General features: G+C 58.8%; 216 protein-coding genes, 2 tRNA genes, 4 other RNA genes, 2 pseudogenes and 1 other annotated feature (2 of these 225 only partly in view). Of the genes and pseudogenes, 112 read left to right on the plus strand and 112 right to left on the minus strand.

The window, feature by feature from the left end:
• Positions 1-64, minus strand: partial view of an arginine--tRNA ligase gene (argS, locus tag ACJ8PL_RS13025; protein WP_016927425.1) — the start only. The gene continues 1,667 nt to the left of window position 1, outside the view; 64 of the gene's 1,731 nt are visible here — the first part of the coding sequence; it begins with the start codon at positions 62-64; the stop codon falls past the left edge of the window.
• 827 nt (positions 65-891) lie between these two features.
• On the opposite strand from argS, the gene ACJ8PL_RS13030 reads away from it, so the two are divergent.
• Positions 892-1,458 (plus strand): VOC family protein, encoded by a 567-nt coding sequence (locus ACJ8PL_RS13030; protein WP_016927427.1) that lies wholly within the window; start codon positions 892-894, stop codon positions 1,456-1,458.
• Here ACJ8PL_RS13030 and ACJ8PL_RS13035 read toward each other — a convergent pair.
• Complete coding sequence (locus ACJ8PL_RS13035; protein WP_016927428.1) at positions 1,455-2,603, minus strand: MalY/PatB family protein; 1,149 nt, start codon at positions 2,601-2,603, stop codon at positions 1,455-1,457. The two genes, ACJ8PL_RS13030 and ACJ8PL_RS13035, sit on opposite strands and share 4 nt — an antisense overlap.
• A 101-nt stretch (positions 2,604-2,704) precedes the next feature.
• Here ACJ8PL_RS13035 and cutC point away from each other — a divergent pair, with 101 nt between their 5' ends.
• The 3 genes from cutC to ACJ8PL_RS13050 all read left to right on the plus strand — a co-directional run bounded on the left by cutC (position 2,705) and on the right by ACJ8PL_RS13050 (position 6,138).
• Complete coding sequence (cutC, locus tag ACJ8PL_RS13040; RefSeq protein ID WP_004932400.1) at positions 2,705-3,463, plus strand: copper homeostasis protein CutC; 759 nt, start codon at positions 2,705-2,707, stop codon at positions 3,461-3,463.
• 429 nt (positions 3,464-3,892) lie between these two features.
• Positions 3,893-4,297 carry a hypothetical protein gene (locus tag ACJ8PL_RS13045; RefSeq protein WP_028127482.1) on the plus strand — a complete coding sequence of 135 codons (405 nt, stop codon included), beginning with the start codon at positions 3,893-3,895 and terminating at the stop codon, positions 4,295-4,297.
• Positions 4,294-6,138, plus strand: coding sequence for an FKBP-type peptidyl-prolyl cis-trans isomerase N-terminal domain-containing protein (locus ACJ8PL_RS13050; protein ID WP_442531205.1), 1,845 nt, complete (start codon positions 4,294-4,296; stop codon positions 6,136-6,138). Before ACJ8PL_RS13045 ends, ACJ8PL_RS13050 begins: the two co-directional genes overlap by 4 nt.
• Positions 6,139-6,175: 37 nt before the next feature.
• On the opposite strand, the gene cmoB is transcribed toward ACJ8PL_RS13050, so the two are convergent.
• From cmoB to ACJ8PL_RS13075, 5 genes are all read right to left on the minus strand, one after another.
• A complete protein-coding gene (cmoB, locus tag ACJ8PL_RS13055; protein ID WP_442531206.1) occupies positions 6,176-7,147 on the minus strand; it encodes a tRNA 5-methoxyuridine(34)/uridine 5-oxyacetic acid(34) synthase CmoB in 972 nt (323 codons plus the stop codon).
• Positions 7,144-7,887: a carboxy-S-adenosyl-L-methionine synthase CmoA gene (gene cmoA / locus ACJ8PL_RS13060; protein WP_016927432.1), complete on the minus strand. Its 744-nt coding sequence runs from the start codon at positions 7,885-7,887 to the stop codon at positions 7,144-7,146. The genes cmoB and cmoA overlap by 4 nt, the downstream gene beginning before the upstream one ends.
• 102 nt (positions 7,888-7,989) lie before the next feature.
• Positions 7,990-8,385, minus strand: coding sequence for an MAPEG family protein (locus tag ACJ8PL_RS13065; protein WP_172755980.1), 396 nt, complete (start codon positions 8,383-8,385; stop codon positions 7,990-7,992).
• A 102-nt stretch (positions 8,386-8,487) separates the two neighbouring features.
• Positions 8,488-9,303, minus strand: coding sequence for a DUF72 domain-containing protein (locus ACJ8PL_RS13070; protein ID WP_442531226.1), 816 nt, complete (start codon positions 9,301-9,303; stop codon positions 8,488-8,490).
• 53 nt (positions 9,304-9,356) lie between these two features.
• The gene (locus ACJ8PL_RS13075; RefSeq protein WP_033634190.1) at positions 9,357-9,935 is read right to left on the minus strand and encodes a hydrolase; all 579 of its coding nucleotides are present in this window, start codon (positions 9,933-9,935) and stop codon (positions 9,357-9,359) included.
• Between the two features lie 254 nt (positions 9,936-10,189).
• Between ACJ8PL_RS13075 and ACJ8PL_RS13080 the strand changes: the two genes are divergently transcribed.
• The 7 genes from ACJ8PL_RS13080 (at position 10,190) to ruvB (ending at position 15,779) form a co-directional block, all read left to right on the plus strand.
• Positions 10,190-10,381: an FmdB family zinc ribbon protein gene (locus tag ACJ8PL_RS13080; protein ID WP_033632845.1), complete on the plus strand. Its 192-nt coding sequence runs from the start codon at positions 10,190-10,192 to the stop codon at positions 10,379-10,381.
• A 74-nt stretch (positions 10,382-10,455) separates the two neighbouring features.
• Complete coding sequence (gene aspS, locus ACJ8PL_RS13085; protein WP_016927435.1) at positions 10,456-12,240, plus strand: aspartate--tRNA ligase; 1,785 nt, start codon at positions 10,456-10,458, stop codon at positions 12,238-12,240.
• Positions 12,240-12,686, plus strand: coding sequence for a dihydroneopterin triphosphate diphosphatase (gene nudB, locus ACJ8PL_RS13090; protein ID WP_004932373.1), 447 nt, complete (start codon positions 12,240-12,242; stop codon positions 12,684-12,686). The genes aspS and nudB overlap by 1 nt, the downstream gene beginning before the upstream one ends.
• Before the next feature lie 19 nt (positions 12,687-12,705).
• The gene (locus ACJ8PL_RS13095) at positions 12,706-13,449 is read left to right on the plus strand and encodes a YebC/PmpR family DNA-binding transcriptional regulator (protein WP_004932370.1); all 744 of its coding nucleotides are present in this window, start codon (positions 12,706-12,708) and stop codon (positions 13,447-13,449) included.
• A gap of 57 nt (positions 13,450-13,506) precedes the next feature.
• A complete protein-coding gene (gene ruvC, locus ACJ8PL_RS13100) occupies positions 13,507-14,028 on the plus strand; it encodes a crossover junction endodeoxyribonuclease RuvC (protein ID WP_004932367.1) in 522 nt (173 codons plus the stop codon).
• A 112-nt stretch (positions 14,029-14,140) separates the two neighbouring features.
• Positions 14,141-14,755, plus strand: a complete 615-nt coding sequence (ruvA, locus tag ACJ8PL_RS13105; RefSeq protein WP_016927436.1) for a Holliday junction branch migration protein RuvA — start codon at positions 14,141-14,143, stop codon at positions 14,753-14,755.
• A 19-nt stretch (positions 14,756-14,774) separates the two neighbouring features.
• Complete coding sequence (gene ruvB / locus ACJ8PL_RS13110) at positions 14,775-15,779, plus strand: Holliday junction branch migration DNA helicase RuvB (protein WP_016927437.1); 1,005 nt, start codon at positions 14,775-14,777, stop codon at positions 15,777-15,779.
• Positions 15,780-15,840: 61 nt separating this feature from the next.
• Here the strand turns inward: ruvB and znuB are convergent, their stop codons facing one another.
• Entirely contained in the window at positions 15,841-16,626 is a 786-nt protein-coding gene (gene znuB / locus ACJ8PL_RS13115; protein ID WP_016927438.1) for a zinc ABC transporter permease subunit ZnuB, read from the minus strand.
• Complete coding sequence (znuC, locus tag ACJ8PL_RS13120; protein WP_004932357.1) at positions 16,623-17,381, minus strand: zinc ABC transporter ATP-binding protein ZnuC; 759 nt, start codon at positions 17,379-17,381, stop codon at positions 16,623-16,625. The genes znuB and znuC overlap by 4 nt, the downstream gene beginning before the upstream one ends.
• A gap of 78 nt (positions 17,382-17,459) precedes the next feature.
• Between znuC and znuA the strand changes: the two genes are divergently transcribed.
• The 3 genes from znuA (at position 17,460) to lpxM (ending at position 20,868) form a co-directional block, all read left to right on the plus strand.
• Complete coding sequence (gene znuA, locus ACJ8PL_RS13125; RefSeq protein ID WP_028127478.1) at positions 17,460-18,404, plus strand: zinc ABC transporter substrate-binding protein ZnuA; 945 nt, start codon at positions 17,460-17,462, stop codon at positions 18,402-18,404.
• Positions 18,405-18,425: 21 nt separating this feature from the next.
• Positions 18,426-19,748, plus strand: a complete 1,323-nt coding sequence (gene mepM / locus ACJ8PL_RS13130; protein ID WP_028127477.1) for a murein DD-endopeptidase MepM — start codon at positions 18,426-18,428, stop codon at positions 19,746-19,748.
• A 151-nt stretch (positions 19,749-19,899) separates the two neighbouring features.
• Entirely contained in the window at positions 19,900-20,868 is a 969-nt protein-coding gene (gene lpxM / locus ACJ8PL_RS13135; RefSeq protein WP_016927441.1) for a lauroyl-Kdo(2)-lipid IV(A) myristoyltransferase, read from the plus strand.
• A 49-nt stretch (positions 20,869-20,917) separates the two neighbouring features.
• On the opposite strand, the gene ACJ8PL_RS13140 is transcribed toward lpxM, so the two are convergent.
• The 3 genes from ACJ8PL_RS13140 to ACJ8PL_RS13150 all read right to left on the minus strand — a co-directional run bounded on the left by ACJ8PL_RS13140 (position 20,918) and on the right by ACJ8PL_RS13150 (position 24,389).
• Positions 20,918-21,799: a leucine-rich repeat domain-containing protein gene (locus tag ACJ8PL_RS13140; protein WP_442531207.1), complete on the minus strand. Its 882-nt coding sequence runs from the start codon at positions 21,797-21,799 to the stop codon at positions 20,918-20,920.
• A gap of 85 nt (positions 21,800-21,884) precedes the next feature.
• Complete coding sequence (pyk, locus tag ACJ8PL_RS13145; RefSeq protein WP_004932339.1) at positions 21,885-23,327, minus strand: pyruvate kinase; 1,443 nt, start codon at positions 23,325-23,327, stop codon at positions 21,885-21,887.
• A gap of 189 nt (positions 23,328-23,516) precedes the next feature.
• The gene (locus ACJ8PL_RS13150) at positions 23,517-24,389 is read right to left on the minus strand and encodes a MurR/RpiR family transcriptional regulator (protein WP_016927443.1); all 873 of its coding nucleotides are present in this window, start codon (positions 24,387-24,389) and stop codon (positions 23,517-23,519) included.
• Positions 24,390-24,836: 447 nt separating this feature from the next.
• Here ACJ8PL_RS13150 and zwf point away from each other — a divergent pair, with 447 nt between their 5' ends.
• The 4 genes from zwf (at position 24,837) to mdtI (ending at position 28,341) form a co-directional block, all read left to right on the plus strand.
• Complete coding sequence (gene zwf, locus ACJ8PL_RS13155) at positions 24,837-26,312, plus strand: glucose-6-phosphate dehydrogenase (RefSeq protein WP_028127476.1); 1,476 nt, start codon at positions 24,837-24,839, stop codon at positions 26,310-26,312.
• A gap of 150 nt (positions 26,313-26,462) precedes the next feature.
• On the plus strand, positions 26,463-27,104 hold the full coding sequence (locus tag ACJ8PL_RS13160) for a bifunctional 4-hydroxy-2-oxoglutarate aldolase/2-dehydro-3-deoxy-phosphogluconate aldolase (RefSeq protein WP_079449807.1): 642 nt from the start codon (positions 26,463-26,465) through the stop codon (positions 27,102-27,104).
• A gap of 552 nt (positions 27,105-27,656) precedes the next feature.
• Complete coding sequence (gene mdtJ, locus ACJ8PL_RS13165; protein WP_025303118.1) at positions 27,657-28,025, plus strand: multidrug/spermidine efflux SMR transporter subunit MdtJ; 369 nt, start codon at positions 27,657-27,659, stop codon at positions 28,023-28,025.
• Positions 28,012-28,341, plus strand: a complete 330-nt coding sequence (mdtI, locus tag ACJ8PL_RS13170) for a multidrug/spermidine efflux SMR transporter subunit MdtI (RefSeq protein WP_016927446.1) — start codon at positions 28,012-28,014, stop codon at positions 28,339-28,341. Before mdtJ ends, mdtI begins: the two co-directional genes overlap by 14 nt.
• A gap of 61 nt (positions 28,342-28,402) precedes the next feature.
• Here the strand turns inward: mdtI and ACJ8PL_RS13175 are convergent, their stop codons facing one another.
• Positions 28,403-28,747, minus strand: coding sequence for a RidA family protein (locus tag ACJ8PL_RS13175; protein WP_015378124.1), 345 nt, complete (start codon positions 28,745-28,747; stop codon positions 28,403-28,405).
• A gap of 133 nt (positions 28,748-28,880) precedes the next feature.
• Here ACJ8PL_RS13175 and ACJ8PL_RS13180 point away from each other — a divergent pair, with 133 nt between their 5' ends.
• The 5 genes from ACJ8PL_RS13180 to rnd all read left to right on the plus strand — a co-directional run bounded on the left by ACJ8PL_RS13180 (position 28,881) and on the right by rnd (position 35,376).
• On the plus strand, positions 28,881-30,797 hold the full coding sequence (locus tag ACJ8PL_RS13180; protein WP_004932318.1) for an ATP-dependent DNA helicase: 1,917 nt from the start codon (positions 28,881-28,883) through the stop codon (positions 30,795-30,797).
• 79 nt (positions 30,798-30,876) lie between these two features.
• Positions 30,877-31,584 carry a tRNA (adenosine(37)-N6)-threonylcarbamoyltransferase complex dimerization subunit type 1 TsaB gene (gene tsaB, locus ACJ8PL_RS13185; protein ID WP_442531208.1) on the plus strand — a complete coding sequence of 236 codons (708 nt, stop codon included), beginning with the start codon at positions 30,877-30,879 and terminating at the stop codon, positions 31,582-31,584.
• Between the two features lie 100 nt (positions 31,585-31,684).
• Entirely contained in the window at positions 31,685-32,275 is a 591-nt protein-coding gene (locus ACJ8PL_RS13190) for a Slp family lipoprotein (protein WP_016927449.1), read from the plus strand.
• Positions 32,276-32,484: 209 nt separating this feature from the next.
• Positions 32,485-34,173: a long-chain-fatty-acid--CoA ligase FadD gene (gene fadD / locus ACJ8PL_RS13195; RefSeq protein WP_063990143.1), complete on the plus strand. Its 1,689-nt coding sequence runs from the start codon at positions 32,485-32,487 to the stop codon at positions 34,171-34,173.
• 81 nt (positions 34,174-34,254) lie between these two features.
• Positions 34,255-35,376 (plus strand): ribonuclease D, encoded by a 1,122-nt coding sequence (rnd, locus tag ACJ8PL_RS13200; protein ID WP_016927451.1) that lies wholly within the window; start codon positions 34,255-34,257, stop codon positions 35,374-35,376.
• Between the two features lie 237 nt (positions 35,377-35,613).
• On the opposite strand, the gene minE is transcribed toward rnd, so the two are convergent.
• Genes minE through minC form a run of 3 tightly spaced genes read right to left on the minus strand, consistent with a single transcriptional unit; the run spans position 35,614 to position 37,420 of the window.
• Positions 35,614-35,883: a cell division topological specificity factor MinE gene (gene minE, locus ACJ8PL_RS13205; protein ID WP_004932303.1), complete on the minus strand. Its 270-nt coding sequence runs from the start codon at positions 35,881-35,883 to the stop codon at positions 35,614-35,616.
• A gap of 3 nt (positions 35,884-35,886) precedes the next feature.
• The gene (gene minD / locus ACJ8PL_RS13210; RefSeq protein ID WP_016927452.1) at positions 35,887-36,699 is read right to left on the minus strand and encodes a septum site-determining protein MinD; all 813 of its coding nucleotides are present in this window, start codon (positions 36,697-36,699) and stop codon (positions 35,887-35,889) included.
• A gap of 25 nt (positions 36,700-36,724) precedes the next feature.
• A complete protein-coding gene (gene minC, locus ACJ8PL_RS13215; RefSeq protein ID WP_004932297.1) occupies positions 36,725-37,420 on the minus strand; it encodes a septum site-determining protein MinC in 696 nt (231 codons plus the stop codon).
• Between the two features lie 136 nt (positions 37,421-37,556).
• Between minC and ACJ8PL_RS13220 the strand changes: the two genes are divergently transcribed.
• The 4 genes from ACJ8PL_RS13220 (at position 37,557) to ACJ8PL_RS13235 (ending at position 40,164) form a co-directional block, all read left to right on the plus strand.
• Entirely contained in the window at positions 37,557-37,829 is a 273-nt protein-coding gene (locus tag ACJ8PL_RS13220) for a YcgL domain-containing protein (RefSeq protein WP_004932294.1), read from the plus strand.
• A 28-nt stretch (positions 37,830-37,857) separates the two neighbouring features.
• Complete coding sequence (locus ACJ8PL_RS13225; RefSeq protein ID WP_049299183.1) at positions 37,858-38,880, plus strand: lytic murein transglycosylase; 1,023 nt, start codon at positions 37,858-37,860, stop codon at positions 38,878-38,880.
• Between the two features lie 58 nt (positions 38,881-38,938).
• Positions 38,939-39,595 (plus strand): fumarylacetoacetate hydrolase family protein, encoded by a 657-nt coding sequence (locus tag ACJ8PL_RS13230; RefSeq protein ID WP_016927455.1) that lies wholly within the window; start codon positions 38,939-38,941, stop codon positions 39,593-39,595.
• Positions 39,596-39,717: 122 nt separating this feature from the next.
• On the plus strand, positions 39,718-40,164 hold the full coding sequence (locus ACJ8PL_RS13235; RefSeq protein ID WP_004932284.1) for a YcgN family cysteine cluster protein: 447 nt from the start codon (positions 39,718-39,720) through the stop codon (positions 40,162-40,164).
• Positions 40,165-40,277: 113 nt separating this feature from the next.
• Here ACJ8PL_RS13235 and ACJ8PL_RS13240 read toward each other — a convergent pair whose 3' ends face one another.
• The 3 genes from ACJ8PL_RS13240 to nhaB all read right to left on the minus strand — a co-directional run bounded on the left by ACJ8PL_RS13240 (position 40,278) and on the right by nhaB (position 43,957).
• The gene (locus ACJ8PL_RS13240; RefSeq protein WP_110147078.1) at positions 40,278-41,039 is read right to left on the minus strand and encodes an aspartyl/asparaginyl beta-hydroxylase domain-containing protein; all 762 of its coding nucleotides are present in this window, start codon (positions 41,037-41,039) and stop codon (positions 40,278-40,280) included.
• A 701-nt stretch (positions 41,040-41,740) separates the two neighbouring features.
• Positions 41,741-42,271 carry a disulfide bond formation protein DsbB gene (gene dsbB / locus ACJ8PL_RS13245; RefSeq protein ID WP_033640107.1) on the minus strand — a complete coding sequence of 177 codons (531 nt, stop codon included), beginning with the start codon at positions 42,269-42,271 and terminating at the stop codon, positions 41,741-41,743.
• 120 nt (positions 42,272-42,391) lie between these two features.
• Complete coding sequence (gene nhaB / locus ACJ8PL_RS13250; protein WP_016927458.1) at positions 42,392-43,957, minus strand: sodium/proton antiporter NhaB; 1,566 nt, start codon at positions 43,955-43,957, stop codon at positions 42,392-42,394.
• A 243-nt stretch (positions 43,958-44,200) separates the two neighbouring features.
• On the opposite strand from nhaB, the gene fadR reads away from it, so the two are divergent.
• Positions 44,201-44,920, plus strand: a complete 720-nt coding sequence (gene fadR, locus ACJ8PL_RS13255) for a fatty acid metabolism transcriptional regulator FadR (protein ID WP_025303107.1) — start codon at positions 44,201-44,203, stop codon at positions 44,918-44,920.
• Between the two features lie 57 nt (positions 44,921-44,977).
• Here fadR and ACJ8PL_RS13260 read toward each other — a convergent pair whose 3' ends face one another.
• Entirely contained in the window at positions 44,978-46,513 is a 1,536-nt protein-coding gene (locus ACJ8PL_RS13260) for a SpoVR family protein (RefSeq protein WP_016927460.1), read from the minus strand.
• A gap of 297 nt (positions 46,514-46,810) precedes the next feature.
• On the opposite strand from ACJ8PL_RS13260, the gene zinT reads away from it, so the two are divergent.
• Complete coding sequence (gene zinT / locus ACJ8PL_RS13265; protein WP_016927461.1) at positions 46,811-47,461, plus strand: metal-binding protein ZinT; 651 nt, start codon at positions 46,811-46,813, stop codon at positions 47,459-47,461.
• Positions 47,462-47,507: 46 nt separating this feature from the next.
• Here the strand turns inward: zinT and ACJ8PL_RS13270 are convergent, their stop codons facing one another.
• On the minus strand, positions 47,508-47,825 hold the full coding sequence (locus tag ACJ8PL_RS13270) for an antibiotic biosynthesis monooxygenase family protein (protein WP_016927462.1): 318 nt from the start codon (positions 47,823-47,825) through the stop codon (positions 47,508-47,510).
• A gap of 539 nt (positions 47,826-48,364) precedes the next feature.
• Here ACJ8PL_RS13270 and ACJ8PL_RS13275 point away from each other — a divergent pair.
• Both ACJ8PL_RS13275 and dadX read left to right on the plus strand, forming a co-directional pair.
• Positions 48,365-49,669: a D-amino acid dehydrogenase gene (locus ACJ8PL_RS13275; RefSeq protein ID WP_028127472.1), complete on the plus strand. Its 1,305-nt coding sequence runs from the start codon at positions 48,365-48,367 to the stop codon at positions 49,667-49,669.
• A gap of 76 nt (positions 49,670-49,745) precedes the next feature.
• Positions 49,746-50,819, plus strand: a complete 1,074-nt coding sequence (dadX, locus tag ACJ8PL_RS13280; protein ID WP_028127471.1) for a catabolic alanine racemase DadX — start codon at positions 49,746-49,748, stop codon at positions 50,817-50,819.
• Between the two features lie 8 nt (positions 50,820-50,827).
• On the opposite strand, the gene ACJ8PL_RS13285 is transcribed toward dadX, so the two are convergent.
• From ACJ8PL_RS13285 to ACJ8PL_RS13295, 3 genes are all read right to left on the minus strand, one after another.
• Entirely contained in the window at positions 50,828-52,021 is a 1,194-nt protein-coding gene (locus tag ACJ8PL_RS13285) for a multidrug effflux MFS transporter (RefSeq protein ID WP_016927465.1), read from the minus strand.
• Between the two features lie 77 nt (positions 52,022-52,098).
• Complete coding sequence (locus ACJ8PL_RS13290) at positions 52,099-52,659, minus strand: 3'-5' exonuclease (RefSeq protein WP_004932251.1); 561 nt, start codon at positions 52,657-52,659, stop codon at positions 52,099-52,101.
• Positions 52,660-52,964: 305 nt separating this feature from the next.
• A complete protein-coding gene (locus tag ACJ8PL_RS13295) occupies positions 52,965-53,447 on the minus strand; it encodes a hypothetical protein (RefSeq protein ID WP_016927467.1) in 483 nt (160 codons plus the stop codon).
• Positions 53,448-53,672: 225 nt separating this feature from the next.
• Between ACJ8PL_RS13295 and ACJ8PL_RS13300 the strand changes: the two genes are divergently transcribed.
• Entirely contained in the window at positions 53,673-53,969 is a 297-nt protein-coding gene (locus ACJ8PL_RS13300) for a hypothetical protein (RefSeq protein WP_079451966.1), read from the plus strand.
• A gap of 262 nt (positions 53,970-54,231) precedes the next feature.
• Here ACJ8PL_RS13300 and ACJ8PL_RS13305 read toward each other — a convergent pair whose 3' ends face one another.
• On the minus strand, positions 54,232-54,408 hold the full coding sequence (locus ACJ8PL_RS13305) for a GhoT/OrtT family toxin (protein ID WP_015378105.1): 177 nt from the start codon (positions 54,406-54,408) through the stop codon (positions 54,232-54,234).
• A gap of 828 nt (positions 54,409-55,236) precedes the next feature.
• On the opposite strand from ACJ8PL_RS13305, the gene ACJ8PL_RS13310 reads away from it, so the two are divergent.
• Positions 55,237-55,926 carry an alpha/beta hydrolase gene (locus ACJ8PL_RS13310; RefSeq protein ID WP_016927470.1) on the plus strand — a complete coding sequence of 230 codons (690 nt, stop codon included), beginning with the start codon at positions 55,237-55,239 and terminating at the stop codon, positions 55,924-55,926.
• 196 nt (positions 55,927-56,122) lie between these two features.
• On the opposite strand, the gene ACJ8PL_RS13315 is transcribed toward ACJ8PL_RS13310, so the two are convergent.
• From ACJ8PL_RS13315 to yeaG, 3 genes are all read right to left on the minus strand, one after another.
• Positions 56,123-56,353 carry a hypothetical protein gene (locus tag ACJ8PL_RS13315; RefSeq protein ID WP_004932237.1) on the minus strand — a complete coding sequence of 77 codons (231 nt, stop codon included), beginning with the start codon at positions 56,351-56,353 and terminating at the stop codon, positions 56,123-56,125.
• Between the two features lie 337 nt (positions 56,354-56,690).
• The gene (locus ACJ8PL_RS13320; protein WP_016927471.1) at positions 56,691-57,959 is read right to left on the minus strand and encodes a YeaH/YhbH family protein; all 1,269 of its coding nucleotides are present in this window, start codon (positions 57,957-57,959) and stop codon (positions 56,691-56,693) included.
• 132 nt (positions 57,960-58,091) lie between these two features.
• Positions 58,092-60,026: a protein kinase YeaG gene (gene yeaG, locus ACJ8PL_RS13325; protein WP_016927472.1), complete on the minus strand. Its 1,935-nt coding sequence runs from the start codon at positions 60,024-60,026 to the stop codon at positions 58,092-58,094.
• A 42-nt stretch (positions 60,027-60,068) separates the two neighbouring features.
• On the opposite strand from yeaG, the gene ACJ8PL_RS13330 reads away from it, so the two are divergent.
• The gene (locus ACJ8PL_RS13330) at positions 60,069-60,344 is read left to right on the plus strand and encodes a hypothetical protein (RefSeq protein ID WP_153297016.1); all 276 of its coding nucleotides are present in this window, start codon (positions 60,069-60,071) and stop codon (positions 60,342-60,344) included.
• A 108-nt stretch (positions 60,345-60,452) separates the two neighbouring features.
• Positions 60,453-61,217: a MipA/OmpV family protein gene (locus ACJ8PL_RS13335; protein ID WP_015378103.1), complete on the plus strand. Its 765-nt coding sequence runs from the start codon at positions 60,453-60,455 to the stop codon at positions 61,215-61,217.
• A gap of 94 nt (positions 61,218-61,311) precedes the next feature.
• On the opposite strand, the gene ACJ8PL_RS13340 is transcribed toward ACJ8PL_RS13335, so the two are convergent.
• Complete coding sequence (locus ACJ8PL_RS13340) at positions 61,312-62,187, minus strand: D-hexose-6-phosphate mutarotase (protein WP_116403569.1); 876 nt, start codon at positions 62,185-62,187, stop codon at positions 61,312-61,314.
• A 206-nt stretch (positions 62,188-62,393) separates the two neighbouring features.
• Positions 62,394-63,389, minus strand: a complete 996-nt coding sequence (gene gapA, locus ACJ8PL_RS13345) for a glyceraldehyde-3-phosphate dehydrogenase (protein WP_016927474.1) — start codon at positions 63,387-63,389, stop codon at positions 62,394-62,396.
• A 348-nt stretch (positions 63,390-63,737) separates the two neighbouring features.
• On the opposite strand from gapA, the gene msrB reads away from it, so the two are divergent.
• Together msrB and ACJ8PL_RS13355 are read left to right on the plus strand one after the other, a co-directional pair.
• Positions 63,738-64,151 carry a peptide-methionine (R)-S-oxide reductase MsrB gene (msrB, locus tag ACJ8PL_RS13350; RefSeq protein ID WP_004932219.1) on the plus strand — a complete coding sequence of 138 codons (414 nt, stop codon included), beginning with the start codon at positions 63,738-63,740 and terminating at the stop codon, positions 64,149-64,151.
• A 63-nt stretch (positions 64,152-64,214) separates the two neighbouring features.
• Positions 64,215-64,487, plus strand: a complete 273-nt coding sequence (locus ACJ8PL_RS13355) for a YeaC family protein (RefSeq protein ID WP_004932218.1) — start codon at positions 64,215-64,217, stop codon at positions 64,485-64,487.
• A gap of 45 nt (positions 64,488-64,532) precedes the next feature.
• On the opposite strand, the gene ACJ8PL_RS13360 is transcribed toward ACJ8PL_RS13355, so the two are convergent.
• From ACJ8PL_RS13360 to sppA, 4 genes are all read right to left on the minus strand, one after another.
• A complete protein-coding gene (locus ACJ8PL_RS13360) occupies positions 64,533-65,810 on the minus strand; it encodes a glycoside hydrolase family 18 protein (RefSeq protein ID WP_016927475.1) in 1,278 nt (425 codons plus the stop codon).
• A gap of 233 nt (positions 65,811-66,043) precedes the next feature.
• A complete protein-coding gene (gene pncA, locus ACJ8PL_RS13365; protein WP_442531209.1) occupies positions 66,044-66,676 on the minus strand; it encodes a bifunctional nicotinamidase/pyrazinamidase in 633 nt (210 codons plus the stop codon).
• Positions 66,677-66,698: 22 nt separating this feature from the next.
• On the minus strand, positions 66,699-67,715 hold the full coding sequence (gene ansA / locus ACJ8PL_RS13370) for an asparaginase (RefSeq protein WP_016927477.1): 1,017 nt from the start codon (positions 67,713-67,715) through the stop codon (positions 66,699-66,701).
• A gap of 93 nt (positions 67,716-67,808) precedes the next feature.
• Positions 67,809-69,665, minus strand: coding sequence for a signal peptide peptidase SppA (gene sppA / locus ACJ8PL_RS13375; RefSeq protein WP_048794924.1), 1,857 nt, complete (start codon positions 69,663-69,665; stop codon positions 67,809-67,811).
• 160 nt (positions 69,666-69,825) lie between these two features.
• Between sppA and ACJ8PL_RS13380 the strand changes: the two genes are divergently transcribed.
• From ACJ8PL_RS13380 to ACJ8PL_RS13400, 5 genes are all read left to right on the plus strand, one after another.
• Positions 69,826-70,377, plus strand: a complete 552-nt coding sequence (locus ACJ8PL_RS13380) for an NAD(P)H nitroreductase (RefSeq protein ID WP_004932204.1) — start codon at positions 69,826-69,828, stop codon at positions 70,375-70,377.
• Positions 70,378-70,534: 157 nt separating this feature from the next.
• Positions 70,535-71,578 (plus strand): selenide, water dikinase SelD, encoded by a 1,044-nt coding sequence (gene selD / locus ACJ8PL_RS13385; protein WP_442531210.1) that lies wholly within the window; start codon positions 70,535-70,537, stop codon positions 71,576-71,578.
• An 8-nt stretch (positions 71,579-71,586) separates the two neighbouring features.
• Complete coding sequence (mnmH, locus tag ACJ8PL_RS13390; protein ID WP_123867786.1) at positions 71,587-72,696, plus strand: tRNA 2-selenouridine(34) synthase MnmH; 1,110 nt, start codon at positions 71,587-71,589, stop codon at positions 72,694-72,696.
• Complete coding sequence (locus ACJ8PL_RS13395; RefSeq protein ID WP_442531211.1) at positions 72,696-74,621, plus strand: DNA topoisomerase III; 1,926 nt, start codon at positions 72,696-72,698, stop codon at positions 74,619-74,621. Before mnmH ends, ACJ8PL_RS13395 begins: the two co-directional genes overlap by 1 nt.
• Positions 74,618-74,914 (plus strand): YnjH family protein, encoded by a 297-nt coding sequence (locus tag ACJ8PL_RS13400; protein WP_028127469.1) that lies wholly within the window; start codon positions 74,618-74,620, stop codon positions 74,912-74,914. Before ACJ8PL_RS13395 ends, ACJ8PL_RS13400 begins: the two co-directional genes overlap by 4 nt.
• 21 nt (positions 74,915-74,935) lie before the next feature.
• Here ACJ8PL_RS13400 and ACJ8PL_RS13405 read toward each other — a convergent pair whose 3' ends face one another.
• The 11 genes from ACJ8PL_RS13405 to ACJ8PL_RS13455 all read right to left on the minus strand — a co-directional run bounded on the left by ACJ8PL_RS13405 (position 74,936) and on the right by ACJ8PL_RS13455 (position 79,577).
• A complete protein-coding gene (locus tag ACJ8PL_RS13405) occupies positions 74,936-75,337 on the minus strand; it encodes a pyrimidine (deoxy)nucleoside triphosphate diphosphatase (RefSeq protein ID WP_442531227.1) in 402 nt (133 codons plus the stop codon).
• A 44-nt stretch (positions 75,338-75,381) separates the two neighbouring features.
• Positions 75,382-76,188 (minus strand): exodeoxyribonuclease III, encoded by an 807-nt coding sequence (gene xthA, locus ACJ8PL_RS13410; protein WP_016927484.1) that lies wholly within the window; start codon positions 76,186-76,188, stop codon positions 75,382-75,384.
• 101 nt (positions 76,189-76,289) lie between these two features.
• The gene (locus ACJ8PL_RS13415; RefSeq protein WP_004932190.1) at positions 76,290-76,862 is read right to left on the minus strand and encodes a TIGR00730 family Rossman fold protein; all 573 of its coding nucleotides are present in this window, start codon (positions 76,860-76,862) and stop codon (positions 76,290-76,292) included.
• Between the two features lie 192 nt (positions 76,863-77,054).
• Positions 77,055-77,182: non-coding RNA, RtT sRNA (locus ACJ8PL_RS13420), on the minus strand.
• 47 nt (positions 77,183-77,229) lie between these two features.
• Positions 77,230-77,357, minus strand: a non-coding RNA gene (locus tag ACJ8PL_RS13425) — RtT sRNA.
• A gap of 47 nt (positions 77,358-77,404) precedes the next feature.
• Positions 77,405-77,532: non-coding RNA, RtT sRNA (locus ACJ8PL_RS13430), on the minus strand.
• Between the two features lie 47 nt (positions 77,533-77,579).
• Positions 77,580-77,707: non-coding RNA, RtT sRNA (locus ACJ8PL_RS13435), on the minus strand.
• 47 nt (positions 77,708-77,754) lie between these two features.
• Positions 77,755-77,839, minus strand: a tRNA-Tyr gene (locus tag ACJ8PL_RS13440).
• 96 nt (positions 77,840-77,935) lie between these two features.
• Positions 77,936-78,020 (minus strand) — tRNA-Tyr (locus ACJ8PL_RS13445).
• A 175-nt stretch (positions 78,021-78,195) separates the two neighbouring features.
• Positions 78,196-79,044: a formyltetrahydrofolate deformylase gene (gene purU, locus ACJ8PL_RS13450; protein ID WP_016927485.1), complete on the minus strand. Its 849-nt coding sequence runs from the start codon at positions 79,042-79,044 to the stop codon at positions 78,196-78,198.
• Between the two features lie 68 nt (positions 79,045-79,112).
• Positions 79,113-79,577: a YchJ family protein gene (locus ACJ8PL_RS13455; protein ID WP_016927486.1), complete on the minus strand. Its 465-nt coding sequence runs from the start codon at positions 79,575-79,577 to the stop codon at positions 79,113-79,115.
• A 118-nt stretch (positions 79,578-79,695) separates the two neighbouring features.
• On the opposite strand from ACJ8PL_RS13455, the gene rssA reads away from it, so the two are divergent.
• From rssA to ACJ8PL_RS13480, 5 genes are all read left to right on the plus strand, one after another.
• Entirely contained in the window at positions 79,696-80,598 is a 903-nt protein-coding gene (gene rssA, locus ACJ8PL_RS13460; RefSeq protein WP_016927487.1) for a patatin-like phospholipase RssA, read from the plus strand.
• 103 nt (positions 80,599-80,701) lie between these two features.
• Positions 80,702-81,715, plus strand: coding sequence for a two-component system response regulator RssB (rssB, locus tag ACJ8PL_RS13465; RefSeq protein WP_004932178.1), 1,014 nt, complete (start codon positions 80,702-80,704; stop codon positions 81,713-81,715).
• Between the two features lie 213 nt (positions 81,716-81,928).
• Positions 81,929-82,846, plus strand: a complete 918-nt coding sequence (galU, locus tag ACJ8PL_RS13470) for a UTP--glucose-1-phosphate uridylyltransferase GalU (RefSeq protein ID WP_015378094.1) — start codon at positions 81,929-81,931, stop codon at positions 82,844-82,846.
• 40 nt (positions 82,847-82,886) lie between these two features.
• Entirely contained in the window at positions 82,887-84,230 is a 1,344-nt protein-coding gene (locus ACJ8PL_RS13475; protein ID WP_028127468.1) for a UDP-glucose dehydrogenase family protein, read from the plus strand.
• A 9-nt stretch (positions 84,231-84,239) separates the two neighbouring features.
• Positions 84,240-85,250, plus strand: a complete 1,011-nt coding sequence (locus ACJ8PL_RS13480) for an NAD-dependent epimerase (protein ID WP_016927491.1) — start codon at positions 84,240-84,242, stop codon at positions 85,248-85,250.
• A 186-nt stretch (positions 85,251-85,436) separates the two neighbouring features.
• On the opposite strand, the gene hns is transcribed toward ACJ8PL_RS13480, so the two are convergent.
• The gene (gene hns, locus ACJ8PL_RS13485) at positions 85,437-85,844 is read right to left on the minus strand and encodes a histone-like nucleoid-structuring protein H-NS (protein ID WP_004932170.1); all 408 of its coding nucleotides are present in this window, start codon (positions 85,842-85,844) and stop codon (positions 85,437-85,439) included.
• 700 nt (positions 85,845-86,544) lie between these two features.
• On the opposite strand from hns, the gene ACJ8PL_RS13490 reads away from it, so the two are divergent.
• Positions 86,545-87,129 (plus strand): thymidine kinase, encoded by a 585-nt coding sequence (locus ACJ8PL_RS13490; protein ID WP_015378091.1) that lies wholly within the window; start codon positions 86,545-86,547, stop codon positions 87,127-87,129.
• Positions 87,130-87,248: 119 nt separating this feature from the next.
• Here ACJ8PL_RS13490 and adhE read toward each other — a convergent pair whose 3' ends face one another.
• Positions 87,249-89,921, minus strand: coding sequence for a bifunctional acetaldehyde-CoA/alcohol dehydrogenase (adhE, locus tag ACJ8PL_RS13495; RefSeq protein ID WP_016927492.1), 2,673 nt, complete (start codon positions 89,919-89,921; stop codon positions 87,249-87,251).
• Positions 89,922-90,451: 530 nt separating this feature from the next.
• Between adhE and ACJ8PL_RS13500 the strand changes: the two genes are divergently transcribed.
• The 7 genes from ACJ8PL_RS13500 to oppF all read left to right on the plus strand — a co-directional run bounded on the left by ACJ8PL_RS13500 (position 90,452) and on the right by oppF (position 99,168).
• Entirely contained in the window at positions 90,452-91,096 is a 645-nt protein-coding gene (locus ACJ8PL_RS13500) for a YchE family NAAT transporter (RefSeq protein ID WP_015378089.1), read from the plus strand.
• A gap of 696 nt (positions 91,097-91,792) precedes the next feature.
• Positions 91,793-93,430, plus strand: a complete 1,638-nt coding sequence (locus tag ACJ8PL_RS13505; protein WP_016927493.1) for an ABC transporter substrate-binding protein — start codon at positions 91,793-91,795, stop codon at positions 93,428-93,430.
• A gap of 147 nt (positions 93,431-93,577) precedes the next feature.
• The gene (gene oppA / locus ACJ8PL_RS13510; RefSeq protein WP_016927494.1) at positions 93,578-95,215 is read left to right on the plus strand and encodes an oligopeptide ABC transporter substrate-binding protein OppA; all 1,638 of its coding nucleotides are present in this window, start codon (positions 93,578-93,580) and stop codon (positions 95,213-95,215) included.
• Between the two features lie 83 nt (positions 95,216-95,298).
• The gene (gene oppB, locus ACJ8PL_RS13515; protein ID WP_004932150.1) at positions 95,299-96,219 is read left to right on the plus strand and encodes an oligopeptide ABC transporter permease OppB; all 921 of its coding nucleotides are present in this window, start codon (positions 95,299-95,301) and stop codon (positions 96,217-96,219) included.
• A gap of 14 nt (positions 96,220-96,233) precedes the next feature.
• Positions 96,234-97,142, plus strand: coding sequence for an oligopeptide ABC transporter permease OppC (gene oppC, locus ACJ8PL_RS13520; RefSeq protein WP_004932149.1), 909 nt, complete (start codon positions 96,234-96,236; stop codon positions 97,140-97,142).
• Between the two features lie 11 nt (positions 97,143-97,153).
• Positions 97,154-98,170, plus strand: a complete 1,017-nt coding sequence (locus ACJ8PL_RS13525; protein WP_016927496.1) for an ABC transporter ATP-binding protein — start codon at positions 97,154-97,156, stop codon at positions 98,168-98,170.
• Entirely contained in the window at positions 98,167-99,168 is a 1,002-nt protein-coding gene (oppF, locus tag ACJ8PL_RS13530; RefSeq protein ID WP_004932143.1) for a murein tripeptide/oligopeptide ABC transporter ATP binding protein OppF, read from the plus strand. Before ACJ8PL_RS13525 ends, oppF begins: the two co-directional genes overlap by 4 nt.
• Positions 99,169-99,241: 73 nt before the next feature.
• On the opposite strand, the gene ACJ8PL_RS13535 is transcribed toward oppF, so the two are convergent.
• Entirely contained in the window at positions 99,242-99,565 is a 324-nt protein-coding gene (locus ACJ8PL_RS13535) for an HI1450 family dsDNA-mimic protein (protein WP_004932139.1), read from the minus strand.
• Positions 99,566-99,621: 56 nt separating this feature from the next.
• Positions 99,622-101,082 (minus strand): cardiolipin synthase, encoded by a 1,461-nt coding sequence (gene cls, locus ACJ8PL_RS13540; RefSeq protein WP_004932137.1) that lies wholly within the window; start codon positions 101,080-101,082, stop codon positions 99,622-99,624.
• A 242-nt stretch (positions 101,083-101,324) separates the two neighbouring features.
• Between cls and ACJ8PL_RS13545 the strand changes: the two genes are divergently transcribed.
• Complete coding sequence (locus ACJ8PL_RS13545) at positions 101,325-101,501, plus strand: YciY family protein (RefSeq protein WP_025159792.1); 177 nt, start codon at positions 101,325-101,327, stop codon at positions 101,499-101,501.
• Positions 101,502-101,546: 45 nt separating this feature from the next.
• Here the strand turns inward: ACJ8PL_RS13545 and ACJ8PL_RS13550 are convergent, their stop codons facing one another.
• Positions 101,547-102,038 (minus strand): Dps family protein, encoded by a 492-nt coding sequence (locus tag ACJ8PL_RS13550; protein ID WP_004932132.1) that lies wholly within the window; start codon positions 102,036-102,038, stop codon positions 101,547-101,549.
• 200 nt (positions 102,039-102,238) lie between these two features.
• Positions 102,239-103,711: a multidrug efflux MFS transporter SmfY gene (smfY, locus tag ACJ8PL_RS13555; protein WP_016927498.1), complete on the minus strand. Its 1,473-nt coding sequence runs from the start codon at positions 103,709-103,711 to the stop codon at positions 102,239-102,241.
• Positions 103,712-103,838: 127 nt separating this feature from the next.
• On the opposite strand from smfY, the gene ACJ8PL_RS13560 reads away from it, so the two are divergent.
• Positions 103,839-104,402: a TetR/AcrR family transcriptional regulator gene (locus ACJ8PL_RS13560; RefSeq protein ID WP_025303067.1), complete on the plus strand. Its 564-nt coding sequence runs from the start codon at positions 103,839-103,841 to the stop codon at positions 104,400-104,402.
• Between the two features lie 141 nt (positions 104,403-104,543).
• Here the strand turns inward: ACJ8PL_RS13560 and ACJ8PL_RS13565 are convergent, their stop codons facing one another.
• The 5 genes from ACJ8PL_RS13565 to ACJ8PL_RS13585 form a co-directional block, all read right to left on the minus strand.
• Positions 104,544-105,551, minus strand: a complete 1,008-nt coding sequence (locus ACJ8PL_RS13565) for a substrate-binding domain-containing protein (RefSeq protein ID WP_016927500.1) — start codon at positions 105,549-105,551, stop codon at positions 104,544-104,546.
• A gap of 33 nt (positions 105,552-105,584) precedes the next feature.
• Positions 105,585-106,562 (minus strand): ABC transporter permease, encoded by a 978-nt coding sequence (locus ACJ8PL_RS13570; protein WP_016927501.1) that lies wholly within the window; start codon positions 106,560-106,562, stop codon positions 105,585-105,587.
• A gap of 76 nt (positions 106,563-106,638) precedes the next feature.
• Positions 106,639-108,144 carry a sugar ABC transporter ATP-binding protein gene (locus ACJ8PL_RS13575; RefSeq protein ID WP_197754910.1) on the minus strand — a complete coding sequence of 502 codons (1,506 nt, stop codon included), beginning with the start codon at positions 108,142-108,144 and terminating at the stop codon, positions 106,639-106,641.
• Positions 108,141-109,658 carry a xylulokinase gene (gene xylB, locus ACJ8PL_RS13580; protein ID WP_261419318.1) on the minus strand — a complete coding sequence of 506 codons (1,518 nt, stop codon included), beginning with the start codon at positions 109,656-109,658 and terminating at the stop codon, positions 108,141-108,143. The genes ACJ8PL_RS13575 and xylB overlap by 4 nt, the downstream gene beginning before the upstream one ends.
• 4 nt (positions 109,659-109,662) lie before the next feature.
• A complete protein-coding gene (locus tag ACJ8PL_RS13585) occupies positions 109,663-110,697 on the minus strand; it encodes an NAD(P)-dependent alcohol dehydrogenase (RefSeq protein ID WP_004932112.1) in 1,035 nt (344 codons plus the stop codon).
• A gap of 79 nt (positions 110,698-110,776) precedes the next feature.
• Between ACJ8PL_RS13585 and ACJ8PL_RS13590 the strand changes: the two are divergent.
• The 3 genes and pseudogenes from ACJ8PL_RS13590 to ACJ8PL_RS13600 form a co-directional block, all read left to right on the plus strand.
• A pseudogene (locus ACJ8PL_RS13590) lies at positions 110,777-110,872 on the plus strand (zinc finger domain-containing protein); the annotation flags it as partial.
• 53 nt (positions 110,873-110,925) lie between these two features.
• Positions 110,926-111,480, plus strand: a complete 555-nt coding sequence (locus ACJ8PL_RS13595) for a D-lyxose/D-mannose family sugar isomerase (RefSeq protein WP_240293583.1) — start codon at positions 110,926-110,928, stop codon at positions 111,478-111,480.
• Positions 111,481-111,551: 71 nt separating this feature from the next.
• Positions 111,552-112,553: a LacI family DNA-binding transcriptional regulator gene (locus ACJ8PL_RS13600; protein WP_049299419.1), complete on the plus strand. Its 1,002-nt coding sequence runs from the start codon at positions 111,552-111,554 to the stop codon at positions 112,551-112,553.
• Between the two features lie 23 nt (positions 112,554-112,576).
• Here the strand turns inward: ACJ8PL_RS13600 and ACJ8PL_RS13605 are convergent, their stop codons facing one another.
• Positions 112,577-113,533 (minus strand): DMT family transporter, encoded by a 957-nt coding sequence (locus tag ACJ8PL_RS13605; protein WP_049299417.1) that lies wholly within the window; start codon positions 113,531-113,533, stop codon positions 112,577-112,579.
• A gap of 91 nt (positions 113,534-113,624) precedes the next feature.
• Here ACJ8PL_RS13605 and ACJ8PL_RS13610 point away from each other — a divergent pair, with 91 nt between their 5' ends.
• Positions 113,625-114,479: a LysR substrate-binding domain-containing protein gene (locus ACJ8PL_RS13610; RefSeq protein WP_049299414.1), complete on the plus strand. Its 855-nt coding sequence runs from the start codon at positions 113,625-113,627 to the stop codon at positions 114,477-114,479.
• Positions 114,480-114,588: 109 nt separating this feature from the next.
• Here ACJ8PL_RS13610 and ACJ8PL_RS13615 read toward each other — a convergent pair whose 3' ends face one another.
• Positions 114,589-114,885: a YciI family protein gene (locus ACJ8PL_RS13615; RefSeq protein ID WP_016927508.1), complete on the minus strand. Its 297-nt coding sequence runs from the start codon at positions 114,883-114,885 to the stop codon at positions 114,589-114,591.
• 175 nt (positions 114,886-115,060) lie between these two features.
• On the opposite strand from ACJ8PL_RS13615, the gene ACJ8PL_RS13620 reads away from it, so the two are divergent.
• Both ACJ8PL_RS13620 and tonB read left to right on the plus strand, forming a co-directional pair.
• The gene (locus ACJ8PL_RS13620; protein ID WP_016927509.1) at positions 115,061-115,714 is read left to right on the plus strand and encodes an epoxyqueuosine reductase QueH; all 654 of its coding nucleotides are present in this window, start codon (positions 115,061-115,063) and stop codon (positions 115,712-115,714) included.
• Between the two features lie 236 nt (positions 115,715-115,950).
• Positions 115,951-116,694 (plus strand): TonB system transport protein TonB, encoded by a 744-nt coding sequence (gene tonB / locus ACJ8PL_RS13625; protein ID WP_016927510.1) that lies wholly within the window; start codon positions 115,951-115,953, stop codon positions 116,692-116,694.
• Positions 116,695-116,762: 68 nt separating this feature from the next.
• Here the strand turns inward: tonB and yciA are convergent, their stop codons facing one another.
• A complete protein-coding gene (yciA, locus tag ACJ8PL_RS13630; RefSeq protein ID WP_004932085.1) occupies positions 116,763-117,191 on the minus strand; it encodes an acyl-CoA thioester hydrolase YciA in 429 nt (142 codons plus the stop codon).
• A gap of 76 nt (positions 117,192-117,267) precedes the next feature.
• The gene (locus ACJ8PL_RS13635) at positions 117,268-117,807 is read right to left on the minus strand and encodes a septation protein A (protein WP_016927511.1); all 540 of its coding nucleotides are present in this window, start codon (positions 117,805-117,807) and stop codon (positions 117,268-117,270) included.
• A 221-nt stretch (positions 117,808-118,028) separates the two neighbouring features.
• Between ACJ8PL_RS13635 and ACJ8PL_RS13640 the strand changes: the two genes are divergently transcribed.
• Positions 118,029-119,732, plus strand: a complete 1,704-nt coding sequence (locus ACJ8PL_RS13640) for a SulP family inorganic anion transporter (RefSeq protein WP_097101907.1) — start codon at positions 118,029-118,031, stop codon at positions 119,730-119,732.
• A 53-nt stretch (positions 119,733-119,785) separates the two neighbouring features.
• On the opposite strand, the gene ACJ8PL_RS13645 is transcribed toward ACJ8PL_RS13640, so the two are convergent.
• Positions 119,786-120,538, minus strand: coding sequence for a YciC family protein (locus ACJ8PL_RS13645; protein WP_016927513.1), 753 nt, complete (start codon positions 120,536-120,538; stop codon positions 119,786-119,788).
• Between the two features lie 34 nt (positions 120,539-120,572).
• Entirely contained in the window at positions 120,573-121,013 is a 441-nt protein-coding gene (locus ACJ8PL_RS13650; protein ID WP_028127465.1) for a YkgJ family cysteine cluster protein, read from the minus strand.
• Between the two features lie 286 nt (positions 121,014-121,299).
• Between ACJ8PL_RS13650 and ompW the strand changes: the two genes are divergently transcribed.
• Positions 121,300-121,932 (plus strand): outer membrane protein OmpW, encoded by a 633-nt coding sequence (ompW, locus tag ACJ8PL_RS13655; RefSeq protein ID WP_016927514.1) that lies wholly within the window; start codon positions 121,300-121,302, stop codon positions 121,930-121,932.
• A 44-nt stretch (positions 121,933-121,976) separates the two neighbouring features.
• On the opposite strand, the gene ACJ8PL_RS13660 is transcribed toward ompW, so the two are convergent.
• The 6 genes and pseudogenes from ACJ8PL_RS13660 to ACJ8PL_RS13685 all read right to left on the minus strand — a co-directional run bounded on the left by ACJ8PL_RS13660 (position 121,977) and on the right by ACJ8PL_RS13685 (position 129,070).
• The gene (locus ACJ8PL_RS13660; RefSeq protein WP_016927515.1) at positions 121,977-122,291 is read right to left on the minus strand and encodes a BON domain-containing protein; all 315 of its coding nucleotides are present in this window, start codon (positions 122,289-122,291) and stop codon (positions 121,977-121,979) included.
• Between the two features lie 217 nt (positions 122,292-122,508).
• Entirely contained in the window at positions 122,509-123,315 is an 807-nt protein-coding gene (gene trpA, locus ACJ8PL_RS13665; RefSeq protein WP_016927516.1) for a tryptophan synthase subunit alpha, read from the minus strand.
• Positions 123,315-124,505, minus strand: coding sequence for a tryptophan synthase subunit beta (trpB, locus tag ACJ8PL_RS13670; RefSeq protein ID WP_097101909.1), 1,191 nt, complete (start codon positions 124,503-124,505; stop codon positions 123,315-123,317). The genes trpA and trpB overlap by 1 nt, the downstream gene beginning before the upstream one ends.
• 41 nt (positions 124,506-124,546) lie before the next feature.
• Entirely contained in the window at positions 124,547-125,908 is a 1,362-nt protein-coding gene (gene trpCF / locus ACJ8PL_RS13675) for a bifunctional indole-3-glycerol-phosphate synthase TrpC/phosphoribosylanthranilate isomerase TrpF (protein WP_172962824.1), read from the minus strand.
• A gap of 3 nt (positions 125,909-125,911) precedes the next feature.
• Positions 125,912-127,508, minus strand: a pseudogene (gene trpD / locus ACJ8PL_RS13680) (bifunctional anthranilate synthase glutamate amidotransferase component TrpG/anthranilate phosphoribosyltransferase TrpD).
• Positions 127,508-129,070: an anthranilate synthase component 1 gene (locus ACJ8PL_RS13685; RefSeq protein ID WP_016927520.1), complete on the minus strand. Its 1,563-nt coding sequence runs from the start codon at positions 129,068-129,070 to the stop codon at positions 127,508-127,510. The pseudogene trpD and the gene ACJ8PL_RS13685 overlap by 1 nt, the downstream one beginning before the upstream one ends.
• Before the next feature lie 24 nt (positions 129,071-129,094).
• Positions 129,095-129,198 (minus strand) — a sequence feature (Trp leader region).
• Between the two features lie 239 nt (positions 129,199-129,437).
• On the opposite strand from ACJ8PL_RS13685, the gene rnm reads away from it, so the two are divergent.
• The 5 genes from rnm to rluB all read left to right on the plus strand — a co-directional run bounded on the left by rnm (position 129,438) and on the right by rluB (position 133,468).
• Positions 129,438-130,319: an RNase RNM gene (rnm, locus tag ACJ8PL_RS13690; RefSeq protein ID WP_016927521.1), complete on the plus strand. Its 882-nt coding sequence runs from the start codon at positions 129,438-129,440 to the stop codon at positions 130,317-130,319.
• Between the two features lie 47 nt (positions 130,320-130,366).
• Positions 130,367-130,987: an L-threonylcarbamoyladenylate synthase gene (locus tag ACJ8PL_RS13695; protein WP_016927522.1), complete on the plus strand. Its 621-nt coding sequence runs from the start codon at positions 130,367-130,369 to the stop codon at positions 130,985-130,987.
• Between the two features lie 115 nt (positions 130,988-131,102).
• The gene (locus ACJ8PL_RS13700; protein WP_016927523.1) at positions 131,103-131,462 is read left to right on the plus strand and encodes a Rap1a/Tai family immunity protein; all 360 of its coding nucleotides are present in this window, start codon (positions 131,103-131,105) and stop codon (positions 131,460-131,462) included.
• A 149-nt stretch (positions 131,463-131,611) separates the two neighbouring features.
• Positions 131,612-132,409, plus strand: coding sequence for an alpha/beta fold hydrolase (locus ACJ8PL_RS13705; protein ID WP_033640137.1), 798 nt, complete (start codon positions 131,612-131,614; stop codon positions 132,407-132,409).
• Between the two features lie 162 nt (positions 132,410-132,571).
• Positions 132,572-133,468 (plus strand): 23S rRNA pseudouridine(2605) synthase RluB, encoded by an 897-nt coding sequence (gene rluB / locus ACJ8PL_RS13710; RefSeq protein ID WP_015378049.1) that lies wholly within the window; start codon positions 132,572-132,574, stop codon positions 133,466-133,468.
• A 39-nt stretch (positions 133,469-133,507) separates the two neighbouring features.
• Here the strand turns inward: rluB and cobO are convergent, their stop codons facing one another.
• Both cobO and ACJ8PL_RS13720 read right to left on the minus strand, forming a co-directional pair.
• Positions 133,508-134,098, minus strand: coding sequence for a cob(I)yrinic acid a,c-diamide adenosyltransferase (gene cobO / locus ACJ8PL_RS13715; RefSeq protein ID WP_016927525.1), 591 nt, complete (start codon positions 134,096-134,098; stop codon positions 133,508-133,510).
• A 13-nt stretch (positions 134,099-134,111) separates the two neighbouring features.
• A complete protein-coding gene (locus tag ACJ8PL_RS13720) occupies positions 134,112-134,873 on the minus strand; it encodes a YciK family oxidoreductase (protein WP_016927526.1) in 762 nt (253 codons plus the stop codon).
• Positions 134,874-135,232: 359 nt separating this feature from the next.
• On the opposite strand from ACJ8PL_RS13720, the gene sohB reads away from it, so the two are divergent.
• On the plus strand, positions 135,233-136,279 hold the full coding sequence (gene sohB, locus ACJ8PL_RS13725; RefSeq protein ID WP_016927527.1) for a protease SohB: 1,047 nt from the start codon (positions 135,233-135,235) through the stop codon (positions 136,277-136,279).
• A 51-nt stretch (positions 136,280-136,330) separates the two neighbouring features.
• On the opposite strand, the gene ACJ8PL_RS13730 is transcribed toward sohB, so the two are convergent.
• On the minus strand, positions 136,331-136,582 hold the full coding sequence (locus ACJ8PL_RS13730; protein ID WP_079449789.1) for a YciN family protein: 252 nt from the start codon (positions 136,580-136,582) through the stop codon (positions 136,331-136,333).
• Positions 136,583-137,009: 427 nt separating this feature from the next.
• Between ACJ8PL_RS13730 and topA the strand changes: the two genes are divergently transcribed.
• The 6 genes from topA (at position 137,010) to acnA (ending at position 144,791) form a co-directional block, all read left to right on the plus strand.
• The gene (topA, locus tag ACJ8PL_RS13735; RefSeq protein WP_004930691.1) at positions 137,010-139,607 is read left to right on the plus strand and encodes a type I DNA topoisomerase; all 2,598 of its coding nucleotides are present in this window, start codon (positions 137,010-137,012) and stop codon (positions 139,605-139,607) included.
• A 5-nt stretch (positions 139,608-139,612) separates the two neighbouring features.
• Positions 139,613-139,747, plus strand: coding sequence for a hypothetical protein (locus ACJ8PL_RS13740; RefSeq protein ID WP_255253503.1), 135 nt, complete (start codon positions 139,613-139,615; stop codon positions 139,745-139,747).
• Positions 139,748-139,968: 221 nt separating this feature from the next.
• A complete protein-coding gene (cysB, locus tag ACJ8PL_RS13745; protein ID WP_004930690.1) occupies positions 139,969-140,943 on the plus strand; it encodes an HTH-type transcriptional regulator CysB in 975 nt (324 codons plus the stop codon).
• A gap of 254 nt (positions 140,944-141,197) precedes the next feature.
• Complete coding sequence (locus tag ACJ8PL_RS13750) at positions 141,198-141,644, plus strand: DUF2778 domain-containing protein (RefSeq protein WP_442531212.1); 447 nt, start codon at positions 141,198-141,200, stop codon at positions 141,642-141,644.
• Between the two features lie 14 nt (positions 141,645-141,658).
• Complete coding sequence (locus ACJ8PL_RS13755; RefSeq protein WP_442531213.1) at positions 141,659-141,895, plus strand: hypothetical protein; 237 nt, start codon at positions 141,659-141,661, stop codon at positions 141,893-141,895.
• Positions 141,896-142,118: 223 nt separating this feature from the next.
• Positions 142,119-144,791 (plus strand): aconitate hydratase AcnA, encoded by a 2,673-nt coding sequence (gene acnA / locus ACJ8PL_RS13760; RefSeq protein WP_016927530.1) that lies wholly within the window; start codon positions 142,119-142,121, stop codon positions 144,789-144,791.
• A 56-nt stretch (positions 144,792-144,847) separates the two neighbouring features.
• On the opposite strand, the gene ribA is transcribed toward acnA, so the two are convergent.
• Positions 144,848-145,441: a GTP cyclohydrolase II gene (gene ribA / locus ACJ8PL_RS13765; RefSeq protein WP_004930678.1), complete on the minus strand. Its 594-nt coding sequence runs from the start codon at positions 145,439-145,441 to the stop codon at positions 144,848-144,850.
• 279 nt (positions 145,442-145,720) lie between these two features.
• On the opposite strand from ribA, the gene pgpB reads away from it, so the two are divergent.
• From pgpB to lapB, 3 genes are all read left to right on the plus strand, one after another.
• On the plus strand, positions 145,721-146,485 hold the full coding sequence (gene pgpB, locus ACJ8PL_RS13770) for a phosphatidylglycerophosphatase B (RefSeq protein WP_116403578.1): 765 nt from the start codon (positions 145,721-145,723) through the stop codon (positions 146,483-146,485).
• Between the two features lie 298 nt (positions 146,486-146,783).
• Positions 146,784-147,086: a LapA family protein gene (locus ACJ8PL_RS13775; RefSeq protein ID WP_004930650.1), complete on the plus strand. Its 303-nt coding sequence runs from the start codon at positions 146,784-146,786 to the stop codon at positions 147,084-147,086.
• 6 nt (positions 147,087-147,092) lie between these two features.
• Positions 147,093-148,265 carry a lipopolysaccharide assembly protein LapB gene (gene lapB, locus ACJ8PL_RS13780; RefSeq protein ID WP_016927532.1) on the plus strand — a complete coding sequence of 391 codons (1,173 nt, stop codon included), beginning with the start codon at positions 147,093-147,095 and terminating at the stop codon, positions 148,263-148,265.
• A gap of 68 nt (positions 148,266-148,333) precedes the next feature.
• Here the strand turns inward: lapB and ACJ8PL_RS13785 are convergent, their stop codons facing one another.
• Both ACJ8PL_RS13785 and bhsA read right to left on the minus strand, forming a co-directional pair.
• On the minus strand, positions 148,334-148,633 hold the full coding sequence (locus ACJ8PL_RS13785; protein WP_004930644.1) for an Arc family DNA-binding protein: 300 nt from the start codon (positions 148,631-148,633) through the stop codon (positions 148,334-148,336).
• A gap of 173 nt (positions 148,634-148,806) precedes the next feature.
• Positions 148,807-149,067 carry a multiple stress resistance protein BhsA gene (gene bhsA, locus ACJ8PL_RS13790; protein ID WP_016927533.1) on the minus strand — a complete coding sequence of 87 codons (261 nt, stop codon included), beginning with the start codon at positions 149,065-149,067 and terminating at the stop codon, positions 148,807-148,809.
• Between the two features lie 329 nt (positions 149,068-149,396).
• On the opposite strand from bhsA, the gene pyrF reads away from it, so the two are divergent.
• Together pyrF and yciH are read left to right on the plus strand one after the other, a co-directional pair.
• The gene (pyrF, locus tag ACJ8PL_RS13795) at positions 149,397-150,125 is read left to right on the plus strand and encodes an orotidine-5'-phosphate decarboxylase (protein ID WP_028127463.1); all 729 of its coding nucleotides are present in this window, start codon (positions 149,397-149,399) and stop codon (positions 150,123-150,125) included.
• 10 nt (positions 150,126-150,135) lie between these two features.
• Positions 150,136-150,462, plus strand: a complete 327-nt coding sequence (yciH, locus tag ACJ8PL_RS13800; RefSeq protein ID WP_016927535.1) for a stress response translation initiation inhibitor YciH — start codon at positions 150,136-150,138, stop codon at positions 150,460-150,462.
• Between the two features lie 188 nt (positions 150,463-150,650).
• On the opposite strand, the gene osmB is transcribed toward yciH, so the two are convergent.
• The 4 genes from osmB to ACJ8PL_RS13820 form a co-directional block, all read right to left on the minus strand.
• Positions 150,651-150,869, minus strand: coding sequence for an osmotically-inducible lipoprotein OsmB (gene osmB / locus ACJ8PL_RS13805; protein ID WP_004945176.1), 219 nt, complete (start codon positions 150,867-150,869; stop codon positions 150,651-150,653).
• 271 nt (positions 150,870-151,140) lie between these two features.
• Positions 151,141-151,887: a DeoR/GlpR family DNA-binding transcription regulator gene (locus ACJ8PL_RS13810; RefSeq protein WP_004930631.1), complete on the minus strand. Its 747-nt coding sequence runs from the start codon at positions 151,885-151,887 to the stop codon at positions 151,141-151,143.
• Between the two features lie 50 nt (positions 151,888-151,937).
• Positions 151,938-154,370, minus strand: a complete 2,433-nt coding sequence (locus ACJ8PL_RS13815; RefSeq protein ID WP_442531214.1) for a formate C-acetyltransferase/glycerol dehydratase family glycyl radical enzyme — start codon at positions 154,368-154,370, stop codon at positions 151,938-151,940.
• Positions 154,371-154,374: 4 nt separating this feature from the next.
• Positions 154,375-155,274, minus strand: a complete 900-nt coding sequence (locus ACJ8PL_RS13820; RefSeq protein ID WP_110147062.1) for a glycyl-radical enzyme activating protein — start codon at positions 155,272-155,274, stop codon at positions 154,375-154,377.
• Positions 155,275-155,423: 149 nt separating this feature from the next.
• Here ACJ8PL_RS13820 and fsa point away from each other — a divergent pair, with 149 nt between their 5' ends.
• On the plus strand, positions 155,424-156,089 hold the full coding sequence (fsa, locus tag ACJ8PL_RS13825; RefSeq protein ID WP_015378028.1) for a fructose-6-phosphate aldolase: 666 nt from the start codon (positions 155,424-155,426) through the stop codon (positions 156,087-156,089).
• 48 nt (positions 156,090-156,137) lie between these two features.
• On the opposite strand, the gene ACJ8PL_RS13830 is transcribed toward fsa, so the two are convergent.
• The gene (locus tag ACJ8PL_RS13830) at positions 156,138-158,204 is read right to left on the minus strand and encodes a carbon starvation CstA family protein (RefSeq protein ID WP_442531215.1); all 2,067 of its coding nucleotides are present in this window, start codon (positions 158,202-158,204) and stop codon (positions 156,138-156,140) included.
• Positions 158,205-158,589: 385 nt separating this feature from the next.
• Between ACJ8PL_RS13830 and ACJ8PL_RS13835 the strand changes: the two genes are divergently transcribed.
• Positions 158,590-159,753, plus strand: coding sequence for a M20 aminoacylase family protein (locus ACJ8PL_RS13835; RefSeq protein ID WP_110147060.1), 1,164 nt, complete (start codon positions 158,590-158,592; stop codon positions 159,751-159,753).
• A gap of 30 nt (positions 159,754-159,783) precedes the next feature.
• Positions 159,784-161,094, plus strand: coding sequence for an MFS transporter (locus ACJ8PL_RS13840; protein WP_110147059.1), 1,311 nt, complete (start codon positions 159,784-159,786; stop codon positions 161,092-161,094).
• Between the two features lie 74 nt (positions 161,095-161,168).
• Here ACJ8PL_RS13840 and ACJ8PL_RS13845 read toward each other — a convergent pair whose 3' ends face one another.
• Positions 161,169-163,103 carry an exoribonuclease II gene (locus ACJ8PL_RS13845; RefSeq protein ID WP_176063069.1) on the minus strand — a complete coding sequence of 645 codons (1,935 nt, stop codon included), beginning with the start codon at positions 163,101-163,103 and terminating at the stop codon, positions 161,169-161,171.
• A 187-nt stretch (positions 163,104-163,290) separates the two neighbouring features.
• Complete coding sequence (gene gloA, locus ACJ8PL_RS13850) at positions 163,291-163,818, minus strand: lactoylglutathione lyase (RefSeq protein ID WP_016927543.1); 528 nt, start codon at positions 163,816-163,818, stop codon at positions 163,291-163,293.
• A gap of 99 nt (positions 163,819-163,917) precedes the next feature.
• On the opposite strand from gloA, the gene ACJ8PL_RS13855 reads away from it, so the two are divergent.
• Complete coding sequence (locus ACJ8PL_RS13855; RefSeq protein WP_033640155.1) at positions 163,918-164,772, plus strand: LysR family transcriptional regulator; 855 nt, start codon at positions 163,918-163,920, stop codon at positions 164,770-164,772.
• 15 nt (positions 164,773-164,787) lie between these two features.
• Here the strand turns inward: ACJ8PL_RS13855 and ACJ8PL_RS13860 are convergent, their stop codons facing one another.
• Positions 164,788-167,094, minus strand: a complete 2,307-nt coding sequence (locus tag ACJ8PL_RS13860) for an FdhF/YdeP family oxidoreductase (RefSeq protein WP_110147057.1) — start codon at positions 167,092-167,094, stop codon at positions 164,788-164,790.
• Positions 167,095-167,376: 282 nt separating this feature from the next.
• Between ACJ8PL_RS13860 and dacD the strand changes: the two genes are divergently transcribed.
• Positions 167,377-168,546: a serine-type D-Ala-D-Ala carboxypeptidase DacD gene (gene dacD, locus ACJ8PL_RS13865; RefSeq protein ID WP_048795474.1), complete on the plus strand. Its 1,170-nt coding sequence runs from the start codon at positions 167,377-167,379 to the stop codon at positions 168,544-168,546.
• 65 nt (positions 168,547-168,611) lie between these two features.
• The gene (locus ACJ8PL_RS13870) at positions 168,612-169,517 is read left to right on the plus strand and encodes a LysR family transcriptional regulator (protein ID WP_016927547.1); all 906 of its coding nucleotides are present in this window, start codon (positions 168,612-168,614) and stop codon (positions 169,515-169,517) included.
• Between the two features lie 88 nt (positions 169,518-169,605).
• Here the strand turns inward: ACJ8PL_RS13870 and ACJ8PL_RS13875 are convergent, their stop codons facing one another.
• From ACJ8PL_RS13875 to sapA, 7 genes are all read right to left on the minus strand, one after another.
• Positions 169,606-170,154 (minus strand): inclusion body family protein, encoded by a 549-nt coding sequence (locus ACJ8PL_RS13875; protein ID WP_015378018.1) that lies wholly within the window; start codon positions 170,152-170,154, stop codon positions 169,606-169,608.
• Positions 170,155-170,614: 460 nt separating this feature from the next.
• A complete protein-coding gene (locus ACJ8PL_RS13880; protein WP_110147056.1) occupies positions 170,615-171,799 on the minus strand; it encodes a CMD domain-containing protein in 1,185 nt (394 codons plus the stop codon).
• A 421-nt stretch (positions 171,800-172,220) separates the two neighbouring features.
• Entirely contained in the window at positions 172,221-173,033 is an 813-nt protein-coding gene (gene sapF, locus ACJ8PL_RS13885) for a putrescine export ABC transporter ATP-binding protein SapF (protein ID WP_016927550.1), read from the minus strand.
• 1 nt (position 173,034) lies between these two features.
• Positions 173,035-174,027, minus strand: coding sequence for a putrescine export ABC transporter ATP-binding protein SapD (gene sapD / locus ACJ8PL_RS13890; protein ID WP_016927551.1), 993 nt, complete (start codon positions 174,025-174,027; stop codon positions 173,035-173,037).
• Complete coding sequence (gene sapC / locus ACJ8PL_RS13895) at positions 174,027-174,917, minus strand: putrescine export ABC transporter permease SapC (protein WP_004930580.1); 891 nt, start codon at positions 174,915-174,917, stop codon at positions 174,027-174,029. Before sapC ends, sapD begins: the two co-directional genes overlap by 1 nt.
• Positions 174,904-175,869, minus strand: a complete 966-nt coding sequence (sapB, locus tag ACJ8PL_RS13900; protein ID WP_016927552.1) for a putrescine export ABC transporter permease SapB — start codon at positions 175,867-175,869, stop codon at positions 174,904-174,906. The genes sapC and sapB overlap by 14 nt, the downstream gene beginning before the upstream one ends.
• Entirely contained in the window at positions 175,866-177,518 is a 1,653-nt protein-coding gene (gene sapA, locus ACJ8PL_RS13905; protein ID WP_016927553.1) for an ABC transporter substrate-binding protein SapA, read from the minus strand. The genes sapB and sapA overlap by 4 nt, the downstream gene beginning before the upstream one ends.
• Before the next feature lie 204 nt (positions 177,519-177,722).
• Between sapA and folE2 the strand changes: the two genes are divergently transcribed.
• From folE2 to zigA, 3 genes are read left to right on the plus strand one after another with little or no spacing between them, the layout of a single operon-like run.
• A complete protein-coding gene (gene folE2, locus ACJ8PL_RS13910; RefSeq protein WP_442531216.1) occupies positions 177,723-178,649 on the plus strand; it encodes a GTP cyclohydrolase FolE2 in 927 nt (308 codons plus the stop codon).
• Positions 178,639-179,199, plus strand: coding sequence for a carbonate dehydratase (locus ACJ8PL_RS13915; RefSeq protein ID WP_016927555.1), 561 nt, complete (start codon positions 178,639-178,641; stop codon positions 179,197-179,199). The genes folE2 and ACJ8PL_RS13915 overlap by 11 nt, the downstream gene beginning before the upstream one ends.
• A 10-nt stretch (positions 179,200-179,209) precedes the next feature.
• A complete protein-coding gene (zigA, locus tag ACJ8PL_RS13920) occupies positions 179,210-180,397 on the plus strand; it encodes a zinc metallochaperone GTPase ZigA (RefSeq protein WP_016927556.1) in 1,188 nt (395 codons plus the stop codon).
• A 193-nt stretch (positions 180,398-180,590) separates the two neighbouring features.
• Here zigA and pspF read toward each other — a convergent pair whose 3' ends face one another.
• Positions 180,591-181,598: a phage shock protein operon transcriptional activator gene (pspF, locus tag ACJ8PL_RS13925; RefSeq protein WP_110147055.1), complete on the minus strand. Its 1,008-nt coding sequence runs from the start codon at positions 181,596-181,598 to the stop codon at positions 180,591-180,593.
• A 184-nt stretch (positions 181,599-181,782) separates the two neighbouring features.
• Between pspF and pspA the strand changes: the two genes are divergently transcribed.
• The 7 genes from pspA (at position 181,783) to tyrR (ending at position 187,783) form a co-directional block, all read left to right on the plus strand.
• Positions 181,783-182,448: a phage shock protein PspA gene (gene pspA / locus ACJ8PL_RS13930; protein WP_004930555.1), complete on the plus strand. Its 666-nt coding sequence runs from the start codon at positions 181,783-181,785 to the stop codon at positions 182,446-182,448.
• Positions 182,449-182,511: 63 nt separating this feature from the next.
• A complete protein-coding gene (gene pspB, locus ACJ8PL_RS13935; RefSeq protein ID WP_004930553.1) occupies positions 182,512-182,739 on the plus strand; it encodes an envelope stress response membrane protein PspB in 228 nt (75 codons plus the stop codon).
• Positions 182,739-183,098: an envelope stress response membrane protein PspC gene (pspC, locus tag ACJ8PL_RS13940; protein ID WP_015378011.1), complete on the plus strand. Its 360-nt coding sequence runs from the start codon at positions 182,739-182,741 to the stop codon at positions 183,096-183,098. The genes pspB and pspC overlap by 1 nt, the downstream gene beginning before the upstream one ends.
• A gap of 97 nt (positions 183,099-183,195) precedes the next feature.
• Positions 183,196-183,462, plus strand: coding sequence for a phage shock protein PspD (gene pspD / locus ACJ8PL_RS13945; RefSeq protein ID WP_031299672.1), 267 nt, complete (start codon positions 183,196-183,198; stop codon positions 183,460-183,462).
• The gene (locus tag ACJ8PL_RS13950) at positions 183,443-184,840 is read left to right on the plus strand and encodes a YcjX family protein (protein WP_442531217.1); all 1,398 of its coding nucleotides are present in this window, start codon (positions 183,443-183,445) and stop codon (positions 184,838-184,840) included. The genes pspD and ACJ8PL_RS13950 overlap by 20 nt, the downstream gene beginning before the upstream one ends.
• Positions 184,837-185,898: a YcjF family protein gene (locus ACJ8PL_RS13955; RefSeq protein ID WP_004930545.1), complete on the plus strand. Its 1,062-nt coding sequence runs from the start codon at positions 184,837-184,839 to the stop codon at positions 185,896-185,898. Before ACJ8PL_RS13950 ends, ACJ8PL_RS13955 begins: the two co-directional genes overlap by 4 nt.
• 313 nt (positions 185,899-186,211) lie before the next feature.
• The gene (gene tyrR / locus ACJ8PL_RS13960) at positions 186,212-187,783 is read left to right on the plus strand and encodes a transcriptional regulator TyrR (protein WP_033634193.1); all 1,572 of its coding nucleotides are present in this window, start codon (positions 186,212-186,214) and stop codon (positions 187,781-187,783) included.
• Positions 187,784-187,840: 57 nt separating this feature from the next.
• On the opposite strand, the gene tpx is transcribed toward tyrR, so the two are convergent.
• A complete protein-coding gene (tpx, locus tag ACJ8PL_RS13965; RefSeq protein ID WP_016927561.1) occupies positions 187,841-188,344 on the minus strand; it encodes a thiol peroxidase in 504 nt (167 codons plus the stop codon).
• Positions 188,345-188,569: 225 nt separating this feature from the next.
• Here tpx and ycjG point away from each other — a divergent pair, with 225 nt between their 5' ends.
• Complete coding sequence (gene ycjG, locus ACJ8PL_RS13970) at positions 188,570-189,544, plus strand: L-Ala-D/L-Glu epimerase (RefSeq protein ID WP_442531218.1); 975 nt, start codon at positions 188,570-188,572, stop codon at positions 189,542-189,544.
• A 3-nt stretch (positions 189,545-189,547) separates the two neighbouring features.
• Here the strand turns inward: ycjG and mpaA are convergent, their stop codons facing one another.
• Positions 189,548-190,255 carry a murein tripeptide amidase MpaA gene (mpaA, locus tag ACJ8PL_RS13975; RefSeq protein ID WP_028128339.1) on the minus strand — a complete coding sequence of 236 codons (708 nt, stop codon included), beginning with the start codon at positions 190,253-190,255 and terminating at the stop codon, positions 189,548-189,550.
• A gap of 206 nt (positions 190,256-190,461) precedes the next feature.
• Here mpaA and ACJ8PL_RS13980 point away from each other — a divergent pair, with 206 nt between their 5' ends.
• Both ACJ8PL_RS13980 and ACJ8PL_RS13985 read left to right on the plus strand, forming a co-directional pair.
• Entirely contained in the window at positions 190,462-190,812 is a 351-nt protein-coding gene (locus ACJ8PL_RS13980) for a hypothetical protein (protein WP_015378006.1), read from the plus strand.
• Between the two features lie 158 nt (positions 190,813-190,970).
• A complete protein-coding gene (locus ACJ8PL_RS13985) occupies positions 190,971-192,605 on the plus strand; it encodes a peptide ABC transporter substrate-binding protein (RefSeq protein ID WP_199561500.1) in 1,635 nt (544 codons plus the stop codon).
• A 159-nt stretch (positions 192,606-192,764) separates the two neighbouring features.
• Here the strand turns inward: ACJ8PL_RS13985 and ACJ8PL_RS13990 are convergent, their stop codons facing one another.
• The 3 genes from ACJ8PL_RS13990 to ACJ8PL_RS14000 all read right to left on the minus strand — a co-directional run bounded on the left by ACJ8PL_RS13990 (position 192,765) and on the right by ACJ8PL_RS14000 (position 194,949).
• On the minus strand, positions 192,765-193,013 hold the full coding sequence (locus tag ACJ8PL_RS13990; RefSeq protein WP_004930507.1) for a hypothetical protein: 249 nt from the start codon (positions 193,011-193,013) through the stop codon (positions 192,765-192,767).
• 194 nt (positions 193,014-193,207) lie between these two features.
• Complete coding sequence (locus ACJ8PL_RS13995; RefSeq protein ID WP_053090356.1) at positions 193,208-194,299, minus strand: hypothetical protein; 1,092 nt, start codon at positions 194,297-194,299, stop codon at positions 193,208-193,210.
• The gene (locus tag ACJ8PL_RS14000; protein WP_284065331.1) at positions 194,251-194,949 is read right to left on the minus strand and encodes a hypothetical protein; all 699 of its coding nucleotides are present in this window, start codon (positions 194,947-194,949) and stop codon (positions 194,251-194,253) included. The genes ACJ8PL_RS13995 and ACJ8PL_RS14000 overlap by 49 nt, the downstream gene beginning before the upstream one ends.
• Positions 194,950-195,104: 155 nt before the next feature.
• Here ACJ8PL_RS14000 and zntB point away from each other — a divergent pair, with 155 nt between their 5' ends.
• Positions 195,105-196,088, plus strand: a complete 984-nt coding sequence (gene zntB / locus ACJ8PL_RS14005; protein WP_016927567.1) for a zinc transporter ZntB — start codon at positions 195,105-195,107, stop codon at positions 196,086-196,088.
• 218 nt (positions 196,089-196,306) lie between these two features.
• On the opposite strand, the gene ACJ8PL_RS14010 is transcribed toward zntB, so the two are convergent.
• From ACJ8PL_RS14010 to nifJ, 3 genes are all read right to left on the minus strand, one after another.
• On the minus strand, positions 196,307-196,705 hold the full coding sequence (locus tag ACJ8PL_RS14010; protein WP_004930496.1) for a VOC family protein: 399 nt from the start codon (positions 196,703-196,705) through the stop codon (positions 196,307-196,309).
• Between the two features lie 146 nt (positions 196,706-196,851).
• Entirely contained in the window at positions 196,852-197,790 is a 939-nt protein-coding gene (gene ttcA / locus ACJ8PL_RS14015) for a tRNA 2-thiocytidine(32) synthetase TtcA (protein ID WP_004930494.1), read from the minus strand.
• Positions 197,791-198,022: 232 nt separating this feature from the next.
• Positions 198,023-201,556, minus strand: a complete 3,534-nt coding sequence (gene nifJ, locus ACJ8PL_RS14020; protein WP_097101942.1) for a pyruvate:ferredoxin (flavodoxin) oxidoreductase — start codon at positions 201,554-201,556, stop codon at positions 198,023-198,025.
• A 236-nt stretch (positions 201,557-201,792) separates the two neighbouring features.
• On the opposite strand from nifJ, the gene ssmE reads away from it, so the two are divergent.
• Together ssmE and ACJ8PL_RS14030 are read left to right on the plus strand one after the other, a co-directional pair.
• Complete coding sequence (gene ssmE, locus ACJ8PL_RS14025) at positions 201,793-202,125, plus strand: multidrug efflux SMR transporter SsmE (protein ID WP_004930487.1); 333 nt, start codon at positions 201,793-201,795, stop codon at positions 202,123-202,125.
• Between the two features lie 476 nt (positions 202,126-202,601).
• Positions 202,602-202,856, plus strand: coding sequence for a DUF333 domain-containing protein (locus ACJ8PL_RS14030; protein WP_016927569.1), 255 nt, complete (start codon positions 202,602-202,604; stop codon positions 202,854-202,856).
• A gap of 23 nt (positions 202,857-202,879) precedes the next feature.
• Here ACJ8PL_RS14030 and hslJ read toward each other — a convergent pair whose 3' ends face one another.
• The 3 genes from hslJ to ACJ8PL_RS14045 all read right to left on the minus strand — a co-directional run bounded on the left by hslJ (position 202,880) and on the right by ACJ8PL_RS14045 (position 204,784).
• A complete protein-coding gene (gene hslJ, locus ACJ8PL_RS14035) occupies positions 202,880-203,308 on the minus strand; it encodes a heat shock protein HslJ (RefSeq protein WP_033640169.1) in 429 nt (142 codons plus the stop codon).
• Between the two features lie 50 nt (positions 203,309-203,358).
• Positions 203,359-204,351 (minus strand): 2-hydroxyacid dehydrogenase, encoded by a 993-nt coding sequence (locus ACJ8PL_RS14040; RefSeq protein WP_442531219.1) that lies wholly within the window; start codon positions 204,349-204,351, stop codon positions 203,359-203,361.
• A gap of 142 nt (positions 204,352-204,493) precedes the next feature.
• Positions 204,494-204,784 carry a putative quinol monooxygenase gene (locus tag ACJ8PL_RS14045; protein ID WP_016927572.1) on the minus strand — a complete coding sequence of 97 codons (291 nt, stop codon included), beginning with the start codon at positions 204,782-204,784 and terminating at the stop codon, positions 204,494-204,496.
• A 139-nt stretch (positions 204,785-204,923) separates the two neighbouring features.
• Between ACJ8PL_RS14045 and ACJ8PL_RS14050 the strand changes: the two genes are divergently transcribed.
• From ACJ8PL_RS14050 to ACJ8PL_RS14065, 4 genes are all read left to right on the plus strand, one after another.
• Positions 204,924-205,748, plus strand: coding sequence for a LysR family transcriptional regulator (locus ACJ8PL_RS14050; RefSeq protein WP_442531220.1), 825 nt, complete (start codon positions 204,924-204,926; stop codon positions 205,746-205,748).
• Between the two features lie 324 nt (positions 205,749-206,072).
• Entirely contained in the window at positions 206,073-208,685 is a 2,613-nt protein-coding gene (locus ACJ8PL_RS14055) for a YdbH family protein (protein ID WP_442531221.1), read from the plus strand.
• Positions 208,682-208,879, plus strand: a complete 198-nt coding sequence (locus ACJ8PL_RS14060) for a YnbE family lipoprotein (protein ID WP_004930472.1) — start codon at positions 208,682-208,684, stop codon at positions 208,877-208,879. The genes ACJ8PL_RS14055 and ACJ8PL_RS14060 overlap by 4 nt, the downstream gene beginning before the upstream one ends.
• Before the next feature lie 8 nt (positions 208,880-208,887).
• A complete protein-coding gene (locus ACJ8PL_RS14065; protein WP_049299369.1) occupies positions 208,888-209,211 on the plus strand; it encodes a YdbL family protein in 324 nt (107 codons plus the stop codon).
• 119 nt (positions 209,212-209,330) lie between these two features.
• Here the strand turns inward: ACJ8PL_RS14065 and azoR are convergent, their stop codons facing one another.
• A complete protein-coding gene (azoR, locus tag ACJ8PL_RS14070) occupies positions 209,331-209,936 on the minus strand; it encodes an FMN-dependent NADH-azoreductase (RefSeq protein ID WP_016927576.1) in 606 nt (201 codons plus the stop codon).
• A gap of 269 nt (positions 209,937-210,205) precedes the next feature.
• Here azoR and hrpA point away from each other — a divergent pair, with 269 nt between their 5' ends.
• On the plus strand, positions 210,206-214,093 hold the full coding sequence (gene hrpA, locus ACJ8PL_RS14075) for an ATP-dependent RNA helicase HrpA (RefSeq protein ID WP_274870000.1): 3,888 nt from the start codon (positions 210,206-210,208) through the stop codon (positions 214,091-214,093).
• Here hrpA and ACJ8PL_RS14080 read toward each other — a convergent pair.
• Positions 214,071-215,228 (minus strand): MFS transporter, encoded by a 1,158-nt coding sequence (locus ACJ8PL_RS14080; RefSeq protein ID WP_028128336.1) that lies wholly within the window; start codon positions 215,226-215,228, stop codon positions 214,071-214,073. The genes hrpA and ACJ8PL_RS14080 overlap by 23 nt on opposite strands.
• 101 nt (positions 215,229-215,329) lie before the next feature.
• Here ACJ8PL_RS14080 and ACJ8PL_RS14085 point away from each other — a divergent pair, with 101 nt between their 5' ends.
• Positions 215,330-216,106: an AraC family transcriptional regulator gene (locus ACJ8PL_RS14085; RefSeq protein ID WP_016927579.1), complete on the plus strand. Its 777-nt coding sequence runs from the start codon at positions 215,330-215,332 to the stop codon at positions 216,104-216,106.
• Positions 216,107-216,144: 38 nt separating this feature from the next.
• Here the strand turns inward: ACJ8PL_RS14085 and ACJ8PL_RS14090 are convergent, their stop codons facing one another.
• The 3 genes from ACJ8PL_RS14090 to asr all read right to left on the minus strand — a co-directional run bounded on the left by ACJ8PL_RS14090 (position 216,145) and on the right by asr (position 217,527).
• Complete coding sequence (locus ACJ8PL_RS14090) at positions 216,145-216,957, minus strand: trypsin-like serine peptidase (RefSeq protein WP_016927580.1); 813 nt, start codon at positions 216,955-216,957, stop codon at positions 216,145-216,147.
• A gap of 127 nt (positions 216,958-217,084) precedes the next feature.
• Positions 217,085-217,216 (minus strand): hypothetical protein, encoded by a 132-nt coding sequence (locus ACJ8PL_RS14095; protein WP_016927581.1) that lies wholly within the window; start codon positions 217,214-217,216, stop codon positions 217,085-217,087.
• Positions 217,217-217,251: 35 nt separating this feature from the next.
• Positions 217,252-217,527, minus strand: a complete 276-nt coding sequence (gene asr / locus ACJ8PL_RS14100) for an acid resistance repetitive basic protein Asr (protein ID WP_028127450.1) — start codon at positions 217,525-217,527, stop codon at positions 217,252-217,254.
• 184 nt (positions 217,528-217,711) lie between these two features.
• Between asr and ACJ8PL_RS14105 the strand changes: the two genes are divergently transcribed.
• Complete coding sequence (locus ACJ8PL_RS14105; protein ID WP_079449769.1) at positions 217,712-218,617, plus strand: alpha/beta fold hydrolase; 906 nt, start codon at positions 217,712-217,714, stop codon at positions 218,615-218,617.
• 168 nt (positions 218,618-218,785) lie between these two features.
• Here the strand turns inward: ACJ8PL_RS14105 and ACJ8PL_RS14110 are convergent, their stop codons facing one another.
• The 4 genes from ACJ8PL_RS14110 to folM all read right to left on the minus strand — a co-directional run bounded on the left by ACJ8PL_RS14110 (position 218,786) and on the right by folM (position 223,145).
• A complete protein-coding gene (locus tag ACJ8PL_RS14110) occupies positions 218,786-220,285 on the minus strand; it encodes a carboxypeptidase M32 (RefSeq protein WP_033640176.1) in 1,500 nt (499 codons plus the stop codon).
• 35 nt (positions 220,286-220,320) lie between these two features.
• Positions 220,321-221,625, minus strand: coding sequence for a two-component system sensor histidine kinase RstB (gene rstB, locus ACJ8PL_RS14115; RefSeq protein ID WP_016927585.1), 1,305 nt, complete (start codon positions 221,623-221,625; stop codon positions 220,321-220,323).
• Positions 221,622-222,347 carry a two-component system response regulator RstA gene (rstA, locus tag ACJ8PL_RS14120; protein WP_004938307.1) on the minus strand — a complete coding sequence of 242 codons (726 nt, stop codon included), beginning with the start codon at positions 222,345-222,347 and terminating at the stop codon, positions 221,622-221,624. The genes rstB and rstA overlap by 4 nt, the downstream gene beginning before the upstream one ends.
• Before the next feature lie 75 nt (positions 222,348-222,422).
• Entirely contained in the window at positions 222,423-223,145 is a 723-nt protein-coding gene (gene folM, locus ACJ8PL_RS14125) for a dihydromonapterin reductase (protein ID WP_016927586.1), read from the minus strand.
• Positions 223,146-223,329: 184 nt separating this feature from the next.
• Here folM and ACJ8PL_RS14130 point away from each other — a divergent pair, with 184 nt between their 5' ends.
• Positions 223,330-223,740 (plus strand): hypothetical protein, encoded by a 411-nt coding sequence (locus tag ACJ8PL_RS14130; RefSeq protein WP_004938301.1) that lies wholly within the window; start codon positions 223,330-223,332, stop codon positions 223,738-223,740.
• Between the two features lie 168 nt (positions 223,741-223,908).
• On the opposite strand, the gene ACJ8PL_RS14135 is transcribed toward ACJ8PL_RS14130, so the two are convergent.
• Together ACJ8PL_RS14135 and ACJ8PL_RS14140 are read right to left on the minus strand one after the other, a co-directional pair.
• Entirely contained in the window at positions 223,909-224,394 is a 486-nt protein-coding gene (locus ACJ8PL_RS14135; RefSeq protein ID WP_060444720.1) for a hypothetical protein, read from the minus strand.
• 215 nt (positions 224,395-224,609) lie between these two features.
• Positions 224,610-225,264, minus strand: the final stretch of a protein-coding gene (locus ACJ8PL_RS14140) for an amino acid permease (RefSeq protein WP_049299367.1). 737 nt of this gene lie beyond the right edge of the window; only the last 655 of its 1,392 coding nucleotides appear in the window; its start codon lies off the right edge, out of view; the stop codon is at positions 224,610-224,612.

The raw sequence follows: 225,264 nt of genomic DNA on the forward strand, positions 1-225,264 counted from the left end.
CTGGCGCGCCAGCGGCGATCAGCGCCTGGCTGACTTTATCTGAAAGAAGAACCTGAATATTCACCGGGTTACCTTAATGACGAACGAGGGGCTGAAGCCAGCCCCTGCGGGATTCAACGGTGGCGGGCGCGATGGGCGACCGCCACAAAACAGCCTGTAATTGTAACCGATCTGACGAAGCCCGTCAGCAGTTGGCGCGGCCGCTGCGATGAAACAGTTGTCGGGTGCGGCGCGTTGATTGCCGAAGGTGAAAGCAGAATGACCTGAACAGAATGTACGAAGGGGAGAGTTGCGAAGCTAGCGTTTTTTATTGCGGCGACCTGCATCCAGCGTGTTGACGCTGCGTGATTTGAAATGACGGTAGATGGCGTATACGGCGATAATTATCAACACCAAGGATATCGTCAGCAATAACATAATGATCATCTCGAATTTAAATTTCCTCCAAAGTAGCGGAGTTGTCTTGGTGAATCAATTGTCTGGGGGTAAATTAAGATAATCCTTAGCTTCCCATCAATTAATGGGGTTTATTTTCTTTTTTTACAATAGGTTGTGCTTATGGTTTTATGTGACTTCGATAAGTGAATCAGGTTTGATTAAACCAGACTATTCAATCGACTTGACCAATGGAGTGCAGAGGGTTTTGTGCAAAATAACTTAAATCATAACGTCATGAAGAGAAGGTATAATGGCTTGCGAAAAATCTTATTTTTTATTTTTCTGTTGCTTTAATAAGCTGTCATCTTAATAAGAAACTGGTTTTTATTCTCCCCGTCCGCAACCAAAAATCATTCTGAACCGCCGCCGAAAAACGTCGCCACGGTGGCGAGCGCTGCCGCCACCGTGTAAATTACGGCGTTTAACTTTACGCTCCGTTGTTTTGAGGTTTCTATGACCACTCCCTTGCAGACCGTTGCCGAGCTTGACGATCTGACGCTCGATTTGCCGCGTTTCGAGCAGGCGCTGTATCAATTTGCCGCCAAATTGCGGCTTGATCTGGCCGCGTTCACCGCCGATCACATCTCCCTGCGCTGTCACCAGAATGCCACCGCTGAACGTTGGCGCCAGGGGCTGATGCAGTGCGGGACACTGCTATCCGAATCAATGATCAACGGGCGGCCTATCTGTCTGTTCGATTTGTCTCAGCCGCTGGCCGTAGGGCCGTGGCGGATAGACTGCATCGAGCTGCCGTATCCTGGGGAGAAGCGCTATCCGCACGAAGGCTGGGAACACGTCGAATTGGTGCTCAGTGGCGATCCTCAGACGCTGTACGCTCGGGCGTTGAGCCACCTTGCCGATGAGGCATTGTTGGCGCCGGGGATCAAGCTGAAGCAAAGCTCGCCAAAAGGCGAGGGCGAGCGGCTACCGAACCCGACGCTGGCCATCACCGACGGAACGGTCACGATCAAGTTTCATCCGTATTCCATTCGAGACATCGTCGCCAGCGAACAAGGTTAGCCAGGCAGCGCCGCACAGGCTCGCGCCATGCGATCGAGCGCTTCATCGAGCAGGGCCCATCGGCAACCAAAGTTAAGCCGCACAAAGCGCCGATCGCCGAAATCCAAACCGGCGCTTAATCCAACGCCCGCGCGCTCGAAGAACTGATGCGGATTGTCCACCGGCAACGCGCCGCAGTCGATCCAGGCCAAATAGGTGGCTTCAATCGGCAACAACTTCAATCCCGGCATGGCGTTGATGCGTTCTGTCACCCGATCGCGATTGGCGCGCAGATAAATCAACTGCTCGTCCAGCCAGGGTTGCCCGTATTGATAGGCCGCCTGGGCGGCGACCAGCGCCAGCAGATTGACCTCCGGCACGATGCCGCTGCGCGCGCGTTTCAGCTTTTGTCGCAGCGCCTCATTAGGGACGATCGCCATCGAGGCGCCGAGCCCGGCGAGATTAAACGTCTTTGACGGCGACATCAGCGTCACGCTGCGTTGGGCCGCGTCTTCATTCAGGGTGGCGAAGGGGATATGGCGCGCGCCGGGCTCAAGCAGCAGTTCGCAGTGAATCTCATCCGAACAGACGATTAAATCGTGTTCGCGAGCGAACCGGTGGTGCTGCAACAGCTCCTCTCGGCGATACACGGTGCCACCGGGGTTCTGCGGGTTGCACAGCAACAGGAGTTTTTCGTTGCCGTTGAGCCGATCATGCATCGAGGAAAAATCCAGCCCCCAACGCTGGTTGACCGCTGTTAGCGATACCGAAAGGTGTTTACGCCCGGCGAATTTGGCCGCTTTGCGAAACGGCGGATAAATGAGCGAGGGGGCCAGCGTGCTCTGATGTTCTTCGGTGCAGGCTCGCACGCACAGGTTCAGGCCGCACACCAGGCCAGGCAGGAAAATGATCCATTCAGGCTTGATGTGCCAATCGTAGCGCTCTACCATGCGGCGGGTAAAAACCTCAATAAGATCAGGGGATGGGTGGGTGTAGCCGAATACGCCGTGTGCTACGCGGCGCTGCAAGGCTTCGATCACCGCCGGCGGTGAGGTGAAATCGCTGTCGGCGACCCAAAGCGGGATGATGTCGCTGCCGCGATATTTATCCCACTTAACGCTGTCACTGTGACTGCGGTCTACCCATTGATCAAAATTGAATGCCATAGTGATAACCCTGAGCCGGTTTATGCCTATGCATGAGCCTACGTGAGAAATGAAGAAATGAACAATTGCCGCCGTATGTTGGCCGTTATCTGGGGGTGACAATGATAAAACTGGAAGTTTGTTGCTTTAGCGTCGACTGTGCGCTGACGGCCGAACGGGCGGGCGCCGATCGCATCGAGTTGTGCGCCAGCCAGAGCGAAGGGGGATTGACGCCGAGCTATGGCACGCTGCGTCTGGCGCGTGAGCGGGTTTCGATCCCGGTGCATCCGATCGTTCGCCCGCGCGGTGGCGATTTCTGTTACGGCGCGGTGGATTTCGAAGTGATCAAACAAGACATCCGCCAAATTCGCGAGATGGGGTTCCCCGGTGTGGTGGTTGGCATGCTGGACGACGAAGGGCACATCGATCTGCCGCGCATGCGCGAAGTGATGAGGCTGTGCGAAGGCATGGCGGTGACGTTCCATCGCGCGTTCGATATGTGTCAGAATCCGATGGTGGCGCTGGAGCAACTGACCGAGCTGGGTGTGGCGCGCATTCTGACCTCCGGCCAGCAGCAGAGCGCCGAACTTGGCCTGCCGTTGCTGCGCGATTTGCGCCAGGCCAGCCAAGGCCCGGTGATCATGGCGGGTGCCGGCGTGCGCCTCAGCAATCTGCATAAGTTTGTCGATATCGGCCTGCATGAACTGCACAGCTCTTCCGGCCATCTGGTGCCGTCGACCATGCGTTATCGCAAGGCGGGCGTCACCATGTGCTCCGATAACGAGTTTGACGAATTTAGCCATTATTGCGTGGATGGCGAAATGGTGGAGGCGATGAAAAACGCGCTGGCCTTGGTTGATCCTCTGGCGCAAAGCGCATAAACACGCAGTTAGCCGCGTTTGAAAACCGGTTTCCGGGCCGTAAGACCCCTTTGCGTGTCACTGAGTCCTCGGCGATCACGCAAGTACCAGGCCCCGGCGTTTTGCCGGGGCTTTTTTTATGTTTTGTAAAGACCATTAGCCGTTTCAATGCGGTATCTCGGTCGACCAACCCCCCATCTCTTCTTGCGATCGTCATGCCCTGCTGATAAGTTTGTGAATTAAAATCCTTTAAATATCATAATATTAAATGATTTTTTGATATGCATTGATGCAGTGAATTATTGGCGCCATGCCTCTCAATACTGCGTCTGCATTTTCATGTCCGAACACGGCTTGGCTGATGGCCGGAACATCACAGCATCAATGAGGAGAGCCGTCAGCTCGACTGCAGAGCGCGTTGGCGGCGGACTTAACAAGGAGATAATGATAATGACCCGAACGGCACACTGTTGGACCGCTGCGCTTTTACTGACGTTGGCCCTGACCGGCTGCCAGACCGCCAAGCGGCCCGTTTCTACATTGAGTAAGCCGCCCAGCGCAGAAGAAGTTGCGGAGCAGGATAAGCGGCAGCGTGAGGCCGAGCGCATGCAGCAGTGCCAACGCGAACTGGATGCCATGCGCGGCATGGATAACGAGAAATATCAGAAATTCAAACGCGAGTTCGATACCTTGATGAGCGGTGCGGCGCAGTATGCCGGCGTGCGCCAACGGATCAATACGGGCACGCAGGAAACCGTCGATGCACTGTATCGTTATCGCACCAGCCGTCTGTGCGCAGACATCAGTTCTGCCATGATGACCGGTCTGGCTGAGCGCGGAGAACGCGCCCAATGATCCCTCGTGCGAGAAAGGCACTGCTGAGCCTGATGATATCGCTGGCGCTTGCGCCAACGCTGGCCGTGGCGGATGACGATGTGCCTGCATTATTGCAGTTTGCCGAGCGCTACCAGCAACAGGATGCACCGGCGGCTGACGCCGCGGTTACCCCGCCCCGGGAAATCCAAAAGCCGGCGTCCCGGCCGGTTCAACTTCGTGAAACGGCTGCGCAGAGAAAGCAACTGACGCAGTTGCAAAAGGCGCTGCGTGAGAAAGAGACTCGACTGGAACAACAGCAAGCCGCTATTCAATCACTGCAGCAGGAGCTGACCGCGCTGCGCGTTGCGTCATCCCTGACGGTTGCCGATAAACCGGCACCGGCTCCCGATCTGAGCGCGTTGAGCGACTTCGCCAGCGGCGTGCGACAGGCGCTGAACCTGACGCCGCAGGAGCGCAAGGCTCAGGCGCAGATCGCCGAGGCGCAAGCCGCGTTGGTGCGGCAAAAGCAACAAACCGCGGAGCGAGATCGGCGCATTGCCTTGCTGGAACAACGGCTGGCGGCCTTGCCCAAACAGGCGGAAAACGTTCGGCAGCAGGTTTGGGAGGAGAAGCTGGCGGCGGCGCAAACCGCCAATGATAAAGCGCGTCAGCGTTATGAGCAGGACAAAAAAGCGGCCGCCGCTGAGCTGGAACGACAAAAGGTCGAGGCCGCCAAGTTGACGGATGAACTGCAGCGGCAGCTGGCGCAGCTGCAGAAAGAACAGGGCGTCCAACGACAGCAGGAGGGGCAACAAGAGAAAAGCCTGAAGAGGGCGCTGGAACAACAAAAAGCCGAAGCCGCCAAGGCGGTGGGCGAGCTTCAACAGCGGCTGGCGCAGCTGCAGAAAGAGCGTGATGACCAACGTCGGCAGGCCGAGCAACAAGAGAAAAGCCTGCAGGCGTCGTTGGCAAAGCAGGCGATAGAAGCCGCCAAAGCGACGGAGGAACTGCAGCGGCAGTTGGCGCAACTGCAGGAAAAAAACAAAGCGCAAACCGAGCAGGCCAAAATGCTGGAACAACGTCTGGCGGCGGTGACGGCGGAAAGCGCGCAGGCAGCGCAGAAGAGGGATGAAGCGACGCAACGGGCGGATAAAACGGCAGCGGAGCTGGCTGCCGCCCATCAGGCTCAGCAAGCTTTGCAAGACGAACTGAGCGGGCTGAGATCGCGGGCCAAATGGTTGCCGGAAGTGAAAACGCTGAAGAAAAAACCGGAGCAACAGAGCTATGCTGCCGGCGTCGCCTTGGGGCGCGATATCCAAACGATGCTGGCTGAGCGTAAAAATTGGGGCATCACACCCGATAAAACCATGTTGCTGGCCGGCGTGATCGATACCTTCAACGGCCATTACCAGTTGAGCGATGCGCAGCTGACCCGCGCGCTGGCGGAGTCGGAAAAAGCGGTGAGTGACGCCAGAAACCAGGCGGCGAAGACGCAGACCAGCAAGGGTGAGGCGTTCGTTGCCGAGTTCAAAAATAAGAAGGGCACGCAGAAATCGCCTTCCGGCTTCTGGTATCGCATCGATTATACGGGTGATGAAACCATTGCGGAAAACGCGCGGGTAGACATCGTGGTGAAAGAGAGCTTAACCGACGGCAGCGTGATTCAGGATATGGATCGCAGTGGAAAGGTGATGTCTCAGCCGCTCTCCGCCTATCCGCCGTTGTTCCGCGAGGCGATCGGTCATCTGAAAAATCACGGTTCGCTGACGATGGTGGTGCCGCCGGCGTTGGCGTACGGTGAAACGGGCTATGCGCCGCAGATCCCGCCGAACGCGACGATGGTCTATGAGCTGCGGATTGTCGATGCCAGCAACGGGTAACTGGGGGCCGGCGCAGGCCGGCCCGATTAAGCGAGCGCTAGGGTTTTTTTGCAGTCAGCACGGCGCGCAGGGGCGCCGGATAGCCTTCGATTGTTTTACTGCGATCGTTCGGATCGAGGAATTCGGCCAGTGATTCGCTGGTCATCCAGTCGGTGCGGCGCTGCTCTTCGAGACTGGTGACGCACATATCGGCAATCTTCACGTCGACGAAACCGCACTTCTCCAGCCAGCATTTCAGCGCCTCGGCGGAAGGAATGAAATACACGTTGCGCATCTGCGCATAACGATCGCCCGGCACCAGCACCTGGTGGCGATCACCTTCCACCACCAGCGTTTCCAGCACCAGTTCGCCTTCAGCTACCAGCTGATTTTTCAGTTGATACAGATGATCGAGCGGCGAGCGGCGGTGATACAGCACCCCCATTGAGAACACGGTGTCGAACGCCGCCAAATCAGGCAATTGCTCGATGCCGAGCGGCAGCAGGTGGGCGCGCTGATCGCCGCCCAACAGCTTGCGCACCGCTTCGAACTGGCACAGGAACAGTTGCATCGGATCGATGCCTACGGCGAGATGTGCGCCGGCGCCGATCATGCGCCACAGGTGATAGCCGCTGCCGCAGCCGACATCGAGAATGGTGCGTCCGGCCAGCGGAGAAATGTGCGGCAGCACGCGATCCCATTTCCAGTCGGAATGCCATTCGGTATCGATATCGATGCCATACAGCGAGAACGGCCCTTTACGCCACGGCATCAGGGTGCGCAGCATTTTCTCGACGCCTTCAAGCTGGCCCGGCGACAGGCCGGGCTCCATCTCAGCGCGCACGCCGTGCAGCAGATCGAGACGGGTGGGGGTCAGCGTCGGCAAATGTTCCACCGAGTTGAACCACTGCTTGAATTTGCCGTGCAGCGATTCGCGTTGCCAGGCGCTCAGCTGTGGGGGCAGCGTATCCAGCCAGTGGCTGAGAGGGCTCTTGGCAATGCGCTGATAGAAATCACCGAATTCGATCATTGCGCATCCCCCGCTTTCAGGGCGATCAGTGAACCGAAGTTGAAGCACTGGAACCACACCTCAGCATGCTCGAATCCGGCCTGTTGCAGACGCGCCTTGTGCGCTTCCACTGAATCGGTCAGCATCACGTTTTCCAGCATGCTGCGTTTTTGGCTGATCTCCAGCTCGCTGTATCCGTTGGCGCGTTTGAAATCGTGGTGCATGTTGAACAGCAGCTCGCCGACTTCGGCGTCTTCAAAGCTGAATTTTTCCGACAACACCAGCGCACCGCCCGGGCGCAGGCCACGATAGATTTTCTCCAGCAGGCGCAGGCGATCGGCCGGTTCGAGGAACTGCAGCGTAAAGTTCAGCACCACCATCGAGGCGTTCTCGATGTCGATGTCGCGAATGTCGGCTTCGATGACGTCAACCGGCGTGTCGGCGCGGAAGGCGTCAATATGGCGGCGGCAACGTTCCACCATCGCCGGCGAATTGTCGACGGCGATGATAGTGCAGCCGGGCACCTTGATATTTCGCCGCATTGACAGCGTCGCTGCGCCCAGCGAGCAGCCCAGGTCATACACCCGGCTGTCGGGTTGCACAAAGCGTTCGGCCAGCATGCCGATCATCGAGATGATGTTGGAATAGCCGGGAACCGAGCGTTGGATCATGTCGGGGAACACTTCGGCGACGCGTTCGTCGAAGGTCCAGTCGCCCAATTTGGCGATGGGAGCGGAGAAAAGGGTATCGCGGTTTGGCATAGCGGCAAATCAGTTCAGAATTCGAAGCTGCGTAGTCTAACAGAAAAGCGCAAAAAAGCGGAGCGGAAGCAGGCGGCACGGCCGCCTGATGATAAAACGGGATCAGTGCAGGCTGAAAATCAGATCCCAAGGCAGATAGAAGATATTTGCCAGAACCATCAACAACAAAGAGATATAGGTCGCGGCCATGCCGGAACGGCGCCAGCGAACCTCACGGTTGCGTAAACCGTAGTAATGCACCAGCCGCCCGGTCATCAGCATCAGGCCGCAGAGGTGAATCATCCAGATTTCCGCGCCGTTCATTTCCATGATCACCAGCAATACGGCAGCGATAGGAATGTATTCAACGGCGTTGCCATGCACGCGTATGGCGGTCTGCAATTCGTAGAAACCGCCGTCGCCGTAGGCTACGCGGTACTGCATCCTTAATCTGACTACGTCATAAGAGAGTTTGATCAACAACAATGCGCCGAGCACCACATAAAGCGCGCTTACCATTTTTAACTCCGTTCCCTAACCAAAACTGGCAGTCAGCATCATAGCCGTCATTGTATTCACTGTCGCGGGGAAATATTTGATGTTATTGGTCAGATTAATAGGTCAAAACAGTGCATCTTGTTCTGGCCAGTCTGGCGGCACAGGCAAATCAGGGATCGCCAGGCGCAACTGCTGCCAAATTTTTTGCGCCTGCTGGGGCGAATCGCCGTTGTCCGGCGTATGAATAAACAGATAGGGCTGATGCTGTTGCTGCCACTGCGGCAGTTTTTGCTGCCAGGCTTCGAACCAGCGCAGGTTATCGGCCAACTGGTCACCGCCGATAAAGCGCACCAACGGTTGGTTGGCGGTGACCAGAGCGTGTACCGGCAGCTTCGGTTTTTTCTGCTGGGCATCGCGTACGGCAGCGGTGTTGGGGGCGGCGTGATGCACCGGGCGGCTGTCGAGGATCACCCGATTGATGCCGCGCTGGTGCAACCCCTGATTCAACGCGCGCTCTTCCTCGCCCTTGGCGAAAAACGCCGGATGACGCACTTCTACGCCGTAGGTGAATTCCTGCGGCAGGCTTTCGAAGAACTGCCACATGCGCGGCAGCTCATCGGGGCCGAAGGCGGCGGGCAGCTGCAGCCACAACTGGCCGATGCGCTGATGCACCGGGCTCAGACAGTGGTAAAACGCCTGCAGCTCGGCGGCGCAGTTGCGCAGGGCGGCCTTGTGGCTGATGTCCGACGGGAATTTGAAGCAGAAGCGAAAATCGTCGCCGGTCATGTCGCGCCAGCGCTGCACGATGTCCAGTTTCGGCAGCGCGTAGAAGGTGGTGTTGCCTTCCACGCAGTTGAAGTAGCGGCTGTAATCCGCCAAATCACGCAGCCCGATACGGTTCCAGGCTGCATGTTGCCACTGCGGCAGTCCGATGTAGATCACGGCGTCGTCTTCCTTTACTTGTGCTTGGCTTGTCAGGCTACAACTTAACGTTACCGGTCGAGCGCGGCAAGAATTTCGCCGGTGTCGCGCACCCGCGCCAAACGCGGGAAGATGTGTTCGAACGCGAAACGGTGCATTTCCGCGTTCTGCGCGCTGCAGACGTCTTCGGCGATCACCAGCTCATAGCCGTGTTCCCAGGCGGCGCGGGCGGTGGACTCCACGCCGATATTGGTGGATATGCCGCCCAAGACTACGGATTTGATGCCGCGACGGCGCAGCTGCAAGTCCAGATCGGTGCCGTAGAAGGCGCCCCATTGGCGCTTGGTGATCAAAATATCGTTGTCGCAGACCGCCAGCGGCGCGGGGAACTCCCACCAAGTGGCCGGCAAACCGCCGGCGGGCGCGGGAGCCGGTTTATCCACCGGTTGTTTCAGCGCCTCGGCGAAGGAGTCTGACCAACCGACGCGCACCAACAGCACCGGCGCGCCCAGCATGCGAAAACGCGCGGCCAGTAGGGCGGCGTTCGCCACCACCTGGTCGGCGCCGTGCGGGCCGCCGGCGTAGGGCAGAATACCGTTTTGCAAATCGATCAGCACCAGAGCGGTGGTTTGGGCGTCAAGTTTCAGCATGGATTTCATCTCGTTGCGAAGTGGATAAAAACTGTTCGGCGCGTCGGACGAGCTGCGTTCGGCGCAAAACCGGGGGAGAATCAGGCTACGTGAAAAAACTGTCGCAGGTTAATGGGAAATTTGTTAACCGATGTGTTGATTCGGACAAAAACGCGCCATTTAGTGCAGTAACAATGCTGTGTTCGCACTTATCGGGCGGATGAATTTCCTTTATAATGATTCCCTTTTTTCAACACTCTTTAATCCAACGACCTATGCCGATTTATGAATATGCATGTGGTGCTTGCAACCATCGGTTAGAGAAATTGCAAAAATTTTCCGATGCGCCGCTGGCAGACTGCCCGGCGTGTGGGCAGCCCGCGTTGACCAAGTTGATCTCATCCTCCGGCTTCCAGCTTAAGGGCACCGGCTGGTATGCGACGGATTTTAAACCGGGTAACAAGTAGAATTTATCAGATAACAGCCGCGCGACAGGGGCGCAGTAGCCCGGCGCGGCATCGGCTGTGTAAAAGGATAGCGTATGCGTACTGAATATTGCGGGCAGTTGAATCTGTCCCACGTGGGCCAGGAAGTCACTCTGTGTGGTTGGGTCAATCGTCGTCGCGATCTGGGCGGCCTGATCTTTATTGATATGCGCGACCGCGAAGGCATCGTGCAGGTGTTCTTCGATCCGGACCAGAAAGTGGCGTTCGACAAGGCCTACGACCTGCGCAATGAGTTCTGCATCCAGATCGTCGGCACCGTGCGTGCGCGTCCGGACAGCCAGATCAATAAAGATATGGCCACCGGCGAAGTGGAAGTGTTTGCCCACGCGCTTGAGATCATCAACCGCTCCGAGCCGCTGCCGCTGGACTCCAACCAGGTCAACAGCGAAGAAGCGCGCCTGAAATACCGTTACCTCGATCTGCGTCGCCCGGAAATGGCCGAGCGTCTGAAGACTCGCGCCAAAATCACCAGCTTCGTGCGTCGCTTCATGGACAGCCACGGCTTCCTCGACATCGAAACGCCGATGCTGACCAAGGCGACGCCGGAAGGCGCCCGCGATTACCTGGTGCCGAGCCGCGTGCACAAGGGCAAATTCTACGCGCTGCCGCAGTCTCCGCAGCTGTTTAAACAGCTGCTGATGATGTCCGGCTTCGATCGTTACTACCAGATCGTCAAATGCTTCCGCGATGAAGATCTGCGTGCGGATCGTCAGCCTGAATTCACCCAGATCGACGTCGAAACCTCCTTCATGACCGCCGAGCAGGTGCGTGAAGTGATGGAGAAACTGGCGCGTGAACTGTGGCTGGACGTGAAGGGCGTGGATCTGGGCGATTTCCCGGTCATGACCTTCGCCGAAGCGATGCGTCGCTTTGGTTCCGACAAGCCGGACCTGCGTAACCCGCTGGAGCTGGTGGACGTGGCCGACCTGGTCAAGGACGTCGAGTTCAAAGTGTTCTCCGGCCCGGCCAACGACGCCAAAGGCCGCGTGGCGGCGATCCGCGTACCGGGCGGCGCACAGCTGACCCGCAAGCAGATCGATGAGTACGGCGCTTTCGTCAACATCTACGGCGCCAAAGGCCTGGCCTGGCTGAAGGTCAACGACCGCGCCGCCGGCATGGAAGGCGTGCAGAGCCCGATCGCCAAATTCCTCAGCGCGGAAGTGCTGGAAGCTGTCCTGGCGCGCACCGACGCGCAGACCGGCGACATCCTGTTCTTCGGCGCAGACAGTTTCAAGATTGTCACCGATGCGATGGGCGCGCTGCGCCTGAAGCTGGGACGCGATCTGGGGCTGACCCAACTCGACAGCTGGGCGCCGCTGTGGGTGGTCGACTTCCCGATGTTCGAAGAAGACGAAGAGGGCGGCCTGGCGGCGATGCACCACCCGTTCACCTCGCCGCGCGACATGAGCCCGGAAGAGCTGGCCGCCGCGCCGGTCAACGCTATCGCCAACGCTTATGACATGGTGATCAACGGTTACGAAGTGGGCGGCGGTTCGGTGCGTATTCACCGCAGCGAAATGCAGCAGACGGTATTCAGCATTCTGGGCATCGACGAACATGAACAGCGCGAGAAGTTCGGCTTCCTGCTGGACGCGCTGAAGTACGGCACGCCGCCGCACGCCGGCCTGGCCTTCGGCCTGGATCGTCTGGTGATGCTGCTGACCGGCACCGACAACATCCGCGACGTCATCGCTTTCCCGAAAACCACCGCGGCGGCCTGTCTGATGACCGACGCACCGAGCTTCGCCAACCCGGCGTCGCTGCAGGAGCTGGCGATCAGTGTGGTAAAGAAAGCCGGTGCGGAACAAGAGAGCGAGTGATGAGTTACAAGCGCCCTGAATCTATCCTGGTAGTGATTTACGCGAAATCCAGTGGTCGGGTGCTGATGTTACAGCGGCGCGACGATACCGAGTTCTGGCAGTCGGTCACCGGCAGCCTGGAACAGGATGAGTCGCCGCCGCATGCCGCACGGCGTGAGGTCATGGAAGAAGTGGGCATCGATATCGAAGCAGAGCACCTGCCGTTGTTCGATTGCCAGCGCTGCGTGGAGTTTGAACTCTTTGTCCATTTGCGACATCGCTATGCGCCGGGAACCACGCGCAATAAAGAGCACTGGTTCTGTCTGGCGTTGCCCGAGGAGCGCGATCCGGTAATTACCGAGCATCACGCTTACCAATGGCTTGAGGCGGCCGAGGCCGTGAAGTTGACCAAGTCGTGGAGCAATCAGCAGGCGATTGAAGAGTTCGTGATCAATTCAGTCCAGTAGTTTTTTTCGGAGATTTTTTATGGCAGGTCATAGTAAGTGGGCCAACACAAAGCACCGTAAAGCGGCGCAGGACGCCAAGCGCGGTAAAATTTTCACCAAGATTATTCGTGAGCTGGTCACCGCCGCGAAGCTGGGCGGCGGCGATCCGGATTCCAACCCGCGTCTGCGCGCGGCGATGGACAAGGCGCTGTCGAACAACATGACGCGCGACACCATGAACCGCGCGATCGCGCGCGGCGTGGGCGGCGATGATGATACCAACATGGAAACCATCATCTACGAAGGCTACGGCCCTGGCGGCACCGCCGTCATGATCGAATGCCTGAGCGACAACCGCAACCGCACCGTGGCGGAAGTGCGTCACGCCTTCACCAAATGCGGCGGCAACCTGGGTACCGACGGTTCCGTTGCCTACCTGTTCACCAAGAAGGGCGTAATCACTTACGCACCGGGCCTGGATGAAGACAGCGTAATGGAAGCGGCGCTGGAAGCCGGTGCGGAAGACATCGTGACCTATGACGATGGCGCCATCGACGTGTTCACCGCCTGGGAAAGCCTGGGCGCGGTGAAAGACGCGCTGACCGCGGCGGGCTTCGAAGCTGAAGCGGCGGAAGTGTCGATGATCCCATCGACCAAGGCCGACATGGACGCGGAAACCGCGCCTAAGCTGCTGCGCCTGATCGATATGCTGGAAGACTGCGACGACGTGCAGGAAGTTTACCATAACGGTGAAATCTCCGACGAAGTGGCGGCGACGCTGTAATCCGGTAAAACGGGCGCCGCCGTTCGGCGGCGCCGTGCATGCAAGGTGGATGTAGATATGGCGATCATACTCGGTATCGATCCCGGCTCGCGCGTCACCGGCTATGGCCTTATTCGCCAGCAGGGGCGTCAGTTGAGCTATATCGCCAGCGGCTGCATCCGTACGGTGGTGGACGACATGCCGACGCGGCTGAAGCTGATTTACGCCGGCGTCAGCGAGATCATCACCCAGTTTCAGCCCGATTTCTTCGCCATCGAACAGGTATTTATGGCCAAGAACCCGGATTCGGCGCTCAAGCTCGGTCAGGCGCGCGGCGTTGCGATTGTCGCGGCGGTGAATCAGAATCTGGAAGTGTTCGAATATGCAGCGCGGCAAGTCAAACAAACCGTGGTCGGCACCGGCGCAGCCGAAAAGGCGCAGGTGCAGCACATGGTGCGTTCGCTGCTCAAACTCTCGGCCAACCCGCAGGCGGACGCCGCCGACGCCCTGGCCATCGCCATCACCCATTGCCATCTCAGCCAGAACGTGCTGCGGATGAGCGAAGGGCGGCTTAACCTGGCGCGCGGGCGTTTGCGCTGACGCGAAGCGATGATTGCTCAGGCTGGATATTCATCCAGCCTTTTTTATGTTATAAGCTTTACCAGCAACGGCATGGCAGGGCGCCATGCCCGGTCATTCTGCAGGAGGGTAAATGATAGGTCGTCTCAGAGGAAATATTCTGGAAAAGCAGCCGCCGCTGGTGTTACTGGAGGCGAACGGTGTGGGCTATGAAGTGCACATGCCGATGACCTGCTTTTACGAGCTGCCGGAACTGGGGCAAGAGGCCATCGTGTTTACCCACTTCGTGGTGCGCGAAGACGCGCAGCTGCTGTACGGTTTCAACGACAAGCAGGAGCGCGCGCTGTTCCGCGAGCTGATCAAGGTCAACGGCGTCGGGCCGAAACTGGCGCTCGCCATCCTATCAGGCATGTCCGCGCAGCAGTTCGTCAGCGCGGTGGAGCGCGAAGAGATCACCGCGCTGGTCAAGCTGCCGGGCGTAGGCAAGAAAACCGCCGAGCGCCTGGTGGTCGAGATGAAAGACCGCTTCAAAGGGCTGAACGGCGATCTGTTCAACAGCAGCAGCGAGATCAGCCTGCCGTCCGCCGCGGAGAAAGCGCCTGAGGCTGACGCGGAGGCCGAAGCGGTCTCGGCGCTGGTAGCGCTGGGCTATAAGCCGCAGGAAGCCAGCCGCATGGTCAGCAAAATTGCCAAGCCGGGTGCCGACTGCGAGACCCTGATCCGTGACGCGTTGCGCGCTGCTTTGTAAGGCCGCTAAGAGGTAGATAATGATTGAAGCCGATCGCCTGATCTCCGCCGAACCGATCAATGAGGAAGAAGTCCTCGATCGCGCCATTCGTCCCAAGCTGCTGACCGAATACGTGGGTCAGCCGCACGTACGCGAGCAGATGGAGATCTTCATCCAGGCGGCCAAGCAGCGCGGCGACGCGCTCGACCACCTGCTGATCTTCGGCCCGCCGGGGCTGGGGAAAACCACCCTGGCCAACATCGTGGCCAACGAAATGGGCGTGAATCTGCGCACCACTTCCGGCCCGGTGCTGGAGAAGGCGGGCGATCTGGCGGCGATGCTGACCAACCTCGAACCGCACGACGTGTTGTTCATCGACGAAATTCACCGTTTGTCACCGGTGGTGGAAGAAGTATTGTATCCGGCGATGGAAGACTATCAGCTAGATATCATGATCGGTGAAGGGCCGGCGGCGCGTTCGATTAAGCTCGATCTGCCGCCGTTCACGTTGGTGGGAGCCACCACCCGTGCCGGTTCGCTGACCTCGCCGTTGCGCGATCGCTTCGGCATTGTCCAGCGGCTGGAGTTTTATCAGGTGGCGGATCTGCAGCACATCGTCTCGCGCAGCGCCGGGTGCCTGGGGTTGGAGCTGTCCGACGAGGGCGCCCATGAAGTGGCCCGCCGCGCGCGCGGCACGCCGCGTATCGCCAACCGCCTGTTGCGCCGGGTGCGTGATTTCGCTGAAGTGCGCGCCAACGGCGTGATCAGCGGTTCGGTGGCGGCGCAGGCGCTTGATATGCTCAACGTCGATGCCGAAGGCTTCGACTATATGGATCGCAAACTGCTGCTGGCGATTATCGACAAGTTTACCGGCGGCCCGGTCGGGTTGGACAACCTGGCGGCGGCGATCGGTGAAGAGCGCGAAACCATCGAAGACGTGATTGAACCGTTCCTGATCCAGCAGGGCTTTATCCAGCGCACGCCGCGCGGCCGCCTGGCGACGCAGCATGCCTACCGGCACTTTGGTCTCGAACGCGAAGAGTAAATTTTTAATCCGCCAATAAGAAAGGGCCGCAGATGCGGCCCTTGTCATATCCCGGTTTTAATCAAGCCTGCTGTTTTTTGAACAGGCTCAGCGTGAACAGCACGGCGGCGCTCAGCACTACCGAAGGGCCGGCCGGCGTATCGTAAAACGCCGAGAAGGTCAGGCCGCCGGTGACGGCCACCATCCCGAGCAGCACCGCGACGCCGGCCATCTGTTCCGGCGTGCGCGCGAAGCGGCGGGCGGTGGCTGCAGGGATGATCAGCAGCGAGGTGATGATCAGCGCGCCGACGAATTTCATCGCCAGGCCGATGGTCAACGCGGTGACCAGCATCAACACGGTGCGCGCCCGCGCCAAATTGACGCCATCGACGTGCGCCAGCTCCGGGCTGATGGTCATCGATAGCAGGTCGCGCCATTGCCACCACAGCACCAACAGCACCACGGCGACGCCGCCGGCGATCATCACGATGTCGCTCAGCGTGACCGACAGCAGATCGCCGAACAGGTAGGCCATCAGATCGACCCGCACGTTGGACATCAACGCCACCACCACCAGCCCCAGCGACAGGGCGCTGTGGGCCAGAATGCCGAGCAGCGTATCCACCGAGAGCTGCGGGCGACGTTCCAGCCACACCAGGGCCAAAGCCAACAGCAGCGTAATGGCGATCACCGCATAGAAGGGATTGATGTCCAGCAGCAGACCAAAGGCGACGCCGAGCAGCGAGGCGTGCGCCAGGGTGTCGCCGAAGTAGGACATGCGGCGCCAGACCACGAAGGAACCCAGCGGCCCGGCGGCGCTAGCCAACAACACGCCGGCCAGCCAGCCGGGAAGTAACAGTTCAATCATGCTTCGCGGCTCCCGGTTTTCTTCAAGACAATTCTTCCCTGCAGATCGTGGCGGTGATTGTGATGGTGGCGATACACCGCCAGTTGCTCTGCGCCGCGGTTGCCGAACATGGCGATGAATTCAGGATGCATCGACACCACCTCCGGCGCGCCGGAGCAGCAGATGTGCTGATTGAGGCACAGTACCTCGTCGGTTTTCGCCATCACCAGATGCAGATCGTGCGACACCATCAGCACGGCGCAGCCCAGCTCTTTACGCAGCTGATCGATCAGATCGTACAGCGCCAGCTGGCCGTTGACGTCCACCCCTTGCGTGGGTTCGTCCAGCACCAGCAGCTGCGGTTTGTTCAGCAGCGCTCGCGCCAGCAGCACGCGTTGGTTTTCACCGCCGGAGAGCTTTTGCATTGGCTGGTCGAGCAGGTGGGCGGCGTGCACGCGCTTGAGCGCCGGCAGAATGTCGGCTTTCTTTACGCCAGGTTTAAGACGCATAAAACGGCTGACGGTCAGCGGCAGGGTGGCGTCGAGGTGCAGCTTTTGCGGCACATAGCCGATGCGCAGATCGGGCTCACGCTCCAGCGTGCCGGCGGTCGGTTTGACCAATCCCAGCACCACGCGCACCAGCGTGGATTTGCCCGCGCCGTTCGGGCCAAGCAGCGTGAGAATACGGCCGGGTTGCAGGCTGAGGGAAATGTTCGACAGCACCTTGCGGCTGCCGAAGGCGACGGAGATATTTTTTAGCGTTATCAGTGTAGACATCTCGAGATTACAGGTTGCAGAACGAAGCGAATGTTATAATATCACGCCTTGTTGATGAAAACGATGGGATTACTGATGATGGCAAAGAAAAATAAATGGCTGCAGCGTACGCTGTTGGCCAGCGCACTGTTGATGGCCGGCCCGCTGAGCAGCGCTTCCGCTGCGGTGGTGACCTCGATTCGCCCATTAGGCTTTATCGCTTCGGCCATCGCCGACGGCGTGACGCCGACCGAAGTGTTGCTGCCGGACGGCGCTTCACCGCACGATTTTGCGTTGCGTCCTTCGGATATCCAACGCTTGCGTTCCGCTGATCTGGTGTTGTGGGTCGGTCCGGACATGGAAGCGTTCCTGAACAAGGCGCTGGTGCCTATCTCGGCGACCCGAAAGCTGGCTGTCAGCGAACTGCCGGCGGTGAAGCCGTTGCTGATGAAAGGCGAAGAGGATGACGATCATGATCATGCAGGCGAAGCGCATAACCATGCCGATGACGATCATGGGCATCATCACGGCGAGTACAATATGCACGTTTGGCTGTCGCCGGAGATAGCAAAAGTGACCGCGATCGCGATTCACGACAGATTGTTGGAACTTATGCCGCAAAATAAGGACAAATTAGACGCAAACCTGCGCCAGTTCGAGAATCTGCTGACGCAAACTGACAAAAATGTTGGTAACATGCTTACGCCTGTGCAAGGTAAGGGTTATTTTGTTTTTCATGATGCTTACGGCTACTTTGAGAAACACTACGGTTTGAGTCCGCTGGGCCATTTCACCGTCAATCCCGAAATTCAGCCTGGAGCACAGCGCCTACACCAAATTCGAACACAGTTGGTTGAGCAGAAAGCGGTATGCGTTTTTGCTGAGCCACAATTCAGGCCGGCCGTAATCAATGCCGTCGCCAAGGGTACCAAAGTGCGTTCCGGAACGCTGGACCCGCTGGGCACCGGCATCGCGCTGGGGAAGGACAGCTACGGGAAATTCCTGGCTCAGCTGTCAAACCAGTACGTGAGCTGCCTGAAGTAAAGCTTATGAGGATAATATCGAGTGCAGCAGATAGTCCGAACTATCGCTCTGGCGTATAACAACCTGCCACGGCCCCACCGCGTCATGCTGGGGTCGCTGACAGTCGTCACATTGGCCGTCGCTGTTTGGCGGCCTTTTGTTTACCACCCAGAACACAACCCCATCGCCAAGAGCGTCGAGTTAGAATCCAGCCAGATGCGGTCATTGCTCCCCGAAGCCAGTGAACCGATAGATGCCGACCAACCCACCCCCGATGACGAAATCCCGCAGGATGAGCTGGATCAGAAAGATGCCGGCGACGACGGCGTGCATGAATATGTGGTTTCCACCGGTGACACCCTTGGCAGCATTCTGACGCAGTACGGCATCGATATGTCGGATGTCACCTTGCTGGCTTCGCAAAACCGCGATCTGCGTAATCTGAAGATCGGCCAACAGCTGTCGTGGACCGTGAACGATGCGGGCGATCTGCAGCAGTTGACCTGGGAAGTTTCGCGCCGCGAAACCCGCACCTATGACCGCGTCGGCAATAGCTTCAAAGAGTCTAAAGAGGCGCAGCAGGGCGAATGGCGCAACAACGTGATCAGCGGCCGGGTCAACGGCAGCTTCGTCAGCAGCGCCGGCGACGCCGGGCTGAGCCGTAACGAAATCAATGCGGTGATCAAGGCGTTGCAGTGGCAGCTCGATTTCCGCAAGCTGCGCAAAGGCGACCAGTTCTCCGTGCTGATGTCGCGTGAGCATTTCGACGGTAAGAAATCGCAAAGCCAGCTGTTGGGCGTGCGTCTGCGCACCGGCGGCAAGGATTACTATGCGATCCGCGCCGAAGACGGCAAATTCTACGATCGCCAGGGCTCTGGCCTGGCGCGCGGCTTCATGCGTTTCCCGACCATGAAGCAGTTCCGCATCTCCTCCAACTTCAACCCGCGCCGCGTGAACCCGGTGACCGGCCGCGTGGCGCCGCACAAGGGCGTCGATTTCGCCATGCCGGTCGGCACGCCGGTGCTGGCGGTCGGCGACGGTGAAGTGGTGATCGCCAAGCGCAGCGGCGCAGCGGGCAACTATGTGGCGATCCGCCACGGCCGCCAGTACACCACGCGTTATATGCACCTGAAAAAACTGCTGGTGAAACCAGGGCAGAAGGTGAAACGCGGCGATCGCATTGCGCTCTCCGGCAACACCGGCCGCTCCACCGGGCCGCACCTGCACTTTGAACTGTGGACCGGCCAACAGGCGGTGAACCCGCTGACGGCCAAACTGCCGCGTTCCGAAGGGCTGGGCGGCAAAGACCGCAGCGATTATCTGGCGCAGGTGAAGGAAGTGGTTCCTCAGCTGCAGTTGGATTAACGTCCCCCTTTTTTCCGGCGCTCCGGCGCCGTTAATTTCATCGGCCTGATTGCGGGCCGATGCTGTTTTATCTGGGCGGTTCGCGGTTGTTAATTGCAAAATCGGTGATGGCAATTATGATTAGCCGAATCGCTAAGCGAAGAGCACGTGCATGCAAAACGAGAAGAAATCGAACGTAGAGTTCATCCCGCAGTTTCAAAAAGCCTTTTTATACCCGCGCTACTGGGGCGTGTGGTTGGGAACCGGCCTGATGGCCGGCGTTTCGCTGGTGCCTGCGCGTCTGCGCGATCCGGTGCTGGGGGCGGTCGGCAAACTGGCCGGCAAGCTGGCGAAAGGCGCGCGCCGTCGTGCCCGCATCAACCTGCTGTATTGCTTGCCGGAATTGCCGGAAAGCGACCGTGAGCACATCATCGACCAGATGTTTGCCTGCGCGCCGCAGTCGATGGTGCTGATGGCGGAATTGGCCTGTACCAAGCCCGAGAAAGTGCTCAAGCGCGTGCGTTGGCACGGTGAAGAGGTGTTGGACAAGATCCGGGCGGAAGGGCGCAACGTGATTTTTCTGGTGCCTCATGGCTGGGCGGTAGATGTGCCGGCGATGTTGATGGCCGCGCGCGGCCAACCGATGGCGGCGATGTTCCACAACCAGCGCAATCAGCTGATCGACTACCTGTGGAATGCCGTGCGTCGTAAATTCGGCGGCCGCATGCACGCGCGCAATGACGGCATCAAACCGTTTATCAGTTCAGTTCGCCAGGGGTATTGGGGTTATTATCTGCCCGATCAGGATCACGGCGCTGAGCACAGCGAGTTTGTCGACTTCTTTGCCACCTATAAGGCGACCTTGCCGGCGGTCGGACGGCTGATGAAGGTATGCCGTGCGGCGATCGTGCCGTTGTTCCCGGTGTACGACGGCAAAACCAGCATGCTGGATATCTATATTCGCGAGCCGATGGACGATCTGGCCGACGCTGATGACCCACGGATTGCCCGCCGTATGAATGAAGAAGTGGAAAACCTGGTGGGCCCGAATCCGGAGCAGTACACCTGGATCCTCAAACTGCTGAAGACGCGCAAGGAAGGGGAGATTGAACCCTACTCGCGCGACGATCTGTATCGTTAATCCTTTCTACCGCTAACGCCGGTCGGGCTACACCCCGGCCGGCGTCACTTCAGATGTGCACCATACAGCCGCGAGCCCGCAGGATGTCGACGATTTTAGGCGTGTGGGTGAAATCATTCCAGCGCAGATCCAGCTTGCGCAGCCGGCTCAGTTCGCCGAGGCTTTCCGGCAGGTCGCTCAGGCGGTTGGCGCGCAGATCCAGGCTTCTCAGCGCCGTCAGCTCACCGATATTTTTCGGCAGGCGCGTCAGCTGATTGAAACGCAGGTTCAGCTCGCTCAACCGCGGCAGCCGGCAGAAGGCTTCCGGCAGTTCGGCGATGGCGTTGTTGGCCGCGTCGAGTATCTCCAGCTCACCGAGCTGTGCCATTTCCGCCGGCAGCGCGGTCAGGGCATTTTTCATGATATGCAGTTCGCGCAGCGCGCGCAGTTGCCCGATTTCGCCGGGCAGATTGCCGATGCGGTTGTTGTATAAACGCAGCTCCTGCAATGCCGCAAGCCTCGGTATTGCCTGCGGCAAGGCGGTCAGCTGGTTATCGGTCGCGTTGAGGTAAACCAACTGCTGTAGCTGCGCCAGCGAGTGCGGCAGATCGCTAAAGCCGTTGTCGCTCAGATAGAGGTATTTCAACCGGTGCAACTGCCCCAGTTCCTCGGGGAGTTCGCTTGCGCGATTGTGGCCAAAGTCGAACATCTCAAGCTGTTGCAACTGGCCAATCTCCGGCGGCAGGCGGTCGAGCTGATTGCAGGAGATGTTCAACACCTGTAGATTGCGGTGCCGGAAGAGGGGGGCGGGGATGGCCGCCAACTGATTATCATACAGGCTTACCTTGCGCAGCGCGTGGCCGGCTAACTGTGACGCGTCGAGCTGCGTCAGGCCGTGGCCATCGAGATCGAGCTCATCACCGCTCGCTGCGGGATTGCGTTGGTGGAGCATGGTGTTCTCCGTCGTTTATGGCGGTACCGGGGCAAAAAAAATGCCGGCCAACGTGAGCCGGCCGGCATGTCGTCTGCGGTGTGGATTACTCGACGCGCAGAATACGGCTGGTATTGGTGGTGCCGACGGTTTCCATCACGTCGCCCTGGGTGACGATCACCAGATCGCCGGAGACCAGGAAGCCTTTGTCGCGCAGGCGATTGACCGCTTCATTGGCGGCGATCACGCCGTCTTTGTGGCTGTCGAAATACACCGGTGTCACGCCGCGATACAGCGCAGTCAGGTTCAGCGTGTGCTCATGGCGCGACATGGCGAAGATCGGCAGGCCGGAGCTGATGCGCGACATCATCAGCGCAGTGCGGCCGGATTCGGTCATGGCGATCAGCGCGGTGACGCCTTTCAGGTGGTTGGCGGCATACATCGAAGACATGGCTATCGCCTCTTCGATGTTGTCGAACTGTACGTCCAGGCGGTGTTTGGAAACGTTGATGCTCGGGATCTTCTCGGCGCCCAGACAAACGCGCGCCATCGCCGCCACGGTTTCCGCCGGGTATTGGCCAGCGGCGGTTTCCGCCGACAGCATGACGGCGTCGGTGCCGTCCAGCACGGCATTCGCCACGTCCATGACTTCGGCGCGGGTCGGCATCGGGTTGGTGATCATCGACTCCATCATCTGGGTCGCGGTGATCACCGCGCGGTTCAGAGTGCGGGCGCGGCGGATCAGTTTCTTCTGAATGCCGACCAGTTCCGGATCGCCGATTTCGACGCCCAGGTCGCCACGGGCAACCATCACCACGTCGGAGGCCAGAATAATGTCGTCCATCGCTTCGTCGGTGCAAACCGCTTCGGCGCGCTCAACCTTGGACACGATCTTGGCGTTGCAGCCCGCATCGCGCGCCAGGCGGCGGGCATAGTTCAGATCTTCACCGGTACGCGGGAAGGAGACCGCCAGGTAGTCGACGCCAATCTTGGCGGCGGTCACGATGTCAGCCTTGTCTTTTTCGGTCAGGGCTTCGGCCGACAGGCCACCGCCGAGTTTGTTGATGCCCTTGTTGTTGGACAGCGGGCCGCCGACGGTCACTTCGGTAAACACTTTCATGCCCTGAACTTCGAGCACTTTCAGCTGAACGCGGCCGTCATCGAGCAGCAGGACGTCGCCCGGCACCACGTCGGCTGGCAGGCCTTTATAGTCGATACCGACTTTTTCTTTATCGCCTTCGCCTTTTGACAGGTTGGCGTCCAGCAGGAATTTATCGCCCACGTTGAGGAAGATTTTGCCTTCCTTGAAGGTGGAAACGCGAATTTTCGGCCCTTGCAGATCGCCGAGGATAGCGACGTGACGCCCCAGTTTGGCAGCGATTTCGCGCACTTTGTCAGCGCGAGCCTGGTGATCTTCCGGGCTGCCGTGGGAGAAGTTAAGCCGAACTACGTTGGCGCCGGCGGCAATGATCTTTTCCAGATTATTGTCGCGGTCTGTAGCCGGACCCAGGGTGGTAACGATTTTGGTTCTTCTGAGCCGTCTGGACATGTATTACTCCGTTGACTGGTGAAGCAAATATTGGTGTTGCGATAACGTCGGATAACGAAACCAGGCGTGAAATGTAATTTTACAACACTGATATTTCACCCGGGTTACCCGCATGAGCATGTTAACAGGGTACCGCCTCTGATGCCGTCATTCAAATGTCTGTTGAACGGCGATTTTTTCTTCGTCGGGTCACGAATCAAAACTGTTGGGAATGACCACGCCTTTATCAAAGCGCGATTCTTTGAGCGCTTCTTTGACCCGCTTCAAGTTATCTCTGAATTTAGCCCCTCGGCGCAAGGTAAATCCGGTGGCGAGCACGTCAATGAGCGTTAATTGCGCGATCCGCGACACCATCGGCATGTAAACGTCGGTGTCTTCGGGCACGTCGAGCAGCAGGGCCAGGGTCGCCGCCTGGGCGAGCGGGGTGTCGCGCGAGGTGATAGCCAGCACCGTGGCGTCGTTCTCCCGCGCCAGGTGGGCCATCTCCACCAGATTCTTGGTGCGGCCGGTGTGTGAGATCAGCACCACCACGTCGCCTTCGCCGGAGTTCATGCAGCTCATGCGCTGCATGACGATGTCATCGAAGTAGACCACCGGAATGTTGAAGCGGAAAAATTTGTTCATCGCATCGTGCGCCACCGCCGCGGAGGCGCCCAGCCCGAAGAAAGAGATCTTTTTTGCCTGGGTGAGCAGGTCAACCGCACGATTGATTGCGGCAATATCCAAATTTGCCTTTACTGTATCCAGGCTGGCCATTACCGATTCGAAGATCTTGCTGGTATAGGAATCGACGCTGTCATCTTCCTCAACGTTACGGTTTACGTAGGGCGTGCCGTTAGCCAGGCTTTGGGCGAGATGCAGTTTGAAATCGGGAAAGCCTTTGGTATCAAGGCGGCGGCAAAAGCGGTTGACGGTAGGTTCGCTGACGTCGGCCATGCGCGCCAGCGTGGCGATGCTGGAGTGAATGGCGGTCTGCGGGGAGGCCAGGATCACCTCGGCGACTTTCCTTTCAGATTTGCTCAGGCGTTCCAGATGGCTCTGGATTTTGTCCAGCGTATTCATATAACGAGAGTCACTCATGGTTTTATCCCTGTGGCTTTCAAGCAACAGCGTCGAATTTCGCCCATGTTCGCCGTGCAAGCAGACGCCAAACGAGCGGCTGTAACCTGGAATCGATAGGGTATGTCGATTTCAAACAAAGGAGAAATCAATGCCGGTTTAGTGAAAATATACTACGTGCTGGTAACCGTTGGCAGTCTCGACACGGCGTATGCAGGGTTTTTTCACCAGAATATGACCTGTGTCTAACTTTCATAATGGTAACAGAGCGTCAAAAAAGACGAAAAATTACAGTTTTGCCCGTGGTGAGGGCGTTGGCGTAGATTGGCGCTTTCCACTGGAATCTTGAGGCCTTTTTTTCTGCTTTGCTCCGGGTTTGCTGGCCGTAGTCAAACAGAGTACATTAGTAATGTAAGAAAATTACAAATATCCTGCAACGAGGAGATGAACATGGCGGTAACCTCTACAGCCCAGGCGTGTGACCTGGTTATTTTCGGCGCGAAAGGTGATTTGGCGCGCCGTAAGCTGCTGCCTTCCCTGTACCAGTTAGAGAAAGCCGGACACATCCACCCGGATACGCGGATCATCGGCGTCGGCCGCGCGGAGTGGGATAAACAAGCCTATACCGAAGTGGTCAAGGAAGCGCTTGGCACCTTCATGAAGGAAAAACTGGATGATGAACTCTGGGCCACGCTAAGCGCGCGCCTGGACTTCTGCAACCTGGACGTCAACGACAGCAAGAACTTTACCAAATTAGGTAAAATGCTGGATCAGAAGCACCGCACCACCATCAACTACTTCGCCATGCCGCCAAGCACCTTTGGCGCCATCTGCAAAGGGCTGGGCGAAGCCAAGCTGAACCATGAGCCGGCGCGCGTGGTGATGGAGAAACCGTTGGGCACCGATCTGGCGTCCTCCCGCGTGATCAACGATCAGGTGGCGGAGTTCTTCAATGAGTCCCAGGTCTATCGCATCGACCACTACCTCGGCAAAGAGACGGTGCTGAACCTGTTGGCGCTGCGTTTTGCCAACTCGCTGTTCGCATCCAACTGGGATAACCGCACCATCGATTCGGTGCAGATCACCGTGGCGGAAGAGGTGGGCATTGAAGGGCGCTGGGGCTATTTCGACCAGGCCGGCCAGATGCGCGACATGATCCAGAACCACCTGCTGCAGATCCTGACCATGATCGCCATGTCGCCGCCGGCGGATCTGACGACCGACCGCATCCGCGACGAGAAGGTCAAGGTGCTGCGCTCACTGCGCCGCATCGATCAGACCAATGTCCGGGAAACCACCGTGCGCGGTCAGTACACCGCCGGCTTCGTCCAGGGCAAGAAAGTGCCGGGTTATCTGGAAGAGGAAGGGGCGAACAAGAGCAGCAGCACCGAAACCTTCGTCTCTATCCGCGTGGATATCGACAACTGGCAGTGGGCCGGAGTGCCGTTCTACCTGCGTACCGGTAAACGTCTGCCGACCAAATGTTCGGAAGTGGTGGTGTACTTCAAAAACCCGCCGCTGAACCTGTTCAGCGATTCTTACCAGCAGTTGCCGCAGAACAAGCTGACCATCCGTCTGCAGCCGGACGAAGGCATCGAAATTCAGGTGCTGAACAAGGTGCCGGGGCTGGATCACAAGCACCGTCTGCAGACCACCAAGCTGGACCTGAGCTTCTCGGAAACCTTCAACCAGGAGCACGTGGCGGACGCCTACGAGCGCCTGCTGCTGGAGACCATGCGCGGCATTCAGGCGCTGTTCGTGCGCCGCGATGAAGTGGAAGAAGCCTGGAAGTGGGTCGACTCCATCATGGACGCATGGAAAGCCGACAACGAGGCGCCTAAGCCTTATCAGGCGGGCACCTGGGGGCCGGTGGCCTCGGTGGCGATGATCACCCGTGACGGCCGCTCCTGGAACGAGTTCGAATAATACGTAATGCCGGCGGCCTGTCTGCCGGCTTTTTTTTGCCTGCGATCTGCGCGTGGGCCACATCACTTACGGTACGGCCGGACGTCCGCGCATGCGGAGCCCTGTGGCAGGGGCGTGCCATTGTTAACCGCGAGTAATGGAGAAATAACGATGAAAAACTGGAAAACCAGCGCCGAGCAGATCCTGACAGCGGGGCCGGTGGTGCCTGTTATCGTGATCAACAAGCTGGAGCAGGCGGTGCCGCTGGCGAAAGCGCTGGTTGCCGGCGGCGTGCGGGTATTGGAGGTGACGTTGCGCACCGCCTGCGGGCTGGAGTCTATCCGCGCTATCGCCAAAGAGGTGCCGGAGGCGATCATCGGCGCCGGTACGGTGATCAACCCGCAGCAACTGCGGCAGGTGACCGAAGCGGGGGCGCAGTTCGCCATCAGCCCGGGGCTGACCGAAGCCTTGCTGCAGGCGGCGACGGCGGGAACCATCCCGCTGATCCCGGGCATCAGCACCGTGTCTGAACTGATGCAGGGCATGGATCACGGCCTGCGCGAATTCAAATTCTTCCCGGCGGAAGCCAACGGCGGCGTGAAGGCGCTGCAGGCGATCGGCGGCCCGTTCCCGCAGGTGCGTTTTTGCCCGACCGGCGGCATTACGCCGAACAACTACCGCGATTATCTGGCGCTGAAAAGCGTGCTTTGCATCGGCGGTTCCTGGCTGGTGCCGGCGGACGCGCTCGAAAAAGGCGACTATGCGCGCATCACAGAACTGGCGCGCAGCGCCGTCAGCGGCGCCGCGTTGTAACCCGCACCGCGCCTGAGGTTGGCGCTTATTTGCGCACCCGCGAATACCGCAAGGCTCAACGCTCCGTTGGGCCTTTTTTAATTTTTATCGTGATTAACTTTCTTATTTTTAACCCGTTTTTTTCTGCTTTTTTATGAAAACGGCAGTTTGCTTTCTTATTTTGGCTGTGGTAAAAATATCTCAGTTGAAAATTTTACTTTTATGAGGATATTGGGCAAATCGCACGGTGTGCGGCTGATAATAGAGAACTATTATGATGACTATTAACGGAACTACCCTCAGAACCTCTACGTGCCAACTCTTCCTGTCTGCGATCCTTGCCAGTGAGCATCACTGGTGCAGCGAACTATAGCGTCTTTCTCCCTTAACCGGTGCTGGTAGCGGGCTTACGCCTTCGCTCTACCGTTCAGCCGGGCAAACATTCTTTTTGCGTTTGGGTCAGTTTATCCCCAGGGATCTCTGCGTCTTGCGCGCCGTACTGCGGCCGTTCGACGAGATAAATCGGGATAAATATGCCTTGGCGCGCGTTATTCGCCGTTTGGGAGAAAAATTATGATTTATTGGATCTTTTTAGGTTTGGCCATCATGACCGAGATCATCGGCACCTTGTCGATGAAATACGCCAGCGTCAATGGCGGCATGATCGGGCATATCGTGATGTACGTGATGATCACCGCGTCTTATGTGTTGCTGTCAGTAGCGATAAAACGCGTGGCGTTGGGCGTGGCTTATGCGCTGTGGGAAGGCATCGGCATCCTGTTCATCACCCTGTTCAGCGTGCTGTGGTTCGACGAGCCCATTTCGGCGCTGAAGGTACTGGGTCTGGCTACGCTGATCGCCGGTATCATGCTGGTGAAATCCGGTACCCGCAAAGAGCGAAAACAGGTCAGCCCGCGAGGTGACAACCATGCAACAGTTTGAGTTGTACCACATTGGGTTCCTGGGATTGGCCATCGTGCTGGAAATCATCGCCAACATCTTCCTGAAGATGTCGGACGGTTTCCGTAAAATTTGGCTGGGATTGTTGTCGCTGCTGTCGGTGCTCGGTGCGTTCAGCGCCCTGGCGCAGGCGGTGAAGGGCATCGATCTGTCAATCGCTTACGCGTTGTGGGGCGGTTTCGGCATCGCCGCCACCATCGCCGCAGGCTGGATCATGTTCGGCCAGCGGTTGAACGCCAAAGGCTGGATTGGCCTGGCGCTGCTGTTGACGGGGATGGTGATCCTCAAACTGTCCTGATAGCGGACAATAAAAAACCGCAGGCGTTGCCGTCTGCGGTTTTTTTTCGTCTGCGCGTGGCTTACAGCGCGGCGATGATTTTGATTTCCACCTTGTACTTCGGATTCATCAGCTGAGCCTGCACGGTGCAGCGCACCGGCGCGCTGCCGGCAACGACCCAGGCGTCCCAGGCGGCGTTCATCGCGGCGAAGTCGGCGGTATTGGCCAGGAAAATGGTGGCATCCAGAATACGGCTTTTGTCCGAGCCTACGCGCGCCAGCAGCACGTCGATGGCGGCGAGGGCGTTGGCGGTCTGCGCGGTCGCGTCATCATCCAGGTTCTCCGGCACGCTGGTGTAGTAAACGGTTTCGTTGTGCACCACGGCTTCGGACCAGCGCTGATCGGGATCAATTCTTTCGATATTCATTTGCTTATCTCCATATCATAGTCCCGCTAAGGGTAGCACAGCCGGTGATGAAAAAGCGCGGCGATAAAGTGGGTGGTAGCCGGGCGGCAGGCTTGGCATAATCACCGCTGAATGACACCGGCAGAGAGACAGCGTGACAGACGATTTTGCAACAGACGGCGCATTGGCGCAGGCTATCAAGGGATTCAAACCGCGTGAGCCGCAGCGGCAGATGGCGCAAGCCGTCACCGAGGCGATCAATTTCAAGCAGGAGCTGGTGGTGGAAGCCGGCACCGGCACCGGCAAAACCTTCGCTTATCTGGCGCCGGCGCTGCGCGCCGATCGCAAAGTGATCATCTCGACCGGTTCGAAAGCGTTGCAGGATCAGCTGTATGCGCGCGATCTGCCCACCGTCGCCAAGGCGTTGAAGTACAAAGGCAAGCTGGCGCTGCTGAAGGGGCGCTCCAACTACCTGTGCCTGGAGCGGCTGGAGCAGCAGTCGATGGCCGGCGGCGAACTGGCGGGGCAGACGTTGATCGATCTGGTGCAACTGCGCAAGTGGTCGTCGCAGACCAAAGAGGGTGATATCAGCACCTGCAGCGAAGTGGCGGAAGACAGCTTCGTCTGGCCATTGGTGACCAGCACCAATGACAACTGTCTCGGCAGCGACTGCCCGCTGTATCAGGATTGCTTCGTGGTCAAAGCGCGCCGCCGCGCGATGGATGCGGATGTGGTGGTGGTGAACCATCACCTGTTCCTGGCGGATATGGTGGTGAAAGAGGGCGGCTTCGCCGAGCTGATCCCGGAAGCCGAGGTGATGATTTTCGATGAGGCGCACCAAATTCCCGACATCGCCAGCCAGTATTTCGGCCAGCAGCTCACCAGCCGCCAACTGCTGGATCTGGCGAAGGACATCACCATCGCCTACCGCACCGAGGTGCGCGATGCCGCCCAACTGCAAAAAAGCGCCGACCGTCTCAGCCTGAGCACGCAAGATTTCCGTCTGAATCTGGGGGAGCCGGGTTTTCGCGGCAACCTGCGGGATGTGCTCGGCGAACCGAACGTGCAGCGCGCGTTGTTGCTGCTCGATGACGCGCTGGAGCTGTGTTATGACGTCATGAAACTGTCGCTGGGGCGTTCGGCGCTGCTGGACGCCGCCTTTGAGCGCGCCACGCTGTACCGCGCGCGTCTCAAACGCCTCAAGGCGGTGACGGAACCGGGCTACAGCTATTGGTATGAGTGCAATTCGCGCCACTTCGTGTTGGCGCTGACGCCGCTGACGGTGGCCGATCGTTTTCGCGAAATGCTGGACGAGAAGCCGGGCAGCTGGATCTTTACCTCGGCGACGCTGTCGGTCAACGATCAGTTGGGTCACTTCACCGAACGGCTGGGGCTGACCAAGGCCAAAACGCTGCTGTTGCCGAGCCCGTTCGACTATGCCAAACAGGCGTTGCTGTGCGTGCCGCGCTTTTTGCCTTCGCCGAATCAGCCCGGCGGGGCGCGCCAGCTGGCGCGCATGCTGCGCCCATTAATCGAAGCCAACAACGGCCGCTGCTTCTTCTTGTGCACATCGCACCAGATGATGCGCGAGCTGGCGGAAGAGTTCCGCGCCACGATGACGCTGCCGGTCTTATTGCAAGGGGAAACCAGCAAAGGGCAGCTGTTGGCACAGTTCGTCGCCGCCGGTAACGCGCTGTTGGTGGCGACCAGCAGCTTCTGGGAAGGGGTGGACGTGCGTGGCGATGCGCTGTCGTGCGTGATCATCGATAAGCTGCCGTTTACCTCACCGGACGATCCGCTGCTGAAGGCGCGCATTGAAGATTGTCGCCTGCGCGGCGGCGATCCGTTCAATGACGTGCAGTTGCCGGATGCGGTCATCACCCTGAAACAGGGGGTGGGCCGTTTGATCCGCGATACCGACGATCGCGGCGTGCTGGTGATCTGCGATAACCGTCTGGTGATGCGCCCTTATGGCGAGGTGTTCCTCAATAGCCTGCCGCCTACGCCGCGTACCCGCGATCTGAAGCAGGCGATCGCCTTCTTGCAGGCCGCTGATACGTCGGCCACGTGAAAGATGAAGGGCTTACGGGGCTGTGCTACAATGTGCGCCCTGTATGAAAAACCCAGTTTTATTCCCGCCAGAGGTTGGCATGTCCACGCGAATTTTAGCGATCGATACCGCGACGGAAGCCTGTTCCGTCGCCGTCTGGAATCAAGGCGAAATCCACGCCCTGTTTGAGCTGTGCCCACGCGAGCATACGCAACGTATTTTACCTATGGTGCAGCAGGTGCTGGCGGAATCCGGCCTGGCGCTCAACCAGCTCGATGCGCTGGCCTTCGGCCGCGGCCCCGGCAGTTTTACCGGGGTGCGCATCGGCATCGGCATCGCTCAGGGCCTGGCGCTGGGCGCCGATCTGCCGATGATCGGCGTTTCTACGCTGCAAACCATGGCGCAGGGCGCCTGGCGCGTCAGCGGCGCGGAGCGTGTGCTGGCGGCGATCGATGCGCGCATGGGCGAGGTCTACTGGGGGCAGTTCGAACGTCAGGCCGACGGCCGTTGGTTGGAAAGCGAAAGCGAAGGCGAGGCGGTGCTGTCGCCGGCGCAGGCGTTCGAGCGCGCACAGCGCCTGCAGGGCGAATGGGCCCACGTCGGCACCGGCTGGCAAACCTACCCCGATCTGGTCAACGGTTCCACGCTGAGCGTGCGCGACGGCCAGATGCTGTTGCCGCAGGCGGAAGACATGCTGCCGCTGGCGCTGCAAGCCTGGCAAGAAGGGCTGGCGGTAGCGGTGGAAAACGCCGAGCCGACCTATCTGCGCAATGAAGTCACCTGGAAAAAACTGCCGGGCCGCGACTGATCGCGGCGTATTGTGCTGATGTTGATGCCGGGCGATGAGGGGCTGCAACTTGAACGATGAAACGCGGTCAAAGTTACAGCCATTTCAGGAGATTGCGACCATGTTAATCCGCACTGCAAGTAAAAAGCTGTCGCTGCTGGCCGTCGCCTGCGGCGCGCTGGTTTTATCCGGGTGCGTCACCGTACCGGATGCGATCAAAGGCTCCAGCCCTTCGCCGGTGACTCAGCTTTCCTCGGTACAAAATGCACCCAACCTGTTTACCGGCGCGGAAGCCCGTTTCGGCGGCACCGTGGTAAACGTCGCCAACGAACAAGGGCGCACGGTGCTGGAGATTGCGGCGGTGCCGCTCGACAGCGGTGCGCGGCCGATACTGGGCGAACCGTCGCGCGGCCGCTTGCTGGCCACGGTAAACGGCTTCCTCGAACCGGTCGATTTCAAAGGCCAGCTGGTGACCGTCGTCGGCGCCATTACCGGCCTGAAAGAGGGGCGAATCGGCATGACGCCGTATCGCTTCGTGACGATGAACGTGACCGGTTTCAAACGCTGGCATCTGGTGCAGCAGGTGGTGATGCCGCCTGCGCCAATGGGCCCCTGGGGCTGGCGCGGAGGTCCGTGGGGACCCGGTTGGGGCGCAGGCTATGGCTGGTATAACCCTGGCCCGGCACAGGTGCAAACCATCGTAACCGAGTAGCATACGCTTGATGTGAACACATTTGACAGGGCGGCTCAGGCCGCCCTTTTGTTTTTTGGGATAAGGAATATCCGACAATTAGTGACGTACATCGCAACCTGAATAATGTTTAAAACCCGAACTGGTCTGCTGAGTTAAAATATTGTTATGGTTAGGCTGCGAGTTTGAGGGCTGCGATGATAATTAGTAATGATTTCAGGAGTAATACCTTGGATAAGGTCTGGTTAAAACGGTATCCGGCAGATGTGCCCGCAGAGATTGATGCCGATCGCTATTCGTCGTTGATCGAAATGTTTGAGCATGCCGTGCAGCGCTATGCCGATCAGCCCGCCTTTATCAATATGGGCGAGGTGATGACCTTCCGCAAACTGGAAGAACGCAGCCGGGCTTTCGCGGCTTACCTGCAAAATGAACTGGGCCTGAAGAAGGGCGACCGCGTCGCGCTGATGATGCCTAACCTGTTGCAATACCCCATCGCCCTGTTCGGAATTCTGCGCGCCGGCATGGTGGTGGTCAACGTCAACCCGTTGTATACCCCGCGAGAGCTGGAACACCAGTTGAACGACAGCGGCGCCAGCGCCATCGTCATCGTCTCCAACTTTGCCCATACGCTGGAAAAAGTGGTGTTCAACACTCAGGTCAAGCACGTGATCCTGACGCGCATGGGCGATCAGCTGTCGGCCGCCAAAGGCACGCTGGTCAACTTCGTGGTTAAATACGTCAAGCGCCTGGTGCCCAAATACAACCTGCCGGATGCCATTTCATTCCGCAGCGCGCTGCAGCGCGGCCGCCGTCTGCAATATGTAAAACCGGACATCATTAATGCCGATCTGGCCTTCCTGCAATACACGGGCGGCACCACCGGGGTGGCGAAGGGCGCGATGCTGACGCACCGCAATATGCAGGCCAACCTCGAGCAGGCCAAAGCCGCCTATTCGCCGCTGTTCCGCGAAGGGCAGGAACTGGTGGTGACGGCGTTGCCGCTGTATCACATTTTCGCGCTGACGGTGAACTGCCTGCTGTTTATCGATCTGGGTGGGCGCAATTTGCTGATCACCAACCCGCGCGATATTCCGGGGCTGGTGAAGGAGTTGGGTAAATACCCGTTCACCGCCATGAGCGGGGTGAATACCTTGTTCAATGCGTTGCTGAACAATGAAGAGTTCCACAAGCTCGATTTCTCTACGCTGCGTTTCTCGGTCGGCGGCGGCATGTCGGTGCAAAAAGCGGTGGCCGAGAAGTGGGAAAAAACCACCGGTAAACACCTGCTGGAAGGCTATGGCCTGACGGAGTGCGCGCCGCTGGTGGCCGGTAACCCTTACGATCTGAAACACTACAGCGGCAGCATCGGTCTGCCGGTGCCGTCGACGGACATTCGGTTGGTGGACGACAATGGCCACGATGTGCCGCCGGGCGAACCGGGCGAACTGTGGGTCAAAGGGCCGCAAGTTATGTTAGGCTATTGGCAGCGCCCGGACGCCACCGACGAAGTGCTGAAAGACGGCTGGTTGGCGACCGGTGATGTGGTGACCGTGGACGAGCAGGGGTTTGTGCGCATCGTCGATCGCAAGAAAGACATGATCCTGGTCTCCGGTTTCAACGTTTACCCGAACGAGATCGAGGATGTGGTCAGCCAGCATCCGAAAGTGCTGGAATGTGCGGCGATCGGCGTGCCCAGCGAGGCCTCTGGCGAAACGGTGAAGATCTGCGTGGTGAAGAAAGACGCCTCGCTGACCAAGGAAGAGCTGTTGACCCATTGCCGTCGGCACCTGACCGGGTATAAAGTGCCTAAAATTGTTGAGTTCCGCGATGAACTGCCGAAGTCTAACGTCGGCAAGATTTTGCGGCGAGAACTGCGCGATGAGTTAAAAACGCCGAAGCCGGCCGATGCCGCCTAGGCGTCGCTCTCGCGCCTGACTATCAACAACGCCGGTGAATGCCGGCGTTGTTGTGTTTGAATCCTACAAGAGAATGATGTTTTGAATTATCAGTTGATCACTACCGATGCCGGATTGCAGCAGGTCTGCGAGCAGGCGAGAAAGCATGCCCAGATTGCGCTGGACACCGAGTTTGTCAGAACGCGCACCTACTATCCGCAGTTGGGCCTGATCCAGCTCTATGACGGTGAACAACTCTCCCTTATCGATCCTCTCCCGATCAAGCAATGGCAGCCGTTTGTCGACCTGCTGGCCGACACCGCCGTGGTGAAGTTCCTGCATGCCGGCAGTGAAGATCTCGAAGTGTTTCTCAACGCCTTTAAAACGCTGCCGACGCCGATGGTCGATACCCAGATCCTGGCGGCCTTTACCGGCCGGCCGCTCTCCTGCGGCTTCGCGACGCTGGTGGCGGAGTACATGAAGGTTGAGCTGGACAAGAGCGAGTCGCGCACCGACTGGCTGGCGCGCCCGCTGACCGAAAGGCAATGCGTGTACGCGGCCGCCGACGTGTTCTATCTGCTGCCGATGGCTAAACAGCTGGTGCAGGAGACCGAAGAGGCCGGTTGGACCGCGGCGGCCAATAACGAGTGCCTGCTGCTGTGTCAACGCCGTAGCGAGGCGCTGGCGCCGGAAGTCGCCTACCGCGAAATCAGCAATGCCTGGCAGCTGCGTCCGCGTCAGCTGGGGTGTTTGCAGAAGTTGGCGGAATGGCGGCTGCGCCAGGCGCGTGAGCGCGATCTGGCGGTGAACTTCGTGGTGCGTGAGGAGAACCTGTGGCAGGTGGCGCGCTATATGCCGTCTTCGCTGGGAGAACTGGATTCTCTGGGGCTGAGCGGGCCGGAGATCCGTTATCACGGCAAAACGCTGCTGGCGCTGGTGGCGGAGGCCGAAGCGCTGGAGGAGTCCGAGTTACCGGCGCCGTTGGCCAACCTTATCGATCAGCCGGGCTACAAGAAGGTGTTCAAAGACATCAAGGCGGCGATCGCTACCGTCAGCGAGCAAAGCGGGTTGAGCAGCGAGCTGCTGGCATCCCGTCGCCAAATTAACCAATTGCTGAACTGGCATTGGAAACTGAAGGACGGCGAAAGTCGCCCTGAATTAATCAGCGGCTGGCGCGGCGATTTATTAATGGCGCCGTTGCAGGACATCCTGAAAGATTATTAATCGCTGATTATCACCTGGGCAGGGTAGGGAAACTCTGCTCGGGTGAATATAGGCAGGAAATAATGCGTTGAAGGTAAATCTGGCCAGAATTTACTTTAAACGAGGCGGCGGCAAAGTTAATTGGGAATAGTCCCAAAGGGAAAAATCGCTTTTTTGCTACCGATAAAGCTTAATAACTGGATGCACATACAGTTACCCCCTGCATAAAATATACAGGGGGTAATTAATGCGTCGCAATCATTTAGCTGCTTCTTCCGATTCCGGCAATGTCACGTTAAGTTCAAGTACCGAAATATCGTCCCCTTTCTGCTCGAACTGCACGTGCAGCATTTCAGGATCGATCTGAATGTATTTGCAAATAACCGCCAGAATATCGCGTTTCAGATCAGGCAGATACGGGGGCTCACTGTCCCCGCGGCGACGCTCTGCGACGATAATCTGCAGCCGTTCCTTGGCTATATTGGCTGTCTGTTTTTTGCGGGACAGAAAGAAGTCTAATAAGGCCATGGTTTATCCCCCAAAAAGGCGTTTCAGGAAACCCTTCTTCTCTTCTTCAATGAAGCGGAATGGGCGTTCTTCCCCCAACAAGCGGCAAACGGTATCGTCATACGCCTTACCGGCGTCTGACTCGGCATCCAGAATGACAGGCTCACCCTGGTTGGAAGCGCGCAGCACGGACTGGTCTTCCGGGATCACGCCCACCAGCGGAATGCGCAGGATTTCCAGCACGTCTTCCATGCTCAGCATGTCGCCACGGCTGACGCGGCCCGGGTTATAACGGGTCAGCAGCAGGTGTTCCTTGATAGGCGATTCGCCTTTCTCGGCGCGGCGTGATTTGGAAGAGAGAATGCCCAGGATACGGTCGGAGTCGCGTACCGAAGACACTTCCGGGTTGGTGGTGATGATAGCTTCGTCGGCGAAATACAGCGCCATCAGCGCACCGGTTTCGATACCGGCCGGTGAGTCGCAGACCACGAAGTCAAAATCCATCTCGCCGAGATCGTTGAGGATTTTTTCAACGCCTTCGCGGGTCAACGCGTCTTTGTCGCGTGTCTGCGAAGCCGGCAGGATATAGAGGTTTTCAGTGCGTTTGTCTTTGATCAACGCCTGATTCAGCGTGGCATCGCCCTGAATCACGTTCACGAAATCATAAACTACCCGACGTTCGCAGCCCATGATCAGGTCAAGATTACGCAGACCGATATCGAAATCGATCACGACGGTTTTCTTGCCTTTCTGGGCCAGGCCGGTAGCGATGGCCGCGCTCGAAGTGGTCTTGCCAACGCCCCCTTTACCCGATGTAACAACAATAATGCGTGCCATGAAATGGATTCCTTGTCAAAAGGGCTTAATTTAAAGGTTGTATGGTTAAAGCGTTATCCAACAGGCTGAGTCGTACGGCCTGCCCGACGTAATCGGACGGGATTTGGTCGCTCAACCAGTACTGCCCTGCGATAGAGACTAGCTCAGCCGCCAGGTGGGTGCAAAAAATCTGACATTGCGTGTCGCCTGACGCGCCTGCCAGTGCGCGACCGCGCATCATGCCGTAGACATGAATATTGCCGTCGGCAATCAGTTCGGCGCCGGCGCTGACGCTGCTGGTCACGATAAGATCGCTGTTGCGGGCGTAAATCTGTTGGCCGGAACGGACAGGCGTACTGATGATGCGCGTTTTGGCGGGGGCGTTATCCGCCACCACAGGCGCTGGCGCAGGCTCCGGCGCCGCCATTTTCTGGCCTTTGCCTTCGCTCAGCAGCGGCAGCCCTGCGCGGGCTATCGCGCGCTTTTGACGCTCATCTCTGCAACCGCTGATACCCACAACGCGCAGACCTGCCGCCGCGACAGCCTGTTGAAGTTCTTTCCAGTTCGCATCGCCTTCCAGCGTTGCGACGTTGATAACAACAGGAGCGTTTTTCAGAAAAGCGGGCGCTTGCTCAACTTTTTCCTGTAACGCCTGGCGTATTACCTCGGGCTGCGAATTATGCAAATGAACAACCGATAGGGTAAAACTGCTGCCTTTTAGCTCAATTGGCGATTGTGACATCTATCCTGACTCAGTCTCAGCAACTTTAAATCCCCGGAATACCACTCGGGGTGCGATATTCCGATGTACTATAAGCATGTTATAGTCAGAGTTATATCCAGGCAAGACGCTCCCTCAATTAAATAGAGTTAAAAAAATGCTTTGTGTGATCTATAGAAGCCCGAAACGCGATCAAACTTATCTTTATGTCGAAAAAAAAGACGATTTCTCTCGTGTGCCGGAAGAGCTGATGAAAAGTTTCGGCGTGCCGCAATTCGCCATGATGCTGTCGCTCGATGAGCGCAAGAAATTGGCCTCGGCGGATATCGAAAAGGTGAAGCAGGCGTTGAAAGACGAAGGCTATTATCTGCAGTTCCCGCCGCCGGTTGAAAACCTGCTTAATCAGCATCTGGCGGGCGATAAGGCCTGAGACAGTCGCCACGGCCAGGGGAGGCGCGATGACACGTTCGGCGAGAAAGACCGTATTGGCCGCCTGGTTGGCGCTGGGCGGAGTGCTGATGCCCGGCGCATCGCAGGCGGCGCAGGAGACGACGCTGGCGGCGAGCGGCCGCGATCCGGCGCAGTTCCCGGCGTATGTCGATCAACTTAAGCGCCGGGCGCGGGAACAGGGCATCAGTCAGGCGACTCTTGATCGCGCGTTTGCGCAAATCCACTTCGTCGATCGAGTGATCAAGGCCGATCGCAATCAGCCGGAGCAGAAGATCACCCTGGACGATTACCTGCGGCGGGTGATGTCGCCCGCCAAGGTGCGCCAGGGGCGAGAACGGTATCGGCAGCGCCATGCGCAATGGTTGCGGGCCAGCGAGCGCTATCGGGTGCCAGGGCGTTATATCATCGCGCTGTGGGGGATGGAGAGCGCCTACGGCAAGATTCAGGGGCGGGAAGACGTGGTGTCTGCGCTGGCGACCTTGGCGTTTGAAGGACGCCGTGAAGCTTTTTTCAGCCAGGAACTGATGGCGGCGCTGCAGATAGTCGAGCAGGGGCACGTCGGCGATACGCCGCTGAAAGGCTCCTGGGCCGGCGCGATGGGGCAATGCCAGTTTATGCCGAGCTCCTTCTTGCGCTACGCGGCGGATGGCGACGGCGACGGGCGCATCGATATCTGGAACAACATTGACGATGTTTTCGCGTCTACAGCCAGCTATCTGTCCAAAGAGGGCTGGCAGCCCGGCATCGGTTGGGGGCGCGAGGTCAAACTGCCCGCCGGCTTCAATCCGACCGAACTGGGCCTGAAAGACGCGCAGGCGCGCAGCGTCAACGACTGGCAGAAACGCGGCGTGCGCCGTGCGGATGGCAGTGCGTTGCCGCATGCCGTGCAGCGCGGTTGGATTATCGCGCCGGATGATCTGCAGGGGCGGACGTTCCTGGTCTATGATAATTTCCGCACCCTCATGCACTGGAATCGCTCTTACTATTTCGCCCTCGCCGTGGGTATGATGGCAGACGCGATCGGGCATTGATCCGGCACACCAATAATCGGCTTGGCGCGCCAAGCCTCTACAGTTTGGGAGAAGCGGTATGTATCAACATAGAGACTGGCAGGGTTCGCTGCTCGATTTCCCGGTGAACAAGGTGGTCTGCGTCGGCAGCAACTACGCCGATCACATCAAGGAAATGGGCAGCGCGGCGTCCGTCGAACCGGTGGTGTTTATCAAACCGGAAACGGCGTTGTGCGATATTCGCCAGCCGGTGGCCATCCCCAAAGAGTTCGGTGCGGTGCATCATGAAGTGGAGCTGGCTGTATTGATCGGCACACCGTTGAAACAGGCCAACGAAGATCGCGTTGCGCGGGCGATCGCCGGTTATGGCGTGGCGCTCGATCTGACGCTGCGCGATCTGCAAGCGGGCTTTAAAAAGGCCGGCCAGCCGTGGGAAAAGGCCAAGGCCTTCGACGGTTCCTGCCCGATGTCGGGATTTATCCCGGTGGCGGAATTCGGCGATCCGCAAAACGCCGAGCTGTCGTTGACCGTCAACGATCAATTGCGCCAGCAGGGCAATACGCGCGACATGATCACGCCAATCCTGCCGCTTATCAGCTACATGAGCCGCTTCTTCACGCTGCGCGCCGGCGACATCATCCTGACCGGCACGCCGCAGGGCGTGGGCCCGATGGCCTCCGGCGACATGTTGAAAATCAGCCTGAACGGCAAAACGCTCAGCACCCGGGTGATCTGACCTCTCTTCGCCGCCGGCATCGTCGGCGGCAAAGCTTGCATCTTGCCGCTAATATGTCTATATAGTCCCCCCTCGAACCTGTGCGCAGGTGACTTATCCATTTACCGAAACCGGACGCTAACATGTCACAACTCGCTTTTTGGCAACAGAAAACGCTGGCGGAAATGTCAGAACAAGAGTGGGAATCGCTGTGCGACGGGTGCGGGCAATGCTGTTTGAATAAGCTGATCGACGAAGATACCGACGAGATTTATTTTACCAACGTAGCCTGCAACCAGCTCAACATCAAATCCTGCCAATGCCGTAACTATGAGCGGCGCTTCGAGCTGGAAGAAGACTGCATCAAACTGACGCGCGAGAACCTCACTACCTTCGATTGGCTGCCGCCGACCTGTGCCTATCGCCTGATCGGCGAAGGCAAGCCGCTGTTTCCCTGGCACCCGCTGATCAGCGGCTCCAAAGCGGCGATGCACGGCGAGCGCATCACGGTGCGGCATATTGCGGTGCGCGAGAGCGAAGTGGTGGACTGGCAGGATCATATCCTCAACAAGCCGGACTGGGCCAGATAACGCGGATGCCTTGACAGATGTTGCTCGGCAACACGAGTTTTAATGCCAGAGGGCGGCGTGTTAAGACATCCCGCCCTCTTGGCTATTGAGCTCACGCGCATGAGACTCTTGCTTCACGCTTTTTTGTCGCGGCGATGCCAGTTAGCCAGATTTTTCAGCGGCTGCTTCACATACGGGCTGGCCTTGATCAGGCTGAACAGCAGTTTATTCACCGCCGTACCCACTTTGTCCATTGGCCGGTCGACATCGAGAAACAGCACAGCGCGCAGCTCGTCGGTATCATTGCGAACTTCGTGTTCGTAGGAATCATCAAACAAAATCACCTTGCCTTCATCCCAGTGCAGAATTTGGTCGTCAACGCGGATCCAGAGCTTGTCCCGATCCTTTGGCACGATCAATCCCAGATGCGCACGCACGACGGCTCGAGTCGGGCCTTTGTGAGGCACGATGTGATAGTGCGGTTTAAGAATCGAAAACATGGCGGTGCGCATGCCGGGGATCTCGCTGACCGCCTCTGCTGTGCGCGGGCAGATGGCGCAGTTTTCATCAACCCGTTGCCCGTAGACAAACAGCCCGAAGGTTTTCCAGTTATCGCCTTTAGAGATACGTTTCTGATCCGGTGATATTTGGTGGAACGCTGGGATATCCTCCGGGTGTTCCAGCAACCGATCCAACTCCTCGCGAATGGCCGGCCAACGGGCTTCCAGCGCCGTCACCCAATTAAATTCATGATTGCCGATCCGCGGCGTGGTGGAGATGAGCGAATGGCGAGTCTGAAATTCGCCGTTCCAGCGCAGGAATTTTTTCCCGGCTTTGAGCAGCATGCGCCGCAGGAAGGGGCGCTGAGACGAAGGCGGCAATGTGGTATCCGGCATAGTATCGTGTCCTTGATGTCATATGATGTGCTGTAGTCAGCCAAAACCTGGCTCACAGGAAGAAAGGGCGAAAGTCAACACGTCATTCAGCATAGGGAAAGCATCGCGAACGATTTTAATCTTTAGTGCGCGAATGGCGTTGATGCTTGGTGCCGGATAGAGAGAAATTCCAACAATTTATTTAAGAATGGTAAGGGCTTGCGTGAGGGGGGAAGGGGGAAAAAAGCCCCTGCAAAGATGAGGGGCAAGACACACAACAACACCAGGGAAATCGGTAGTACTCACTTTGCCGATACTATAAGGATTTTATGGGTAAACTTCACCAAAATATTGTGCTCTGAATGTGACAAAGGCGCAGTCGTTCATAAGTAACGGTAATTTATTGATGCTCGAAGGCTGAAAGGAATGCGCCAGAGCGGCCCGCTTTTAGTCGCCGATATGGCAGAAGTTTAATGTTATGTAAATTACGCCCTTAGCCGTGCCGGGATGCTTCTTTTTAAACGATAAGTTGGGTAATTTGGCCGCTCTCCCGCAAGTTCGAGAGTATAACAATGAAAATGATCCGCCTGTTTGCCGTAGCTGGAGCGCTGATCGTGCTCGTTTACTTCCTTACACATACCTGAGGTGGCTTTATCTCGGAATGTGACAGCAATACCTAAAAAAACGGCGCCTTCCGGCGCCGTTTTTTGTTTGTCTGCCGATCAGCGGCCGAACAGGTCGCGGCGGCGTGGGCGAACAAACTGCGCGACCAGCACAATCAGCGCCACCAACAGATAGGCACCGAAGATGCCGACCAACCATTGCGGCATTTCCAACGTCAGGAATTGCCATTGACGCACGGAGCAGTCACCGGAAGCATGAAACACCGCCGGCAGCCATTTGTCCAGCGGCAGCCAGGACGGGAAGCTGACGAAGAAATCGCAGGTATTGAATGGCGAAGGATGCAACTGGATCATGGTGTGCTTCCACGCCAGCTGTACGCCTTCCCAAGCGCTGTAGATCCACAGCAAGATCGCCGCGTAGCGCAGCGGAGTTTTCGGCGCGATGGCGCCCACCAGCGAGGCACCGAGGATGCCGAACAGCGCGCAACGCTCGTAAATGCACATCACGCACGGCTGCAGCAGCATAACGTGCTGGAAATAGAGCGCGACCAGTTCCAACACCAACGCTGTCAGGGCCATCAGCAGCCAGGCGCCGCGTCCTTGTGAACAGCGGTTAAAGAATTGCAACATATCTAGATTCTTCCATGCAGTAAGCAATTGAACCGGCAGTGTAAACCAATTCCTCTTCGCTGCCAGCCACCTGGGCCGGATTCAGCGTAAAAATAGTCGGTTCACCCTGCCGGCGCCGTCTCAGTGGCCGACGGCGTCGATGGACGGCAGCGTCAGCCAATGCCACTGCGTCAACAGCTCGGTCGCCGGTTCCAAGGTGAACTGGACGCACAGCAGGCCAACCACCGTCAGCACCACCGTATAAGGCAGGGCCATCCATACCATGCGGCCATACGACAAACGCACCAGCGGCGCCAATGCCGACGTCAGCAGGAACAGAAACGCCGCCTGTCCGTTAGGGGTGGCGACCGATGGCAGGTTGGTACCGGTATTGATGGCGACCGCCAGCAGCTCGAACTGCTTCAGCCCGATCGCGCCGGTTTCCAGCGCGGTTCGCGCCTCGTTGATGTAAACCGTGCCGACGAACACGTTGTCGGAAACCGACGACAGCAGGCCGTTGAACAGGTAGAACAGCGAAAGCTGAGAGGCGGGCTCGGCGCGCAGCACAAACTGGATCACCGGGCTGAACAGGTGCTGCTCGATGATGACCGCGACCACGGTGAAGAACACCGTCAGCAGTGCGGTGAACGGCAGCGCTTCCTGGAACGCTTTGCCGATGGCGTGCTCGTCGTTCACGCCGCACAGGGAGGTGGCGAGGACGATCACCGACAGGCCAATCAGCCCCACTTCAGCCAGGTGGAAGGCCAGCGCCAGCACCAGCCAAACGCCGATCAGCGCCTGCATCACCAGTTTGAGCCGTTCTTGTTTGCTACGGCCCGCAGTGGCCTTGCGGTCATACTCTTTCAGCACGTCGCGCACCGCTTCCGGTAGCTGCGCGCCGTAGCCAAACAGGTGAAAACGTTCTACCAGCCAACACACCAGCAGGCCGCACACCAACACCGGCAGCGTTACCGGCGCCATACGCAGGAAGAAATCGATAAAACCCCAGCCCGCGTTTTTGGCGATGATCAGGTTTTGCGGCTCGCCCACCATGGTCATGACCCCGCCGAGCGCGGTGCCGACGCCGGCGTGCATCAGCAGGCTGCGCAGAAAGGCGCGGAATTGCTCCAGCGTCTGTTTGCGCTCTTCGCCGGTAAAATCGCTGTCATCGCCAATGTCGCCGTCAGGGCGGTTTGACGTCACGTTGTGATAGATGGAATAGAAGCCGGTGGCCACGCTGATCACTACCGCCACGACCGTCAGCGCGTCGAGGAAGGCGGAAAGGAAGGCGGCGGCCAGGCAGAACGCCAGCGACAGCAGCGTTTTCGAACGGATGTTGAGCAGCAGCTTGGTGAACACGAACAGCAGCAGCTGCTTCATAAAGTAGATGCCGGCCACCATAAAGATCAGCAGCAGCAACACGTCCAGATTATGTTCGATTTCCTGCGAAACCTGCGCCGGGCTGGTCATGCCGATGGCCACGGCCTCGAGCGCCAGCAGGCCGCCCGGCAGCAGCGGGTAGCATTTCAGCGCCATTGCGAGGGTAAAGATGAACTCGGCCACCAGCAGCCAACCCGCGATAAACGGGCTGGCGAAAAAGAACACCAGAGGGTTGATCGCCAGAAAAATGAGAATGGTTAGTTTGTACCAGTCGGGAGATTGCCCCAGAAAATTTTTGAGCAGGGCGCTACGCAGGGTTGTTTCCATTGTGCTCTATGCATCCTTCAATCAGTCGTAGCACGTACCCTAACAATGCGGTGGGGGCGTGCGCAACCTGAGCTTGTTTTACCATGAGAAAATTCCTCCGACCGGTATTTTTGCTCGTTTTTTGCCACGTTATGCACACTTTCGTTTATTGTTTTTCGCTCACGCTATGTCATGTCAGCACGATCTGGTATGATGAGCTGATTACTTTTACTGATTTTATCGTCGCAACGGAACGTCAAACACATGGTCATAAAGGCGCAGAGTCCTGCCGGTTTCGCGGAAGAGTACATTATTGAGAGTATTTGGAATAATCGCTTCCCCCCTGGCTCTATTTTGCCCGCGGAGCGTGAGCTTTCGGAGTTGATTGGCGTCACGCGCACCACGTTACGTGAAGTGTTGCAACGTCTGGCCCGCGATGGCTGGTTGACCATTCAGCATGGCAAACCGACCAAAGTGAACAATTTTTGGGAAACGTCCGGCCTCAATATCCTTGAGACGGTGGCTCGTCTCGATCACAAAAGCGTCCCTCAGCTGATCGATAACCTGCTGTCCGTGCGCACCAATATCGCGTCGATCTTTATTCGCGCCGCGGTGCGCAATCATCCGGAGCAGGCCCAGGAAGTGTTGGCGAAGGCCGCCGAGGTTGAAGATCAGGCGGACGCTTTCAATCTGCTCGATTACGAGATCTTCCGCGGTCTGGCGTTCGCTTCCGGCAATCCGATCTACGGCCTGATCTTCAACGGTCTGAAAGGGTTGTACACCCGCGTGGGCCGTTACTACTTCTCCAACCCGGAAGCGCGCAAGCTGGCGCTGACCTTCTACAGCAAGCTGTCCACGCTGTGCCATGAGAAGCTGTACGACCAGGTGATGGACACCGTGCGCAACTACGGTAAGGACAGCGGGGCGATTTGGCAGAGCATGCAGGGCACCATGCCGAGCGATCTGACCGAAGCGCGCCGTTAATCGCGAGTCAATGAAAAAGAAAGGGCGCCATTTTGGCGCCCTTTGTCGTTGCGGCGGTTACAGCGGCGTAGGCCGCGGCGGGCAGCGATCGAGCAACTCTACACTGCCGTCTTCATTTTGCTGCTCGAGGATCACGTCGAAGCCCCACAGGCGGTGCAGGTGCTTCAACACGTCGCGGCGGCTCTTATCCAGTGGCGCGCGTTCCTGCGGGATGTAACGCAATGTCAGCGAGCGGTCACCGCGCAGATCCACGTTCCAGATCTGAATGTTCGGCTCATGGTTGCTCAGGTTGTATTGCGCCGACAGCTCCTGGCGGATCGCCCGGTAACCGGCTTCGTTATGGATCGCGGCAATCTCCAGATAGTTGTTGCGATCGTCGTCCAGCACGGTGAACAACCGGAAATCACGCATCACTTTGGGTGACAGGAACTGGCTGATAAAGCTCTCGTCCTTGAAGTCGCGCATGGCGAAGTGCAATGTCTCCAGCCAGTCTTTTCCGGCGATGTCCGGGAACCAGTAGCGGTCTTCTTCGGTCGGCGATTGGCAGATGCGCTTGATGTCCTGGAACATGGCGAAGCCCAGCGCATAAGGGTTGATGCCGTTATAGTACGGGCTGTTGTACGGCGGCTGATACACCACGTTGGTGTGGCTGTGCAAAAACTCCAGCATAAACCGCTCGGTCACTCGGCCCTCGTCGTACAGATGGTTGAGGATGGTGTAATGCCAGAAGGTGGCCCAACCCTCGTTCATCACCTGAGTCTGCTTTTGCGGGTAGAAATACTGGCTGACTTTGCGCACGATGCGCAACACCTCACGCTGCCAGGGTTCCAGCAGCGGTGCATTCTTTTCGATAAAATAGAGGATATTTTCCTGCGGTTCGCTCGGATACCGGCGCGCCTGCTCCGGCGACTCTTCACGTTCGACGCGTGGCAAGGTCTTCCATAACGTATTCACCTGGCTTTGCAGATACTCTTCGCGGCTTTTCTGGCGCGCTTTCTCTTCCACCAGGGAGATTTTCTGCGGGCGCTTGTACCTGTCGACCCCATAGTTCATCAGCGCGTGGCAGGAGTCCAGCAGTCGCTCCACTTCATCGACGCCGTAGCGTTCTTCGCATTGGCTGATGTAGTGGCGGGCGAACAGCAGATAATCGACGATGGAGCTGGCGTCGGTCCAGCTGCGGAACAGATAGTTATTCTTGAAGAACGAGTTGTGGCCATAGCAGGCGTGCGCCATCACCAGCGCCTGCATGGTGATGGTGTTTTCCTCCATCAGGTAGGCGATGCAGGGATTGGAGTTGATGACGATTTCATACGCCAGCCCTTGCTGGCCCTGTTTGTAGCGCTGTTCGGTTTCGATGAACTTCTTGCCGAAGGACCAATGGGTATAGTTGATCGGCATGCCGACGCTCGAATAGGCGTCCATCATCTGCTCGGAGGTGATCACCTCGATCTGATGGGGGTAAGTGTCGAGTCGGTAATGCTTGGCGACGCGGTCGATCTGCTCCAAATACACCTGCAGCAGTTCGAACGTCCAGTCCGGTCCATCGCTCAGACGTTTATCATCCTTAACCTTTTCATGTGTTGAAGTAGTCATCAGCGCACCCTCATTATTCACGGGTCTTGCTCAAACGGCAGACCCTGTAACAAGCATAGTTCAAGTCATAATTAACCATTGCAAATCAGTGAAATAAAAATGCCGGTACGCAAAGGAGCGAACGGCGGTCGATCCGGCGCCCGTCCCGGCAGAAGGCGGCGCGGCACCGTACTCCCTCTTCGAGTATAACCCTGCGGCAGGGGGGCGCAACACAATGCCTGTTGCACAACAAGGATTGAAAATTGTTATGTTATATTGTAACTTTTAATTTTCGTGGTAACGGACAAGGAGCGCATTTTGGCGAGGCATTTTGGCAAACTGGCGGTGGCGCTGGCCGCGTTGTTTATCAGCGGGCAGGCGTGCGCCCACGGGCATCATTCACACGGCAAGCCGCTGACGGAGGTGGAAAAAAAGGCGGAGGCGGGTGTATTCGACGATAAGGACGTCAAAGATCGCAACCTGGCGGATTGGGAGGGGGTGTGGCAATCTGTGTATCCCTATCTGCTCAATGGGGATCTTGACCCGGTGTTCAAGAAGAAAGCGGCACAGGACAAGCGCAAGACCTTCGCCGAAGTGAAGGCGTATTACCGCAAAGGGTACGCCACCGATGTAGATACCATCGGCATTGAAAACGGCGTCATGGAATTTCACCGCGGTGACCAATCCAGCGCCTGTCAGTATAAGTACGCCGGGCATAAGATCCTGACGTATGTTTCCGGTAAAAAGGGCGTGCGTTATCTGTTTGAATGCCAGGATGCCGGCAGCCTGGCGCCGAAATTCGTGCAGTTCAGCGATCACATTATCGGCCCGCGCAAATCGGCGCATTTCCATATCTTTATGGGCAACACGTCGCAGGAAGCGTTGCTGAAAGAGATGGATAACTGGCCGACTTACTACCCATTCCAACTGCAAACCAAAGAAGTCGTGGATGAGATGCTGCATCATTGATGCTGCTCGCTCCCGCAACCACAAGCCCGCCTGTGTGGGCTTGTGCTCAGTCAAACGGTCTGATTTGCAGGTAATCGTCCGTCACTTCCATTTCAAATAGCGTTTTATCTGCCAACAAGGTCGCACGCATTCGTTCCCGGGCTTGCCGGTAGCGTTCATCCAATTGAATATCACCGGCGCTTTCCCATGCGACTCGGCTTGGCCATTGCGCATAGCCGATAAACTGCCCGCCCATATCCCGATGCAGGCGCGAGCCGAGGCTGCCGCGCTGCAGATAGATGCCTTGGGTCAACGCTAGCCAAGCCTGGCGAAAGGCGTGTTCGTGTCCGGGTTTGACTGAAAACTGGTAAATGGCGATGAACATAAGGCGTTCTCCACAATAGCGACAGTGTGAACTTTAGGCGCTGCTTCTGGCTTTAACGTTCATATCGTGCTGCAGCGTTCAACATAAGCGGGCGGGCTAAGGGCTCGGGTGTTTTATTCCAGTAGTGAAAGCAAGGTTAACGGCAGCTTAAATTTTGCGCGATTTTTCTGCTGCGGAGGGAGGCGGCTCTCTTTGTTTGTTATGTTGGTATTTTTTATTTTATTGGGTTTTTGTTCTGTTTAATTGTTGGCTGGTATTTTTATATTCTGTTAAATCAATGTTACTTATCACGCCTTTTTTGAGTGCTATCATTGATAGCGTTGATATCAATTCAGTGGCGGTATGACGCCATAATCCCCTCTAAACCGCATCTTATCGCTATTTGCAGACGGCTATTGCAAATGCATGACTCATCGACGATAAATTAATTGTGAATATTGTCACGTTTGATGACGAAGTTGTTGGACGGATTTTTTCACTGAGTTAATTTCCTGTAAGCAGAAGATTATGCTTTGTGAAGCCTTGAGCTGGAGTCAGCGATGCGAGTGGTAATTTTAGGTAGTGGAGTGGTGGGCGTAGCCAGTGCCTGGTATTTGGCGAAGGCGGGGCATGAGGTGACGGTGATCGATCGTCAGCCAGGCCCCGCACTGGAAACCAGCGCGGCGAACGCCGGGCAGATTTCACCGGGTTATGCCGCACCTTGGGCGGCACCGGGCGTGCCGCTGAAGGCCATCAAGTGGATGTTCCAGCGCCATGCGCCGTTGGCCATCCGCCTCGACGGCAGTAGCTTCCAACTGAGCTGGATGTGGCAGATGTTGAAGAACTGCAACACCGAACACTACATGACCAACAAAGGCCGCATGGTGCGTCTGGCGGAATACAGCCGCGATTGTATCAAGGCGTTGCGTCAGGAAACCGGCATCCAGTACGAAGGTCGCCAGGGCGGCACGCTGCAGCTGTTCCGCACTCAACAACAGTTCGAAAACGCCGCGAAAGACATTGCAGTATTGGAAGATGCCGGCGTGCCTTACAGATTGCTGGAAGCCGGCCAACTCGGCAGCGTCGAGCCGGCGCTGGCGCAGGTGGCGCACAAGCTGACCGGCGGCCTGCAGTTGCCGAACGACGAAACCGGCGATTGCCAGCTGTTTACGCAACAGTTGGCGAAGATGGCAGAGCAGGCGGGCGTCACTTTCCTGTTCAACCGCAGCGTCGATCGTCTGCTGGTGGAGGGCGACAAGATCGCCGGCGTGCAGTGCGGCGAGGAAGTGTTCAAGGCCGACAGCTATGTGGTGGCGTTCGGCTCGTACTCCACGGCGCTGCTGCGCGGCCTGGTGTCCATTCCGGTTTACCCGCTGAAGGGCTATTCGTTGACCATTCCTATCACCGACGAAGCGGCGGCGCCGTTCTCTACGGTATTGGATGAGACGTATAAAATCGCCATCACACGCTTCGACCAGCGCATTCGCGTTGGCGGCATGGCGGAGATCGTCGGTTTCAATACGCAGCTGGAGCAAAAACGGCGCGAAACGCTGGAAATGGTGGTGCGCGATCTCTACCCGAACGGCGGCCGAGTGGAAGAGGCGACGTTCTGGACCGGCCTGCGGCCGATGACGCCGGACGGCACGCCAATTGTCGGCCGCACCTCGCTGAAGAACCTGTATCTCAATACCGGACATGGCACGTTGGGCTGGACGATGGCCTGTGGCTCCGGGCAGTTGTTGTCCGATCTGATGTCCGGCATTACGCCGGCGATCCCTTCCGATGACCTGGCGGTGGCGCGTTACAGCGCCGGGTTTCGCCAGCAACACGCGGTTCCGCTGAACGACGTGCATCCCGCACGTTAATCGTCGACGCTGTCATAGACTTTCCTGGCCACGTGCAGGCGCGCGTGGCCGCCGTACGTTGCCCCAAGGAGAAGCGATGCCCCGTCCCATAACCGCCACGATGCATCTCGGCGCGATTGAAAATAACTTGCAGGTGGTGCGCCGTTTCGCCCCCGGCGCCAAAGTCTGGGCGGTGGTCAAGGCTAACGCCTATGGCCACGGCATCAAACACGTTTGGCGAAGCATGGCGCAAACCGACGGCTTCGCCATGCTGGATCTGGCCGAAGCGGTGCTGCTGCGCGAGTCGGGTTGGCAAGGGCCTATCCTGTTGTTGGAAGGCTTCTTCCAGCCGCAGGATCTGGCGTTGCTCGACCGTTATCGCCTGACGACGGCGGTGCACAGCGACTGGCAGCTGGCGGCGATCGCCGACGCCACGCTGAACGCGCCGCTCAATGTCTATCTGAAAGTGAACAGTGGCATGAATCGGCTGGGGTTCGCACCCGAGCGGCTGCATGAGGTGTGGCGCAGGGCGCAGGCGGTAGCCAACATTGCCGAGCTTACGCTGATGAGCCACTTCGCCACCGCCGACGGCCCTGAAGGTGTGACCCGGCAAATGGCTACCATCGAGGCGGCGGCTACCGATATACCGCTGCCGCGCTGCCTGGCCAACTCGGCCGCCACGCTGTGGCACCCTTCGACCCACGGCAGTTGGGTCCGTCCTGGGATCGTTCTCTATGGCGCTTCGCCGAGCGGTTGCTGGAATGACGTTGCGGCGACGGGGCTGCAGCCGGCGATGACGCTGAGCAGTGAAATCATCGGCATTCAGCAGCTGAAGTCTGGCGATCGTGTGGGTTACGGTGGCCGTTACAGCGCCGCAGGCGCACAGCGTATCGGTGTGGTGGCCTGCGGTTACGCCGACGGCTATCCGCGTCATGCGCCGACCGGTACGCCGGTATGGGTTGACGGCGTGCTGACGCGCACCCTGGGAACGGTATCGATGGATATGCTGGCGGTGGATCTGACACCCTGTCCGCAAGTCGAACTGGGCGCCGAAGTGGAGCTGTGGGGGAAACGTCTGCCGGTGGATGAGGTGGCCACGGCGGCAGGGACGTTAGGCTATGAGCTGCTGTCGGCTTTAGCGGCGCGAGTGCCGGTCGCCACCGAAGCCTGAGCCGGGGCTCAGGCGACTTTTCTGATCTGCCCTTTAATCTGCTTGCTGAGCCGCCGCGCGTGCAGCGCCAGCAGGCAGCCCGCCAGCATCACCAGCGCCAGCGACAGCTTGGGTTGCAGCGGCAACGCCATCGCCACCAGACCCAGCGCGGCGCCGCCCGCCATCTGCACGAAACCGACCAGCGCGGACGCGACGCCGGCCTCATTGGAGTAGGGTTCCAACGCGTAGCTGGTGGCCGGGCCCATTACGAATGCCAATCCGGCGCAGGCGCTGGCGACTGGCAGCATATACGCCAGCCAGTGCGCTTGCGCCGTCGCGGGCAGCAGCATGACGCCCAGCAGCAGACCCAGACAGCCCAGCCCCATCAAAATGCCGCCGGTCGCCAGACAAACCGGGCGGCCGACCTTGTGGATGATGCGGTTGGCGAAGAAGCTGACCAGCATGATCCAGAAACCGTTGGCGCCGAACACCAGCGAGAATTGCAGCGGTGTCAGGCCAGCGGTGCCCATCAGCACGTTCGGTGCCAGAGAAACGTAGGTCAGCGCCATGCCCATCGCCCCGGAGTTCACCACCGCAAAGGAGAGAAAACGCCGTTCGCTGAGGATGCGCGCGTATTGACGCACCGGCAACCCCTTGACCGGCACGGTGTCGGCAGGGCGAGTTTCCGGCAGGCGCAGCGCGATGAGCGCCAACACCAGCAGCGCGTAGCCGACCAGGAACCAGAAGGGAGCGCGCCAGCCGAAGGCTTCGGCGAGCAGGCCGCCGAGCAGCGGCGCCAGCGCCGGGATGATGTTCAGCGTGCCGTTAAGAAAGCCGAAAGCGCGGGCGGCGTCGTCGCCATTCAGGCGATCGCGCACGCCGCTGAAGGCGACGACGGCGGTGCAGCAAACCGCCACCCCTTGCAGCAGACGCGAAGCGATGAAAATCGTCGGGCTGGTGGCCAGCGCCGCCATCGCGGCGCCGATCATGTAGAGGATAATGCCGGCCAGCGCCACCGGTTTGCGGCCATAGTTGTCCACCAGCGGGCCGGCAATGACCTGGCCGAGGCCAAGCACCAGAATAAATAGCGATATGGTGGATTGGATCAGCGCTTCGCTGCTGCCCAGACCGACGGCAATAGCGGGAATAGTCGGCAGATAAAGATCGATGCCTAATGGGCCGAGCAGCACCAGGCTGAGAAGCATAAACAGAAACTTTTGCATAACAGGAAAGGCACGTCCGAGTGACAAAGAGGGCTAGAGTAGAGACTCTGGCGGCAAATGAAAAGGGGCAAAGCGGGTCAGCGCTGCGCCCCCTGGCGGTAATAGAGCGCCGAGACGGTATCGGCCACATAACGGGCCTGGTGGCGAGCATCATCCAGCGCCCGATGCGGCATACCTTCGAACGGGCGGGCCTTTTTCGGGTTAAAGCCGTGCAGTTCCGCCAACGTGATCACCGTGCGCACGTCCTGGGTATCCCAGAATTTCCACGGGCAGGGCATTTCCAGCTGCTGGAAGGCGTGTTCGAGGATCGCGCAGTCGAACTCTTTGCCGTTGCCCCAGACTTTCACCGTGTCGGTGCTGTTCATATGGATGAAGCGGCTAAGGCTGCTCAGCACGCGCTTCAGGCTCTCGGTGCCGCCGAAGGCCTGCTTGCGCGCTTCATCGGACTGTTTCGCCCACCAGGCGACCGTGTCAAGGCTGATGGTTCGGCCCGGTTGGTCTTTCTGGCTGCTGACGGCGGCTTCGAATTCGGCGCCCAGTTCCCCGGTTCGGGGATCGAAAAACACCGCCGCAACCACCAGAATGACGGCGCTGGGTTTTATATCCAGGGTTTCAATGTCTAACATCAGATGGTGCATCGGCGTTTCCGGTGGTGGGCGTGGTGGCTTAATGTTACTACAGAACGTGTGCCGATGCGGCCGGTGCGCACATGAAATCCTTTTAAAGCGCCTCGTTCAGGTTATGATGCTCGTGATACTCTTGTCAGGTTGGTCGCTATCGGTGAGAACGCTTATCTTTATTCTGTGCATGGCCGGCTACTTGCTGTTGCTGGGCTACCTTAGCATGTTCGTCACGGACAAGATCTGTGAGAAGGCGGGTAACTACACCAAAATATGCCGTGTCGTAGACATTTCCGAACCTCATATTCCCAAATAGCCCCAGTTTATCCCAGATAGTCGGTGGTAATCAGCGGCGTCAGGATGGCCGCCAGCGCGGTGAGCGCCCCCCATTGCCGCCAGCCCAACCGCGCCAGCCAGTCATGCCGCTGCGGCGGCGTGGCCAGTTGCCCGACGGCCACGGCGCCGGTCAGCAGCAGCGTCAGAATCAGCAGCACCAGGCCACGGCTCACCAGCGTGAACTCAACATGCAGCACATTGGCGTAATACAGGCGCATCAGAATAAAATAGCTCAGCAAGATCCAGGCGAAAACGACGTTCTTCTTGAGCACCTGCTGCAGCATCAACGCGAGAAACAGGCTGTGAAACAGCGACAACAGCGGAGCCTCGATCGGGTGCCGAACGCAGACGTTGTAGACCGCCATATAAATATTGAAAACCAGCAGGATATAGACCACATAAATGTACCAGCCGTAGATGACCTTGAGCTTTTTCGGGTTCGGCGGCAGGGAGAGTGCGTCCGGTTTCATTAATGCCTCCTGATGATGCCATGCAAACGCTGTGGTTGAAGACGGCGCGGCGACATCGTAATTTAAAATCCACAGGGTATATATCACCCGAGCGCTAAATGACAATTAAACGCGGGATCGGCTTTATTTCCGCGTTGGCCTGGAACTCTTTAGCGCCCGCGGGGTCGATTGGCGTACGAATGCCTGGCGGTTTTTGCACTATGATGATAGATATAATTTATTGATATGAAAGATTATAAAAACACTTCGGGCACAAAAATCCTGCTGCTGTTCAGCCTGGCGTTTTATACGCTGTTGCCACCGTTGCTGACAGCGGCCGTGTTCAACCGTTTCAATCTTAATCCGTTCGCGATCGTCAAATTTTTTCACTTCAACCCGTTTTTGGCCGATCGGGGCATACCCGGTTATCAGACTTTCTTCTACTTGCTGATGCTGTGGTTGGGGTTGAATGCTTTGCTCTGGCTGCTGGTGTGGGGGGCGGGGCGATTGTATCAGCGCTGGCGATCGCCGCGCGGCGGATAGTTTCCCAAAGGGGAAAAGTTGCGTAGGGAAATGACTTTACATTCAATAATGAGACGTATTATCATTTGATTCGCCGGTGAGGGGAAAAGGGTTGTCTCCTTCTGTGCCCCCCGATCCGGCACGACATTGCTCACATTGCTTCCAATTTTCATGCCAGCCTTGCGCTGGCACTTTTTTATCCCACGCCAAAAACCATGACGCCGGTGGTCAGCCTCTTTTCATTAACATGACTGTTTAAAAGCCACCGCGCGACATTGGGGCGTTAGAACAGCGAAAACAGCAACACCACCGGCAGGCTCAACGGCCAGGTTAACCCGATGGTCAGTGCGCTGATGCAGCGAATTTTGACGGTGTCCCGGCTAACCAGGTAGGTGAAAACCATAGAAACTAACAGACCAATAAAATAACAGTATTGCGTTGCAACCCACAGCGGCGACATGAAACCCGATCCCAGTTGTATTTTTACGCGCGAATTCTAGGAGCTTGGCCGGGGATAATCAATGACCAAAGGCCCTTTATTCAAACCTTTATCCATAAGTATGCATAATTTATTTCTATAAAGAACGTAGGGTTATTAACGGCTTTGCGTTTATTGCCAAAAGAAATCAACAGCATAGTTACCGGTAACATTTTGCGTCAGGCAAGTCTTCCTTCTGGGGTGAACTCCGCTGAGCAGTAAAAGAGTCGGTGAAGGGGGGAAACGCGGTGGGGTTATGACTCATAAAAACTAATGATGTATTTGCGGACAGCAAGTCTAAGGTGAGGTGGCGTCGGGTTTTGACGGTACGTGAACCCTTCAGGTGCCGGTTTTAGCGCATCAGTCGCGATGCGCCGCTTGCCCGCCTGGGAGGGGGATGGTTGTCGTTACGGGGTTAATGAATGTTAAGACCGTAGACGAACAGCCACGAAAACAGCAGCGCCAGCAGACATGCCATAAAAACGATGGAGATCATTTCCTTCACAACTTCATTCCTTTTCCCGGTGGACCAAATTTACTTCTCTTTGTTTTTGCGCGAAATTTTAGATCGGTATGGGTAAAAATCCTAGTTTTAATCCTTTTTTTTCCCGGCCTTGCGGCGTAAGCCGCTTCGATAAGCCGTGGCGGCGGTGGAAAATCGGGGGCGTTAACTCGTCGTCGCTATTGCTGAACGCCATGAGTCTGACTATATAAAATAGGGACCGCGTGGCGTCGAAGGCAGCCAGACCCGCCCCTTAAGGGGCCGTTCATCTGCCTGCGGCGTTTTCCTATGAGATGAAGGAGTCGGCAATGAGCACAAAACCAACTATCGTGCTGGTACACGGATTCTGGGGCGGCGCCGCGCACTGGAGTAAGGTCATCATCGAGTTGTCGCGCAGGGGATATACGGCGATTCATGCGGTGGAAATGCCGTTGACGTCGCTGGCTGAGGATGCGGAACGTACGCGCAAGATGGTCGCGCAGCAAGCGGGGCCGGTATTGTTGGTCGGGCACTCTTACGGCGGTGCCGTGATCACGGAAATGGGCAACCAGCCTAACGTGGTTGGCCTGGTCTACATCGCCGCATTTGCGCCGGATGCCGGTGAAAGTGCCGGCGGTATTACGCAAGCGCATCCTCCTGCGGCAGTCGAGAATCTGGCCCCGGACAGCGACGGTTATCTGTGGATTAAAACCGACAAGTTTCACGAAAGCTTTTGCCAGGATCTGACCGGCGACGAGGCGTTGGTGATGGCGGTGGCGCAGAAGGCTCCGCTGGCTGATACCTTTGGCAACACCATCGGCGAACCCGCCTGGAAACATAAGCCGTCATGGTATCAACTTTCCAGCGACGATCGCATGATAGCGCCGGAGAATCAGCGGCGCATGGCGCAGCGGCTGCAGGCTAAGAAAGTGATGGTGCTGAATGCCAGCCATGCCTCGCTGGTTTCCCATGCCGATGAGGTGGCGAGTTTGATTGACGAAGCGGCCGGTTTGAAATAAAGCAGGGGCAGGAAGGTTCTCCGGACTAAAAGGTGACATCCTGCGGCAGATTATCCCTTCGCTGCCTATTACGCCGGACGAAAGCGCCGGCGTAATAGGCGCTAATTAGGGATAGGCGCTGATGTCGCTATAACAGCATCATCAACACGACGGCGGCGGCAATAATGGCGTAGAGGTCTGCCTTACGCATATCGCCTTAGCGCCCGTTAACGCCGATCATTTCTATCGCCGCGCGATGCAGCCGCTGAAAATAATCATCGGGCTGCTTTTCTATCTCCTGGATAAGGCTGGCGAGCAGGTTCTGTTTGGTTATCGGCTTGTTGGCGGTCAACACCAGCAGCACGTTTTTGCCGAGCAGGCAACATATTTGCTTATGGTATTCATCAACATCGTGCTTGTTGAGGCCATAGAGGGTGTAGTCGATCATGATGTCTAACCTGCTGACAGGTAAATGCCCGCCGCAGCGGGCTGAGAAGCCATAGAAAAATAAAATGAGGCAAATTTCGCTTAGGAAGAGACTTAAGCGATGGGGTAACGATAACTGAATGGGAATATTCCTATCAAGCCGTGCGGGGGCAGAGGCGGATGTTTAGGAATAACCTCAGAAGAACAAATAATAGAGAGGACCGTTCTGGGGAATCTGACTTATTATTGTTGTTGTCATTGTTTAAAAAATAAACATGGGTTTTGCAAATATATAATGCGAAAAAGAAACAGCCGGAAAACGGCGCTTTCCGGCTGTGGTGACATTCACGCGGCGTTATTCACACGGTCTGCTTACGGAACAGTTCGCGGAATACCGGATAGATATCGTCCGGTTCGCGGATATGCTGCATGGCGAAGTTGTCGAATTTCGCCTGCAGATCCTCGTATTCGCGCCACAGCGTTTGGTGAGCGCGGCGAGTGATTTCTATGTAGCTGTAATAACGCACCATCGGCAGGATCTTTTTCGCCAACAGCTCATGACACAGCGGTGAATCGTCGGCCCAGTTGTCGCCGTCCGACGCTTGCGCGGCATAGATATTCCATTGCGCCGGGTCATAACGCTCTTCGACTACGTCATTCATTAACTTCAGCGCGCTGGAAACGATGGTGCCACCGGTTTCCTGCGAATAGAAGAACTCCTGTTCGTCCACCTCTTTCGCCTGGGTGTGATGGCGAATGTAGACCACCTCGACGTTTTTGTAGGTTCGGCTCAGGAACAAATAGAGCAGAATGTAAAAACGCTTGGCCATGTCTTTGGTCGCCTGGTCCATCGAGCCGGACACGTCCATCAGGCAGAACATCACCGCCTGGCTGGAGGGCTCCGGCCGGCGCTCATAGTTTTTGTAGCGCAGGTCGAAGGTATCGATAAACGGCACGCTTTCGATTTTCTTGCGCAGTTCGGCAATTTCCTTGCGCAGCCGCTCCTCTTCCAGCAATTGCACCGGCTCGGTATTTTCCAACTGGTTCAGCGCATCTTCCAGCTCGTGCAACGCGCGTCTTTTACCGGCGGTCATGGCGGTACGTCGCGCCAGCGAGTTCTGCAGCGAACGCACGACGCTGATGTTGGCCGGCACGCCATTGGCGGTATAGCCAGCACGATGGGTTTTGAACTCGGTCAACTGCTTGTACTGATTCTTTTTCAGATTGGGCAGGGCGAGATCCTCGAACAAAAGATCGAGGTACTCGTCTTTGGAGATTTGGAAGACGAATTCATCCTGGCCTTCACCATCCTGGCTGGCGTTGCCCTGGCCGCCACCACCGCCTGCGCCGCCCTGAGGCCGCTCAACGCGATCGTTCTGCACGAAGTGGTCATTGCCAGGGTGAACGCGATGGCGTGTGCCGCCGCGCCCCTGATGAAACATCGGTTCGTTGATATCGTCAGTGGGGATGGAAACCGACTCCCCGCTGTCTACGTCGGTGACCGAACGCTTGTTGATGGCTTCGGCAATCGACTGTTTGATTTGCGACTTGTAACGGCGCAAGAAGCGCTGGCGGTTCACCATGCTCTTGTTTTTGCCGTTCAGCCGCCGGTCAATGAAATAGGCCATACTTCCCCCAAACGACGTTGCCAACTCTTCATGTCCCGGTCGCGACAGCGCAATGTGTTAGCCCCTCCTTGGGCTGCGCTGCAACGTCCATGACTGTGGACATGGCCCTGATAATGCCGCTTACCTGAGGCGTTATGAGGATTTTCTGACCCGCAGATACCATTCACACAACAGGCGCACCTGCTTGCGGGTATAGCCTTTCTCCATCATGCGGTCGACGAAGTCGTCGTGTTTTTTCTGCTCGTCCGTCGACGTTTTGGCGTTAAACGAAATCACCGGCAACAGCTCTTCGGTATTGGAGAACATTTTCTTCTCGATCACGGTGCGCAGCTTCTCGTAGCTGGTCCAGTTCGGATTGCGGCCGTTGTTGTTGGCGCGGGCGCGCAGCACGAAGTTCACGATTTCGTTACGGAAATCTTTCGGGTTGCTGATACCGGCCGGTTTTTCAATTTTCTCCAGTTCGGCGTTCAAAGACTCGCGGTCGAACAGCTGACCGGTGTCGGGGTCTCGATACTCCTGATCCTGGATCCAGAAGTCCGCGTAGGTCACGTAACGGTCAAAAATGTTCTGTCCGTATTCCGAGTAGGATTCCAGATAGGCGGTCTGGATCTCTTTGCCGATAAACTCGGCGTATTTCGGAATCAGATAGCCTTTCAGATGTTCGAGGTATTTCTCGGCCAAATCCTGCGGGAACTGTTCGCGCTCGATCTGTTGCTCCAGCACATAGAACAGGTGTACCGGGTTGGCCGCCACCTCGGCGTGATCGAAGTTGAATACCCGCGAGAGGATTTTAAAGGCGAAACGGGTGGAGAGGCCGTTCATGCCTTCGTCAACCCCGGCGTAGTCGCGGTACTCTTGATAGGACTTGGCTTTCGGATCGGTATCCTTGAGGCTTTCGCCGTCATACACGCGCATTTTCGAGTAAATGCTCGAGTTTTCCGGCTCTTTCAGCCGCGACAGCACGCTAAAGCGCGCCAGCGTTTCGAGGGTGCCCGGCGCGCAGGGCGCGTGAGTCAGCTCGCTGTGGTCCAGCAGCTTGTCGTAAATCTTGATCTCTTCCGACACGCGCAGGCAGTAAGGCACCTTGACGATGTACACGCGGTCGAGGAATGCTTCGTTGTTCTTGTTGTTGCGGAAGGTCACCCACTCGGATTCGTTGGAGTGCGCCAGAATAATGCCGCTGAACGGCAGGGCGGAGATGCCTTCGGTGCCGTTGTAGTTGCCTTCCTGGGTTGCGGTCAGCAGCGGATGCAGCACCTTGATCGGCGCTTTGAACATCTCGACGAATTCCATAATCCCCTGGTTGGCGCGGCACAGGGCGCCGGAATAGCCGTAGGCGTCCGGGTCGTTCTGCGCGTGGTTCTCCAATTTACGGATGTCCACTTTACCGACCAGCGCGGAGATGTCCTGGTTGTTCTCATCGCCCGGCTCGGTTTTGGCGATGGCGATCTGTTCCAGAATGGAAGGGCGCACTTTCACGACTTTAAACTTGGTGATGTCGCCGCCGAACTCATGCAGGCGCTTCGCCGCCCACGGCGACATGATGGTGCCGAGATAGCGACTTGGGATGTTGAACTCTTTTTCCAGGATCGTGGCATCTTCCTGCGGATTAAACAGGCACAGCGGATGGTCGTTGACCGGGCTGCGTTCGCCGTTGGCGCTGAGGGTGTAGATGGGCACGCGCTGCATCAACGCTTTAAGACGTTCTGCCAGCGAGGACTTGCCGCCGCCCACCGGGCCCAGCAGGTAAAGGATCTGTTTCTTCTCTTCCAGGCCCTGCGCGGCGTGTTTCAGGTAAGAGACGATCTGTTCGATGGCCTCTTCCATGCCGTAGAATTCTTCGAAGGCCGGATAGCGTGCGATCACGCGGTTGGAGAACAGGCGCGACAGGCGTGATTCTAGCGCAGTGTCGACCATCACAGGTTCACCGATAGCCATCAGCAGACGTTCGGCCGCGTTGGCATAGGCACTGCGATCTTGCCGGCAAATGGTAAGAAATTCCTGCAGTGTGAACTCTTCGTCCTTGGCAGCTTCGTAGCGCTGGCGATAGTGGTCAAATATGTTCATGATGCCCGTCCTTTCGTTATTAGCACAGGTTAAAGAGAGCGTGTGATAGTGTTCTGGCTCCCGAAAGATGAGAATACGCCTGAGTACAGCAACCCGTATGCCAACTTGGTGCGCTTATTATCGCGAGTTGCGCTGTATGCCACTGGGCCCAGGATAAATTCACCTTCTGATTTAAGCTTAGTTTGCTTGCCGGAAAATTTCCTGCCGCAGAAAAAGCTTTTTTTAAGTCATATCAATGACTCAGTTATTACCGTGGAAGCCAAATGCCTTGTCTGGCGCGGCCTGCGGGATAAAACGTCATCGTTCCGCCATGATTAATTCATAATTCCGCTATAAGTTATTCGATCTTGGTCGTTTTCCTTTGTAAAGATTAGGCACGCAACTAAATTTTCACATAAACTATCGCGGCTATTAACCCTGTAATTTATGGAAAAAGAACCAGTGAAGATTTCAAAACTCAAAACGCTAGCAATTATCGCTTCCGCAATGGTTTGTGCGCAAAGTGCTCAGGCGGGGACCTGGTCACTCGGTGCTGCCGCGCTGGTTAGTCCGGACGCGTATCGCGGTTATCAGGACCGCGTTTATCCGGTGCCCGTCATCGACTATGAAGGTGACGACTTCTACTTCCGTACTCTGACCGCCGGTTACTACCTGTGGAAAGATCAAGAAAACCAGCTGAGCATCATGGGTTACTACACGCCATGGGGCTACCGTCCGGGCGACAGCGACGACGATCGCATGAAGCGCCTCGACAAGCGTCGCGGCACGCTGATGGCCGGCCTGGCCTATTCGCACAACGCGGAATGGGGCACCCTTCGTACCACTTTCACCGGCGACACGCTGAACAACAGCAACGGGCTGGTGGGCGATGTCGCTTATCTGTACAAGTTTGATCTGGACGCGCTGACGCTGGTCCCGGGCGTGGGCGTGATGTGGAACAGCAAGAACCAGAACAAATATTACTACGGCGTCAGCGCCAATGAATCACGCCGCAGCGGCCTGGACAGCTACACTCCTGGCGATAGCTGGGCCCCGTATCTCGAATTGAGCGCCAATTATCAGATCAACAAAAGCTGGAACGCCTTCTTCGTCGGCCGCTATGTGAAGTTGTCGGATGAAGTAAAAGACAGCCCGATGGTGGATAAATCTTACACCGGTTTGTTGATGACGGGTGTGAGCTACACCTTCTAATCACGCATTGCACGGTTATCGTGCATGGCGTGCATCAAAAAGGGGCGATGGCGCCCCTTTTGCACATCAGTGGTGCGCTTCCGCGCACGGTTCCTCAGGCCTTCTTACGGCTGCGGAAGGTGACTCCCAAACGGGCGGGTTGCTCACCGGCAGCGACCAGCGGTTTGCTGACGCGCCCTGTCTCGATGCAGACCATGGTCTTGTAACCGTCGTTCGGCATATCCCCCATGCTGCAGGAGAGTTCCACGCCGGGGTTCCAGGCGATGACGTCGCTCATATGATGGTGGTGAACCTCGATGGTGCGAGCGAGCGCCGGATCGCGGATCTGGCTGAAAGCTTCCGGGCGGGTATAGACGCGGTCGGTTTGGCCGACGAAGGTCACTTCGCCCGTCTGGTGCGCCTCTGCGCCGCCTGCCACCTTGTCGATATAAGGCTCGCCCAGACCCGCCACGCTGATCCGATCGATGTCGCCGACCTGGAAGTAACTGTGCAGCGCCGCCGTGGCTTGATAATCGCCGTGCGATTCCAGCTCGATTTCGCACTCTTCACCCAGCTTGAAGCGAGCAATCAGCGTGAAGGCGTGCGGCCACAGTTTGCGGGTCTGCTCATTGTCTTTCAGCGTGAAGGTCAGGATGACGCCGTTGTCATCTTCATCGTGCGCCGTCAGACTCCAGGGCTGGTTGCGGGCAAAGCCGTGGGAGGGTTGCGCCACCGGGCCGAACCACGGCCAGCAGATCGGCACGCCGCCGCGGATGGCCTTGCCTTTGGCGAAAGGCGTATTGTTGCTGAGCCAAATCACCGGCTGCTCCCCGCTAGGTTGCCAGGCCAGCAAATGCGCGCCTTGCAGCGCGACCGCCGCGCGCACTTTCGGGTGCGACACCACAACCACGCCCAACTCATCGAGTTGCCGCTGGCTGATATAAGGAGAAATCTGTTCGGAAACGGGCAGGGTGAAAATTTTCTCGTTCATTTCATGACCTATTGTTTGCCGGAGATACAAAGAAACCTATAGCTTTCGGGTCACGGCCAGGCGGCAAGCACAGGAACCCTCAAGAGCTTACCGAAGTAAGTGGCTGGGGTGAGCGTGTGCAGCCAACAACGCGGTGACTCGAAAGATGACGGGTAAAAAAAGGGCGACAAAAATGTCGCCCTCATTATCAGCTTAACATCATGCCATTACTTGGAGATGTGAGCGATCAGATCCAGAACCTTGTTGGAATAGCCGGTTTCGTTGTCGTACCAGGAAACCAGTTTCACGAAGTTGTCGTTCAGTGCGATACCGGCTTTGGCATCGAACACGGAAGTCAGCACTTCGCCGTTGAAATCGGTGGAAACCACGTCGTCTTCAACATAGCCCAGAACGCCTTTCATAGAGCCTTCAGCGGCGTCTTTGATGGCTTTCTTGATTTCTTCGTAGGTAGCCGGTTTTTCCAGACGCACGGTCAGGTCAACAACGGACACGTTAGGCGTCGGTACGCGGAACGCCATGCCGGTCAGTTTGCCTTTCAGCTCTGGCAGAACCACGCCAACCGCTTTCGCTGCGCCGGTAGAAGAAGGGATGATGTTCTGGGATGCGCCGCGGCCGCCGCGCCAGTCTTTGTGAGACGGGCCATCAACGGTTTTCTGAGTCGCGGTGGTGGCGTGAACGGTGGTCATCAGGCCTTCAACGATACCGAAGTTGTCGTTGATGACTTTAGCCAGTGGCGCCAGGCAGTTGGTGGTGCAAGAGGCGTTGGACACGATGTCCTGGCCGGCATATTTGTCAAAGTTGGCGCCGCGAACGAACATTGGGGTCGCATCTTTGGATGGGCCAGTCAGAACCACTTTTTTAGCGCCGGCGGTGATGTGTTTACGTGCGGTTTCGTCGGTCAGGAAGATACCGGTCGCTTCAGCAACCACATCAACGCCCACTTCGTTCCACTTCAGGTTAGCCGGGTCTTTCTCTGCGGTAACACGGATGGTTTTGCCGTTAACAACCAGGTGGCCGTCTTTAACTTCTACCGTACCGTTGAAACGGCCGTGAGTAGAGTCATACTTCAGCATGTAAGCCATGTACTCTGCGTCCAACAGGTCGTTGATTGCAACGATCTCGATGTCAGAACGCTCTTGAGCAGCACGGAAAACAATGCGACCGATACGGCCAAAACCGTTGATACCTACTTTGATAGTCATATATTCCACCAGCTATTTGTTAGTGAATAAAAGGTTGGTTGTAAAATTACAAAAACCTTACCCAGCGTCAAGCGGAATCGTGTCAATACTTGCGGCAAGTCAAACCGGAGGGGTGGTTTTGCACGCTTATTGCACAGTCCATTTGCGCTCGGCCTCATCCGTTATATGGGGACAAGCCGCCAAGTATAAAGTCAGCATACGCAAGATGTGTGATCGTTATCACATATCATCGTGACGTGGCCTTTATGGGCTACAGTTTAGGCCAAAAATCCCTGCAGCGGTGTTAATTTTTTGTTATTATTAATCATTGTTTTCGTTGACATTATCCACATTCAGAGATAAGCACAAATGGCTAAAGAGACAACCCCCGGTCATCCGGTCACGGAACTGAATGAAATCCAACGTTATGTGACGCAACAGCGTGGCACCGAAGCGCCGTTCAGCGGCAAATTGCTGCACAACAAGCGCGAGGGCGTGTATCATTGCCTGTGCTGTAACCAGCCGCTGTTCTATTCCGAAACCAAATACGATTCAGGCTGCGGCTGGCCGAGCTTTTATGAGCCGGTTTCCGCCGATGCAATCCGTTATCTTGATGATAATTCACATAATATGCATCGTGTTGAAATCCGCTGCGGCCACTGCGACGCGCACCTGGGGCACGTTTTCCCCGATGGCCCGCAGCCGACTGGCGACCGCTACTGCGTCAACTCCGCCTCGCTGAGTTTCACCGATGGCGAAAATGGCGACCAAACGGCCGGTTAAGTGGTAATTCAACCAACAAAATCGATTCAGCTAATTATTCATCCGTAAGCGAGAAAGGCTCTGATGGACGTGAAAGATCTGATTGCGGCGATGACGCCCGAGATATACCAACGCCTGGTACAGGCGGTTGAGCTGGGCAAATGGCCGGACGGTGTGGCGCTGACGCCGGAGCAGAAAGAAAACAGCCTGCAGGCGGTGATGCTGTGGCAGTCGATGAACAACGTCGATCCGCAGCACATGAGCATTGGCACCGACGGGCAGATCGTGATGAAGAGCAAGCAAGAGCTGAAACAGCAGTTCGTTGCCGAGCCGCTGGTCAAACTCAAACCGCAGTAAAGCTCCTCCCCTAAAGCGGGGCGATGTCGCCATCGCCCCGTCGATTTACCGTTTCTCGCCCTTTATGTTCAGCGATTCCGCCAACTGCTGCGCCAGCCGGTTGTTATCGTCCGCGCCGTATTCCCAGAACATCGCACCGCCCAATCCCTGGCTTTTGATGTACTCGGCCTTGATGGCCACCGAACGCGGGTTCTCGTAGGAGATAGCGAACAGCGGTTTGCCTTCGGCGGATTGCAGCGTCAGGTATGGCACTTTGGCATCGTCATCCCAGTGCTCGCGGAAACGCCGCTGCGGATCGTTGAGCAATTTGTTGACGATATCGTGGTATTTAAAATAAGTGTCTTTGCTGAGATCCAGCCCCAGTGCGTTGAACAGAGCGGTTTCTCGCGCACTGAAATAAGGCTGCGTCACCGGATGTTTGGCGGCGTCCGGCTTGTCCCAGTCGATGCCCGGCTCGGTCGCTCGTTTCGGCACCCGGCCGTAGAAACCGATACCCAGGTTCATCTGCGCCGGTTTTAATCCGGCGGCAAGATAATGTTTTACCACGGAATCGGCGCTGTAGCGGTCGGCGGCCGCCACGGTTGGCCAACGCGTTGAATCGTACAGGTTGGCATTGAAGTACTGAGTGCCGTAAGCCATATCGTAGGTCATCAGATTGATGTAGTTGAGGTAAGGGGCAATACTTTTCACATCGACCCATTCCTGCGGGCTTTTGACGTTGGCCCCGACGGCGATGGTTAATAGCTTGCCTTTACCCAGCGCCTGATGAAGCTCTCTCAGCAGCAGGGTGAAGTTGTCGCGGTCTGCCGGTTGGCTTTCCACCAAACCCCAGGCGCCGTTTACCGGGTATTCCCAGTCCAGATCGATCCCATCCAGCCGGTACTGTGCGATCGCCTGCAGCGCGGAGCGAATGAATATCGCGCGGTTTTCCGCGGTGGCGGCGGCGCCGGAGAAACCGCGTGCACCCCAGCCGCCGACCGACAACAGCACTTTCAGCTCGGGGTTCTGTTTGCGCAGCACCGGCAGCCGTTGCAAATCGGCCGTGACTTTCGGCGACAGGTAGATCTGGTGGCGGCGAGCGGGGTCTTTCAGCGCCGCATTGGTTTCGTCTTTCTCGTCGTTGTAAATCAGGCCGAACGAATAGTTGAGGTGGGTGATTTGCGTCACGTCCAGCTTGTCGATGTCGCCACCGGGGCCGGCGGTGATGTCGCCGCCGCCGTTGAAGTAGCCGACGGAGAGATAGGCCGCCTGGGCCGTGCTTGCGCCGGCCATAGCCAATTGCACCGCCGCCAGCAAAGGCAGCAGTTTTCGGGTTATTTTCATGTCAGTCTCCTTGTGGTCGGCAAGGCCGACCGTACCGCCAGGGGCGGGCACAATAAAGCCGGGCTCAGCGGGCCCCGGATGCGTATAACCGATTGACGCCAAAAGCGTCGCAGTCATAACAGCAAAAGCGCCTGCCGGTCACAAGCCGTTGGGGAAGAAGAAAGGCGGTATTGTGAGCAGCGTCGATAATTTCGCCGCCGCGCAGAGAGGGCGCCGGTGGCGCCCGAGCGGATTTAGTTGGCGAGAAACTGTGACAGGGTAACTAGCTGCGCGCCGGCGCGCGCCATGTCCTGCAGCGCTCGCTCACTGTCGTCCGGTTGCAGATTCACGCCGCGGCAGCCGTCGACGATCACCTGCGTCGGGTAGCCGGCAGCCAGTGCATCCAGCACGCTGAACTTCACGCAGTAGTCGGTCGCCAGGCCCATGATCGCCAGCCGCTGGACGCCCTGCGATTGCAGCCAGCCGTGGAGTTCGGTTTGCGCACGGTGGCCGTTATCGAAGAACGCGCTGTAGCTGTCGATGTTCGTATCTTGCCCTTTGCGAAAGACGGCATTGATGTGTTGCCGCTGTAACTGGGGATGAAAATCGGCGCCGTGGCTCCCTTGCACGCAGTGCACCGGCCACCACACCTGCGGCAGGCCTTCCAGCTCACCGAGGGGGCCGACCTGCGCATCGGAGTTCACCGCAAAGCTGCGGTGATTGGCGGGATGCCAGTCCTGGCTGGCCACCACCGGCTCGCCCCGCGCCAGGCAGGCGGCGATCGCCTGATTGGCGACCGGGATGACGGCGTCACCCTCCGTGACCGCCAGCGCGCCGCCGAGGCAGAAGTCGTTCTGCAGATCGATCAACAACAGGGCCGTTTTCATCGCCGCTCCAGCGTTCAGTAGGTTAACCGTTGATGCTCAGCTCGCCGCGCAGATCTTGCTGCATCAGGGCGCGGATTTGTTCCGGCGTCAGCGGCTGGCTCAACAGATAGTGCAGCTTGGTCAGGGCGGCTTCCACCGTCATGTCGAAACCGCTGATCACCCCGGCGTGCGCCAGCGCGTTGCCGGTGGCGTAGCCTTCCATATTGACGCGCCCGGAGATGCACTGCGTCAGGTTGACCACCACGATGCCGCGTTCAGAGGCCGCACGCAACTCGTCGATCAGTTCGGCCTTTTGCGGCGCGTTGCCGACGCCGTAGGAGCGCAGGATCAGCGCCTTGACCGGCTGCAGCAGGAAATTGCGCACCACCGCGCCGGAAATGCCCGGATAGATGGTGACCACGCCGATCGGCTGCGGCGTGATGTCATGCACCTGCAACGCGCCATTGCAGGCCGGGCTGTCGATGCCTTGCTGGCGGCGAATGTGGATGCCGGCTTCCAGCAGCGGCGGCAAATTCGGGGAGGCGAAGGCGTCGAAGCCGTCGGCGTGCGCTTTGGTGGTGCGGTTGCCGCGGAACAGCTTGTTGTTGAAGAACAGGCTGACTTCGTTCACCGGATGGTTGGCCGCCAGATACAGCGCGTTGAGCAGGTTGGTTTGGCCATCGGAGCGCAGCTCCGCCAGCGGAATCTGCGAGCCGGTAACGATCACCGGTTTGGCCAGGTTTTCCAGCATGAAGGAAAGCGCAGAGGCGGTGAACGCCATGGTGTCGGTGCCATGCAGGATCACGAAGCCGTCGTAGCGATCGTAGTTCTGCTTGATGTCGTCGGCAATGTGCTGCCAGTCTTCCGGCGTCATGTCTGAAGAGTCAATCAATGGCGCGTATTCATGAATGGTGAAATCCGGCATCTCCGGCCGATGGAATTCGGGCATCAGCGCCAGCTGGCGCTGCAGGTGGCCGGAAACCGGGATGTAGCCATGATCTGAGCGCTGCATGCCGATGGTGCCGCCGGTGTAGGCGACGTAAATGGATTTCTTTTGCATGGTTATGATTTTAACAAAGATAAGATGGGCTGAATTATAGGGACATGGCGGCAGAAAAAAAGCCCGGCGGTGGCCGGGCTGCAGAATTATTTGTTAGCGGACATCTCCGCAGGTGAGACAGATCGCATAACGGTTTTGCGGATCGTTGAGGTTATTGAACAAGCCCGGTTGTTCTTTCACCGCGTTGGCGACCGAGGCCAGCGGGGCGGGCAGCATGGCCTGAATCGCGGCCGGCAGCATGGCGTGAATGGAAACGCCGAACTGGCTGAGCACCATATCGCTCAGGCTTGGGGTATCGACGAACCAGTCGAGCTGCCACTGCTGCAGCTTTGCCAGCTCGGCGGCTTTCTTCACCGCGTCGTCGAAATCGCCCAGTTGATCGACCAGGCCGTTGGCCTTGGCGTCGCTGCCGAGCCAGACGTGGCCTTGGGCGATTTGATCAACCTGCTGCGGGGTCATCTTGCGTGATTTGGCGACCAGATCGAGGAAGTTCTTATACCCGTTTTCGATGTTCAGCTGCATCATCTGCGAGAACTCCTGCGGCAGCGCCTTGGTGACCGCGATATCGGCCAGCGGCGAGGTCGCCACGCCGTCGGTGTGCACACCCAGCGTATCCAGGGTTTTCTCGTAGGTATTGATGATGCCGAAAATGCCGATCGAACCGGTCAGGGTGCTCGGGCTGGCGATGATATAGTCGGCCGGCGTCGAGACCCAGTAGCCGCCCGACGCGGCCATGCCGCCCATCGACACCACCACCGGTTTGCCGGCGGCGCGCACGGCGGCCAGCTCGGAGCGGATCACTTCGGACGCGCTGACGCTGCCGCCTGGGCTGTTGACGCGGAACACCACGGCCTTGACGGCCGGATCCAGACGCGCCTGGCGCAGCTCGGCGGCGGTGGTGTCACCCCCGACGTTGCCCGGCGTCTGCGGGCCGTCCATGATGGCGCCGTTGGCGAACACCACGGCGATCTTGCCGCCCTGGTTGGCGTCCGGCTTCGGCTGATAGTCATAGATGCTGATGGCGTTGAAATCGTTCACCTGTTTGTCCCAGCCGAAGGTCTTGACCAGCTGATTTTCGATCGCGGTGCGCGACGCCAGTTCATCCACCAGCTTATTGTCCAGCGCATAGCGGGCGGTGTCGCCACCGGCCGCCTGCAGGCCGCTCAGCACGCCGGCGGCGCCCGGGAACAGCTGCTGCGGCGTCAGTTGGCGGTTGGCGGCCACGGTCTCCAGGTAGTTCTGCCACAGGCCGCCGATCCAACGGCTGTCCGCTTCGCGCGCCGCCGGGGACATATCGTCGCGGATCAGCGGTTCGACCGCCGATTTATAGGTGCCGACGCGGAAGATATTGGTGGTGACCTTGAGCATGTCCAGCAACGACTTGTAGTACAGGTTGTTGGTGGCGAAACCGTGCAGATCGACCGCGCCCTGCGGTGACAGGAAGACTTTGTTGGCGTAGCTGGCCAGGTAGTATTGCGTTTGGTTGTAGCTGTCACCGATGGCGAAGATCGGTTTGCCGCTGTCGCGGAACTCGCGCAGCGCTTTGCCGATATAGCGCAGCGACGGCTGATCGGCGCCGACGAAATCATTCAGCTGCAACACCATGCCGGTAATGTTTTTGTCGTCTTTGGCCTTGCGGATGCTGTCGACTACGTCGAACAGCGAGTTCTCCTGCAGGCGGCTGCTGGAGGCGCCCAACAGTTCACGGCCCCATTGCCGCACCCGGTTGTTTACCGAAGGCTGATCGACCACCACGCCGCTTAAATCGACCAGCAGCGCGCCGCGCGCCGGGGCCGTCGAGGTGGAGGAACTTTGGAAGGACAGATAGATGCCAACCCCAACCAGGATCAGCAGGACCAGGAACAGGTTAAGGATCAGTTCCCTGATAAAATTCAGCAGACGCCATGTCCACCGGAAAATGCCGGCAATAATTTGCCACAATGTGCGCATGTGCTCTCCAACAAGAGTCGAGAATGTTCCGCTATCCTAATGAGCGGCCGGGTAAATGTCAGCTTTAAATCGTGGCACACAGACGCTATCGCCAAGGCTGTAACTCGTCGTTTAGCTATGTTAACGTGGCCGGAATGAAAATTGTTATCAGGAGTTTACGATGGATGCTCTGGATCTTTTATTGAATCGCCGCTCGGCTTCGCGCCTGGCGGAACCGGCGCCGGCGGGGGAAGTGCGCCAAAATATCATCAACGCGGGACTGCGTGCACCCGATCACGGCGCGCTGCAGCCATGGCGTTTCGTGATGATCGAAAATCAGGGCCTGGAGCGTTTCAGCCAGCTGCTGCAGGCGGCGGCGAAGCAGGATCAACTGGACGAAGCGGCGATTGAAAAAGCCACCAAGGCGCCGTTCCGCGCGCCGCTGATCATCACCGTCATCGCGCATTGCACTGAAGAAACCAAGGTGCCGCGCTGGGAGCAGGTGGTTTCCGCCGGTTGCGCCGTGCAGGCGATGCAGATGGCGGCGTTGGCGCAGGGTTTTAACGGCATCTGGCGCACCGGCGCCTGGACCGAGCATGCGCTGGTGCGCGAAGCCTTCGGCTGCCGCGAGCAGGATGAGATCGTCGGTTTCCTCTACCTGGGCACGCCGCAGTTGAAGGCCGCCACCAAAGTGACGCCGCCAGACAGCACGCCTTTCGTCAGCTATTTCTAAGTTTTTTCCAACGGGGCGCGGCGAAAATGCGCCAAACCCCGCAAAATTGCATGGTTTCTGAGCAGGCCGCTCGCTTATCCGCGGCGCGCTCTTATCAATCCCCTCGGCAAGCGCTACCCTATGTTATCTTGAGTGCCGTTACCGAAGGGAGTGGACTATGACATCGCCAGCGATCCGTTTAACCCAGTACAGCCATGGCGCTGGCTGCGGCTGCAAAATCTCACCGAAAGTTCTCGAAACCATCTTGCACAGCGAGCGGGAAAAATTTGTCGACCCGCGTCTGTTGGTCGGCAATGAAACCCGCGACGACGCGGCGGTGTATGACATCGGCAACGGCGTCGGCATCATCAGCACTACCGACTTCTTCATGCCGATCGTCGACGATCCGTTCGATTTCGGCCGCATCGCTGCCGCTAACGCCATCAGCGACGTCTACGCCATGGGCGGCAAACCGATCATGGCGATCGCCATTCTCGGCTGGCCAATCGCCAAACTGCCGCCTGAGGTGGCGCAGCAGGTGATCGACGGCGGGCGTTTCGCCTGCCAACAGGCAGGGATCGCGCTGGCCGGCGGCCATTCCATCGACGCGCCGGAACCTATCTTCGGCCTGGCGGTCACCGGCGTGGTCAATACCGAGCGAGTGAAAAAAAACAGCGCCGCACAGGCCGGCGCGCAACTCTATCTGACCAAGCCGCTGGGTATTGGCGTGCTGACGACAGCCGAGAAGCAAAGCAAGCTGCTCCCTGAGCATCAAGGGCTGGCAACGGACGTGATGTGCCGCCTTAACAAGCCGGGCGCCGACTTTGCCGAGGTGGCGGGCGTCACGGCGATGACCGATATCACCGGCTTTGGCTTGCTGGGTCACTTGAGCGAGGTATGCCAGGGTTCCGGTCTGCAGGCGACGGTCTGGTTCGATCGGGTGCCGAAGCTGCCGCACGTCGAGGCGTATATCGCGGAGGGCTGCGTGCCGGGCGGCACCGGGCGTAACTTCGACAGCTATGGCCATCTGGTGGGCGAGATGAGCGATTTGCAGCGCCAACTGCTGTGCGATCCGCAAACCTCCGGCGGTTTGCTGTTGGCGGTATTGCCGGAGGCGCAGGCGCAGGTGCTGGCGATTGCCGAGCAGCACGGCATCACGCTCAATCCTATCGGTGAGCTGCATGCCACACAGGCAGGTAAACCGCTGATCGAGGTTGTGTAGTGTCCAAGATGCAAGGCAGGCCGGACAGCGCCGATTATCAACGCATTTTTCTGCAGGACGTGCCGCTGATTGACGTGCGCGCGCCGGTCGAGTTTCAGCAAGGCGCCTTCGCTCAGGCGGTGAACCTGCCACTGATGGTCGACAGCGAGCGGCAGGCGGTGGGCACCTGCTATAAGCAGCATGGTCAGCAAGCGGCGATCGCGCTCGGCCACAGCCTGGTGAACGGCAAACTGCGCGAACAGCGCACCGCCGCCTGGCTAGCGGCCTGTGCGCAGCGACCCGAAGGCTATATTTACTGCTTCCGCGGCGGGTTGCGCTCGCAGCTGGTGCAGCAATGGCTGCATGAGGCCGGCGTCGAGTACCCGCGTATCACTGGCGGTTATAAGGCGCTGCGCAATTATCTGCTCGGCGTGTTGGCGCAAAGCGCGGCATTGCCGATGGCCCTGGTGGGCGGCAATACCGGCAGCGGCAAGACGTTGCTGGTCAACGAACTGGCCGACGGCGTCGATCTGGAAGGCGCGGCGCGCCATCGCGGTTCATCTTTTGGCCGAACGCTGGCGGGGCAAAGCTCACAGATCGATTTTGAGAATCGTCTGGCTGTGTTATTGCTGAAAAAACAGCATGGTGGCAGCCGCCGTTGGGTGCTGGAAGACGAAGGGCGGATCATCGGCAGCAACAATCTGCCGTTGCCGTTGTTCAACGGCATGCAGCAGGCGCCGGTGGCGGTGATCGACGATCCGTTCGATATTCGTCTGGCGCGCCTGCAGGCCGAATATATCGACGGGATGCGCGAACAGTTCGAACAGGCCTATGGCATGGAAGAGGGCTGGCGACAGTACGACGACTATCTGCACCACGGCCTGTTCGCCATACGCCGCCGCCTGGGGCTGGAACGCTTCCAGCAACTGACGCAGCGGCTGGAAGCGGCGCTGCGGGCTCAGCGGCTCAGCGGCCAGGGCGAGGCGCACCGTGAGTGGTTGGCGCCCCTGTTGCAGCAGTACTACGATCCGATGTATTGCTATCAGTTGGAAAAGAAAGCCCAGCGGATTGTCTTCCGCGGGAACTATGCAGAAGTAAGAGAATTCTTGATGACGTTCAGCCAGAAAAACGGTGATTAATGCGACTGTTCATAGCCGAGAAACCGAGTTTGGCGCGCGCCATTGCCGACGTCTTGCCCAAGCCGCATCGCCGCGGCGACGGGTATATCGCCTGCGGCAACAACGACGTGGTGACCTGGTGCGTCGGCCACCTGTTGGAACAGGCTCAGCCTGACGCTTATGACAGCCGCTATGCGCGCTGGTCGTTGGCGGATCTGCCGATCATCCCCGAAAAATGGCGGTTGCAGCCGCGGCCGTCGGTCAGCAAACAGCTCAACGCCATCAAAAAGTTGCTGCTTGAAGCCGATGAAGTGGTTCACGCCGGCGACCCGGATCGCGAAGGGCAACTGCTGGTGGATGAGGTGCTGGACTACCTGGATTTGACGGCGGAAAAGCGCCAGAAGGTACGCCGCTGTCTGATCAACGATCTCAACCCGCAGGCGGTGGAGCGCGCGGTTGAACGCCTGCGCGACAACCGTGATTTCATTCCGTTGTGCGTGTCTGCGCTGGCGCGTTCGCGCGCCGACTGGCTGTACGGCATCAATATGACCCGTGCCTACACGCTGCTGGGCCGCAACGCCGGTTACGACGGCGTGCTGTCGGTAGGCAGGGTGCAGACGCCGGTGCTCGGATTGGTGGTACGGCGTGATGAAGAGATCGAAAACTTTGTGCCAAAAGACTTCTTTGAGGTCAAGGCGCACATCGTCACGCCGAAAGAAGAACGCTTCGTGGCGCTGTGGCAGCCCAGTGAGTCCTGTGAGCCTTATCAGGACGAAGAGGGGCGTTTGCTGCACCGGCCGTTGGCGGAGCATGTGGTCAAGCGCATCGAAGGCCAGCCGGCGCTGGTCACGTCTTATAACGATAAACGGGAATCCGATACTGCGCCGCTGCCGTTTTCGCTCTCCACGCTGCAAATCGAAGCGGCCCGGCGTTATAACCTCAGCGCGCAACAGGTGCTGGACGTTTGCCAGCGGCTGTACGAAACCCATAAATTGATCACCTATCCGCGTTCCGACTGTCGCTACCTGCCGGAAGAGCATTTCGCCGGCCGCCACGCGGTGCTGAACGCCATCAGCGTGCACCAGCCTGAGCTGTATCCGCAGCCGGTGATCGACAGCGATCGCCGCAACCGTTGCTGGGACGATAAAAAGGTCGATGCGCACCACGCCATCATTCCAACCGCCCGCGCCGGCAAGATTAATCTGACGCAGGATGAACGGAACGTGTATGGGCTGGTGGCGCGCCAGTATCTGATGCAGTTCTGTCCGGATGCGGTATTCCGCAAATGCGTGATCGAGCTGGATATCGCCGGCGGCAAATTTATCGCCAAGGCGCGATTCCTGGCGGAAGCCGGCTGGCGTACGCTGCTGGGCAGTAAGGAGCGCGACGAGGAAAACGAAGGTGCCCCGCTGCCGGTGGTGGCTAAAGATGATGAGTTGTTGTGCGAGCGCGGTGAAGTGGTGGAGCGCCAGACGCAGCCGCCGCGGCCGTTTACTGACGCCAGCCTGTTGTCGGCCATGACCGGCATCGCGCGGTTCGTACAAGATAAAGCGCTAAAGAAAATCCTGCGGGCGACCGATGGTTTAGGAACGGAAGCGACGCGAGCGGGGATCATCGAATTGCTGTTCAAGCGGGCGTTTCTGTACAAGAAGGGACGCTATATTCACTCCAGCGAAATCGGGCGCGCGCTGATTCACTCGCTGCCGGATCTTGCTGCGCGTCCTGATATGACGGCCAACTGGGAAGCTACGCTGACGCAAATCAGCGAGAAATCCTGCCGCTATCAGGACTTTATGCAGCCGTTGGTCGGCACGCTGCAAGAGCTGATTTATCAGGCCAAGCAGAGCCGGGCGAGCATGGCGTTTCGTGGATTGCCGCCGCCGCCCTCCAGCGGGGGCAAAAAACGCAGGAAAAGCGCCGGCAAGGCGCAGGAGAAGAGTGAATGAAGCGTGGACTCACTGGGGTATTGGCTGCCGCTGCCCTGATGTTTTCCGGCCTGGCCGCCGCCAATCGCGGCGATGTGGACGTGGTGTTGCCGGTTTCGCCGGAGATTTGGGGCACGGCAAAAAGCGGCGTCAACCCGCCGCCGGCGCAGCCCTGCAACCGCTGTTGCGTCTACCAGAATCAGAACTATTCCGAAGGTGCGGTGCTTAAAGTGGAAGGGGAAGTGCTACAGTGCGTGCGTGAGCCTAACACCATCGGCACCAACCCCTTGATTTGGGTGCGATTGAAGAAGTGACGATGTAACCTATCGCCGCGTTCAGCGTGAATCGTCTTGCGCGGCGATATACTCCGCCAGCAGTGGAACGTCAGCGGGTGCCAGAGCGTATTCCTGCGCCTGTTGCGGCGTGACCCAGACCAGCGCCGAGTGGCAGCGCTGTTGCAGTTCACCGGAGAACTCCGCGACTTGCCAGGCGTGCAGCCGGATGAGGCGTTCGCCTTGCTGCCACTGATTGCTGCCCACATAGTTGCCGATACGGGCGCAAATCCCCAATTCTTCATCCAGCTCGCGCGCCAGCGCCTCTGGCTGGCTTTCGCCGGCTTCAACCTTGCCGCCGGGAAACTCCCACAGACCGGCCTGATCGCTGCCTGCGCCGCGCTGGGCCAGCAAAATGCGGCCATTTTGTTCCAGAATGGCGGCTACCACGTCGATAATTTTCATTGGCTTCACAGAGTAAAACCCCGGCGAGCGCCGGGGTGATGGGGTTACAGCGTAAATTCCGCCCAGACCGGCGCATGGTCGGAAGGTTTCTCCATGCTGCGGGTTTGGTAATCGATGCCGGTGGCGATGCAGCGCGAAGCCAGCGGGGTGCTGGCCAGCAGCAGATCGATACGCAGGCCGCGGTTGTCATCGAACCCTTTGGAGCGGTAGTCGAACCATGAGAACTCGTCGTTGCGCCCCGGGTTGGCGTGGCGGTAGGTATCGACCAGGCCCCAGTTCAGCAGGCGATCCATCCATTCGCGCTCTTCCGGCAGGAAGGAGCATTTACCGGTGCGCAGCCAGCGTTTGCGGTTGTCTTCGCCGATGCCGATATCGTAATCGCTGGGGCTGATATTCATGTCGCCCATGATCAGCACCGGGGATTCCGCCGATAGCTGCTGCTCCAGGTAGTTTTGCAGATCCTGATAAAAGCGTGTTTTAGCCGGGAATTTGATCGGGTGGTCGCGGCTTTCCCCTTGCGGGAAGTAGCCGTTGATCACCGTCAGCGTGCCCTGCGGCGTAGCCAGATCGGCCATGATGATGCGACGCTGCGCGTCTTCTTCATCGGTTGGGAAACCGCGGCGCACGGCCAGGGGCTCCGCTTTGGTCAGCAGCGCCACGCCGTAATGGCCTTTTTGCCCGTGATAGAACACGTGATAGCCGTGCTGGCTGACTTCTTCCAATGGGAACATGTCATCGTGAACTTTGGTTTCCTGCAGACCGATCACGTCGGGCTGGTGCTGTTCGATAATTGCCGCCAGCTGATGCGGACGCGCGCGCAGTCCATTGATATTAAAAGAGACAAACTTCATGAGCGGTGCCGTTTTCACGAGAAAAATGTGCTGTGATAGTAGCAGAGTTTGGCGGGAAATGTAACGCAGACAGCGGCGGGACCGCTGACTGCGCAGCGGGTTTATTTCGCCCAGCGGTCGTAATTTTTAGGTTGATAGTCGTCAAACTGTTGCAGCAGCGTCTGTGCCGATTCGCTGATGTGCAGGGTGCCGAGATAGTCGTGACGCATAAAGCCCTGATCGGCGACGTGCTCGAGGAACTGGCTCAGCGGGCGGTAGAATCCGTTGACGTTCAGCAGGCCGACCGGCTTGTTGTGATAGCCGATTTGCCCCCAGGTCCAGATTTCAAACAGCTCTTCCAGCGTGCCGATGCCGCCGGGCAGGGCGATAAAACTGTCCGCCAGCGCCGCCATACGGGCTTTGCGCGTATGCATGTCTGGCACCACTTCCAATTCAGTCAGGCCACGATGCGCCGTTTCCGCTTCAACCAGGCGCTCGGGGATAATGCCGACCGCTTCACCGCCTGCGGCCAACACCGCGTCCGCCACGATCCCCATCAATCCTTTTTTGCCGCCGCCGTAGATTAAACGGCGCCCCTGTGCGGCCAGCAGTTGCCCCAGTTGACGAGCCTGCTCGGCATAAGCGGGATTGACGCCTTCGCTGGCGCCACAAAAAACGCAAATATTGTTTCGCATCCACCTGTTCCTTACTGCACTAAAGAAGCCAGTGGTATAGCGAATTGTCGGCCGGAGTTCAAGTTACGGCTGGGAGAGAGGAACAAAACGGCTGGATGAAAGCGGTTAATAAGGGGAGATAACTTGATTTATTGATATGAGAACATTAGATGCAACGTGTTTTAAGTAGGGTTTGGGATTTTCTGCAAGAGATGGTGGTGGGGGAAGGATGATTCGTCGCGGTGCGACTCACCCTGCGGGCCGCGCTGAAGCGCGTTGTCTCACTGCGTGAGACTCGAACCTTGGTCGAAGCTTCTCATCCTCCCCCAATGCGGAGCATTATGAGGCGATGTGCTTGTAATTCGGTTGGGGGATTTTCTGCAAGAGATGGTGGTGGGGGAAGGATGATTCGTCGCGGTGCGACTCACCCTGCGGGCCGCGCTGAAGCGCGTTGTCTCACTGCGTGAGACTCGAACCTTGGTCGAAGCTTCTCATCCTTCCCCAATGTGGAGCATTATGAGGCGATGTGCTTGTAATTCGGTTGGGGGATTTTCTGTAAGAGATGGTGGTGGGGGAAGGATGATTCGTCGCTGTGCGACTCACCCTGCGGGCCGCGCTGAAGCGCGTTGTCTCACTGCGTGAGACTCGAACCTTGGTCGAAGCTTCTCATCCTCCCCCAATGCGGAGCATTATGAGGCGATGTGCTTGTAATTCGGTTGGGGGATTTTCTGCAAGAGATGGTGGTGGGGGAAGGATGATTCGTCGCTGTGCGACTCACCCTGCGGGCCGCGCTGAAGCGCGTTGTCTCACTGCGTGAGACTCGAACCTTGGTCGAAGCTTCTCATCCTCCCCCAATGCGGAGCATTATGAGGCGATGTGCTTGTAATTCGGTTGGGGGATTTTCTGCAAGAGATGGTGGTGGGGGAAGGATTCGAACCTTCGAAGTCTGTGACGGCAGATTTACAGTCTGCTCCCTTTGGCCGCTCGGGAACCCCACCATGGTATTCATGGATTTACAAATTGTTGTTCCGGTTTCATCCGGAAGAAACCTGGCCGGTTTCTTTACTGCGTCTTCGCTCCTGGCGGAGAAAAGATGGTGGTGGGGGAAGGATTCGAACCTTCGAAGTCAGTGACGGCAGATTTACAGTCTGCTCCCTTTGGCCGCTCGGGAACCCCACCATATACATGGCTATTTAACTGGCCTTGCTTGCGAGAGCGCTGTCTCGGTAAGCGGGGCGCATCATATCAAATGAAGCGGATGTGTAAAGTATTGAAATGCAGAAAATGAATCGTTTGCCGTTTTTTTATTCTTGGCGGTGCATCCCTGAACGAAATGCACCGATTTATTGAACGATTACAGAATAACGGTGCGGTTGCCGTAGACGAAGACGCGCTGCGCCAGCACCTGATACAGGGCGCGGCTGAGCACATTTTTCTCCACGTCGCGGCCGGCGCGCATCATATCCTCGGCGGAATAGGTGTGATCGACGTGGATCACGTCCTGCATGATGATCGGGCCTTCGTCGAGATTGTCGTTAACGTAGTGGGCGGTGGCGCCGATGATTTTTACCCCGCGCTCGTAGGCCTGGTGATAAGGCCGCGCGCCGATAAACGCCGGCAGGAACGAATGGTGAATGTTGATTACCTGATTCGGATAATGTTGCACGAAGGCCGGAGTCAGCACGCGCATATATTTGGCCAGCACCACGTAATCCGGCTGATATTGATCGATCTTGGCCGTCATTTCGCGGTCGTGCTGTTCGCGCGTCAAGCCTTCGTGGCTCACCAGATGGAAAGGAATATCGAAACGCTCCACCAGCGATTGCAGCGTGTCGTGGTTGCCGATTACGGCGGCGATCTCAACGTCGAGGCCGCCATAGGCGCTTTTCATCAACAGATCGCCCAGGCAGTGCGCCTCTTTGGTGACCAGCACCACGATGCGCCGGCGCCCGGTGCTGTGCAGTTCACGCAGCGAACCTTCCGGCAGGGCGCTGTCCAGATCGGCCAGCAGCGTGTTGTCGTTGAAAATGCCTTCCAGCTCGGTGCGCATGAAGAAACGCCCGGTGCGGTGATCGACGAACTCATTGTTCTGGACGATATTGAGTTCGTGCTTGTAACAGATGTTGGTGATCTTGGCGATCAGCCCTTTGGCGTCCGGGCAGATGGTGCGTAACACTTTCCGTTGTACATTTTGGTGCGGCATGGGTTTGAGGATCCTGTCTGATACTGAACGGCCTGTCTGCGCAGGCGTAAACGTGAAGCGCCGGCCGGCTAGCGCCCGCAGCACTTCTTGTATTTTTTCCCTGAGCCACAGGGACACATCGCATTTCGGCCGGGCTGGGGTTTGGTGCCGTCGATATAATACCAACGTTGATCGCGACGAAGGAAGCGCGAGCGCTCATGCATCGCCTGCGGTTCGCCGCTTTCGCCATCGGTGAAACGGGCGATGAATTCGACGAAGCCTTCATCCGGCTCATGACCGGCTTTCTCTTCCACGATCGTCAGGCCCAGCCACTCGGTATTCTTAAAGCTGTCGACGATTGCATTGCGCCACGCTTCGGCGCCACAGTCGGGGTGCCAGGTGGCGATCAAATAGTCGACGTTATGATTCACGTAGGCGGTGAAGCGTGAACGCATCAGTTGGCCGGGCGTCGGCGCCGGCTGACTGCCGCTGATAAAAGGGGCGCAGCACGCGTTATACGCCAGTCCGCTGCCGCATGGGCATGATTCGGGCAAAATGACTCCTGATAAAACGAGGCTGAAAATGAATTTAGCGCATATGTTACCTAACAATATTCGTCAGTGACAATCTACCCTGAAAGCAGGGAACACCGTTTACCGAGAGGATGGCGCTATGCGGCAAATCAAGATCGGACTGGCGCTGGGAGCGGGCTCGGCTAAAGGCTGGGCGCACATCGGCGTGATTAATGCGTTAAAGAAGCTGGGGATTGAGGTCGATATCGTTGCCGGCTGCTCTGTCGGCGCGTTGGTGGGCGCCGCGTTCGCCAGCCATCGCCTGCCGGCGATGGAGCAGTGGGTGCGATCGTTCAGCTATTGGGACGTGATTCGCCTGATGGATTTTTCCTGGCAGCGCGGCGGCCTGTTGCGCGGCGAGCGGGTGTTTAACGCTGTCGGACAGCTGCTGAAGATCAATGATATCGCCGATTGTGCGTTGAAGTTCGGTGCCGTGACGACCAATCTCAGCACCGGGCGTGAGCTGTGGCTGACCGAAGGCGATATTCATCAGGCGATACGCGCTTCCTGCAGCATGCCAGGCCTGTTGGCGCCGGTATGGGCCGACGGCTATTGGCTGGTGGATGGCGCGGTGGTCAATCCGGTGCCGGTGTCGCTTTGCCGCGCCATGGGCGCCGATATCGTCATCGCGGTCGATCTGCAGCATGACGCGCACCTGATGCAGCAGGACCTGTTCTCGATACGTATCGAGGAAGAAAGCCCCAACGATGCGCCTGCGGCTACCTGGCGCGGGCGTCTGCGGGAACGCGTCGGCAGAATGCGTAAGCGCAAACCGGCGACGGCGCCGACGGCGATGGAGATTATGAGCACATCGATTCAAATGCTGGAAAATCGCCTCAAGCGCAACCGGATGGCGAGCGATCCGCCGGATGTCTTGATCCAGCCTTTTTGCCCGCAAATCTCAACGCTGGATTTCCACCGCGCCGATGAAGCGATCGAGGCGGGGTTGCTGGCGGTTGAAAAACAACTGGATCGGTTGTTGCCGTTGATAAAAAATAGATAATTCTCGGTTCTTGGTTGGCAATGCGCAGTTGGTCTGTTTCAGACGAGCATAAGTGACCTTTTTGAGCCACTATTACACTATGGAAAGGGACGAGGCTCGGCTGATGGCATTACCACTCACTCACAAGCGCATCTTGATCGTTGAGGACGAACAGGTTTTTCGTTCCGTGCTGGTCGGTTATCTGACCTCGCTGGGCGCTGAAACCGGCGAGGCGACCAACGGTTTACAGGCGCTGAGTGCCGTCGATGACTTCAAGCCGGATCTGATTCTGTGCGATCTCGCGATGCCGGAAATGGGCGGTATCGAATTTGTTGAACATCTGCGTTTGCAGGGGCTGCAGATCCCGGTGCTGGTGATCTCGGCCACCGACAAGATGGCCGACATCGCCAAGGTGCTGCGGTTGGGCGTGCAGGATGTACTGCTCAAGCCGCTGACCGATCTCAATCGCCTGCGTGAAGCGGTGCTGGCGTGTTTATACCCCAATATGTTCACCTCCCAGGCGATTGAAGAGGTTGAACTGTTTCAGGACTGGGATGCGTTGAGCAAAAATCCTTCCGAAGCCGTCAAACTGCTTAAGCAACTGCAGCCGCCGGTACAGCAGACCATTGCGCATTGCCGGATCAACTATCGGCAGTTAACCACCGGCGAAAATCCCGGCCTGGTGCTGGATATCGCCGCCTTGTCAGAAAAGGATCTGGCATTCTATTGTCTGGACGTCACGCGCGCCGGCGATAATGGCGTATTGGCGGCATTGCTGTTGCGCGCATTATTTAATGGGCTGCTGCAGGACCATCTGGCTAATCAACAGCATCGTTTGCCGCAAATGTCGGCATTGTTAAAGCAGGTTAATCAATTATTGCGGCAGGGGAAATTAGACGGTCAATTCCCTCTGTTGTTGGGATATTATCACGCCGAAAATAAAAACCTGATTCTGGTTTCCGCCGGGCTGCATGCCAACGTCAATACCGGTGACAATCAAATCCAGTTGAGCAACGGCGTGCCGCTGGGGACGCTGGGGGCTACCTACATGAATCAGATCAGCCAGCGTTGTACCGCCTGGCAATGTCAGGTATGGGGCAGCGGTGGCCGATTGCGACTGATGCTCAGCGCTGAATAGCAGGCAGCGATCGGCGCGATCTTAAGCTATTTACTTATCTGTAATTAAACCGTTTATTTATTCTCCGGATTATCCGAACGGGTAATAGTCCTAAATGTTTTCTATTTGTGTTCTGGTTAATGCTCGGCGCGCATAAGCTGGTATACTCCGAAGGTTTTTTTATATCGAGCCCAAGCTCATAAAATGAGCGCTTTAGCTTTAAGAGAGGAAATAATGCCTGCTGTAAATCGCAAAGTCAGAAAAGCCGTGATCCCGGTTGCAGGCTTGGGTACGCGGATGTTGCCGGCCACCAAAGCCATTCCGAAAGAAATGCTGCCGCTGGTTGATAAACCTCTGATCCAATACGTCGTCAATGAATGCATTGCGGCGGGGATTAACGAGATTGTGCTGGTCACCCACTCCTCCAAGAACTCGATCGAAAACCATTTTGATACCAGTTTCGAACTCGAAGCGATGCTGGAAAAACGCGTCAAGCGCCAATTGCTGGACGAAGTGCAGTCGATCTGCCCGAAAGGCGTTACCGTGATGCAGGTTCGTCAGGGTAATGCCAAAGGCCTGGGGCACGCGATTATGTGTGCCTACCCGATGGTGGGCGATGAACCGGTCGCGGTGGTGCTTCCGGATGTGATCCTCGACGAATACAGCGCCGATCCGAAAAAAGACAATCTGCACGAAATGCTGCAGCGCTTCGAAGCCACCGGCGTCAGCCAGATCATGGTTGAACCCGTGCCGCATAAGGATGTCGGAAACTACGGCGTAGCCGACTGTAAGGGCGTTGATTTGCAACCGGGCGAAAGCGCGCCGATGGTCAGCGTGGTTGAGAAACCGTCGCCGGATAAAGCCCCTTCCAACCTGGCGATTGTCGGTCGTTACGTGTTGTCTGCCGATATTTGGCCGCTGTTGGCGAAAACGCCTCCAGGCGCCGGCGATGAAATTCAGCTGACTGACAGCATCGAAATGCTGATGCAGCAGGAAACGGTGGAAGCGTATCACCTGAAAGGCGTGAGCCATGACTGCGGTAACAAACTGGGTTACATGCAGGCCTTCGTGGAGTACGGCATGCGTCATGCCAGCCTGGGCAAAGAGTTTTCTCAGTGGCTGCAGCAGGTTGTTGCCGCTGACAAGAAGTGATTTGATCTTTCGTCTTAATTTGAAAAACTAGGATTTTCACATGAAAGTAACAGTTTTTGGTATTGGTTATGTGGGGCTGGTACAGGCCGCCGTGCTGGCTGAAGTTGGCCATGACGTTATGTGCATCGATGTTGACGAGCGAAAAGTCGAGAACCTGAAAAAAGGGAATATCCCGATTTTTGAACCGGGCCTGACGCCGCTGGTGCAGCAAAACTATGAGGCCGGGCGCCTGCATTTCACCACCGATGCCAAAGCGGGCGTGGCGCACGGGAATATCCAGTTTATCGCCGTCGGTACGCCGCCGGATGAGGACGGTTCCGCCGATCTGAAATATGTCACCGCGGTGGCGCGCACCATCGCCGAGCACATGACCGATCGCAAAGTGGTGATCGACAAATCTACCGTGCCGGTCGGCACGGCGGACAAAGTGCGTCAGGTGATGGCGGAAACGCTGGCAAAACGCGGCAGCAACGTGCCGTTCGACGTGGTGTCCAACCCTGAATTCCTGAAGGAAGGCGCTGCGGTGGCTGACTGCATGCGCCCTGAGCGCATCGTGATCGGTACCGATAATAAAGAGGTGATCGAGCCTATTCGCGAGCTGTACGAGCCGTTTAACCGCAATCACGATCGTATGATCATGATGGATATCCGCAGCGCGGAGCTGACCAAATATGCCGCCAACTGCATGCTGGCGACCAAAATCAGCTTTATGAACGAAATGTCCAACCTGGCGGAAATGTTGGGCGCGGACATCGAGAAAGTGCGTCAGGGCATCGGTTCCGACTCACGCATCGGCTATCACTTCATCTACCCGGGTTGCGGCTACGGCGGCTCTTGCTTCCCGAAAGATGTCCAGGCGCTGATCCGCACGGCGGAGCAGATCGGTTACCAACCGAAGCTGTTGCAGGCGGTAGAGCAGGTCAACTACCAACAAAAAGACAAGCTGAACAGCTTTATCAAAGACTATTTCGGCAGCGATTTGAAGGGCAAAACCTTCGCACTGTGGGGCCTGGCGTTCAAGCCGAATACCGATGACATGCGTGAAGCGTCCAGCCGTGTGCTGATGGAGCAGCTGTGGGCTGCCGGCGCCACCGTCCAGGCCTACGATCCGGAAGCGATGAACGAAGTTCAGCGCATCTATGGCCAGCGCGACGACTTGAAGCTGATGGGTACCAAAGAGGCTGCGTTGCATGGCGCCGATGCTCTGGTGATCTGCACCGAATGGCAGAATTTCCGCGCACCGGACTTCGATGTGATCAAGAGTGCGTTGAAACAGCCGGTGATCTTCGATGGACGTAACCTGTACGATCCTGAGCGTTTGGCGAATCGCGGCTTTACCTACTATGCGATTGGCCGCGGTGCCTCGATTAAACCGGTTATTTAAGGAGTGGGCATGAAATTCCTGGTTACAGGCGCCGCAGGGTTTATTGGTTATCACGTTGCAGAGCGTTTGTTGACCGCCGGGCATCAGGTTATCGGCATCGATAACCTGAATGACTATTATGACGTGGGCCTGAAAATGGCCCGTCTGGACAGGCTGGCGGATAAGCCGGGATTCCGCTTCATCAAGCTGGATTTGGCCGATCGTGAGGGCATGGCGGCATTGTTCGCCGAGCATCAGTTCCAACGAGTCATTCATTTGGGTGCCCAAGCCGGCGTGCGTTATTCGCTGGTCAACCCGTTGGCTTATGCGGACGCTAACCTGATCGGTCATTTGAACGTTCTGGAAGGCTGCCGTCATAATAAGGTCGAGCATTTACTTTACGCTTCCTCCAGCTCTGTTTATGGCCTCAATCGCAAGTTGCCGTTTGCTACCGAAGATTCTGTCGACCACCCTGTGTCACTGTATGCGGCAACCAAAAAAGCCAATGAGCTGATGTCACACAGTTACGCTCATTTATACGGTCTCCCGACGACGGGGCTACGCTTCTTTACCGTATATGGTCCCTGGGGGCGTCCGGATATGGCGCTGTTCAAGTTTACCAAGGCCATATTGGCGGGGGAGAGCATCGATGTATATAACCACGGTGAAATGCACCGTGACTTTACTTACATTGATGATATCACCGAGGCGATTGTGCGGCTGCAGGCGGTTATTCCGCAGGCAGATCCGTCATGGACCGTTGAACAGGGATCGCCGGCGACCAGTTCCGCGCCGTATCATGTTTATAATATCGGCAATAACACCCCCGTTAAACTGATGGAATATATCACGGCGTTGGAGCAGGCTTTGGGGGTAACTGCCCGCAAGAATATGCTGCCAATGCAACCTGGCGACGTGATGGATACCAGCGCGGATACCGCAGAGCTTTATCGTGACATTGGTTTTAAGCCGGAAACCAGCGTTGAAGAGGGTGTGAAGCGCTTTGTTGATTGGTATAAGGCATTCTACCAGGTTCAATAATTGAACGAGGGTATATGCGACAAAGGGGCCTTAGGGCCCTTTTTTTTCGCTGGAACCCCATGCAAGGAACAAAATGCGAATTAGGATATTTACTAAAAGGAAAGGGATGAGGCAGGATCACGTCGATAAGCTTTAAAATGAAAAGGCCCCCCGCAGGGAGCCTTTCAGATACGGGCCGAATCGCTATTACAGCAGGAAATCGTCCAGAGATTTACCTTGCTCTTCGATAGCTTTCTTAATCACCGCAGGAGTACGGCCTTGGCCGGTCCAGGTTTTCAATTCGCCGTTTTCGTCTTTATATTGATATTTAGCAGGACGTGCTGCGCGTTTTGCTTTACCGGCAGCCTTGTTGGCAGCCATGGTTTGCAGCAGTTCATTCGGATCGATACCGTCAGCAATCAGCATTTCGCGGTATTGCTGCAGTTTACGGGTGCGTTCTTCGATTTCTGCTTGAGCCTGGCTGTCTTCTTCGCGACGTTCGTTCACAACAACTTCCAGTTTCTCGAGCATTTCTTCCAGCGTTTCCAGTGTGCATTCTCTTGCCTGGGCGCGCAGAGTGCGGATGTTGTTCAAAATCTTTAATGCTTCGCTCATTGTCCTAGTCTCAAATTATATTGGTGGGGGGCGTCTCGATAATAATAGAGCGCTATTTTCTTTTCTGCAATAGCCAAATTGACTTGAATACTCAAATTTACCTTTTAAAAAACCGTTAATCGGATCTGTCCGACTAATATAGGAAGGGCTGTTAACTATTACCCTTGTCGCACTTAAGTCAAAATTTCAACAGGCATGCTTTAAAAGGCGCGTGTCGCAAGGCTTTCATCGATAAGTTATCGCCGTAATTTATATCAATATTACAATGGGTTCTGTGGGCTTAATCACGTCATGGCTAGGCAGACATTGTAAACAATAGGGGTATATAGGTAAAGATTGCGTCAGGAAACGTCGGGGACAGCGAAGGTGATTAAATGCCCTGTATTGGCCCCGAGTATAATAGACTGGCGCGCCGTTGCGGTTGCGGCACCCGCCGCGGTGAAACCGTGATTATGCATTAATGGGCAAATGATCGCGGTTAACCATTAGCAAGAATTAATAGTGATGACAGGCATACATTATCCTGTAAATAGCTGTAAAAAGAACGGGCCGACAGAACGATATGTTTCGCTTGAAAGCGCATTATTACGGCGAACGCAATATTCGTTCGCTTTGGGCTGAGCCTGGGGGGCGGCTTATGGTACACTTACCGTCCTAATCGACATTTGAATATTTCTTATACCATCGGAGTTGCGGGGCCATGGCTCAACTTTATTTTTATTACTCTGCGATGAATGCCGGCAAGTCCACCGCGCTGCTACAGTCTTCATATAACTATCAAGAACGTGGTATGCGCACGCTGGTGTTCACTGCGGAGATCGATCACCGCTTTGGCGTAGGTAAGGTCAGCTCGCGCATCGGTTTATCCTCGCAGGCCCAGCTCTATAACAACGACTCGATGCTGTACGCCATGATTCAGCAAGAGCATCAACAGCAGCCGGTGCATTGTGTGCTGCTGGATGAAAGCCAGTTCCTGACCAAGGCGCAGGTTGAGCAATTGTGCGATGTGGTGGACCAACTGGACATTCCCGTATTGTGCTACGGCCTGCGTACCGATTTTCTCGGTGAGCTGTTTACCGGCAGCCAATATTTGCTGGCCTGGGCCGATAAGCTGGTGGAATTGAAAACCATCTGTCACTGTGGGCGCAAAGCCAATATGGTGTTGCGTTTGGATGAAAACGGCCAGGCGATGCACGCCGGTGAGCAGGTGGTGATTGGCGGTAACGAGAGCTATGTCTCCGTCTGCCGCAAGCATTATAAAGAGGCGATTCACTCCCTGGAATAGGGGAGAAAACGCCGCCAAAGCCCGCTGAGGCGTTTTGGCGGCGTGAGTCGAAATGCAGCGCCTCTGGCGCAATAAAAAACCCGCCGTTTGGCGGGTTTTTTTATCGGTTTACGAAACCGTTATTTCTTGGGCTTCTTTACCGCGGCTTTGGCTGCAGCCGGAGCTGCCGCTTCCTCGTCGACCGCTTCGCTGAATTCGCGGCCGTAGAAGGTATCCAGCATGATTTGCTTCAGTTCGGCAATCAGCGGATAGCGCGGGTTGGCGCCGGTGCATTGGTCGTCGAACGCGTCTTCCGACAGCTTGTCGACTTTCGCCAGGAAGTCCGCCTCCTGCACACCCGCCTCGCGGATGGAAGTCGGGATGCCCAACTCGGTTTTCAACTCGTCCAGCCAGGCCAGCAGTTTCTCAATCTTCTGCGCGGTGCGGTCGCCCGGCGCGCTCAGGCCGAGATGGTCGGCGATTTCAGCGTAGCGGCGGCGCGCCTGAGGGCGATCGTACTGGCTGAAGGCCGTCTGCTTGGTCGGGTTGTCGTTCGCATTGTAGCGAATGACGTTGGAAATCAGCATCGCGTTGGCCAGGCCGTGCGGAATGTGGAACTCCGAACCCAGCTTGTGCGCCATGGAGTGGCAAACCCCGAGGAAGGCGTTGGCGAAAGCGATACCGGCGATGGTGGCGGCGTTGTGCACGCGTTCACGGGCAACCGGGTTTTTCGCGCCTTCTTTATAGCTGGCCGGCAGATACTCTTTCAACAGTTTCAACGCCTGCAGCGCCTGGCCATCGGAGTATTCGTTCGCCAGCACCGAGACGTAGGCTTCCAGCGCGTGGGTGACCGCATCCAGACCGCCGAAGGCGCACAGGGATTTCGGCATGTTCATCACCAGGTTGGCGTCGACAATCGCCATGTCCGGAGTCAGCGCATAGTCGGCCAGCGGGTATTTCTGCCCGGTAGTGTCGTCGGTGACGACGGCGAACGGCGTGACTTCCGAACCGGTGCCTGAGGTGGTGGTGATGGCGATCATTTTCGCTTTCACGCCCATTTTCGGGAACTTGTAGATACGCTTGCGGATGTCCATGAAGCGCAGCGCCAGATCCTCGAAGTGGGTTTCAGGATGTTCGTACAGCACCCACATGATTTTCGCGGCGTCCATCGGCGAACCGCCGCCCAGCGCGATGATGACGTCCGGTTTGAAGGAATTCATCTGCTCGGCGCCTTTGCGCACGATGCTCAGCGTCGGATCGGCTTCCACTTCAAAGAACACTTCGGTTTCGATGCCGTGAGACTTCAGAACCTTGGTGATCTGGTCGGCATAGCCGTTGTTGAACAGGAAACGGTCGGTCACGATGAAGGCGCGTTTCGCCCCGTCGGTCGCCACTTCTTCCAGCGCGATAGGCAGCGAGCCACGGCGGAAGTAGATCGATTTCGGAAGTTTATGCCACAACATGTTTTCTGCTCGCTTCGCTACAGTTTTCTTGTTGATCAGGTGTTTAGGTCCGACGTTTTCAGAGATGGAGTTACCACCCCAGGAACCGCAACCCAGCGTCAGCGAAGGCGCGAGTTTGAAGTTGTACAGGTCGCCGATACCGCCCTGAGAAGCCGGGGTGTTGATCAGAATGCGAGCCGTTTTCATTTTATCGCCGAAGTAGGCGATGCGAGCCGTTTGGTTATCCTGGTCGGTGTACAGGCAGGACGTGTGGCCGATACCGCCCATGGCGACCAGTTTTTCGGCTTTGGCGACGGCGTCTTCGAAGTCTTTGGCGCGGTACATCGCCAGGGTAGGCGACAGTTTTTCATGCGCGAAAGGTTCGGACTCGTCGACCAGCTTCACTTCACCGATCAGCACTTTGGTGTTGGCCGGCACTTTGATGCCTGCCATTTCGGCGATTTTCGGTGCGGATTGCCCGACGATGGCCGCGTTCAGGCCGCCGTTTTTCAGGATGATGTCCTGCACCGCTTTCAGTTCTTTGCCCTGCAGCAGATAGCCGCCGTGGGAAGCGAAACGTTCGCGTACCGCATCATAGATAGCGTCAACGACGATGACCGACTGTTCGGAAGCGCAGATAACGCCGCTGTCGAAGGTTTTGGACATCAGGATAGAGGCGACCACGCGTTTGATATCTGCGGTTTCGTCTACCACGACCGGCGTATTGCCGGCGCCGACGCCGATGGCCGGTTTGCCGGAGCTGTAGGCGGCTTTCACCATGCCCGGGCCACCGGTGGCGAGGATCAGGTTGATGTCAGGGTGGTGCATCAGCTGGTTGGACAGCTCGACGGTAGGCTGGTCGATCCAACCGATGATGTCTTTTGGCGCGCCGGCGGCGATAGCGGCTTGCAGCACGATATCGGCGGCTTTGTTGGTGGCATTCTTCGCACGCGGGTGCGGCGAGAAGATGATGCCGTTACGGGTTTTCAGGCTGATCAGCGCTTTGAAGATCGCGGTAGAAGTTGGGTTGGTGGTAGGAACGATACCGCAAATCAGGCCGATAGGTTCGGCGATAGTGATGGTACCGAAAGTGTCATCTTCAGACAGGATGCCACAGGTTTTTTCATCTTTATAGGCGTTGTAGATGTACTCGGAAGCGAAGTGGTTTTTGATCACTTTGTCTTCGACGATACCCATTCCGGATTCTTCCACGGCCATTTTGGCCAACGGGATACGGGCATCAGCAGCGGCGAGGGCGGCAGCGCGGAAGATTTTATCCACTTGCTCTTGAGTGAAGTTGGCATATTCGCGCTGGGCTTTTTTGACACGTGCGACAAGCTCGTTCAGTTCAGCGACATTCGTTACAGCCATAATGCTCTCCTGATAATGTTAAACTCTTTCAGTAAATAAGCCGTGCGAGCCACTAGTATAGTCATAACGGGAATAAACGGTGATTCGAATACCGGGGCTTTCCCGCGTTATTTCTTCGCATGCTGCTGATTTGCTTAAAGAGCTTTACCCTACGCCAACCGGAGGGGCAGGCAGTGAAGAGAACGGAACCGGCTGGATTGCCAACGACTTTGTTCTACTCCCTGACTACGACTAAGAGCTTACCCACTGTTGGGTAGTTGATTTGTGATCTAAATCATGAAAAGTGCAAGCTGACACCTTTCAGCTTGGCGGTGTTGAGAGTGATTATCAATAACTGTGATCGATGACTCTTTTTTCAACATAAAAAATCAAAAGGCCATACATCACTTTAACAAAGGGCATTTGTTTTGTTGCCTAACTTGCTGGCAGTCAAAAATGCTGCTTTCGCCGGATGGATTACCCGCGGCAATTCCATTACATTAGCGCGCATAGGCAGCACACCTTTTATAGCACTTAACGCGGAGCCATCTGTGGGCCAATCTCTGTTGGATCTTTCCGGCTTTATCAAGTTCTTTGTCGGTCTGTTTGCGCTGGTCAACCCGGTGGGCATCTTGCCGGTGTTTATCAGCATGACGAGCTACCAGGCGGAAGCAGGGCGCAATAAAACCAACCTGACCGCCAACCTGTCGGTCGCCATTATTCTGTGGACATCGCTGTTCCTGGGCGAAGGGATCTTGCGGATGTTCGGCATCTCCATCGATTCGTTCCGCATCGCCGGCGGTATTCTGGTGGTGACCATCGCCATGTCGATGATCAGCGGCAAGCTGGGAGAAGACAAACAGAACAAACAGGAAAAATCGGAGAGCGCGATCCGCGAGAGCATCGGCGTGGTGCCATTAGCGCTGCCGCTGATGGCGGGGCCGGGGGCGATCAGTTCCACCATCGTGTGGAGTTCCCGTTATCACAACTGGCAAAGCCTGCTCGGCTTTACGGTCGCGATCGCCTTGTTCGCCTTTTGCTGCTGGTTGTTGTTCCGCGCCGCGCCGCTGTTGGTGCGTTTGCTTGGGCAGACCGGCATCAACGTGATCACCCGTATCATGGGTCTGTTGCTGATGGCACTCGGGATCGAGTTTATCGTTACCGGCATTAAGGCGATATTCCCCGGCCTGTTGTAATACCCTTTGTTTAGCCGCGCACCTTTCGCCTTGGCGCGGCTAAAATTAATTTTAAAGTTTAAATTATTTATTGGTTCGCATTATTATAGTGCACAGGATGAATAAAATTTATGCGGTTGCACTCTTATGTTGCATAAATCTCATGTTGCTGTGCAAAAAAAACGCTAAGCGTTATTTCAGACACTTTTCCTCCCCCATTTCCGCGCGTTTTGCCCCCACTCAACGGTAAAGCTGTTGTTAAATTAATCACATCATTCTGTGGGGCTTGTCTCACTTTCATCCAGGTGTTATTAGTGATTAACCGACCATAGGCAGGTGTTTGTTCTTTGAATGTCTGGATTGTTAACTGAATGTTTCTTTGTGCGGTAATGAGATTGCGTTGATGGTTTCAAATGAAATGATTTCGTCTTTTTTTTCTTTAAAATCATGGCGATGATTTTGTTTCTCCGCGTCCCCGAGCTTGGGGGCCGGATCGGGCTTCGTGCGATAAAAGAGAATTGCTTAACATTTTCGTAAAATTTATTGGCTATGGAATTTGGCTTCTGCTAATTTCCGAGCAACTTTCCCGTGGTCAATTAACTGAAATGCGCCATAAAAACGGGAATGATTTTTGCTGGTATCCGTTTATTTAGAATTCTTATAAACACTTCACAAACTTCGATAAGCGATGCTTGTCGGTGAAAAGGAGCCTCGATTATGCAGCAAACCCTGAAGCGCACTTCTTTGACCTTGTTGATTAGCGGCGCGCTGAGCGTCGGCGCCATAAATAGCAGTTTGGCGGCGGAAGTGCCGGCCGGCGTTCAGTTGGCGCAGCAGCAGAATATTGTGATCAACAACGGCAGCGAAGTGGCTTCATTGGATCCGCATAAGGTCGAGGGCGTACCGGAAAGCAATATCATTCTTAACCTGCTGGAAGGGCTGGTGAGCACCGACGCCAACGGGCATGTGGTGCCGGCGGCGGCGGCGAGCTGGGAAAACCAGAATTATCAGCAATGGACCTTCCACTTGCGCCCCGGCGCGGTGTGGAGCGACGGCAGTCCGGTGACCGCGCAAGACTTCGTCTACAGCTGGCAGCGTCTGGCCGATCCGAAAATCGCCTCGCCCTATGCCAGCTACCTGCAATACACCAAAGTCGACAATATCGACGACATCCTGACCGGCAAGAAGCCTCCGCAGACCCTCGGCGTCAAGGCGCTGGACGACCAGACGCTGCAGGTGACGCTGAGCGAGCCGGTGCCGTATTTCATCAGCATGCTGAGCCACACGTCGCTCAAACCGGTGAAACGCGCGGTAGTGGAGAAATTCGGCGATAAATGGACGTTGCCCGCCAACTACGTCGGCAACGGCGCTTACCGCCTGAAAGAGTGGGTGGTGAACGAGCGCATCGTACTGGAGCGCAGCCCGAGCTACTGGAACAACAAGCAGACGGTGATCAATCAGGCGACCTTCTTGCCGATCGCTTCCGAAGTCAGCGACGTCAACCGCTTCCGCAGCGGCGAGATCGACATCACCAACAGCGCGATCCCGCCGTACCTGTACGTCAAAATGAAGCGCGAAGTGCCCGAGCAACTGCACGTTAACCCTTATCTGTGCACTTTCTATTACGAACTCAATAACCAGCGGGCGCCGTTTACCGATCCGCGGGTGCGTGCGGCGGTGAAGATGACGCTGGATCGCGACATCATCGCCAACAAGATCATGGGCCAGGGGCAGATCCCGGCCTACAGTTTCACGCCGACCTTTACGGAAGGCGCCAACTTTACGCCGCCCGCGTGGGCCGGCTGGAGCCAGGAACAGCGCAACGCCGAAGCCAAGAAACTGCTGGCGGAAGCGGGTTACAGCGACGCCAAGCCGCTGAAGTTCTCGCTGCTGTACAACACCTCCGATCAAAACAAACAGCAGGCGATCGCCGCCGCGTCGATGTGGAAAAAGAACCTCGGCGCCGACGTCACGCTGCGCAATCAGGAGTGGAAGACCTCGCTGGAAAGCCGCCATCAGGGGCAATACGACGTGGCGCGCGCCACCTGGTGCGGGGATTACAACGAGCCCAGCGCGTTCCTGAACCTGGTGCTGTCCAACAGCAGCATCAATACCGTGTTTTATAAGAGCCCGGCGTTCGACGCCATCATGGCCGCCACGCTGAAGGCGCCGGATGAGGCCGCGCGCGCCGCGCTCTATCAGCAGGCAGAAGCGCAGCTGGACAAAGACTCCGCGTTGATCCCGGTGTATTACCGCGTCAGCGCGCGGTTGATTAAGCCGACGGTAGGCGGGTTCACCGGCAAAGATCCGCTGGACTATACCGACGTTAAAAATCTTTACATTATCAAGCAGTAAAAGGGGTATTCCTCTCGCTAGCTCGCGGAGGAATATAGGGAAGGCCGGCCGCCGCATTCGTTCCGCGGCGGCGGGAAACAGAGTCCGCTTACGGGCAACGCAGGTTCCACGAAGAGCCTGTGATAATAAAAACTGGAGTCGATAAGTATGACCAACATCACGAAGAAAACGCTCATTGCCGCCGGCGTCATCGCCGCGCTGGGCATCACAGCAACCACCTCCGCCTTTGCCGCCGACGTTCCTGCAGGCGTGCAACTGGCCGACAAGCAAGAAATCGTCAAAAACAACGGTTCCGAAGTGCAGTCGCTTGACCCGCATAAAATCGAGGGCGTGCCGGAAAACAACGTGACCCGCGATCTGATGGAAGGCCTGGCGAACAACAGCCCGGACGGTTCCATCGTGCCGGGCGTCGCGGAAAGTTGGGATAACAAGGATTTCAAAGTCTGGACCTTCCACCTGCGCAAAGACGCCAAATGGTCCAACGGCAAGCCGGTGACGGCGCAAGATTTCGTCTACAGCTGGCAGCGCGTAGTGGATCCGAAAACCGCGTCGCCTTACGCCAGCTACCTGCAGTACGCCCATGTGGAAAACGTTGATGACATCATCGCCGGCAAAAAAGACAAGTCGACGCTGGGCGTGAAGGCCATCGACGACCACACCTTCCAGGTGACCCTGAGCGAGCCGGTGCCTTATCTGGTTGAAATGACCCCGCACTATGCCATGAAGCCGGTTTACAAAGACGCGGTGGAGAAATTCGGCGAGAAGTGGACGCTGCCGGCCAACTACGTCAGCAACGGCGCTTACAAACTGAAAGACTGGATTGTCAACGAACGCATCGTACTGGAACGCAACCCGGAATATTGGGATAACGCCAAAACCATCATCAATAAAGTGACGTTCCTGCCTATTTCGTCGGAAGTGACCGACGTTAACCGCTACCGCACCGGTGAAATCGACATGACCTACAACAACATGCCGATCGAACTGTTCCAGAAGCTGAAGAAAGAGATCCCGAAAGAGGTGCACGTCGATCCTTATCTGTGCACCTATTACTACGAAATCAACAACCAGAAGGCGCCGTTCACCGATGCGCGCGTGCGTGAAGCGCTGAAGCTGGGCATGGATCGCGACATCATCGTCAACAAGGTGAAAAATCAGGGCGATCTGCCGGCCTACAGCTTTACGCCGCCATACACCGACGGCGCCAAGCTGACCGCGCCGGAGTGGTTCGGCTGGACGCAGGAAAAACGCAACGAAGTGGCGAAGAAACTGCTGGCCGACGCCGGCTACGGCCCGGGTAAACCGCTGACCTTCTCCCTGTTGTACAACACGTCAGACCTGCACAAGAAGCTGGCGATCGCCGCCGCCTCCATCTGGAAGAAAAATCTGGGCGTGGACGTGAAGCTGGTGAACCAGGAGTGGAAAACCTTCCTGGATACCCGCCATCAGGGCACCTATGACGTGGCGCGCGCCGGCTGGTGCGCCGACTACAACGAACCGAGTTCGTTCCTGAACATGATGCTGTCCGACAGCAGCAGTAACACCCCGCACTACAAGAGCGCCGAGTTCGACAAGCTGATGGCCAACGTGTTGACCGCGAAGAGCAAAGACGAGCGCGCCGAACTGTATCAGAAAGCGGAAGTTCAGCTGGATAAAGATTCCGCCATCGTTCCGCTGTATTACTACGTGAACGCCCGTTTGGTGAAACCTTACGTCGGTGGCTACACCGGCAAAGACCCGCTTGATAACGTGTACGACAAAAACCTGTACATCATCAAGCATTGATACGGTAAGAGCCGGCGGCGCAGGCCGCCGGCCCATGTTGAGAATAATAAGCCGTCATCAGGCTGTCGCACAGGGTTAGGGCAATGCTTAAATTTATACTTCGTCGCTTATTGGAAGCGATCCCGACACTATTTATCCTTATTACCATCTCATTCTTCATGATGCGCCTGGCGCCCGGCAGTCCATTTACCGGGGAACGCGCATTGCCGCCGGAAGTCATGGCGAATATCGAAGCCAAATATCATTTGAACGACCCGATCTGGAAACAGTACGGTCATTATCTGGCGCAGCTTGCGCAGGGAGACTTCGGCCCGTCCTTTAAATATAAGGATTATTCGGTCAACGATTTGGTGGCCAGCTCTTTCCCGGTCTCCGCCAAACTCGGTCTGGCCGCGTTTTTGCTGGCGGTGGTGCTGGGCGTGAGCGCCGGCGTGATCGCCGCGCTGAACCAGAACACCAAATGGGACTACACGGTGATGGGGTTCGCCATGACCGGGGTGGTGATACCCAGTTTCGTGGTGGCGCCGCTGTTGGTGCTGATCTTCGCCATCACGTTGAAATGGCTGCCGGGCGGCGGCTGGAACGGCGGCGCGCCTAAGTTCATCATCTTGCCGATGGTGGCGTTGTCGCTGGCCTATATCGCCAGCATCGCCCGTATCACGCGCGGCTCGATGATTGAAGTGCTGCACTCCAACTTCATCCGCACCGCGCGCGCCAAAGGCTTGCCGATGCGTCGCATCATTTTCCGCCACGCGCTGAAGCCGGCGCTGTTGCCGGTGCTGTCCTACATGGGCCCGGCGTTCGTCGGGATCATCACCGGTTCGATGGTGATCGAAACCATCTACGGTCTGCCGGGGATCGGCCAGCTGTTCGTTAACGGCGCGCTGAACCGCGACTACTCCCTGGTGTTGAGCCTGACCATTCTGGTGGGCGCTCTGACCATTCTGTTCAACGCGATCGTCGATGTGCTGTATGCGGTCATCGATCCGAAAATCCGTTATTAATCTGGAGCACGCGAATGATGTTGACTAAAAAGAACAGCGAAGCTCTGGAACACTTCAGCGAGAAGCTGGAAGTGGAAGGGCGCAGCCTGTGGCAAGACGCGCGTCGGCGTTTTATGCACAACCGCGCGGCGGTCAGCAGCCTGTTCATACTGGCGCTGATCACACTGTTTGTGGTGCTGGCGCCGATGCTGTCGCAATTCGCCTACGACGATACCGATTGGGCGATGATGTCCGCCGCACCCAGCGTTGAATCGGGGCACTATTTCGGCACCGATTCCTCCGGGCGCGATCTGCTGGTGCGCGTGGCGATCGGCGGGCGCATCTCGCTGATGGTCGGCGTGGCGGCGGCGCTGGTGGCGGTGATCGTCGGCACCCTGTACGGCGCGATGTCCGGCTATCTGGGCGGCAAGATCGACTCGGTGATGATGCGCCTGCTGGAGATCCTCAACTCCTTCCCGTTCATGTTCTTCGTGATCCTGCTGGTGACCTTCTTCGGCCAGAATATCCTGCTTATCTTCGTGGCGATCGGCATGGTGTCGTGGCTGGACATGGCGCGTATCGTGCGCGGCCAAACCCTCGGTCTGAAGCGCAAGGAGTTCATCGAAGCGGCGCTGGTGTGCGGCGTCTCCACGCGCAACATCGTGCTGCGGCATATCGTGCCGAACGTGCTCGGCGTGGTGGTGGTGTATGCCTCGTTGCTGGTGCCGAGCATGATCCTGTTCGAATCCTTCCTCAGCTTCCTGGGGCTGGGCACGCAGGAGCCGCTGAGCAGTTGGGGCGCATTGCTCAGCGACGGCGCCAACTCAATGGAAGTTTCACCGTGGTTGCTGCTGTTCCCGGCGGGTTTCCTGGTAGTCACTCTGTTCTGTTTCAACTTTATCGGCGATGGCCTGCGTGACGCCCTCGACCCGAAAGATCGTTAAGGAGTGCCACCATGAGCACCATTGAACATCCACAACTGCAAACCGCCGTCGGCGTTAAAGCGTCGCCGCTGCTGGACGTGAAAGATCTGCGCGTCACGTTCTCCACCCCGGACGGCGACGTGACGGCGGTGAACGATCTGAACTTCGATCTGCGCGCCGGTGAAACCCTGGGCATCGTCGGCGAATCCGGCTCCGGCAAATCGCAGACCGCGTTCGCCCTGATGGGGTTGCTGGCCAGCAATGGCCGCATCGGCGGTTCGGCCAAATTCAACGGCCGCGAAATCCTCAACCTGCCGGAAAACCAGCTCAACAAGCTGCGGGCCGAAGAAATCTCGATGATCTTCCAGGACCCGATGACCTCGCTCAACCCGTATATGCGCGTTGGCGAACAGCTGATGGAAGTGCTGATGCTGCATAAGAAAATGAGCAAAAGCGAAGCCTTTGAAGAGTCGGTACGCATGCTTGACGCGGTGAAAATGCCGGAAGCGCGCAAGCGCATGCGCATGTATCCGCACGAGTTTTCCGGCGGTATGCGCCAGCGCGTGATGATCGCCATGGCGCTGCTGTGCCGGCCGAAGTTGCTGATCGCCGACGAGCCGACTACTGCGCTGGACGTGACCGTTCAGGCGCAGATCATGACGCTGCTCAACGAGCTCAAGCGTGAGTTCAACACCGCCATCATCATGATCACCCACGATCTGGGCGTGGTGGCCGGCATCTGCAACAAGGTGCTGGTGATGTACGCCGGCCGCACCATGGAATACGGCAGCGCGCGCGAGGTGTTCTACCAGCCGAGCCACCCGTATTCCATCGGTCTGTTGAACGCGGTGCCGCGCCTCGACGCCGAAGGCGAAGCGTTGCTGACCATTCCCGGCAACCCGCCGAACCTGCTGCGGCTGCCGAAAGGCTGCCCGTTCCAGCCGCGCTGCCCGTACGCCATGGAACAGTGCGCGAGCGCTCCGCCATTGGAGCAATTTGGGGAAGGGCGCCTGCGCGCCTGCTTTAAACCGGTGGAGGCGTTGGTATGACAGCGGTAACCGACAAGAAAGTGCTGCTCGAAGTGGCCGATCTGAAAGTGCACTTCGACATTCATGACGACAAGCAGTGGTTCTGGCAGCCGCCGAAAACCCTGAAGGCGGTCGATGGCGTTACGCTGCGGCTGTTCGAGGGGGAAACCCTGGGCGTGGTCGGCGAATCCGGCTGCGGCAAATCCACCTTCGCGCGCGCCATCATCGGCCTGGTGAAGGCCACCAGCGGGCGCGTCGCTTGGCTGGGTAAAGATCTGCTGGGCATGAACGACGCCGACTGGCGCAAAACCCGCAGCGATATCCAGATGATCTTCCAGGATCCGCTGGCCTCGCTCAACCCGCGCATGACCATCGGCGAAATCATCGCCGAGCCGCTGCGCACCTACTACCCGAAAATGCCGCGTCAGGAAGTGAAGGACAAGGTTAAGGCGATGATGCTGAAGGTCGGCCTGCTGCCTAACCTGATCAACCGTTATCCGCACGAGTTCTCCGGCGGCCAATGCCAGCGCATCGGCATCGCGCGCGCGCTGATCCTCGAACCGAAGCTGGTGATCTGCGACGAGCCGGTTTCCGCGTTGGACGTGTCGATTCAGGCGCAGGTGGTAAACCTGTTGCAGCAGCTGCAGCGCGAAATGGGGCTGTCATTGATCTTTATCGCCCACGATTTGGCGGTGGTGAAACACATTTCCGATCGCGTGCTGGTGATGTACCTGGGCCATGCGGTGGAGCTGGGCACCTATGACGAGGTGTACCACAATCCGCAGCACCCTTACACCAAGGCGTTGATGTCGGCGGTGCCGATCCCGGATCCGGATAAGGAGAAGGAAAAGCAGATCCAGCTGTTGGAAGGGGAGCTGCCTTCGCCGATCAACCCGCCGTCCGGTTGCGTGTTCCGCACCCGCTGCCCGATCGCCGGGCCGGAGTGCGCCAAGACGCGTCCGCTGCTGGAGGGCAGTTTCCGTCATGCGGTTTCGTGCCTGAAGGTCGATCCGCTGTAATGCGCCGCTAGCCGGCAACAAAAAGCCCCGCTGACTCAGCGGGGCTTTTTTTATCCGAAATATGAGCGGCGAATCACTCTTTCCACAGAATGTGGCACAGCTTGTGGTCTTTCTCGCGGCAGATCAGCACGCGGGCGAACACGTCGTTGATCGGCTCGCCGTCGCTGTCCGCCAGACCGATCACCACTTCGGCGAAGAAGTCCGGGTTCAGGTCGTAATCCACGTGCTCGCTCCAGTCTTCGGAGGGGTCGTACAGCTCTGCGCCGCCGCGCTCTTCAAACTGCAGATTGAACAGCAGAATATCCGCCGGATCCAGATTGTCGCCGGCCAATTCGAGGAAAATGTCGTAGGCCTGTTCCAGCGTTTCGTCTTCGGTAAGGCGGTTATTCAAATCCATAAAAAAATCCTGATAACAAATGATTTGGCGTTATTAAAGCACGCTCGCCGCGGCTTTTACAGCAACGGGCTGAAAAAGTAGAACAGGCGTTCGACCAGGCGATGCCAGAACGGGCGCTTCAGCCACTCTTTGGCGTTTAACAGTTTGGAACGGGCGATATAGTCTTCCTGCACGCAGGCCAGATCGCTGCCGAAGCCGTCGTCATCGATCACCAGGGTGATCTCGAAGTTCAGCCACAGGCTGCGCATATCCAGATTGACGGTGCCGACCAGGCTGAGCTGGCCGTCGACCAGCACGCTTTTGGTGTGCAGCAGGCCGCCTTCGAACTGATAGATTTTCACGCCGGCTTCCAGCAGCTCGGAGAAGAACGCCCGGCTGGCCCAGCGCACCATCATCGAATCGTTGTCGCGCGGCACGATGATGCTGACCTCGACGCCGCGCAGAGCGGCGGTGCAGATGGCGTGCAGCAGATCGTCGCTCGGCACGAAGTACGGCGTGGTCATGATCAGCTGCTCGCGCGCGGAATAGACCGCGGTCAACAGCGCCTGGTGGATCATCTCCTCGGGGAAGCCGGGGCCGGAGGCGATCACCTGAATGGTATGGCCGCTTTCCTGCTCGAACGGCATGATGTTGACGTCCGGCGGCGGCGGCAGAATGCGCTTGCCGGTTTCAATCTCCCAGTCGCAGGCATAGACGATGCCCATCGTAGTGGCCACCGGGCCTTCCATGCGCGCCATCAGATCGATCCATTGGCCGACGCCCGCATCCTGCTTGAAATAGCGCGGGTCGACCATGTTCATGCTGCCGGTATAGGCGATGTAGTTGTCGATCAGCACCACCTTGCGGTGCTGGCGCAGATCCATGCGGCGCAGGAATACACGCAGCAGGTTGACCTTCAGCGCTTCGACCACTTCGATGCCTGCGTTGCGCATCATCGCCGGGTAGGGGCTGCGGAAAAATGGCAGGCTGCCGGCGGAGTCCAGCATCAGGCGGCAGTGTACGCCGCGCCGCGCGGCGGCCATCAGCGATTCGGCCACCTGATCGACCAGGCCGCCGGGCTGCCAGATATAGAACACCATTTCGATGTTGTGGCGCGCCAGCTCGATGTCGCGGATCAGCGCTTTCAACGTGTCGTCGGTAGTGGTGAGCAACTGCAGCTGGTTGCCCTTGACGCCGTCGATGCCCTGGCGGCGGTTGCACAGCTGGAACAACGGTTCGGCGACTTCGCTGTATTCGGTGGCGAAGATGCGGCGGCTCTCTTTCAATTCCTTCAGCCAGCGCGCGGTCGACGGCCACATGGCCTTGGCGCGCTCGGCCCGGCGCTTGCCCAGGTGCAGTTCGCCGAACGATAAATAGGCGACGATGCCGAACAGCGGCAGAATATAGATAACCAGCAGCCAGGCCATGGCAGAGGGAACCGCACGGCGTTTCATCAAAATGCGCATCGTCACGCCGGCGATCAGCAGCCAGTAGCCGAACACCATGAGCCAACTGATTACGGTATAAAATGTTGTCATAAAGGCGAAAAATCCCGTTCGCAAACCACCAATGATGAGTGTACGCACAGATCGGGCAAGGCGAAACCTTTTATCGGCGCTTATGTTACATAAATATGATGAAGTTAAGGCACTTGCCGAAATTGAAAGGGCGGCTTTTGCCCGCGTGGCGTTCGCTGTGCCGCCGATAACGGCGGCTTGGATCGCGGGCGGAAAGGGCTATAATGCCCGCGGTTGGCATTAGACGAACGAGTGACGGAATTATGAGACGCAGTAGAAATGAAGTGGGCCGCTGGCGCATGTTGCGGCAGAGCCAACGTCGGCGGCATCGCTGGCTGGAACGCCAGTCGTGCAGCAATCGCCATATTATCCGGGTGCGGCGGCGCCTGGACGATCAGCATCGGCGCGCGCTGCTGTTTGCGGTATCCTGCGAGTGGTAAAACGAAAACAGTCCCGTGAGGGACTGTTTTGTTATGGCGTCTGAGTTATTTGCCCAAATAGGCGTTGAGCATCCAGACCTGTTTTTCCTGCTCTTTGATGTAATCGCTCATCAACGACGCGGTGCCTTCGTCGCCAGCGTCTGCCGCCACCGTCAGCAGCTCACGCTGCTGTTGCAGCAAGATTGAATACCCTTCCAACAGGCCGCGCAGCGTACCCTTATCATCGGTCACGTTGGTGTGTTCCTTGATGTCGGCGGTTTTCAGATAATCGCTGAAAGCGTGACGCGGCTGCGAGCCCAACGTCAGAATACGTTCCGCCAGCTCATCCACCTTGGTCAGCAGATCGTTATATGTCTCTTCGAATTTCGCGTGCAGTTCAAAGAACTGCGGGCCGGTAATGTTCCAATGATAGCCGCGCACGTTCATATACAGCACCTGATAGTTTGCCAACAGCGCATTCAACGCTTCGGCGAGTTTTGCCGATTGTTTACTGTCAAGGCCGATATGGGTTTTCGCTGCTTTCTTTGCCGTTGCCATAATAATCTTCTCCTGATTATTTGTTCCGATAGTAGACAGAATCAATTTCCATAGCTGTTACAGTAACCGGATTTATCGCAGGGTTAAATACGATAACAGGCATTATTGCCATCGCTCAAACCGATGACGATAAATCCGTCGAGCAAATTGCCGAATCAGTTTACGCAGGTTCCGCAGGCGAAAAAAGTCGCTTTTCTCGGTTACTTGCGCAGCGCCAGTTTTACCACACCTGCGCCCAGCGCCATTAACAGCGCGGCGGCGATCAGTACCGAAATAAAGGCGCGATCAAAGGCCAGACGCGCCAGCTGCGTCAACTGCTGCGCGCGATCGGCCGCCATTCCGGCCGCCAGGCGCAACGCTTCGTCGATGCTGTCATAGGCTAAATCGCTGACCGGCAGCGCCGCCGGCAGCGCCAGGCTGTGACTGTAGACCGCCGTCATCAGCCCGCCGAGCAACGTCACGCCCAGCACGCCGCCCAGCTCGTAGGAGACGTCTTCGATAGATGCCGCCATGCCGGATTTCTCCTCCGGCGCGTTCAGCATGATGGCGGTGGAAGCGGCGGTGATCACGCCGCCGAGGCCGAAGCCCACCAACGCCAGGCTCGCCAGCTGCGGCGCTATGCCGCTCTGATAGAACAGGGCGAGGCCGGCGATGCCGAAGGCGGTCAGGGCGAAACCGCCGAGAATGATGCTGCGCTCACCGTAGCGCGGCAGCAGCAAACCGGCCATTGGCCCCGCCAGCGCCGAGGCCAGCGGGATCGGCAAGATGAACAGCGCCGCCTGCAGCGGACTGAGGCCGAGCACCAGTTGCAAGCGTTGGCTGAGCACCAGCTCGACGCCGATCAGCGCCACCATCGACAGCAATGCCACGCCGATGCCGCCGGCGAACAGCCGGTTGCGGAAAAGGGAGAAATCGATCATCGGGTGGGCGCTGCGCTGCTGACGACGCACGAACAGCGCTAGGAACAGGGTGCCGATCAGGGCCGCTGCGAGCAAGGCGCTGACGTCAGGCGTCGGCTTGCTCAATTCCTTCAGCGCATAGATAGCGCCGACCAGGCCTATCATGATCTGCACCGAGCCGATGATATCGGCGGGGCGCGGGTTATCGCCGCCGCAGCGCGGGATCAGTTTCCATGCCAGCGGCCAGACCAGCAACACCACCGGCACATTGATCAGGAACACCGAGCCCCACCAGAAATACTCCAACAGCAGGCCGCCGACCACCGGGCCGATGGCCGCGCCGCCGGAGGCCACCGACGCCCAGATGCCGATCGCCAGCGCGCGTTCGCGTTCGTCGGTAAAGACGTGGCGTACGATGGACAGCGTGGCGGGCATCATCATTGCCGCGCCAACGGCGAGGAATACCCGCGCGGCGATCAGCCACTCGGCGGTAGGCGAGAAAGCGGCGCACAGCGACGCGACGGCAAACACCGGCAGCCCGGCGAGAAACAGCCGTTTATGGCCGATGCGATCGCTCAGCATGCCGGCGCCAGGCAACAGACCGGCCACCACCAATGGGTAGGCGTTGACGATCCAGAGCTTTTGCGAGGCGCTGGCATCCAGCGCCTGGGTTAAACGCGGCAGGGCGGTATATAACACCGTCATATCGATGACGATCAGGAACAGGGCGCTGGCGACCATTGTCAGGATTAACCAGCGGTTCTTGGCGTACATAAGTCATAATCCAGTTAACGTGGGCGGCGCGAAGGCGCCGCCATTGTGGTAACCCTCCGGCGATGCCGGGTGGTATACTGGCGATAATATATATCCATACGTTCGTATTGAAAAGAAGGGTTTCTTAATGGGACGTCAACGCAGCATCGATCGCGACAAGGTTTTGGACACCGCCGAAGAGATCGTCGCCACCCAGGGCGCCGCCGGCCTGACCATCGACGCCGTCGCCAAAGCGATGGGGATCTCCAAGGGCGGGGTGCAGTACTGTTTCGGCAGCAAAGACGCCCTGATTGACGCCATGTTCGATCGCTGGGGCAGTGCCTACGAGACGCTGTTCGCCGCTATCGCCGGTGACGATCCTTCGCCGCAGACCGGCGTGCGCGCGCATATGCTGGCGACGCAAAGCTCGGATCAGACCGCCAGCGCCAAGGCCGCCGGGCTGATGGCGACGCTGATTCAAACGCCGGAGCATCTGGCGAGCACGCGCGAATGGTATCGCAGCCGCATCGCCGGTTTGGATTTGACGACGGAAGAAGGCAAGCGCGCGCGCCTGGCGTTTCTCGCCACCGAAGGCGCCTTTATGCTGCGTTACTTTGGTTTGATGGATATCGATCAGGCGGAATGGGAAACGATGTTCACCGATATGCAGGCGTTGATTTTAACTGAGGGTGCCTATCGCACTGATAGCTAGTAAAGCCCGCAGTGAAAGGCGTATGTTTATCGCACAAGATATTCCCTCGAAGAACTTTTTAGCCAGCCACTCCGTGCTGGCTTTTTTTTGTTCGCAGGCAAGCGCCCCTGCGGGGCCCCCTGAAGGCAGGGGGCGGGAGAATTATTTACGGGCGTCCAACAGCGCTTGGGCGTTCTCTGCGGTAACGACGGTCCACGGAATGTAGTAATGCTTCTGCGTGCCGCCCTCCCATTTCAGATCCTTGGCGTACTGCTTCCAGATGTCCGACTGCGGTTGATAGCTTTCACCTTTCACGGCGCGCAGCGCGACGTCGATGGAACCCTGCATCTGGCCTTTGGCATCTTGCAGAATAGAGACCATTTCACCGGCCTGCACCGCATGAATCGCGTCAGAGACGCCGTCAACGCCGGCAATCGCGAAGTCCTTCACATTCAGGCCGGCGCCTTTGATCGCTTCGATAGCGCCCAGCGCCATCTCGTCGTTCTGGCCAATCACGCCGTTGATTTTACCCCGGTGTTTCTGCAGCCAGTTTTCCATCAGCGGCTGCGCTTCCGCGCGTGACCAGTTGGCCGTTTTGCGCTCAAGTACCGTGACCTGGCCGGCGCCGCACTCGGCAATCGCTTTATCATTGCCTTTGCCGCGCTGGATCTCGCCGCTGCCGCCTTTCGGGCCTTCGATAATCACCACGTTCACCTTCCGGCTCTTGCAGTCGAGTTTGTCCAGGACGGCTTTGGCTTCCAGGTATCCCCCCAACTCGTCATTAGACACCACTTCAGACGTCATCGCGTCCGTGTTCAGGCGCGCGTTGGTGACCACCACCGGGATTTTGGCTTCGTTGGCATTGGTGACGATATCGATATTGGCCTCAAAATCCATCGGGTTGACGATAATGGCATCGGCGCGCGTCTGGATAGCGGTGGCGGCCTGATCGTTTTGCACCGATGCATCATAACGCCCATCGTAGAAAGTCAGTACGGCTTCGCCGCTTTTCACCGCCGGGTGTTCCTTGCCGAACCTTTCCATCAATTGCACGAACTCGGCTTTGTTGCCGTACATCAATACCGCGATTTTTACCGGGGCGGCCTGAGCCGCCGACAGGCTACCGAGCATCATGGCAGAGGCAAACAACGCTATCTTGGTCTTATTCATGGTTTTCTCCTGGTAGAGTTGGGTCTGATGTTATTAATCGCGCTGTTGCTTACGCGATGGGTCGAGCAATACGGCAAGAACGATCAATGCGCCTTTGATAATTTGTTGGTAATACGATTGCACGCCGAGCAGATCGAGGCCGTTATTCATCACCCCGATAATCAGCACGCCGAAGAAAGTGCCGACCAGCGTACCGACACCGCCGGCCATGCTGGTGCCGCCGATCACCACCGCCGCGATGGCGTCCAGCTCATACCCTGCGCCTGCGTTGGTCTGCGCCGAACCGGTGCGCGCCGTAAGGATCAGGCCGGCGATGCCGGCCAGCGCGCCGCACAGCGTATACACCAGTATTTTGATGCGGGTGACGTTAATCCCCGAGGTGCGCGCGCTTTTCGGGTTGCCGCCGACGGCGTAGATGTAACGCCCGAAGAGGGTTTTATTCAGCACCAGCCAGGCGAGGGCGAACAGCACGATGAAGATGATGACGGGCACCGGAACGCCGCCGACATAGCCATTGCCTAACCAGCGGAAATCGCTGTTCAATTGCGATACCGGATTGCCGTTGGTGGTCAACATGGTTAACCCGCGCGCCGCGGAGAGCATGCCCATGGTGACGATAAACGGTTGCAACCGGTAACGAGCCAACACGGTGCCGTTCACCAGGCCGCAGACGATGCCGATGCCCAGCGCCACGATCAGCGGCGCCATGACGGCGGTCGCGGTGTCGCCGATAGCCAATCCGCTGTTGTTGGTGGCGAAACGGGCGGCGACGATCCCGCTTAACGCCAGCACCGAGCCGACGGAGAGATCGACGCCGGCCGTAATGATGACGAAGGTCATGCCGATCGCCAGAATACCGTTGATCGAGACCTGACGCAGGACGATCAGGGTGTTTTCATTGCTGAGAAAATAATTGCTGCTCCAGGCCCCCTGGGCGACCTGATATTCGCCAATCAGCGCCACGATCAGGCACAGCGCGAAGAAGGCGATGATAATGCCGTATTTGTGCATACGGCGTTTATTGCGGGTGAAAAATGAAATTCCTGGTGATAAGGAGTGGGCGCTGCTCATTTTTTTTCTCTCTCTGTTAAACCGCAAGTTTCATCAGTGCTGCCTGGCTCGCATCGGCCGCCGAAAGCTCGCCGGCCAACTGCCCGTCACGAAACACCAATATGCGATCGCTCATGCCGATAATTTCCGAAAGCTCGGAGGAAACCATGATGATCCCCTTGTTTTGCAAGGCGAACTCCGACATAAATCGGTAGATCTCTTTCTTGGCGCCGACGTCGATGCCGCGCGTCGGCTCGTCGAGCAACAACACCTCCGGATCCAGCAGTGCCCAGCGGCCCAGCACCACTTTTTGCTGGTTGCCGCCGCTCAGGTTGCCCACGGGCTGTTCGCCATCGTGGGTTTTAACGTTGAAGCGCTGGATCATGTCGCGGGTTCGCGCTTGCTCCCGTTTTTCGCTGACGAACCCCATTCGGCTGATGCCGGCAAAAGAGGCGATATTGATGTTTTCACTGACGGAACGGCACAGCACCAGGCCGGTTTCCTTGCGATCTTCCGTCACGTAGGCAATGCCGCTGTCGATGGCCTCTCGCGGGGAATGGCGGTTAAGCGTCTTGTCGCCCAAGCGGATCGTGCCGCTGTCGGCATGCTGAATGCCGAAGATAAGATCGAGAAACTCGCTGCGGCCCGATCCCACCAGGCCGTAGATGCCCAGGATCTCACCGTGCTTCAGTTGCAGGCTGATATCCTTTATCTTGCTGCGCCAACACAGGTCGTTGACCTCCAGCAAGACCTCTTCGCCGGGCTGGTTGAATTTGGCGAACTCGCTGTCGTACTCGCCGCCGATAATGTGTTCGATCAGCTGCTCACGGGTAATGTCAGCGATATAGCCTTCATGGATATAGGCGCCGTCGCGGAAAATGGTGTAGCTGTCCGCGATTTGGAATATCTCTGACAAACGGTGAGAGACGTAAATAATGCCTTTACCTTTCGCCGCCAGTTGCTGAAGCGTCTGAAAGATTTTTTGCGCATCCTCCTCGCCAATCGCCGAGGTGGGTTCATCCATGATGATGATGTCGGCATTGGCATGCGACAGCGCTTTGGCGATCTCGACCAGTTGCTGCTCGGCGACGCTCAGGTTGCGCATTTTTTCTCGGGCGTCGATCTTGAAATCGAGTTCCTTGAGCAGGCTGGTTGTGCGCTGGTTGAGCGTCGCGAAGTCGACGAACCCCAGGCGTCTCGGCTCGCGGCCCAGCCAAATGTTTTCGGCCACCGTCAGATCCGGGATCGCGCTCAGCTCCTGCTGCACGATGGCGATGCCGGCGTTGAGGGCTTCCCGGGGATGATGAAATTCACAGCGTTGGCCATTGATAAAAATGTCGCCGCCATCGGGTTGAATAAAGCCCATCAGAATGCTGAGAAAGGTGGATTTACCCGCGCCGTTGCCGCCGCACAGGGCATGGATGGAGCCACGCCGCAGGCAAAACTCCGCATTCTTGAGTGCCACGACCGGGCCAAAAGCTTTCCTGACGCCGCTGACCTCCAGCAGGTAGGCGGGCGCTTGCGTCTGGGGATCTCGCGTCACAGTTGTACCTCCGGATAGGTCTGCTGCAAGCGTTGCAGGTACCGTTGATAAAGCGTCTCGTATTGCGTCCGTCTGCCGGCATGTGGCCGTGTGCGCGTGGTCTCATCCAGCGCAACGAAACGCCGGCACAGTTCGGCCAGCAACGCGCCGGCGTTCCGCTGCGGATCGTCGGCCAACGTCGTCGCCCACATCGCCTGAATGGCGCCGCCCAGCGCGGCGGTCTCTTTGGCTTTCAGACAGACTACCGGGCACCCCATCACGTCCGCGACGATTTGCCGCCAGGCGGCGCTGCGGGCGCCGCCGCCGGTGAGGCGGATCTCGCGCGCTTCAATGCCCTGACGGCGAAACAGCTCGATGCCATAGCGCAGGCCATAGGTGGCGCTTTCGACCACCGCCAGGCAGAGATTGGCGCGGGTAAAATTGTCGCTATCGAGGTTATGCAGACTGGCGCGCGCGTGGGGCAACGGCGGAACGCGTTCGCCATTGAAGAACGGCAGCATCTCGACACCGCCTGCGCCGGGCGAGGCCTGCGCCAATAAACCGTTAAAGCCGGCAAGGTCTTCGTCCAGCAGCGTTTGTACTGCAGTGGTGGCCGAGGTGACATTCATGGTGCAAATCAATGGCAGCCATCCATTGGTGCTGGAGCAGAAGCCGGCAATCATGTCCGATTCCGCCGTGACGGGGGCGGCAGACCAGGCGAATAGCGTGCCGGAGGTGCCCAGGCTCAGGGTGAGGGTGCCGGCCTCGATGTTGCCGGAACCGATGGCCGCCATCATGTTGTCGCCGCCGCCGGTCGATACCCGCACCGTTGGGCCGAGGCCGAGTTTTTCCGCGGCGGCGGAGCGCACCGTGCCGATGCAGCATTCCGCGCTTTTGAGCGGCGGCAGGGCCTGCCACAGGCGGCCGCTGTCGTCGATGAGATCGACCGCGGATTTGCTCCAACGACGGGTGCGCACATCGAACAATCCGGTGCCGGAAGCGTCGCCATATTCCGCTACGCGCTCCCCGGTCAGCCAGAAATTCAAGTAGTCATGGGGCAACAACACGGTGTGCAGTTTTGCCCAGAGCGCCGGATGGTGTGTCTTGAACCAAAGGATTTTTGACGCGGTATAACCGGTGGCGATCCGCAGGCCGAGTGTTTCCAGCGAGCCGTTGGCTCCGCCGAGCTGCTGCAGGAGCCGTTCGTTTTCCTCTGCGGTTTCGGTATCGCACCACAGCTTGACGCTGTGCAGCACGTTGCCGTCTGCGTCCAGCGGCACAAACCCATGTTGTTGGCCAGAGACCCCCAGAGCATGAATCTCCCGTGCATCAACGCCGGCGTTAGTCACGGCTTGGCGAAAAGCGATGACCAACGCCTCAATCCACCAGTCGGCCTCCTGTTCGCGCCGGCCATTGGCTTGGCTGATGAGACGGTGAGGGGCGTTGCCCTCACCGAGGATCACGCCCTGTGTGCTGTCGACAATCACGACTTTCGTGCCTTGCGTACCGCAGTCTATGCCAGCATAGAGCGCCATAGGATCACTCCATTTCCAGCATGATTTTGATGTCCGAGGCATGTCCCGCCGCCGCGCGCTCGAAGGCGGCCACGCTGTCGGAGAACTTGTAGGTTTGGCTTATCAACGGCTGGACGCGCAATTTGCCGCTGCTCAACAGCCGCAGCGTGCGCGGGTACATGTTGGCGTAGCGGAAAATGGTCTTGAAGGTGATTTCCTTGGCCTGCGCGGCGACGATATCCATCGGCGCGGCATCTATCGGCATGCCGACCAGCACGGCGGTCGCTCCTGGCGCCGCATGTTCGGCCAGCGTAGCGATAGCCGGTTTGGCGCCGCTGCATTCAAACACGACATCGGCGCCATTGCCGCTGGTGAGCGCGGCCACTTTCCCCGCCAGGTCGCCGGTTTTGATATTGACGGCGTGCAGCCCTTCATAGCTGGCCGCCACGGCGAGTTTTTCGTCAAACAGGTCGCAAATAATGACGTCCGAGCAGCCGCCCGCCAGCGCCGCGAGGGCGGTGACCACGCCGATCGGCCCTGCGCCGATCACCAGCGCGATATCGCCGGGTTTGATCCCGGCTTTGGTGGCCGCTTGCATGCCGATGGCTAAGGGTTCCACCATGGCGCCCTCAGCGAAACTGACGTTGTCCGGCAATTTGAACGTGAAGGCGGCGGGGTGGATGACGGTTTCGCGCAGGCAGCCGTGCACCGGTGGCGTCGCCCAGAAGCGCACGGCCGGATCAAGGTTGTAAATGCCGGCGCGCGTCTGGGCCGAGTTGAGATCCGGAATGCCGGGCTCCATGCAAACGCGATCGCCGATGCTGAGGTGAGTGACGTTTTTACCTGTCGCGAGCACTACGCCGGAGGCCTCATGGCCGAGCACCATCGGGGCGTTAACCACGAACGGGCCAATGCGGCCATGTTGGTAATAGTGCACATCACTGCCGCAGATGCCCACGGAATGAATTTTTATCTGCACATCATCGGGCCCCAGCGTTTCGGCAAGCTGGACGTCCTCGATAGCGATTTCCCCCGCTTTGGCCAACACTAATGCTTTCATATTGCCTCCTGGTGAATCATTTTTATGGTAACGATATCATTTCAATGCGGCGATAGTGGGCTAAAGCGGGGGGTTAAACTGTGATCGATGTTGGAATTACTCGACGAGAGTTAATTTTGCTGGTGGGTTGTTATTCAATATGGGGATGAAGATCACAAAATCGGCGATGCAATGACGGTTTTAATATCAGCATGCTGATATCGATACCGTTACTTTGCAGGGGAAATGATGAGCAAACAACAACGTGCCATAGCCGCTACGCTGGAATACTTGCGCGAGGCGGACATTGTTCTGACCGAAGAAGAGCAGCAACGTATTGAAATTGCGACGTTTGGCTTGGCTGACTATCCCATCTCAGGGCTGCAGCTGCTGACCTATGTCAACTCACCTCGGTATTGTGCGAAAGAGTTGGTGCTGTTTCCTGAGCAGACTTGCCCAGAGCATTTGCATCCTCCTTTCGCCGGCACGCCCGGCAAGCAAGAGACGTTTCGCTGCCGTTGGGGCGAGGTGTTTCTGTTTGTCGACGATGAAAACCTGACGCTTAATGATGCCGGCGGCGAACCGGTATGTCGGGTGCCGGAGGGCGCAGAACCTTGGTACACCTGCAATCGCTATATCCTCTTGAGGCCTGGCGAACAATACACCATCGCGCCCAATACCCGGCACTGGTTTCAGGCGGGGAAGCGGGGCGCGGTGGTGTCCGAGTTTTCTTCCGAGAGCCGTGACGAGCTGGATATCTTTACCGATCCCCGGATTAACCGCCTGGCAGGCGTAAACCATTAGCGCGACGATGAAAGTTCTGTCATGATGTTGTTAATGGTACAAAATGATAACCTTAAGCTAAGGAGCTGCATTTGGCGGTGGGGCGAGGACGGAAAGCGACGCTGGCTAGCGTGGCCGCACAGGCAAACGTCAGTAAAATCACCGCGTCGCGGGCATTTTCACAGCCGGACAAGGTTCATCCGGAAACGCTGCGCCGCATTCGGGAGACCGCTGCCGAACTCGGTTATGTGGTCAATGCTGCGGCGCGCAATCTGCGGGCGAAAAGCAGCAGAACCATCGGCATCGTCAACCCTGATATGGCCAACCCGTTCTTTGGCGGCCTGACGCGGTTGATGACGCTTGAAGCGCAAAAAATGGGATATGACACTCTGGTGTTCGATTCCTATGAGTCACAGGAAAGCGAAGACAGAATCATCGACAAACTGATTGGCTACAACGTCGATGCGATCATTCTCTCGGTCATTTCCAACGATCATCTGTACCAGCCTTCCTATCTAAAGCGGTTGGAAACATTGAATATCCCGGTGGTATTGATCGACCGTGAGCTGGACAATCGCCACTGCAGCGGAGTGTATATCGATAACCTGGACTGCGGCCTTCAGGCGGGGCGCTGGCTTCTGGAACAGAAAGCGCAGCGGGTGGTGGTGGTGTCCGGGCCGGAGAACTCCAACGTTGCACGGGACAGGGTTACAGGGCTGCAGGCGGCGCTGCAAGGGAAAGTGGCGTCGTTTGAAGTGCTGTATGCCGATTTCTTTATGGATATCGCCTGGCAAGAGACGAGCCGTTGGCTGGCCAACAACCGCGCCCCGGACTTTTTCGTTGGCTGCAATAACCAGATCTCCCTGGGCATTATCAAAGCCTGCATCGAACATCGGCTGCCGTTGATGCAGGACGTGTCGTTGTTCAGCATCGATGAGGTTTCACATGCTGAGATCTACGGTTTTCATTTCCCGTGCGTGTCACACGACTTGCAAGAGATCGCCTGGCAAGCGTTGAATCTGGCGATCCGTCGTATTGCCGACCCCGAGATCAAGCCGGGCAAGGTGGTGGTACGGGGGAAACTCGTCGCGTAACGGCGCCACCATTCGCTTATCCGTCATTTTTCAGCGTGTTGCGCTGTTTTGGGCTCATCACGCCCGGCGGGACGGATGAGCAGCCACAAACCGCTTCCTGCCGCCGCCGCGCCTAGCAACATGGGCCAGGAAAGAGGTTCATTGAACATTAACCCTGCCCAGCAGAAGGTGACGAAGGGGCTGAGAAACAGCAGGCTCGTCACGCGCAGCGCAGAAGTGCGCCTTAGACAAAACCAGTACAGACCGTAGCCGGCCAGGGTCGCCAGTAGCGCGGTCCAAAGCACGCCGATCACAAACCCCGTCGTTACCGTTGGCAGCAGCGGGCCTTCCGCGCCGGCCATGGCGGCGAAAGCCAGCGCGGAAACCGCGCTTTGTATCCCCAGCGCGGCTGGCAAACTCATTGCTTGCGTTCGCGGCAGCCGTTCCTGCCACAGCGTTGCCAGCGCCAGCGACAGCATCCCCGCCAGCGGCAACAGGTAGCTCCACAATGGGGCGTCTCCCCATGAGATGGCGCTGCCGGTCGCCAGCGCTACCCCGCTAACTCCCAAGGCTAACCCGGACCAAACGCGGCCATCGGGCAAGCGGCGTTGTAACAGCATGCTCAGCAGCGCGGTGCCGAGCGGGAGCAAATCGGCGATGAGCGCGGCCAACCCGGCCGGCACGCCATATTCGATGCCTTTGCTGACGCCGGTCAGGTAACCGGTCATGGCGAGCAACCCAATCCCGGCGTGAACAGCTATCGTCAGCGGAGATGCGCGCCTGATGGCGCGCAGACTAAGCGGCAGCAACACGAACGCGACCACCACGCAGCGCCAGAACGCCACCAGCAACACCGGCGCGTAATCGGCGGCGAAGCGGATGCCGACGAAGCCGGAGCTCCAGGCCACGATCAGCAGGATCTCGGCCGCAGCCAGCCAGAGGGCGGCTCTGCCGCGATGTTTGCCGCAGCGGGAAGAGGGGCGAAATGGTGCCAGGGACATGATGGTCACCTCCTTTCCGCCCGATGGTAGTGAGTGGCTATAATTTAATAAATCGAATAATTTTCGCCCAGTTGTTTAATGAGGTTAAATCATGCGGCCGACATTGGATATCGATCTCTTACGCACTTTTCACGCTATTGCGCGTTTGGGGCAATTTCGCGCGGCGGCGGCATTTGTCAATCGCAGCCCCGCCGCCGTGAGCGTGCATATCCGGCGTCTGGAACAGGTGGCGGGCGGCCGCCTGCTGGAGCGTGACAATCAGTCCGTGGCGTTGACGCCGTTGGGAAACAAGCTGCTGGCCTCGACGCTCGGGCTGCTGAGCGCCCATGACGATATTCTGCGGGAACTGCAGGGCGCGCCGCTAAGCGGCCATATCAAATTGGGCTTGCCTGATGAGTACGCTTCTCATGTGATACGCCATATTTTGCCGCGGTTTACCGACAGTTTCCCCGCGGTGGAGCTGGAGGTCTCTACCGCTGCCAGTCAGGCGCTGGCGGAACAAGTTGGCCGTAATCGGCTGCATCTCGCGCTGGTGGTTCAACCTTCGGGGAAACAGTGCCAGACACCGCTCGCGGTGACTGCGCCAGTGTGGGCCGGAGGCCGTTCGCTGGCGCTGCAGGCTAACCGGCCACTGCCGCTGGCGTTGCATGCCGCCGATTGCCCTTATCGTGAGGCTATGATCGATGCATTGACCAGGGCGGGAAGGCACTGGCGGGTGGTTGTGAGCAGCCCTTCGGCCAGCGTGGTGGCGGCTGCCATCGAGGCGGGATTGGCCGTCACGCTGCTTGACCGCGCACGGGTTTCGGCGGCGATGCGGATACTCGACGAATTGCCGTCGGTCGCACCACATGAAGTGCAACTGCTCCGTTCTGCCACGGCCGCCAGCCAACCGGCGGTGGCGATGCTGGAAAGCGTCATCGGTGAGTATTTACGGGGGGGAACATGAATATCGGCCGCGTGGGGAAGACGAATCGAGCACGACGGTGACGCAGAGATGTGGCTAGCGCCGGGAACGCTGTATTGCGGGGCGTTCCCGGTATTCGGAGGGCTGGAGATCAGAACACCTGTTTGAACGGTTTCACCGTCACGTCGGCATAGACGCCGGCGGCGACGTACGGATCCTGCTGCGCCCAGGCCTGGGCTTCCGCCAGCGAGGCGAATTCGGCGATCACCGTCGAACCGGTAAAGCCGGCGGCGCCGGGATCGTTGCTGTCGATGGCCGGGTTAGGGCCGGCGACCACCAGGCGGCCGGCGTCGCGCAGCGCCTGCAGGCGCGCCAGGTGCGCCGGGCGCACCGCCAGACGGTTTTCCAGCGAGTTGGGGACGTCTTGCGCGTAGATCAGATAAAGCATGTTTCACCTTTAAAATCATGGCTATAAAACGGTGCTACCAAGGTAGCGCAAAAGGCGCGGCAGGGGAACGGCATCGGGCGAATTTCCCGGCGGATTGGCGCTTATGCCTTGAAGCCGCTACTTTTTATTCGTATAGTGCGGCGCGCTTAAACTGATATGCCATTGAGGTGAGGACATGACGGAACTGGTAAGGGAAAAACTCGATTTGCCGGCGGGCAAAAAAAAACTGCTGCTGCATTCATGCTGCGCGCCCTGTTCCGGCGAGGTGATGGAAGCGATTCAGGCCTCCGGGATCGAGTACGCCATTTTCTTCTATAACCCCAACATTCACCCGCAAAAAGAGTATCTGCTGCGTAAAGAAGAGAACATCCGTTTCGCCGAGCAGCACGGGGTGCCGATTATCGATGCCGATTACGACACCGACAACTGGTTCGCCCGCGCCAAGGGGATGGAGAATGAGCCGGAGCGCGGCATTCGTTGCACCATGTGTTTTGACATGCGTTTCGAGCGCACGGCGCTGTATGCGCATGAACATGGTTACGACACTATCTCCAGCTCGCTGGGCATCTCGCGTTGGAAGAACATGCAGCAGATCACCGACTGCGGCATCCGCGCGGCGGAAAAGTATCCCGATCTGGTGTACTGGGATTACAACTGGCGCAAGAAGGGCGGTTCGTCGCGCATGATAGAGATCAGCAAGCGCGAACGCTTCTATCAGCAGGAATACTGCGGCTGCGTCTATTCGCTGCGTGACACCAACCTGCACCGTAAGGCGCAAGGGCGGCCGCTGATCAAGCTGGGCGTGCTTTACTATGGCGATGAAGAATAACGCTGACTCACCGCAATTAACCCGCTCCGGCGGGTTTTTTACTTTTTGACGCCTGGCCAAACGTTAATGAAGCGTGTCGCCCAGGCGGTAAAAAAGCAACGGCCAGGTTAATATCCTTATGAGTTTGCTGGTTTTAGCCGCGCATACTGACGATTAAAGCGATAGTTTGCCTTTCGTTATTGAATATGATTGCTATTTGCATTTAAACTTGGCGAACCAGAGGAAACAGAATCATTATGCCGCTAAAAAAGATGTTCCTTAATCGCCGTATATCCGTGCCTTTCGTCTTATCCGTAGGCTTGCACAGCGCCCTGGTGGCGGGATTGCTTTACGCTTCGGTAAAAGAAGTGGTGGAGCTGCCGAAGCCAGAGGACGCGCCGATCAGCGTCATGATGGTCAACACCGCCGCGATGGCCGAACCGCCACCGCCGGCGCCGGCCGAGCCGGAGCCGCCGCAGGTCGAACCTGAGCCGGAGCCAGAACCGGAACCTATCGTGGAGCCGCCGCCAAAGGCGATCGTGAAGCCGGAGCCGGTCAAGCCGAAACCAAAACCTAAGCCGAAGCCGAAGGTCGAAAAACAGGTCAAACCGGAGCCGAAAAAAGTCGAGCCGCGCGAACCGTCGCCGTTCAACAACGATTCGCCGGCCAAGCCGATCGACAAAGCGCCGGTGAAACAGGCGCCTGCCGCGCCGGTGCAGGGCAACTCGCGCGAGGTCGGGCCGAGGCCGATCAGCCGCGCCAATCCGCTCTATCCACCGCGGGCTCAGGCTTTGCAGATCGAAGGCAACGTGCGGGTACAGTTCGATATCGACAGCGACGGGCGCGTCAGCAACGTGCGTATCTTGTCGGCCGAACCGCGCAATATGTTCGAGCGTGAAGTGAAGCAGGCGATGCGTAAATGGCGCTATGAAGCCAAAGAAGCGAAAGATCGCACCGTCACTATCCGCTTCAAGCTGAACGGCACCACCGAATTGAACTGAGTTCGGTCACACCAAAAAGAAAGGGTCGCCTCGGCGACCCTTTTTGCATTTGCGGCGCAGCCGCAGGCTTACTCTTCGAAGCCGACGCGGAAGTTCATTTTGCCCTCGGGCAGCGCGCGCGAGTTGCCTTCCGCATCGACCGCCACATAGGTGAACACCGCTTCGGTCGCCCGGTAACGCTGGCCGATCGGGGCGGAAGAAACTTTCTTTACCCACACTTCGATATTGATGGTGATCGAGCTGCGCCCGGTGCGGATACAGTGCGCATAGCAGCAAACCACGTCGCCTACCGCCACCGGTTTCAGGAAGGTCATGCCGTCTACGCGCACCGTCACCACGCGCCCTTCGGCGATCTCTTTGGCCTGGATGGCGCCGCCGATATCCATTTGCGACATCAGCCAGCCGCCGAAGATATCACCGTTGGCATTGGTATCGGCCGGCATCGCCAGCGTGCGCAGCACCAGCTCGCCGCTGGGTAAAGGTCGTTGTTGTGTCATAGCAGTCTGCTTTTAAAAGGAGGGAATAACATCATACTGCCCGCGGCAAGCGCCGCAGGCATTAACAATTTTGTAACTATTTTTTCTGTTCTTCCGGCATGTGCCGGTAAATATAGATACCGCTGAGGAGGGTGAAGACCAGCGTCAGTACCGTCAGGCCAAAGACTTTGAAATTGACCCAGACGCTTTGCGGCAGCCAGAAGGCGACATAGATGTTCGCCAGGCCGCAGGCCAGGAAGAAGATCGCCCAGGCCAGGTTAAGGTTGCTCCACACTTTGTCCGGCAGCGTCAGCTCTTTGCCCAGCATGCGCTGAACCAGCGGTTTTTTGAGCACCCATTGGCTGATCAGCAGCGCCAGCGCGAACAGCGCGTAAATCACCGTGACCTTCCATTTGATGAACAAATCGTTGTGGAACACCAGCGTCAGGGTGCCGAACACCAGCACCATCAGGAAGGTGATCAGCGTCATCTTCTCGACCTTGCGGTATTTCACCCAGGTGAACACCAGCGCCAGCGCGGTGGCGACAATTAACGCGCCGGAAGCGACGTAAATGTCGTACAGCTTGTAAAAAGCGAAAAAGACAATTAGCGGGAGGAAATCAAGAAACTGCTTCATAAATCAATCCATCATCTGTTCATCGGCCGACTATACCGGATTCGGCGAGCTCTGTGTACCGCCGGGCGTTGCCGATTATCGGCGTTTGGCCGGCGGATTTCTGCCGCGAAAGCAGGAATTTGCATAAACTTACGCAAGAAAGCGCCGGCAGATTGCCAGCGCGGGCCGCAGGCCGCATAGTAAGCGTCATAATAACCAGATAATTTACCGCGGAAAACAACATGCAGTGGAAATCTCTCCAGGCCCTGACGCCTGGTTTGACGCATTTACTGGGCTATCAACGCAGCTGGCTCAAGCCGGATATTCGCGCCGGCCTTTCCGTCGCCGCCGTCGCCCTCCCGGTGGCTATCGCCTACGCCGAACTGGCCGGGGTCAGCCCGGTAGTGGGGCTCTACTCCTGTATCTTGCCGATGATGGCCTACGCGCTGTTCGGCTCGTCGCGCCAGCTGATCGTCGGGCCCGACGCCGCCACCTGCGCGGTGATCGCTGCAGTGGTGACGCCGCTGGCAGCGGGCAATATGGAACGCCATTGGCAACTGACCATTATGATGACCGCCATGATGGGCGGCTGGTGCCTGCTGGCCAGCCGGTTCAAGCTGGGGGCGCTGGCGGATTTGCTGTCGCGGCCGATCCTCAGCGGGCTGCTGAACGGGGTGGCGATCACCATTATTGTCGATCAGATCGGCAAGGTGTTGGGGTTCACGGTGCGCCCGGCACAGCTGATCGAGCGCATCTATGCGCTGCCCGGTAACTTGCTGCACAGCGACTGGCTGACGATGGCGGTGTCGTTGCTGACGCTGGTGACGCTGCTTGGATTTAAAAAATGGCGGCCTAACTGGCCGGCGCCGCTGTTCGCTATCGTGCTGGCGGCGTTCGTGACCTGGGCGGGCGGCCTGCAGCAGCATGGCGTGGTGACGGTGGGCGGTTTCAGCGGCGTGCTGCCGATCGTCCAGTGGCCGGACTTCCAGCCCGGTTTGCTGCGCGACATGGTGATCCCGGCGCTTAACCTGGCGGTGGTGAGCTTTGTCAGCATGATGCTCACCGCCCGCAGCTTCGCCGCCAAAAACGGTTATGAGGTAAACGCTGACGCCGAGTTTCGCGCGCTGGGGCTGGTGAATATCGTCTCTGCGCTGTCGCAAGGTTTCGCCATCAGCGGCGCGGATTCGCGCACCGCGGTGAATGATGCCAACGGCGGCAAGAGCCAACTGGTGTCGATCATCGCCGCCGCGGTCATCGCCTTTGTCTTGCTGTTCCTGATGGCGCCGCTGCAGTTTATTCCGGTGGCGGGATTGGGTGTGGTGCTGATGTATGCGGCTTGGTCGCTGCTGGACATCCGTGGCCTCTGGATCTTGCGCCGTCGCAACGCGCAGGCGTTCCGCCTGGCGCTGTTTACCTTCCTCAGCGTGCTGCTGGTGGGAGTGATCAGCGGCATCGGGCTGGCGGTGTTGCTGGGGCTGATGCAGTTTCTGCGCACCGTTTTCCGGCCGACGGAACAGCTGCTGGGCGTCAACGATGAAGGCATGATCCATTCCATGGGCAATAACAATGGGGTGAAGGCGGTACCTGGCGTCATGATGTATCGCTTCAATTCGCCGCTGACCTATTTCAACGTGGCGTATTTCAAACGCCGTATCCTCAATTTGGTCGACGGCACACCGTTCCAGCCACGTTGGGTGGTGGTGGATGCGGTGGCCAGTTTCACCCATGCCGATATCAGCGTGCTGGCGGCCATCGACGAACTGAAACGCGACCTGTTACAGCGTAACGTAAAGCTGGTGCTGGCGGGGCGCCGCACCGAGCTGACGCGTTGGTTCCGCATCAACCGCTTAGGGCGCGATAAAGAGTTGATTTTGGTACCGGATCTGTATCTGGCGCTGAAGCTGATTCAGAGTAAGGAGCAGGCGGAAGCCGCCGTGGTGGGGTAAACAAAAAAAGGGGCGCGCCGAAGCGCTCCCCTTGGTTTTTGCTGACGCCGGCGTTAGCCGCGCAGCAGCATATACAGCCGGAACAGGTAGATCAGCAGCAGAGCGGAGACCAGATTGCTCAACGCGGTCAGCACCACGCTGGCGACGTTCGGCGTCAGCACCGACAGATGGCTCACCAGGAACAGCACCAGCAGCTTGGCCGCCAGCCACAGCATCATCGCCGGCACCAGCACGCGCGCATTGGCGAAGGCCAATTTGCTGCTCAGCTTGAGCGAAGCGAACACGCCTTTTTTATCGACGGAGGCGATCACCGGCGCCAGCGCGAAGGCGATCGCCATCAGCACGCCCGGCACCACAAACAGCGTCAGGCCGAGCTGGATCAGCAGGGTGCAGATAAACAGCAGCAGCAGCAGGCGCGGCAAGTCGGGCGCCGAGGCGCCGAGCGCGCGCAGGGCGCTGGTGCGTTGCCCTTGCGACACCAGACGGATCAGCGTCAGCATCCCGCCGACCAGCAGCACGTTGCCGACCAGCGCAGAGAAGGTGGCGGCCGCCGACACTTTCAGCAACACCATCTGCTGTTCCGGCGTCATCTGCTGGATCACTTCCTGAATGCCCATGCCGGTAGACGAAGCAAAATCGCTGGTGGTGGCAGCGAGCGTCGCCAACTGTTCGGCATCAGGGCTGAAGGCCTGATTCAGCAGCACGGAGATAAACGCCGTCAACAAAGCCAGCATCAGGATGCTGGCCAGTTGGTTGCGTAAAAAGTTAAAACTGTCACGGTACAAAGCGTTGGCCGTGATAGGCATGCAGACTCCTTGGCGTCGGGAAAACAGAGATAAATCAGTGGGTGATTGTACCCTGTTCCACGCCGCTGTGGCACCCCGCGAATTGCACTACGCCTATTTCTTCAACGATCGTCGCGTCAGACAGCGATAGCGGCAAGGGCACCGGCAAGGGCGGCAGGCCGTAGCGTTCCCGGGCGCGATCGCAGGCTTCGTTGCGCAGGCCGTTTTCACCGGACTGATCGAACTCCCTGCACGGGCTGGGCCGATTAAGGTAGATCGAGCAGGAAACGGCTTTACCTATTTCACCGTCCAGCGCGGTACAGCGGGGGGACTTGCTGTTGGTCCCCTGCATGCAGCGCAGGAATGGGGTCAAAGGCTCTGTTAAGGAAAGGGGAACGGTGCCGCCGCCGTCTTCGGCTTCGGCCCAATAGAATGACACTCGAAAATAACCGCAGCATGCGCCGCAGCTGACACAGGGATTAAGGATTTCGCTCATCTTGATTGCCCACCGACTCCTCACGGCACCAACCAAAACCAACACGGAAAATGAAATTACCTCAGCCGCATTTTTCTCCGCAACAGAAATTTGAACATGTAGATAATTTGCAACAAAATCGTTTTTTTGATGCAGATCAATCCTTGATTTATTAGACGGTTAGGTAACCTTGTTTTTGGTGGGATTTTAAATTTTTACACATAAGATGTGATCTCGATGGGATCACAAATACCCGAAAGTAGGTATATTCCCCCTCGAGCGATTAACCACACAAATGGAATGGATAATGAAAAAGACAACTCTGATGGTATTGGCGACGATGATGGCGCCTATGTTGGCAAGTGCGCATCAGGCCGGTGATTTCCTGTTCCGCGCGGGCACCGCGACGGTGCGTCCAAATGCAGGTTCGGACAACGTACTGGGGTTGGGTTCGCTGGATGCGAAAAACAACACTCAGCTCGGTCTGACCTTCGGTTACATGGTGACGGACAACATCGGTGTTGAGTTGTTGGCCGCAACGCCATTCCGCCACAAGGTGACGCTGGGCGGCACTGATTTGGCGACCGTTCACCAACTGCCGCCTACGCTGATGGCGCAATACTATTTCGGCGACAAGCAGGACAAACTGCGTCCTTACCTGGGCGTCGGCGTTAACTACACCACCTTCTTCGACGAGAAGTTCAACGACTACGGCAAAAGCGCCGGGTTGAGCGACCTCGATCTGAAAGATTCCTGGGGCGTGGCGGCGCAGGCCGGCCTGGATTACAACCTGGATGAGCACTGGATGCTGAACATGTCGGTGTGGTGGATGAACATCGAAACCAAAACTCGCTTCAACGATGCGAACGGTGGGCACCACAGCTTCGATACGCGTCTGGATCCGTGGGTGTTCATGTTCGGGGCGGGTTACCGCTTCTGATGAAGGCCGCAAGCAGGGAGGCGTTGCGCCTCCCTGTGTCGGTATTATTTAACCTGCATCACGTTTTCAACCGATTTCACGCCGGCCACGCCGCGTGTGACCTGCACCGCACGGTTGGCGTCATCGCTGGAGGTCACGAAGCCGCTCAGTTGTACGCGCCCTTTAAAGGTTTCTACGCTGATCTCGCGTGACTTGATGTTTTTATCCGCCAGCAACGCCGATTTCACTTTGGTGGTGACCACGGTGTCATCGATATAACCGCCTGTTCCCTCTGATTTTGCCGTCGGCGCGCAAGCGCTCACCGCGACCGCCACAACGGCTGCCATGCACAAGGCTGAAAGGGTTTTAAACAGCTTCATAAATTACTCTCCATGCAATGTTATGGTTGAAATTCGCTACGGTTTTTCGCCGCAGCGAGCGCATTCCCCAAATCAAACGAAGAAATGCATAGCGAACAACGTTCATTGTGAGACAAGACCTGGGTTTGTTCAAATTTTTGATGTAAATAAATGGAACAAACTTTGAGGGGAAACAAGCTGTTAAAGCGAGCGCCGGCAGGGCGCTCGCTAAAGAGGATCACGCCCGGGTGGCGCGCTTCATATTGCTGACGAAGGCCGCCAGCCTGGTCAGCATCTCCGCCGGGTCGGCATGGTGCTGTTCGATGATTTTGACGATTGCCGAGCCGGAGATCGCGCCGGCGGCGCCGGCCTGCAGCGCCGCCTTCACCTGCTCGGGTTCGGAGATGCCGAAGCCCTGCAGCGGCGGCGCGGCGTGATACTCGCGCAGCGTGTTCACCAGGTGATGCAACGGCAACTGCGCCCGGCTTTCGGTGCCGGTCACCCCGGCGCGCGACAGCAGGTAGGTGTAACCGCGGCCGTGCGACGCGATTTCACGCAGCAGATCGTCATCGGCGTTCGGCGGGCAGATGAAGATCGGTGCGATACCGTGGCGAGCGGCGGCGGCGCGGAACGGCGCAGACTCTTCAAACGGCACGTCGGCGACCAGCACCGAATCCACGCCCACTTCGGCGCAGCGTTGGTAAAACGCATCGATGCCTTTATGGAACACCAGATTGGCGTACATCAGCAGGCCGATGGGAATGGTCGGGTGCTTCTGGCGGATGGCCGCCAGCATCTCGAAGCACTGGGTCGGCGTGACGCCGGCGGCGAAAGCGCGCAGCGTCGCGCTCTGGATGGTTGGGCCATCCGCCAGCGGATCGGAGAAGGGGATGCCCAGCTCCAGCGCGTCCGCGCCGGCTTCGATCAGGGTATCGATAATCTGCAGCGACAGCGTCGGATTAGGATCGCCCAGCGTCACGAACGGGACGAAGGCGCCTTCCTTGTTGCTTTCCAGGCGTTTGAACAGTTGCTGATAACGTTCCATCAGATTTCTCCCCGTGCTTTCAAAATGTCGTGAACGGTAAATATGTCTTTGTCGCCGCGGCCGGACAGGTTGACCACCAGGATCTGTTCTTTCTGCGGCGTTTCACGGATCATTTTCAGCGCGTGCGCCAGGGCGTGCGAGGATTCCAGCGCCGGGATGATGCCTTCATGGCGCGACAGCGCCTTGAACGCTTCCAGCGCTTCGTCGTCGGTGATCGACACGTATTCGGCGCGGCCGATGCTGTTCAGGAAGGCGTGTTGCGGCCCGACGGACGGGAAGTCCAACCCGGCGGAGATTGAATAGGATTCTTCAATCTGGCCTTCGGCGGTCTGCATCATCGGCGCTTTCATACCGAAGTAGATGCCGACGTGGCCGTGCTTCAGCGGCGCGCCGTGCTGGCCGGTCTCGATGCCCAGACCGGCGGGTTCCACGCCGATCAGCCCGACATCGGCATCATCGATAAAGTCGGCGAACATACCGATGGCGTTGGAGCCGCCGCCGACGCAGGCGATGACCGCATCCGGCAGACGGCCTTCGCGCTCCAGCACCTGCGCTTTGGTTTCTTCGCCGATCATGCGCTGGAATTCACGCACGATAGTCGGGTACGGATGCGGGCCGGCGGCGGTGCCGAGCATGTAGTGCGCGGTTTCATAGCTGCCGGACCAGTCGCGCAACGCTTCGTTGCAGGCGTCTTTCAGGGTGGCGGAGCCGCTGTGCACCGGGATCACTTCCGCGCCCATCAACCGCATGCGGAACACGTTCGGCGACTGGCGCTCGACGTCTTTGGCGCCCATATAGATGCGGCATTTGAGGCCGAGCAGCGCGCAGGCCAGCGCCGACGCGACGCCGTGTTGGCCGGCGCCGGTTTCCGCGATGATCTCGGTTTTGCCCATGCGCTTGGCCAGCAACGCCTGGCCCAGCACCTGGTTGGTCTTGTGCGCGCCGCCGTGCAGCAGGTCTTCACGCTTCAGATAAAGCTTGGTGTTGCTGCCGGCGGTGAGGTTTTTGCACAGCGTCAGCGCCGTCGGGCGGCCCGCGTAGTTCTTCAACAGATCGATAAATTCCGTTTGAAACGCCGGATCGCGCTGGGCGCTGACAAAGGCTTCTTCCAGTTGTTTCAGGGCCGGCATCAGAATTTGCGGCACGTATTGGCCACCAAATTCGCCGAAGTAGGGGTTAAGCAGCGTCATGAGAGTTCCCGTTATTATCCGTTATTAATATAGAGCCGTATTCAGTAGGCGCGCAGGGTCTGGAAGACCGAGGCCAGGCGCGCGGGATCTTTGATGCCCGGTTCGCTTTCCACGCCGGAGTTGAAGTCCAGCCCGGCGCAGCCGAGCTTGGCCGCTTCGACGCAGTTGTCGGCGCGCAGGCCGCCCGCCAGCATCACGTTAGTCAGATCTTCGCCTTGCAATACCGACCAGTCGAAGCGTTGGCCGGTGCCGCCGGCGCCGTTGTCGAGCAGGTAGCGATCGACATGCTGCAGATCGCGCGCCGGCACCCGATCTTTCACGCTCAGCGCTTTCCAGATGCGGCAATCAGCCGGCAAGCGGGCGCGCAGGGCGTTGATATAAGCCTGGTCTTCCGCGCCGTGCAATTGCACCGCATGCAGGCCGAGGCGCTCAACGGTCAACGCCACGGTATCGACCTGGGCGTCGCAGAACACGCCGACATACTTCAGCGGCGCGCCGGAGATCACTTCGCGGGCGCGGGTGATATCCACATAGCGCGGTGAACGGCCGACGAAAATCAGCCCGCCGTAGATGGCGCCGGCCTGATACGCGGCGGCGGCGTCCTGCGGACGGGTCAGGCCGCACACTTTGTTGTCGCCCAGGATCACGCGGCGCACGGCGGCGCGCAGATCGGGTTCAGACATCAGCGCGCTACCGATCAGGAAACCGTTGGCGTAATGGCTCAGCTCGCGGATCTGCCCATAGTTGTTGATGCCTGACTCGCTGATCACCGTCACGCCATGCGGCACGCGCGGCGCCAGTTGGCGAGTGCGGTCCAGATCGATGCTCAGATCGCGCAGATCGCGATTATTGATGCCGACCACGCGCGCTTCCAGCGCGATCGCGCGCTGCAGCTCTTCTTCACTGATCACTTCGGTCAGCACGCCCATATTCAGGCTGTGGGCCACCGCCGCCAGCTGGCGATACTGGTCGTCGGTCAACACCGACAGCATCAGCAGGATGGCATCGGCCTGATAGTAGCGCGCCAGGTAAATCTGATACGGATCGATGATAAAGTCTTTGCACAACACCGGTTGGCTGACGGTTTTACTGACCAGCGGCAGGAAATCGAAGCTGCCCTGGAAGTATTTCTCGTCGGTCAGCACCGAGATCGCCGAGGCGAAATCTTTATACACCGTGGCGATCTCTACCGGATCAAAGTTTTCGCGAATCAACCCTTTGGAAGGCGAGGCCTTCTTGCATTCGAGAATGAAAGCCGTCCGGGTGCCCTGCAGCGCGTGATAGAAGCTGCGTTCGCTCGGTACGATGTCGTTCTGAAAGCCGGCCAGGGGCTGTTGCTGTTGTCGCGCCGCGATCCATTGCGCTTTGTCGCGGACAATCTTGTGTAGCACGGTTTCCTGCATCATTTATCCTCTTGCCGCCAGTGCGATGACACGCTCATAGGCCTGCCCGCTGTTGATCATATCCAGTGCCTGCCGCGCATTTTGGCGCAGGTCTTCATGTCCGAATAACTTCAGAAGCAACGCGACGTTGGCCGCGACCGCCGCGGCGTGCGCCGGCTCGCCTTTACCTTGTAACAGCCGCGCCAAAATGTCACGGTTTTCTTCCGGCGTGCCGCCCAGCAAGGCTTCCAGCGGATAGGTTTCCAATCCGAAGGACTGCGGCGTGAGCTGGTAGCTGCTGATTTCGCCGTTGTTCAATTCCGCTACGTGCGTCGGAGCGTGGATCGCCACCTCGTCCATGCCGCCGCCGTGAACCACCGCCGCACGCTGATAACCCAGCACGCGCAGGGTTTCGGCAATCGGCAGCACCAGTTCCGGGCTGTAAACGCCGATCAGCGCCAGCGGCGGGCGCGCCGGGTTGATCAGCGGGCCCAGCACGTTGAACAGCGTGCGGGTCTTCAACTGCTGGCGCACCGGCATGGCGTGACGAAAACCAGTGTGGTACTGCGGCGCGAACAGGAAGCACACGCCGAGATCGTCCAGCGCCTTGCGCGCTTCTTCCGCCGGCAGATCCAGGCGGATGCCGAACGCCGCCAGCAGATCTGAAGAGCCGGAACGGCTGGAGACGCTGCGGTTGCCGTGTTTGGCGATCTTCGCGCCGCACGCCGCCGCCACGAAGGCGCTGGCGGTGGAAATATTGATGCTGTTGGTGCCGTCGCCGCCGGTGCCGACGATATCGGCGAACAGATAGTCAGGGCGCGGGAACGGCTGAGCGTCGTCCAGCAGCGCTTTGGCGGCGCCGGCGATCTCTTCCGGGCGCTCGCCGCGGACTTTCATGCTGATCAACGCCGCCGCCAGTTGGCTCGGCTCCAGCTCGCCGCGCACGATGGCGCTGAACAGCTGTTGGCTTTCCTGCTGGCTCATCGACTCGGCGCGGTACAGTTTCTCAAGAATAGGTTGCATCGTCGTGTTCCTTATATTACTTCGCCAGCGCCCAGGCCAGGGTCTGCTCAAGCAGGCGCGCGCCGTGGGTGGTCAGAATCGATTCCGGGTGGAACTGGAAGCCGCACACGCGGCGGCGGTCGTCGCGCACCGCCATCACCATTTCGCCGAAACGGGCGTTGACGGTGAGATCGGCCGGGATATTGCTGCCGACCAGCGAGTGGTAGCGCGCCACCGGCAGCGGATTGGCCATACCGGCGAACATGCCTTCGCCATCGTGAGCGATCGCCGAGGCTTTGCCGTGCAGGATCTCGCCCGCCTGGCCGACCTGGCCGCCATAGGCTTCGACGATCGCCTGGTGGCCGAGGCAGATGCCGATGATCGGCAGTTGGCCGCGCAGACGCTGCAGCAGTTCCGGCATACAGCCCGCTTCGGACGGCGTGCCGGGGCCGGGCGACAGCATCAGCACCGGCTGTTCCATCTGTTGCAGACGCTCGATGATCACCTCGGCGGCGATCTGATTACGGTAAATCACCACCTGGTGGCCGCTGGCGCGCAGCTGATCGACCAGGTTGTAGGTAAAGGAATCGACGTTGTCGAGCAGCAGGATATCGGCCATCAGAACACCTCCTTGGCATGGTGCGCAGTGGCGATGGCGCGCAGCACGGCACGGGCTTTATTACGGGTTTCGTCGGCTTCCGCCTGCGGGACGGAATCCAGCACCACGCCGGCACCGGCCTGCACGGTGGCGATGCCGTCTTCAACGTAGGCGGAGCGAATGACGATGCAGGTATCCAGATCGCCGGTGGCGGTGAAGTAGCCCACCGCGCCGCCGTAGCTGCCGCGGCGCGTGCCTTCGGAGGCGGCGATCAGCTGCATCGCCCGCACTTTCGGCGCGCCGCTGAGGGTGCCCATGTTCATGCAGGCCTGGTAGGCGTGCAGCACGTCGAGATCGGCGCGCAGGGTGCCCACCACCCGGGAAACCAGGTGCATGACGAATGAATAGCGGTCCACCTTGGTCAGGTCGGCCACGTAGCGGCTGCCGGCCTGGCAGATACGCGCCAGATCGTTGCGCGCCAGATCGACCAGCATCAGGTGCTCGGCTAGCTCTTTGTGGTCGGTGCGCATTTCCAGCTCAATGCGGCTGTCGAGATCCAGATCCAACGAACCATCGGCGCGGCGGCCGCGTGGGCGAGTGCCGGCGATCGGGTAGATTTCGATTTGGCGATTGCCCGCGTCGTATTTCAGCGCGCTCTCCGGCGAAGCGCCGAACAGGGTGAAGTCATCATCCTGCATGAAGAACATGTACGGGCTGGGGTTGTTGTCTTTTAAGGTTTGGTAGGCCGCCAGCGGCGCCGGGCATGGCAGGGAAAAGCGGCGCGACGGTACCACCTGGAAAATCTCGCCCTGGCGGATCGCTTCCTGCAGCTCGCTGACCACCGCGCCGTACTCTTCGTCGCTCTGGTTACAGCTCAGCTGCATGTTTTCCAGCGTTTGGTGCGGGATCGGCTGCGGGGGTTGTTGCAACTCGGCCTGCAGCTGTTCCAGGCGTTGCTGCAAACGCTGCGCTTCACTCGCCTGCTCACTGAAGACGCTGGCCTGCAGACGGGCCGATCCGCGTTGATGATCCAGCACCAGCAGGGTTTCCGCCAGATAGAAGCAGAAGTCCGGGCAGCGTTGATCCTGGCGCAGTGCCGGCAGGTCCTCGAACCCGGCGACCAAATCGTAGGCGAACAGGCCGCCCAGCATCACGGCTTCGCGCTCGTCCGCCGGAGAGTCGACCAGCGTCAGCAGCGTGCGCAGCGCGTCGAACACCGACAGTGAACGCAGGCGGGCGTCTTCGTCCTGCACCGCGTCGATCGCCGGGAAGGTCAGTTCGCGGCCGTTGGGGCGCGCCTGATTGCGCACCTCGGGCGGCAGCGCTTCGTCCAGCAGCGGCAGCAGCGCCGCGCCGTTGGCGGTCAGCGCCTGCACGCTGACGGTGTGGCCCAGTGCGGTAATGCGCAGCGCGCTGTCGATCACCAGCAGGCTCTGCAGATTCTGTTTGCTGTTGATTTCCGCCGACTCCAGCAGCAGGGTGGCCGGACGGGCGCCGCACAGCTGGTGGAAAAGGGTGGTGGGATCGCCCCGGTAGCTGGCTTGCGCCTTCAGCAATGTCAGTTGTGGTTTGGTGTTCATCATCGGTGGTTCCAGTGAATTCTGTCCATAAAAAAGCCCGCATCAGGTGCGGGCTCAGGAAATCTGCATTGTCAGATGACAGCTATGCGCGATTACACCGCCCGCAAGAGGGAGGTACGCCACCAACCGTGAAGAGAAATGTATGTGTTCATTTGCAGACTCTCTTTGTTAACTCTCATCCGACACGGCCGTTGCCGTGAACTTGTGTACTAGTTAACTGGTTCGCGAGGGCAAAGTCAACCCTCTTTTTGCACAATGTTTTAGCGGTCAGCGTGAATTCTATTCATCGTCTGCCTGGCGCAGAATAGATTTCCGTCCGGCCGCCGATCGCGGGTATGATAGAAAACCAAGCCATTGCCGGATAGCCGTTTTGACAGACAGTAACCCCCCATCCATCGCCTTTACTCTGTACGACCTCCACAGCCACACGACCGCCTCCGACGGCTACCTGACGCCGACGCAGCTGGTGCTGCGGGCGGTAGAGATGCGCGTGGGCGTGCTGGCGATCACCGATCACGACACCACCGCAGGCTTGGCTGAGGCCGCCGCCGCTATTGCGGAGCAGGCGTTGCCGCTGCGGCTGGTCAACGGGGTGGAAATCTCGACGCTATGGGAAAATCATGAAATTCATATCGTTGGGTTGGGCGTGGACGTCGCGCACCCGGCGCTGGTGGCGCTATTGGCGGAACAAACCGAACGTCGCCATCGGCGCGCGCAGGAGATCGGCGCACGTCTGGGTAAAGCGCGCATTCCCGACGCCTATGCCGGCGCCCAGCGGTTGGCGGGGGCCGGTGCGGTGACCCGCGGCCATTTCGCCCGTTACCTGGTGGAGATTGGCGTGGCGGACAACATGGCGCAGGTGTTCAAGAAATATCTGGCCAAAGGCAAAACCGGCTACGTGCCGCCGCAGTGGTGTACAATAGAACAAGCCATTGATGCGATTCATCAATCGGGCGGCCAGGCGGTGATAGCGCACCCCGGCCGTTATGATCTGACCGCGAAGTGGTTGAAACGTTTGCTGGCGCATTTCGCCGAACACGGCGGCGACGCCATGGAAGTGGCGCAGTGTCAGCAGGCGCCGCATGAGCGCGCGCAGCTGGCGAAGTACGCGCAGGACTACCACCTGTTGGCCTCGCAAGGCTCTGATTTCCATCAACCTTGTTCGTGGATCGAACTGGGGCGCAAGCTGTGGCTGCCGGGCGGCGTCGAGCCAGTGTGGCGCGATTGGCCGCAACCGGGCCAGGCGGTCTGATTTTACGCGCGTGGCAACGCGCGCGGGCATTATTTTAGGAGCAAGTCATGAGTCAGCTTTTTTATATTCATCCGGATAACCCACAGCCGCGTTTGATTAACCAGGCGGTCGAGGTGCTGCGCAAGGGCGGAGTGATCGTTTATCCCACCGATTCCGGCTACGCGCTGGGTTGCATGCTGGAAGAGAAGGCGGCGATGGAGCGCATTTGCCGCATCCGTCAACTGGACGGCAACCACAACTTTACCCTGATGTGCCGCGATCTGTCCGAATTGTCGACCTATGCGCACGTCGATAATACGGCCTTCCGCCTGATCAAAAACAATACGCCGGGCCACTACACGTTCATTCTGAAGGCGACCAAAGAAGTGCCGCGCCGCCTGATGAATGAAAAGCGCAAAACCATCGGCCTGCGTGTGCCGTCGAACCCGATCGCATTGGCGCTGCTGGAGGCGCTGAACGAACCGATGATGTCCACCACCCTGATGCTGCCGGGCAATGATTTTGCCGAGTCCGATCCGGAAGAGATCAGCGATCATTTGGGCAAGGTGGTCGATCTGGTGATCCACGGCGGCTTCCTCGGCCAACAACCGACCACGGTTATCGATCTGACCGAATCCACGCCGGAAGTGGTGCGCGAAGGGGCGGGTGACGCGGCGCCTTTCCGCTGATGTAAAAGGTTGCCACCTTGCCCATTGTCTGAAAATCGGCTGAAGCGAGGCTATTTCGCGTGAAAGCCGCTATTCTTGACTACTTCAGAATTGATAATGGGCAGGATGCGCAGCAATGATTAAACAGGTTTCTTTTTTAGCGGCCTTATTATTTTCCTCAATGGCAAATGCGGGGTTTTATTCAGGCAGCGGTTTGCTGGCGGAATCCGGCGGTTACGTAAAAAATAAAAGCGGTGAAGCCACCGTGGCCGAAGCGCTGAATGGCGGCATGTTCATGGGATACGTCGCCGGCGTATTCGATACTTATTCCATGCAGGGCAATCGCAATATCTGCCCGGAAGCCGGGATGAGCATCGGCGTAGCCGCCGACGCGGTGATGCAGTATTTGAACGAGCATCCTGAGCAACTGCATTATTCCGCACCGTCGGTGATCATGCTGGCGTTAAGCGCCGCCTATCCCTGCGTGCGCCATTAAGTTCCCATTCCAATTAGTGCGCATTTTTTCATAAGGTGCGCCCAGGGGACTTTCCGCACGAACTTCAATAGATCAATACCTGCTGCGCTGTCACCTTATCCCCGTCGGTATTCCCCGAACGGGTCGGGGAGAGACGCGCAGGAGGTAATATGACCGCATTTCACAGTGCCAACATGATGCTCGATTATCAGGATATCGGCTCAGGGCCGCTCACGTTGGTGTTGCTGCCCGGCTGGTGCGAACCGAAAACCGTGTTTGAGCCGTTCATCGCTCTGGCGGCCGAACGCTATCGGGTGATCAGCATCGACTGGCGCGGCCATGGCCTGTCGTCAAAAGCCACGGAGATGTCGCTGACGGCGGACGACTTGCTGGAGGATGTGCGCCAACTGCTGACGGCGCTGCGTTTGGATAACGCGGTCACTCTGTCGGTGGCGCACGCCAGCTGGCTGGCGGTGGCGTTGGCCGAAGCGTTGCCGCAGCGGGTGCGGGGCATGGTGTTTCTCGACTGGATCATGACGCAGCCGGAGCCGGCGTTCTTTACGGCGGTGAGCCGCATGCAGCAGCCGCAGCAGTGGCTGGCGGCGCGCGACGCCTTGTTCGACTTCTGGCAGGGCGGCATCCGTCACGATCGGGTCAAACGCCATCTGGAGGTCGAGATGGCGCAGGAAGATTACCGGCTCTGGCGTGCCGCCGGCGTGGCCATCGAACAGGCCTATCGGCAATACGGCTCGCCGCTGCAACGCCTGGCGGGCATGAGCGCGCCGCCGCCGTGTCGGCACATCTACTCGTTGGATCGCCGCGACGACTACCTGCGGCAACAGCAGGCATTTGCCGCCGAACAGCCGTTTTTCTCCGTGGTGCGTCTAGGCGAGGCTCGCACTCACCTCGGCATTTTGGAACGGCCCGACGCGGTGCTGTGGGCGGTGGAGGATTTTTTGGCGCCGTGAACGCTGTCTGAAGGGGGCCACCGCCGATAAAGTGGGTTTCAACACCTTAGAAAGCCTGTATAATACGCGGTTCGATCCTGATAAGCGTATTATGACCGTCGTGGCGCTTGGCCGCGGCGGTATCCCCCCGACGCCTGTGAAGGCGACATTAGAGGTTGCTCAATGAGCGAAAAGTTACAGAAAGTTTTAGCGCGCGCCGGGCATGGCTCGCGTCGTGAAATCGAAACCATGATTGAAGCCGGGCGCGTCAGCGTCGACGGCAAGGTCGCCAAGCTCGGCGATCGCGTTGAAGTGACGCCGGCGATGAAAATCCGTCTGGATGGCCATGTCCTGTCGATCAAAGAATCCGAAGAGGTGGTTTGCCGGGTGCTGGCTTACTACAAACCGGAAGGCGAGCTGTGTACCCGCAGCGATCCTGAAGGCCGCCCGACGGTGTTCGATCGCCTGCCGAAGCTGCGCGGTTCGCGCTGGGTGGCGGTAGGGCGCCTGGACGTCAACACCTCCGGTCTGCTGCTGTTCACCACCGATGGCGAACTGGCCAACCGTCTGATGCACCCGAGCCGTGAAGTGGAGCGCGAGTACGCGGTGCGCGTGTTCGGCCAGGTTGACGATGCGAAAGTGAAGCAGCTGAGCAAAGGCGTGCAATTGGAAGACGGCCCGGCCGCCTTCCGCACCATCAGCTTCCAGGGCGGTGAAGGCCTCAACCAGTGGTACAACGTGACCCTGACCGAAGGCCGCAACCGTGAAGTGCGTCGCCTGTGGGAAGCGGTGGGCGTGCAGGTGAGCCGCCTGATCCGCGTGCGTTACGGCGACATCGATCTGCCGAAAGGCCTGCCGCGCGGCGGCTGGGCTGAACTGGATCTGCCGGCGATCAACTACCTGCGCGAGCTGGTGGAGTTGAAACCGGAAACGGTCAGCAAAATGCCGGTGGAGCGTGAGCGCCGCCGCGTGAAGGCCAACCAGATCCGCCGTGCGGTCAAGCGCCACTCGCAGGTGGCCGGCAGCGGCCGCCGCAGTGCGCCAGGCAGCAAACCGGGCAAGCCAAGCAAACGCAGCTAATCCCGCCATTCTGGCCCCGTTCGGGGCCAGAACGTTTTGTTACCAATCGATCCCCTGTTGCGCCTTCACGCCCGCGTCGAATGCGTGTTTCACCGGCCGCATCTCCGTGACCGTATCCGCCAGTTCCAGCAGATCGCGATGGCAGCCGCGCCCGGTCAGGATCACCGTTTGATGCGCAGGGCGTTGCAGGAGCGCTTCCTTCAGCTCTTCCAGTTCCAGATAGCCGTAGGTCAGCATGTAGGTCACTTCATCCAGCAGAACCAGATCCAGGCCGCTGTCGGCCAGCATGCGTTTGCCGTGCTGCCACACCGCCTGGCAGGCGGCGGTGTCGCCGGCCTTGTTTTGCGTTTCCCAGGTGAAACCGGTGGCCATCACCTGAAATTCAACGCCGTGTTGCTGCAGCAGATTCTTTTCGCCATTGGGCCATTCGCCCTTGATGAACTGGATCACCCCGGCGCGCATACCGTGGCCGACCGCGCGGGTGACGGTGCCGAAGGCGGCGGTGGTTTTACCCTTGCCGTTGCCGGTAAACACCAGCAGCAGGCCGCGGGTGTCCTGCGCCGCGGCGATGCGCGCATCGACCTGTTCTTTCAGGCGCTGCTGGCGCTGTTGATGACGATCTTCCGCCATGAAACGCTCCTGATTATTCGGCTGCGCCGGGTTTGCGGTTCGGCTGCGCGTCGAAGCTCATGCCGGTTTTGCGGCGGCTGTCTTCGCCCATCAAATACAGATACAGCGGCATGATATCGGCCGGGGTTTTCAGCTTGTTCTTGTCTTCGTGCGGGAAGGCAGATGCGCGCATTTTGGTGCGGGTGCCGCCCGGATTGATGCAGTTCACCCGCAGATTGCGGTTTTTATACTCGTCGGCCAACACCTGCATCATGCCCTCGGTGGCGAACTTTGACACCGCATAGGCACCCCAGTCTGCGCGGCCGGTACGCCCGACGCTGGAGCTGGTGAACACCAGTGAACCGGCGTGGGATTTCAGCAGCAGCGGCAGCAGCGCCTGAGTCAGCATAAAGGTGGCGTTGACGTTAACCTGCATCACTTCTTGCCACATGGTTATCGACAGGTCGGCCATCGGCGCGATGTCGCCGAGCAGGCCGGCGTTGTGCAACACGCCGTCAAGGCGGGGGATCTGGCGCGCCAGATCGTCGGCTATCTGCCGGCATTGCTCCTGAGTGGCGTGCAGCAAGTCGAGCGTGACCACCAGGGCCGGGGCGCCGCCCAGGGCTGCGATCTCTTGTTGTACCGCCAGCAGTTTGCTCTCGGTGCGCCCCAGCAGCACCAACTGGGCGCCGAAGCGCGCGTAGGTCAGCGCCGCTTCGCGGCCGATGCCGTCGCCGGCGCCGGTGACCAAAATGATACGTTGTTCGAGCAGATCTTGTTTGGGTTGGTAATGCACGATAAATCCTCGCCTGGGTGGCTGTTCTCCCGCGGATATCGGGGAGCAAGGGTGAAACGCGCGGCCGGGGCGGGAGCGAAGGCTCGACCGTCTGCGGGCCGCGCAGCGAATCCGTCTCATCATATTGATGAATAATGGGTGTTATATGCCTTAATCCGCAGGCATTTTCAATGCGTAGCAGGCTGAAATGGCATTCTTTTGTAACAAAAGCGCGGCGGTGGCGGCTTGGTTCGGCCGTAAATCGTCCCCATAGTGATGCTCTGTGCGCAATGAATTTTCATTTAGCCGCGACAGCAGCCGCTGCGGTTGGCTAAAATGGAAATAAGCATACTAACAACCTGTAAATAAAGGCGGAATCTGTGGAGTTTATATCTGTTTATGGCCTGTTTCTGGCCAAGGTCGCCACGGTGGTGCTCGCCATCGCCGCGTTGGCCATCCTGGCGGTCAGTTTGGGGCAACGCAAGAGCCGCCAGAAAGGGGAGCTGCAGCTGACCGATCTCGGCGAACAGTATCGCGAGATGCAGCGCGATATGCGCCTGGCGCGCATGGATGCCGCCGAGCAGAAGGTTTGGCTGAAACAGTTCAAGAAGCAGACCAAATCTGATGACAAATTGAAGAAGCAGCGCGCCAAGTCCGGCGCGGTGGAAGTGGCCAAGCCGTGCCTGTATGTGCTGGATTTCAAGGGCAGCATGGACGCGCACGAGGTCACCTCGCTGCGCGAAGAGATCTCGGCGGTGTTGGCGGTGGCGTCGGCGCAGGATGAAGTTCTGTTGCGCCTGGAAAGCCCTGGCGGGGTGGTGCACGGCTACGGCCTGGCGGCTTCGCAGTTGGAGCGCCTGCGCAAAGGCGGCATTCGCCTGACGGTAGCGGTGGATAAAGTGGCGGCCAGCGGCGGCTACATGATGGCCTGCGTCGCGGATCGCATCGTGGCGGCGCCGTTCGCCATCATCGGCTCCATCGGCGTGGTGGCGCAGATCCCGAACTTCCACCGTCTGCTGAAGAAGAACGACATCGACGTGGAGTTGCACACCGCCGGGCAGTTTAAACGCACGCTGACGCTGTTCGGTGAAAACACCGAACAGGGGCGCGAGAAGTTCCGCGAAGATTTGAACGAAACCCACGAACTGTTCAAGCGCTTCGTGCATGAGCAACGCCCGTCGCTCGATATCGACAGCGTCGCCACCGGTGAGCACTGGTTCGGTTCACAGGCGAAAGAGAAGGGCCTGGTCGACGCCATCGGCACCAGCGATGATTTGCTGATCGCCGAGCTGGATAACCACGAAGTGATCGCTGTGCGCTATACGCGCCGTAAACGCCTGATGGATCGCTTCACCGGCAGCGCGGCGGAAAGCGTCGATCGTTTGCTGCTGCGCTGGTGGCAGCGTGGGGAAAAGCCGTTGTTGTAACGGCAACGAGAGCGTGAATCAACGGGGGCCAGGCGCCCCCGTTTTCTTGTCTTAATCGACTAGGTGGTATTTTTCCGAAAGCAGGTGAGCCAAATGTTTAAACATATTAAATACCGCGGTGGTTTTGGCGGTGGGCAATCCATCGGCATCCAAAAAGTATTCGCCGCGAAAAACTAAAACGCCGCTTTTTTGTTCAACGCCGGTGGCGATCATGCCGTGCAGATAATCTTCGTGTTGGCGGATGATGTTATTTGCTTCCGCCAGCAGGGCCTCGCGGCCGATAGGTGCAGTATTCGTGCGCATTTATTAGACTCCAAACTAAAAACTCTGCGCATATTCTAACGCCGGTTCGCTTTTATCCGCAAACCGACTAAGGTTTATTTGCCGTCTGGATGGCCATGGGCGGCCGCCGGTTGGCGAAATCGGACTTTCCATGCTAATTAGGTTGCGTGACGCTTTTTATCAGGTACAGTGTGGGATTTTGCGGCGTCGGGTGGAAGGTTTTGTTTACGCCATGAATAAAACTCACACAGCCATACTTCTGGGGCATGGGTGAATAGCAGGCAGGATCAACAACTTGCGTTCAGGTTGAGCAGTTGGGCAACCAAAAGAAAAAAATCTGTTGATCTCTTGCCAGACTGCCGCAATATAAAAAAAGAGACACGAATTGCCGCGGCACGGCGAGATAAAAGACTTCTTTTTAGAAGAAATAAATTAGGTAAAGGTAAATATGGGTAAAGCTCTCGTAATAGTTGAGTCCCCGGCAAAAGCCAAAACTATTAATAAATATTTAGGAAGTGACTACGTGGTGAAGTCCAGCGTCGGTCACATCCGTGATTTGCCGACCAGTGGCTCAGCCAGCAAAAAGAGCGCTGACTCAACCGAAGACAAAGCCAAGAAAAAAGTTAAAAAAGATGAGAAGGCGGCGCTGGTAAATCGCATGGGCGTCGACCCTTACCACGGCTGGAAAGCGCATTATGAAATCCTGCCGGGTAAAGAAAAAGTGGTCGCCGAGTTAAAATCGTTGGCGGAAAACGCCGACCACATTTATCTCGCAACCGACCTTGACCGCGAAGGGGAAGCCATCGCCTGGCACCTGCGGGAAGTGATCGGTGGAGATGACAAACGCTTTAGCCGCGTGGTGTTTAACGAAATCACCAAAAACGCGATCCAGCAGGCGTTCAAACAGCCGGGCGAGCTGAACATTGATCGCGTCAACGCGCAGCAGGCGCGCCGGTTTATGGACCGCGTGGTGGGCTATATGGTCTCGCCGCTGCTGTGGAAGAAAATCGCCCGCGGCCTGTCCGCCGGCCGTGTGCAGTCGGTGGCGGTGCGTCTGGTGGTTGAGCGCGAACGCGACATCAAGGCGTTCGTGCCGGAAGAGTACTGGGAACTGCATGCCGATCTGCTGGCGAAGGGTGAAACCGCGCTGCAGATGGAAGTGACCCACGCGCACGACAAACCGTTCAAGCCGGTCAACCGCGAGCAGACTCACGCCGCGGTCAAGTTGCTGGAAAAAGCCCGCTACACGGTGCTGGATCGCGAAGACAAACCGACCAGCAGCAAGCCGGGCGCGCCTTTCATTACCTCCACGCTGCAACAGGCCGCCAGCACCCGCCTGAGCTTCGGCGTGAAGAAAACCATGATGATGGCGCAACGGCTGTATGAAGCCGGCCACATCACCTATATGCGTACCGATTCCACCAACCTGAGCCAGGATGCGCTCAACATGGTGCGTGGCTACATCGGCGACAACTTCGGCGATAAATACCTGCCGAAGGCGCCGAATCAGTACAGCAGCAAAGAGAATTCGCAGGAAGCGCACGAAGCGATCCGTCCTTCGGACGTGAACGTGCTCGCCGAGCAGTTGAAAGACATGGAAGCGGATGCGCAGAAGCTGTATCAGCTGATCTGGCGCCAGTTCGTCGCCTGCCAGATGACGCCGGCGCAGTACGATTCCACCACGCTGACGGTGAAAGCCGGTGATTATCAGCTGCGCGCCAAGGGCCGTACGCTGCGCTTTGACGGTTGGACCAAGGTGATGCCGGCGTTGCGCAAGGGCGATGAAGATCGCACCCTGCCATACGTCGAAATCGGCAGCGAGCTGGATCTGCAGAAACTGATCCCGAGCCAGCACTTCACCAAGCCGCCGGCGCGCTACAGCGAAGCCTCGCTGGTGAAAGAGCTGGAAAAACGCGGCATTGGCCGCCCCTCCACCTACGCCTCCATTATCTCAACCATTCAGGATCGCGGTTATGTGCGGGTGGAAAGCCGCCGCTTCTATGCCGAGAAAATGGGTGAGATCGTCACCGATCGTCTGGAAGAAAACTTCCGCGAGCTGATGAACTATGACTTCACCGCGCGCATGGAAGATGGTCTCGATGAGGTCGCCAACAACCAGGCCGAGTGGAAAGCGGTGCTGGACGAGTTCTTCGTCGACTTCAGCGAGCAGCTGGAAACGGCGGAGAAGGATCCGGAAGAAGGCGGCATGCGGCCTAACCAGATGGTGATGACCAGCATCGACTGCCCGACCTGCGGCCGCAAGATGGGCATCCGTACCGCCAGCACCGGCGTGTTCCTCGGTTGTTCCGGCTACGCGCTGCCGCCGAAGGAGCGTTGCAAAACCACCATCAACCTGGTGCCTGAAGCGGAAGTGCTCAACATCCTCGAAGGCGACGACGCGGAAACCAACGCGCTGCGCGCCCGCCGCCGCTGCCAGAAATGCGGTACGGCGATGGACAGCTATCTGATCGACAACCAGCGCAAGCTGCACGTCTGCGGCAACAACCCGGCGTGTGACGGCTATGAGATCGAAGAGGGCGAGTTCCGCCTGAAAGGTTATGACGGCCCGGTGGTGGAGTGCGACAAGTGCGGTTCGGAAATGCACCTGAAAATGGGGCGTTTCGGCAAGTACATGGGCTGCACCAACGAGAACTGCAAAAATACCCGCAAGATCCTGCGTAACGGCGATGTGGCGCCGCCGAAGGAAGATCCGGTGCCGTTGCCGGAGCTGCCGTGCGAGAAGTCCGACGCCTATTTCGTGCTGCGTGACGGCGCTGCCGGCGTGTTCCTGGCGGCCAACACCTTCCCTAAATCGCGCGAGACCCGCGCGCCGTTGGTGGAGGAGCTGGCTCGCTTCAAGGATCGTCTGCCGGAGAAACTGCGCTACCTGGCCGATGCGCCGGTGGCGGATGCCGAAGGCAACAAAACGCTGGTGCGTTTCAGCCGTAAAACCAAGCAGCAGTACGTCTCCTCTGAAAAAGACGGCAAGGCGACCGGTTGGTCCGCGTTCTACGTGGACGGCAAGTGGGTCGAAGGCAAGAAGTAAGGGCGATGTCCTGCCTGCAAGATGAAAAACCAGCCCTGGCGGCTGGTTTTTTTATTGGTGAAAAGGGGCAAACGGATCTATCCTTTGCTGTTTTTATCCCTCCGACACCGCCGTTTCACGTTGATACCAATGCAAAATAATCGTTATCATAGTGTGACGCGGATCTATACTTGAAGCTGCATCGTGGTATAGTGGTTATATAAAAAGTTTTTTTATTATTAAAGCTTATTAACAACGGCGTTTTCTTCACCATCAGGGTAGAACACGGGGTTTATGGCTTGTGAGTTTCAGCATACCGGGGCGACACCGATATACCTGGCTGCGGGTAAGCCGCAGTGTTTAACCTAGGATGGTATAAGATATGAAATTGCAGCAGCTTCGTTACATTGTGGAAGTGGTTAACCACAACCTGAATGTCTCCTCGACGGCAGAAGGGCTCTATACCTCTCAACCCGGCATCAGTAAACAGGTGCGCATGCTCGAAGATGAGCTGGGCATCCAGATTTTCGCCCGCAGCGGCAAGCACCTGACCCAGGTCACCCCCGCCGGCCAGGAAATCATTCGCATCGCGCGTGAAGTGCTGTCCAAGGTAGACGCCATCAAGGCCGTCGCCGGTGAACACACCTACCCGGACAAAGGCTCGCTGTACGTCGCCACCACGCACACTCAGGCTCGTTACGCATTGCCCAACGTGATCAAAGGCTTCATCGAGCGTTACCCGCGCGTCTCGCTGCACATGCATCAGGGCTCGCCGACGCAGATCGCCGAAGCGGTCTCCAAGGGCACCGCCGATTTTGCCATCGCCACCGAGGCGCTGCACTTGTACGACGATCTCATCATGTTGCCGTGCTACCACTGGAACCGTGCGGTGGTGGTGAAGCCCGATCATCCTTTGGCGGGCAAAAGCAGCATCAGCATTGAAGAGCTGGCGGCTTACCCGATCGTCACTTACACCTTCGGCTTTACCGGCCGCTCGGAGCTGGACACCGCCTTCAACCGCGCCGGTCTGACGCCGCGCATCGTCTTTACCGCCACCGACGCCGACGTGATCAAAACCTATGTGCGTCTGGGACTGGGGGTAGGGGTGATCGCCAGCATGGCGGTGGATCCGGTGCAGGATCCGGATTTGGTGACGGTGGATGCGCGCGACATCTTCACCTACAGCACCACCAAAATCGGCTTCCGCCGCAGTACCTTCCTGCGCAGCTACATGTATGACTTCATTCAGCGCTTCGCGCCGCACTTGACGCGCGACGTGGTCGACAGCGCGGTGGCGCTGCGCTCCAACGAAGAAATCGAAGCGATGTTCAAGGACATCAAGCTGCCGATTAAATAATCGTTGACGATATCAAATCAAACCCGGTTAGGCGCCTGCCAAACCGGGTTTTTTTAGCCCGGAAACCCGCACCTTCCTTGTTTCTCAGGATCATCCTGAAAAGCCACCGTCCTCTTTTCAACCCGTTCACCTCTAAGTAGACTGCAAAACGTTCGGATAATTGAATAAGGAAATTCAACGTTATGCAGATATGCAGGCTTAACTACGCTGATTTATCAAGTGATGGCAAGATAGCGAAATTACGGTGCTATGGAGTGGGGACATTCGACGTGTTATCGGGTATCGAGCATTACATTAACAACCCAAACTGTTCGGATCGTGAAAAAGCCGCCATTCCTCCAGGAACATACTGGATCGTCGACAGACCACAGGGCAGTATTGCAAATCAAATTCGTTCTGAGTTGGTTGACCTGTATCATCTCTACAAGAATCGCCATTCTGAGTGGTTTGGTCTCTTCAGCAATGAAACTATGAGTGACTACCTCGCCGTAAATGGCGTCTTTCGAAACAGTTTTAGACTGCATCCACTTAACACAGATGGCACCGGTGTTTCTTGGGGATGTATTACTCTCTATCAGGCATCTGAGTTTCAGATCCTTCGGGATGCGCTGCTAAGGCGTAGAAAGGTGAGAGTGCCTGGAGGTCGAGGGCTGATGGCGTATGGTCGTATAGATGTTCAAGGCGAGCCTGATTACAGTTAATGCGTGGTATCACAATGAAAAAAAGTCTCTGGATTGTTCTGTTCTTGTTGCTAACCTTTTTGTTGTTGCGCTACCTACCAGACGGAATTTTCGACAGCTTCGTTTCCAACAACATAGAAATTAGCGGTGATGGTGAAATAGGGATGAATAATTTCGACTCGGCTGTCATTGCCATTAAATTGGGTGTCTCTGCTATCATTGCTGCAGTTGTGCTCACAGTATGTTGCCGCCTGGTGCGCAAACCCCGCTAAAGCCGTGAGATTTTCGCTGCCAAAACGCCGCCTCGTTGCGGCGTTTTCGTTGACGCGTGGCCTAACCCCTTGGCTGTGCTCGCACTTCCTTCTTCTTGATTGTTCTCACCTATCGTTGTGATCAAATCGTGTTGTTATCAAAACGTTAACTTATCTTTGTGGTATCTTTAAACAAGACCTCACTGATTACCCTGTTTTAATCACAATAAGAAATGGAGGAGCTATGTCGTCCGATCTTCGTGAAACAAGTCTGGATAAGCTGGTTGCGCTGAATAGCGAATATTACTACTACAGTCTGCCGCTGGCGGCGAAGCAGCTGGGTGATATCGACCGGTTGCCGAAATCAATGAAAGTGCTGTTGGAGAACCTGCTGCGTCATGTGGATGGCGATACCGTGCAGGTTGACGACCTCAAGGCCATCGTCGCCTGGTTGCAAACCGGCCATGCTGACCGTGAGATCGCCTACCGTCCGGCGCGCGTGCTGATGCAGGATTTTACCGGCGTCCCGGCGGTGGTGGATCTGGCGGCGATGCGCGAAGCGGTACGGCGACTGGGCGGCAATGTCGAGCAGGTGAACCCGCTGTCGCCGGTGGATCTGGTGATTGACCACTCGGTTACCGTCGATGAATTTGGCGATAACAACGCCTTCGAAGACAATGTGCGTATCGAAATGCAGCGCAACCACGAGCGCTACACCTTCCTGCGCTGGGGGCAGAAAGCTTTTAACCGCTTCCGCGTGGTGCCGCCGGGCACCGGCATTTGTCACCAGGTCAACCTCGAATACCTCGGCCAAACGGTCTGGCACAGCGACGAAAGCGGCCGCCGTGTGGCTTATCCCGATACGCTGGTGGGCACCGATTCCCACACCACCATGATCAACGGCCTGGGCATCCTCGGCTGGGGCGTGGGCGGCATCGAAGCGGAAGCGGCGATGTTGGGCCAGCCGGTGTCGATGCTGATCCCGGATGTGGTCGGCTTCAAGCTGACCGGCAAGCTCCGCGAGGGCATTACCGCCACCGATCTGGTGCTGACCGTCACCCAAATGCTGCGCAAACACGGCGTTGTCGGCAAGTTCGTCGAGTTTTACGGCGACGGCCTGGCCGATCTGCCGCTGGCGGACCGGGCGACCATCGCCAATATGTCGCCGGAGTTCGGTGCCACCTGCGGTTTCTTCCCGGTAGATGACGTCACGCTCGGCTACATGAAACTCAGCGGCCGCAGCGCCGAACAAATCGCGCTGGTGGAAGCCTACGCCAAGGCGCAGGGCATGTGGCGCAACCCGGGGGATGAGCCGGTCTTCACCAGCTCGCTGGCGCTGGATATGTCGACGGTCGAGGCCAGCCTCGCCGGGCCGAAACGCCCGCAGGATCGCGTCGCGCTGCCGAATGTGCCGCAGGCGTTCAAGGCCGCTACCGAGCTGGATATCGGCGGCCACAAGGCCAAGACAGACGGCAAAACCTTTACGTTGGACGGGCAGCAGCACGAATTGCGCGACGGCGCGGTGGTGATCGCGGCGATCACCTCCTGCACCAACACCTCCAACCCGAGCGTGATGATGGCGGCCGGCCTGCTGGCGAAAAACGCCGTCAAGAAAGGGCTGCGCAGCAAACCCTGGGTAAAAACCTCGCTGGCGCCGGGTTCCAAAGTGGTGACCGACTACTTCGACAGCGCCAAACTCACCGCCTATCTGGAAGAGCTGGGGTTCAACCTGGTGGGATATGGCTGTACCACCTGTATCGGCAACTCCGGGCCGCTGCCGGATCCTATCGAGCAGGCGATCAAAGAGGGCGATCTGACCGTTGGCGCGGTGCTGTCGGGCAACCGTAATTTCGAAGGGCGCATCCACCCGCTGGTGAAAACCAACTGGCTGGCCTCGCCGCCGCTGGTGGTGGCTTATGCGCTGGCGGGCAGCATGAAGATCGATCTGACCAAAGAGCCGCTGGGCGAGGGTAATGACGGTCAGCCGGTCTATTTGAAGGACATCTGGCCGAGCAGCCAGGACATCGCTCAGGCGGTGGAAGAAGTGCGCACCGAGATGTTCCACAAGGAATACGGCGAAGTGTTCGACGGCGACGCCAACTGGCAGGCGATCCAGGTGACCGGTTCGGCGACCTATCAGTGGCAGGAGGATTCTACCTATATCCGCCATCCGCCGTTCTTCAGCACCATGCAGGTGAAGCCGGATCCGGTGCAGGACATCAAAGACGCGCGTATTCTGGCGATTCTGGCCGACTCGGTGACCACCGACCACATCTCGCCGGCGGGTAACATCAAGCGCGACAGCCCGGCGGGGCGTTACCTGAGCGAGCATGGCGTAGCGCCGCAGGATTTCAACTCCTACGGTTCACGCCGCGGCAACCACGAAGTGATGATGCGCGGCACCTTCGCCAACATTCGCATCCGCAACGAAATGGTGCCGGGCGTGGAAGGCGGCTATACCCGCCATATTCCGTCACAACAGCAGCTGTCTATCTACGACGCCGCCATGCAGTACCAGCAGGAGAAAGTGCCGCTGGCGGTGATCGCCGGTAAAGAGTACGGTTCCGGCTCCAGCCGCGACTGGGCGGCGAAGGGGCCGCGCCTGCTGGGCGTGCGGGTGGTGATTGCCGAATCCTTCGAGCGTATTCACCGCTCTAACCTGATCGGCATGGGGATTTTGCCGCTGGAGTTCCCGCAGGGGGTGACGCGCAAAACCCTGGGGCTGACCGGGGATGAGCAAATAAGCGTTGGCGGCCTGCAACAGCTGCAGCCGGGCCAGACTGTGCCGGTGCACATCACCTATGCCGACGGGCGCAAGGAAGTGGTCGACACCCGGTGCCGCATCGATACCGGCAATGAGCTGACTTACTACGAAAACGACGGTATCCTGCACTATGTGATCAGGAAAATGCTGTAATTAATCAATAAAAAGGGCGCCGTAAGGCGCCCTGATTGTTTCCGCGGCGGTGGCGATCACTTCTGGTCGAGCAAATGGCCCATTTTGGCGGCCTTGGTGGCCAGATAGCGTTCGTTCTTCGGGTTGCGACCGACGATCAACGGCACGCGTTCGCTGATGTTGATACCGGCTTCGGTCAGGATCTCGACCTTTTTCGGGTTGTTGGTCAGCAAACGCACCGCGTCGACGCCCAGCAGTTTGAACATGTCGGCACACAGGGTGAAGTCGCGCTCGTCGGCGGCGAAGCCGAGCTGGTGATTGGCTTCCACGGTGTCTGCGCCCTTATCCTGCAGGGCGTAGGCGCGGATCTTGTTCAACAGGCCGATATTGCGGCCCTCCTGGCGATGATAAAGCAGGATGCCGCGGCCTTCTTCCGCAATCTGCTCCAGTGCGGCTTCCAGTTGAAAACCGCAGTCGCAGCGCAGGCTGAACAACGCGTCGCCGGTCAGGCATTCGGAATGCACGCGTGCGAGCACCGGCGCTTCGCCGGAAATATCACCGAATACCAGTGCCAGGTGGTCATGTCCGGTCGCCAGTTCTTCGAATCCTACCATCAGGAAATCGCCCCAAGGTGTCGGCAGTTTAGCCTCTGCCACCCGTTTCAGCTGCATGTCACTCTCCACAAAAACCTACGATTCAATCATTGTCGCGCATCCTAAGTCCGGTTCAGTAAATTGACCAAGACTAAAACGTGCTACGCCGATCTCTATTTCGTTAATTATCGGCTATTTTGCCACAACTTCTTGCCGGGCGGTGCTCAGCAAACCAGCAGATGGCGTTTTCTGACCACCTATTATTGCGATAGGTTTCCTATCTGTTTAATTTTTCGCGTGTTATCAATATTGCACTCTTGTTACACTGCAGCCTGATTCACGCAGAGGAAAACGGGAATGTATGAGATAGCAAAACGTACGGCGGGCGGCGCGCTGCTGCTGCTGTTGATGCCGCTGGTCGTATGGGCATCCGGCTGGCATTGGCAGCCCGGCGGCAATGTTCGGCTGCTCAAAGCGCTGTTCTGGGTGACCGAAACCGTGACCTCGCCGTGGGGCATTCTGACCAGCGCTATCCTTTGCGGTTGGTTTTTGTGGTGCCTGCGCTTTCGGCTGAAAGCGGCCATCGGTCTGGCGATCCTGCTTTCCGCCGCGTTGGTGATTGGGCAGGGGGTCAAGTCGTTGATCAAGGATCGGGTGCAAGAACCGCGGCCGTTTGTGGTATGGCTCGAGCAAACCCACGGCGTGGACGGAAAATATTTCTATTCGCTGCATCGTAAAGAGCGCAGCGCGCTGGTGCGCGAGCAACTGCAAGACCAGACGCTGGTGCCGAACTGGCTGCGCAAGCACTGGCAGTTTGAAACCGGCTTCGCTTTCCCGTCGGGGCATACGATGTTCGCCGCCACTTGGGCGCTGCTGGGCGTCGGATTGCTGTGGCCGCGCCGCCATTATAAAACCGTCGCGCTGCTGATGGTGTGGGCAACGGGGGTGATGGGCAGCCGTCTGCTGCTGGGCATGCACTGGCCGCGCGATCTGGCGATGGCTACGCTGATCAGTTGGCTGCTGGTGGTGATCACCTGCTGGCTGGCGCAGCGCTGGTTCGGTCCGCTGACGCCGCCGCCGCAAGAGCAGCAGGAAATCGCGGCGCGCAAGCCGGAGATATGATCGATATGTGACCGCGTCACAAAATAGGCGGCATCGGACCGGTGCCGCATTAACCGCTTACATTTTCCCGCCATTGCAATTCGCCCGGTTGCCCCCATATCCTTATAAATTCGACGTTTTGAGAAGCTTTCTCATCAATTTGTTCGCTAAGACCGTTTACTGCCGAATATGCCAGCAGATATGTGGTTTTATCGTGCGGCAGGGTTTCCCTGCCGCAGCGGGAAATGCTAACTTAAGGGTTAGGGACGCCACATTTTGGCATCGTTCATCCGATTCACTCGGCATCGCGGGAAAGAATGTGAAATATTTGCTGATTTTTTTGTTGGTTCTGGTGATCTTCGTGATTTCCGTCACCTTGGGTGCGCATAACGATCAGGTGGTCAATTTTAACTATCTGGTTGCGCAGGGGGATTATCGCGTATCGACCCTGTTGGCCACGCTGTTTGGCGCCGGTTTCGTTCTCGGCTGGATTATTTGCGGCCTGTTCTACCTGCGCACGCGTATTGCGCTGGGTCGCGCCGAGCGCAAAATCAAAAGGCTGGAGCTGCAGCTTGAGCAGCCCGCTGAACCGGCGGCTCAGCCTGTTGTCAGCAAGGAATAATCCTCTATGTTAGAACTGCTGTTTCTGTTGCTGCCCGTGGCTGCCGCGTACGGTTGGTACATGGGGCGCAGAAGCGCTCAGCAGGATAAACAGCAAGAAGCCAACCGCCTGTCGCGCGAATATGTGGCAGGGGTGAACTTTCTGCTTTCCAACCAGCAGGACAAGGCGGTCGATCTGTTCCTCGACATGTTGAAAGAGGACAGCAACACCGTTGAAGCCCACCTGACCTTGGGTAACCTGTTCCGCTCGCGCGGCGAAGTCGACCGCGCCATCCGCATCCATCAGGCCTTGATGGAAAGCGCCTCTCTGACCTTCGAACAGCGCCTGCTGGCGGTGCAGCAACTGGGCCGCGACTATATGGCGGCCGGGCTGTACGATCGCGCGGAAGACATGTTCAGCCAGTTGACTGACGAAGCGGATTTTCGCGTCTCGGCGCTGCAGCAACTGCTGGTGATCCATCAGGCGACCAGCGACTGGCAGAAAGCGATCGACGTGGCGGAAAAGCTGGTCAAGCTGGGCAAAGAGAAGCAACGCGTCGAGATCGCGCACTTTTACTGTGAGTTGGCGCTGCAGGCGATGGGCAGCGACGATCTCGATCGGGCGATGAGCCTGCTCAAACGGGCGGCCGCCGCCGATAAACAGTGTGCGCGCGTGTCCATCATGTTCGGGCGCATCTACATGGCGCAAAACGACTACGCCAAAGCGGCAGAGTCGCTGCAACGCGTTCTGAGCCAGGATAAAGAGTTGGTCAGCGAGACGCTGCCGATGCTGCAGGAATGCTACACGCATCTGCCGGAACAACAGCACAACTGGGCTGAATTCCTGAAGCGCTGCGTGGAAGAGAACACCGGCGCCACCGCCGATCTGATGCTGGCCGAGATTATCGAGCAGCACGAAGGGCGCGACGTGGTGCAGGTCTATATCAACCGCCAGCTGCAACGCCATCCGACCATGCGGGTGTTTTACCGGCTGATGGATTATCACCTGGCGGACGCCGAAGACGGCCGGGCGAAAGAGAGTCTGCTGCTGTTGCGCGATATGGTCGGCGAGCAAATTCGCACCAAGCCGCGTTACCGCTGCCACAAATGCGGCTTCACCGCGCACTCGCTCTATTGGCATTGCCCGTCGTGCCGCGCCTGGTCATCGGTTAAACCGATCCGCGGTCTGGACGGCCAATAATGCGGCGGGGCGACAAAACAAAACGGGGCGATTTATCGCCCCGTTTTTTATGTTCGTCTGTTCGTCGCTTATTTTTTCTTGCCGCCTTTGGCGCCGGTTTTCAACAGCTGGCGGAGTTTCTTCAGCTCTTTCTGGCTCAGCGGCTGTTCAATTTCTTCTTCGGTGCTTTGATTGTCGATCTCGCCGTGGTGCAGGTCATCCGCCTTTTTGGCCGGTTTTTCTGCTTTGGTGGCGGGCGCGCTGAAACTGCTTTCCAGGCGCTGGCACACTTCCACGCTCAACGAAAATTCGTTTTCAGCGGCGGCGGCACGGATTTTTTCCTTGAGTTCCAGAGGAATTTTAATGGTAAGTGTCGATATCTCGCTCATTTTGAAAGCCTTTCTGCAGGAAGATGCCTTCAAGCTAAGCCACTGGCGATCGGGTGTCTAGTGTGTAATAAAAATTTAATATTTATGTAACAAATGAGGGCGGGGCAAACGCGGGTTTTTTTAGGCGAGAAACAGAGGCAGGGCCCGAGCGTGCGGGCCCTGTACCGGAAACATTATTTGTAGATGATCGCGGTGCCGCTCAGCATGTTGTTACCGCCGGCGGAGATGATGCGGTAGCTGCTGGCGCCCTGAGCGTCGGCTTTAGCGGCCAGCTTTTTTTCCAGGCTGCTGAGGGTGGTCGCATGGCCTGCGGAAACGATGCCGGTGGCGGTCAGGTTATCGGCCTGCTGGCTATTGATCGGTTCAGCGGCGAAAGTGGCGAAAGAGGTCAGTGCGATAGCGGCAGCGGTTGCAAAATATTTGATGGTTTTCATAGGTGACTCCAGTCTGTTCATTTAGGAAGGAAGCCATTCGCTTCCGATGGGTTGAATAATAAAGCATCTACGTCGATTGAAAATCTGATAATGCTGAGTAATTCATTCAAAATATCTGATCAACAATTTACGCATCTTTACGGCGTTTTACGCTGCGTGGTTTATCGCTAACGCGCTTTCGTTGACGCGCCATGACAAAGGTGAGCGGTAACATGACAGAGCGCCGGTGCGCGCTGCGGCTGGGATTTCTAGCCTCCGGCATGTAGAATGCGGCGGTCAGTTTCGCGGGTGAGTCCCTGATTATGTCTATTTTACAGAAGGTAGAAGAAATGAAGTCTGAAAATAACACTAATAACAATGACTTAAAATCATCTCCAATCGTTGTGGCGTTAGATTACGCCGATAAGAACGCCGCGCTGGCGTTCGCCGACCGTATCGATCCGCAAGACTGCCGGCTGAAAGTGGGCAAAGAAATGTTCACGCTGTTTGGGCCGCAATTGGTGCGCGATCTGCATGGGCGCGGCTTCGACGTATTTCTTGACCTGAAATTCCACGATATTCCCAATACCACCGCGCATGCGGTCGCGGCGGCGGCCGAACTGGGCGTTTGGATGGTCAACGTCCATGCCAGCGGCGGCGCGCGCATGATGACCGCCGCTAAAGAAGCGCTGGCGTCATTCGGGGCGGATGCGCCGCTGTTGATTGCCGTGACGGTGTTGACCAGCATGGAAGCGGAAGACCTGCGCGGCATCGGCATTGAGGCCAGCCCGGCGGAACACGCCGAGCGCTTGGCGCGCCTGACCCGCGACTGCGGGCTGGACGGCGTGGTGTGTTCGGCACACGAAGCGCAGCGGCTGAAGGCGGCCTGCGGGCAGGCTTTCCAACTGGTTACGCCGGGGATCCGCCCAGAAGGCAGCGCGGCGGGCGATCAGCGCCGTATTATGACGCCGGTGCAGGCGCAGGCCGCCGGCGTGGACTACATGGTGATTGGGCGTCCGATCACCCAATCTGCCGATCCGGCCGCGACGCTGCGCGCGATCCGCGCCTCTTTGGCCTGAGGAACCGCCGATGAATGACGATAACAGCCGCCTGGTGTATTCCACGGACACCGGCCGCATCAAGCAGGAAGAGGTTAAACCGCAACGCGCCAAGGGCGACGGCATCGTGCGCATCCAGCGTCAGACCAGCGGCCGCAAGGGGAAGGGCGTATGCCTGATCGCCGGCGTCGATCTGGATGATGCTGCGCTCGACAAACTGGCGGCCGAGCTGAAAAAGAAATGCGGCTGCGGCGGTTCGGTGAAAGACGGGGTCATCGAGATCCAGGGCGATAAACGCGATCTGCTCAAGCAACTGCTGGAAGCCAAAGGCATGAAGGTCAAACTGGCGGGCGGTTGAGGTGAATCGCCATGCCGCGGTGCAATGCCGTGGCATGGCTTGAGGTTGTTGCTGCCGGGGATTAGCCCGTTAACGGCAAAAGAACCATAGACTTAAAGTAAAACAGACCTGAAATCATCGTTATTGGTTAATACGTCAAAGCGCCAAAGCGCTTTTGCCAGCCTGTCGGCCGAGGGCGCTCGGTCAGGTTATTTACCAACCTGGTGACCGATAATGCCCCCTACCGCAGCCCCGCCCAGCGTACCCAACGCGCTGCCGTCTGTCAGCACTGCGCCGCCGACTGCACCTGCGCCGGCACCGATAGCGGTGTTGCGATCGCGTTTGGACATGTTGGAACAGGCACTGAGTGAAAACGCCAGAGTCAGTGCCAGAGCGGCGGTGGCGAAACGTTTATTGATAATCATCATAATGACTTCTCCTTAGCATTGGCTATATGGAAGTGCCCTATAAGTATAGGCGTTAACCATAAATCAGGCCTGCTGTTGATTCCCGTACAGTATCGATATAAAAAATGGCATTTTTTGTTAACGGCCGAATAATTAGCAGGTTACGGCCCAAAAGTCGCCGAAACTGAGTATAGGTTTCTCGGGAAGGATAAACAGGTAAATAGTCTTAAAATCCTGCGGTGCAAGGGGAAAGACGCGCGGCGTGGCCCGCGCGGTGCGGCGGTGATCTGCGTTATTCGTTGACCAATTCCACCTGTACGCCCTGACGTTTCAGCTGATGCTGATACTCCAGCGCCAAACGCGAATCGGTGATCACCCGGCTGATTTGCCCCGGCTGCGCCAGCGGGTTAGGCTGGATCTGGCCGAATTTGCTGGAATCCGTCAGCACGATATTCTCCACGCCCTTGGCCAGCACCGCGCTGACCACGTCGGCGCGCATCATGTCGCGGCCGGTAAAGCCGGTTTCGGCCTGAAAGCCGTCAATGCCGATAAACGCCTTGTTGAAATGCACCTGCTGAATGCACAGCCGCGTGAGCGGGCCGACCACGGTCTCGCTTTTCTTCTGGTACATGCCGCCCAGCACAATCACGTCGCAGTCGGTTTCTTTCAGCAGGTTGGCGATGTAGTGGCTGACAGTGATCAGCGTAATGCGCTTGCGCTCGGCGATGTAGCGCGCCAGCAGGGCGTTGGCGCTGCCGCTCTCGATAAAGATCGTCTCGCCGTCGTTGACCTGCGCGGCGGCGTATTGCGCCAGCCGCTGCTTGAGGGTGAAATTGGACATCATGCGGGCGTCGACGTCATCACTCTCCAACGCCACGGCGGAGCCGTGCACCCGCTTCAGATAACTGCGTTTTTCCAGCAGGTTGAGATCCTGCCGGATGGTGACTTCCGAGACGCCCGAGGCGCGCGCCAGCTCATTGACGCTGATCCGCCGGCGATCGTTAACCAACTGCAATATGGTCTGTTGTCGTAAATTCATATCGGCCTGATGATGCGGCCGCCAAGGCGCGGCCGCTAAGAGTCAAAGGTTTAAAGAGTATGTTCTGTGCGCGCAATAATATCATCCTGCGCCTCAGGGGATAATGCGGTAAAGAAGGCGGAATAGCCAGCTACGCGAACCACTAAATCACGATATTGGTCAGGGTGTTGCTTCGCCGCCAGCAGCGTTTGGCGCGACACGATGTTGTACTGCACATGCCAGCCGCGATAGCTCTCGAAGAAGGTGCGCAACATCAGCATCAGCTTTTCCCGATCGCGCGGGTTGTCCAGCGTCGCCGGGTTCAGCTTTTGGTTGAGCAGCACGCCGCCGAGGATCGCCTCGGTCGGCAACTTGGCGAGCGAATTGAACACCGCCGTCGGCCCCAGGTGGTCGGTGCCGGACGCCGGACTGGCGCCTTCCGCCAGTGGCGCGTGCGCCTTACGTCCATCGGGCGTGGCCAGAGTGGCGGCGCCGAAGGGCACGTTGGCCGAAATCGACGAGGTGCCGGCGTAGTAACCGCCGCCGATCGGCCCGCGGCCGAAGCGGGTGTTGCGATACTGCTTCAGTTCTTCGATATAGGTTTGGTAGGCGCGCACCAGCAGCCGATCGACCTCGTCCACATCGTTGCCGTATTTGGGCGCGGCGTTGAGCAGCCGCTGGCGCAGCTGCTCGCCATCCAGCCCGGCGAAGTCGTCGGCCAGCGCGGTCGCCAGCTGCTGCTGGCCGATCGCCCCCTGGTCGAACACCAGTTTGCGCACCGCCGCCAGGCTGTTGCCCAGGTTGGCGATGCCGACCTGCAGGCCGGAAACCCAATCGTATTTGGCGCCGCCTTGCTTGATGCTTTTACCGCGTTCGATGCAGTCATCCACCAGCGCGGAACAGAGGATATCGTGGGCATTCTCTTCCAGTACGCTGTCCACCACGCATTCGATCTCGATCGACTTGCGCGTGTAGTAGCGGATTTGCCGATCCCAGGCGGCTAAGACCTGCTCGAAATCGACGAAGTTTCCTTTGGACAGCGCTTGTTCCTGCGGCATGAATATTTGCCCGGAGGTGGCGTCACGGCCCTGTTCCAGCGCTGCCAGTAGCACGCGGGCGAAGTTGATGAAGCTCATGCCGGTGCAACGATAGCCCCATTTGCCGCCGACGGCGGTCTCGATGCAGCCGATGGCGGCGTAGTCGTAGGCGTCTTGCGGCTCAACCCCCAGCTTGATGAATTCGGGAATGACGATTTCGTCGTTGTTGAACGCCGGCATGCCGAAACCGCAGCGGATCACCTGCACGCAGGCGTCGAGGAAGTCGGCGCTCATCCCGGCATGGTAACGCACGCTGAGGTTGGGTTGGGTGGAGCGCAGGCGGCCGCAGGACTCGAGAATGGCGTAGGACAGCGGGTTGACCGCATCGCATGGCCGGCCGTCGATCAGCTTCTGTCCGCCGATGGTGACGTTTTGGTACAGCGGGCTGCCGGCGGAAGCTTTGGAATGCGAGCCAGAGCGGATCTTGTTGACCTCCAGCAGCTTCAGCCAGCAGCTGTGTAACAGCTCGATGGCGTCTTCCCGCGCCAGCTTTTGCTCCAGCTCCACCTCACGTCGATACCAGGGATAGAGGTATTGATCGAGGCGGCCGAAGGAAACCGAATGGCCGTTGGATTCGATCTGCAACGTCAGTTGGATGAAATAGCACAGCTGCAGCGCCTGCCAGAAGGTGTGCGGCGGGCGATGGGCGATCCGGTCGCAGTTGCCTGCGATGGCCTGCAGTTCGGCGCGCCGCCAGTCGCGCGGTTCGTTTTGCGCCATGTCGCGCGCCAGGCGGGCGAAGCGCAGGATGTGCTCGCTCAGCGCCGCCAGCGCGATGTCGATGGCGTTGAGAAACTGCGCTTTGTGCAGATCTTCCCACTCGGTCAGGTGCAGACGGCCGCGGCGCGCGTTCACTTTTTCACGCAGGCCGTCGAGACCTTTCTCCAGCAGCAGCGGGAAGTTAACCGCCAGGTGGGCGTCGCCGGAGGTCATGTTGCCCTCGGCCTTGATGATGCCGGTGGCCAGCAGCGCCTTTTGTTCGTCGGTGAACATGCCGTAGCAGCGATCCTGCACCGTTTGGCCGCGCCACCAGGGGCACAGGCGATGCAAAATCGCCTTGTTCTCTTCGCTGACCGAAAAACCGGCGCCCGGCCGGTCGGCCAATTGGTCTATTTCGTTTTCTATCCAGCCGACGGTGTATTCGGGAAAGATCGGCGCGGCGCGCAGCTCGCTGGCCTGGTTGCCGACGATCAGTTCGTCGTTGGCGATCCAGATGGTGCGCTTCGCCAGATGGTTAGCCAGCGCCAGCGCGCGGCGCACCGGCAGCGGCCGATCCTGATGCTGTTGATAGGCCTCGGTATAGTGCTGCGCGCGTTCGGTGCACACCGGCGGTTTGACGATGTGAATCAGCGCGTTCTTATGCGCCTGAATGCGGGCGCTGAGGGTGGTCAAATCCAACGTGGTCATGGCGTTATCCTCGCAAAATGGCGGTCAGGCCTTTGGCGCCGGCATAGTCTTCGGCGAAGGCCAGCAGATCGGGCGCGTCCAGCGGCATGCGGGCGGCGCGGTAGGGCTCGCCGAGCAGGTGGTACTTGTTGATGCCCAGCGTGTGGTACGGCAGAAAGTGGATCTCCGACACGCCGATCTCGTCGGCGGCGAAGTCGACGATCGCACGGACAGAGCGACGATCGGCGTTGAAATCGGGGATCAGCGGCACGCGCACGGTCATTGGCACGCCGTGCGCCGCCAGCCGGCGGAAATTGTTCATCACTCGGCGGGCGGAGCCGCCGGTCCAGGCTCTAAAGCGCGCTTCGTCGGTGTGTTTGAGATCGGCCAACAGCAGATCCAGCCACGGCAGCGAAGGCGCGATGTAACGCCACGGAACGTGCAGGCAGGATTCGACGGCGGTGTGGATGCCGGCTTCGCGGCCGCGCCGCAGCAGTTCCGCTGCAACCTCCGGCTGCATAAAGGGTTCGCCGCCGGACAGTGTTAAACCGCCGCCGCTGCGCAGGTAGAAAGGCTTATCCCGCATCACCTCGGCCATGATATCGTCGGGGTTGACCGGGCTGCCGCACAGGCTCAGCGCGCCGGTCGGGCAGGCGGCGGCCAGCGCCGCGTAGTCGTTTGCGCTGATGACTTCACGCTGCAGCGTCAACGCCTCTTCGTCACGCTGCAGGCCTTGCGGGCAGCGCTCGGCGCACAGCGTGCAGCCGCTCAGGCACAGGCGTTCGTCAAACAGCAGGTCTGCATGGCGCGAGCGGCTTTCCGGGTTCTGACACCAGCGGCAGCTCAGCGGGCAGCCTTTTAAAAAGACCACGCTGCGGATGCCGGGGCCGTCATGGGTCGAGTAGCGCTGCAGATTGAAGAACATGAGTCACCCGTTTGGCGTTGCTGAATCTTTCATCATTAAAGATGTTTCGAATGAAAGTTGAATTGATTTTGATCAAAAGTTAGCGCGGTTTTTGCCCTATGATGATCAGAGTTTGAGTCCGCCCACAGAACATGACACAGGAGTCCGTGATGGAGCTTTATCTCGATACCGCCGATGTGACCGCGGTAAAACGCCTGGCGCGCATTCTGCCGCTGCACGGCGTCACCACCAACCCGAGCATCGTGGCGAAGGAAGGCAAGCCGATCTGGGAAGTGCTGCCCGCGCTGCGCGACGCCCTCGGCGGCACCGGCAAGCTGTTCGCGCAGGTGATGGCGGCCGATGCTGAGCGCATGGTGGCGGAGGCGGCGCTGCTCAGTCAGCGCGTCCCGGGGCTGGTGGTCAAGATCCCGGCGACCGCCGAAGGGCTGGCGGCGATCAAGAAACTCAAAACGATGTCCATCCCGACGCTGGGGACGGCGGTGTACGGCGCCGGGCAGGGGCTGTTGGCGGCCTTGGCCGGGGCGGAATATGTGGCCCCTTACGTCAATCGGGTGGACGCGCAGGGCGGTGACGGCATCGAAATGGTGCACGAGCTGCAGCAGTTGTTGAGCCTGCATGCGCCGTCGGCGCAGGTGCTGGCCGCCAGTTTCAAGACGCCGCGCCAGGCGCTGGAGTGCCTGTTGGCCGGCTGCCAGGCCATCACGCTGCCGGTGGACGTCGCGGAGCAGTTCCTGAACGCGCCGGCAGTGCAGGCCGCGGTCGAGAAATTCGAACAGGATTGGCAGGGGGCGTTCGGCTCAACGCTGTTAGGCTAAAGCCAGTAAAAAGGGCGCCGCGGCGCCCTTGCTTGATGCTCGGTTCGCTTAGCCGCGGCCGGTCTCCTCTCGCAGTGCGGCGCTGACCTCGTGCACCGTCGGTTGTTCGGAACGCAGCGCCCGGCGGATGGCGAAGAAAGCGGCGATCAGCATGGTCACCGCCACCAGCATAAAGAACCCGCACAGCGCGGCGTTGATCTGGTTGCTGAACACGATGGTTTCCATGTCTTTCAGCGATTTGGCCGGGGCAATAATCGTGCCTTGCTCGATGCCGGTGGAGAATTTCTTCGCCTGCGCCAGGAAGCCGATGCTCGGTTTTTCGTGGAAGATCTTCTGCCAGCCGGCGGTCATGGAGGTCACGAACAGCCAGGCGGTCGGCAGAATTGTCGCCCAGGCGTAGCGCTGCTTTTTCATCTTGAACAGCACCACGGTGCCGAGGATCAGCGCCATCGACGCCAGCATCTGGTTGCCGATGCCGAACAGCGGCCACAGGGTATTGATGCCGCCGAGCGGATCGACCACCCCCTGATACACGAAGAAGCCCCAGCCGGCCACCGCCACCGTGGTGCCCGCCAGGTTGCCGAACCAGGAGCGGTTGTTGGCCAGCTGCGGCACCGCCACGCCCACCAGATCCTGCACCATAAAGCGGCAGGCGCGGGTGCCGGCGTCGACGGCGGTCAGGATGAACAGCGCTTCGAACAGAATGGCGAAGTGATACCAGAACGCCATCATCGCCCGGCTGTTGAACACCTCACTGATGATGTGCGCCATGCCCACGGCGAAGGTCGGGGCGCCGCCGGCGCGCGACAGAATGGAGTTCTCACCCACCTCTTTGGCGATCAGCGCCAGCGTTTCCGGCGTGACGATAAAGCCCCAACTGTTGATGACCTGCGAAGCATTTTCCACCGTGGTGCCGATCAGCGCCGCCGGCGAGTTCATGGCGAAGTAAACGCCCGGATCCAGCACCGAGGCGCAGATCAACGCCATGATGGCGACGAAAGATTCCATCAGCATGGCGCCGTAACCGATAAAGCGTATGTGGCTTTCGCGCTCTACCAGCTTCGGCGTGGTGCCGCTGGAAACCAGCGCGTGGAAGCCGGAAATGGCGCCGCAGGCGATGGTGATGAACAGGAAAGGGAACAGGGCGCCGGCGAACACCGGGCCGCTGCCGTCGATAAAGCGTGAAACCGCCGGCATTTTCATCTCCGGCATGGCGAAGACGATGCCGATGGCCAGGCCGATGATGACGCCGATTTTCATAAAGGTGGAAAGGTAGTCGCGCGGCGCCAGCAGCAGCCACACCGGCAGCACCGAGGCGACGAAGCCATAGATCACCAGCACCCAGGTCAGGGTGGTGCCGTGCAGCGTGAAGAATGGCCCCCAGTAGGGATCTTGCGCCACGTTGCCGCCGTAAACGATCGCCAGCAGCATCAGTACGAAGCCAATCACCGAAATTTCGGCGATCTTGCCCGGCCGGATAAAACGCATGTAGATGCCCATGAACAGCGCGATCGGGATGGTGGCGGCGATGGTGAACAGCCCCCATGGGCTGTCGGCCAACGCTTTTACCACCACCAGCGCCAGCGCCGACAGGATGATGATCATAACGCCCAACGCGCCGAGCATGGTGATCACCCCGGCGAACGCGCCCAGTTCTTGCTTGGCCATTTCCCCCAGTGAACGCCCGTCGCGGCGGGTGGAGATGAACAGCACCAGGAAATCCTGCACCGCGCCGGCCAGCATGACGCCGACCAGGATCCAGATGGTCCCCGGCAGGAAGCCCATCTGCGCGGCCAGGATCGGCCCCACCAGCGGCCCGGCGCCGGCGATCGCGGCGAAGTGGTGGCCGAACAGCACCCATTTGTTGGTGGGCACGTAGTCCAGGCCGTCGTTATGGCGTTCCGCCGGGGTCAGACGACGGTCATCCAGCTCAAAGACCTTGTCGGCGATGAACCGGCTGTAGAAGCGGTAGGCGATGCTGTAGCAGGCGACGGCGGCGACCACCAGCCAGACGGCGTTGACGTGTTCGCCGCGGCTCAGCGCCAGCATGGCGAAAGCGAAGGCGCCGACCAACGCCACCAGCAGCCAGATAAGTCCGGACCTGATGTTTTTCATGAAACAACTCCTTGGCGTGCAGAGGTAAAAATCAACGTTGTTATTAGGAATGACGTTTTAACAGTAGAAGTTTTGCCGCCGAACCGCGGCAGGTCGGATGAGAAATGTGAAGCAGGTGGGGTTTTAGTGTAAAAACAACGTGATGAAACAGCGTTGGCGCAGGCTGTCGCCCACATAATCCTGAGCAGTTATTCATTCGGCATTTTCACGGCGCGTACAGCGAATTATCGTCGTTTTTTATCTGGGCACGGTGTCTGGCGGATTATTATTTTATCTGTCGAGGTGTGCCGAAATAAAATTATTTATGCTGTGTTATACCTTTATTTTCACCCATGGGCTTAATTATTCATCAAATAAATAATAAAGCTACTAAAGGAATTTAATTATGATAAATAAAATCATCGAAGGGTATTTACCTCAGCTCACGGCCATTCGGCACGATATTCATCAGCACCCTGAATTGGGTTTCGAAGAGTTCCGCACCAGCGATCTGGTCGCGGATTATCTGAGCTCGTGGGGCTACGAGGTGCATCGCGGATTGGCGGGCACCGGCGTGGTGGGGACGCTGCGGGTGGGAGACGGCGTTAAACGCCTTGGGCTGCGCGCCGATATGGACGCCTTGCCGATAGAGGAAAACAACGGCAAACCCTGGCGCAGCAGCGTGGCCAACCGCATGCATGCCTGCGGCCATGACGGCCATACCACCATGCTGCTCGGTGCCGCCCGCTACCTGGCGCAAACGCGCAACTTCAACGGCACGCTGCACCTGATTTTCCAACCGGCGGAAGAGATGCTGAACGGCGGCGCGCGCATGGTGGAGCAGGGGCTGTTCGAACGCTTCCCCTGCGACGCCATCTTCGCCATGCACAACATGCCGGGGATGGCGCTCGGCGAGTTCTTCTTCCAACACGGCCCGTTTATGGCCTCGATGGATCAATTCAACGTGCGGGTGCAGGGGCGCGGCGGCCACGGCGCCATCCCGCAGCTGGCGGTCGATCCGGTGCTGGTGGCCTCGCATATCACCGTTGCCCTGCAGAGCATCGTTTCGCGCAATATCGATCCGCTGGAGGCGGCGGTGATCACCGTTGGCAGCATCAAGGCCGGCGAGGCGGCCAACGTGATCCCGGACAGCGCGGAGATGAAGCTCAGCGTGCGCTCGCTGGATCGCCAGGCGCGCGCTACGCTGCTGGCGCGCATTCCGGCGCTGATCGAGGCGCAGGCGGCAAGCTTCGGCGCCCACGCGACGGTGGAACACGTTAACGGCACGCCGGTGTTGGTCAACGACGAAGCGATGACCCGTTTCGCCCACCGCGTGGCGGAGCAGCAGTTCGGCGCCGCCCGCGCGCACTACGGCGCCAGGCCGCTGATGGGCAGCGAAGACTTCGCCTTTATGCTCGATGCGCATCCGCAGGGCTGTTACCTGATCGTTGGCAACGGCGACGGCGAAGGCAGCTGCATGGTGCACAACCCGGGATATGACTTCAACGACGGCTGCCTGGCGGCCGGCAGCCAGTATTGGGGGGCATTGGCTGAAGCCTATTTAAAATAAACGCGAAAAATAATAACAGGGAAGATAATGATGAGTGAAAATACGGCTGAAACCCAAACGGAAATAATATCGGCCCCGAAGGTCGGTGGCAAAAAGATCATCTTCGCCGCCTCCTTCGGCAATGCGCTGGAATTTTTCGATTTCGGTATTTATAACTTCTTCGTCATTTATATTAGTGTGCTGTTCTTTCCGCCGTCGAGCGATCCTAATTTGGCGTTGCTGTTGGCGTTCGCCACGTTTGGCGTCAGTTTTTTCATGCGGCCGCTGGGCGGTATTTTGATCGGCGCCTATGCCGATCGCCATGGCCGCAAGCCGGCGATGATCCTGACGATTTCACTGATGAGCCTGGGCACGGCGATGATCGGTTTTGCGCCGACTTACGCCAGCGCCGGCTATTGGGGAACCGTCACACTGGTGGCGGCGCGTTTGATCCAGGGCGTGGCGGCGGGCGGCGAGGTGGGGGCATCGATGTCGTTGCTGGTGGAGTCGGCGCCACCTAACCGGCGAGGCTTCTATTCCAGCTGGTCGCTGGCGACGCAGGGCATCGCCACCGTGGTCGGCGGTGTCACCGCGCTGGCGCTCAGCGCGGCCTTGCCGGTGCTTTCCGGCGAGCCGAACGCCATGGCCGAGTGGGGATGGCGCATTCCGTTCTTTATCGGCGTGGCGCTGGCGCCGCTCGGTTGTTGGCTGCGTCTCGGATTGGAAAGCGACCGGCCGCCGGTGTCGCGGGCCCATGAACCGCCGTCGCAGCTGCGACGGCACTCGCGCGCGGTGGTGCTTGGCGTGATGCTGACCATTGGCGCTACCGTCGCCACTTACATCTCGATGTATTATCTCGGCACTTACGCGGTGAAATACTTAGGCATGCCGCAAGCCTACGGCTATGCCGCGATGCTGCTGGCGGGGCTGGTGACCTTCGGCGGCAGCCTGTTGGTCGGGCACTGGTGCGATCGCTATGGCCGTTTGCCGCTGATCCGGGGCTCGCGCATCGCTATCTTGATCGTGGCCTTGCCGGCGTTTTGGTGGCTGAGCGCCGCGCCGCATCCGGCGGTGCTGCTGCTGATTGTCGCGATATTGGTCGGATTGACCACGCTCGGCTCGGTGCCGACCATGCTGATGATTTCGGAGCTGTTTCCGCAGCGCATTCGCGCATTGGGGTTTGCGTTGGTCTATAGCCTCGGCGTGGCGATTTTCGGCGGCTTTGCCCAATATATCGCCTCGCAGTCGATCGCGTTGAGCGGCTCGCTGCTGGCGCCCGCCGTCTACCTGATGCTGGCGACGCTGGCTTCGCTGGCGGTGCTGCCCTTGCTGCGTGAAACCGGCGGCGATCCATTGCGCTAGCGAGCGCGGGCGAAAAAAAGCGCCGGCGGTTTTCACCGTCGGCGCTTTGCGTTGCGACCGTTTCAGGCTGGCGTTCAGGCCACCGGACGGGCGATCACGCTGCGGGTTTCCATGCGCACTTCGGCGATGGTGACCTGCAAGGTATCGCTTTGGCGGTAAACCACTTCACCTTTGATCTGCACGGTGCCGGTTTCCTGGCTGCACTGCATTTCGTCACGCACTGCGTGAATGAACGGCGCCGGGATGAAGGCAACCGCGCCGTTGTCCAGCAGGCGCACACGCAGGCCGCCACGGGTTACGTCGATAATCTCGGCGTTGAAGCGGGTATCGGTGCCGGCCTTGTCCTGCAGGAAGCGGGCGTACAGCCAGTCGCCGACGTCGCGTTCCGCCATGCGGTTCAGGCGGCGGCGCTCCGCCAGCTGCACCGTCACGTCATCCTGCGGTTTTTCCGCCGACTGCTGGTTGATGATCGCCTTCAGCAGGCGGTGGTTGACCATATCGCCGTATTTACGGATCGGCGATGTCCAGGTGGCGTAAGCCTCCAGACCCAGACCGAAGTGTGGCCCCGGCGTAGTGCTGATCTCGGCGAAGGTCTGGAAGCGGCGGATGCGGCTGTCGAGGAACTGGGTCGGCTGCGCGTCCAGGTGGCGGCGCAATTCGCAGAAACCGTCGAGGGTCAGCAGCTTCTCGGCTTCGGCTTCGACGCCGTTGGCCTGCAGTACGGTGACCGCTTGCTCAACCAGCGCAGGATCGAAACCGGTGTGCACGTTGTACACGCCGAAGCCCAGGCGATCGCGCAGCACGATGGCGGCGCAGACGTTGGCGGCGATCATGCATTCTTCAACAATACGGTTGGCGCTGCGGCGCTGCTCGGTAACGATCTCCAGCACGTCGCCTTTTTCACCCAATACGAAGCGGTAGTCCGGGCGATCTTTGAATACCAGCGCATGCTGGTGGCGCCAGGCGTTACGCGCGTCGCAAACGCGTTTCAGCAGGGTGATCTGTTGCGCGATGGCGTCGCTCGGCGGTTGCCAGCCGGCAATGCCGTCCAGCCAGTCGGAGACTTCGTCGTACACCAGTTTGGCTTTGGATTCGATCTCGGCGGCGAAGAACTGAATATCTTCGCCCAGCGCGCCGTCGGCGGCGATGGTCACGCGGCAAGCCAGCACCTGACGGCGCTCGTTAGGGCGCAGCGAGCACAGGTTGTCCGACAGATCGCGCGGCAGCATCGGGATGTTGAAGCCCGGCAGATAGTTGGTGAAGGCGCGCACGCGGGCGATATCGTCCAGCTTGCTGCCTTGCTCGACATAAGCGGTCGGATCGGCGATGGCGATGGTCAACTGCAGCGAACCGTCACCGTTGTCGGTCACGTACAGCGCATCGTCCATGTCTTCGGTGCTGGCGCTGTCGATGGTGACGAATTCGAGCGCGGTCAGATCTTCACGCACCAGCGCAGCGTCCGGCTCGCTGAGAGCCTGCATCTCCGGCGCCTCTTTTTCCAGATTGTGACGCGCCAGCGTCACCCACCACGGGGCGAAATGGTCTTCACCGTCGGTGATAAACTGGGTCAGGTCGGCGTTGAAGCCGCGATCGCCTTTCAGCGGATGACGGCGCATTTCCGCCACCGCCCAGTCGCCGGCCTGGAAGTTGTGGGTCAGTTCACGCACCGGGCGGCACGGAATCGCCTCTTTCAGCAACGGATGATCGGGCACGATGGACAGGCGATCGTCGCGCTTTTGCACGCGGCCGACGAAGCGCGACAGGAACGGTTCGACCAGGGTTTCCGGCTCGGCGATTTCGCGCTCTTTCTCGGTGTGCAGGGTGGCGATAATGCGATCCCCGTGCATGACTTTCTTCATGTACGGCGGTGGAATGAAGTAGCTTTTTTGACCGTCTACTTCAAGAAAGCCAAAGCCTTTCTCAGTCCCTTTCACGACGCCTTCAACGCGCGGGGTCTGAGAGTGAAGTTGCTGTTTAAGCTGCGCCAGCAGCGGGTTATCTTGAAACATATCGTCCAGTGAATGGGTTGTGAGTGGCAAGATTTGCGGCTGACAGTTTTACGCGAATCACCCGCTGCGAGCAAGCCTAACGTCACGGAACCCCGCGTTGCCGCGCGATTTTGCGCAAGAATGGTCAATCGAAGGGCGAACGATGAAAAACCCCGGCGCGCAGGCCGGGGTGAAAGGCGTAGGACAATCAGTCCCGCAGCGGCGTCGGCTGCAGGATTTCAATCCAGTAATCGTCCGGATCGCGAATGAACGCCACGTAGTTCATGCGGCCTTCATGCAGGCGTTTCTGGAAGGTGACGCCCAGGCGCTCAAACCGCTCGCAGGCGGCGCGCACGTCCGGCACCGTGACGCACAGGTGGCCAAAGCCGCGCGGCTCGCCGTTGCCGTTGTGGTAATGGAAATCCGCCTGATTTTCGGTGCCGTGGTTATGGGTCAGCTCGAGAATGCCCGGCTGGCTCAGCGCCCAGCGTTTGCGTTCGTCGTCATCCTGCGGGATCTGCTCGCGCGGGCTGCGCGTCAGGTAGCAGATGGTGAAGGCGGCTTCTTTGAACTCTTCCAGATAGACCGGGGTAAAGCCCAGCACGCGCGTATAGAAATCCAACGCTTTGGTCAGGTCTTTCACGCGGATCATGGTGTGGTTGAACACGTAACCGTCGGTTACCGTATCCGGTTGGGCCGCCACGCCGGGCAGCGTCAGTAAGTCATTCAGTGGCATCAGTGATCCTCCTCAGGGTGTCGACAGACTGTAGGTGAAATCGATGCTAATCTAAAGTGATTGTTTTTAACTAAAACGCTAACTAAAAGTGAAGGATAGATGAAGCTGAGCCAGCTGAAGTTTTTCTGCACCGTGGTGGAACACAAAACCATCGCCGCCGCCGCCCGTGAGCTGCACTGCGTGCCTTCCAACGTCACGCTGCGGCTGCGCGAGCTGGAAGAGTCGCTGGGCGGCGAGCTGTTTTTCCGCGACAAGAACCGGCTGTACGTGAATCCCAAAGGCCGGCTGTTCTACCAGCAGGCGCGCGACATCGTGGCGCAGGCCGAGCGCAGCAAACAGCTGTTCGCCGGCGAGCAACAGCATGGGCTGCTGAACCTCGGGGCGCTGGATTTTTCGCTGGTCAGTCACTTGCCGGCGCGCATCGCCCGGCTGCGCCGTTTACAGCCCCATTTGCACATCAACGTGCTGAGCCGCGACTCGCTGGTGCTGGAACGCATGTTGATCGACAGCGATCTCGATCTGGCGATCACCGACGGCCCGATTGAGCATCCGCTGCTGGCCAGCCAAAAGGCGTTTGACGAACGGCTGGTGCTGCTGATGCCGGCGGATGTCGGGCAACCCGACGCCGCCACGCTGGCGCCGCTGGAGTTTTACACGTTCAGCCGCGAGTGCTCGTTCCGGCTGAAGGTCGATCACTGGCTGGCCTCGCGCGGGCTGAAACCGCGCATGACGCTGGAAATGGAATCTTATGCCGCGATGGCAGCCTGCGTGAAGGATGGTTGCGGCGTCGCCTGCGTGCCCGGCTCGTTGCTGCCGCTGATTTTGCCGGCGCCGGGGCTGAAGGTGGTGGAAATGGGCGAGGAGGGCGTGAGCGATCTCTATTTCGTCTGGCGGCGGCATCAGCTGTCCGAGGAATTGCAGACTATCCTGGAAATATTGGCGCGCCCGGCGTGAACCGGGCGCGCGTTTTCAGGCGATGCGCAGCGACGGTTGCTGCTCGCTGCGGCGAATCGCCACCGGGATCGACTTCGACGTCGGAGTGCCGGTGCCGTCGCCGAAGCTGGCCAGCGGCACCAGCGGGTTGGTTTCCGGGTAGTAGGCCGCCAGGTTGCCACGCGGAATGTCGTAACTCACCAGCTTGAATCCATCCACCTTACGCACCACGCCGTCGTTCCACAGGGTTTCTATCTCTACCCGTTCGCCATCCTGCAGGCCCAGCGCCGCCAGATCTTCCGGATGGATGAACAGCACTTCGCGCTGACCGTAAACGCCGCGGTAGCGGTCATCCAGACCATAGATGGTGGTGTTGTACTGATCGTGCGAGCGCAGCGTCTGCAGGGTGAACGGCGCTTGCTCGCCGCCCAGCTGCGGGAACAGGGTGGCCGGCAGCGCGGCGTCGCTGAATTCCGCCTTGCCGCTTGGCGTGGCGAAGCGCAGTTCGGCGGCGGCATTGCCCAGGTAGAAGCCGCCGGGTTGCTCGCAGCGCCGGTTGAAATCCTCGAAGCCGGGAATGGTGGCGGCGATGTGATCGCGGATCAGCGAGTAGTCGTCGGCCAATTCCAGCCAGTCCAGCTGTTGCGTACCCAGCACGGCGTCGGCGATGCCGCAGACGATCGCCGTCTCCGAACGTTGAGTGTCCGCCAGCGGTTTGCCGATGCCTTCCGAGGCGTGCACCATGCTGAACGAGTCCTCGACCGTGATGTACTGTGAGCCGCTGGCCTGCATGTCCAGTTCGGTGCGGCCGAGCGTCGGCAGGATCAGCGCGTCTTTGCCGGTCACCAGGTGGCTGCGGTTAAGCTTGGTGCTGATATGCACCGTCAAATCGCAGTTGCGCAGGGCGCGGGCGGTGCGCTCGGTGTCCGGCGCCGCGGCGGCCAGGTTGCCGCCCAGCGCGATCAGCACTTTCACTTCGCCGCGCAGCATCGCTTCGATCGCTTCCACCGTGTTGTGGCCCAGCGCGCGATTGGCGGTGAAGTTAAAGTGGCGTTCCAGGCTGTCGAGCAGCGCCTTCGGCGACTTCTCATCGATCCCCATGGTGCGGTTGCCCTGGACGTTGCTGTGGCCGCGTACCGGGCACAGACCGGCGCCCGGTTTGCCCAGTTGCCCGAACAACAACTGCAGGTTGGTGATTTCACGCACCGTTGCAATAGAGTGCTTATGCTGAGTCACGCCCATCGCCCAGGTGCAGATCACCCGTTCGGCGCCCTGGTAGGTGGCCGCCGCCTGGCGCAATTGCGCTTCGCTCAGGCCCGATTGCGCGGTAATGGTCCGCCATTCGGTGGCGTCCACCTGCGCCAGATAAGCCTCTACGCCGACGCTGTGCCGTTCGATAAACGCCAGGTCAAACAGGGCAGGTTCACCGGCGGCGAGGCGCTGACGGTGGGTTTCCAGCAGGGCTTTCACCATGCCACGCACCGCCGCCATATCGCCGCCCAGATTCGGCTGGTAATAGGAAGAGCTGATCGGCGAGGATTTTGGCGTCAGCATCTGCACCGGATCCTGCGGATCGGCGAACCTTTCCAGCCCACGTTCGCGCAGGGTGTTAAAGCTGACGATGCGCGCGCCGCGTCGGGCGGCGTTTTTCAGACTGTGCAGCATGCGCGGGTGGTTGGTGCCGGGATTTTGACCGAACACGAAGATGGCGTCGGCCTTTTCGAAGTCATCGATGCGGATGGTGCCTTTGCCGACGCCGATGCTCTGCTTCAGCCCAACGCCGCTCGCTTCGTGGCACATATTGGAACAGTCGGGGAAGTTGCTGGTGCCGAGCATGCGGCCAAACAGCTGATAAAGATACGACGCTTCGTTGCTGGCGCGGCCCGAGGTATACAGCTCGATCTGGTTCGGGTTGTCCATGCCGTTGATGTGTTTGGCGATCAGCGCCAGCGCGTCCGGCCAATGGATCGGCTCATAGTGGTCGGTTTCGGCGTTGTAGCGCATCGGATGGGTGAGGCGCCCTTGATACTCGAGGAAATAGTCGCTCTGCTGCTGCAGGGTGCTGACGCTGTGGGCGGCGAAGAACTCAGGCTCCACGGCGCTGCGCGTCGCTTCCCAACTGACCGCTTTGGCGCCGTTTTCGCAAAAGCTGAAGGTGCTGTGATTGTCGTCGCCCCAGGCGCAACCGGGGCAGTCGAAGCCGCGCGCCTTGTTGACGCGCATCAGGTTGCGCATGTTTTTTAGCGTTTGTTTACTGTCGAGGACAAAGCGGGTGGTGGCTTCAAGCGAACCCCAGCCGCCCGCCGGGCCGGTATAAGGCTTGATTGACGGTTTGAATTTCATGGTGACACTTCGCAGGTAGTTGTAGCTAAAAAGTAAACGCTTTTTTATGCGTTTTGCGTATTTATGTCACAAGTTTAGGAGCGCGGCAGGCGGGCGTCTAATCGAATGGTGCAATGGCGGCATAGAGCATATCTATCGCAGATGGATGTTGACCTAAACAAATGGTTGCATAAAGACACCCGCTGCAAAAGAGTAATGGTTTCGTCTGAAAGTGAATTCATGCAGTCTATCTCGCGGATTATATTGGCATTTTATTCAGCCTGCGGGCCTGAGGAACACAGCGTGAAGCGTTCAGTATCAGTGGTGATCGGCGGTATATTACTGCCTTTAGCGGCGCAGGCGGCGGAAACGACGCCCCATTTTCCCACCATGACCCCACCGGCGATAGACGCCGCCTCTTACGTTTTGATGGATTACACCACCGGCCAGGTGCTGGCCGCCGGCAATGCCGACGAGCGGCGCAATCCGGCCAGCCTGACCAAACTGATGACCGGGTTGGTGATCGACCACGCGCTCGACCAGCATAAGATTGGCCTCGACGATGTCGTCACCGTGGGGAAAGACGCCTGGGCGCAGGGCAACCCGGTGTTCAAAGGCTCCTCGCTAATGTTCCTGAAGCCTGGTGACAGGGTCACGGTACGCGATCTCAGCCGCGGCATCATCATCGATTCCGGCAACGACGCCTGCGTTGCGATGGCCGATTATGTGGCGGGCAGCCAGGCCAACTTCGTCAAGCTGATGAACGAGAAGAGCGCGCAGCTGGGCCTGCAGAACACCCATTTCGAAACGGTACACGGGCTGGATGCGCCGGGGCAGTTCACCACCGCCGGCGATCTGGCGGTGATTGCGCGCGCCATCATCATGAGCGAGCCGGCGGAATACCATATGTACAGCGAGAAATCGCTGACCTGGAACGGCATCACGCAGCAGAATCGCAACGGCCTGCTGTGGGACAAGACCCTGCACGTCGACGGCCTGAAAACCGGGCACACCGCCTCGGCCGGCTTCAACATCATCGCCTCCGCCACCGAAGGAGATCGCCGCCTGATCGCCGTGGTGATGGGCGGCAAAAGTTCCAAAGGCCGCGAGGAACAGGCGCGTAAGCTGTTGACGTGGGGGCTGCGCGACTTTACCACGGTGCACCTGTTCAGCGCCGGCCAGAGCCTGGGGGACGAACCGGTCTGGTACGGCGAAAGCCACCGCTTGCCGGTCGGCAGCGCGCAAGAACAGTCGCTCAGCCTGCCGAAAAGCGAGGCGGACAAACTGAAGGCGCAGTACGTGATCAATGCCGCGCGGCTGGAAGCGCCGATCAACAAAGGACAAACCGTTGGCGAGATCCGCATCAGCGATAATGGCCAGGTGGTGAAAACCCTGCCGCTGGTGGCGCTGCAGGCGGTGCCGCAGGGCGGCGTGTTCTCGCGCCTGATGGATTACATGAAGCTGAAGCTCTGACTCACCGGGCGAGCGACGACACCCGGTGGTATACTGAGCGCGAATGCCGATCATTGAGCCGCGCTATGGATATTAAACAACTGATTTATTTGTGTAATTTAGAACGGGAACGCCACTTCGGTCGGGCGGCGGAGGCCAGCTTCGTCAGCCAGCCGACGCTGTCCATGCGATTGAAAAACCTGGAAAAAGAGCTGGGCGTTTCGCTGATTAACCGCGGCAACCATTTCGGTGGTTTTACCGCCGAAGGCGAGCGGGTGCTGGCGTGGGCGCGTGAGATTGTCTCGGTTTACCAGGGGCTGAAGCTGGAGGTGGAGTCGCTCAAGCACGGTTTGCACGGCACGTTGCGCCTTGGCGTGGTGCCGCAGTGCAGCATCTCGGTGGCGGAAATGCTCAAGGCGGTCAGCGAGCGTTATCCGCATCTTGATTACCGGCTGGCGGTGCTGAGCGCCGATCAACTGCTGGAGGCCCTGACGGCGCATACCGTCGACATCGGCATCGGCTTTTTCGAGCTATCGACGCTGAAGGAACTGCATTTTCAATCGCAACCGCTGGTGGAAACCGGCGTCGAGCTGGTATTTCATCCGCAACACTTCCCTAAGCTGGTGGGCGACACGCCGTTGCCGCTGGAGGCGGTGGCCGCCTTGCCGCTGTGCCTGGCCGAACCGACGCGTTATTTCCGCCGCTATCTCGATCAGCACTTCCGCGACGCCGGGTTGACGCTGCACACGCGGCTCGAGACCGCGTCGATCTTCCAACTGCTGGAGGGGATTTTCGTCGGCCTGGGCTGCGGGCTGTTCCCGCGTGGCCAGCTGCAATCGCCGCTGATGCCCGAGCTGCAGCGGCGCCCGGTGGCCATCGGCGCCATGCCGCGTCATGCGGCGGTGGTGGTCGATATGGCGGAGCGCGCTACGCCGTTGGCGCAAAAATTCTTCGACGCCGCCAGCGAGTGGCTGCGTCGGCAAAAGGAATAGAGACGTTTATGTTTATCCGACGTTCCAGCCATGATGATGGCCCCGTGGGGCCATCATCATGTTTGCGCTAACGGCCGATGAAATTATGTTAATTGCTGATGGTAATGGTCGGATCCCAATAGAAATAACCCAGTAATTTCTGATCGCCGCCGTTTGGCCGATAATAAAGGCCAAATTGAATGCAATAGTTTTCCGTACCGGTATTGGTAATGTCTGCCTGTATAAACCAATAGGTTTGGTTGGTGAAGCTGACGGGGAATACGGTATTTTGCGCCGGCATCATCGAGCTGCGGGTGTACATTTTGAAGGTCGGGTTGGAGAAAACCTGGGTGCCGCTGCCGAACTGCGGCAGCCCGTAGATCAGCACGCTGGCGTCGAAATTGGCGGATTCTGAGGTGCCGGTCCAGCGAATGACGTCGCCGACATTGGCCTTAAAGTTCAGGTCCGCCGTGCCGGAGCCGCCGATCACCTGTTCGGAGGTGACGACCATATAGGCGTATTGATGGCCAATGCCCGTCGGGTTGCCGGCGTCCTGGCTGGGATTGTTATTCTCGAATGCTTCTATCAGGGCATCGGTATCGATGACGACAATCACGTTAACGATACTGTTGCTGGATTTAAGTTCTTGCTCAGACATAGGGTTACCTCACAATATTTTTTGCTGTGATAGAAAATTGAAAATAATGAGAATAACGGCGAGCTTTTATCTTTGTTGAATATTAAAAATGGGTCATCACAACGCCGCTATCGGCTTAATCATAGAAACTAAATAGCAAGACGACCACTGCTGAAAGGTTAGGGGTTTTAATGAGTTCATCTATTAATTAGCAGGGTTAAAACCTTGTTTTACTGCTTCTGCGATGAGAACGGTTACAGAATTGAGCGATGGCGCAATCTGCCTATTGCTTTGTTTGCAGACATAATTTTGACGAACCCTGTGTTTCGCCGATGGCAGAATAAAACGAATCATAATCCTGATAAATGAAGTGTGTTTGGATTTTTGCTTTATCAATTTATATTTTGGTGAAGTTTTTCGCCGAAACAGAGAGGGGGAGTTAACGGCGAAGAACGTTAGCCGTCAACTCAGTGATGACAGATCACAGCGCCGGTTGTACCGGTTCCGCATCGCCCAACGTTTGGCGCAGGCGATTTTCCCAAGCGTAGAGCGCGGCGGTGAGGATCACTTCCAGCGCCTGCGCCTGATTCAGGCCGCTGTTGAACAACGGCTGCACGCTCTGCGGGGTAAATTTCTCCGGTGCGCGCGTCAGCTCGGCGGCGGTGTGGATCACCGCGCGTTTGACGGCATCCTCGGTAAATGCCAGCCCCTGAGGCAGCCCGGCGAACAGCGCCTGGGTCAGTCCGTCGTCCTGGAGCTCTTGCGTCACCGTGGCCGCGCAATAATGGCTGCCGTTGATGCGCGAAACCGCCAGCGTCGCCAGCGCCTTCAGGCGGCTCGATAACCCATATCCTTCGGCATTGATGCCGTTGAACACCCCGTTACGCTCGCGCAGTGCGGCGGCATCGTGCGCCAACAGCAGATAATAAGATTCGGCGCGCGCCTGCGGGTGACTCTGATCCAGCACGTCAAGCTGTTCTGCGGCGGCGGCTTCCGTGTCGATCGGCGGCAGACGCGCGGTCCAGCTTAACTCTTCGGCACTGAAAGCGACGCCAACGGCGTCTTCGACGTTAGGGAAGCCGGGCACCACCGCCGCCGGCCGGCCAGCCAACGCCGCGACGCCCGCGACCACGCGCGCTTGATAGCTGACAAAACCGATGATTTGCGAAAAGGTGACGATATCCGCCGGGCTCAGCCCGACGTCGCCAAGCTGTTGCAGCGCCTTGCGGCAAATCAGCGTGGGCTGGCTGGCAAGCTGGCGGGCGTATTGGGTGATCTGGGCGAGGCGGATATTGCTTTCCCGGGAAGCGTCCGGGCTGTGCAGCGGGGCGAGGCGGGCGGCATAGTGGCTACAAAGCGACTGCACGCCCGTCACCTGAGCGACGGTCAACGCGGTGCTGAGGCGATCATATGGTGACATTGTCACGTATCGTGATAATGGCACCTGATCGGGAAACAGCGCGTGGTAGCCGGCCAATGAGGCGTTGAACACCCCGGCGCGAGCGCTGAGCGCATTGTTTAAGGCTTCATCGGCGAAGGCGCCCAGCCCCAGCAGAAAGCGATCGCGAAGGGTGGCCGCCTGAGGCTCCAGCGGCGCATCGCCCCGCACGCTGCTTTGGGTTTCGTGATACCACTGGGCATTATGTTGTCGACGGAGTCGTTCCATAGGGTCAATCCTTAATCATGATCAACAGCCAACGCTGCGTACGGCAGCGGCGGCTGGACAAAGAGGCAACATGCCCCCAAGCGGGGCGAAAGGCGGATTTAGCGCAGCTCATCGCAGCACAGCGCGTGGCCGTAAACAGAGAAACCGGCGGCCAGGGTGAGCAAAAGCTGCGTGAGGCGGCGGTGGCGAAGGCTGTTCATCAGTGCGATATCCTGTCGTATGAGAGACTCAACGTAGGGGATATCCTCACCGATCGCCCTGGCGAGATAAAATAATGTTACGGACTAATCAATAACTGAAAGGAATAAAATATAAGGATATATAACAAGAATGTAATTTGTATGTGCGTTTTCTTGCTAAGCGGCAGGCGCGTACCGCAATAAAAAACCCGCCGCAGCGGGTTTGGCGGTGACGGCGCGACTCAAAAACGGCCGCCGTCGCGCCGCCAGGCGTCGGCGGTCAGCGCCTCGCCGAAGTGGCTGGCGATAAGACGCTTGGTCAATTCGTGCAGCGGCGCCGCCAGCACCTCGGCGGTGCTGCCGCGTTCGACGATTTCCCCTTCATGCATCACCAGCACCTGGTCGCTGATATGCTTCATCATGCCGAGATGTTGGGTGACATAAATATAGGAAATACCGTGTTTTTCCTGCAGCTCCAGCATCAGGTTGATGATTTGCGAGCGCATCGACATGTCCAGCGAGGCCAGCGCCTCATCGGCGACAATCACCTTCGGCTGCAGGATCAGCGCACGCGCCAGCGCGACGCGCTGTTTCTGCCCGGAAGCCAGCATGTGCGGATAGTAGTAGGCGTGATCCGGCAGCATGCCGACCTGGCGCAGCGTCTGGTTGATGCGCTGCTCGCGCTCGGCGGGTTCCAGATCGGTGTTCAGCCGCAGCGGCGCATCCAGCAACTGGCCGATGCGTTGGCGCGGATTGAGCGAGGTGCTCGGATCCTGAAAAATCATGCGAATGCGCTGGCTGCGATAGCGATAATCGCCGAACGCCAGCGGATGATCGTCGATCAACAGCTCGCCGGCGGTCGGCTCCACCATGCCGGAGAGCATCTTCGCCAGCGTGGATTTGCCGGAGCCGTTCTCGCCGATCACCGCCAGCGTCTGGCCTTCGCGCAGGGTAAAGCTGACCGATTTCACCGCCTCGACGTGCTGGCGGCGGAACAGCCCGGTGCGATAGCGGTAGGTTTTGCTCAGGTTGCGCACTTCCAACAGCGTTTCCATGTTATTGCTCCTCCATGTTCAGCGGGAAGTGGCACGCGAAGAAGTGGTTTTTGACCGGGCGCAGGCGCGGCGTTTCGATGCACTTCTTCTGTGCGTAAGGGCAGCGCGGCCCCAGGCGGCAGCCGATCGGCAGGTGTTCCAGCGAAGGAATGGCGCCCGGCAGCGTGTTTAAACGGCTCTTGTGCGGCAGCGAGCGGCCGAAGTCCGGCATGGCGCGGATCAGCGCCTGGGTGTAAGGGTGGTGCGGCGCCGCCAGCAGTTCTTCGCACTGGGCGCTTTCCACCGTTTGCCCGCAGTACAAGACGTTCACCCGGTCGGCCCACTTGCTCATCATCTGCAGGTCGTGACTGATCAGCAGAATGGTGGTGTTGTTGTTCTGGTTGAGACGCGCCAACAGGCGGAAAATCTGCGCCTGCGTGGTCGGTTCCATGGCGTTGGTCGGTTCATCGGCGATCAGCAGGCGCGGTTGGTTGGCCAGCGCGATGGCGATCATCACTTTCTGGCACTCGCCTTCCGTCAGCTCGTAGGGGAAGCTGCCCATGATGTCGTCGTGATCCTTGATGCCGACGCGGTGCAGCAACTCGATGGCGCGGCGTTTGCGCCAGTTGAAGCGCTGCCACCAGTGGCCCTTGTAGGTCCAGCCCGGGATGGCCTGCGCCAGCTGACGGCCGATGCTCTCGGAAGGGTCGAGACAGGACTGCGGCTCCTGGAAGATCATTGAGACGTTGTGGCCCACCAGCTTGCGCCGCTCGCGCGGGCTCAGCTGCAGCAGATCGATGTCGTCGAAGCGGAAACGATCGGCGGTGACGCGCCAGTTGTCTTTGGTCACGCCGCAGATGGCCTTGGCGATCAGGCTCTTGCCGGAGCCCGATTCGCCCACCAGGCCGCGCACCTCGCCCTCGGTCAGCGTCATGCTGACGCGATCGACCGCCTTGACCGGCCCTTCGGCGGTCATAAATTCAATCGTCAGATTGCGGATATCGAGTAACGGCATTATTCCACCCCGGCATTGATTGCGCGGCGCATACCGTCGCCCAACAGGTTAACCAGCAGCACGCTGACGAGGATGGCCGCGCCGGGCAGCATCACCGTCCAGGGCGCGACGTACACCAGCTCGAGCGAATCGCCGAGCATCGCTCCCCATTCCGGCGAAGGCAACTGCGCGCCGAGATCGAGGAAGCCAAGCGCGGCGATATCCAAAATAGCCATCGACAGCGCGCGGGTGAACTCGGTCACCAGCACTGCCGCGATGTTCGGCATGACTGCATACCACAGGATCTGCAGCGTGGAAGCGCCGTCAAGGCGCGCCGCCACCACGTACTCTTTCTCCAACTCATCGTGCACCGCGCTGTAGATGGTGCGCACCATGCGCGGCAGCAGAGCCAGCCACACCGCCAGCATGGCGTGTTCGAGTTTGGGCCCGATAAACGCCACCACCACGATCGCCAGCAGTAACGACGGAATAGACAGCAGAGTGTCGAGAATGTGGTTAAGCACCGCTGAGCGCAGCCCGTGGGTGACGCCGGCGAACACGCCGAGGATCACCCCGCAGAACGCCGCGGCCAGCGTCACCGCCAGCGCGGAACCGAAGGTGGCGGCGGTGCCGGTCAACAGGCGGCTGAGGATGTCGCGCCCGAGATCGTCGGTGCCGAGGAAGAACGACACGTTGCCGTAGCGCGACCAGGACGGCGGCAGCAGCTGATAACCGAGGAACTGCTGATCCAGCGCGTAGGGCGCCAGCAGGCTACCGAACAGCGACAGCAGCAGCAGGGCGATCACGCCGTAAAAACCGATCATCGCCAGCGCGTCGCCGTAGAAAATCCGCCAGGTGTAGCGCAGCGGGCTCGGCATCTTTTTCTCGCGGTATACGTTATCGAAGGGCATACCATTCCTTATGTTTCAGCGGGTTGGTTGCCGCACCCAGAATGTCGGCCAGAACGTTAATGGTGATCACCAGCGTGCCGACCACCATGACGCCGGCGGAGATCGCCGCATAGTCCTGCTGGCGAATGGCGTTGATCAGCCACCGGCCGAGGCCCGGCCAGCTGAACACCACTTCGGTGATCATCGCCAGCGTGAGCATGGTGGAGAACTGCAGCCCCAGCTTGGGCACGATCGGCGGCAGCGCATTGTGCAACACGTGGCGGCGGATGATGGTGAAGCGCGACAGGCCGCGGGTGGCGGCGGCCTTGATGTAGTTTTGGCTCAGCACGTCGTCGGTGCTGATGCGCATCAGGCGCACCACTTCGGTGGTGGGCGCCACCGCCAGCGCGGCGATCGGCAGGATCATGTGGCGCAGGGCGCTGCCGATCATCTCGGCGCGGTACGGCGAATCCGACAGCCAGGCGTCGATCAGCGCGAAACCGGTGATGGGCTTCACCTGATACAGCAGGTCGAAACGGCCGGATACCGGCAGCCAGCCCAGGTGCAGCGAGAAGAACAGCATCAGCAGCAGCGCCAGCCAAAACACCGGCATCGAGAAGCCCAGCAGCGCGAAGGTGCTGATGGCGGTGTCCTGCCACTTGCCGCGCAGCACGCCGGCGATGATGCCCAGCGGAATGCCGATGAACAGCGCCATAGCGAAGGCCAGCAGGCACAGTTCCATGGTAGCCGGGAACACTTCGCGCAGCTGTTCGCTGATCGCTTGGCCGTTGATGCTGGAGACGCCGAAGTCCCAGTGCAGCAGGCTGACGAAGTAGAACTGATAGGCGTCCAGCAGGGCGGCGCCGTTCAGCGGCGCGCGCGGCGTGAAATAGCTCAGGCTGAAACTGACCAGCGTCAGGAAGAACAGCGTGATCAGCAGCAGCAGAATGCGGCGCAGGGTAAAGATAATCACTTTTTCACCTCCGGCGCGGATTCACGGTACACCCCGGCGAACGAGGCGTTGCCGAACGGGCTCAGCACCAATCCCTTGATGTCGTAACGATAGGCCTGCAGGCGCAGGGAAGACGCCAACGGCAGCACCGGCAATTGCTGCTCGAGGATTTTCTGCGCCTTGCGGTAGTTATCGATGCGCTGAGACAGCTGCTGCGACAGCAGCGCGTTCTGCAGCACTTCGTCAAAGCCCGGATCACACCAGTGAGCATAGTTGGTTTGCGAACGGATTGCCGCGCAGCTCAGCAGCGGCCGGAAGAAGCTGTCCGGATCGTTGCTGTCGGTGGCCCAGCCGGTCAGGGTCAGATCGTGGTTCATCTCCATCAGGCGCGCTTCCTGGAAACGGCCCTCCACCGGCACGATGGTGACGTTGATGCCCACCTGGCCGAGATCGGCCTGGATCAGTTCGGCGGTTTTCAGCGGGCTCGGGTTGTAAGACTGCGAGGCGGTCGGCACCCACAGCTTCAGGTTCAGCTGGCTGACGCCGGCCTGCCGCAGCATCTCGCGCGATTTGGCCGGATCGTATTCGGTGACGTGCGCATCGTTGTCGTAGGCCCAGGAGGCGCGCGGCAGAATCGAGGCGGCGGTTTCCGCCGTGCCGTAATAGATCGACTGCATCAACCGCTGGTTGTTGATCGCCAGCGAGATCGCCTGGCGCACGTTGAGATTGTCGAGCGGCGGTTTGCGGGTGTTGAACGCCAGGTAGGCGATGTTCATCCCTGGGCGCAGCGTCAGGCGCAGGCGCGGATCGTCGCGCAGGATAGACAGCTGGCTGGCCGCTGGATAGGCCAGCACGTCGCACTCGCCGGTCAGCAGCTTGGAGAGGCGGCCGGTGCCGCCGGCGCCCAGATCGATCACCACCTGCGGCATGCGCGGCAGGCCTTTCCAGTAGGCGGCGTTGCGCGCCAGCCGAATATATTGCCCCGAGCGGTATTCGTTGAGCAGGAATGGGCCGCTGCCGACCGGCTCGCGATCGATCAGCTCCTGATGGCCTTCGCGCGTCAGCGTGTCGGCGTATTCGGCGGACAACACCGGCGCATAATGAGTCGCCAGGTGCCACAGGAACGAGGCGTCGGGCGACTGCAGGCGAATTTCCACCGTGTAGTCGTCGAGCTTTCTCACGCTCTGCACCGAATCGCCGAACTGCAGGCTGTCGAAATAGGGGTATTCGCCGCCGTTGACGTCGTGATACGGATGTTTCTGATCGAATACGCGGGCAAAGCTGAACACCACGTCGTCGGCATTCATCTTGCGGGTGGGCGTGAACCAGGCGGTGGTCTGGAACGGCACGTCCTTGCGCAAATGGAAGCGGTAGGTAGCGCCGTTATCCAGCACTTCCCAGCTTTGCGCCAGCTCGGGGATCAGGCGATAGGTGTAGGGATCGACGTCCAGCAGGCGATCGTACAGCTGGGCGGCCAGGGTATCCACCGTCAGGCCGCTGCTGGCCATTTGCGGGTTGAAGGTATTCAGTATGCCGCTGACGCAATAGACAAAGCCGCTCTGGCGAATGTCCGGCAGCGGCGCCGCGGCGGCGGGTGCGGGCGGTGTTGTCGCGGCCAGGGCAGAGCCCGTCAGGCACAACGACAGTATCCAAAAGGGTAAACCACGCATAGAGGCTCATGGGTTAATCAGCAATAGCGTTAGTGTATCGCACTCTGACCGGCAGCCCAATCCATTGAGCAAAATCGCTGAGTTTTCTGCGACTTGATTAATCAGGCCGTTCAGCGGCAAGAAAAAAGTTTTTTATGTTATGTTATAATATAACAAAAACATGTTACCGTTCCCCGGCAAAGTCACAACAACGCAAGGGGATGTATGAACGAAGTTGCACTTCCACCACGCCGTTCGCTGCCGGACGCTCAGGCAGGTCGCGGCGAAATGAGTGATGTCGGGCTCGATTGGGTCGGGATGCAAGGGATCGCGCTGCCGCTGGAGCTGGCCGGCAAGCCATTGATGGCGAAGGTCGACGCCGGTATCAACCTGCGCGCCGAGGCGGCGGGGGAACGCGGCATTCACATGTCGCGGCTGTATCTGGCGCTGGACGAATTGACGCAGGGAGAGCTGACGCCGCAGCGCATCGGTCGGACGCTGCAGGCTTTTCTGGATTCGCAGCCGGAACACAGCGATCGCGCCAGCCTGACGCTCAGCGGCGAGCTGTTGCTGTCGCGCCCGGCGCTGCTGTCGCCGCAGCGCGGTTGGAAAGCTTATCCGCTGCGCATCGAGGCCACCCTGGCAGGCACGCTGACGCTGGCGCTGACCGTCGGCGTGACTTACTCCTCCACCTGCCCGAGTTCGGCGGCGCTCAGCCGCCAGCTGGCGCAGCAACAGTTTCAGTTTGATTTTGAACAGGCGGCGGAGCGCGTCAGCCAGCGGCAGGTGAGCGAGTGGCTGCTGGATCAAGGGATGCCGGCCACCCCCCACAGCCAGCGCAGCTGGGCCTGGATCACCGTAACGCCCGAGAATGAAAGGGCGTTCGAACCGGTGAAACTGATTGACCGCATCGAACACGCATTGGGCACGCCGGTGCAAACGCTGGTGAAACGCCGCGACGAGCAGGCCTTCGCGCTGGCCAACGGTCAGAACCTGATGTTTTGCGAGGACGCGGCGCGGCGGCTGTATCGCATGCTGCGCAGCCAGTGCGACTACCGCGCCTTCTCGCTGCGCGTCGAGCATCAGGAGAGTTTGCATGCCCACAATGCGGTGGCGGAGCTGAGCTGGCGGGGAGAACACCATGCTGCGTAAAAATCCCAGCGGCCATCTGCCGCAGGTTTCGCCGCTGGCCTACATCGATCCCACCGCCATTATTTGCGGCCGGGTGATCGTCGAAGATTTCGTCTACGTCGGCCCGTATGCGGTGATCCGCGCCGACGAGTTGAACGCAACCGGCGACATGGAGCCGATCGTCATCGGCTCGCACTCCAATATTCAGGACGGCGTGGTGATCCATTCCAAGAGCGGGGCGGCGGTCACCATCGGCCGTTACAGCTCGATCGCCCACCGCGCCATCGTGCACGGCCCGTGTCGCATCGACGATCGGGTGTTTATCGGTTTCAACAGCGTGCTGTTCAACTGCCACGTTCAGTCCGGCTGCGTGGTGCGCTACAACGCGGTGGTGGACGGCGTGACGCTGCCGGAAAACCGCTATATCCCCTCGACCGAGCGCGTGGGGCCGGACAGCGATTTGTCGCGTTATCGCCAGGTCGATCGCGGCGCGCTGCAGTTTTCGGAAGAAGTGGCCGCCACCAACGTCGAACTGGTGCGCGGTTATCAGGCATTACGCAATGAATTTTAATGAGGTTTCCATGAAACAACTTCCCGTGACCGTGCTTTCCGGCTTTCTCGGCGCCGGCAAGACCACGGTGCTGAACCATATCCTGAACAACCGGCAGGGCATGCGCGTGGCGGTGATTGTCAACGACATGAGCGAAGTGAACATTGACGCCGCGCTGGTAGAGAATGAAGTGCATCTCGATCGCCAGGAAGAGAAGCTGGTGGAGATGAGCAACGGGTGCATCTGCTGTACGCTGCGCGAAGATCTGCTGGTGTCGGTGCGCGAACTGGCGCAGGAGGGGCGTTTCGATTACCTGTTGATCGAATCGAGCGGCATCTCGGAGCCGCTGCCGGTGGCGGAAACCTTTACCTTTGAGGATGAAGCGGGCGAAAGCCTGTCCCAATTCGCCCGGCTGGATACGCTGGTGACGGTGGTCGACGGGGTGAATTTCATTCAGCAATACCAACAGGCGCAAAGCCTGCAGGAGGCCGGCCAAAGCCTGGGCGAGGACGATCTGCGCAGCGTGGCGGACCTGTTGATCGAGCAAATTGAATTTTGCGACGTGATCCTGGTCAGCAAGACCGATCTGTTGACGCCAACGCAGCAGGGCGAAGTGATGGCGCTGCTGGCCAGCCTGAATCCCGACGCCCGCATTGTGCCGATCGCGCCGGGCAAACTGCCGCTGGAGGCGGTGCTGAATACCGGCAGCTTCAGCTTTGAAAAGGCGCAGCAGGCGCCCGGCTGGCTGAAAGAGCTGCGCGGCGAACACGTGCCGGAAACGGAAAGCTACGGCATCAGCAGCTTTGTCTATCAAGCGCGGCGGCCGTTTGCGCCGGACAAGTTCTACCGTGTGATCAACGGCGACTGGGGCGGCGGCAAGCTGCTGCGTTCGAAAGGCTTCTTCTGGCTGGCGACGCGTCCGCGGCAGGCCGGGCAGTGGAGCCAGGCCGGCGGCATCGCCCATTACGGCCTGGCGGGCACCTTTTGGCGCGCTATCCCGCAAGATAATTGGCCGCAGGATCCGGAAACGCGGGCACATATTCAGGAGAAATGGGTGGAGCCGTTCGGCGACATGCGGCAGGAGTTGGTGTTTATCGGCCAGCACTTGCAACAGGCGGCGATCGTGCGTTTGCTGGATGACTGCCTGCTGAGCGACGATGAAATGGCCGCCGGCGTGGACTATTGGCTGGATATGGCGGACCCGTTCCCTGAGTGGTAATTGCGCAATCTTCGTGTGGTAATGAGAAAAATTCTCAACAAAGTGCTTTACAGACGATACTGATAACTATTATCATCGCCTGGCAGTTCACGGAAGGCCGCGGTTTGCGGCTCTGATGTGGAAGGCACGACATTGCTCACATTGCTTCCAGTGTTTTTTAAGCCAGCTCGGGTGCTGGCTTTTTTTTTGCCCGCTATTCCTCGTCCACTTCGCCGTTTTGCAGCAGCGCATGTTTTTTCAGCATGCCGCGTAGCTGATGGTAGGTGAGCCCCAGCAGCTGCGCCGCCTTGCGCTGATTGAACCGGCCTTGCTGCAGCGCCGCTTCGAGAAGCGCCTTCTCCTGCTCGAGCTGCCAGTGTTTCAAATCCAACGGCAGCGGCGGCAACGCGGCGGCGTCTTCAGGAATGGGCGCGACCGGCGTGGCCTCGCGCGGCGCAAACGGGTTGATGACGATCTCATCCAGCGGGCTGTCGCTGTCGCCGTGACGATAGACCGAACGTTCCACCACGTTTTTCAGTTCGCGCACGTTGCCCGGCCAGCCATATTCGAGCAACGTCTGCCTGGCGCGTTCGGTAAAGCCGGGAAACAGCGGCAGCCCCAGCTCGCGGCACATTTGAATGGCGAAGTGCTCGGCCAGCAACATGATATCGGGCCGGCGTTGGCGCAGCGGCGGCAGCTGCACCACGTCGAACGCCAGCCGATCCAGCAGATCGGCGCGAAACTTGCCCGCCGCCGCCAGCGCCGGCAGATCGTCGTTGGTGGCGCACACCAACCGCACATCCACCCGCAGCGGCTGGCTGCCGCCCACGCGTTCCAACTGACCGTATTCGATCACCCGCAGCAATTTCTCCTGCACCAGCATCGGCGCGGTCGCCAGCTCATCGAGGAACAGCGTGCCGCCGTCGGCGCGCTCGAAGCGGCCCAGATGACGTTTCTGCGCGCCGGTAAAGGCGCCGGCCTCGTGGCCGAACAGCTCGGAGTCCAGCAGATTTTCATTCAGTGCCGCGCAGTTGAGCGAGATGAACGGCCCTTGCCACCGGTTGGAGAGGTAGTGCAGGCGGTGGGCGATCAGCTCCTTGCCGGTGCCGCGCTCGCCGATCACCAGCACCGGTTTGTTCAGCTTTGCCACCTGGGAGACTTGCTCCAATACGTCGACGAAGGCGTTTGCTTCGCCCAACAAATTCTCTGGCTGTTCGTTCATGATGAAATTCGCCAATGTTTGGTGAAAATAATCACTCTACAGCAAGCGCTCGGAGAGTCAAAAATAAAGAATTGTTGTTTTTCAATGATATAAAAGTTGGCACGGGTTTTGATTATATCTTTGGGCAAGCTGTACGACTTAACGCGGCGCTTCAGACGCCATCAGAACCAAGAGGAAGTGAATTATGGGTATTTTTTCTCGTTTTGCCGACATCGTGAACGCCAACATCAACACCCTGCTGGACAAGGCGGAAGATCCGCAGAAGCTGGTGCGGTTAATGATCCAAGAGATGGAAGACACGCTGGTTGAAGTGCGCTCTACATCGGCGCGCGCGCTGGCGGAAAAGAAACAGCTGCTGCGCCGCATCGAGCAGGGTGAAAGCCAGGTAAGTGACTGGCAGGAAAAAGCCGAACTGGCGCTGCGTAAGGATAAAGAAGACTTGGCCCGCGCGGCGCTGATCGAAAAACAAAAGGTGGCCGATCTGATCGCCACGTTGACGCAGGAAGTGGCGACCGTAGAAGAAACGCTGGCGCGCATGAAGAGCGAAATCGGCGAGCTGGAAAACAAGCTGACCGAAACCCGCGCGCGGCAGCAGGCGCTGGCGCTGCGTCATCAGGCCGCGTCTTCTTCCCGTGAAGTGCGCCGTCAGCTCGACAGCGGCAAGCTGGATGAGGCGATGGCGCGTTTCGAACAGTTCGAGCGCCGCATCGACCACATGGAAGCCGAAGCGGAAAGCATCAGCATCGGTAAAAAGAAGTCGCTGGACCAAGAGTTTGCCGAGCTGAAAGCCGACGACGCCATCAGTGAGCAGCTGGCGGCGCTGAAAGCTAAAATGAACCGCTCAGAGTAAGGCGAACCGCGGCCACACGCCGGAGGTGGCCGCCTATCCAGGACCCGATAAGAAGGAATAACAATGAGTGCTTTATTACTTGCCATTCCGCTGACAATTTTCGTGCTGTTTGTCGCGCCGATTTGGCTTTGGCTGCATTACAGCAATCGGCAGCAGACCGGCATCCAGCTGAGTCAGCAAGAAATGCAGCGCCTGGCGCAGCTGGCGGAAGACGCCAAACGCATGCGTGAACGCATTCAGGCGCTGGAAGAGATCCTCGATGCGGAACACCCGAACTGGAGACAGTCCTGATGAGCAATACGCTGGGCAGTAAAAAGCTTTATCGCGTACCCGAAGAAGGCATGGTGAAAGGCGTCTGCGCCGGTTTGGCCCATTATTTCGACGTGCCGGTGCGCCTGATCCGCGTGATGGTGGTGCTGTCGCTGTTCTTTGGGCTGTTCTTCTTCACACTGGTGGCCTATATCGCGCTGGTCTTCGTGTTGGACGAAGCGCCGGCCAGCCGTTTCGAGGGCGAGCATCAGAAAACGCCGCGCCAGCTGCTCGATCAGCTGGAATATGAGCTGGGCAGCGGCGAACAGCAACTGCGTCAGGTCGAGCGTTACGTGACGTCCGACACCTTCGGCGTACAGAGCCGTTTCCGCAAGCTATAACCCTTCTTGCGATGCCCGGCCTGCGCAGGCCGGGCATCTTCGCCGCCGTTATCCCGTTGAGGGTCATCTTAATCGTCTTGTGCCGGAGGGCATTGTCATGAATAAAATCGATGTCGCGAACACCGCCAGAACGGGTGGATTTAAACGAGGAGCGGCGGCAATGTTGAAGACATTGGCTAAAGTCATCATCATAGCGTTACTGAACTATGGCCCGGCGGGCGCCGCCGGCTGGCTGTTGAAGACCGTCGGCCGCAAACCGGTGCGCTTCGTGCTGGCGCTGGTGTTGGAACCGCTGTTCCGTAAAGGTCTGAACAAGGCATTCGGGCGTTACGTCAAGGAGAGCAATGAAACGACTGCAAAATGAGTTAACCTCGCTGGTCAACCGCGGAATGGATCGCCATCTGCGCCTGGCGGTGACCGGCCTGAGCCGCAGCGGCAAAACCGCCTTTATCACCGCCTTCGTTAACCAACTGCTGCATGTGCACAGCGGCGCGCGCATGCCGCTGTTTTCACCGGTGCGCGAAGAGCGCCTGCTGGGCGTTAAACGCATCCCGCAGCGCGATCTCGGCATCCAGCGTTTCACCTATGACGAAGGGCTGGCGCAGCTGTACGGCACGCCGCCGGCCTGGCCGACGCCGACGCGCGGCGTCAGCGAAATCCGGCTGGCGTTGCGCTACCGTTCCAACGACTCGCTGCTGCGCCACTTCAAAGACACCTCCACGCTGTACCTGGAGATCGTCGATTATCCCGGTGAATGGTTGCTTGATCTGCCGATGCTCGAGCAGGATTACCTGGCCTGGTCGCGCCAGATGACCGGGCTGCTGCAGGGCGAACGCGCCGAATGGGCCAAGCCCTGGCTTGAGCTGTGCAAAGCCTGCGATCCGCTGGCGCCGGTCGACGAAAACCGCCTGGCGGCGATCGCCCAGGCCTACACCGATTATCTGTTGCGCTGCAAAAGCGAAGGGCTGCACTTCATTCAGCCGGGGCGTTTCGTGCTGCCGGGCGATATGGCCGGCGCGCCGGCGCTGCAGTTTTTCCCGTGGCCTGACGTGGCCACTATCGGCGAATCGAAGCTGGCGCAGGCCGACAAACACACCAACATCGGCATGTTGCGCGCTCGCTTCAACTATTACTGCCAGTCGATCGTCAAAAACTTCTACAAAGAACACTTCGTTCGTTTCGATCGGCAAATCGTGCTGGTTGACTGCCTGCAGCCGCTCAACAGTGGCCCGCAGGCGTTCAACGACATGCGTCTGGCGCTGACCCAGCTGATGCAGAGCTTCCATTACGGCAAGCGCACGCTGTTTCGCCGCTTGTTCTCGTCGACCATCGACAAACTGATGTTCGCCGCCACCAAGGCGGACCATATCACCGCCGATCAGCACGCCAATCTGGTGTCGTTGCTGCAACAGCTGGTGCAAGAGGCGTGGCAGAACGCGGCGTTCGAGGGCATCAGCATGGATTGCGTCGGCCTGGCCTCGGTGCAGGCGACCGAGAGCGGCATCGTCGATCATCAGGGGCAGCGTATCCCGGCGCTGAAGGGCAATCGCCTGAGCGACGGCGCGCCGCTGACGGTGTTCCCCGGCGAGGTGCCCGCCCGTCTGCCGGGGCCGGCGTTCTGGCAGAGCCAGGGGTTCCACTTCGATGAGTTTCGTCCGCGCGCCATGAGCGTGGACAGCCCGTTGCCGCACATCCGTCTGGATGCGGTGATGGAGTTTTTATTGGGAGATAAATTGCGATGAGCGAGCCGATCAAACCGCGTATCGATTTTGACGAGCCGCTGCAGCCGCCGCAGGAGCCGGCCTTGCGCGCCGGCGTCGCTTTCGATGCCGAACAGGCGGAAAGCTTCTTTCCGGCGGCGCCGGAGCTGCAGCAGGAAGAGGAGGAAGGGCGCGCCGAAGGCATCATCAACGCCGCGCTGAAACCTAAACGCAGCCTGTGGCGCAAAATGGTCACCGCCGGCCTGGCGCTGTTCGGCGTCAGCGTAGTGGCGCAGGGCGTGCAGTGGGTGCATACCGCTTGGGTGCAGCAGGACTGGATCGCCATGGGCGGCGGCGTGGCCGGCGGCCTGATTGTGTTCGCCGGCGTCGGTTCGGTGGTCACCGAGTGGCGGCGTTTGTATCGGCTGCGCCAGCGCGCGGAAGAGCGCGACGTGGCGCGCGAGCTGTTGCACAGCCACGGGCTGGGGCAAGGGCGCGAATTCTGCGAGAAGCTGGCGCGCCAGGCCGGTCTGGATCAGGGGCATCCGGCACTGCAGCGCTGGCAGGCGTCGCTGCATGAAACGCAAAACGATCGTGAAGTGGTGGAGCTGTACGCCAAACTGGTGCAGCCGGTGCTCGACAACCAGGCGCGGCGCGAAATCAGCCGCTCCGCCGCCGAGTCGACGCTGATGATCGCCGTCAGCCCGTTGGCGCTGGTGGATATGGCGTTTATTGCCTGGCGCAACATCCGTTTGATTAACCGCATCGCCGCGCTGTACGGCATCGAGTTGGGCTACTTCAGCCGCATTCGTCTGTTCCGGCTGGTGCTGCTCAACATCGCCTTCGCCGGCGCCTCCGAACTGGTGCGCGAAGTGGGCATGGACTGGATGTCGCAGGATCTGGCGGCGCGGCTGTCGGCGCGCGCGGCGCAGGGCATTGGCGCCGGGTTGTTGACCGCGCGGTTGGGCATCAAGGCGATGGAACTGTGCCGCCCGCTGCCGTGGCTGGAAGGGGAAAAACCGAAGCTTGGCGATTTCCGCAGCCAGCTGATCGGCCAGTTGAAAGATACGCTGAAAAAGAGCGACGGCAAGGCCAAATAACCCCGCGACGGCGCTCTCAGGAGCGCCGTTTTCTCAACGGCGCCGACGCCGGACGTAATCGAGACTTGACGACAGTCGATCCCCCTGTGATTGCGTGATAAATCTCTGCAAAATTAATTCTGGTTGTGATAACTCTCTGTTTGTAGGCTAAAATGACGCCGATGCTGTTATCCGCTTGCGTTTAAAATCAGCAACCACGGCAATAAATCAGAGTTCTGTCAACTTTTGCTGACAGATCGCTTCTACCGCCCGGTGCGAGGGAGTATCATCATCGTCAACGATCCCCGCACCTGCAGAGATAAGGCCAACACTGATGCGTTTGGAAGTATTTTGCGAAGACCGCCTCGGTCTCACTCGAGAATTACTCGATCTTTTGGTATCGCGCAGCATTGACTTACGTGGCATCGAAATCGATCCTATCGGCCGCATTTACCTCAATTTCTCCCAGCTGGATTTCGATACTTTCCGCGCGTTGATGGCGGAGATCCGCCGCATCGCCGGCGTAACCGACGTGCGCACCGTCAGCTTTATGCCTTCCGAACGCGAGCATCGCGCGCTGCGTGCGCTGCTGGAGTCGATGCCGGAACCGGTGTTCTCGATCGACATGAAAGGCAAGGTCGAGCTGGCCAACCCGGCGGCGCAGGCGCTGTTCAGCCTGAGCGAAGACAAGATCCGCAACCAGACCGCCGGGGCGCTGATCGGCGGCTATAACTTCAGCCGTTGGCTGGAGAGCGAGCATACGGCGCCGCACGCCGAGCGGGTGGTGATCCGCAGCCAGGACTTCCTGATGGACATCACGCCGATTTATCTGGAAGACCAACAGCAGCAGCCGGCCGCGGTTGGCGCGGTGGTGATGCTGAAGTCCACCGCGCGCATGGGCCGCCAACTGCAAAATCTGTCGGTGAACGACGATACCGAATTCGACCACATCGTCGCGGTGAGCGCCAAGATGCGTCATGTGCTGGAGCAGGCGCGCAAGCTGGCGATGCTCGATGCGCCGCTGCTGATCGTCGGCGATACCGGCACCGGCAAGGATATTCTGGCCCGCGCCTGCCATTTACGCAGCCCGCGCGGCAAACAGCCGTTCCTGGCGCTGAACTGCGCCGCGCTGCCGGATGACGTGGTGGAGAGCGAGCTGTTCGGCCATGCGCCGGGCGCTTATCCCAACGCGCTGGAAGGCAAGAAAGGCTTCTTCGAGCAGGCCAACGGCGGTTCGGTGCTGCTGGATGAGATCGGCGAAATGTCGCCGCGCATGCAGACCAAACTGCTGCGTTTCCTCAACGACGGCACGTTCCGTCGCGTCGGTGAGGAGCATGAGGTGCACGTCGACGTGCGCGTTATCTGCGCCACCCAGAAAAACCTCACCGAGCTGGTGCAGCGCGGCGAATTCCGCGAAGACCTCTATTATCGCCTCAACGTGCTGACCATCACCATCCCGCCGCTGCGCGAACGTCCGCAGGACATCATGCCGCTGACCGAACTGTTCGTGGCGCGCTTCGCCGATGAACAGGGCGTAGCGCGGCCCAAGCTGGCGAGCGATCTGGGCGGCTTCCTCAGCAAATACGGCTGGCCGGGCAACGTGCGTCAGCTGAAAAACGCCATCTACCGCGCGCTGACGCAAACCGAAGGCTACGAGCTGCGGCCGCAGGACATCGTGTTGCCGGAGTTCGAGGTGGAGATGTCGTTGGGCGACGAGGTGCTGGACGGCTCGCTGGACGACATCAGCAAGCGTTTCGAGCGCTCGGTGCTGACGCGCCTGTATCGCACCTATCCCAGCACCCGCAAGCTGGCGAAGCGGTTGGGCGTTTCCCATACCGCCATCGCCAACAAGCTGCGCGAGTATGGCCTGAGCAGCCGCAAAGGCGGCGCTGAGGGCGAAGAATAAAAAAGGCGCCTTGCGGCGCCTTTAGCGTGTTTCCAAAGCCGGCGTTCGCCGGCTTTGTTATTTCAGCGCAGCCAGCGCCGCGTCGTAGTCCGGCTCGGTGGTGATTTCGTTCACCAGCTCGCTGTACAGTACGTTGTCCTGGCCATCCAGCACCACGACCGCGCGCGCGGTCAGGCCCGCCAATGGGCCTTCGGTGATTTCGACGCCGTACGCCTGCTTGAACTCGGCGCCGCGCAGGGTGGACAGGGTGACCACGTTGCTCAGGCCTTCCGCGCCGCAGAAACGAGACTGCGCGAACGGGAGATCGGCGGAGATGCACAGCACCACGGTGTTATCCAGGCCGCTGGCCAGCTGGTTGAATTTACGCACCGACGTCGCGCAGACGCCGGTATCGATGCTTGGGAAGATGTTCAGGACTTTGCGTTTACCCGCGAAGCTGCTCAGCGCCACGTCTGACAGGTCTTTGGCAACCAGCGAGAAGGCCTTGGCCTGTTCGCCCTGCTGTGGCAGCTTGCCCGCTACGCCGACCGGATTGCCTTGAAAATGTACTGTCTGAGTCATTGCTAGATTCCTTTTACAGGTGTTTATACAAAGGGTATGAACCTGATGAAGCGGCGCGCCGACAACGGCAGTTAACATCAGGTTCACACCCTGGCGCCAGTTTATGACAACCGGGACGGATTGGATATCAAAGTTTGCTAAATAGTTGTATATATTAGACTGTTCTATAAAACATCACCGGCGCATCAGCCTGGCTGAATGCGCAGTTTTCGCTCAGGAGCCGTTATGAGAGACATGCGTTTTTACCCGGAAGCCTGGCCGCTGCATACCGCCTTCGTGATTGCGCGCGGCAGCCGCACCGAAGCCCGGGTGGTGGTGGTCGAAATCGAACAGCAGGGCGTGCGCGGCACCGGTGAATGCACGCCGTATCCGCGCTACGGCGAGAGCGAGGAATCGGTGATGGCGCAGCTGGCAGAGATGGCGCCGGCGATCGCTCGGGGCATCACCCGCGAGCAGCTGCTGACGCAGATGCCGGCGGGCGCGGCCCGCAACGCGCTGGATTCGGCGCTGTGGGATCTGGAGTGCAGGCTGCACGGGCAGAGCCTGTGGCAGCGCAGCGGCGTGACGGCGCCGGCGCAGATCCGCATGGCGCAGACCGTCAGCATTGGCACGCCGGAAGCGATGGCCTTCGCCGCGCGCGAGCTGGAGCGGCAGGGCGCCACACTGCTGAAGATCAAACTCGACGATCACTATATCAGCGAGCGGCTGGTGGCGATCCGCGCCGCGGTGCCGCAGACGACGCTGATCGTCGACGCCAATGAGTCATGGCAGGCGGAAGGGCTGGCGGCGCGCTGCCAGCTGCTGGCCGATCTCGGCGTGGCGATGCTGGAGCAACCGTTGCCGGCCGGTGACGACGCCGCGTTGGAGCACTTTATTCATCCGCTGCCGATCTGCGCCGATGAAAGCTGCCACACCCGCGCCGATCTGCCGCAGTTGGCGCGGCGCTATCAGATGGTCAACATCAAATTGGACAAAACCGGCGGCTTGACCGAGGCGTTGGCGCTGGCGCAGGCCGCGCGCGAACAAGGGTTCGCCATCATGCTCGGCTGCATGTTGTGTACGTCGCGGGCGATATCCGCTGCCTTGCCGCTGGCGCCGGCGGCGCGCTTCGTCGATCTGGACGGCCCGACCTGGCTGGCGCGGGACGCCGAACCGGGCCTGGCGTTCGAATGCGGGGCGATCGTCGATATCGCCCCGTAGGGATTAATTCGGGTAGGTCAACAGCTCGGTCATCGCGTCGATGTAACGCTCGCTGGCGGCATCGGCGGAGATCGGCGGGAATTCGGCGGTGATGCACGGCAGCGACAGATCCGCGCACCAGCTGCCGAACGAGCCGGGCGTTTCATAACCGACGCTGGTCACCAGCGGCAGCTCGAACTTGTGCGACAGCCAAACGCCGAGCCGCGAACTGGCGGGATCTTCGATGCAGGCCAGCGGCTCGTGGAACGACACCACCCAGTGCGGCTTCAGGCGATGGATCAGGTGACACAGCGCCTGGGTTTCCGGTTCGGAACCGGGGCGCCCGCCGGTGGAGAGTTTGACGTCGCGCACCGGCGCCGCGCTGTTCCAACGGTAGACGGTGTCGCCGGAGCGCCAGTTGGCGGCCGGGAAGTTGCGGTTCAGATCGACGCCGTTGGCATTGGCGCGCAGCCCCAGCTGGCAGCCGTCGGGGTTGACCGCCAGCACCACGTGGTGGCGCAACTGCTCGGGGGCGATGCTGCGCAGCGCGCAGGACAGGGTCACGATGGCGGCGCTCTCATCGCCGTGGGTGCCGGCGATGATCAGCCCGGTCTGCGGCCCGCCGTTCGCCGCCGGGAAATAGAGCAGCGGCGCGCCCAGCAGCGAGCTGCCGTAGTTCTCTCCTGCGATGGCCAACTGGCCACGTTCACTGCGTGGTCGATGTTCGGTCATGGTGTTGTCCCTGGATGAAAGGTCGAGAGTCATTGTCATTTTATTCAGTGTATTACGCTTTGAGACATCTTTCCCATCGCAATTGTGCGGCGTTTGCGCGATCTGTGAGGCCGCTGCGGTGAAAACGCCAATTAAACCGCACCTGGCCTGACGCTATTGTTATACTAACGGCAGTGCTAAGCCAATCACCCGCAAGAGGATTTAACATGCCAGTAGCCAGAATCATCGCCAGCTATAGCGAAAATGAAAATGACACCATCACGCTGCTGTGCGGCGTGGACGCTGAAAACCAGATCCGCCAGGGGGAATGGTTCGGCGTGGTGAAAAACGACGACGGGCGCGGTGACGAATCGAACTATCCGTTCACCCTGCATATCGATTACCAGAAAGATGCCTTCTACCTCGACTACGGTTATGACGACGCCGACGCGCGCCAGCTGCAAAAAACCGATATCTCGGCTCGTCCGCTGGCCGAGAAAGGTTTTTTCACCGTGTTCGATGAAGAAGAGGGCGAAGAGTTCAGCTACCGCATCAACAGCATCCACCTGTACGACTGACGGTCGCCGCTGCAAACACCGCCCGTGCCGCCCTGCGCCGCACGGGTTTTTTATCGCCTGAATCGCACTTTTTGCAACTTCTCGACCGCGGGCTCTAGGCCGGATGGATCTTGTGCTATATGATAAAAAATTCAGATGGTTAACGGGGGAAAATCATAATGACGGGAAGAAGAATGCAACGGGGTTTTCGTTTGGCGCTTTGCGCGGCGGCGATCGGCGCCTGTATGAGCAGCGCTATGGCGGCGCAGGTTCCCCCGGGCACCGCGTTGGCGGCCAAACAGGAAATCGTGCGCCACATTAAAGACGAACCGGCCTCGCTCGATCCGATCAAAGCGGTAGGCTTGCCGGAGGCTCAGCTGGCGCGCGATTTGTTCGAAGGGCTGGTCAATCAGGACGCCAGCGGTAAAGTGATCCCCGGCGTCGCCACGCGTTGGCAGACCAGCGACAACCAGACTTATATCTTCCATCTGCGCAAAGACGCGCGGTGGTCAAACGGTGACCCTGTCACGGCGAAGGATTTCGTTTACAGCTGGCAGCGGCTGGTAGAGCCGAAAAACCTGTCGCCGTTCGCCTGGTTCGCGCAGCTGGCGGGGATCCAGAACGCCGAGCAGATCATCAGCGGCAAATTGCCGGCCGATCGTTTAGGCGTGTCGGCGCCGGACGACTACACGCTTAAAGTGCAGCTGGACAAACCGGTGCCGTACTTCGTCAGCCTGACGGCCAACTTCAGCCTGTTCCCGGTCAATAAGACGGTGGTGGAAAAATACGGCAATGATTGGACCAAGGTCGGCAATCTGGTGGGCAACGGCGCGTTCAAACTGCAGGAGCGGGTGGTGAACGAGAAGCTGGTGCTGACGCCTAACGACTATTACTGGGATCATGCGCGTACCGTGCTGACTAAAGTGACCTTCGTGCCGATCAACCAGGAATCCAACGCCACCAAGCGTTACCTGGCGGGTGACATCGACATCACCGAATCCTTCCCGAAAAACATGTATCAGAAGCTGCTGAAAGACATTCCGGGGCAGGTGTACACGCCGGATCAACTGGGCACCTATTACTACGCGTTCAACACCCAGCGCGTGCCAACCAACGACGTGCGGGTGCGCCAGGCTTTGTCCTACGCCATCGATCGCAAGATTATCGCGGAAAAAGTGCTGGGCACCGGCGAAAAACCGGCCTATCACTTCACGCCGGATGTGACCGCCGGGTTCAAACCGGAAGCGAGCTTGCTGCAACAGCAATCACAGGCGGAGTTGGATGCACAGGCCAAGGCGTTGCTGCAGGCGGCCGGTTACGGCCCGAACAACCCGCTGAAACTGACGCTGCTGTATAACACCTCGGAAAGCCACCAGAAGATCGCCATCGCCGTGGCCTCGATGTGGAAGAAAAAGCTCGGTATTGACGTCAAGCTGCAGAATCAGGAGTGGAAAACCTATATCGACAGCCGCAACACCGGCAATTTTGATGTGATCCGCGCCTCCTGGGTGGGTGACTATAACGAGGCGTCGACCTTCCTGTCGCTGCTGACCTCCACCCACAGCGGCAACATCGCCAAGTTCAAGAACGCGGACTACGACAAGCTGCTGGCGCAGGCGGGGCGGGAAACCAATCCGGCGGCGGTGACCGCCGATTACAACAAAATGGAACAGATCATTGCCGATCAGGCGCCGATCGCGCCGATTTACCAATACACCAACGGCCGCCTGATCAAACCGTGGGTAAAAGGCTACCCGATCACCAATCCGGAAGACGTGGCCTATAGTCAAACGATGTATATCATCAAACACTGAGTCGATTTATTGATCGCCCCCGTCTAATGCGGGGGCTTTATTTTCTCGACGCTGCAACAACGAAGGTAATTAATTTTTCCACGCGATAAACCCCGTTTAATAATAAACAGGGTTGCCATCATCACATTATTGTTTCGCTATTTCAGCGAGTGGTTACGCTTATAGACAGTCCCGCATGGCATCCACCACCACACGGCCACTCATGTCGGTTTGGGTGATGCGGTAGCTGGTGGGGTAAGAGCGACGAGTGCTGAAACGATCGTGGACGGAGACCTTGCCAATCTGCAGGCCGGCGGCGTTTTTCACCACGAACTCACTGATCTCTTCCTGGCCCTGGTTTTGCAAATGGATATTGCTGATTTTTTCCAGCGTATCGCTGGCGTTTATTTTTAAATGGTCGCGTAACATAACTACCTCCTCGTAGTGAGAAAAGTATATGCCCCTAAAATTTGCGCTGAAACAGCTTTGTGTTGATTTATTATTATCATTTTGAATTAAAATTGATAGCAATATGTTAAGTCATAATAATAACGCTATTGCCAGCGCTTTATCGGCGATATTGTCCGATTTATCGGCAAGGGTTTATTTCATTGCCGTTATTATTAGTCTGCATTAATGGGGAAAAGCGCCTGCCTGGCCGTCGGGGCGGGAAAGACGCAGGCGACATTGTGCCCGCAGCCGGGAACGATCGTTAACCGATGCGGCTTCTGGGGCGCCAGGTAACGCCGATCGTAGTCGGCGTAGGCCAGGGCGCGCTGCAATCGATAGGGGCCCTGCAGCTGGGCGGCGCAGGATTTGTCGAGTATCCGATAGTAGGCGCCCGGCGCCGTGCCGGTATCATCGGCGGCGGCCAGATAGGTGATATCGGCCGCAGCATAGCGCCGGCGAGCCGCGTCTGCGGCGCGCTGCAGGTGAGCGGGAAGCGCTTCCAGACCGAATTTCCAGCGATTGGCCTGCGGACAGCGGCCGGCGTCCAGCGTTTGCCAGCGGAAGCGGCAGGTTTTCTCACTGCCGCAGCTTCCCCAGCTTGTGGGCAGAGGGCGCAGACGATCAAAATAGAGCCAGCTGCCGGGATCGGCCACCACATAGCGCAGACGCACTCCGCTTGGCGGTTGAGCAAAGCCGACATAATGTTGCACGAACTGGGCGCCGGCGGAAAAACCGGCCACGGTTATCGACTGCAGCGACGGCCAACGCCGTTTCAGATCGGCCAGCAGGTTATCCATGGCGTTGAACGAGCCGGTTTTCCCGCTATTATCCAAATTGCCTGCGATCCACGAGCCGCAGCGCCAGAGAGCGTCACCGTCTTGCGGCCGGGGTAGACCGGCGGAATGGCAGTGGACGGCGAGTTTTACCGGCACCTGGAACAGCGGGGCGACCAGCAAGCTGTTGCCTCCCGCTCCCTGCGCGGCATCGATCGCCGCTTGCAACGTCTTGGCGGCGTCGCGTGGATGCCCGTGCATCACCACCAGCGCGGTACGCGGCTGGGGGCGGTGCTCATGGGCGACATAGTAAGAAAAATCGCCCGCCGCCGTCGCTACGCGAAACGGAACGGCGATGCGCTCCAGCGTCGGCTGCGCATAGGCCGTTTGCCCGGCGAACAGCAGCGTCGCTATCGCGCGGCGAAACAAGCGGCGCATCCCCATCAGATACGGCACAGAACATCGCGCATTTGTCTTAGGAGTTCCCGACATCGTTGTTCCTCACGCGCCTGTTGATAGTAACGATAAAAGGCGCTTTCCGAGCTGAGATTGCCCGCCAGCATCAACTGTCTGAAAATCATGAATACCAGGCTAAGCATAATGATAGTAAACAATAAGCCGAGGAACAGCAGTTGCCAGCCGTCGCCGATGCGCGCACCGGGCAGATAGGTGATCGACGTGGTGGTGATTTCTACCCCACGCAGCCCCCATTGCGCCAGTGCCAGCAATAGCACCAGCAGCATGACGAACAGCAGGTACAGCAAGAAATAACGGCCGGAAAGCAAAAAACGTTTGAACTTGCTATCGGCGTTTGGCCGCAAAACGAAGCCTGCGGACGTGGCGCGCAGGATTTGCTGGCGGCCACCGGTGAAGCGATAACGTTCCAGCGCGGTCACGCTGTCCGGCAGCGCCAGCAGTAGCCGCAATGCCGTCAGCCTGATGGTTTTATTTCCCATATAGTCTCGAAACTGCAGCAGGCAAATGGGGGCGGCGTGGGGTTTCTCGACAGACTCGAGCAGTTTGAGCAACTTATCGTGTTTTTCCCGCCGAATGCGAAAAGGGGTTTTGACCACGGCGATAAACAGCGTAATGACGGTCGGTAAGACGACTTTCAAGATATCTGCGGTGCTGATTTGTAACATGCGAGTCTCCTCTCGGGCTGTCTGGCGTTCCTTGCGGCAGAAGTATAGAACACGTTTATGGGACAACGAGAAAACTGGCGTTACAGCTTGGCCTTTGATCTCCAAGACGTTAACGCTAGACTCAGCAACATAAGCAAGACTGAGGGGATAAATGAATGGATGTGATTGAGGGGAGCGAGCTGCAGGTCGCCGATGCGGTTTACGCCTACCAGCTCGACGGCAAGGGGGGCGTCACGCCGATCGAACAGGATGACAAGATCACCTGCGACGCGCCGTGCTGGCTGCATCTTGATTACGCGCACCCGGCCAGCGCTGAATGGCTGAGTACCACGCCGCTGCTGCCGGACTCGGTGCGCGAAGCGCTCTCCGGCGAAAGCTCACGGCCGCGCGTCAGCCGCCAGGGCGAAGGCACCATGATCACCCTGCGCAGCATCAACTTTAACGCTAATTCCCGGCCGGATCAGCTGGTCACCATCCGCGTATATATCACCGACAAGCTGATTATCTCCACCCGGCACCGCAAGGTGTATTCCATCGATCAGGTGGTGAACGATTTGCAAAGCGGCGCTGGGCCGACCAACAGCGGCAGCTGGCTGGTGGAAATTTCCGATGCGTTGACCGATCACACCAGCGAATTTATCGAGGATCTGCACGACAAGATTATCGATCTGGAGGACGCCTTGCTGGAGCAGCAGGTGCCGGAGCGCGGCCAGCTGGCGCTGATCCGTAAACAGCTGATCGTGCTGCGCCGTTACATGGCGCCGCAGCGCGACGTCTTCGCGCGGCTGGCCAGCGACCGCCTGCCGTGGATGAGCGACGACGATCGCCGCCGCATGCAGGATATCGCCGATCGCCTGGGACGGGGATTGGACGATCTGGACGGCAGCATTGCACGCACCGCCATCTTGTCCGACGAAATCACCACGGTGATGGCCGACGCGATGAACCGCCGCACTTACACCATGTCATTGTTGGCGATGGTATTTCTGCCCACCACTTTCCTGACCGGGCTGTTCGGGGTCAACCTTGGCGGTATTCCGGGCGGCGGTAATCCTTTCGGTTTCGCGGCATTTTGCCTGATGCTGGTCGGATTGGTGCTTGGCGTCGCCTGGTGGTTGAAGCGCAGCCGCTGGCTGTAGGCAAAAATGACGAAAACCCGGTTAACATTGAGCAATATCAACATTTAGCCGGGGGAAATGGGGCATGATCTCTCTCGCAGGTGAATGCAACGTCAAGCGATGGGCGTTGCGCTCCATAATTGTCTTACTTTCTTATTTTTGAATTACTGCATAGCACATTTGATTCGTACAATGCCGGTTTAATCACCGGCATTTTTTTATTCGGCTTCCTTTCTTCTTCAGGCCGCGCTTTCATCCCAGAAGCTGGCTTCAATCTTGTGCCCATCCAAATCCCGAACAAAGCAGCCGTAGTAAGCCTCGCCGTAATGCGGCCGCGAACCGGGCGCGCCTTCATCGACGGCGCCGGCCAGCAGCGCCTGGCGATGGAATTCATCCACCTGTTGCTTGCTGGTGGCGAAAAAACCGACGTGCGTGCCGTTGCCGGGTGAGGCCGGCCGGCCGTCGATCGGCACCTGTAGCCAAAACTCCGGGTAGTCGCGGCCGTAACCAATGGCGCCGGGATGCTCCAGTACCCGTCGGCAACCCAAAGCGGCCAGCGCACGATCGTAAAAGGCGGCGGCGGCCTCGAAATCGTTGGAGCCCAGCGAGACGTGGGACAGGCAGGGGGTGATATTCATTGCGCGATCTCCATATGACTGTATAAATAAACAGTATAGGGTAAAAACGGCACTGCCCAGCAAATTTTGCGCAAACTGTGAACAGGATCGAGATCGTCGGGAAAGGGAAATGTCGCCGCTCGCAGGATGGCAAGCGGCGAGGGGGCTTATTTGATTTCCAGCACGTTCAAACGCTCTGGCGCAGGCGCCGCGTCGTCCGAGTCTTCCGGCTGCCAGCCGACCGGCTGCATCGGGATGTCTTCGCGATCGAAGGCCAAATCGCCGCCGTCCACCACGGCGCTGCCGTGGTGAATGCCTTTGAAATCGAACAGGTTGATATCGCTCAGGTGCGAAGGCACCACGTTCTGCATGGCGCTGAACATGGTTTCCAACCGGCCTGGGTAACGCTTGTCCCAGTCGCGCAGCATGTCGCCGATCACCTGGCGCTGCAAATTAGGCTGCGAGCCGCACAGGTTGCATGGAATGATCGGGAACGCTTTGGCGATCGAGAAACGCTCGATGTCTTTCTCGCGGCAATAGGCCAGCGGGCGGATGACCACGTGTTTGCCGTCGTCGCTCATCAGCTTGGGCGGCATGCCTTTCATCTTGCCGCCGTAGAACATGTTGAGGAACAGCGTCTGCAGAATGTCGTCGCGGTGGTGGCCCAATGCGATCTTGGTGGCGCCCAGTTCGGTGGCGGTGCGGTACAGAATGCCGCGGCGCAGGCGCGAACACAGTGAACAAGTGGTTTTCCCTTCCGGGATCTTGTCTTTAACGATGCTGTAGGTGTTTTCTTCGACGATCTTGTATTCCACCCCCAGGCTTTCCAGATAGGCGGGAAGAATATGCTCCGGGAAGCCGGGCTGTTTCTGATCGAGGTTCACCGCCACCAGCGAGAAGTTGACCGGCGCGCTTTGCTGCAGATTGCGCAGGATCTCCAGCATGGTGTAGCTGTCTTTGCCGCCGGACAGACAGACCATGATGCGGTCGCCTTCTTCAATCATATTGAAATCGGCGATCGCTTCGCCCACGTTGCGGCGCAGGCGCTTTTGCAATTTGTTCAGGTTGTACTGCTCTTTTTGGCTAACGGATTGCTTTTCTGACATTTAAATCGTGCTCATTCTCAATGGGGGGCACTAGGGGCATGGGGTTGTAGACCGCGAGTTTACCATTCAACCGGCCAATTTTGATCATTATTCATCATCCTGCTTCCATGCGCCCGACGCGAGGCCTGTATGGTACGGATTGCGCGCCGGAATGCCAGCAGGTTTTGTTGCTGCGATTTACGCCGGCGGTAGTAAAAGAACAGGGCGCGAATCGCTCGCGCCCTGACAGGGGTTACTCAGCGGCGGACTTTTCCGCCTTGCCGGCCAGCAGGCTGAGGAAATCGTATTTCTCCTTCAGCTCTTTCTCGGCGGCCTGATACAGCGCGCTGGCCACCTCCGGCTGCTGCGCGTTTAGGCGACGGAAACGCTGCTCGTTCAGCAACGTTTCAGCCAGGCTGCTGTTCGGCGGCCGCGAATCCAGCGCCAATGCGGCCTTGCCCTCGGCGCTGCGGCGCGGATCGAAGCGGTACAGCGGCCAGAAGCCGGTGGCGGTCAGCTGTTTCATCTGATCGTGGCTGAGCGCCAGATCGTAGCCGTGCTCTTCGCACGGGCTATAGGCGATGATCAGCGACGGCCCCGGATAGGCCTCGGCTTCCTGAATCGCTTTCACCGTCTGGTTAAGCTGCGCCCCCAGCGAGATCTGCGCGACGTAGACATGGCCGTACATCATCATGCTGACGCCCAGATCCTTGCGCGCCTTGCGCTTGCCGTGCTCGCCGAACTTGGTCACCGCGCCCAGCGGCGTGGCTTTCGACTGCTGGCCGCCGGTGTTGGAGTAGCACTGAGTGTCGAGCACCAGCACGTTGACGTTCTCCGTCAGGCTGAGCACGTGATCCAAACCGCCGAAGCCGATGTCGTAGGCCCAACCGTCCCCGCCGATCAGCCAGATGGATTTATCCACCAGGTAATCGGCATCGGCCGCCAGCTGGCGTGCGTCTTCACCCTCGAAACTCGCCAACAGCGTGCGCAGTTCGGCGATTTGCTTCCGGCGCGGCTCCGGCGCCACGTCGTCCATCTGCAAGGCATTGACCAACTGCTCCGGCAGCTGCGGCGCCAGCGAGTTCAGCAGGCGCAGCACCCGTGCGCGATGTTGATCGACCGTCAGACGGAAGCCCAGGCCGAATTCGGCGTTGTCTTCGAACAGCGAGTTGGCCCACGCCGGCCCGCGCCCTTCGGCATTGGTGGTGTAAGGCGTGGTCGGCAGATTGCCGCCGTAGATCGAGGAACAGCCGGTGGCGTTGGCGATCAGCAAACGGTCGCCATAGAGCTGGGTCAGCAGCTTGATGTACGGCGTTTCGCCGCAGCCGGAGCAGGCGCCGGAGTATTCGAACAGCGGCGTGATCAGCTGCGAGGTGCGAATGTCGATGCGCTCCAGCTGCGCCGGATCGATTTCCGGCAGCTGCAGGAAGAAGTCGTAGTTGTCTTTTTCCGCCGTCAGATTATCGAGGCGCGACGCCATGTTGATGGCTTTGATCTCCGGGTTCTGGCGATCTTTCGCCGGGCAGACCTCGACGCACAGGTTACAGCCGGTGCAATCTTCCGGCGCCACTTGCAGTACGTATTTCTGGCCGCGCATATCGCGCGCTTTGACATCCAGAGACTGCAGAGAGGCGGGGGCGTGTTCCATCTCCGCCGGCTGAACCACTTTGGCGCGAATGGCGGAGTGCGGGCAGGCGGCGACGCAGTGGTTGCACTGGGTGCACAGGTCGGGCTGCCAGATCGGGATCGCTTCGGCGATGTTGCGCTTTTCCCACTGGGTGGTGCCCACCGGCCAGGTGCCGTCCGGCGGGAAGGCGGAAACCGGCAGCGCATCGCCCAGCCCGGCCAGCATCGCGGCGGTAACGGTTTTGACGAAGTCCGGCGCGGCGTCCGAGACCACCGGCGGGCGCATCGGGCTGCTGTCGTCGACCGGCTGCAGCGGAATTTCAATCAGTGCACCGCGGGTGGCGCCCAGCGCCTGCCAGTTGCGCTCGACGATCTCTTGGCCCTTGCTGCTGTAGCTGCGGGCGATGGCGTCCTGCAGCTGTTGCAGCGCCACGTCGCTCGGCAGGATCTGCGTCAGATGGAAGAACGCCATCTGCATCACGGTGTTGATGCGCGCGCCGAGCCGGCATTCGCGCGCCAGCTTGGCGGCGTTGATGATATAGAAACGCGCCTGGCGTTGGTACAACAACGCCTGAACCTCCTGCGGCAGGCGCGACCAGACCTCATCGGCGCCGTAAGGGGTATTGAGCAGGAAGGTGCCGCCGGGCTTCAGGCGTTCAACCATCTGGTACTTATCGATAAACTGCAGCTGGTGGCAGCCGACGAAATCCGCCTGGCTGACCAGATAGGCCGAATTGATCGGCTGCTCGCTGACGCGCAGATGCGACACCGTCAGGCCGCCGGCCTTTTTGGAGTCGTAGACGAAATAGCCCTGCGCATACAGCGGCGTGGCGTTGCCGATGATTTTGATGTTGTTCTTGGTGGCCGAGACCGAACCGTCGCTGCCCAAACCGTAGAACAGCGCTTCCAGCGAGGCGCGCTGCGGCAGGACTTCGTCGCTCAGCGGCAGTGAAAGCCCGGTGACATCATCGAAGATGCCGACGGTAAAGCGCGGGCGCGGCTGCGGCTGGGCCAGCTCACGGAACACCGCCAGCGCACAGTCCGGGCCGAACTCTTTCGATGACAGGCCGTAACGGCCGCCGATCACCCGCGGCAGCGTGACGCGCTCGCCTCGGCTGTAGGCTTCCGCCAGCGCGGTCATCACGTCCAGATACAGCGGCTCGGCCAGCGCGCCCGGTTCTTTGGTGCGATCGAGCACCGCGACGCTGCGCACGCTGTCCGGCAGCGCGCCGAGCAGATGCTGGGCGGAGAACGGCCGGAACAGCCGCACCTTCAGCACGCCGACTTTCTCGCCGCGGGTCAGCAGGGTGTCGATCACTTCTTCGCAGGTGCCGGCGGCGGAGCCCATCACCACCACCACGCGTTCGGCCTGCGGGTGGCCGTAATAGTCGAACGGCCGATAGTGGCGGCCGGTGAGGGCGGCGAAGGCTTCCATGGCGTCGATCACGTGTTGGCCGGTGGCGTCATACCACGGGTTGGTGGCTTCGCGCGACTGGAAATAGGTGTCCGGGTTGGCGGAAGTGCCGCGCACCACCGGATGATCCGGCGACAGCGCCCGGCTGCGGTGGGCGTCGATCGCCGTCTGCGGCAGCATTTGCCGCAGCGTATCGTCGCTGAGAGGCACAATCTTGTTGATCTCGTGCGAGGTGCGGAAACCGTCGAAGAAATGGATAAACGGCACGCGCGCGTTGAGGGTGGCGGTCTGTGAGATCAGCGCGAAGTCCTGCGCCTCCTGCACGCTGCCGGCGCACAGCATGGCGCAGCCGGTTTGGCGCACCGCCATCACGTCCGAATGGTCGCCGAAGATGGACAGCGCATGCGTGGCCACGGTGCGCGCGGCGACGTGCAGCACGAACGGCGTCAGCTCGCCGGCCAGTTTGTACAGCGTGGGGATCATCAGCAGCAGACCCTGCGATGAAGTGAACGAGGTCGACAGCGCGCCGGTTTGCAAGGCGCCGTGCACGGTGGCGATCGCGCCGCCTTCCGACTGCATTTCCACCACCCGGGGGATATCGCCCCAGATGTTTTGCCGGCCATCGCCGGACCAGGCGTCCGCCTGCTCCGCCATGGTGGAGCTTGGCGTGATAGGGTAGATGGCAATCACTTCGTTGGTGCGATAGGCCACGGAAGCGACTGCATTATTACCATCTGTAGTTATCATCGGCGTTACCTTTTCATTGCTCACAAAGCCGCGAAAGCGCACTTTCGCAGTAATGGAAAAAGTCTAACAGAGGGGGCGAACGTGGCTTTATCGTGTTTGTGTGGCGGGTGATAAATCGTCAAAGGCGTATTTCCTCGCCGATTAGGGGCCGGGGCAATAAATTGTTTTCACCGTTTAAAGACAATTTATTTCCGGCGCGTCATAATTGCGCATCGGCAAATTGACAGAAGAAAACCATGAGCGCATTTATGTATTTGACGATGGCGATAGTCGCGGAAGTGATCGCCACCACCATGTTGAAAGCCTCTGAGGGCTTTACCCGCCTGTGGCCGTCGCTGCTGGTGGTGCTGGGCTACGGCGTGGCGTTTTGGGGGCTGTCGATGGTGGTCAAAAGCATGCCGCTGGGCATCGTGTATGCGATTTGGTCGGGCATGGGCATCGTGCTGGTGTCGGTCGCCGCAGTGTTCGTTTATCAGCAAAAATTGGATTGGCCGGCGATCGTCGGCATGGGATTAATTATTGCCGGCGTGCTGGTGATTAATTTACTGTCGAAAGCCTCGGTGCACTGAGTGTTATTTTAATGTAAAAAAAGCCGGCGTGACAGCAAGTCGCGCCGGTTGAAGAATTCAGTTATCATTCACTGAAAATAGTGGAATGCTAATTACTTAGCGCCGCCAGCATAGACGCAAATATCGTTCTCTCCGGTAGCAAAAAATGCGCCGCCGCAATGAAAGCACGCGAAGATAATTAATACCAATGTCGCGGGAAAAACTTCCTCGATGGCAGCGGTGACGTTATCACTTTTTGCGTGCGGCCAGCGCCTGGCAGCGAGTGGCGCCGTCACGGAAATATTCTGCAAACAAAATAAATGTCCGGCCGGCGCAAAAAAACGACAAATAATGGCTGGAATATATTTTCATTATTTATATATCGAGCTAGATTAAACAAGTTTGCATCAAAGATAGCGAAACGTGTCCGCCAAGTGACGCGCGTTATCAGCAATGGCGATTTTACACAGCGCAGTTCCGGGTTCAGGAGTGGGATAATGACGACATCAAAATGGCTGCTTGCCAGCGCCGTGCTGCTTTTAGCCGCCTGCAGCAGCAATAACGAAGAGCCAGTACAGCAGGGCAACAGTGCCAGAATCAATACGTTGCAGACCAGCACCGGTTGCGCGGCGGTCGGTGGCGTTACCACCATCGCGCACAATTTGAACGGTGAAGCGCTGCGCATGTGCCAGATGCCGAACGGCAAGCAGTGCGAAGAGCGCACGCTGGCCCTGGGCAGCTGCGCCGGGTAAGCCCCGGCGCCTGGCCTGCAGGATCAATACACCCAATCGCGCAGGGTATAAATAAGCGTGTGGCCGCTGCCGGTGAGCGTCAGCTGCTGTGCGTTTAGCGTCACTTCGGCGCCGTTTTCCAGCACGGTGCCGATCACCCGATCCCAGCGGTTGCGCTGCTCATCAGGGCACAGCTTGCGCGTCGTGGCCAGCGATTTCACCGTCAGCACGCCGTCGCGTAATTGCCCCTGACCGAAAAAGCGGTTGCACATCGTGCCGGAGACATGCAGGTTCTCGCCGAACTCAAGATTGAGCAGCCCGCCGCCCGCCGGTGATTTTGCCGTGTCGCCATCCACGCTTTGCAACACGAAGTTGTGATGCAGCAGATCGCCTGGCGTGACGGCCGTGTGTGGTTTCATGCTGCACCCCGCTAAGGCCAGCGCCGCAAGGGCGGCCACCGTGGTTTTTCTCATCGCGTTCTCTCAAATAAACAGGGCGCCGCAAGGGCGCCCCGAGGTTACGCTCAGGCGTTCAACTGGTTCGGGCAGGCTTCGCCGCGATCCAACTGGCTGATGTTCTGCAGCGTGGTTTGGGAAATGCTGGTCAACGCCTCTTCGGTCAGGAAAGCCTGATGGCCGGTGAACAGCACGTTGTGGCAGGCCGACAGGCGGCGGAACACGTCATCCTGAATCACATCGTTAGACTTGTCCTCAAAGAACAGATCGCGTTCGTTCTCGTAGACGTCCATCCCGAGGGAGCCGATTTTTTGCTGCTTCAGCGCATCGATGGCGGCGGTGGAGTCGATGAGCGCGCCGCGGCTGGTGTTGATCACCATTACGCCGTTTTTCATCATCGCGAAGGCGTCGGCATTCAGCAAATGGTGGTTCTCCGGCGTCAGCGGGCAGTGCAGGGTGATCACGTCGGATTGCGCGTACAGCGTCTTCAGATCGACATACTCCACGCCCAGTTCCAGCGCCTGTTCGCTCGGAAACGGATCGTAGGCCAGCAGCTTCATGCCGAAGCCTTTCAGAATGCGCATTGTCGCCACGCCGATTTTACCGGTGCCGATCACGCCGGCGGTGCGATTGTGCATGTTAAAACCGATCAGCCCTTCCAGCGAGAAGTTGGCGTCACGGGTACGCTGATAAGCGCGGTGAATACGGCGGTTCAGGCACATCATCATGCCTACCGCGTGTTCCGCCACGGCCTCCGGCGAGTAGGCCGGCACGCGCACCACCTTGATGCCCAGTTCTTTGGCGGCGTCCAGATCGACGTTATTAAAACCGGCGCAGCGCAGGGCGAGAATTTCGACGCCCAGCGCCGCCAGTTCTTCGAGCACTTCACGGCTGCCGTCGTCGTTGACGAAGATACACACCGCCTTGCAACCGGCGGCCGTTTTGGCGGTTTTTTTACTGAGTAAAAAGTCGAAGAATTCCAGCTCATAGCCAAACTGCTGGTTCACCAGTTCGAGGTATTTACGGTCATACTGTTTGGTACTGTATATCGCCAATTTCATCGTGGTTTCTCCACCGTGATTTTGTGATCAATTTAACAGATTTTAGTAAATTCGACAATTGGTTAGCGGTTTGTCCTGCACGGGGTTTGTCCGATGAAACAGGGGGATGAAACCGGCCCGCATTGGGCCGGTTCACGCGATGTTAGCGAGCGATTTCCGTGTAATGGTGCTCATCGTAATCATGGGTCAAATACCCGTTGACGGCATCGTTAAAGGCGATCCAATGCGGCGTTTTCTGGTGTGCCGAAAGCGCCGCCTTATCGTCCCAGTTTTCGATCAGCGCATAGCTGTTTTCATCGTTCTGGCATTGCCAAAGCTGGTAAAAAGAGCAGCCGGTTTCTTTATTGGATTCCTGCACCATAGTGTTGAGCAGACTGAGAAAAGCTGGGCGTTTGGCCGGGTTGACCTGAAAAAAGACGTTGAGCGTGATCATGGTTTATTTCCTCTGTCGATAATGAAACTGGAATTTCCAGGAGGCAGCAATGTGCCGACTGCGAGCATTCTATGGGCTTGATGGTTGATTAAAAGTGAAATAAAGTTCGGTTATCATTCATTTTTGGTGAAGGCTTGCGGTGTTGAAACGTGCTCAGTTGGTCACCTTTTGCATGGTGGTTGAGTCGGAGAGTCTCACGGCTGCGGCGGAGCGGCTGTTTTGCGTGCCCTCTAACGTGACCAAGAAATTAAAAGAGTTGGAAACGGCGTGTGGCGTTACGCTATTTGAGCGTGAGCGCAATCGGCTGTCGCTCACACCGGAAGGCCGGGCGCTTTACCATAAGGCCAAGCGCTTTTTGGCTATCGAAGAGCGGGCGCGAGCGCAGCTTGAACAGGATCCGGTACAGGGTGAATTGAAGCTTGGCGCGCTGGATATCGCCTTGAGTCATCATCTGCCGCAAAAGTTGGCGCATTACCGTGCGCAGAACCGCCGCGTTCAGTTGAGTGTGGTGCAAGGCTATTCGCTGAATCTGGAGTTTCAATTGCAAAAAGGGACTCTGGACGTGGTGTTTTCAGATGGGCCGATAGAACATCCGCAGTTGCAGAGCCGGCGTGCTTTTCAGGAGCGTTTGGTCTTCATTGGCGGGGCGTATCAGCCAGCGTTGCTGGCAAAAAGCGATCTCTATGTTTATTCGCGTCAATGCCACTATCGCCATCTGGTGGACGCCTGGCTGCAAAAGCAGCAAATCATCCCCGCCGCGCTACTGGAGGTGGAATGCTACGACGTGATATTCGCCTGCGTAACAGCGGGGTTGGGGTATGCGTTTGTCCCTGAAAGCCTCGCGCGACAGCGGGAGGTGGCGTATATCGAGTGCGGGAATGAAATGCGCAGCGATATTTATGCTATCTGGCGTAAAGCGAGCGACAGCCGCATAGTACAGGCTTTTATTGAGGCCGTGATTTGAAATTAACGGCAAAAAAATCCCCACGGGGGTGTGGGGAATGGCTTCTCTAGTACACAGTTAGCTAGCAGCTAAACTTTTATTAGAATGGTTGCAAGACTATTAATCATCAACGGTAACAACAATAACAAAAGTCTGAAAACTGTCCTGTTAATGTGATGTAGTTGTAACGAAAATCTACAACTCCGCGCACGTTTGCGCCAAAAAGGTGCAAATCGCTTCTGCGAGCCCGCTCGGCTTCACCCTATGTCAAATTCGTGCCATCATTATTGTCAATTCAGGCATAGACTTAACCAATGCCTAACTCAGGAACGAAGCAATCATTTAATGACCAGGCGATTGAAAGTATTCATAGGGACGGTGGCGGGCTGCGCAATCCTGGTGCTGGCGTTGTGGCAAACCTTGCCGCGCTGGCTGCCGGGGGTGTTATCGCATTGGTTGCCGGCGGGGAGCCGCCTGGAATTGCAGGGCAAATTGCACTGGCGCCAGGGCGGCCTGGCATTGGCGGGGGCGCATTTCACTGCGCAAGATTGCCTGTTGGCCAACGTCGGGCCGACGCGGTTGGCTTACCGCCAGGGCCGCTGGCAGCTGTCGAGCGATAAGGTCAGCGTCGATAGCGCCTGTTTGTCAAAACTGCCGAGCGGCGACGCCAACAGCGCGCCGCTGGCGCTCGATCATCTGCAGCAACAGCTGCCGCCGCTGGATCTCACCATTAATGACCTGACGCTCATTCCCTGGCAGCGCTATGCCGGCAAGCTGCAGCTTTCCTCCGGCCCCGACGGGCAACGTCTGCATTATCGGGGGCCGAATCTCAGCGCCGAGGCGCAGCTGGATGAAAAACAGCAGCTGACGTTGCAGAGCCTGACCGTGGTTCCGCCCAACAGCGCACAACCGCTGCACCTCGCCGGCAAGATAACCATTCCGTTGGATCTGGCTAGCCTGCCGACGCAGGGCGCGTTGCAGGGGGAAATGCAGACCGCCTATCTGGAAAAACCGGTATTGCTGGACATGCGCTGGCAACAGCAGCAGGGCGTGTTGACGGTAAGCGAAAAAGGTGACGATCGCCCGCTGGCGGTGTTGCCGTGGGAAGTCGCGCCGCAGCGGGTCAGCATCAAGCAGGGCGAGTGGCGTTGGCCGTACAGCGAGCAGCCGTTGAACGGCGGGCTCAGTATCGCGCTGCACGATTGGAGCAAAGGGCTGGATGAAACGGAGATCAGCGCGCGGCTGAACGTCATCACCGCGGGTCACAACGGCAAGGGCAATGCGGTGCTCACCCTCGGGCCGGGCAAGGTGGGGTTGACCGACAGCGATCTGCGCTTCCAACTGACCGGCCAGGCCAATCTGGCCGACTTTTCCACTACCGCGTCGATCCCGGGCGTGATCGGCGGCAGCATTCTCAACCCGACGCTGGTTCTGCAGCCGGGTTCGTTGCTGCGCCTGTGGGGCAAGGTGACGCCGGAAATGACGCTGGAAGAGGCGCGTTTGCCGCTGGCGGGCGTGAAGGTGACCGCCGCCGGTATCACCGGCCGCCTGCAGGCGATTTTGAGCGCCAGCGACAGTTACTGGGGCCGCTTCAAGCTGCATCTGGACGGCCAGGCGCAGGATTTCTGGCCGGACAAGGGCCACTGGCAATGGCGCTACTGGGGCAATGGCCGCTTGCCGCCGCTGCAGGCCGCCTGGGACGTGGCCGGCAGCGGCAGCTGGCGCGACAGCGAGTTGGTGCTCGATAAACTCTCCACCGGCTTCGATAAGTTGAAGTACGGCCTGGTGACGGTCGCCGCGCCGCGCCTGAGCCTCAACCAGCCGCTGCGCTGGCGGCGTGATGAACAAAGCCCGCAGTTCAACGGTGAGCTGCAGCTGGCGGCGGATAAGGTCAGCTTCAGCGATGGCGGCTATCTGCCGGCGCCGGTGCTGGCGCTGCAGGTGAACGGCCGTTCGCCGGACAGTTTCCAACTGCAGGGCAAACTGCAGGCGCAACAGATTGGGCCGATCGCGCTGCGCGGCCGTTGGGACGGCGAACGTTTGCGCGGCGAAGCCTGGTGGCCGAAACAGTCGCTGAAGGTGTTCCAACCGTTGCTGGCGCCGGATCTCAATCTCACGCTGCGCGACGGCGAGTTTTACGCGCAGTCGGCGTTTTCCGCCGCCCGCGAACAAGGGTTCGAGGCCGGTGGCCACTGGGTGGTGAAAAACGGCGGCATGTGGCTGAAGGACGGGGAGATGAGCGGCCTGGATTTCATCCTGTCGTACCGGTTCAAGCAGCATCACTGGCAATTGGGGGCCAAACAGCCGGTATCGCTGCGCATCAAGTCTTTCACCAACCTGTTCGAGATGCAGAACATTTCCGCCGATTTGCAGGGCACCTATCCTTATAGCGAAGGGCAGCCGCTGACGTTGAGCAACGTCGGCGTGGACATGCTCAACGGGCATATCAGCCTGTCGGCGCTGCGGTTGCCGCAGCATGACGCCGCGGTGCTGAAGCTGGACAAGGTCGATCTCAGCGCGCTGTTCACCGCTCTGAAACCGAAGCAGTTCGCCATGTCCGGCCGGGTCGACGGCGAGCTGCCGCTGTTCCTGAATCACCCGAAATGGCTGGTGCAAAACGGCTGGATCGCCAACGCCGGCACATTGACGCTGCGCCTGGACAAGGACATGGCCGACGCCATCGGCAGCAACAACCTGGCGACCGGCGCGGCGATCGACTGGCTGCGCTACATGGAAATCAACCGTTCGCACGCCCGGGTCGATCTCGACAACCTGGGCGAGCTGACGCTGAGCGCGCGCATCGACGGCATCAACCCGCAGAAAAGCGCCAAGCGCGAGGTGATCCTGAACTATCGCCATCAGGAAAACGTGTTTCAGCTGTGGCGCAGTTTGCGCTTCGGCGACAATTTACAGGAGTGGCTGGAGCAGGCCCTCTCACAACCTGGGGAGCAACAATGAAAATCATGAGTGTGTCGGCGCTGGCAGCGGTGCTGTGCGTTTCGCTGCTGAGCGGCTGCGTGCCGCGCATCGAGGTGGCGACGCCGAAGGATCCGATCACCATCAATATGAACGTCAAGATCGAGCATGAAATTCATATCAAGGTGGATAAGGACGTCGAAAACCTGCTGAAAACCCAAAGCGGTCTGTTCTAGGAGCCGACATGAAAAAACGTTATTTGTGGCTGGCCGGCGCCGCCTGGCTGTTCAGCGGCCTGGCGATGGCGTTGACGCTGGATGAGGCGAAGCAGCAAGGTCGGGTGGGGGAAACCCTGAGCGGTTATATCGCGCCGGTGAAGCAGGACGCGGAAACCCTGGCGCTGGTGAAACGCATCAACGCCGGCCGCGCCGAGAAGTATCAGGAAGTGGCGGACGGCAACCATATCGCCGTCGACGAAGTGGCGCGCATGGCCGGGCAAAAGCTGGTGACGCGCGCGCAAAGCGGCGAGTATGTGCGCGGCATCAACGGGCAGTGGCTGAAGAAATAAAAAAAAGCGCGCCGTCTGGCGCGCCAAAAGATACGGATAGATGATTATTATGAGGGTAGTGCAGGTTTGACAGGACTTGCCTCTTGTCCGGCAGGGGCACGGCGCCCCTGCGCAGGGTCTTAGGCAGCAACCACCTGAGACAGGGCCGCCTTGGCGTCTTCCTGTGCTTTGGTCGCCACTTCCGGGCCATAGGCGATGCCTTCCGCGAAGACGAACTCCACGTCGGTGATGCCGATGAAGCCCAGGAACAGACGCAGGTAAGGTTCTACCAGGTCGGTCGGGGTGCCTTTATGGATGCCGCCGCGGCTGGTCAGGATCACGGCGCGTTTGTTTTTCACCAGGCCTTCCGGACCGTTTTCGGTGTAACGGAAGGTCACGCCGGCGCGGGCAACCAGGTCGAAATAGTTTTTCAGCTGGGTCGGGATGTTGAAGTTGTACATCGGTGCGGCAATCACGATGACGTCATTGGCCTGCAGCTCGGCGATCAGCTCGTCCGACAGCGCCAGCGCTTCTTGTTGACGCGGGGTCAACGGAGCATCGGAAGGACGCAGCGCGCCGACCAGTTCGCCGTCCAGCACCGGGATTGGCTGTGCGGCCAGATCGCGCACGGTGATGGTGTCGCCGCCATGGGCGTTGCTCCATTGCTCTACGAAGAAATCGGCCAGTTGGTTAGACTGAGAGTAGGTCGCCAGGATGCTTGATTTCAGAACCAATACGTTGCTCATCGATAATTCCTTACGTTGTGACAGTGACATCAGGACTCAGCGTCCCTTGCATGAAGTACATGCTATTCACATTCCACACACAGTGATAGCGCAATATTTCGAGATCTTCGTTCGATTTTATTGAATAACATGCCGAGGCTTTACTCGCGAAAGTAGGGAGGAAAAGCCGTTTGTGATAGGCTGTGCGGCTAAAGCAAAAAAATCGCTAAAAAAACATTAAACCGTTGCCAAGCCTGGTCTTGGCCACGATGAAACAAGGAACACCGAACGTGAAATCTCCGCTCGAGGCACTGCCGGCCCAACTGGGCGAGCTGATGCTCCGCGATCAACAACGCCTGCGTCGTCGCCTGCAGGGCGCACGAAAAATCAAAAATCCCGATGCCCAGCTGGCGGTCGCCGCCGAAGTGGAAAGCGACATCGCGGCGGCGCGGCAAAAAGTGCAGGCGCGCGCCGCGTCTTGCCCGCGCATTACCTATCCGGAAAGCCTGCCGGTCAGCCAGAAAAAGCAGGACATCTTAAACGCTGTCCGCGATCACCAGGTGGTGATCGTTGCCGGGGAGACCGGTTCGGGGAAAACCACCCAGTTGCCGAAGATCTGTCTGGAGCTGGGGCGTGGCGTGAAAGGGCTGATCGGCCATACCCAGCCGCGCCGCCTGGCGGCGCGCACCGTCGCCAACCGCATCGCCGACGAGCTGGAAACCCCGCTTGGCGGCAGCGTGGGCTACAAGGTGCGCTTCAACGATCAGGTGGGGGAAAACACCCTGGTCAAGCTGATGACCGACGGTATCTTGCTGGCGGAGATTCAGCAGGATCGCCTGCTGATGCAGTACGACACGCTGATCATCGATGAAGCGCACGAGCGCAGCCTCAACATCGACTTTATTCTCGGCTACCTGCGCGAACTGTTGCCGAAGCGCCCGGATCTCAAGGTGATCATCACCTCGGCGACCATCGATCCGCAGCGCTTCTCGCGCCACTTCAACAATGCGCCGATCATCGAGGTTTCCGGACGCACTTACCCGGTGGAGGTGCGTTACCGTCCGGTGGTCGACGACGGCGACGATACCGATCGCGACCAGCTGCAGGCGATTTTCGATGCGGTGGACGAGCTTGGACGCGAAGGGCCGGGCGACATTCTGATCTTCATGAGCGGCGAGCGCGAGATCCGCGACACCGCCGACGCCCTGAACCGCCTCAATCTGCCGCACACCGAAGTGCTGCCGCTGTATGCGCGCCTGTCGAACAGCGAGCAGAATCGGGTGTTCCAGTCGCACCACGGCCGCCGTATCGTGCTGGCCACCAACGTGGCGGAAACCTCGCTGACGGTGCCGGGCATCAAATACGTCATCGATCCGGGCACCGCGCGCATCAGCCGCTACAGCTTCCGCACCAAGGTGCAGCGCCTGCCGATCGAGCCGGTGTCGCAGGCCTCCGCCAACCAGCGTAAAGGGCGTTGCGGCCGCGTGTCGGAAGGGGTGTGCATTCGTCTGTACTCCGAACAGGATTTCCTGTCGCGGCCGGCGTTTACCGATCCGGAAATTCTGCGCACCAACCTGGCGTCGGTCATTCTGCAGATGACCTCGCTGGGGCTGGGCGACATCGCCGCGTTTCCGTTCGTCGAAGCGCCGGATAAACGCAACATTCAGGATGGCGTGCGCCTGCTGGAAGAGCTGGGGGCGATCGCCACCGCCGACAACGGCCACTATCAGCTGACGCCGCAAGGCCGCCAACTGGCGCAGTTGCCGATCGACCCGCGTCTGGCGCGCATGGTGCTGGAAGCGCAGAAGAGCGGCAGCGTGCGCGAGGTGATGATCATCACCGCCGCGCTGTCGATTCAGGATCCGCGTGAGCGCCCGATGGACAAGCAGCAGGCCTCGGACGAAAAACACCGCCGCTTCGCCGACAAAGACTCGGATTTCCTGGCGTTCGTCAACCTGTGGGATTATCTGCAGGAGCAGCAAAAAGCGAACTCTTCCAGCCAGTTCCGCCGGCTGTGCCGCAACGATTTCCTCAATTACCTGCGGGTGCGCGAGTGGCAGGATATCTATACCCAACTGCGCCAGGTGGTGAAAGAGCTGGGGTTGCCTATCAACAGCACGCCTTCCGACTACCGCAGCGTGCACACCGCGCTGCTGACCGGCTTGCTGTCGCACATTGGCCAGAAGGATGCGGACAAGCAGGAATTTACCGGCGCGCGCAACGCCCGCTTCTCGATCTTCCCCGGCTCCGGCCTGTTCAAGAAGCCGCCGAAGTGGACCATGGTGGCCGAACTGGTGGAAACCAGCCGCCTGTGGGGGCGCATCGCCGCGCGCATCGAACCGGAATGGATCGAGCCGCTGGCTCAGCATCTGGTGAAACACAGCTACAGCGAGCCGCACTGGTCGAAGTCGCAGGGGGCGGTGATGGCCAGCGAAAAGGTCACGCTGTTCGGTTTGCCGATCGTCGCGGCGCGCCAGGTCAATTACGGCGCCATCGATCCATTGCTGTGCCGCGAGCTGTTTATCCGCCATGCGCTGGTGGAGGGGGACTGGCAGACGCGCCACGCCTTCTTCCGCGACAACCAAAAGCTGCGCGCCGAAGTGGAAGAGCTGGAGCATAAATCGCGCCGCCGCGATATTCTGGTGGACGACGAAACGCTGTTCGGCTTCTACGATCGCCGGATCCCCAACGACGTGGTGTCCGGCCGTCATTTCGACAGCTGGTGGAAGAACGCGGCCAAACAGCAGCCGGATCTGCTGAACTTCGAAAAAGAGATGCTGATCAAAGACGGCGCCAACAAGATCAGCGCGCTCGACTACCCGAACTTCTGGCATCAGGGCAATCTCAAGCTGCGGCTGAGCTATCAGTTCGAACCGGGCACCGACGCCGACGGCGTGACGGTGCATATTCCGCTGCCGATCCTCAATCAGGTGGAGGAGCAGGGCTTCGAGTGGCAAATCCCCGGCATCCGCCGTGAGCTGGTGATTGCGCTGATCAAGTCGCTGCCGAAACCGGTGCGTCGCAACTTCGTGCCGGCGCCGAACTACGCCGAGGCGTTCCTGGGCCGCGTAACGGCGCTGGAATTGCCGCTGCTGGACGCGCTGGAGCGCGAGCTGCGGCGCATGACTGGTGTGACCGTGTCACGTGATGACTGGCAGTGGGATCAGGTGCCCGATCACCTGAAGATGACTTTCCGCGTGGTGGGAGAGAAAAACCAGACGCTGCGCGAAGGCAAAGACCTGGCCGCGTTGCGCCTGCAGTTGAAAGAGAAGGTGCAGGAGACGCTGTCGGCGGTGGCCGACGACGGGCTGGAGCAGAGCAATCTGCATGTCTGGAGCTTTGGCCAACTGCCGGTGTTTTACGAGCAGAAGCGCGGCGGCTATTCGATGAAGGCGTACCCGGCGCTGGTGGATGAAAAAGACAGCGTGGCGATCCGCCTGTTCGACAGCGAAATCGAGCAGCAACAGGCGATGTGGCAGGGCACGCGCCGCCTGCTGTTGCTGAATATTCCTTCGCCGATCAAATACCTGCATGAAAAGTTGCCGAACAAGGCCAAGCTGGGGCTCTATTTCAACCCGTACGGCAAGGTGCTGGAGCTGATCGACGACTGCATTTCGTGCGGCATCGACAAGCTGATCGCCGAACACGGCGGCCCGGTCTGGCAAGAAGAAGGCTTTGCGCGCCTGCAGGAGCAGATCCGCGCCGAGCTGAACGACACGGTCGTCGAGGTGGCCAAGCAGGTTGAACAGATCCTGACGGCGGTCTTCAACATCAACAAACGGCTGAAGGGCCGGGTGGACATGTCGTTGGCGCTGGCGCTGTCGGACATCAAGACCCAGCTCGGCGGGCTGGTCTACCGCGGCTTCGTGACCGGCAACGGGTGGAAACGCCTGCCGGATACGCTGCGTTACCTGCAGGCGATCGAGCGCCGATTGGAAAAATTGGCTATCGATCCGCACCGCGACCGCGCGCAGATGTTGCGGGTGGAGCAGGTGCAGCAGGCGTGGCAGCAGTGGTTGAACAAGCTGCCGCCGAAGCGACAGCAGGAGGAAGAGGTGAAGGCGGTGCGCTGGATGATCGAAGAGCTGCGCGTCAGCCTGTTCGCGCAGCAGTTGGGCACGCCTTACCCGATTTCCGACAAGCGCATTTTGCAAACTATCGAGCAGCTTTCGGGTTAAGCTCGGGCGCACCGGCCGGCAAGCGGCCGGCGCACCACAGGCTCAACAGGCCGCACAGCAGCAGCGTGGCGGCCAAGTCCTGCCCGCGCGCCGCGATCGTCAGCCCCAGGCCGATCAACAGATAGTACAGCAGCCCGAATAACGCGCCGGCGGTGCCGAGTTGCTGCCGGTAGCGGCTCAGCGCCTGGCTCAGCACATTCGGGATAGCCAACCCGAACGCCAGCATCACCAGCGCACAGGGGAGCAGCATCCACAGGCTGTGTTGCCACCAGAACAATGCCACGCCGCTGGCCACCGCCAGCAAACCGCCCAGCAGGATCTGATGTTTGGCGCTGACGCCGCGCGCCAGCAGGTGGCGGTTCAACAGCGCCCCCGCCAGGCTGCCCAAAGCCAGCATCACGCCCGAGTAGCCAAATTGTTGGCTGTTCAACCCCAGCCTTTCGAACATGAACGGCGCCAGGCTGAAGTAGCTGAACACCATGATATTGAAGCTGGCGACCAGCAGCGCCGAGCACCAGATGTGCCGATCGCGCAGTATTGCCGTCAGGGCAATGCCCGGCGCGGCGGCCGTTGCGGTTTGCCGCCGTCGCGTTTCCGGCAATGTGCCGTAGCTCCACAGCAGCAGCGCCAGCGCCCAGGCCGCCTGCGCGGTGAAAATCGCCGCGCTGCCGCCCCAGGCGACCAGCGCGCCGCCGGCGAACATCCCCAGCAGCGGGCTGATGGAGAGCGCGATGCCGACCAGCGCGAACATGCGCCCCAGCGCCGGGCCTTGATAGACATCACGCAGCATGGTTTGCGTGACGATTGAGCCGACCGCGGCGCCGAAGGCGATCAGCGCACGGGCGGCCAGCAACAGCGTGAAACTGCCGCTCAGCAGCGCGAGGCCGGCGCCGACCAGATAGAGCGCCAGGCCGGCCAGCATCGCCGGACGGCGGCCGAACCGATCGCAGAAGGCTCCCCAAAAGGCGACGCCGAGGGCGAAGGCGAAGAAATAGATGGATAACGTCTGCCCGGCCTGTGCGGCGCTGACGCCGAAATCGCTGCGGATGGCGGTGAGCGCCGGGCTGTACAGCGTTTCCAAGAGCTGCGGCGTCATGATGGCGGTGACGAGCAGCGGCAAAGATAAGCGTTGCATGATGCACATTCTCCCTAAAAGTTAAGGCGGCCAGTATAGGGAGCGGCGTTTTGTTCGATTACAATCATCCGGACAAAAAACAACAGGTATAGGACAGTCTGATGGCGCTGATTCAACAGCATCACCCGTTCGACCCGGATCGGCTGCCGGCACCGGCTCTCGGCATCGCGGCGGCACTGGCGGAGCACGACTCCGGGCTGCATTGGCATCAGCGTTCGCAGCTGCTGTATGCGCCGCAGGGGTGCATGACGGTCACGTTGGCGCAGCAGTGGCTGATTCTGCCGCCGACGCGCAGCGTCTGGATACCGGGCGGCATTGCGCATCGGGTGCAGCTGCGCGGCCGCGTCGCGTATCGCTCGCTGTATTTTGATCCGGCGCTGACGGCCGCCATGCCGCCACAGGCAACGGTGCTGGCGGTAAACCCGCTGTTGGCGGCGATCGTCGAGCGCATCGCGCACTGGCCGCTGGACTATGCGTTGGCACAGCCCCACGCGCGCGATTTGCTGGCGGTGCTGATCAATGAGTTGGGCGAGGCGCAGCGCGAGAATACCCAGTTGCGGCTGCCGCAGGATAAGCGTCTTGCCGCCTGGTTGGCGACGCTGCCGGAGAGCGACGAGTTGCCGGCGTTGGCGGCGTTGGCGCAGCGCTTGCACCTGCACGCCAAAACGCTGACGCGGCTGTTTCAGCGGGAAACCGGCCTGAGCTATCAGCAGTGGTGCCAGCAGTGGCGGCTGATGCGCGCGATCGAACTGCTGGCGTCGTTGCCGTCGGTCAGCGCGGTGGCGCAGCGGTTGGGGTTTTCCAGCGACAGTGCGTTTATCGCGTTTTTCCGTCAGTTCACCGGCACCACGCCGCGGCGCTATATGCAAGGGGGCTGAAAAAGCACAACGGCGCATAATGCGCCGTTGTGAGAGGATTATTTGCCTGCCGCCAGGGCGTCCAGCGCTTCGCGGATGCCCGGCACCGCCAGGGCGCGGTTATCGGCGCGATAGCGATCTTTCGCCGCCGGCGCCGAGCTTTGGATGGCGATCAGTTGCCAGCCGTCGGCGGTTTTCAACAGCAGCGGTGAGCCGCTGTCGCCGGGCAGGGTATCACATTGGTGCGACAGTACGCCTTGCTGAGCCCAGCCGGTGACCTTGCAGTTTTGGTGGCTGTAGAGGTCATCCAGGTGGTCTTCCGGGTAACCCGCCTGAGTTATCAGCCGCTTGGCCTGTTTTAGGGCCTGGGTCAACGCCTTGCTGTCGCCTTGCCACAGCGGCAACGGGGCGATCGGCAGCGGCTTTTTGTCTTTCAGACGGATCAGCGCAAAGTCATAAGCGGCCGCAGCGGGCGGGACGATCCAGCCATCACCGTCCGGCTTCAGCTTTTTGCCCAGCTTGCTGTCGACCAAGGTCTCGATATCACCGGTTTGATACCGCCAGGATTTATCGCCCGCCACGAAGCGCAGGGCGATGGCTTTATCCAGTTGCCCGGGCGGCGCCAGAACGCAGTGGCCGGCGGTCAACGCCAGGTGCGGAGAGATCAGCGTGGCGGTACACAGATTGCCGCTGGCGGTTTCGACCTGGCCGATGGCTTGCCACGGCTGGGCGGCGGTATCCGTGACCTTGATTCGTTCATCTTTGCCGAAAAACAGACGCGTTTGCTCGGCCTTGGACGGGCCGTCGGCGCGTGCCGCCTGAGCAGCGATAAGCGGGAGTGAGCACAGCAACAGTAAAACGGATATGCGCATAGATCTCTTGCCTGACAAATACGGATCATCCATAAACACACTGAATGCTAACTATAGACTGATTTAGCAGCCATGTGGATGGGCAATAATTGATTTTTCAATAATTTCCCGCCGGCAACGCGGCAGGCTACAGGTAAAAAAAGACGGCGATCAGTCCGCAAAGGATCAGGGCGGTCAGAACGATCTCGAACAGGTAGCGGCGCAGCATCAATGAGAACCCCCCGATGAAAAAACACCCGGCGAACCGGGTGTCGTACACGTCAAGCCTGAAGCGGTGAGGGGACCCTCACGTCATTACGCTTTTTTGTGGCTGGCTTTCTTGTGGTGCTTTTTAGCCGCCTGGGCCTTTTGAGCCGGGGCTTTCTTCGCGGCTTTTTTGTGATGCTTCTTGGCCGCCTGCGCTTTCTGTACCGGTGCTTTCTTGCCGTGGTGTTTCACCTGAGCTTTAGCCGGCGCAGCGGTGGCGGTGGTTGCGGTAGCCGCAGGTGCGGTGGTGGCAGCCTCGGCAGCGAAAGCCACGGAAGACAGACCCATTGCAGCGGCAACAACCAGAGCTAATACTTTTTTCATCGTAGAATCCTCAACATGACTTTTGGGTATCAACCCCACTGCGGGGCCGTTGAAATGATAGTAGGCAAACGGCGCCCGGCTTTCCGTGAGTGATTGGTTTCGGCATGTAACCTAATGTACAGGGCGGCGGCGGCGAGGGGATTGCTGCTATAATGACCGCCAGGCGCGATAAAAGAGATTTAAAATGAACGAGATAGTGATTCGTTGTGGCGTGACCGAACAGGGCGAGGTGCCGCTGGCCTATGAGGACTGGGGCGATGAGGCGCACCCGCCGCTGCTGCTCATCATGGGCATCGGCGCGCAGCTTCTGTTGTGGCCTGACGACTTCTGCCGCGCCCTGGTGGCCCAGGGATTTCGGGTGATCCGTTATGACAACCGCGACGTCGGCCTTTCCGGCAAAACGCAGGCGCAACGCACGCAGCCGTTGTGGCTGCTGATGCTGCGCGCCCAGCTCGGCTGGCAAACGCCGGTGCCTTATACCCTGGCGGACATGGCGACGGACGCGGCGCATCTGCTCGATCATTTACGCATCCCGCAGGCTCACGTACTGGGCGCTTCGATGGGGGGGATGATCGCCCAGGTGCTGGCCGCCGAATACCCGCAGCGCGTCGCCTCGCTATGCATCTTGTTCTCCAGCACCAATCAGCCGCTGTTGCCACCGCCGGCGCCTTCGCTGCTGTGGCTGTTGGCGCGCCGGCCGGCGGCCGATTTGACGCTGCAGCAGCGCCAGGAGGGAATGAAGGCCTTCCTGCGCGCGCTCGGTACCCGGTTTTACCCGCCGGAGGAGGCGGAACTGGATGCATTGGTGAATCGGCTGTTGAAGCGGGGCGTGGATCCCGAAGGCGTGCAGCGGCAACTTTCCGCGTTGCTCGGCAGCGGCGATCTGCGTCGCTACAGCCGGCGCATAGCCGCGCCGACGCTGGTCATTCACGGCGATCGCGATCGGCTGGTGCGCAAGGCCGGCGGGGTGGCGATCGCTCGGGCTGTCGTCAACGCCAAATTGCATATTATGCCGGGCATGGGGCATGACCTGCCTGCGCCGTTGAGGCCGCAGCTGGCGGCGATGATCGCCCGTCATGCTCTGGGATGAGAAGCCGGGACGCCGGCGTTTTTTGCCATTTTAGTTACAACATACTAATGATGAGTAGCCACCCGCCACTCTGCAGCCAAGGCGTTGTCGGCAGGGAACGTGCGCTATGAAACATTATCCGGTCATGCAGACGGAAAAAGGGCGCGGCTGGGGCCGCGCCAGGAGAGATTACAGGTAGCGGTTTTCCAAATGCTGGCGGAAGTAGCGTGGGTTGAGCGCTTCGCCGGTCGCATTGACGATCAGTGTCTCGGTCGGGAAACGGCTGCCGTGGCGCCAGATGTTGTGCTGCAACCAGTGGAACAGCGGCTGCAGGTTGCCGGCGGCGATATCTTCGCTCAGCGAAGGCAGGGCCTGGCGCACGCTGTGGAACAGCTGCGCGGCGTACATCGCGCCGAGGGTGTAAGTCGGGAAGTAGCCGAAGGCACCGTCGGTCCAATGAATATCCTGCATGCAGCCATTGCGGTAGTTGCCGATGGTGTCGAGGCCGAGGTAAGCACTCATCTTCTCATTCCACAGCGCCGGAATGTCTTCCACTTCGATATCGCCTTCGATCAGCGCTTTTTCAATTTCGTAGCGCAGGATGACGTGAGCAGGATAGCTCACCTCGTCGGCGTCGACGCGGATCAGGCCCGGTTTAACGCGCTGGTTGAGGCGAATGAAGTTGGCTTCTTCCAGCGCCGGCTGTTCGCCAAACTGTGCGGTGACTAACGGACGCAATATTTTCAGGAATTCATTGCCGCGCGCCAGCTGCATTTCGAACAGCAGGCTCTGCGATTCGTGGATAGCGGTGGAACGGGCCAGGGCGACCGGCTGGCCGAGCAGATCGCGCGGCAGGTTTTGCTCGTAGCGGGCGTGGCCGGTCTCGTGCACGATGCCGAGCAGCGCGGTCAAAAACTCTTTCTCGTTGTAACGCGTGGTGATGCGTACATCTTCCGGCACGCCGCCGCAGAACGGGTGGGCGCTGACGTCGACGCGGCCGTTGTCGAAGTTGAAACCGAGCAGTTTCATCACGCTCAGGCTCAGCTGACGCTGGGTGTCCACATTGAATGGACCTTGTGGCGCCTGGCAGGGCTCATTAGCCTGTTTGGCCACCACGCGCTGCAACAGATCCGGCAGCCAGGTTTTCAGATCGCCGAAGATGCGGTCGAGATCGCTGCTGCGCATGCCCGGTTCATACAGGTTAAGCAGGGCGTCGTAACGGCTGGTGCCGGCCGCCTGCGCGCGGATCTGCGCCTCTTCCCGACTGAGCTTGACCACCTCGCGCAGATTCTCGGCGAAGCCGTCCCAATCGTTGGCCGGGCGTTGGGCGCGCCAGGCGTGTTCGCAGCGTGCGCCGGCCAGCGACTTGGCTTCGACCAGCGAGGCCGGCAGCAGCACGGCGTCTTCATACTGGCGGCGCATTTCGCGCAGGTTGGCGCGGTCGATCTCGTCCAGCGTCTCTTGCTGCGCGCGATCCAACAGCGCGCCGGTGCTTTCCGCCGTTAAAATCTGGTGCTGCAGCACGCTCAGCTCAGCCAGCGCCTCGGAACGTGCCTTGCTGCCGCCCGGCGGCATCATGGTTTGCATGTCCCAACCGGCGATGGCGGACAGGTGGCCGAAACGCGACAACCGGCTGAACAGGGCGCGCAGGTGATCGTAAGCAGACGTGTTGGAATGTGCAGATGTCATTATTCTTCGGCTCCAATGAGAAGGGTCCGGCGGTATTACGCCAGATCGGCTTTTAAACTGAATGTCGGCTTCACCGGCCAGCAGAAACGGAAGCTGGCGCCGCCGAGCGAACTGCCTTCGACGAACACCTGCCCCTGGTAGGCGACGGCGATGGAATGGACGATGGCCAGGCCCAACCCGCAGCCGCCGGTAGCGCGATCGCGGCTGGGGTCGAGACGGACGAAAGGTTCAAACACCCGCTCGCGCTCTTCCGGCGGGATACCTGGCCCGTCATCCTCGACCTGCAAGCAGGCGAGGTCGCCGTCAAACCACAGGCCGACGCGCAGACGCTGTTCGGAATAGCGCAGCGCGTTGTTGACCAGGTTGTCGAGCACGCGCTCCATCAGGCGCAGATCGACGCCGCCGAAGTCGCCGACGTGCGGGATATCGAGCTGGATGTCGCGTTCCTGATGAATAAGACGGATATCATCGACCTTGTCCTCGAGCCATTTTGGCAGATCGATGGGTTCAATGTTTAACGCAACCTGCGGGCGATCCAAACGGGCATAGGTCAGCAGCTCGTCGATCAGCGACTCCAGCTGGCCGATATCGCGGTTCAACGCCTGCTGCTCGCCTTCGGACAGGTTATCGCTCATTTCGAGCCGGTAACGCAGGCGCACCAGCGGCGTGCGCAGCTCGTGCGCGATGCCGTCGATCAGCTGTTTCTTGCTGGCGATCAGGGTGTTGACGCTGTCGGCCATCTGGTTGAACGCCACGCCGAGCCGGCTCAGGCTGGAGGTGGGATCGAAGTGGGTGCGCTCATCCAGGTGCCCGGCGCCGAGTCGCTGGGCGGCGTTTTCCAGCTTCAGCAGATCTTGCCAGTGCGGCCGCATCCACAGAAACACCGGCAGCGCCAGCGACATGCCGATAAACACCAGCAACACCAGATCCAGCAGGCGCATCTGGTGCAGATAGAACAGATAAGGAATGGGGCCGACCACCAACACGTAGTGGCTGCGCGGAATGCGCTGCATAAAGGTGTACTGATCGTCGAGGGCGATGATTTCCCCCAGCCGCAGCCGTTTTTTCAGATCCTCGCTCAGCTCCTGTTTGCCGAGCGGTTCGATATGCAGTTTGAACGACAGGTTGAGATCCAGCGTGGCGATGGTCTTGTTCCAGTCCTTCAGCGGGATTTCGCGCAGCTCGCTGCGCATCAGGTACAGCGAACTTTTCATCAGATCGTCCATCGACTGGCGGCCGGCGCGCTCGGCGGTCACCTTGTACACCAGGCCAACCAGCATCGCCATCACCAGAAAACAGACGAACAGCAACAGGAAGAACTGGACGAAAAGTTTTCTCATTGTTGCACCGATGCCCAGGCATTAGGGGCGAACAGATAACCTTTATTGCGCACGGTCTTGATGCGAAACGGCTCCAGCGCGTTGTCGTACAGCTTGCGGCGCAGGCGGGAGATCGCCACGTCGATACTGCGGTCCATACCGTCGTAGCTCACGCCGCGCAGGTTTTGCAGCAACGCCTCGCGATCCATGATCTGCCCGGCGTGGGTCGCCAGTTCCCACAACAAATCGAAATCCGAGGTGGACAGGGTGATCGTTTCTTCGCCCAGCGTGACCTGCCGGTTGACCGGATCGATGCACAATAGCCCAAAATGCAGCGCGTTATGCTGGGTGAGCGGCTGAACCGACTCTTCTTTCGGCTGCTGGCTGTGTTGGCGCAGGTGCAAACGCAGGCGGGCCAGCAACACCGCCGGCGGCGTGGTTTTCAGGATATAGTCGTTGGCGCCCATCTCCAGCGACAGAATATGGTTCATGTCGCTGTCGAGCGAGGTGAGCAGCACGATCGGGCCGGGGAAGGTAGGGCGCAGATCGCGGCACAGCGTCATGCCGTCTTTGCCGGGCAGCATGATGTCCAGCAGCACTAAATCGGGTTGCTCGCGCTCGATGCGCGCTTGCGCGCTGTCGCCGCGCGGTTCGATCAGCACCTCGATGTCGTGTTTGCCCAGATAGGCGGCGATCAGTTTGCCGACTTCAGGATCGTCTTCCACAAAAACAATTTTATGCATATGCCCGTGTTTTAATAAGAAAAGCGGATTTCAGCATAGCGCGGCCCACAGCGAAGCGCCATGCGGATCTTTGCCTCAGCGCAGCGGCCGCCCGCCGTCGACGCCGTGGGTGCGGCCGGTCACGTAACGGCTCTCCAGCAGGTAATTCACCAGATTGACCACTTCGCTCTCGCCCGGCGCGACCTTCATCAGCGATTTCGCCAGCGCTTGTTGGCGGTAGGCTTCATCGTCGCCCGGATTGAAGATGATCAGCGCCGGCGCGATGGCGTTGACCTTCACCTCCGGCGCCAGCTTGCGGGCGAACGAGCGGGTCATATTGTCCAGCGCGGCCTTGCTGGCGGCGTAGGCGATATGTTTGTCGCTGCCTTTTTCCACCACGTAGTCGGTCAGATGGATAATGTCCGCGCCTGCCTGGCCCTGGCCGGTCAGGCAAGATTCGAGCAGTTGGTTGAGCAAATAGGGCGTATAGACGTGAATTTGCAGCATCGCCGCCATCACTTGCTCCGGCGGCACTTCCGCCGACTCGGCCTGCCAGGCGCTGGCGTTGTGGATCACTGCGCGCAATTTGGGCGCCACCTGCCGCACCTGGTCGGCGAAACGGTAGATGCCTTCGTGCGTGGAAAAATCGCCCTGAATGCAACTGGCGCCCAAGGCTTTCAACTCGGTCATCGCCGGATATTCGCTGCGATAGGCAATGATGACGGGAACGCCGCGCTGGAGAAACGCTCTGGCGAGCGCCAGCCCGATGCGCCGCGCGCCGCCGGTAATCAGCACCGGGGCAGAGTTGGGGTGTTCCATTGATTAAAGCTCCTGGACAGACTGGCAAACAATAGGGGAATTATGCCATCATACGGCGGAAAGTCGTTAAAGCTTCGCATGATTATCCATTTCTGGATGTAAGATCCCCAATGCGTTTCAGGTTGCCGCCCGGCGGCGGCTTGAAAGACCACGGGTTAACACTGGCCATGAGAGGAATGAGGGGATGAACAGCAATCACCTTGCATCCATCGCGCGCAGTGAGAAAATCTGTTTTGACTATATGGATTTTCTGTCCGCATCGTGCAGGAAGCACTGGCGCTTTGTTGATGCTATTTATGGTGTGATGCCGATCTTCGGCATGGTGTTGAAATCGCGCGTGACCACGTCACAAACGCGCAAAGAGCAGTTGAAAGAGCTGGCGCTGCAAGTGGTGTCGACGCAGGTCAGCGATGAAACCAATATCGTGCGCCTGATTGACCTGGCGCAGCAGCAGGGCCTGACGGTGTTTGATATTCAGTTGCCCTATGCGCTGGAAGCGCAACAGCTGGCGGCCATTCAAAAAGAGTGCGAGGAAGGCATTGCGATCGCCCTGGTGGGTGAGCGCATGACCATCACCATTCCCCCTAAAAGCTGACCGGGTGTATCGACCCGGCCGCCCGTTCATGGTTAGGCAATTGACTTACCGCGATGGCCTAACCATGAATGTGAAATTTCGCGCCGCGTCATGGTCGGCGTCTAACCTTCATCCCATCATTCAATTCATTCATTGGCGGATTACCCTCCTCAGGGCGTTGTGCCGTTTTTAATGCACGGTGGCGGAATGGTTGCCAGCAGGCGCGCAGCTGCCGGTTTCCGGCAGCCGATGTTCGCGCAGCACCTGCAGCGTTTCTATTCGAAAGCGCAGCAGGTGCCGCTCGGCGGCCTGCTGCATTTGTTCGCACAGCGAGGTATCGTCCATCACCTGTTCGATGGCGAGCCGAGCCTGATGCACATGCGGCTCAACGCCGCGGAGGGGCGTTTGCCGCAGGCGCAGATGGGTAATGTTGTTGAATGTAACGATCAACGCGGCCAGGGCAGACTCGAAAATATTCAGTGCGTTAACTCTGGCGGCATATTCCACATTCAGCCAGGGTTTCTCGGCGATGATCGCCTGAGCGACGCCCAGCGCCTGCTGATAGTGCATCATCGCCAGGCGATCGCGCCGCTGATTGAATGCCGTGTTGCCCTTGGCGATCAGTGCTTCCCAAGCGGCAAACAAGGGTAATGCGTGCAGCAGTTTTTCAGCCATGAAATGCCTTCCATTTTCAGCCTGTCCAAACCCGCCTCCTGACGCCTCTCAGCGGGGGCACTAGTGTCTTACCGTTAATGCTTGGATGATAATGATAATTAATTGCATTTAAGATCGCAAGCGGAGCCTCTGACGAATCAATAACGGGGAGCGGGGTAAGAGGAAGGGCGAGGAAACGAAATGCGGCTGACGGGCAGCCGCATGGGCAGGCGATTTTAGTGCAACATAAACCAGCCGGCAGGCAGCGTGGCCACCAGCAGCAAGAAGATGCTGCTTTTTTCCAGGCGATTGAGCAGATTGATATCCCGATGGCCGCGGCGGGCATACATGAACACCAACAGCCCTGGCGCATACAGCAGCACCGACATCAGCAGGTGCATCAGCCCGGAAGCATACAGCAGCCACAGGCCATAGACGCAGGCGCCGGAGGCGGCGAAGATCAGGCGCTTGTCGCGACGGCGGTAAGCCACCTTGAACAGAAACGCGCCGACCAGGAAGTAAGGCACCAGGATCATCTCTGACGCGATGGTCAACAGCGAGTTGTAGTTGCTGCCGGTCAGCCAGATAAGCACCAGCGCCAGCTGCACCGCGATGTTGGTCAGCCACAGCGAAGAGGACGGGGCGTGATGGCGGTTCTGCTTGCCGAACACGCGCGGAAACGCGCCGTGCTGCGCGGCCAGCAGCGGCACTTCCGCCGCCATGATGGTCCAGCTCAGGTAGGCGCCGCACACGGAAACGATCAGGCCGGCGGCGATGAGCACGTCTCCCCACGGGCCGATCAGTTCTACCATCAGCACCGCCATCGACGGATTGCGCATCTCGGCCAGTTCGCTGCGCGGCACCACGCCCAGCGACAGCAGCGTGACCATC

It is taken from the genome of Serratia sp. CY83965, assembly GCF_052166375.1.
In the GTDB taxonomy this organism is placed as follows: Bacteria; Pseudomonadota; Gammaproteobacteria; order Enterobacterales; family Enterobacteriaceae; genus Serratia; species Serratia marcescens.

Coding starts and splice junctions, on each gene's coding strand:
- lpxM (WP_016927441.1), top strand. CDS start 19,900: ATGCAAAACGAGAAGAAATCGAACGTAGAGTTCATCCCGCAGTTTCAA.
- znuB (WP_016927438.1), bottom strand. CDS start 16,626: ATGATTGAACTGTTACTTCCCGGCTGGCTGGCCGGCGTGTTGTTGGCT.
- bhsA (WP_016927533.1), bottom strand. CDS start 149,067: ATGAAAACCATCAAATATTTTGCAACCGCTGCCGCTATCGCACTGACC.
- ompW (WP_016927514.1), top strand. CDS start 121,300: ATGAAAAAGACAACTCTGATGGTATTGGCGACGATGATGGCGCCTATG.
- ACJ8PL_RS13585 (WP_004932112.1), bottom strand. CDS start 110,697: ATGAAAGCATTAGTGTTGGCCAAAGCGGGGGAAATCGCTATCGAGGAC.
- ACJ8PL_RS13830 (WP_442531215.1), bottom strand. CDS start 158,204: ATGAAAAACATCAGGTCCGGACTTATCTGGCTGCTGGTGGCGTTGGTC.
- minC (WP_004932297.1), bottom strand. CDS start 37,420: ATGTCACAATCGCCAATTGAGCTAAAAGGCAGCAGTTTTACCCTATCG.
- ACJ8PL_RS13310 (WP_016927470.1), top strand. CDS start 55,237: ATGAGCACAAAACCAACTATCGTGCTGGTACACGGATTCTGGGGCGGC.
- pspB (WP_004930553.1), top strand. CDS start 182,512: ATGAGTGCTTTATTACTTGCCATTCCGCTGACAATTTTCGTGCTGTTT.
- ACJ8PL_RS13880 (WP_110147056.1), bottom strand. CDS start 171,799: ATGGAACGACTCCGTCGACAACATAATGCCCAGTGGTATCACGAAACC.
- ACJ8PL_RS13840 (WP_110147059.1), top strand. CDS start 159,784: ATGAGTGAAAATACGGCTGAAACCCAAACGGAAATAATATCGGCCCCG.
- ACJ8PL_RS13950 (WP_442531217.1), top strand. CDS start 183,443: ATGAAACGACTGCAAAATGAGTTAACCTCGCTGGTCAACCGCGGAATG.
- ACJ8PL_RS13045 (WP_028127482.1), top strand. CDS start 3,893: ATGACCCGAACGGCACACTGTTGGACCGCTGCGCTTTTACTGACGTTG.
- oppB (WP_004932150.1), top strand. CDS start 95,299: ATGCTTAAATTTATACTTCGTCGCTTATTGGAAGCGATCCCGACACTA.
- tpx (WP_016927561.1), bottom strand. CDS start 188,344: ATGACTCAGACAGTACATTTTCAAGGCAATCCGGTCGGCGTAGCGGGC.
- ACJ8PL_RS13400 (WP_028127469.1), top strand. CDS start 74,618: ATGAAGCGTGGACTCACTGGGGTATTGGCTGCCGCTGCCCTGATGTTT.
- ACJ8PL_RS13300 (WP_079451966.1), top strand. CDS start 53,673: ATGAAAGATTATAAAAACACTTCGGGCACAAAAATCCTGCTGCTGTTC.
- ACJ8PL_RS13240 (WP_110147078.1), bottom strand. CDS start 41,039: ATGCCGGATACCACATTGCCGCCTTCGTCTCAGCGCCCCTTCCTGCGG.
- ACJ8PL_RS13545 (WP_025159792.1), top strand. CDS start 101,325: ATGAGACGCAGTAGAAATGAAGTGGGCCGCTGGCGCATGTTGCGGCAG.
- ACJ8PL_RS13260 (WP_016927460.1), bottom strand. CDS start 46,513: ATGACTACTTCAACACATGAAAAGGTTAAGGATGATAAACGTCTGAGC.
- yciA (WP_004932085.1), bottom strand. CDS start 117,191: ATGACACAACAACGACCTTTACCCAGCGGCGAGCTGGTGCTGCGCACG.
- ACJ8PL_RS13955 (WP_004930545.1), top strand. CDS start 184,837: ATGAGCGAGCCGATCAAACCGCGTATCGATTTTGACGAGCCGCTGCAG.
- ACJ8PL_RS13985 (WP_199561500.1), top strand. CDS start 190,971: ATGACGGGAAGAAGAATGCAACGGGGTTTTCGTTTGGCGCTTTGCGCG.
- ACJ8PL_RS13305 (WP_015378105.1), bottom strand. CDS start 54,408: ATGTCGCCGCTGTGGGTTGCAACGCAATACTGTTATTTTATTGGTCTG.
- adhE (WP_016927492.1), bottom strand. CDS start 89,921: ATGGCTGTAACGAATGTCGCTGAACTGAACGAGCTTGTCGCACGTGTC.
- tsaB (WP_442531208.1), top strand. CDS start 30,877: ATGTCCACGCGAATTTTAGCGATCGATACCGCGACGGAAGCCTGTTCC.
- ACJ8PL_RS13275 (WP_028127472.1), top strand. CDS start 48,365: ATGCGAGTGGTAATTTTAGGTAGTGGAGTGGTGGGCGTAGCCAGTGCC.
- ACJ8PL_RS13535 (WP_004932139.1), bottom strand. CDS start 99,565: ATGGATTTGAATAACCGCCTTACCGAAGACGAAACGCTGGAACAGGCC.
- ACJ8PL_RS13815 (WP_442531214.1), bottom strand. CDS start 154,370: ATGACCACGTTGGATTTGACCACCCTCAGCGCCCGCATTCAGGCGCAT.
- ACJ8PL_RS13235 (WP_004932284.1), top strand. CDS start 39,718: ATGTCACAACTCGCTTTTTGGCAACAGAAAACGCTGGCGGAAATGTCA.
- mdtJ (WP_025303118.1), top strand. CDS start 27,657: ATGATTTATTGGATCTTTTTAGGTTTGGCCATCATGACCGAGATCATC.
- ACJ8PL_RS13315 (WP_004932237.1), bottom strand. CDS start 56,353: ATGATCGACTACACCCTCTATGGCCTCAACAAGCACGATGTTGATGAA.
- sapD (WP_016927551.1), bottom strand. CDS start 174,027: ATGCCGTTACTCGATATCCGCAATCTGACGATTGAATTTATGACCGCC.
- ACJ8PL_RS13700 (WP_016927523.1), top strand. CDS start 131,103: ATGATTAAACAGGTTTCTTTTTTAGCGGCCTTATTATTTTCCTCAATG.
- zigA (WP_016927556.1), top strand. CDS start 179,210: ATGAAACAACTTCCCGTGACCGTGCTTTCCGGCTTTCTCGGCGCCGGC.
- smfY (WP_016927498.1), bottom strand. CDS start 103,711: ATGTACGCCAAGAACCGCTGGTTAATCCTGACAATGGTCGCCAGCGCC.
- ACJ8PL_RS13360 (WP_016927475.1), bottom strand. CDS start 65,810: ATGAAAATAACCCGAAAACTGCTGCCTTTGCTGGCGGCGGTGCAATTG.
- asr (WP_028127450.1), bottom strand. CDS start 217,527: ATGAAAAAAGTATTAGCTCTGGTTGTTGCCGCTGCAATGGGTCTGTCT.
- ACJ8PL_RS13505 (WP_016927493.1), top strand. CDS start 91,793: ATGCAGCAAACCCTGAAGCGCACTTCTTTGACCTTGTTGATTAGCGGC.
- ACJ8PL_RS14045 (WP_016927572.1), bottom strand. CDS start 204,784: ATGATCACGCTCAACGTCTTTTTTCAGGTCAACCCGGCCAAACGCCCA.
- ACJ8PL_RS14090 (WP_016927580.1), bottom strand. CDS start 216,957: ATGCGCATATCCGTTTTACTGTTGCTGTGCTCACTCCCGCTTATCGCT.
- ACJ8PL_RS13285 (WP_016927465.1), bottom strand. CDS start 52,021: ATGCAAAAGTTTCTGTTTATGCTTCTCAGCCTGGTGCTGCTCGGCCCA.
- ACJ8PL_RS14000 (WP_284065331.1), bottom strand. CDS start 194,949: ATGTTACAAATCAGCACCGCAGATATCTTGAAAGTCGTCTTACCGACC.
- ACJ8PL_RS14010 (WP_004930496.1), bottom strand. CDS start 196,705: ATGAATATCACCCCCTGCCTGTCCCACGTCTCGCTGGGCTCCAACGAT.
- pyk (WP_004932339.1), bottom strand. CDS start 23,327: ATGTCCAGACGGCTCAGAAGAACCAAAATCGTTACCACCCTGGGTCCG.
- xthA (WP_016927484.1), bottom strand. CDS start 76,188: ATGAAGTTTGTCTCTTTTAATATCAATGGACTGCGCGCGCGTCCGCAT.
- ACJ8PL_RS13705 (WP_033640137.1), top strand. CDS start 131,612: ATGACCGCATTTCACAGTGCCAACATGATGCTCGATTATCAGGATATC.
- nudB (WP_004932373.1), top strand. CDS start 12,240: ATGAGTTACAAGCGCCCTGAATCTATCCTGGTAGTGATTTACGCGAAA.
- ACJ8PL_RS13270 (WP_016927462.1), bottom strand. CDS start 47,825: ATGTTCATCGCCATTTACCAGTTTTCAGTCAAACCCGGACACGAACAC.
- ansA (WP_016927477.1), bottom strand. CDS start 67,715: ATGCAAAAGAAATCCATTTACGTCGCCTACACCGGCGGCACCATCGGC.
- ACJ8PL_RS13525 (WP_016927496.1), top strand. CDS start 97,154: ATGAGCACCATTGAACATCCACAACTGCAAACCGCCGTCGGCGTTAAA.
- ACJ8PL_RS14130 (WP_004938301.1), top strand. CDS start 223,330: ATGAACAGCAATCACCTTGCATCCATCGCGCGCAGTGAGAAAATCTGT.
- sapF (WP_016927550.1), bottom strand. CDS start 173,033: ATGGAAACGCTGTTGGAAGTGCGCAACCTGAGCAAAACCTACCGCTAT.
- ACJ8PL_RS13035 (WP_016927428.1), bottom strand. CDS start 2,603: ATGGCATTCAATTTTGATCAATGGGTAGACCGCAGTCACAGTGACAGC.
- dsbB (WP_033640107.1), bottom strand. CDS start 42,271: ATGTTGCAATTCTTTAACCGCTGTTCACAAGGACGCGGCGCCTGGCTG.
- gapA (WP_016927474.1), bottom strand. CDS start 63,389: ATGACTATCAAAGTAGGTATCAACGGTTTTGGCCGTATCGGTCGCATT.
- ACJ8PL_RS13380 (WP_004932204.1), top strand. CDS start 69,826: ATGGATGCTCTGGATCTTTTATTGAATCGCCGCTCGGCTTCGCGCCTG.
- yeaG (WP_016927472.1), bottom strand. CDS start 60,026: ATGAACATATTTGACCACTATCGCCAGCGCTACGAAGCTGCCAAGGAC.
- sapA (WP_016927553.1), bottom strand. CDS start 177,518: ATGCGTGGTTTACCCTTTTGGATACTGTCGTTGTGCCTGACGGGCTCT.
- ACJ8PL_RS13820 (WP_110147062.1), bottom strand. CDS start 155,274: ATGTTCTTCAATCTGCAGCGCTACTCGACCCATGACGGCCCCGGCATC.
- tonB (WP_016927510.1), top strand. CDS start 115,951: ATGCCGCTAAAAAAGATGTTCCTTAATCGCCGTATATCCGTGCCTTTC.
- ACJ8PL_RS13595 (WP_240293583.1), top strand. CDS start 110,926: ATGAGCAAACAACAACGTGCCATAGCCGCTACGCTGGAATACTTGCGC.
- ACJ8PL_RS13355 (WP_004932218.1), top strand. CDS start 64,215: ATGGACGTGAAAGATCTGATTGCGGCGATGACGCCCGAGATATACCAA.
- ACJ8PL_RS13645 (WP_016927513.1), bottom strand. CDS start 120,538: ATGCCTATCACGGCCAACGCTTTGTACCGTGACAGTTTTAACTTTTTA.
- ACJ8PL_RS13650 (WP_028127465.1), bottom strand. CDS start 121,013: ATGAGCGAAATCCTTAATCCCTGTGTCAGCTGCGGCGCATGCTGCGGT.
- ACJ8PL_RS13050 (WP_442531205.1), top strand. CDS start 4,294: ATGATCCCTCGTGCGAGAAAGGCACTGCTGAGCCTGATGATATCGCTG.
- ACJ8PL_RS13660 (WP_016927515.1), bottom strand. CDS start 122,291: ATGAAGCTGTTTAAAACCCTTTCAGCCTTGTGCATGGCAGCCGTTGTG.
- ACJ8PL_RS13640 (WP_097101907.1), top strand. CDS start 118,029: ATGCAGTGGAAATCTCTCCAGGCCCTGACGCCTGGTTTGACGCATTTA.
- ruvA (WP_016927436.1), top strand. CDS start 14,141: ATGATAGGTCGTCTCAGAGGAAATATTCTGGAAAAGCAGCCGCCGCTG.
- ACJ8PL_RS13635 (WP_016927511.1), bottom strand. CDS start 117,807: ATGAAGCAGTTTCTTGATTTCCTCCCGCTAATTGTCTTTTTCGCTTTT.
- pspF (WP_110147055.1), bottom strand. CDS start 181,598: ATGAACGAACAGCCAGAGAATTTGTTGGGCGAAGCAAACGCCTTCGTC.
- ACJ8PL_RS13990 (WP_004930507.1), bottom strand. CDS start 193,013: ATGTTACGCGACCATTTAAAAATAAACGCCAGCGATACGCTGGAAAAA.
- ACJ8PL_RS13290 (WP_004932251.1), bottom strand. CDS start 52,659: ATGCACCATCTGATGTTAGACATTGAAACCCTGGATATAAAACCCAGC.
- ACJ8PL_RS13335 (WP_015378103.1), top strand. CDS start 60,453: ATGGAAAAAGAACCAGTGAAGATTTCAAAACTCAAAACGCTAGCAATT.
- ACJ8PL_RS14055 (WP_442531221.1), top strand. CDS start 206,073: ATGACCAGGCGATTGAAAGTATTCATAGGGACGGTGGCGGGCTGCGCA.
- ACJ8PL_RS13855 (WP_033640155.1), top strand. CDS start 163,918: ATGAAGCTGAGCCAGCTGAAGTTTTTCTGCACCGTGGTGGAACACAAA.
- mnmH (WP_123867786.1), top strand. CDS start 71,587: ATGCAAGGCAGGCCGGACAGCGCCGATTATCAACGCATTTTTCTGCAG.
- rssA (WP_016927487.1), top strand. CDS start 79,696: ATGCGGCAAATCAAGATCGGACTGGCGCTGGGAGCGGGCTCGGCTAAA.
- ACJ8PL_RS13875 (WP_015378018.1), bottom strand. CDS start 170,154: ATGTCTGAGCAAGAACTTAAATCCAGCAACAGTATCGTTAACGTGATT.
- folM (WP_016927586.1), bottom strand. CDS start 223,145: ATGGAACACCCCAACTCTGCCCCGGTGCTGATTACCGGCGGCGCGCGG.
- ACJ8PL_RS13835 (WP_110147060.1), top strand. CDS start 158,590: ATGATAAATAAAATCATCGAAGGGTATTTACCTCAGCTCACGGCCATT.
- ACJ8PL_RS13190 (WP_016927449.1), top strand. CDS start 31,685: ATGTTAATCCGCACTGCAAGTAAAAAGCTGTCGCTGCTGGCCGTCGCC.
- folE2 (WP_442531216.1), top strand. CDS start 177,723: ATGAACGAAGTTGCACTTCCACCACGCCGTTCGCTGCCGGACGCTCAG.
- rstA (WP_004938307.1), bottom strand. CDS start 222,347: ATGCATAAAATTGTTTTTGTGGAAGACGATCCTGAAGTCGGCAAACTG.
- ACJ8PL_RS13160 (WP_079449807.1), top strand. CDS start 26,463: ATGAAAAACTGGAAAACCAGCGCCGAGCAGATCCTGACAGCGGGGCCG.
- ACJ8PL_RS13225 (WP_049299183.1), top strand. CDS start 37,858: ATGACACGTTCGGCGAGAAAGACCGTATTGGCCGCCTGGTTGGCGCTG.
- aspS (WP_016927435.1), top strand. CDS start 10,456: ATGCGTACTGAATATTGCGGGCAGTTGAATCTGTCCCACGTGGGCCAG.
- trpCF (WP_172962824.1), bottom strand. CDS start 125,908: ATGCAGGAAACCGTGCTACACAAGATTGTCCGCGACAAAGCGCAATGG.
- pspD (WP_031299672.1), top strand. CDS start 183,196: ATGAATAAAATCGATGTCGCGAACACCGCCAGAACGGGTGGATTTAAA.
- ACJ8PL_RS13980 (WP_015378006.1), top strand. CDS start 190,462: ATGCCAGTAGCCAGAATCATCGCCAGCTATAGCGAAAATGAAAATGAC.
- ACJ8PL_RS13230 (WP_016927455.1), top strand. CDS start 38,939: ATGTATCAACATAGAGACTGGCAGGGTTCGCTGCTCGATTTCCCGGTG.
- cobO (WP_016927525.1), bottom strand. CDS start 134,098: ATGGCGGAAGATCGTCATCAACAGCGCCAGCAGCGCCTGAAAGAACAG.
- ACJ8PL_RS13480 (WP_016927491.1), top strand. CDS start 84,240: ATGAAATTCCTGGTTACAGGCGCCGCAGGGTTTATTGGTTATCACGTT.
- ACJ8PL_RS13140 (WP_442531207.1), bottom strand. CDS start 21,799: ATGCTCCACCAACGCAATCCCGCAGCGAGCGGTGATGAGCTCGATCTC.
- azoR (WP_016927576.1), bottom strand. CDS start 209,936: ATGAGCAACGTATTGGTTCTGAAATCAAGCATCCTGGCGACCTACTCT.
- znuA (WP_028127478.1), top strand. CDS start 17,460: ATGGCAAAGAAAAATAAATGGCTGCAGCGTACGCTGTTGGCCAGCGCA.
- rstB (WP_016927585.1), bottom strand. CDS start 221,625: ATGAGAAAACTTTTCGTCCAGTTCTTCCTGTTGCTGTTCGTCTGTTTT.
- gloA (WP_016927543.1), bottom strand. CDS start 163,818: ATGCCACTGAATGACTTACTGACGCTGCCCGGCGTGGCGGCCCAACCG.
- ACJ8PL_RS13490 (WP_015378091.1), top strand. CDS start 86,545: ATGGCTCAACTTTATTTTTATTACTCTGCGATGAATGCCGGCAAGTCC.
- ACJ8PL_RS13550 (WP_004932132.1), bottom strand. CDS start 102,038: ATGGCAACGGCAAAGAAAGCAGCGAAAACCCATATCGGCCTTGACAGT.
- cysB (WP_004930690.1), top strand. CDS start 139,969: ATGAAATTGCAGCAGCTTCGTTACATTGTGGAAGTGGTTAACCACAAC.
- ACJ8PL_RS13755 (WP_442531213.1), top strand. CDS start 141,659: ATGAAAAAAAGTCTCTGGATTGTTCTGTTCTTGTTGCTAACCTTTTTG.
- cutC (WP_004932400.1), top strand. CDS start 2,705: ATGATAAAACTGGAAGTTTGTTGCTTTAGCGTCGACTGTGCGCTGACG.
- sppA (WP_048794924.1), bottom strand. CDS start 69,665: ATGCGCACATTGTGGCAAATTATTGCCGGCATTTTCCGGTGGACATGG.
- ACJ8PL_RS13685 (WP_016927520.1), bottom strand. CDS start 129,070: ATGATGAACACCAAACCACAACTGACATTGCTGAAGGCGCAAGCCAGC.
- znuC (WP_004932357.1), bottom strand. CDS start 17,381: ATGTCTACACTGATAACGCTAAAAAATATCTCCGTCGCCTTCGGCAGC.
- ACJ8PL_RS13475 (WP_028127468.1), top strand. CDS start 82,887: ATGAAAGTAACAGTTTTTGGTATTGGTTATGTGGGGCTGGTACAGGCC.
- ruvC (WP_004932367.1), top strand. CDS start 13,507: ATGGCGATCATACTCGGTATCGATCCCGGCTCGCGCGTCACCGGCTAT.
- yciH (WP_016927535.1), top strand. CDS start 150,136: ATGAATGACGATAACAGCCGCCTGGTGTATTCCACGGACACCGGCCGC.
- galU (WP_015378094.1), top strand. CDS start 81,929: ATGCCTGCTGTAAATCGCAAAGTCAGAAAAGCCGTGATCCCGGTTGCA.
- ssmE (WP_004930487.1), top strand. CDS start 201,793: ATGAGCGCATTTATGTATTTGACGATGGCGATAGTCGCGGAAGTGATC.
- ACJ8PL_RS13610 (WP_049299414.1), top strand. CDS start 113,625: ATGCGGCCGACATTGGATATCGATCTCTTACGCACTTTTCACGCTATT.
- ACJ8PL_RS13560 (WP_025303067.1), top strand. CDS start 103,839: ATGGGACGTCAACGCAGCATCGATCGCGACAAGGTTTTGGACACCGCC.
- ACJ8PL_RS14060 (WP_004930472.1), top strand. CDS start 208,682: ATGAAAATCATGAGTGTGTCGGCGCTGGCAGCGGTGCTGTGCGTTTCG.
- ACJ8PL_RS14065 (WP_049299369.1), top strand. CDS start 208,888: ATGAAAAAACGTTATTTGTGGCTGGCCGGCGCCGCCTGGCTGTTCAGC.
- ACJ8PL_RS13095 (WP_004932370.1), top strand. CDS start 12,706: ATGGCAGGTCATAGTAAGTGGGCCAACACAAAGCACCGTAAAGCGGCG.
- ACJ8PL_RS13415 (WP_004932190.1), bottom strand. CDS start 76,862: ATGCGAAACAATATTTGCGTTTTTTGTGGCGCCAGCGAAGGCGTCAAT.
- pspC (WP_015378011.1), top strand. CDS start 182,739: ATGAGCAATACGCTGGGCAGTAAAAAGCTTTATCGCGTACCCGAAGAA.
- ribA (WP_004930678.1), bottom strand. CDS start 145,441: ATGCAGCTGAAACGGGTGGCAGAGGCTAAACTGCCGACACCTTGGGGC.
- trpA (WP_016927516.1), bottom strand. CDS start 123,315: ATGGAACGTTATCAGCAACTGTTCAAACGCCTGGAAAGCAACAAGGAA.
- lapB (WP_016927532.1), top strand. CDS start 147,093: ATGTTAGAACTGCTGTTTCTGTTGCTGCCCGTGGCTGCCGCGTACGGT.
- ACJ8PL_RS14040 (WP_442531219.1), bottom strand. CDS start 204,351: ATGAAATTGGCGATATACAGTACCAAACAGTATGACCGTAAATACCTC.
- ACJ8PL_RS14030 (WP_016927569.1), top strand. CDS start 202,602: ATGACGACATCAAAATGGCTGCTTGCCAGCGCCGTGCTGCTTTTAGCC.
- minE (WP_004932303.1), bottom strand. CDS start 35,883: ATGGCCTTATTAGACTTCTTTCTGTCCCGCAAAAAACAGACAGCCAAT.
- rssB (WP_004932178.1), top strand. CDS start 80,702: ATGGCATTACCACTCACTCACAAGCGCATCTTGATCGTTGAGGACGAA.
- osmB (WP_004945176.1), bottom strand. CDS start 150,869: ATGATGATTATCAATAAACGTTTCGCCACCGCCGCTCTGGCACTGACT.
- ruvB (WP_016927437.1), top strand. CDS start 14,775: ATGATTGAAGCCGATCGCCTGATCTCCGCCGAACCGATCAATGAGGAA.
- hslJ (WP_033640169.1), bottom strand. CDS start 203,308: ATGAGAAAAACCACGGTGGCCGCCCTTGCGGCGCTGGCCTTAGCGGGG.
- cmoB (WP_442531206.1), bottom strand. CDS start 7,147: ATGATCGAATTCGGTGATTTCTATCAGCGCATTGCCAAGAGCCCTCTC.
- fadR (WP_025303107.1), top strand. CDS start 44,201: ATGGTCATAAAGGCGCAGAGTCCTGCCGGTTTCGCGGAAGAGTACATT.
- tyrR (WP_033634193.1), top strand. CDS start 186,212: ATGCGTTTGGAAGTATTTTGCGAAGACCGCCTCGGTCTCACTCGAGAA.
- ycjG (WP_442531218.1), top strand. CDS start 188,570: ATGAGAGACATGCGTTTTTACCCGGAAGCCTGGCCGCTGCATACCGCC.
- ACJ8PL_RS13845 (WP_176063069.1), bottom strand. CDS start 163,103: ATGTTTCAAGATAACCCGCTGCTGGCGCAGCTTAAACAGCAACTTCAC.
- ACJ8PL_RS14105 (WP_079449769.1), top strand. CDS start 217,712: ATGAACGAGATAGTGATTCGTTGTGGCGTGACCGAACAGGGCGAGGTG.
- dadX (WP_028127471.1), top strand. CDS start 49,746: ATGCCCCGTCCCATAACCGCCACGATGCATCTCGGCGCGATTGAAAAT.
- ACJ8PL_RS13605 (WP_049299417.1), bottom strand. CDS start 113,533: ATGTCCCTGGCACCATTTCGCCCCTCTTCCCGCTGCGGCAAACATCGC.
- sapC (WP_004930580.1), bottom strand. CDS start 174,917: ATGCCCTTCGATAACGTATACCGCGAGAAAAAGATGCCGAGCCCGCTG.
- topA (WP_004930691.1), top strand. CDS start 137,010: ATGGGTAAAGCTCTCGTAATAGTTGAGTCCCCGGCAAAAGCCAAAACT.
- ttcA (WP_004930494.1), bottom strand. CDS start 197,790: ATGTCAGAAAAGCAATCCGTTAGCCAAAAAGAGCAGTACAACCTGAAC.
- pncA (WP_442531209.1), bottom strand. CDS start 66,676: ATGAAAACGGCCCTGTTGTTGATCGATCTGCAGAACGACTTCTGCCTC.
- mpaA (WP_028128339.1), bottom strand. CDS start 190,255: ATGACCGAACATCGACCACGCAGTGAACGTGGCCAGTTGGCCATCGCA.
- ACJ8PL_RS13620 (WP_016927509.1), top strand. CDS start 115,061: ATGACGGAACTGGTAAGGGAAAAACTCGATTTGCCGGCGGGCAAAAAA.
- nifJ (WP_097101942.1), bottom strand. CDS start 201,556: ATGATAACTACAGATGGTAATAATGCAGTCGCTTCCGTGGCCTATCGC.
- oppA (WP_016927494.1), top strand. CDS start 93,578: ATGACCAACATCACGAAGAAAACGCTCATTGCCGCCGGCGTCATCGCC.
- ACJ8PL_RS13615 (WP_016927508.1), bottom strand. CDS start 114,885: ATGCTTTATCTGATCTACGCGCAAGACGTCCCCAACTCGCTGGAAAAC.
- ACJ8PL_RS13785 (WP_004930644.1), bottom strand. CDS start 148,633: ATGAGCGAGATATCGACACTTACCATTAAAATTCCTCTGGAACTCAAG.
- mdtI (WP_016927446.1), top strand. CDS start 28,012: ATGCAACAGTTTGAGTTGTACCACATTGGGTTCCTGGGATTGGCCATC.
- ACJ8PL_RS13740 (WP_255253503.1), top strand. CDS start 139,613: ATGTCCTGCCTGCAAGATGAAAAACCAGCCCTGGCGGCTGGTTTTTTT.
- ACJ8PL_RS13810 (WP_004930631.1), bottom strand. CDS start 151,887: ATGAATTTACGACAACAGACCATATTGCAGTTGGTTAACGATCGCCGG.
- acnA (WP_016927530.1), top strand. CDS start 142,119: ATGTCGTCCGATCTTCGTGAAACAAGTCTGGATAAGCTGGTTGCGCTG.
- ACJ8PL_RS13065 (WP_172755980.1), bottom strand. CDS start 8,385: ATGGTAAGCGCGCTTTATGTGGTGCTCGGCGCATTGTTGTTGATCAAA.
- ACJ8PL_RS13915 (WP_016927555.1), top strand. CDS start 178,639: ATGCTGCGTAAAAATCCCAGCGGCCATCTGCCGCAGGTTTCGCCGCTG.
- msrB (WP_004932219.1), top strand. CDS start 63,738: ATGGCTAAAGAGACAACCCCCGGTCATCCGGTCACGGAACTGAATGAA.
- ACJ8PL_RS13860 (WP_110147057.1), bottom strand. CDS start 167,094: ATGAAATTCAAACCGTCAATCAAGCCTTATACCGGCCCGGCGGGCGGC.
- rluB (WP_015378049.1), top strand. CDS start 132,572: ATGAGCGAAAAGTTACAGAAAGTTTTAGCGCGCGCCGGGCATGGCTCG.
- ACJ8PL_RS14135 (WP_060444720.1), bottom strand. CDS start 224,394: ATGGCTGAAAAACTGCTGCACGCATTACCCTTGTTTGCCGCTTGGGAA.
- ACJ8PL_RS13695 (WP_016927522.1), top strand. CDS start 130,367: ATGAGTCAGCTTTTTTATATTCATCCGGATAACCCACAGCCGCGTTTG.
- ACJ8PL_RS13080 (WP_033632845.1), top strand. CDS start 10,190: ATGCCGATTTATGAATATGCATGTGGTGCTTGCAACCATCGGTTAGAG.
- ACJ8PL_RS13030 (WP_016927427.1), top strand. CDS start 892: ATGACCACTCCCTTGCAGACCGTTGCCGAGCTTGACGATCTGACGCTC.
- ACJ8PL_RS13295 (WP_016927467.1), bottom strand. CDS start 53,447: ATGAAACCGGACGCACTCTCCCTGCCGCCGAACCCGAAAAAGCTCAAG.
- trpB (WP_097101909.1), bottom strand. CDS start 124,505: ATGACGCTGCTTAACCCCTACTTCGGCGAATTTGGTGGCCAATACGTG.
- hns (WP_004932170.1), bottom strand. CDS start 85,844: ATGAGCGAAGCATTAAAGATTTTGAACAACATCCGCACTCTGCGCGCC.
- ACJ8PL_RS13340 (WP_116403569.1), bottom strand. CDS start 62,187: ATGAACGAGAAAATTTTCACCCTGCCCGTTTCCGAACAGATTTCTCCT.
- ACJ8PL_RS13995 (WP_053090356.1), bottom strand. CDS start 194,299: ATGTCGGGAACTCCTAAGACAAATGCGCGATGTTCTGTGCCGTATCTG.
- cmoA (WP_016927432.1), bottom strand. CDS start 7,887: ATGCCAAACCGCGATACCCTTTTCTCCGCTCCCATCGCCAAATTGGGC.
- ACJ8PL_RS13565 (WP_016927500.1), bottom strand. CDS start 105,551: ATGAATAAGACCAAGATAGCGTTGTTTGCCTCTGCCATGATGCTCGGT.
- ACJ8PL_RS13320 (WP_016927471.1), bottom strand. CDS start 57,959: ATGGCCTATTTCATTGACCGGCGGCTGAACGGCAAAAACAAGAGCATG.
- oppF (WP_004932143.1), top strand. CDS start 98,167: ATGACAGCGGTAACCGACAAGAAAGTGCTGCTCGAAGTGGCCGATCTG.
- ACJ8PL_RS13075 (WP_033634190.1), bottom strand. CDS start 9,935: ATGCTGAAACTTGACGCCCAAACCACCGCTCTGGTGCTGATCGATTTG.
- xylB (WP_261419318.1), bottom strand. CDS start 109,658: ATGGCGCTCTATGCTGGCATAGACTGCGGTACGCAAGGCACGAAAGTC.
- ACJ8PL_RS14110 (WP_033640176.1), bottom strand. CDS start 220,285: ATGACATCTGCACATTCCAACACGTCTGCTTACGATCACCTGCGCGCC.
- ACJ8PL_RS13395 (WP_442531211.1), top strand. CDS start 72,696: ATGCGACTGTTCATAGCCGAGAAACCGAGTTTGGCGCGCGCCATTGCC.
- ACJ8PL_RS13730 (WP_079449789.1), bottom strand. CDS start 136,582: ATGCGCACGAATACTGCACCTATCGGCCGCGAGGCCCTGCTGGCGGAA.
- ACJ8PL_RS13175 (WP_015378124.1), bottom strand. CDS start 28,747: ATGAATATCGAAAGAATTGATCCCGATCAGCGCTGGTCCGAAGCCGTG.
- selD (WP_442531210.1), top strand. CDS start 70,535: ATGACATCGCCAGCGATCCGTTTAACCCAGTACAGCCATGGCGCTGGC.
- pyrF (WP_028127463.1), top strand. CDS start 149,397: ATGAAGTCTGAAAATAACACTAATAACAATGACTTAAAATCATCTCCA.
- ACJ8PL_RS14080 (WP_028128336.1), bottom strand. CDS start 215,228: ATGCAACGCTTATCTTTGCCGCTGCTCGTCACCGCCATCATGACGCCG.
- nhaB (WP_016927458.1), bottom strand. CDS start 43,957: ATGGAAACAACCCTGCGTAGCGCCCTGCTCAAAAATTTTCTGGGGCAA.
- fsa (WP_015378028.1), top strand. CDS start 155,424: ATGGAGCTTTATCTCGATACCGCCGATGTGACCGCGGTAAAACGCCTG.
- ACJ8PL_RS13150 (WP_016927443.1), bottom strand. CDS start 24,389: ATGAATACGCTGGACAAAATCCAGAGCCATCTGGAACGCCTGAGCAAA.
- cls (WP_004932137.1), bottom strand. CDS start 101,082: ATGACAACATTTTATACCGTAATCAGTTGGCTCATGGTGTTCGGCTAC.
- ACJ8PL_RS13570 (WP_016927501.1), bottom strand. CDS start 106,562: ATGCACAAATACGGCATTATCATCGCCTTCTTCGCGCTGTGCCTGATC.
- minD (WP_016927452.1), bottom strand. CDS start 36,699: ATGGCACGCATTATTGTTGTTACATCGGGTAAAGGGGGCGTTGGCAAG.
- zntB (WP_016927567.1), top strand. CDS start 195,105: ATGGATGTGATTGAGGGGAGCGAGCTGCAGGTCGCCGATGCGGTTTAC.
- pspA (WP_004930555.1), top strand. CDS start 181,783: ATGGGTATTTTTTCTCGTTTTGCCGACATCGTGAACGCCAACATCAAC.
- purU (WP_016927485.1), bottom strand. CDS start 79,044: ATGCCGCACCAAAATGTACAACGGAAAGTGTTACGCACCATCTGCCCG.
- ACJ8PL_RS13405 (WP_442531227.1), bottom strand. CDS start 75,337: ATGAAAATTATCGACGTGGTAGCCGCCATTCTGGAACAAAATGGCCGC.
- oppC (WP_004932149.1), top strand. CDS start 96,234: ATGATGTTGACTAAAAAGAACAGCGAAGCTCTGGAACACTTCAGCGAG.
- zwf (WP_028127476.1), top strand. CDS start 24,837: ATGGCGGTAACCTCTACAGCCCAGGCGTGTGACCTGGTTATTTTCGGC.
- ACJ8PL_RS13870 (WP_016927547.1), top strand. CDS start 168,612: ATGGATATTAAACAACTGATTTATTTGTGTAATTTAGAACGGGAACGC.
- pgpB (WP_116403578.1), top strand. CDS start 145,721: ATGTATGAGATAGCAAAACGTACGGCGGGCGGCGCGCTGCTGCTGCTG.
- ACJ8PL_RS14085 (WP_016927579.1), top strand. CDS start 215,330: ATGGCGCTGATTCAACAGCATCACCCGTTCGACCCGGATCGGCTGCCG.
- ACJ8PL_RS13220 (WP_004932294.1), top strand. CDS start 37,557: ATGCTTTGTGTGATCTATAGAAGCCCGAAACGCGATCAAACTTATCTT.